211 protein-coding genes and 8 tRNA genes (2 of these 219 cut by a window edge) are annotated in these 223,673 nt (G+C 69.2%); 124 read left to right on the top strand and 95 right to left on the bottom strand.

The window, feature by feature from the left end; genetic code table 11:
* Together GON04_RS03055 and GON04_RS03050 are read left to right on the top strand one after the other, a co-directional pair.
* Positions 1-223: the 3' portion of a 3-hydroxybutyrate oligomer hydrolase family protein gene (locus GON04_RS03055; RefSeq protein WP_157396514.1), read on the top strand. 2,042 nt of this gene lie to the left of the window's left edge; the window shows 223 of its 2,265 coding nt (coding positions 2,043-2,265); its start codon lies off the left edge, out of view; the stop codon is at positions 221-223.
* Positions 224-257: 34 nt separating this feature from the next.
* A complete protein-coding gene (locus tag GON04_RS03050) occupies positions 258-1,166 on the top strand; it encodes an alpha/beta fold hydrolase (RefSeq protein WP_157396513.1) in 909 nt (302 codons plus the stop codon).
* Here GON04_RS03050 and hemH read toward each other — a convergent pair.
* Positions 1,147-2,250, bottom strand: a complete 1,104-nt coding sequence (gene hemH, locus GON04_RS03045; RefSeq protein WP_157396512.1) for a ferrochelatase — start codon at positions 2,248-2,250, stop codon at positions 1,147-1,149. The two genes, GON04_RS03050 and hemH, sit on opposite strands and share 20 nt — an antisense overlap.
* Before the next feature lie 17 nt (positions 2,251-2,267).
* On the opposite strand from hemH, the gene GON04_RS03040 reads away from it, so the two are divergent.
* Positions 2,268-2,960 (top strand): HAD family hydrolase, encoded by a 693-nt coding sequence (locus tag GON04_RS03040; protein WP_157396511.1) that lies wholly within the window; start codon positions 2,268-2,270, stop codon positions 2,958-2,960.
* Here the strand turns inward: GON04_RS03040 and hpnE are convergent.
* From hpnE to hpnC, 3 genes are read right to left on the bottom strand one after another with little or no spacing between them, the layout of a single operon-like run.
* On the bottom strand, positions 2,953-4,248 hold the full coding sequence (gene hpnE / locus GON04_RS03035; RefSeq protein WP_181653858.1) for a hydroxysqualene dehydroxylase HpnE: 1,296 nt from the start codon (positions 4,246-4,248) through the stop codon (positions 2,953-2,955). The two genes, GON04_RS03040 and hpnE, sit on opposite strands and share 8 nt — an antisense overlap.
* A complete protein-coding gene (hpnD, locus tag GON04_RS03030) occupies positions 4,245-5,084 on the bottom strand; it encodes a presqualene diphosphate synthase HpnD (protein ID WP_157396510.1) in 840 nt (279 codons plus the stop codon). Before hpnD ends, hpnE begins: the two co-directional genes overlap by 4 nt.
* A gap of 10 nt (positions 5,085-5,094) precedes the next feature.
* The gene (gene hpnC / locus GON04_RS03025; protein WP_338050880.1) at positions 5,095-5,940 is read right to left on the bottom strand and encodes a squalene synthase HpnC; all 846 of its coding nucleotides are present in this window, start codon (positions 5,938-5,940) and stop codon (positions 5,095-5,097) included.
* Between the two features lie 76 nt (positions 5,941-6,016).
* On the opposite strand from hpnC, the gene GON04_RS03020 reads away from it, so the two are divergent.
* From GON04_RS03020 to GON04_RS02975, 10 genes are all read left to right on the top strand, one after another.
* The gene (locus GON04_RS03020; protein ID WP_157396509.1) at positions 6,017-7,177 is read left to right on the top strand and encodes an efflux RND transporter periplasmic adaptor subunit; all 1,161 of its coding nucleotides are present in this window, start codon (positions 6,017-6,019) and stop codon (positions 7,175-7,177) included.
* An 8-nt stretch (positions 7,178-7,185) separates the two neighbouring features.
* Positions 7,186-10,356: an efflux RND transporter permease subunit gene (locus GON04_RS03015; RefSeq protein ID WP_157396508.1), complete on the top strand. Its 3,171-nt coding sequence runs from the start codon at positions 7,186-7,188 to the stop codon at positions 10,354-10,356.
* Positions 10,357-10,423: 67 nt separating this feature from the next.
* A tRNA-Leu gene (locus GON04_RS03010) sits at positions 10,424-10,510 on the top strand.
* Between the two features lie 25 nt (positions 10,511-10,535).
* Positions 10,536-11,846, top strand: a complete 1,311-nt coding sequence (tig, locus tag GON04_RS03005; RefSeq protein ID WP_157396507.1) for a trigger factor — start codon at positions 10,536-10,538, stop codon at positions 11,844-11,846.
* A gap of 129 nt (positions 11,847-11,975) precedes the next feature.
* A complete protein-coding gene (gene clpP / locus GON04_RS03000; RefSeq protein WP_157396506.1) occupies positions 11,976-12,584 on the top strand; it encodes an ATP-dependent Clp endopeptidase proteolytic subunit ClpP in 609 nt (202 codons plus the stop codon).
* A 131-nt stretch (positions 12,585-12,715) separates the two neighbouring features.
* Positions 12,716-13,981: an ATP-dependent Clp protease ATP-binding subunit ClpX gene (gene clpX / locus GON04_RS02995; RefSeq protein WP_157396505.1), complete on the top strand. Its 1,266-nt coding sequence runs from the start codon at positions 12,716-12,718 to the stop codon at positions 13,979-13,981.
* Between the two features lie 114 nt (positions 13,982-14,095).
* Positions 14,096-16,534, top strand: a complete 2,439-nt coding sequence (gene lon / locus GON04_RS02990; protein ID WP_157396504.1) for an endopeptidase La — start codon at positions 14,096-14,098, stop codon at positions 16,532-16,534.
* A 56-nt stretch (positions 16,535-16,590) separates the two neighbouring features.
* Positions 16,591-16,666, top strand: a tRNA-Gly gene (locus GON04_RS02985).
* 57 nt (positions 16,667-16,723) lie between these two features.
* Positions 16,724-16,797: transfer RNA gene (locus GON04_RS02980), tRNA-Cys, on the top strand.
* A gap of 56 nt (positions 16,798-16,853) precedes the next feature.
* Positions 16,854-16,943 (top strand) — tRNA-Leu (locus tag GON04_RS02975).
* A gap of 83 nt (positions 16,944-17,026) precedes the next feature.
* On the opposite strand, the gene GON04_RS02970 is transcribed toward GON04_RS02975, so the two are convergent.
* Together GON04_RS02970 and GON04_RS02965 are read right to left on the bottom strand one after the other, a co-directional pair.
* Complete coding sequence (locus GON04_RS02970; protein WP_157396503.1) at positions 17,027-18,256, bottom strand: DUF3443 family protein; 1,230 nt, start codon at positions 18,254-18,256, stop codon at positions 17,027-17,029.
* A gap of 59 nt (positions 18,257-18,315) precedes the next feature.
* Positions 18,316-18,756, bottom strand: coding sequence for a DUF2844 domain-containing protein (locus tag GON04_RS02965; protein WP_157396502.1), 441 nt, complete (start codon positions 18,754-18,756; stop codon positions 18,316-18,318).
* Positions 18,757-19,137: 381 nt separating this feature from the next.
* Here GON04_RS02965 and GON04_RS02960 point away from each other — a divergent pair, with 381 nt between their 5' ends.
* Both GON04_RS02960 and GON04_RS02955 read left to right on the top strand, forming a co-directional pair.
* Positions 19,138-19,770 carry a DUF6806 family protein gene (locus tag GON04_RS02960; RefSeq protein WP_157396501.1) on the top strand — a complete coding sequence of 211 codons (633 nt, stop codon included), beginning with the start codon at positions 19,138-19,140 and terminating at the stop codon, positions 19,768-19,770.
* A 41-nt stretch (positions 19,771-19,811) separates the two neighbouring features.
* Complete coding sequence (locus GON04_RS02955) at positions 19,812-21,155, top strand: MFS transporter (protein ID WP_157396500.1); 1,344 nt, start codon at positions 19,812-19,814, stop codon at positions 21,153-21,155.
* 9 nt (positions 21,156-21,164) lie between these two features.
* Here GON04_RS02955 and GON04_RS02950 read toward each other — a convergent pair whose 3' ends face one another.
* Together GON04_RS02950 and GON04_RS02945 are read right to left on the bottom strand one after the other, a co-directional pair.
* Positions 21,165-22,718, bottom strand: a complete 1,554-nt coding sequence (locus tag GON04_RS02950; RefSeq protein WP_157396499.1) for a fumarate hydratase — start codon at positions 22,716-22,718, stop codon at positions 21,165-21,167.
* Positions 22,719-22,823: 105 nt separating this feature from the next.
* Positions 22,824-23,795, bottom strand: coding sequence for a DUF2279 domain-containing protein (locus tag GON04_RS02945; protein ID WP_198349194.1), 972 nt, complete (start codon positions 23,793-23,795; stop codon positions 22,824-22,826).
* Positions 23,796-23,916: 121 nt separating this feature from the next.
* Between GON04_RS02945 and fumC the strand changes: the two genes are divergently transcribed.
* Positions 23,917-25,296: a class II fumarate hydratase gene (gene fumC / locus GON04_RS02940; RefSeq protein WP_157396497.1), complete on the top strand. Its 1,380-nt coding sequence runs from the start codon at positions 23,917-23,919 to the stop codon at positions 25,294-25,296.
* Between the two features lie 60 nt (positions 25,297-25,356).
* Here fumC and GON04_RS02935 read toward each other — a convergent pair whose 3' ends face one another.
* From GON04_RS02935 to rpoD, 4 genes are all read right to left on the bottom strand, one after another.
* Positions 25,357-26,865, bottom strand: a complete 1,509-nt coding sequence (locus GON04_RS02935) for a tripartite tricarboxylate transporter permease (protein WP_338050879.1) — start codon at positions 26,863-26,865, stop codon at positions 25,357-25,359.
* Positions 26,866-26,886: 21 nt separating this feature from the next.
* Positions 26,887-27,408, bottom strand: a complete 522-nt coding sequence (locus GON04_RS02930) for a tripartite tricarboxylate transporter TctB family protein (protein ID WP_157396496.1) — start codon at positions 27,406-27,408, stop codon at positions 26,887-26,889.
* 43 nt (positions 27,409-27,451) lie between these two features.
* Positions 27,452-28,453: a tripartite tricarboxylate transporter substrate binding protein gene (locus GON04_RS02925; protein WP_157396495.1), complete on the bottom strand. Its 1,002-nt coding sequence runs from the start codon at positions 28,451-28,453 to the stop codon at positions 27,452-27,454.
* 187 nt (positions 28,454-28,640) lie between these two features.
* Positions 28,641-30,908 carry an RNA polymerase sigma factor RpoD gene (rpoD, locus tag GON04_RS02920; protein ID WP_338050878.1) on the bottom strand — a complete coding sequence of 756 codons (2,268 nt, stop codon included), beginning with the start codon at positions 30,906-30,908 and terminating at the stop codon, positions 28,641-28,643.
* Between rpoD and GON04_RS26690 the strand changes: the two genes are divergently transcribed.
* Positions 30,883-31,122: a hypothetical protein gene (locus tag GON04_RS26690; RefSeq protein ID WP_232533110.1), complete on the top strand. Its 240-nt coding sequence runs from the start codon at positions 30,883-30,885 to the stop codon at positions 31,120-31,122. The genes rpoD and GON04_RS26690 overlap by 26 nt on opposite strands.
* A gap of 175 nt (positions 31,123-31,297) precedes the next feature.
* Here GON04_RS26690 and dnaG read toward each other — a convergent pair whose 3' ends face one another.
* Positions 31,298-33,109, bottom strand: a complete 1,812-nt coding sequence (gene dnaG, locus GON04_RS02915) for a DNA primase (RefSeq protein WP_157396493.1) — start codon at positions 33,107-33,109, stop codon at positions 31,298-31,300.
* Between the two features lie 84 nt (positions 33,110-33,193).
* Here dnaG and GON04_RS02910 point away from each other — a divergent pair, with 84 nt between their 5' ends.
* Both GON04_RS02910 and GON04_RS02905 read left to right on the top strand, forming a co-directional pair.
* Entirely contained in the window at positions 33,194-34,840 is a 1,647-nt protein-coding gene (locus GON04_RS02910) for an acyl-CoA synthetase (protein ID WP_157396492.1), read from the top strand.
* 69 nt (positions 34,841-34,909) lie between these two features.
* On the top strand, positions 34,910-35,791 hold the full coding sequence (locus GON04_RS02905; RefSeq protein WP_157396491.1) for a YihY/virulence factor BrkB family protein: 882 nt from the start codon (positions 34,910-34,912) through the stop codon (positions 35,789-35,791).
* Here GON04_RS02905 and GON04_RS02900 read toward each other — a convergent pair.
* From GON04_RS02900 to GON04_RS02870, 7 genes are all read right to left on the bottom strand, one after another.
* Positions 35,778-36,530 (bottom strand): amino acid ABC transporter ATP-binding protein, encoded by a 753-nt coding sequence (locus GON04_RS02900; RefSeq protein WP_157396490.1) that lies wholly within the window; start codon positions 36,528-36,530, stop codon positions 35,778-35,780. The two genes, GON04_RS02905 and GON04_RS02900, sit on opposite strands and share 14 nt — an antisense overlap.
* Entirely contained in the window at positions 36,527-37,615 is a 1,089-nt protein-coding gene (locus tag GON04_RS02895) for an amino acid ABC transporter permease (RefSeq protein ID WP_157398315.1), read from the bottom strand. Before GON04_RS02895 ends, GON04_RS02900 begins: the two co-directional genes overlap by 4 nt.
* Positions 37,616-37,627: 12 nt before the next feature.
* Positions 37,628-38,575: an ABC transporter permease subunit gene (locus GON04_RS02890; RefSeq protein ID WP_157396489.1), complete on the bottom strand. Its 948-nt coding sequence runs from the start codon at positions 38,573-38,575 to the stop codon at positions 37,628-37,630.
* Positions 38,575-39,600, bottom strand: coding sequence for an amino acid ABC transporter substrate-binding protein (locus tag GON04_RS02885; protein WP_157396488.1), 1,026 nt, complete (start codon positions 39,598-39,600; stop codon positions 38,575-38,577). Before GON04_RS02885 ends, GON04_RS02890 begins: the two co-directional genes overlap by 1 nt.
* A 52-nt stretch (positions 39,601-39,652) precedes the next feature.
* A complete protein-coding gene (locus GON04_RS02880) occupies positions 39,653-41,458 on the bottom strand; it encodes a gamma-glutamyltransferase family protein (protein ID WP_338050877.1) in 1,806 nt (601 codons plus the stop codon).
* A 7-nt stretch (positions 41,459-41,465) separates the two neighbouring features.
* Positions 41,466-42,224, bottom strand: coding sequence for a 3-hydroxyacyl-CoA dehydrogenase (locus tag GON04_RS02875; protein ID WP_157396487.1), 759 nt, complete (start codon positions 42,222-42,224; stop codon positions 41,466-41,468).
* A gap of 129 nt (positions 42,225-42,353) precedes the next feature.
* On the bottom strand, positions 42,354-43,409 hold the full coding sequence (locus tag GON04_RS02870; RefSeq protein ID WP_157396486.1) for an extracellular solute-binding protein: 1,056 nt from the start codon (positions 43,407-43,409) through the stop codon (positions 42,354-42,356).
* Positions 43,410-43,455: 46 nt separating this feature from the next.
* On the opposite strand from GON04_RS02870, the gene GON04_RS02865 reads away from it, so the two are divergent.
* Positions 43,456-44,394: a patatin-like phospholipase family protein gene (locus GON04_RS02865; protein ID WP_157398313.1), complete on the top strand. Its 939-nt coding sequence runs from the start codon at positions 43,456-43,458 to the stop codon at positions 44,392-44,394.
* Between the two features lie 240 nt (positions 44,395-44,634).
* Here the strand turns inward: GON04_RS02865 and GON04_RS02860 are convergent, their stop codons facing one another.
* Entirely contained in the window at positions 44,635-45,180 is a 546-nt protein-coding gene (locus tag GON04_RS02860; RefSeq protein ID WP_157396485.1) for a phasin family protein, read from the bottom strand.
* A 178-nt stretch (positions 45,181-45,358) separates the two neighbouring features.
* On the opposite strand from GON04_RS02860, the gene GON04_RS02855 reads away from it, so the two are divergent.
* The 7 genes from GON04_RS02855 to GON04_RS02825 all read left to right on the top strand — a co-directional run bounded on the left by GON04_RS02855 (position 45,359) and on the right by GON04_RS02825 (position 52,678).
* Entirely contained in the window at positions 45,359-46,285 is a 927-nt protein-coding gene (locus GON04_RS02855; RefSeq protein ID WP_181653855.1) for a histone deacetylase family protein, read from the top strand.
* Positions 46,282-46,728, top strand: a complete 447-nt coding sequence (locus GON04_RS02850) for an acyl-CoA thioesterase (protein WP_157396483.1) — start codon at positions 46,282-46,284, stop codon at positions 46,726-46,728. Before GON04_RS02855 ends, GON04_RS02850 begins: the two co-directional genes overlap by 4 nt.
* The gene (locus GON04_RS02845; protein WP_157396482.1) at positions 46,725-47,450 is read left to right on the top strand and encodes a nitroreductase; all 726 of its coding nucleotides are present in this window, start codon (positions 46,725-46,727) and stop codon (positions 47,448-47,450) included. Before GON04_RS02850 ends, GON04_RS02845 begins: the two co-directional genes overlap by 4 nt.
* 359 nt (positions 47,451-47,809) lie before the next feature.
* Positions 47,810-49,168: a sodium:proton antiporter gene (locus GON04_RS02840; RefSeq protein WP_157398312.1), complete on the top strand. Its 1,359-nt coding sequence runs from the start codon at positions 47,810-47,812 to the stop codon at positions 49,166-49,168.
* 8 nt (positions 49,169-49,176) lie between these two features.
* Entirely contained in the window at positions 49,177-50,157 is a 981-nt protein-coding gene (locus tag GON04_RS02835; RefSeq protein ID WP_157396481.1) for a 2-hydroxyacid dehydrogenase, read from the top strand.
* Between the two features lie 2 nt (positions 50,158-50,159).
* Positions 50,160-51,515, top strand: coding sequence for a DNA recombination protein RmuC (locus GON04_RS02830; protein ID WP_157396480.1), 1,356 nt, complete (start codon positions 50,160-50,162; stop codon positions 51,513-51,515).
* 8 nt (positions 51,516-51,523) lie between these two features.
* Positions 51,524-52,678 carry an MFS transporter gene (locus GON04_RS02825; RefSeq protein ID WP_157396479.1) on the top strand — a complete coding sequence of 385 codons (1,155 nt, stop codon included), beginning with the start codon at positions 51,524-51,526 and terminating at the stop codon, positions 52,676-52,678.
* Here GON04_RS02825 and GON04_RS02820 read toward each other — a convergent pair.
* On the bottom strand, positions 52,666-53,529 hold the full coding sequence (locus GON04_RS02820; RefSeq protein WP_157396478.1) for an LOG family protein: 864 nt from the start codon (positions 53,527-53,529) through the stop codon (positions 52,666-52,668). The two genes, GON04_RS02825 and GON04_RS02820, sit on opposite strands and share 13 nt — an antisense overlap.
* A gap of 75 nt (positions 53,530-53,604) precedes the next feature.
* On the opposite strand from GON04_RS02820, the gene GON04_RS02815 reads away from it, so the two are divergent.
* The gene (locus GON04_RS02815; protein ID WP_157396477.1) at positions 53,605-54,270 is read left to right on the top strand and encodes a hypothetical protein; all 666 of its coding nucleotides are present in this window, start codon (positions 53,605-53,607) and stop codon (positions 54,268-54,270) included.
* On the opposite strand, the gene GON04_RS02810 is transcribed toward GON04_RS02815, so the two are convergent.
* The 3 genes from GON04_RS02810 to efp are packed head-to-tail and all read right to left on the bottom strand — an operon-like array spanning position 54,264 to position 56,567.
* Positions 54,264-55,151, bottom strand: coding sequence for an AEC family transporter (locus GON04_RS02810; RefSeq protein WP_198349192.1), 888 nt, complete (start codon positions 55,149-55,151; stop codon positions 54,264-54,266). The genes GON04_RS02815 and GON04_RS02810 overlap by 7 nt on opposite strands.
* Complete coding sequence (locus GON04_RS02805; RefSeq protein ID WP_157396476.1) at positions 55,151-55,966, bottom strand: heme-dependent oxidative N-demethylase subunit alpha family protein; 816 nt, start codon at positions 55,964-55,966, stop codon at positions 55,151-55,153. The genes GON04_RS02810 and GON04_RS02805 overlap by 1 nt, the downstream gene beginning before the upstream one ends.
* A 46-nt stretch (positions 55,967-56,012) precedes the next feature.
* Positions 56,013-56,567, bottom strand: coding sequence for an elongation factor P (gene efp / locus GON04_RS02800; RefSeq protein ID WP_157396475.1), 555 nt, complete (start codon positions 56,565-56,567; stop codon positions 56,013-56,015).
* Positions 56,568-56,742: 175 nt separating this feature from the next.
* Between efp and GON04_RS02795 the strand changes: the two genes are divergently transcribed.
* The gene (locus GON04_RS02795; protein WP_157396474.1) at positions 56,743-58,362 is read left to right on the top strand and encodes a phosphoethanolamine transferase; all 1,620 of its coding nucleotides are present in this window, start codon (positions 56,743-56,745) and stop codon (positions 58,360-58,362) included.
* A gap of 9 nt (positions 58,363-58,371) precedes the next feature.
* Here GON04_RS02795 and earP read toward each other — a convergent pair whose 3' ends face one another.
* Positions 58,372-59,430, bottom strand: a complete 1,059-nt coding sequence (gene earP / locus GON04_RS02790; protein ID WP_157396473.1) for an elongation factor P maturation arginine rhamnosyltransferase EarP — start codon at positions 59,428-59,430, stop codon at positions 58,372-58,374.
* A gap of 23 nt (positions 59,431-59,453) precedes the next feature.
* On the opposite strand from earP, the gene uvrC reads away from it, so the two are divergent.
* The 4 genes from uvrC to GON04_RS02770 are packed head-to-tail and all read left to right on the top strand — an operon-like array spanning position 59,454 to position 63,537.
* Complete coding sequence (uvrC, locus tag GON04_RS02785; RefSeq protein WP_157396472.1) at positions 59,454-61,526, top strand: excinuclease ABC subunit UvrC; 2,073 nt, start codon at positions 59,454-59,456, stop codon at positions 61,524-61,526.
* A 4-nt stretch (positions 61,527-61,530) separates the two neighbouring features.
* The gene (locus GON04_RS02780) at positions 61,531-61,998 is read left to right on the top strand and encodes a hypothetical protein (protein ID WP_198349191.1); all 468 of its coding nucleotides are present in this window, start codon (positions 61,531-61,533) and stop codon (positions 61,996-61,998) included.
* Positions 61,999-62,033: 35 nt separating this feature from the next.
* Positions 62,034-62,600: a CDP-diacylglycerol--glycerol-3-phosphate 3-phosphatidyltransferase gene (pgsA, locus tag GON04_RS02775; RefSeq protein ID WP_157396470.1), complete on the top strand. Its 567-nt coding sequence runs from the start codon at positions 62,034-62,036 to the stop codon at positions 62,598-62,600.
* Positions 62,601-62,607: 7 nt separating this feature from the next.
* Positions 62,608-63,537 (top strand): DMT family transporter, encoded by a 930-nt coding sequence (locus tag GON04_RS02770; protein ID WP_232532936.1) that lies wholly within the window; start codon positions 62,608-62,610, stop codon positions 63,535-63,537.
* On the opposite strand, the gene GON04_RS02765 is transcribed toward GON04_RS02770, so the two are convergent.
* Complete coding sequence (locus GON04_RS02765; protein WP_157396469.1) at positions 63,467-64,438, bottom strand: LysR substrate-binding domain-containing protein; 972 nt, start codon at positions 64,436-64,438, stop codon at positions 63,467-63,469. The genes GON04_RS02770 and GON04_RS02765 overlap by 71 nt on opposite strands.
* 39 nt (positions 64,439-64,477) lie before the next feature.
* Between GON04_RS02765 and GON04_RS02760 the strand changes: the two genes are divergently transcribed.
* The 6 genes from GON04_RS02760 (at position 64,478) to GON04_RS02735 (ending at position 69,308) form a co-directional block, all read left to right on the top strand.
* Positions 64,478-65,395: an alpha/beta fold hydrolase gene (locus tag GON04_RS02760; RefSeq protein ID WP_157398309.1), complete on the top strand. Its 918-nt coding sequence runs from the start codon at positions 64,478-64,480 to the stop codon at positions 65,393-65,395.
* The gene (locus GON04_RS02755; RefSeq protein WP_157396468.1) at positions 65,392-66,477 is read left to right on the top strand and encodes a tartrate dehydrogenase; all 1,086 of its coding nucleotides are present in this window, start codon (positions 65,392-65,394) and stop codon (positions 66,475-66,477) included. The genes GON04_RS02760 and GON04_RS02755 overlap by 4 nt, the downstream gene beginning before the upstream one ends.
* Positions 66,478-66,792: 315 nt before the next feature.
* A complete protein-coding gene (locus GON04_RS02750) occupies positions 66,793-67,065 on the top strand; it encodes an HU family DNA-binding protein (RefSeq protein ID WP_013901776.1) in 273 nt (90 codons plus the stop codon).
* Positions 67,066-67,081: 16 nt separating this feature from the next.
* Positions 67,082-67,157 (top strand) — tRNA-Val (locus GON04_RS02745).
* A 97-nt stretch (positions 67,158-67,254) separates the two neighbouring features.
* Complete coding sequence (locus GON04_RS02740) at positions 67,255-69,189, top strand: SurA N-terminal domain-containing protein (protein ID WP_157396467.1); 1,935 nt, start codon at positions 67,255-67,257, stop codon at positions 69,187-69,189.
* 43 nt (positions 69,190-69,232) lie between these two features.
* Positions 69,233-69,308 (top strand) — tRNA-His (locus GON04_RS02735).
* Between the two features lie 57 nt (positions 69,309-69,365).
* Here GON04_RS02735 and GON04_RS02730 read toward each other — a convergent pair.
* The gene (locus GON04_RS02730; protein ID WP_157396466.1) at positions 69,366-70,343 is read right to left on the bottom strand and encodes an NADPH:quinone oxidoreductase family protein; all 978 of its coding nucleotides are present in this window, start codon (positions 70,341-70,343) and stop codon (positions 69,366-69,368) included.
* 105 nt (positions 70,344-70,448) lie between these two features.
* On the opposite strand from GON04_RS02730, the gene surE reads away from it, so the two are divergent.
* The 5 genes from surE (at position 70,449) to GON04_RS02705 (ending at position 74,867) form a co-directional block, all read left to right on the top strand.
* A complete protein-coding gene (gene surE / locus GON04_RS02725) occupies positions 70,449-71,213 on the top strand; it encodes a 5'/3'-nucleotidase SurE (protein WP_157396465.1) in 765 nt (254 codons plus the stop codon).
* Entirely contained in the window at positions 71,210-71,974 is a 765-nt protein-coding gene (locus GON04_RS02720) for a protein-L-isoaspartate(D-aspartate) O-methyltransferase (RefSeq protein WP_157396464.1), read from the top strand. The genes surE and GON04_RS02720 overlap by 4 nt, the downstream gene beginning before the upstream one ends.
* The gene (locus GON04_RS02715; protein WP_157396463.1) at positions 71,971-72,933 is read left to right on the top strand and encodes a peptidoglycan DD-metalloendopeptidase family protein; all 963 of its coding nucleotides are present in this window, start codon (positions 71,971-71,973) and stop codon (positions 72,931-72,933) included. The genes GON04_RS02720 and GON04_RS02715 overlap by 4 nt, the downstream gene beginning before the upstream one ends.
* 2 nt (positions 72,934-72,935) lie before the next feature.
* Entirely contained in the window at positions 72,936-73,946 is a 1,011-nt protein-coding gene (gene rpoS, locus GON04_RS02710) for an RNA polymerase sigma factor RpoS (RefSeq protein WP_157396462.1), read from the top strand.
* Positions 73,947-74,081: 135 nt separating this feature from the next.
* Positions 74,082-74,867, top strand: coding sequence for a 3'-5' exonuclease (locus GON04_RS02705; protein WP_157396461.1), 786 nt, complete (start codon positions 74,082-74,084; stop codon positions 74,865-74,867).
* Between the two features lie 4 nt (positions 74,868-74,871).
* Here GON04_RS02705 and GON04_RS02700 read toward each other — a convergent pair whose 3' ends face one another.
* Positions 74,872-75,285 (bottom strand): VOC family protein, encoded by a 414-nt coding sequence (locus tag GON04_RS02700; protein ID WP_157396460.1) that lies wholly within the window; start codon positions 75,283-75,285, stop codon positions 74,872-74,874.
* Positions 75,286-75,333: 48 nt separating this feature from the next.
* On the opposite strand from GON04_RS02700, the gene rlmD reads away from it, so the two are divergent.
* The gene (gene rlmD / locus GON04_RS02695) at positions 75,334-76,731 is read left to right on the top strand and encodes a 23S rRNA (uracil(1939)-C(5))-methyltransferase RlmD (RefSeq protein ID WP_157396459.1); all 1,398 of its coding nucleotides are present in this window, start codon (positions 75,334-75,336) and stop codon (positions 76,729-76,731) included.
* A gap of 51 nt (positions 76,732-76,782) precedes the next feature.
* Here the strand turns inward: rlmD and GON04_RS02690 are convergent, their stop codons facing one another.
* Positions 76,783-77,475, bottom strand: a complete 693-nt coding sequence (locus GON04_RS02690; RefSeq protein ID WP_157396458.1) for a Bax inhibitor-1 family protein — start codon at positions 77,473-77,475, stop codon at positions 76,783-76,785.
* Between the two features lie 101 nt (positions 77,476-77,576).
* Here GON04_RS02690 and GON04_RS02685 point away from each other — a divergent pair, with 101 nt between their 5' ends.
* Positions 77,577-77,984: a GlcG/HbpS family heme-binding protein gene (locus GON04_RS02685; protein ID WP_157396457.1), complete on the top strand. Its 408-nt coding sequence runs from the start codon at positions 77,577-77,579 to the stop codon at positions 77,982-77,984.
* 3 nt (positions 77,985-77,987) lie between these two features.
* Here GON04_RS02685 and hemP read toward each other — a convergent pair whose 3' ends face one another.
* The 12 genes from hemP to ppsR all read right to left on the bottom strand — a co-directional run bounded on the left by hemP (position 77,988) and on the right by ppsR (position 88,641).
* A complete protein-coding gene (gene hemP / locus GON04_RS02680) occupies positions 77,988-78,191 on the bottom strand; it encodes a hemin uptake protein HemP (RefSeq protein WP_157396456.1) in 204 nt (67 codons plus the stop codon).
* Positions 78,188-78,601, bottom strand: coding sequence for a biopolymer transporter ExbD (locus tag GON04_RS02675; protein ID WP_181653854.1), 414 nt, complete (start codon positions 78,599-78,601; stop codon positions 78,188-78,190). Before GON04_RS02675 ends, hemP begins: the two co-directional genes overlap by 4 nt.
* Before the next feature lies 1 nt (position 78,602).
* Positions 78,603-79,316 carry a MotA/TolQ/ExbB proton channel family protein gene (locus tag GON04_RS02670; protein WP_157396455.1) on the bottom strand — a complete coding sequence of 238 codons (714 nt, stop codon included), beginning with the start codon at positions 79,314-79,316 and terminating at the stop codon, positions 78,603-78,605.
* An 8-nt stretch (positions 79,317-79,324) separates the two neighbouring features.
* Positions 79,325-80,020 (bottom strand): energy transducer TonB, encoded by a 696-nt coding sequence (locus GON04_RS02665; protein WP_181654027.1) that lies wholly within the window; start codon positions 80,018-80,020, stop codon positions 79,325-79,327.
* Between the two features lie 87 nt (positions 80,021-80,107).
* Positions 80,108-80,344, bottom strand: coding sequence for a (2Fe-2S)-binding protein (locus tag GON04_RS02660; RefSeq protein WP_157396454.1), 237 nt, complete (start codon positions 80,342-80,344; stop codon positions 80,108-80,110).
* A gap of 54 nt (positions 80,345-80,398) precedes the next feature.
* Entirely contained in the window at positions 80,399-81,511 is a 1,113-nt protein-coding gene (locus tag GON04_RS02655; protein WP_181653853.1) for an alpha-hydroxy-acid oxidizing protein, read from the bottom strand.
* A complete protein-coding gene (locus GON04_RS02650) occupies positions 81,508-82,185 on the bottom strand; it encodes a Fe2+-dependent dioxygenase (RefSeq protein WP_157396453.1) in 678 nt (225 codons plus the stop codon). The genes GON04_RS02655 and GON04_RS02650 overlap by 4 nt, the downstream gene beginning before the upstream one ends.
* An 11-nt stretch (positions 82,186-82,196) precedes the next feature.
* Positions 82,197-84,521: a TonB-dependent receptor gene (locus GON04_RS02645; protein ID WP_338050874.1), complete on the bottom strand. Its 2,325-nt coding sequence runs from the start codon at positions 84,519-84,521 to the stop codon at positions 82,197-82,199.
* Positions 84,522-84,859: 338 nt separating this feature from the next.
* Complete coding sequence (gene bfr, locus GON04_RS02640; protein ID WP_181653852.1) at positions 84,860-85,336, bottom strand: bacterioferritin; 477 nt, start codon at positions 85,334-85,336, stop codon at positions 84,860-84,862.
* A 106-nt stretch (positions 85,337-85,442) separates the two neighbouring features.
* Positions 85,443-86,999 (bottom strand): alkyl hydroperoxide reductase subunit F, encoded by a 1,557-nt coding sequence (ahpF, locus tag GON04_RS02635; protein ID WP_157396451.1) that lies wholly within the window; start codon positions 86,997-86,999, stop codon positions 85,443-85,445.
* Between the two features lie 109 nt (positions 87,000-87,108).
* The gene (gene ahpC, locus GON04_RS02630) at positions 87,109-87,681 is read right to left on the bottom strand and encodes an alkyl hydroperoxide reductase subunit C (RefSeq protein WP_157396450.1); all 573 of its coding nucleotides are present in this window, start codon (positions 87,679-87,681) and stop codon (positions 87,109-87,111) included.
* A gap of 138 nt (positions 87,682-87,819) precedes the next feature.
* A complete protein-coding gene (gene ppsR, locus GON04_RS02625) occupies positions 87,820-88,641 on the bottom strand; it encodes a posphoenolpyruvate synthetase regulatory kinase/phosphorylase PpsR (protein WP_157398303.1) in 822 nt (273 codons plus the stop codon).
* 183 nt (positions 88,642-88,824) lie between these two features.
* Between ppsR and ppsA the strand changes: the two genes are divergently transcribed.
* Positions 88,825-91,218 carry a phosphoenolpyruvate synthase gene (ppsA, locus tag GON04_RS02620; RefSeq protein ID WP_157396449.1) on the top strand — a complete coding sequence of 798 codons (2,394 nt, stop codon included), beginning with the start codon at positions 88,825-88,827 and terminating at the stop codon, positions 91,216-91,218.
* Between the two features lie 65 nt (positions 91,219-91,283).
* Positions 91,284-93,374, top strand: a complete 2,091-nt coding sequence (locus GON04_RS02615) for a VC_2705 family sodium/solute symporter (RefSeq protein WP_157396448.1) — start codon at positions 91,284-91,286, stop codon at positions 93,372-93,374.
* On the opposite strand, the gene GON04_RS02610 is transcribed toward GON04_RS02615, so the two are convergent.
* A complete protein-coding gene (locus GON04_RS02610; protein WP_157396447.1) occupies positions 93,361-93,597 on the bottom strand; it encodes a hypothetical protein in 237 nt (78 codons plus the stop codon). The two genes, GON04_RS02615 and GON04_RS02610, sit on opposite strands and share 14 nt — an antisense overlap.
* A 137-nt stretch (positions 93,598-93,734) precedes the next feature.
* Between GON04_RS02610 and GON04_RS02605 the strand changes: the two genes are divergently transcribed.
* The 6 genes from GON04_RS02605 (at position 93,735) to dnaB (ending at position 97,198) form a co-directional block, all read left to right on the top strand.
* Positions 93,735-93,992 carry a DUF4212 domain-containing protein gene (locus GON04_RS02605; RefSeq protein WP_157396446.1) on the top strand — a complete coding sequence of 86 codons (258 nt, stop codon included), beginning with the start codon at positions 93,735-93,737 and terminating at the stop codon, positions 93,990-93,992.
* Between the two features lie 149 nt (positions 93,993-94,141).
* Positions 94,142-94,510, top strand: coding sequence for a 30S ribosomal protein S6 (gene rpsF / locus GON04_RS02600; RefSeq protein ID WP_157396445.1), 369 nt, complete (start codon positions 94,142-94,144; stop codon positions 94,508-94,510).
* 28 nt (positions 94,511-94,538) lie between these two features.
* Complete coding sequence (gene priB, locus GON04_RS02595) at positions 94,539-94,826, top strand: primosomal replication protein N (protein ID WP_157396444.1); 288 nt, start codon at positions 94,539-94,541, stop codon at positions 94,824-94,826.
* A gap of 12 nt (positions 94,827-94,838) precedes the next feature.
* Entirely contained in the window at positions 94,839-95,120 is a 282-nt protein-coding gene (gene rpsR / locus GON04_RS02590) for a 30S ribosomal protein S18 (protein WP_048438842.1), read from the top strand.
* Between the two features lie 12 nt (positions 95,121-95,132).
* Positions 95,133-95,585, top strand: a complete 453-nt coding sequence (rplI, locus tag GON04_RS02585; RefSeq protein ID WP_157396443.1) for a 50S ribosomal protein L9 — start codon at positions 95,133-95,135, stop codon at positions 95,583-95,585.
* 203 nt (positions 95,586-95,788) lie between these two features.
* Positions 95,789-97,198, top strand: a complete 1,410-nt coding sequence (gene dnaB / locus GON04_RS02580; RefSeq protein ID WP_181653851.1) for a replicative DNA helicase — start codon at positions 95,789-95,791, stop codon at positions 97,196-97,198.
* Positions 97,199-97,205: 7 nt separating this feature from the next.
* Here dnaB and GON04_RS02575 read toward each other — a convergent pair whose 3' ends face one another.
* The 4 genes from GON04_RS02575 to GON04_RS02560 all read right to left on the bottom strand — a co-directional run bounded on the left by GON04_RS02575 (position 97,206) and on the right by GON04_RS02560 (position 101,382).
* A complete protein-coding gene (locus tag GON04_RS02575) occupies positions 97,206-98,405 on the bottom strand; it encodes a DUF3443 domain-containing protein (protein ID WP_157396441.1) in 1,200 nt (399 codons plus the stop codon).
* Between the two features lie 139 nt (positions 98,406-98,544).
* Positions 98,545-100,236 (bottom strand): PhoH family protein, encoded by a 1,692-nt coding sequence (locus GON04_RS02570; protein ID WP_157396440.1) that lies wholly within the window; start codon positions 100,234-100,236, stop codon positions 98,545-98,547.
* A 186-nt stretch (positions 100,237-100,422) separates the two neighbouring features.
* Positions 100,423-100,899 (bottom strand): peroxiredoxin, encoded by a 477-nt coding sequence (locus GON04_RS02565; RefSeq protein WP_157396439.1) that lies wholly within the window; start codon positions 100,897-100,899, stop codon positions 100,423-100,425.
* A gap of 105 nt (positions 100,900-101,004) precedes the next feature.
* Positions 101,005-101,382 (bottom strand): Mth938-like domain-containing protein, encoded by a 378-nt coding sequence (locus tag GON04_RS02560; protein ID WP_157396438.1) that lies wholly within the window; start codon positions 101,380-101,382, stop codon positions 101,005-101,007.
* A 104-nt stretch (positions 101,383-101,486) separates the two neighbouring features.
* Here GON04_RS02560 and GON04_RS02555 point away from each other — a divergent pair, with 104 nt between their 5' ends.
* From GON04_RS02555 to GON04_RS02525, 7 genes are all read left to right on the top strand, one after another.
* Positions 101,487-102,713: a pyridoxal phosphate-dependent aminotransferase gene (locus GON04_RS02555; RefSeq protein ID WP_157396437.1), complete on the top strand. Its 1,227-nt coding sequence runs from the start codon at positions 101,487-101,489 to the stop codon at positions 102,711-102,713.
* 82 nt (positions 102,714-102,795) lie between these two features.
* Complete coding sequence (locus GON04_RS02550) at positions 102,796-104,106, top strand: homoserine dehydrogenase (protein ID WP_157396436.1); 1,311 nt, start codon at positions 102,796-102,798, stop codon at positions 104,104-104,106.
* Positions 104,107-104,109: 3 nt separating this feature from the next.
* Positions 104,110-105,525 carry a threonine synthase gene (thrC, locus tag GON04_RS02545; RefSeq protein WP_157396435.1) on the top strand — a complete coding sequence of 472 codons (1,416 nt, stop codon included), beginning with the start codon at positions 104,110-104,112 and terminating at the stop codon, positions 105,523-105,525.
* Between the two features lie 13 nt (positions 105,526-105,538).
* Complete coding sequence (mobB, locus tag GON04_RS02540) at positions 105,539-106,069, top strand: molybdopterin-guanine dinucleotide biosynthesis protein B (RefSeq protein WP_157396434.1); 531 nt, start codon at positions 105,539-105,541, stop codon at positions 106,067-106,069.
* On the top strand, positions 106,066-107,292 hold the full coding sequence (locus GON04_RS02535) for a molybdopterin molybdotransferase MoeA (protein ID WP_370530035.1): 1,227 nt from the start codon (positions 106,066-106,068) through the stop codon (positions 107,290-107,292). Before mobB ends, GON04_RS02535 begins: the two co-directional genes overlap by 4 nt.
* Positions 107,289-107,540 (top strand): MoaD/ThiS family protein, encoded by a 252-nt coding sequence (locus tag GON04_RS02530; protein ID WP_157396432.1) that lies wholly within the window; start codon positions 107,289-107,291, stop codon positions 107,538-107,540. Before GON04_RS02535 ends, GON04_RS02530 begins: the two co-directional genes overlap by 4 nt.
* Before the next feature lie 2 nt (positions 107,541-107,542).
* Positions 107,543-108,028 (top strand): molybdenum cofactor biosynthesis protein MoaE, encoded by a 486-nt coding sequence (locus tag GON04_RS02525; protein WP_157396431.1) that lies wholly within the window; start codon positions 107,543-107,545, stop codon positions 108,026-108,028.
* Here the strand turns inward: GON04_RS02525 and GON04_RS26685 are convergent, their stop codons facing one another.
* Together GON04_RS26685 and GON04_RS02515 are read right to left on the bottom strand one after the other, a co-directional pair.
* Complete coding sequence (locus GON04_RS26685) at positions 108,029-108,535, bottom strand: MarR family winged helix-turn-helix transcriptional regulator (RefSeq protein ID WP_338050872.1); 507 nt, start codon at positions 108,533-108,535, stop codon at positions 108,029-108,031.
* Between the two features lie 133 nt (positions 108,536-108,668).
* Entirely contained in the window at positions 108,669-109,247 is a 579-nt protein-coding gene (locus tag GON04_RS02515) for a hypothetical protein (RefSeq protein WP_157396429.1), read from the bottom strand.
* Positions 109,248-109,352: 105 nt separating this feature from the next.
* Between GON04_RS02515 and clpB the strand changes: the two genes are divergently transcribed.
* The 3 genes from clpB to GON04_RS02500 all read left to right on the top strand — a co-directional run bounded on the left by clpB (position 109,353) and on the right by GON04_RS02500 (position 113,385).
* Positions 109,353-111,980: an ATP-dependent chaperone ClpB gene (gene clpB / locus GON04_RS02510; RefSeq protein WP_157396428.1), complete on the top strand. Its 2,628-nt coding sequence runs from the start codon at positions 109,353-109,355 to the stop codon at positions 111,978-111,980.
* A gap of 88 nt (positions 111,981-112,068) precedes the next feature.
* Positions 112,069-113,049, top strand: a complete 981-nt coding sequence (gene acuI, locus GON04_RS02505; RefSeq protein ID WP_157396427.1) for an acrylyl-CoA reductase (NADPH) — start codon at positions 112,069-112,071, stop codon at positions 113,047-113,049.
* Between the two features lie 87 nt (positions 113,050-113,136).
* Positions 113,137-113,385, top strand: a complete 249-nt coding sequence (locus GON04_RS02500; RefSeq protein WP_157396426.1) for a hypothetical protein — start codon at positions 113,137-113,139, stop codon at positions 113,383-113,385.
* Between the two features lie 13 nt (positions 113,386-113,398).
* Here GON04_RS02500 and GON04_RS27005 read toward each other — a convergent pair whose 3' ends face one another.
* The 3 genes from GON04_RS27005 to GON04_RS02485 all read right to left on the bottom strand — a co-directional run bounded on the left by GON04_RS27005 (position 113,399) and on the right by GON04_RS02485 (position 115,210).
* Positions 113,399-113,824, bottom strand: a complete 426-nt coding sequence (locus GON04_RS27005) for a J domain-containing protein (RefSeq protein ID WP_181653850.1) — start codon at positions 113,822-113,824, stop codon at positions 113,399-113,401.
* Between the two features lie 100 nt (positions 113,825-113,924).
* Positions 113,925-114,383 (bottom strand): NUDIX hydrolase, encoded by a 459-nt coding sequence (locus GON04_RS02490; protein WP_157396424.1) that lies wholly within the window; start codon positions 114,381-114,383, stop codon positions 113,925-113,927.
* Positions 114,380-115,210: an AraC family transcriptional regulator gene (locus tag GON04_RS02485; protein ID WP_157396423.1), complete on the bottom strand. Its 831-nt coding sequence runs from the start codon at positions 115,208-115,210 to the stop codon at positions 114,380-114,382. Before GON04_RS02485 ends, GON04_RS02490 begins: the two co-directional genes overlap by 4 nt.
* A gap of 82 nt (positions 115,211-115,292) precedes the next feature.
* Between GON04_RS02485 and GON04_RS02480 the strand changes: the two genes are divergently transcribed.
* From GON04_RS02480 to GON04_RS26535, 3 genes are read left to right on the top strand one after another with little or no spacing between them, the layout of a single operon-like run.
* Complete coding sequence (locus tag GON04_RS02480) at positions 115,293-116,528, top strand: MFS transporter (protein ID WP_157396422.1); 1,236 nt, start codon at positions 115,293-115,295, stop codon at positions 116,526-116,528.
* A gap of 50 nt (positions 116,529-116,578) precedes the next feature.
* Positions 116,579-118,261, top strand: a complete 1,683-nt coding sequence (locus GON04_RS02475; protein ID WP_157396421.1) for an ExeA family protein — start codon at positions 116,579-116,581, stop codon at positions 118,259-118,261.
* Between the two features lie 3 nt (positions 118,262-118,264).
* Positions 118,265-119,023, top strand: coding sequence for a general secretion pathway protein GspB (locus tag GON04_RS26535; RefSeq protein ID WP_181653849.1), 759 nt, complete (start codon positions 118,265-118,267; stop codon positions 119,021-119,023).
* Here the strand turns inward: GON04_RS26535 and GON04_RS02465 are convergent.
* Positions 119,017-119,718: a DUF1444 domain-containing protein gene (locus GON04_RS02465; protein ID WP_157396419.1), complete on the bottom strand. Its 702-nt coding sequence runs from the start codon at positions 119,716-119,718 to the stop codon at positions 119,017-119,019. The genes GON04_RS26535 and GON04_RS02465 overlap by 7 nt on opposite strands.
* 196 nt (positions 119,719-119,914) lie before the next feature.
* Between GON04_RS02465 and GON04_RS02460 the strand changes: the two genes are divergently transcribed.
* Entirely contained in the window at positions 119,915-120,421 is a 507-nt protein-coding gene (locus tag GON04_RS02460; protein ID WP_157396418.1) for a bactofilin family protein, read from the top strand.
* 21 nt (positions 120,422-120,442) lie between these two features.
* On the opposite strand, the gene GON04_RS02455 is transcribed toward GON04_RS02460, so the two are convergent.
* The 8 genes from GON04_RS02455 to GON04_RS02420 all read right to left on the bottom strand — a co-directional run bounded on the left by GON04_RS02455 (position 120,443) and on the right by GON04_RS02420 (position 128,091).
* Positions 120,443-121,321, bottom strand: coding sequence for a sugar phosphate isomerase/epimerase family protein (locus GON04_RS02455; protein ID WP_157396417.1), 879 nt, complete (start codon positions 121,319-121,321; stop codon positions 120,443-120,445).
* On the bottom strand, positions 121,314-122,216 hold the full coding sequence (locus GON04_RS02450) for an NAD(P)-dependent oxidoreductase (RefSeq protein ID WP_157396416.1): 903 nt from the start codon (positions 122,214-122,216) through the stop codon (positions 121,314-121,316). Before GON04_RS02450 ends, GON04_RS02455 begins: the two co-directional genes overlap by 8 nt.
* A 2-nt stretch (positions 122,217-122,218) precedes the next feature.
* The gene (locus GON04_RS02445) at positions 122,219-122,917 is read right to left on the bottom strand and encodes an SDR family oxidoreductase (protein WP_181653848.1); all 699 of its coding nucleotides are present in this window, start codon (positions 122,915-122,917) and stop codon (positions 122,219-122,221) included.
* Positions 122,907-123,866: a Bug family tripartite tricarboxylate transporter substrate binding protein gene (locus tag GON04_RS02440; RefSeq protein ID WP_157396415.1), complete on the bottom strand. Its 960-nt coding sequence runs from the start codon at positions 123,864-123,866 to the stop codon at positions 122,907-122,909. Before GON04_RS02440 ends, GON04_RS02445 begins: the two co-directional genes overlap by 11 nt.
* 94 nt (positions 123,867-123,960) lie before the next feature.
* Positions 123,961-125,151, bottom strand: a complete 1,191-nt coding sequence (locus tag GON04_RS02435) for a dihydrodipicolinate synthase family protein (RefSeq protein ID WP_157396414.1) — start codon at positions 125,149-125,151, stop codon at positions 123,961-123,963.
* Positions 125,152-125,158: 7 nt separating this feature from the next.
* Complete coding sequence (locus GON04_RS02430; RefSeq protein ID WP_157396413.1) at positions 125,159-126,322, bottom strand: Gfo/Idh/MocA family protein; 1,164 nt, start codon at positions 126,320-126,322, stop codon at positions 125,159-125,161.
* Positions 126,323-126,362: 40 nt separating this feature from the next.
* The gene (locus tag GON04_RS02425; RefSeq protein ID WP_157396412.1) at positions 126,363-127,322 is read right to left on the bottom strand and encodes a tripartite tricarboxylate transporter substrate binding protein; all 960 of its coding nucleotides are present in this window, start codon (positions 127,320-127,322) and stop codon (positions 126,363-126,365) included.
* 106 nt (positions 127,323-127,428) lie between these two features.
* On the bottom strand, positions 127,429-128,091 hold the full coding sequence (locus GON04_RS02420; protein WP_157396411.1) for a TetR/AcrR family transcriptional regulator: 663 nt from the start codon (positions 128,089-128,091) through the stop codon (positions 127,429-127,431).
* Positions 128,092-128,129: 38 nt separating this feature from the next.
* Between GON04_RS02420 and GON04_RS02415 the strand changes: the two genes are divergently transcribed.
* On the top strand, positions 128,130-129,833 hold the full coding sequence (locus tag GON04_RS02415) for a thiamine pyrophosphate-binding protein (protein WP_157396410.1): 1,704 nt from the start codon (positions 128,130-128,132) through the stop codon (positions 129,831-129,833).
* A 76-nt stretch (positions 129,834-129,909) separates the two neighbouring features.
* Here the strand turns inward: GON04_RS02415 and GON04_RS02410 are convergent, their stop codons facing one another.
* Both GON04_RS02410 and yedA read right to left on the bottom strand, forming a co-directional pair.
* Positions 129,910-130,356, bottom strand: coding sequence for an SWIB/MDM2 domain-containing protein (locus tag GON04_RS02410; protein ID WP_157398301.1), 447 nt, complete (start codon positions 130,354-130,356; stop codon positions 129,910-129,912).
* Positions 130,357-130,493: 137 nt separating this feature from the next.
* Positions 130,494-131,396 (bottom strand): drug/metabolite exporter YedA, encoded by a 903-nt coding sequence (yedA, locus tag GON04_RS02405; RefSeq protein WP_157396409.1) that lies wholly within the window; start codon positions 131,394-131,396, stop codon positions 130,494-130,496.
* Positions 131,397-131,485: 89 nt separating this feature from the next.
* Here yedA and GON04_RS02400 point away from each other — a divergent pair, with 89 nt between their 5' ends.
* Positions 131,486-131,980: an Lrp/AsnC family transcriptional regulator gene (locus tag GON04_RS02400; protein WP_157396408.1), complete on the top strand. Its 495-nt coding sequence runs from the start codon at positions 131,486-131,488 to the stop codon at positions 131,978-131,980.
* A gap of 12 nt (positions 131,981-131,992) precedes the next feature.
* Here the strand turns inward: GON04_RS02400 and GON04_RS02395 are convergent, their stop codons facing one another.
* Positions 131,993-132,889 carry a DMT family transporter gene (locus GON04_RS02395; RefSeq protein WP_157396407.1) on the bottom strand — a complete coding sequence of 299 codons (897 nt, stop codon included), beginning with the start codon at positions 132,887-132,889 and terminating at the stop codon, positions 131,993-131,995.
* A gap of 322 nt (positions 132,890-133,211) precedes the next feature.
* Here GON04_RS02395 and aceA point away from each other — a divergent pair, with 322 nt between their 5' ends.
* The 12 genes from aceA to GON04_RS02335 all read left to right on the top strand — a co-directional run bounded on the left by aceA (position 133,212) and on the right by GON04_RS02335 (position 145,758).
* Complete coding sequence (gene aceA, locus GON04_RS02390; RefSeq protein WP_157396406.1) at positions 133,212-134,537, top strand: isocitrate lyase; 1,326 nt, start codon at positions 133,212-133,214, stop codon at positions 134,535-134,537.
* Between the two features lie 293 nt (positions 134,538-134,830).
* Entirely contained in the window at positions 134,831-136,738 is a 1,908-nt protein-coding gene (gene thrS, locus GON04_RS02385) for a threonine--tRNA ligase (protein WP_157396405.1), read from the top strand.
* 89 nt (positions 136,739-136,827) lie between these two features.
* The gene (gene infC / locus GON04_RS02380; RefSeq protein WP_181654026.1) at positions 136,828-137,430 is read left to right on the top strand and encodes a translation initiation factor IF-3; all 603 of its coding nucleotides are present in this window, start codon (positions 136,828-136,830) and stop codon (positions 137,428-137,430) included.
* A 193-nt stretch (positions 137,431-137,623) separates the two neighbouring features.
* A complete protein-coding gene (rpmI, locus tag GON04_RS02375) occupies positions 137,624-137,827 on the top strand; it encodes a 50S ribosomal protein L35 (protein WP_157396404.1) in 204 nt (67 codons plus the stop codon).
* A gap of 18 nt (positions 137,828-137,845) precedes the next feature.
* Complete coding sequence (rplT, locus tag GON04_RS02370; RefSeq protein ID WP_157396403.1) at positions 137,846-138,205, top strand: 50S ribosomal protein L20; 360 nt, start codon at positions 137,846-137,848, stop codon at positions 138,203-138,205.
* A 91-nt stretch (positions 138,206-138,296) separates the two neighbouring features.
* The gene (gene pheS / locus GON04_RS02365; protein WP_157396402.1) at positions 138,297-139,352 is read left to right on the top strand and encodes a phenylalanine--tRNA ligase subunit alpha; all 1,056 of its coding nucleotides are present in this window, start codon (positions 138,297-138,299) and stop codon (positions 139,350-139,352) included.
* An 18-nt stretch (positions 139,353-139,370) separates the two neighbouring features.
* Entirely contained in the window at positions 139,371-141,788 is a 2,418-nt protein-coding gene (gene pheT, locus GON04_RS02360) for a phenylalanine--tRNA ligase subunit beta (RefSeq protein ID WP_157396401.1), read from the top strand.
* Positions 141,789-141,829: 41 nt separating this feature from the next.
* Positions 141,830-142,168, top strand: a complete 339-nt coding sequence (locus tag GON04_RS02355; protein ID WP_157398299.1) for an integration host factor subunit alpha — start codon at positions 141,830-141,832, stop codon at positions 142,166-142,168.
* A gap of 91 nt (positions 142,169-142,259) precedes the next feature.
* The gene (locus GON04_RS02350; protein WP_181653846.1) at positions 142,260-142,709 is read left to right on the top strand and encodes a MerR family transcriptional regulator; all 450 of its coding nucleotides are present in this window, start codon (positions 142,260-142,262) and stop codon (positions 142,707-142,709) included.
* 23 nt (positions 142,710-142,732) lie between these two features.
* Positions 142,733-142,809: transfer RNA gene (locus tag GON04_RS02345), tRNA-Pro, on the top strand.
* An 87-nt stretch (positions 142,810-142,896) separates the two neighbouring features.
* On the top strand, positions 142,897-143,787 hold the full coding sequence (locus GON04_RS02340; protein WP_157396399.1) for an adenylate/guanylate cyclase domain-containing protein: 891 nt from the start codon (positions 142,897-142,899) through the stop codon (positions 143,785-143,787).
* A gap of 18 nt (positions 143,788-143,805) precedes the next feature.
* A complete protein-coding gene (locus tag GON04_RS02335; protein ID WP_181653845.1) occupies positions 143,806-145,758 on the top strand; it encodes a protein kinase domain-containing protein in 1,953 nt (650 codons plus the stop codon).
* Here the strand turns inward: GON04_RS02335 and GON04_RS02330 are convergent.
* The 8 genes from GON04_RS02330 to GON04_RS02295 form a co-directional block, all read right to left on the bottom strand.
* A complete protein-coding gene (locus tag GON04_RS02330) occupies positions 145,751-146,299 on the bottom strand; it encodes an NUDIX hydrolase (RefSeq protein ID WP_157396398.1) in 549 nt (182 codons plus the stop codon). The genes GON04_RS02335 and GON04_RS02330 overlap by 8 nt on opposite strands.
* A gap of 62 nt (positions 146,300-146,361) precedes the next feature.
* Positions 146,362-147,414, bottom strand: coding sequence for a TRAP transporter substrate-binding protein (locus tag GON04_RS02325; RefSeq protein WP_157396397.1), 1,053 nt, complete (start codon positions 147,412-147,414; stop codon positions 146,362-146,364).
* A gap of 98 nt (positions 147,415-147,512) precedes the next feature.
* Positions 147,513-148,790, bottom strand: a complete 1,278-nt coding sequence (locus GON04_RS02320) for a TRAP transporter large permease (RefSeq protein ID WP_232532998.1) — start codon at positions 148,788-148,790, stop codon at positions 147,513-147,515.
* Positions 148,791-148,881: 91 nt separating this feature from the next.
* On the bottom strand, positions 148,882-149,364 hold the full coding sequence (locus GON04_RS02315; RefSeq protein ID WP_181653843.1) for a TRAP transporter small permease subunit: 483 nt from the start codon (positions 149,362-149,364) through the stop codon (positions 148,882-148,884).
* Between the two features lie 95 nt (positions 149,365-149,459).
* Positions 149,460-150,155 (bottom strand): fumarylacetoacetate hydrolase family protein, encoded by a 696-nt coding sequence (locus GON04_RS02310; RefSeq protein WP_157396395.1) that lies wholly within the window; start codon positions 150,153-150,155, stop codon positions 149,460-149,462.
* Entirely contained in the window at positions 150,152-151,207 is a 1,056-nt protein-coding gene (gene gtdA, locus GON04_RS02305) for a gentisate 1,2-dioxygenase (protein WP_157396394.1), read from the bottom strand. Before gtdA ends, GON04_RS02310 begins: the two co-directional genes overlap by 4 nt.
* Positions 151,208-151,226: 19 nt before the next feature.
* Positions 151,227-152,582 carry an FAD-dependent oxidoreductase gene (locus GON04_RS02300; RefSeq protein ID WP_157396393.1) on the bottom strand — a complete coding sequence of 452 codons (1,356 nt, stop codon included), beginning with the start codon at positions 152,580-152,582 and terminating at the stop codon, positions 151,227-151,229.
* Positions 152,579-153,772: a 3-hydroxybenzoate 6-monooxygenase gene (locus GON04_RS02295; RefSeq protein WP_157396392.1), complete on the bottom strand. Its 1,194-nt coding sequence runs from the start codon at positions 153,770-153,772 to the stop codon at positions 152,579-152,581. The genes GON04_RS02300 and GON04_RS02295 overlap by 4 nt, the downstream gene beginning before the upstream one ends.
* Positions 153,773-153,860: 88 nt before the next feature.
* On the opposite strand from GON04_RS02295, the gene GON04_RS02290 reads away from it, so the two are divergent.
* Positions 153,861-154,304: a MarR family winged helix-turn-helix transcriptional regulator gene (locus GON04_RS02290; RefSeq protein WP_157396391.1), complete on the top strand. Its 444-nt coding sequence runs from the start codon at positions 153,861-153,863 to the stop codon at positions 154,302-154,304.
* Between the two features lie 100 nt (positions 154,305-154,404).
* Positions 154,405-155,106, top strand: coding sequence for a YiaD family glycine zipper/OmpA-like lipoprotein (locus tag GON04_RS02285; protein ID WP_157396390.1), 702 nt, complete (start codon positions 154,405-154,407; stop codon positions 155,104-155,106).
* Between the two features lie 3 nt (positions 155,107-155,109).
* Here GON04_RS02285 and GON04_RS02280 read toward each other — a convergent pair whose 3' ends face one another.
* The 3 genes from GON04_RS02280 to GON04_RS02270 are packed head-to-tail and all read right to left on the bottom strand — an operon-like array spanning position 155,110 to position 158,302.
* The gene (locus GON04_RS02280; protein ID WP_157396389.1) at positions 155,110-155,433 is read right to left on the bottom strand and encodes a 2Fe-2S iron-sulfur cluster-binding protein; all 324 of its coding nucleotides are present in this window, start codon (positions 155,431-155,433) and stop codon (positions 155,110-155,112) included.
* 5 nt (positions 155,434-155,438) lie between these two features.
* Positions 155,439-156,917: a glutamine synthetase family protein gene (locus GON04_RS02275; protein WP_157396388.1), complete on the bottom strand. Its 1,479-nt coding sequence runs from the start codon at positions 156,915-156,917 to the stop codon at positions 155,439-155,441.
* A complete protein-coding gene (locus tag GON04_RS02270) occupies positions 156,914-158,302 on the bottom strand; it encodes a Rieske 2Fe-2S domain-containing protein (protein WP_157396387.1) in 1,389 nt (462 codons plus the stop codon). The genes GON04_RS02275 and GON04_RS02270 overlap by 4 nt, the downstream gene beginning before the upstream one ends.
* A gap of 54 nt (positions 158,303-158,356) precedes the next feature.
* On the opposite strand from GON04_RS02270, the gene GON04_RS02265 reads away from it, so the two are divergent.
* From GON04_RS02265 to pgeF, 3 genes are read left to right on the top strand one after another with little or no spacing between them, the layout of a single operon-like run.
* Positions 158,357-159,079: a GntR family transcriptional regulator gene (locus tag GON04_RS02265; protein ID WP_157396386.1), complete on the top strand. Its 723-nt coding sequence runs from the start codon at positions 158,357-158,359 to the stop codon at positions 159,077-159,079.
* A 30-nt stretch (positions 159,080-159,109) separates the two neighbouring features.
* Complete coding sequence (maiA, locus tag GON04_RS02260) at positions 159,110-159,751, top strand: maleylacetoacetate isomerase (RefSeq protein ID WP_157396385.1); 642 nt, start codon at positions 159,110-159,112, stop codon at positions 159,749-159,751.
* A gap of 41 nt (positions 159,752-159,792) precedes the next feature.
* Positions 159,793-160,539 carry a peptidoglycan editing factor PgeF gene (pgeF, locus tag GON04_RS02255; protein ID WP_157398295.1) on the top strand — a complete coding sequence of 249 codons (747 nt, stop codon included), beginning with the start codon at positions 159,793-159,795 and terminating at the stop codon, positions 160,537-160,539.
* On the opposite strand, the gene GON04_RS02250 is transcribed toward pgeF, so the two are convergent.
* Entirely contained in the window at positions 160,471-160,719 is a 249-nt protein-coding gene (locus GON04_RS02250; protein ID WP_157398296.1) for a hypothetical protein, read from the bottom strand. The two genes, pgeF and GON04_RS02250, sit on opposite strands and share 69 nt — an antisense overlap.
* 130 nt (positions 160,720-160,849) lie before the next feature.
* Between GON04_RS02250 and GON04_RS02245 the strand changes: the two genes are divergently transcribed.
* From GON04_RS02245 to phbB, 3 genes are all read left to right on the top strand, one after another.
* The gene (locus GON04_RS02245; RefSeq protein ID WP_157396384.1) at positions 160,850-162,544 is read left to right on the top strand and encodes a PHA/PHB synthase family protein; all 1,695 of its coding nucleotides are present in this window, start codon (positions 160,850-160,852) and stop codon (positions 162,542-162,544) included.
* An 85-nt stretch (positions 162,545-162,629) separates the two neighbouring features.
* Positions 162,630-163,811, top strand: coding sequence for an acetyl-CoA C-acetyltransferase (locus tag GON04_RS02240; RefSeq protein WP_157396383.1), 1,182 nt, complete (start codon positions 162,630-162,632; stop codon positions 163,809-163,811).
* A gap of 76 nt (positions 163,812-163,887) precedes the next feature.
* The gene (gene phbB, locus GON04_RS02235; protein WP_157396382.1) at positions 163,888-164,625 is read left to right on the top strand and encodes an acetoacetyl-CoA reductase; all 738 of its coding nucleotides are present in this window, start codon (positions 163,888-163,890) and stop codon (positions 164,623-164,625) included.
* Between the two features lie 87 nt (positions 164,626-164,712).
* Here phbB and GON04_RS02230 read toward each other — a convergent pair whose 3' ends face one another.
* Both GON04_RS02230 and GON04_RS02225 read right to left on the bottom strand, forming a co-directional pair.
* Entirely contained in the window at positions 164,713-165,117 is a 405-nt protein-coding gene (locus GON04_RS02230; RefSeq protein WP_157396381.1) for an RNA-binding protein, read from the bottom strand.
* 237 nt (positions 165,118-165,354) lie between these two features.
* Positions 165,355-166,332: a Bug family tripartite tricarboxylate transporter substrate binding protein gene (locus GON04_RS02225; protein WP_157396380.1), complete on the bottom strand. Its 978-nt coding sequence runs from the start codon at positions 166,330-166,332 to the stop codon at positions 165,355-165,357.
* A 187-nt stretch (positions 166,333-166,519) separates the two neighbouring features.
* Here GON04_RS02225 and GON04_RS02220 point away from each other — a divergent pair, with 187 nt between their 5' ends.
* Genes GON04_RS02220 through GON04_RS02205 form a run of 4 tightly spaced genes read left to right on the top strand, consistent with a single transcriptional unit; the run spans position 166,520 to position 172,894 of the window.
* The gene (locus GON04_RS02220) at positions 166,520-167,206 is read left to right on the top strand and encodes a GntR family transcriptional regulator (RefSeq protein ID WP_181653841.1); all 687 of its coding nucleotides are present in this window, start codon (positions 166,520-166,522) and stop codon (positions 167,204-167,206) included.
* Positions 167,203-170,955, top strand: a complete 3,753-nt coding sequence (locus GON04_RS27150; protein ID WP_157396378.1) for a hydantoinase B/oxoprolinase family protein — start codon at positions 167,203-167,205, stop codon at positions 170,953-170,955. Before GON04_RS02220 ends, GON04_RS27150 begins: the two co-directional genes overlap by 4 nt.
* Entirely contained in the window at positions 170,952-172,292 is a 1,341-nt protein-coding gene (locus GON04_RS02210; protein ID WP_157396377.1) for a UbiD family decarboxylase, read from the top strand. The genes GON04_RS27150 and GON04_RS02210 overlap by 4 nt, the downstream gene beginning before the upstream one ends.
* Entirely contained in the window at positions 172,289-172,894 is a 606-nt protein-coding gene (locus GON04_RS02205; protein WP_157396376.1) for a UbiX family flavin prenyltransferase, read from the top strand. The genes GON04_RS02210 and GON04_RS02205 overlap by 4 nt, the downstream gene beginning before the upstream one ends.
* A gap of 39 nt (positions 172,895-172,933) precedes the next feature.
* Here GON04_RS02205 and GON04_RS02200 read toward each other — a convergent pair whose 3' ends face one another.
* Genes GON04_RS02200 through GON04_RS02185 form a run of 4 tightly spaced genes read right to left on the bottom strand, consistent with a single transcriptional unit; the run spans position 172,934 to position 176,288 of the window.
* A complete protein-coding gene (locus GON04_RS02200) occupies positions 172,934-173,623 on the bottom strand; it encodes a cysteine hydrolase family protein (RefSeq protein WP_157396375.1) in 690 nt (229 codons plus the stop codon).
* 13 nt (positions 173,624-173,636) lie between these two features.
* Positions 173,637-174,473, bottom strand: coding sequence for an ABC transporter permease (locus GON04_RS02195; protein WP_157396374.1), 837 nt, complete (start codon positions 174,471-174,473; stop codon positions 173,637-173,639).
* Position 174,474: 1 nt separating this feature from the next.
* Positions 174,475-175,284 (bottom strand): ABC transporter ATP-binding protein, encoded by an 810-nt coding sequence (locus tag GON04_RS02190; RefSeq protein WP_157396373.1) that lies wholly within the window; start codon positions 175,282-175,284, stop codon positions 174,475-174,477.
* Positions 175,284-176,288, bottom strand: coding sequence for an ABC transporter substrate-binding protein (locus GON04_RS02185; protein WP_157396372.1), 1,005 nt, complete (start codon positions 176,286-176,288; stop codon positions 175,284-175,286). Before GON04_RS02185 ends, GON04_RS02190 begins: the two co-directional genes overlap by 1 nt.
* A gap of 489 nt (positions 176,289-176,777) precedes the next feature.
* Here GON04_RS02185 and dusA point away from each other — a divergent pair, with 489 nt between their 5' ends.
* From dusA to GON04_RS02155, 6 genes are all read left to right on the top strand, one after another.
* On the top strand, positions 176,778-177,791 hold the full coding sequence (gene dusA / locus GON04_RS02180) for a tRNA dihydrouridine(20/20a) synthase DusA (protein ID WP_157396371.1): 1,014 nt from the start codon (positions 176,778-176,780) through the stop codon (positions 177,789-177,791).
* Positions 177,792-177,869: 78 nt separating this feature from the next.
* Positions 177,870-180,227: a bifunctional salicylyl-CoA 5-hydroxylase/oxidoreductase gene (locus GON04_RS02175; protein ID WP_157396370.1), complete on the top strand. Its 2,358-nt coding sequence runs from the start codon at positions 177,870-177,872 to the stop codon at positions 180,225-180,227.
* Positions 180,228-180,245: 18 nt separating this feature from the next.
* On the top strand, positions 180,246-181,109 hold the full coding sequence (locus tag GON04_RS02170) for an enoyl-CoA hydratase family protein (protein ID WP_157396369.1): 864 nt from the start codon (positions 180,246-180,248) through the stop codon (positions 181,107-181,109).
* A complete protein-coding gene (locus GON04_RS02165) occupies positions 181,110-182,273 on the top strand; it encodes an acyl-CoA dehydrogenase family protein (RefSeq protein WP_157396368.1) in 1,164 nt (387 codons plus the stop codon).
* Positions 182,274-182,302: 29 nt separating this feature from the next.
* On the top strand, positions 182,303-182,704 hold the full coding sequence (locus GON04_RS02160; protein WP_157396367.1) for a RidA family protein: 402 nt from the start codon (positions 182,303-182,305) through the stop codon (positions 182,702-182,704).
* An 11-nt stretch (positions 182,705-182,715) separates the two neighbouring features.
* The gene (locus GON04_RS02155; protein ID WP_157396366.1) at positions 182,716-183,894 is read left to right on the top strand and encodes an acyl-CoA dehydrogenase; all 1,179 of its coding nucleotides are present in this window, start codon (positions 182,716-182,718) and stop codon (positions 183,892-183,894) included.
* Between the two features lie 33 nt (positions 183,895-183,927).
* On the opposite strand, the gene GON04_RS02150 is transcribed toward GON04_RS02155, so the two are convergent.
* Positions 183,928-184,971, bottom strand: a complete 1,044-nt coding sequence (locus GON04_RS02150; RefSeq protein WP_157396365.1) for an amidohydrolase family protein — start codon at positions 184,969-184,971, stop codon at positions 183,928-183,930.
* A 151-nt stretch (positions 184,972-185,122) separates the two neighbouring features.
* Between GON04_RS02150 and GON04_RS02145 the strand changes: the two genes are divergently transcribed.
* A complete protein-coding gene (locus GON04_RS02145; protein WP_157396364.1) occupies positions 185,123-186,091 on the top strand; it encodes a tripartite tricarboxylate transporter substrate binding protein in 969 nt (322 codons plus the stop codon).
* A 25-nt stretch (positions 186,092-186,116) separates the two neighbouring features.
* Here the strand turns inward: GON04_RS02145 and GON04_RS02140 are convergent, their stop codons facing one another.
* The 6 genes from GON04_RS02140 to GON04_RS02115 all read right to left on the bottom strand — a co-directional run bounded on the left by GON04_RS02140 (position 186,117) and on the right by GON04_RS02115 (position 192,283).
* Positions 186,117-186,539 carry a universal stress protein gene (locus tag GON04_RS02140; RefSeq protein ID WP_157396363.1) on the bottom strand — a complete coding sequence of 141 codons (423 nt, stop codon included), beginning with the start codon at positions 186,537-186,539 and terminating at the stop codon, positions 186,117-186,119.
* Positions 186,540-186,678: 139 nt separating this feature from the next.
* Positions 186,679-187,602, bottom strand: coding sequence for a hydroxymethylglutaryl-CoA lyase (locus tag GON04_RS02135; protein ID WP_157396362.1), 924 nt, complete (start codon positions 187,600-187,602; stop codon positions 186,679-186,681).
* Positions 187,599-188,558 carry a Bug family tripartite tricarboxylate transporter substrate binding protein gene (locus tag GON04_RS02130; RefSeq protein WP_157396361.1) on the bottom strand — a complete coding sequence of 320 codons (960 nt, stop codon included), beginning with the start codon at positions 188,556-188,558 and terminating at the stop codon, positions 187,599-187,601. Before GON04_RS02130 ends, GON04_RS02135 begins: the two co-directional genes overlap by 4 nt.
* Positions 188,559-188,594: 36 nt before the next feature.
* Positions 188,595-189,800 carry a CaiB/BaiF CoA transferase family protein gene (locus tag GON04_RS02125; protein ID WP_157396360.1) on the bottom strand — a complete coding sequence of 402 codons (1,206 nt, stop codon included), beginning with the start codon at positions 189,798-189,800 and terminating at the stop codon, positions 188,595-188,597.
* 121 nt (positions 189,801-189,921) lie between these two features.
* Positions 189,922-190,824 carry a LysR family transcriptional regulator gene (locus GON04_RS02120; RefSeq protein ID WP_232532935.1) on the bottom strand — a complete coding sequence of 301 codons (903 nt, stop codon included), beginning with the start codon at positions 190,822-190,824 and terminating at the stop codon, positions 189,922-189,924.
* A 13-nt stretch (positions 190,825-190,837) separates the two neighbouring features.
* Positions 190,838-192,283 carry a short-chain fatty acyl-CoA regulator family protein gene (locus GON04_RS02115; protein ID WP_157396358.1) on the bottom strand — a complete coding sequence of 482 codons (1,446 nt, stop codon included), beginning with the start codon at positions 192,281-192,283 and terminating at the stop codon, positions 190,838-190,840.
* A 116-nt stretch (positions 192,284-192,399) separates the two neighbouring features.
* Between GON04_RS02115 and scpA the strand changes: the two genes are divergently transcribed.
* From scpA to GON04_RS02080, 6 genes are all read left to right on the top strand, one after another.
* Positions 192,400-194,538, top strand: a complete 2,139-nt coding sequence (gene scpA / locus GON04_RS02110; RefSeq protein ID WP_181653840.1) for a methylmalonyl-CoA mutase — start codon at positions 192,400-192,402, stop codon at positions 194,536-194,538.
* Positions 194,539-194,683: 145 nt separating this feature from the next.
* Complete coding sequence (gene meaB, locus GON04_RS02100; protein ID WP_157396355.1) at positions 194,684-195,700, top strand: methylmalonyl Co-A mutase-associated GTPase MeaB; 1,017 nt, start codon at positions 194,684-194,686, stop codon at positions 195,698-195,700.
* Between the two features lie 22 nt (positions 195,701-195,722).
* The gene (locus GON04_RS02095) at positions 195,723-197,255 is read left to right on the top strand and encodes an acyl-CoA carboxylase subunit beta (protein ID WP_157396354.1); all 1,533 of its coding nucleotides are present in this window, start codon (positions 195,723-195,725) and stop codon (positions 197,253-197,255) included.
* Positions 197,256-197,269: 14 nt separating this feature from the next.
* Positions 197,270-199,318 (top strand): acetyl-CoA carboxylase biotin carboxylase subunit, encoded by a 2,049-nt coding sequence (locus GON04_RS02090; protein ID WP_157396353.1) that lies wholly within the window; start codon positions 197,270-197,272, stop codon positions 199,316-199,318.
* A 4-nt stretch (positions 199,319-199,322) separates the two neighbouring features.
* Positions 199,323-200,372: an alkaline phosphatase D family protein gene (locus GON04_RS02085; protein ID WP_157396352.1), complete on the top strand. Its 1,050-nt coding sequence runs from the start codon at positions 199,323-199,325 to the stop codon at positions 200,370-200,372.
* Positions 200,369-200,857 carry a VOC family protein gene (locus tag GON04_RS02080; protein ID WP_157396351.1) on the top strand — a complete coding sequence of 163 codons (489 nt, stop codon included), beginning with the start codon at positions 200,369-200,371 and terminating at the stop codon, positions 200,855-200,857. The genes GON04_RS02085 and GON04_RS02080 overlap by 4 nt, the downstream gene beginning before the upstream one ends.
* Here the strand turns inward: GON04_RS02080 and GON04_RS02075 are convergent.
* Complete coding sequence (locus GON04_RS02075; protein ID WP_157396350.1) at positions 200,839-201,798, bottom strand: Bug family tripartite tricarboxylate transporter substrate binding protein; 960 nt, start codon at positions 201,796-201,798, stop codon at positions 200,839-200,841. The genes GON04_RS02080 and GON04_RS02075 overlap by 19 nt on opposite strands.
* A gap of 65 nt (positions 201,799-201,863) precedes the next feature.
* Here GON04_RS02075 and cuyA point away from each other — a divergent pair, with 65 nt between their 5' ends.
* The 5 genes from cuyA (at position 201,864) to GON04_RS02050 (ending at position 208,343) form a co-directional block, all read left to right on the top strand.
* The gene (gene cuyA / locus GON04_RS02070; protein WP_157396349.1) at positions 201,864-202,901 is read left to right on the top strand and encodes a D-cysteate sulfo-lyase; all 1,038 of its coding nucleotides are present in this window, start codon (positions 201,864-201,866) and stop codon (positions 202,899-202,901) included.
* 185 nt (positions 202,902-203,086) lie between these two features.
* Positions 203,087-204,913, top strand: a complete 1,827-nt coding sequence (locus GON04_RS02065) for an FAD-dependent oxidoreductase (RefSeq protein WP_157396348.1) — start codon at positions 203,087-203,089, stop codon at positions 204,911-204,913.
* The gene (locus GON04_RS02060; protein ID WP_157396347.1) at positions 204,910-206,811 is read left to right on the top strand and encodes a 2-oxoacid:acceptor oxidoreductase subunit alpha; all 1,902 of its coding nucleotides are present in this window, start codon (positions 204,910-204,912) and stop codon (positions 206,809-206,811) included. The genes GON04_RS02065 and GON04_RS02060 overlap by 4 nt, the downstream gene beginning before the upstream one ends.
* Positions 206,808-207,863: a 2-oxoacid:ferredoxin oxidoreductase subunit beta gene (locus GON04_RS02055; protein ID WP_157396346.1), complete on the top strand. Its 1,056-nt coding sequence runs from the start codon at positions 206,808-206,810 to the stop codon at positions 207,861-207,863. The genes GON04_RS02060 and GON04_RS02055 overlap by 4 nt, the downstream gene beginning before the upstream one ends.
* Before the next feature lie 39 nt (positions 207,864-207,902).
* Positions 207,903-208,343, top strand: coding sequence for a CBS domain-containing protein (locus GON04_RS02050; RefSeq protein ID WP_157396345.1), 441 nt, complete (start codon positions 207,903-207,905; stop codon positions 208,341-208,343).
* A gap of 37 nt (positions 208,344-208,380) precedes the next feature.
* Here GON04_RS02050 and rsxB read toward each other — a convergent pair whose 3' ends face one another.
* From rsxB to GON04_RS02035, 3 genes are all read right to left on the bottom strand, one after another.
* On the bottom strand, positions 208,381-209,034 hold the full coding sequence (gene rsxB / locus GON04_RS02045) for an electron transport complex subunit RsxB (protein WP_181653839.1): 654 nt from the start codon (positions 209,032-209,034) through the stop codon (positions 208,381-208,383).
* Positions 209,031-210,371: a polyhydroxyalkanoate depolymerase gene (locus GON04_RS02040; protein ID WP_157396344.1), complete on the bottom strand. Its 1,341-nt coding sequence runs from the start codon at positions 210,369-210,371 to the stop codon at positions 209,031-209,033. Before GON04_RS02040 ends, rsxB begins: the two co-directional genes overlap by 4 nt.
* Positions 210,372-210,603: 232 nt before the next feature.
* Positions 210,604-211,800, bottom strand: a complete 1,197-nt coding sequence (locus tag GON04_RS02035) for an amino acid aminotransferase (protein WP_157396343.1) — start codon at positions 211,798-211,800, stop codon at positions 210,604-210,606.
* Positions 211,801-211,919: 119 nt separating this feature from the next.
* Between GON04_RS02035 and uvrB the strand changes: the two genes are divergently transcribed.
* The 11 genes from uvrB to GON04_RS01980 all read left to right on the top strand — a co-directional run bounded on the left by uvrB (position 211,920) and on the right by GON04_RS01980 (position 221,819).
* Positions 211,920-214,022: an excinuclease ABC subunit UvrB gene (gene uvrB, locus GON04_RS02030; protein WP_157396342.1), complete on the top strand. Its 2,103-nt coding sequence runs from the start codon at positions 211,920-211,922 to the stop codon at positions 214,020-214,022.
* Positions 214,023-214,277: 255 nt separating this feature from the next.
* A complete protein-coding gene (gene iscR / locus GON04_RS02025) occupies positions 214,278-214,817 on the top strand; it encodes a Fe-S cluster assembly transcriptional regulator IscR (RefSeq protein WP_157396341.1) in 540 nt (179 codons plus the stop codon).
* 36 nt (positions 214,818-214,853) lie between these two features.
* The gene (locus tag GON04_RS02020) at positions 214,854-216,080 is read left to right on the top strand and encodes an IscS subfamily cysteine desulfurase (protein ID WP_157396340.1); all 1,227 of its coding nucleotides are present in this window, start codon (positions 214,854-214,856) and stop codon (positions 216,078-216,080) included.
* A 15-nt stretch (positions 216,081-216,095) separates the two neighbouring features.
* Positions 216,096-216,482 (top strand): Fe-S cluster assembly scaffold IscU, encoded by a 387-nt coding sequence (gene iscU, locus GON04_RS02015; RefSeq protein WP_157396339.1) that lies wholly within the window; start codon positions 216,096-216,098, stop codon positions 216,480-216,482.
* Positions 216,483-216,487: 5 nt separating this feature from the next.
* On the top strand, positions 216,488-216,811 hold the full coding sequence (iscA, locus tag GON04_RS02010; RefSeq protein ID WP_157396338.1) for an iron-sulfur cluster assembly protein IscA: 324 nt from the start codon (positions 216,488-216,490) through the stop codon (positions 216,809-216,811).
* Between the two features lie 21 nt (positions 216,812-216,832).
* On the top strand, positions 216,833-217,351 hold the full coding sequence (gene hscB / locus GON04_RS02005; RefSeq protein WP_181653837.1) for a Fe-S protein assembly co-chaperone HscB: 519 nt from the start codon (positions 216,833-216,835) through the stop codon (positions 217,349-217,351).
* Positions 217,352-217,390: 39 nt separating this feature from the next.
* The gene (gene hscA, locus GON04_RS02000) at positions 217,391-219,250 is read left to right on the top strand and encodes a Fe-S protein assembly chaperone HscA (RefSeq protein ID WP_157396337.1); all 1,860 of its coding nucleotides are present in this window, start codon (positions 217,391-217,393) and stop codon (positions 219,248-219,250) included.
* Between the two features lie 2 nt (positions 219,251-219,252).
* Complete coding sequence (gene fdx, locus GON04_RS01995) at positions 219,253-219,591, top strand: ISC system 2Fe-2S type ferredoxin (protein WP_157396336.1); 339 nt, start codon at positions 219,253-219,255, stop codon at positions 219,589-219,591.
* Between the two features lie 110 nt (positions 219,592-219,701).
* Positions 219,702-220,430, top strand: coding sequence for a DNA polymerase III subunit epsilon (dnaQ, locus tag GON04_RS01990; RefSeq protein WP_157396335.1), 729 nt, complete (start codon positions 219,702-219,704; stop codon positions 220,428-220,430).
* 41 nt (positions 220,431-220,471) lie between these two features.
* Positions 220,472-220,546: transfer RNA gene (locus tag GON04_RS01985), tRNA-Val, on the top strand.
* A 154-nt stretch (positions 220,547-220,700) separates the two neighbouring features.
* Entirely contained in the window at positions 220,701-221,819 is a 1,119-nt protein-coding gene (locus GON04_RS01980; RefSeq protein WP_157396334.1) for an NAD(P)/FAD-dependent oxidoreductase, read from the top strand.
* Here GON04_RS01980 and GON04_RS01975 read toward each other — a convergent pair.
* The gene (locus GON04_RS01975; protein ID WP_157396333.1) at positions 221,816-222,862 is read right to left on the bottom strand and encodes a quinone-dependent dihydroorotate dehydrogenase; all 1,047 of its coding nucleotides are present in this window, start codon (positions 222,860-222,862) and stop codon (positions 221,816-221,818) included. The two genes, GON04_RS01980 and GON04_RS01975, sit on opposite strands and share 4 nt — an antisense overlap.
* A 41-nt stretch (positions 222,863-222,903) precedes the next feature.
* Between GON04_RS01975 and rpiA the strand changes: the two genes are divergently transcribed.
* Positions 222,904-223,575 carry a ribose-5-phosphate isomerase RpiA gene (gene rpiA, locus GON04_RS01970; protein WP_181653836.1) on the top strand — a complete coding sequence of 224 codons (672 nt, stop codon included), beginning with the start codon at positions 222,904-222,906 and terminating at the stop codon, positions 223,573-223,575.
* Here the strand turns inward: rpiA and GON04_RS01965 are convergent.
* Positions 223,572-223,673 carry the final stretch of a glutaredoxin family protein gene (locus GON04_RS01965; protein ID WP_157396332.1) on the bottom strand. The gene runs 540 nt beyond the window's last position, so 102 of the gene's 642 nt are visible here — the last part of the coding sequence; the start codon falls outside the window, past its right edge — the gene reads right to left on this strand; its stop codon occupies positions 223,572-223,574. The two genes, rpiA and GON04_RS01965, sit on opposite strands and share 4 nt — an antisense overlap.

The raw sequence follows: 223,673 nt of genomic DNA, 5'->3' as shown, positions 1-223,673 counted from the left end.
CCCGCTGCACGTGTACTTCAACCAGGCGATGGACATGATGTACGCGCACCTGACCACCGGCGCGGCGCTGCCGCCCAGCCAGGTGGTGCGCACCACGCCGCGTGGCGGCACGCCCGGCGCGGCCCCGGCGCTGACGGCGACCAACATTCCGCCGATCAGCCTGACGCCCGCGGCGGGCGACCGCATCGGCCTGACCGGCACCACGCTGGCCGTCCCGCAGTAAGGGGCCGGTGCCGCGGCCCGGAGACAGGAGCACCATGCACTTCACATCCAACTACGTGACCTGTGCCGGCCGCGAGATCCACTACACCGAATGGGGCAGCCAGCACCAGGGAACGGTGATCGCCTGGCACGGGCTGGCCCGCACCGGCCGCGACATGGATGAACTGGCTCAGCATCTGGCCGGCCGCTGGCGCGTGGTCTGTCCCGACACGCTGGGCCGCGGCCTGTCGCAGTGGAGCGCCGACCCCGGCGCCGAATACACGCTGGCGTTCTACGCGCAGCTCGCGGCCGAGCTGATGGACCGCCTGGGCATCGAGCAGGCGCACTGGGTCGGCACGTCGATGGGCGGCGCCATCGGCACCGTCTGCGCGGCCGGCCTGGCGCAGCCGCAGCTGAAAGGCCGCATCCGCAGCCTGGTGCTGAACGACAACGCCCCGCGGCTGGCAGCCCCGGCGCTGGAGCGGATCAAGGCCTACGCCGGCAGTCCGCCGGCCTTCGCCACGGTCTCGGAACTGGAGGCGTTCTACCGGCAGGTCTACCGGCCCTTCGGCTGGCTGAGCGATGCGCAGTGGCGGCGGCTGACCGAGACCTCCACCCGGCGGCTACCCGACGGCCGCGTGACGCCGCACTACGACCCCGCCATGGTGCGCCAGTTCATCGACCACCCGAACGACTACGAGCTGTGGGAGCACTGGGACGCGATCGACATCCCGGTGCTGTGCCTGCGCGGGGCCGACTCCGACCTGGTGCTGCCCGACGCGGTGGAGGAGATGCAGCGCCGCGGTCCCGGTTCACGGGGACTGTTCCGCGTGGTCGAGATTCCCGGCTGCGGCCATGCGCCGGCGCTGAACGTGCCGGACCAGCTGGACCTGGTGGCGGGCTTCATCGACGGCCACGAGCAGGCGGCTGCCGGCCGCCGGCCCGTCAGCGCGCTGCACCCGTAGCCAGGGCGCGGTCGCGCGCGGCGGCCAGGGCTTGCGGGTCGGCCGGCAGCTGCGTCGGCCAGCCGGCCAGGTGACGCGCCGTGATTTCGCCGAGCGCACGGATCCAGGCCGCGTCGGCATTCAGGCAGGGAATGAAGTGGAAGGCCTTGCCCCCGGCCGCCAGGAAGGCATCGCGGCCTTCCTGCGCGATCTCCTCCAGGGTCTCGAGGCAATCGCTGGTGAAGCCCGGGCAGGCGACGTCGACGCGGGCAACGCCGCGGCGTGCCAGCGCCACCAGGGTGGGCTGGGTGTAGGGCTCCAGCCACTTGGCCTTGCCGAAGCGCGACTGGAAAGACAGCGTCCAGCTGCCGGGCGCCAGGCCGAGGCGTGCCGCCAGCAGGCGGCCGGTCGCCTGGCATTCGCAGTGGTAGGGATCGCCCAGCTTCAGGGTGCGTTCGGGCACGCCGTGGAAGCTCAGGACCAGGTGGTCGGGCCGTCCGTGCTGGCGCCAATGGGTCTCGATGCGGCGGGCGAGGGCCTCGATGTAGCCGCGGTCGTCGTGGTAACGGTTGACGAACCGCAGTTCGGGCACGTGGCGGATGCGCCGGCTCCAGCTGGCCACCTCGTCGACCACGCTGGCCGTGGTGGTGCCCGAGTACTGCGGGTACGCGCTCAAAACCAGGATGCGGGTGGCGCCGGCAGCCTTGAGGGCGTCGAGTTGCGACGCGATCGACGGCGTGCCGTAGCGCATGGCGTACCGCACCAGGACCCGGTGCCCGGCCTCGCCCAGCCAGCCTTGCAGCAGCTTGGCCTGCCGCTCGGTCCAGACCTTCAGCGGGGAGCCTTCGGGGGTCCAGATGGTCGCGTACTTGGCGGCCGATTTCGCCGAGCGCAGCGGCAGGATGACGCCGTGCAGCAGCGGCAGCCAGACGGCACGCGGAATCTCGACGACGCGCGGGTCGCCGAGGAACTCGCGCAGGTAGCGCCGCACGGCGTCGGGGGTGGGTTCGTCGGGCGTTCCCAGGTTGCACAGGAGCACGCCGGTGGCGGGTGCCTGGCCGTGGGTGAAGGGCGGTTCCGTCTGGTAAGGCAGGGCCGGGGGCATCCGGTATTCTCGCCTGCATGCTGGAATCTTCGAGGGTCCGGGCCATCAGCCTGGACCTGGACGACACCCTGTGGCCGATCTGGCCCACGATCGAGCGCGCCGAGAAGGTGCTGCACGAGTGGCTGGTGGAGCACGCCCCGATGGCGGCGGCGCTGTTCTCCAATCCGGCGGCGCTACGCGAGATCCGCAACCATGTCGCCGAGCAGCGGCCCGACCTGAAGCACGACCTGAGCTCGGTGCGGCGCGAGTCGATCCGGCTGGCGCTGTACCGCGCGGGCGAGGACCCGCTGCTGGCCGAGACCGCCTTCGATGTCTTCTTCGCGGCCCGCCAGCAGGTGGAGCTGTTCGAGGACGTGGAGCCGGCACTGCGCTTCCTGTCGCAGCGCTTTCCCCTGGTGAGCCTGTCCAACGGCAACGCCGACCTGGCGCGCGTCGGGATCGCAACCTACTTCAAGGCCGCCGTGTCGGCGCGCGACTTCGGCGTGGGCAAGCCGGATCCGCGCATCTTCCATGCCGCCGCCGGCGCCGTGGACGTGCCACCCGAGGCCGTGCTCCATGTCGGCGACGATGCGACGCTGGACGTCATCGGCGGGCTGAACGCCGGCATGCAGACCGTCTGGGTCAATCGCAGCGACAACCTGTGGCCGCACGAACAGCAACCGCACCTGACGGTGGCCAGCCTGGCGGAAATCTGCGAGCTGTTCAGCTGACCGGTCGGCCGAGCAGGTCGACAGCCTGCAGGGCCGAGCGCACGGCGCCTTCCAGGGTGGCGGGGTAGGGGCCCTCGACATAGTCGCCGCAGGCGAACAGGCCGGGGGCGACCCGGACGCCCGGCCGGCGCAGGCCCGGCGTGCAGGCGAAGGTGGCGCGCTTTTCCACCACGGTGCGGATCGGGTCGACGCGCCATCCCAGCGCGCGCGCCTGCGCGACCACCTGGCCCTCCAGCGTGGCGGCGTCGCCCGTGCTCGCACTCACCACCCAGGCCAGCAGGCCGGGCGGCCCGCCCAGGTGGCCGCGGTCGAACGCGAACTGCGCCGGCGCCTGCGGACCGGGACGCAAGGCGAGCAGCGGCAAGGGCAGCCGCGGCCCGCCCATGGTGTAGACGGTCGCGATCGCCTCGTGCGCCAGGCCGCCGGCTGCTGCCAGCCAGTCGCGGGCCTCGACGCCGGCGCCGGCCACAAGGCGTTCGGCCTCCCAGGGTGGTGCCGCCAGCAGGACGGCGTCGAAGGCCTGGCCGTCCACCTGCCAGCCGTCGCCCTCCGGGTGAAGCGTCTGGACGCGTGCCCCGAACCGCACCTGGGCGCCGCGCGCCTGCAGCCAGCCGACGGCCGCCTGGGGGAACAGGGCGCCCAGGTCGGCGGCGGGCAGCAGCAGGTTGGACGCTCCCCAGCCCCCCTGGGCGGGTGCGAACAGCGCATCGCGCAGCACGCGCAGGAACACCCGGCCGCTGGCGCGCCCGGACGGCGTGTTGAGCGCCGACACGCACAGGGGATCGATCAGGTCGCGCAGCACGGCGGGACGCAGCTTCCGGCACAGCGCCGCGACGGTCAGGGACTCGTCGCAGGTGAAGCCCTGCATCTGCCAGCCCACCGCATGCCGCAACAGCGACGCCTTGTCGGCCAGGCTCCAGCCGCGCGCGCGGGCGATGCCCCAGGCCGCATCGAGCGGGACCGGCCAGTCGGGCAGGGCCACCCCGTCGCCGTCCGGGAAGCGCAGCGTGAGGGGCAGCCGCCGCAGGACGCGTGCAGGATCGACGCCGACCTCGCGCATCAGCGCCAGCGTCTGGACATAGGCGCCGATCAGGATGTGCTGGCCGTTGTCCAGCGCCACGGCCTCGCCGTCCGGCAGCACCAGGTCGAGCCGGCGGGCGCGGCCGCCCGGCTGGCGGGTGGTCTCGAACACCGTGACGGCATGGCCGGCGCGGGACGCCGCGACGGCGGCGGCCAGGCCCGCCCAGCCGGCGCCGATGACGGCGACGCGCGAGGCGCCCTGCGTCACAGCCGGCCCAGCGCCTGGACCTTCCAGGCCAGCCAGAACTTGCGCAACGGCGTCAGGCTCACGCGCTGGTGCAGCACCTGGAAACCGTCGCCCTCGATCTCGCGCAGCAGGGTGCGGTAGATGCTGGCCATCATCAGGCCGGGCTTCTGGCTGCGCCGGTCCTCGGTCGGCAGCAGCGCCAGCGCCTCGTCGTAGAGGCGATGGGCGCGCGCGGCCTGGAACCGCATCAGCTCGACGAAGCGGTCGGAGTACTGGCGCTTGGTGATCTCGTGCGCCTTGACGTCGAACTGCTGCAGTTCGCTGACCGGCAGGTAGATGCGGCCGCGCAGCGCATCCTCGCCGACGTCGCGGATGATGTTCGTCAGCTGGAAGGCCAGCCCGAGCTTGTGGGCGTACTGCGTCGTCTCGGGCCGGGACTGGCCGAAGATGCGCGCGGCGACCTCGCCGACCACGCCGGCCACCAGGTGGCAGTAGCGCTCCAGCGCCTGGAAGTCCAGGTAGCGGGTCTGCACCAGGTCCATCTGGCAGCCCTCGATGACGGCCTGCAGCTGGCGCTCCTCGATGCCGAATGCCGCGGCGGCGGGCATCAGCGCCCGCATCGCCGGATGCTGCGGCTGGCCGGCGAAGGAACGCGCCACCTCGGTCTGCCACCAGGCGAGCTTGGTCTGCGCCACGCCGGGGTCGGTCACTTCGTCGACGACGTCGTCGACCTCGCGGCAGAAGGCGTAGAACGCGGTGATGGCTTCGCGGCGGGGCCGCGGCAGGAAGAGGAAGGCGTAGTAGAAGCTGCTGCCCGACGCTGCCGCCTTCTCCTGGACGTATTGCTCCGGGGTCATGCGGCGATTGTCACATCCGCACCGCGCGCCACAGAACGGGCAGGGCGTCGGCGGCACCGAGCTTGGGCCGGGCGTGGAAGGTGTCGAAGCCGAGCGCCTCGATGCGGGCCAGGATGCGGAGCCCGCCCTGCACGACCAGGCGCAGCTCCCAGCCGGCCCGCCCGGGGATGCGGTGCACCAGCGGCGCGCCCTCGAGCATGACCTCGCGCGCCCACGCGCACAGGGCGCGCACCAGCGCCACGCGCGCCTCGCGCGGCGCGTCGTGCGGCCGGTCCGGGTCGATGCCGTGCGCCGCGCAATCGGCGGCCGGGAGGTAGCGGCGGCCGCGGGCCAGGTCCTGGCCGATGTCCTGCCAGAAGTTGATCAACTGCAAGGCGGTGCAGACCCGGTCGCTGCGCGCGAGCGAGCTGGCGTCGCCGACGCCGTACAGGTGCAGCAGCAGGCGCCCCACGGGGTCGGCCGAGCGGCGGCAATAGTCCACCAGCTCGGCGCGGTCGGCATAGCCGGCGCCGTCGCGGGTCTTGGCCACGTCCTGCTCGAAGGCGCTGAGCAGGTCCTGCAGGGGGCCCAGCGGCAGGCGGTGGTCGGCGATGGCGCGCGCCAGCGGCCGGAACACCGGCGACCAGGCCTCGGACGGCTGGCCGGCGGCAGCGGCCAGCAAGGCGGCGCGGTAGGCCGCCAGGTCGCCCAGCCGTTGCGCGGCCGGCGCCTCGCCCTCGTCGGCGATGTCATCCGCCGTGCGGGCGAACCAGTAGATGGCCGCGATCGGCGGCCGCAGCCGGGGCGGGCACAGCCAGGAGGCGACGGGAAAATTCTCGTAGTGGTCGACGCGCAGCGCCCGGTCCGGATGGGTCACAGCCCGCGATTCTCGCTTGACGCCGCCGGACCCAGCGCGTAGATTACTAACCAGTCAGTCATTAGCGAGATTCCCCATGACCACCCCGACCCCGGCCCGCCTCGCGGGCCTGCTGCTTCCCTGGCTGGTTGCCGCCGTGCTGGCGGGGTGTTCCCGGCCCGAGCCGGCCCCCGAGCCGGTGCGCTCGGTGAAGGTCCTGACCGTCGGCAGCGGCACCTTCCAGTCCAGCCACGAATACGCGGGCGAGGTCCGGCCCCGGATCGAGTCGCGCCTGGGGTTCCGGGTGGCCGGCAAGATCGTCCGGCGGCAGGCCGAGGTGGGACAGCGCGTCAAGCCGGGCCAGCTGCTGGCCCAGCTCGATCCCCAGGACTACCGCCTGGCAGCCGACGCCTCGCGGGCCCAGGTGGCGGCGGCGCTCACCAACCGCGACCTGGCCGCGGCCGACTACAAGCGCTACGCCGTCCTGCGTGACCAGAACTTCATCAGCGGCGCCGAACTGGAACGCCGGGACACCACCCTCAAGGCCGCCCAGGCTCAGCTGGAGCAGGCGCAGGCGCAGCTTGCCGCCCAGTCCAACCAGGCCCGCTACACCGACCTGGTGGCCGACGTGGCGGGCGTGGTCACGGCGATCGAGGCGGAGCCGGGCCAGGTGGTGGCCGCCGGCTCGGCCGTGGTCCGCATCGCGCAGGACGGTCCGCGCGACGTGGTGTTCTCGGTGCCGGAAGACAAGGTCGCGGCCATCCGCCCCGGTTCCGCGGTGGCGGTGCGGGCCTGGGCCAGCGGCGGCGACTTCAAGGGCAGGGTGCGCGAGGTGGCGGCCAGCGCCGACCCGGTGACCCGCACCTACGCCGTCAAGGTGGGCCTGGACGGGGCCGAGCAGCCGCCGCTGGGCGCCACGGCGACCGTGGTGCCCGAAGGGCTGGGCCTGGCGGGGTCGGCGGTGATCAAGCTGCCGACCAGCGCCTTGCGCCAGGAGGGAGCCGCCACCGCCGTCTGGGTGCTGGACCAGCCGACCATGACGGTGCGCTCGCAGCCGGTGCAGGTGACCACCGCCGACGGCAACGAGGCCGTCATCGCCGGCGGGCTGCAGCCCGGGATGATGGTCGTCTCGGCCGGCGTGCACGTGCTGTCGCCCGGACAGAAGGTGCGCATCTATGAGGACAAGGCGTCGGCCGCCGTCCTCGGCGCCGCAGCGCAGGTGCCGCCCGCCGCCGTGCAGCCGGTCGTCAACAAGTGAGCGGATCCATGAGCGACCAGGACCCCAAGCCCGGCTTCAATCTTTCGCGCTGGGCGCTCGAGCACGCGGCCCTCACGCGCTACCTGATGGTGGTGCTGATGCTGCTGGGCCTGGCGGCCTACTTCCAGCTCGGGCAGGACGAGGACCCGCCGTTCACGTTCCGGGCCATGGTGGTGCGCACCAACTGGCCCGGCGCCACCGCGCAGCAGGTCGCCGAGCAGGTGACCGACAAGCTGGAGCGGACGCTGCAGGAGGTGCCGTATGCCGACAAGATCCGCAGCTATTCCAAGCCCGGCGAGTCGCAGATCATCTTCCAGATCAAGGACTCGTCCCGGCCGGGCGACGTGGCCAACGTCTGGTACACGGTGCGCAAGAAGATCGGCGACATGCGCGGCACCTTGCCGCCCGGCATCCAGGGGCCGTTCTTCAACGACGAATTCGGCGATGTCTACGGGGTCATCTACGCCCTGGAGGCCGACGGCGGCTTCAGTTACGCCGAGTTGAAGGTCTTCGCCGACGACGTCCGCCAGCAGCTGCTGCGGGTGCGGGACGTCGCGAAGGTCGAGCTGTTCGGTGTGCAGGACGAGAAGCTGTACGTCGAGATCTCGCAGAAGCGGCTGGCCCAGCTCGGGCTGGACATGAACCAGGTGCTCGCGCAGCTGGGGCAGCAGAACGCCGTGGAATCGGCCGGCGCGGTGCAGACCCCGCTGGACGTCGTCCAGGTCCGCGTCGGCGGGCAGTTCCAGGCTGTCGACCAGCTGGCCGCGATGCCGATCCGCGGTGCGTCGGGCAGCCAGCTGCGCCTGGGTGACATCGCCGAGATCCGGCGCGGCTACGTCGATCCGCCGCTGGTCAAGGTGCGCCACGGCGGCAAGGAAGTGGTGGCACTGGGCGTCTCGATGGCCAAGGGTGGCGACATCATCGCCCTGGGCCAGTCGCTCAAGACCGCCTTCGACCGCATCGAGGACGGCCTGCCGGCCGGCGTGCGGCTGGTGCAGTTGCAGGACCAGCCGCGGGCGGTGTCCTCGTCGGTCAACGAATTCGTGCACACGCTGATCGAGGCCGTGGTCATCGTGCTGGCCGTGAGCTTCATCGCGCTCGGGTTCCACAAGCGTCCCGATGCGGCCGGCCTGCCGCTGTGGAAGCGCTACGTGGTGGACGTGCGGCCCGGGCTGGTGGTGGGCATCACCATCCCGCTGGTGCTGGCCGTCACCTTCCTGGCGATGGGCTACTGGGGCATCGGCCTGCACAAGATCTCGCTCGGGTCGCTGATCATCGCGCTCGGCCTGCTGGTGGACGACGCCATCATCGCGGTCGAGATGATGGTGCGCAAGATGGAGGAGGGCTACGACAAGGTGCGGGCCGCCACCTTCGCCTACGAGGTGACGGCGATGCCGATGCTGACCGGCACCCTGATCACCGCGGCCGGCTTCCTGCCCATCGGGATGGCGAAGTCGACGGTGGGCGAGTACACCTACGCCATCTTCGCGGTGACGGTCATCGCGCTCGTCATCAGCTGGGTGTGCTCGGTCTACTTCGTGCCCTACTTGGGCACCCTGTTCCTGAAGGCCCGGCCCGTGACCGGCGAGCACGAGGAGCATTTCGACACCCCGTTCTACCGGCGCTTCCGCCGGACCGTGAACTGGTGCGTGGAGCACCGCTGGCTGACCATCAGCGCCACCATCCTGGTGTTCGCGCTGGGCCTCGCGGGCATGGGCAAGGTGCAGCAGCAGTTCTTCCCGGACTCGAGCCGGCCGGAGATCCTGGTCGACATCTGGTTCCCGGAAGGCACCTCGTTCGCGGCCAACGAGGCCGTGTCGCGCCGGGTCGAGCAGCGCCTCCTCCTGGAGCCGGGCGTGACGGCCGTCAGCACCTGGGTGGGCTCGGGCGTGCCCCGCTTCTACCTGCCCCTGGACCAGGTGTTCCCGCAGACCAACGTGTCGCAGTTCATCATCCAGCCGCGCGACCTGCGGGTGCGCGAGGCGCTGCGGGTGCAGCTGCCGGCGTTGCTGGCAAGCGAGTTCCCCGAGGTGCGGGGCCGCGTCAAGCTGCTGCCGAACGGCCCGCCCGTGGCGTACCCGGTGCAGTTCCGCGTGGTGGGGCCGGACCCCGCCGTGCTGCGGGCGCGGGCCGACGAGGTCAAGGCCGCAATGCGCAAGAGCCCCAACACCCGTGGCGTCAACGACAACTGGAACGAGTCGGTCAAGGTGCTGCGGCTGGAAGTCGACCAGACCAAGGCCCGGGCCCTGGGCGTCACCAGCCAGTCGATCGCCCAGGCGTCGCGCACCATCCTGGCCGGCACGCCGGTCGGCCAGTACCGCGAGGGCGACAAGCTGATCGACATCGTGCTGCGCCAGCCGCTGGACGAACGCAACGCGATCACCGACCTGGGCAACGCCTACCTGCCCACCGCCTCGGGCAAGTCGATCCCGCTGACCCAGATCGCCAAGCCGGTGTTCACCTGGGAGCCGGGCGTGATGTGGCGCGAGAACCGCGACTACGCGATCACGGTGCAGGGCGACATCGTCGAGGGCCTGCAGGGCGCCACCGTCACGAACGAGCTGCTGCCGGGCCTGAAGAAGCTGGAGGCCGGCTGGCCCCTGGGCTACCGGATCGAGGTCGCCGGTGCCGTCGAGGAGAGCTCCAAGGGAACCTCCTCCATTTCGGCGGGCGTGCCCATCATGCTGTTCATCACGTTCACGCTGCTCATGCTGCAGCTGCACAGCTTCAGCCGGGCCCTGCTGGTCTTCATCACCGGCCCGCTGGGGATCGCCGGCGTGGCCGGGGCGCTGCTGCTCCTGAACCGTCCGTTCGGCTTCGTGGCCCTGTTGGGCGTGATCGCCCTGATGGGGATGATCCAGCGCAATTCGGTCATCCTGATCGACCAGATCGAGCAGGACCGTGCGCGCGGCGTGCCGGCCTGGGACGCGATCGTGGAGTCGGCGGTGCGGCGCCTGCGGCCCATCGTGCTGACCGCGGCTGCCGCCGTGCTGGCGATGATCCCGCTCTCGCGCTCGGTGTTCTGGGGCCCGATGGCGGTCGCGATCATGGGCGGGCTGGTCGTCGCCACGGTGCTGACACTGCTGGCCTTGCCGGCCATGTACGCGGCCTGGTTCCGGGTGCGGCGCGACGAAGTGCCGGCTGCCGTTCTTCCGGTGGCGCGGACCCTGCCCGCGTAAGCATTAAAATCCCGGGTTGACCGGATTCGGACGGGCGGCTGCGTGCCGCCCGCCCTGCTTTTGGACCGCGCGGGTGGCGAAATTGGTAGACGCACCAGGTTTAGGTCCTGACGCCTTCACGGGCGTGTCGGTTCGAGTCCGACCCCGCGCACCACCCGACCCACGAAGAGAGAACCACCATGGCCGTGACCGTTGAAACCCTCGACAAGCTCGAACGCAAAATCACCCTGACGCTGCCCGTCACCGCGATCCAGTCCGAGGTCGATTCCCGCCTCAAGCGCCTCGCGCGCACCGTGAAGATGGACGGCTTCCGGCCGGGCAAGGTGCCGATGAACGTCGTGGCCCAGCGGTACGGCTATTCGGTGCACTTCGAGGTGATGAACGCCAAGGTCGGCGAGGCATTCGCCCAGGCCGCCAACGAGGCCAAGCTGCGCGTGGCCGGCCAGCCCAAGATCACCGAGAAGGAGCAGTCGCCCGAGGGGCAGCTGGAATTCGACGCGGTGTTCGAGGTCTATCCCGAAGTCAAGATCGCCGACCTGGCCGGCGCCGAGGTGGAGAAGCTGGCGGCCGAGGTGAGCGATGCCGCCATCGACAAGACGCTGGACATCCTGCGCAAGCAGCGCCGCACCTTCGCGCAGCGCGCGCAGGATGCCGCCGCCCAGGACGGCGACCGCGTGACGGTGGACTTCGAGGGCAAGATCGACGGCGAGCCGTTCCAGGGCGGCAAGGCCGAGGACTTCCAGTTCCTGGTCGGCGAAGGCCAGATGCTCAAGGAGTTCGAGGAGGCCGTGCGCGGCATGAAGGCCGGCGAGAGCAAGACCTTCCCGCTGGCCTTCCCGGCCGACTACCACGGCAAGGACGTGGCGGGCAAGACCGCCGACTTCCTGGTGACGGTCAAGAAGATCGAGGCGGCCAAGCTGCCCGAGGTGAACGAGGAACTGGCCAAGTCGCTCGGCATCGAGAACGGCACCGTCGAGGCCCTGCGCGCCGACATCAAGAAGAACCTCGAGCGCGAAGTCAAGTTCCGGCTGCTGTCCCGCAACAAGCAGGCCGTGATGGACGCCCTGGTGGCCAAGGCCGAGCTCGACCTGCCCAAGAGCAGCGTCCAGGCCGAAGTCGACCGCATGATCGAAGGCGCCCGCGCCGACCTCAAGCAGCGCGGCATCAAGGACGCCGACAAGGCCCCGATCCCCGATGACGTGTTCCGCCCGCAGGCCGAGCGCCGCGTGCGCCTGGGCCTGGTGGTTGCCGAGCTCGTCCGCGCCCACGACCTGCAGGCCAAGCCGGAGCAGATCCGCGCCCACGTGGAAGAGCTGTCCGCCAGCTACGAGAAGCCGGCCGATGTCGTGCGCTGGTACTACAGCGACAACCGCCGCCTGGCCGAGGTCGAGGCAGTGGTGATCGAGAACAACGTCACCGATTTCGTGCTGGCCAAGGCCCAGGTCAAGGACAAGCAGGTCTCGTTCGACGAGCTGATGGGCCAGCAGTGACGCTGCCCGGCCTGCCCGCCCGGGCAGGCGGCGCATGGGGCTCGTGTGCGGGACTTGCAGTCCTGCACCCGGGCCCCATGTCAATTTTGGCTACAGTACCAGCCGACACTCCGAAAGCCAGAATCCCCCATGAGCGCACTTGAGACCCAGGCCCTCGGCATGATCCCGATGGTCATCGAGCAGTCGGGCCGCGGCGAGCGGTCCTACGACATCTACAGCCGCCTGCTCCGGGAGCGGGTGGTGTTCCTGGTCGGTCCGGTCAACGACCAGACGGCCAACCTGGTAGTGGCGCAGCTGCTGTTCCTGGAGAGCGAGAACCCCGACAAGGACATCTCGTTCTACATCAACTCCCCGGGCGGCAGCGTCAGCGCCGGCATGGCGATCTACGACACCATGAACTTCGTCAAGCCGGACGTCTCCACGCTGTGCACCGGCATGGCCGCCAGCATGGGCGCCTTCCTGCTGGCCGCCGGCGCCAAGGGCAAGCGGTTCTCGCTGCCGCACTCGAAGATCATGATCCACCAGCCGCTGGGCGGCATGCAGGGCCAGGCGAGCGACATCGAGATCCACGCCAACGAGATTCTCAAGACCCGCGCCACGTTGAACAGGATCCTGGCGGAGAAGACCGGCCAGCCCCTGGAGCGCATCGAGCGCGACACCGAGCGTGACTATTTCCTCGCGGCCGACGAGGCCAAGGAGTACGGGCTTGTCGACCAGGTGATTGCCAAGCGCCCCTGACGATCCGCGTCCTCCACCGACCGGCCCGCCCCGGGGGCCGGTTGCAGCCAAGCAACGGCGTCCCTTCCGACAAAGGGCGCGGTTTCCTGTTTGGTTATCATTGAAAATCCAGTCGCGAGGACACCGCACCAATGGCCGACAAGAAAGGCTCATCCAGCGAGAAAACGCTCTATTGCTCGTTTTGCGGGAAGAGCCAGCACGAGGTCAAGAAGCTCATCGCGGGTCCGTCGGTGTTCATCTGCGACGAGTGCATCGACCTGTGCAACGAGATCATCCGCGACGAACTGCCCGCGGGTGACGAGCAGCGGGAGGCGCGAGGCGACCTGCCCACCCCCGCCGAGATCAAGTCCAACCTGGACAACTACGTCATCGGCCAGGAAGCCGCCAAGCGCTCGCTCTCGGTGGCGGTCTACAACCACTACAAGCGCCTGCGCCACAAGGACAAGGCCAAGAAGGACGACGTCGAGCTCACCAAGAGCAACATCCTCCTGATCGGCCCCACCGGTTCCGGCAAGACCTTGCTGGCCCAGACGCTGGCGCGCATGCTCGACGTCCCGTTCGTGATGGCCGACGCCACCACGCTCACCGAGGCGGGCTACGTCGGCGAGGACGTCGAGAACATCATCCAGAAGCTGCTCCAGAGCTGCAACTACGAGGTGGAGCGGGCCCAGCGCGGCATCGTCTACATCGACGAGATCGACAAGATCTCGCGCAAGAGCGACAACCCCAGCATCACGCGCGACGTGTCGGGCGAGGGCGTGCAGCAGGCCCTGCTGAAGCTGATCGAGGGCACCATGGCCAGCGTGCCGCCGCAGGGCGGCCGCAAGCACCCGAACCAGGACTTCCTGCAGATCGACACGACCAACATCCTGTTCATCTGCGGCGGCGCGTTCGCCGGCCTCGAGAAGGTCATCGAGCAGCGCACCGAGGGCTCGGGCATCGGCTTCGGCGCAGCGGTCAAGAGCAAGAAGGAACGCAGCCTCACCGACGTCTTCCGCGACGTCGAGCCGGAGGACCTGATCAAGTTCGGCCTCATTCCCGAACTGGTCGGCCGCATGCCCGTGGTCGCCACCCTGGCCGAACTGTCCGAGGAGGCCCTGGTCCAGATCCTGACGGAGCCGAAGAACGCGCTGGTCAAGCAGTACGCCAAGCTGCTCTCCATGGAAGGCGTCGACCTGGAGATCCGGCCCAACGCCCTGCGTGCGATCGCCAGGAAGGCCTTGGCGCGCAAGACCGGCGCCCGCGGCCTGCGGTCCATCCTGGAGCAGTCGCTGATCGACACCATGTTCGAGCTGCCCAATACCTCGAACGTCGACAAGGTCGTGGTGGACGAGTCCACCATCGAGGAGAGCAAGCCGCCCCTGCTCGTCTACCGCGAAGCGGCCAAGAAAGCCTGACCAAGGACCTGAAGGCCACGCGGTTTCGGGTGCTCATGGCGCCCCCGGCAGGCACCGGCGGGTTGAAAATGCGCTTTTCCAGTCCATCTGCGGCTGGTCACACAAAGGAGTCCCATGTCCGGACACGTCCCGCTTCCCGCCACCCCGATTGACCTCCCGCTGCTGCCGCTGCGGGACGTGGTGGTGTTCCCCCACATGGTCATCCCGCTGTTCGTGGGCCGCCCCAAGAGCATCAAGGCCCTGGAAGCGGCCATGGAGGCCGAGCGCCGCATCATGCTGGTGGCCCAGAAGGCGGCCGCCAAGGACGAGCCCTCGGTCAGCGACATGTTCGAGGTCGGCTGCGTCTCCACCATCCTGCAGATGCTCAAGCTGCCCGACGGCACCGTGAAGGTGCTGGTCGAGGGCCAGCAGCGTGCCCGCGTCAACCGCATCGAGGAAGGCGAGCAGCACTTCGTCGCCAACGTCAGCCCCGTCGACGCCTCCGAGCAGGAGAGCAAGTCGAGCGAGATCGAGGCGCTGCGCCGCGCGGTGATGCAGCAGTTCGACCAGTACGTCAAGCTGAACAAGAAAATCCCGCCCGAGATCCTCACCTCGATCTCCAGCATCGATGACCCCGGCCGCCTGGCCGACACCATCGCCGCCCACCTGCCGCTCAAGCTCGACAACAAGCAGGTCGTCCTGGATCTGGCCGACATCAAGGGCCGGCTGGAAAACCTGTTCGAGCAGATCGAGCGCGAGGTCGACATCCTGAACGTCGACAAGAAGATCCGCTCGCGCGTGAAGCGCCAGATGGAGAAGAACCAGCGCGACTTCTACCTGAACGAGCAGGTCAAGGCCATCCAGAAGGAACTCGGTGAGGGCGAGGAGGGCGCCGACATCGAGGAGATCGAGAAGAAGATCAAGGCCGCCAAGATGCCCAAGGACGCCTTGAAGAAGGCCGAGGGCGAGCTCAAGAAGCTCAAGCTGATGTCGCCGATGTCGGCCGAGGCGACCGTGGTGCGCAACTACATCGACGTGCTGGTGGGCCTGCCCTGGGCCAAGAAGACCAAGATCAAGCACGACCTGGGGCACGCCGAGACGGTGCTGAACGAGGACCACTACGGCCTCGACAAGGTCAAGGACCGCATCCTCGAATACCTCGCGGTGCAGCAGCGCGTCGACAAGGTCAAGGCGCCGATCCTGTGCCTCGTGGGCCCCCCTGGCGTCGGCAAGACGTCGCTGGGCCAGTCGATCGCCAAGGCCACCGGTCGCAAGTACGTCCGCATGGCCCTGGGCGGCATGCGCGACGAAGCGGAAATCCGCGGCCACCGCCGCACCTACATCGGCGCGCTGCCGGGCAAGGTGCTGTCGAACCTGAACAAGGCCGGCACGCGCAACCCGCTGTTCCTGCTGGACGAGATCGACAAGCTGGGCACCGACTTCCGCGGCGATCCCTCGAGCGCGCTGCTCGAGGTGCTGGATCCGGAGCAGAACCACAAGTTCGGCGACCACTACGTCGAGGTCGACTTCGACCTGTCCGACGTCATGTTCGTGGCGACGTCGAACTCGATGAACATCCCCCCGGCACTGCTGGACCGGATGGAGGTGATCCGCCTCTCCGGCTACACCGAGGACGAGAAGACCAACATCGCGTTGAAGTACCTGCTGCCCAAGCAGATGGAGAACAACGGCGTCAAGGACACCGAGCTGCTGGTCACCGAGGACGCGGTGCGCGACATCATCCGCTACTACACGCGCGAGGCCGGCGTGCGCTCGCTCGAGCGCGACCTGGGCAAGATCTGCCGCAAGGTGGTCAAGGGCCTGCTGCTGAAGAAGTACAAGCCGCGGGTCACGGTCGATGCCGACAACCTCAATGATTTCCTCGGCGTGCGCAAGTACACCTACGGGCGGGCCGAGCAGCAGAACCAGGTGGGCCAGGTGGTCGGCCTGGCGTGGACCGAGGTGGGCGGCGACCTGCTCACCATCGAGGCCGCGCTCATGCCGGGCAAGGGCAACATCACGCGCACCGGCTCGCTCGGCGACGTGATGAAGGAATCGGTCGAGGCGGCCCGCACGGTGGTACGCAGCCGTTCGCGCGGCCTGGGCATCAAGGACGAAGTGTTCGAGAAGAAGGACATGCACATCCACGTGCCGGATGGCGCGACCCCCAAGGACGGTCCGAGCGCGGGTGCGGCCATGACCACCGCCATCGTGTCGGCGCTCACCGGCATTCCGGTGCGGGCCGACGTCGCGATGACAGGCGAGATCACCCTGCGCGGCGAGGTCACCGCCATCGGTGGCCTGAAGGAGAAGCTGCTGGCGGCCCTGCGCGGCGGCATCAAGACGGTGCTCATTCCCGAGGAGAACGCGAAGGACCTGCAGGACATTCCCGAGAACGTGAAGAGCGGGCTCGAGATCGTGCCGGTGAAGTGGATCGACAAGGTGCTTGAGGTCGCCCTGGAGCGCCAGCCCACGCCGCTGTCCGACGACGAGACGCAGGCCGCGGCCCCCGCGATCGATCCGGCACGCGTCGGCCCCGAGCCCGCGGCGAGGCCGTTGTCGGTGAAGCACTGAGATTTCTCGTCGAGCGTTCGAGGAGGCGTTTTTTTGTTATAGAATTGCGGTCTCACGCGGGAGTAGCTCAGTTGGTAGAGCGCAACCTTGCCAAGGTTGAGGTCGAGAGTTCGAGACTCTTCTCCCGCTCCAGGTACCGCGTCAAAGGGAAGCACCGGCTTCCCTTTTTCTTGTGGCACCCGGATCAGTGGCGCGGTAGCAAAGCGGTTATGCACCGGATTGCAAATCCGTCCAGCCCGGTTCGACTCCGGGCCGCGCCTCCAGACTTCACAGCCCCGCCCGCGCGGGGCTGTTTTTTTTTGGCTTACATTGGGCCGCGGCCTCGATGGTGAAATTGGTAGACACAGCGGACTTAAAATCCGCCGCCCTTGAACAAGGCGTACCGGTTCGATTCCGGTTCGAGGCACCACCCGCCGCCAACATGACGGCATCCGCCGCTCCAGCGCCCAGCCATCCGCGCACGGCCTCCGAGAGCACCATCTCCCGGTTCGTTCAGAACGCCCAGTAGGGTCCTCGTCCCGCCGGCGTGGTCGCATCCTGGATCGCCAGGTGCACCGCGCGCCCGAAGAAGAAGGGCAGGCCCCAGTTGAACAGCAACGACAGCGGCGCGCCGTCGGAGCCCCCCAGGTGGGCGGCTGCGGCCTCCGGGATCAGCCAGAACGGTGAATCGACCAGGAAGTCGATCGCGGCGCTGGCCCCGAGCGCCGACGTGATCGTCGCACTGCGCGGCGCCGGGAGGATCGGGCAATACAGGCCCCCACACGTCGCCAGTTGCGCGTCGGGGAAGTAGATGCCGTTCGATCCCGTGTCCAGGAATGCTGCATAGGCCACCCCCTTGTACTGCGTGGTGAAGAAACCCTGCGGGTCCAGGCCGATCACCGTGGCAGTGCCGATCTGGTTGTTGGCCTGCGTGCCCACGCCGAACACCACGGCGCCCACGGTGGGGCCGGTTCCGCCGATCGGGACCTGGGGCAGGACCACCATGAGGCCGTTGTTGTTCACCGGGAGCGAGGGGACCGGGTTGGCGACCTGCGCCTCCAGCGTCATCCGCGTGGACGTGCATCCGCCCGTGCCGCAGGCGAAGTAGACCGAGGGCGATGCGCTGGTCGCGCACGCCGCACCGCAATCGAGCTTCTGCGGGCCGACCCCCAGGATGCCGTTGGCGTCCAGCAGGCCCGCAAGGTTCCGGCCGTTGCGGGTGCATGCGGCGGGGACCGTCGCGTACGGCGCGCTGCGGTCGCCGATCACCTGGATGGTCATCCCTGCGGCGCGCTCGCCTGCCATCGCGAGATCCGCCTTGCGCAGGCTGCCCCAGGCGTAGCCGCTGGCGAACGGCATGCACTCCGCTGCGGGCAAGGGCGCGGCTCCTGCCGTCGCTGCCACCGTCACGGCTGGCAATGCCAGTTCCGGCCGCAGCGCCGATGCAATGACCCGCAGGCCATGGGAAGCCGTGTCGAGGACGATGTGATCCAGCGTCTGGCAGACCTCGGTGCCCGGCACGCACAGCGTCACGGACACGAAGGGCGTGTTGAAGGCGCTTCCCTGCGGACCGCGGTCCAGGACCACTTGCAGCACGTTCGGCGCCGGCGCGGGGATGGCAACCGTCGGCAGCGTCGGAAAGGTCGAGGCCGTCGCGGCGCTCGTGCCGCCGTCGACCGTCGGCGTCCCGCCGTCGCCGCCGCCTCCGCCGCCGCAGGCCGTCAGCGCCGCGACCAGGAGCACGGCTAGCCAACAGCGGAAGGCCCAGCCGACAGTCGGTCGGCGCAATGCGTGCAGCGCCTTCATGGCAGCACGCGCAGGTCGAAGCCAGCCGGCAACTGTCCAGGCAGCCACGCCTGGCCCTGGAACGCGCCCAGCCTGCCGTCGGAGACGAGGACGACGTCGTCCTGTCGAACCACCATGCGGTTGCGTGGGCCGGGCGCCTCCTGCCGGGCTGCAACGGCCGCGAAATGCGTGCCGAGCACCTCGCGCAGGTCGGGAAGGAACGGGCCGGCCCAGCTGGCGGCGAAGATCACCCCGTCGGCCGCGCGGAACACGCGCAGCCGCGTGCCGGTCTCGAGCCGCAATTGAGTTTCCACGTAGTCGGCACCGGCGGGCGTCTTCTTCTGGAGCGTGGCTTCCTGCACCGAGGGCAGGTCCAGGCGAACGTCACCGAGTCCCCCGGCCGCCGCGGCGTGCGCGGCCGCTGCCACACACGCCGCGAACACATGCTTCTTGGACATCACATCTCCCTGCGTCGAGCCATCACGCGCGGTAGCTCGGGCATCGTTTATGCGCGCTGACAACCGACACGATGTGTGTCTCTTGGTCGCGAAGCAGACACGCCCGTCGCGTCCTGTAACGATCTCTTCGGTGGCTGCCTCTGCCGTTTCGGCGGCAGGTGCCTGTGCTGCTCGCAGTGCTGCTTCAGCAGCCCGGCGGGCCGGCGCATCCTGCGTGAGACAATGCCTACGGAGAGCCAGGTGTGGCTTGCCGGGAGTTGAACGGCAGGATCGCCGCACCTGCCCGGCAGTAGTCGGGCGCGGTCACGCGGTGGTGACGGCGGCAAAGCTAAGGATGAGGGCCGCGGCAGGGCGCGCGGTCCAGCGTATAGGCGGATACCCATGGCGAATTACGACAGCGCGCCCTTCGAAATCCACGTCCATGGCGACGTGCCCCTGCGTGCCGACGTGAGCTACGCGCAGCTGCAGGAGGCGCTCAAGCCCCTGTGGACCTATGCCGGCGCGAAGTCGCTGGCCGACGGCGCCGAAAGCTCCTACGAAGAAGAGCCGGGCATCAAGTTCGACGCCCACGAGCACCTGCTCACCATGTGCTGGACCATCAACGGCGACGAGGATTTCCGCCAGTCGCTCGACGAGATGTGCATGAGCCTGAACGAGCTGGCGGAGCAGGGCGCGGCCATCGAGGTCACCTTCTACGACGCCGACTTCGACGAGGAGGAGGAGCCGCCCGAGGCGGAGTCGCGCGACGACTTCATCATGCTGTTCGTCGGCCCCACCCCTGCCGCCATCATGCAGGTCCAGCGCGACCTGCTGGTGGAGGACGTCGTGAACCTGATGGAGCGCCACTTCGACGGCTCCGAACTCGGCGGCGTGGTGGCCGAGATCGACAAGCTGTTCTCGCAGCGCTTTGATGCGCTGGTCAGCTCGCTCGAGATCGGCAAGCCGCCGCGGGGCAGCAGCGGCGGCAGCGGGGGCAGCCACGGCGGCGGCCGCCGGCCGCGGCACCTGCACTAGGTCTCGCCGACCGTCGCGGTGGGTGCCACAATCCGCCGCACATGACCCTCTTCCCCCAGGATGCATTGAACCCCGGCGTGCGCAAGCGCGAGGTGTTCGGCTGGGCGATGTACGACTTCGCCAACTCGGGCTACACCACCGTCGTCATCACTGCGGTGTTCGCGGCCTACTTCGTCGGTGGCATCGCAGGCAACGCGCCCTGGGCCACCTTCGCGTGGACGGTCGCCCTGAGCATCTCCTACGGCATCGTGATGGTCACGATGCCCAGCCTGGGCGCCCTGGCGGACCTGCGGGCGTCCAAGAAGCGCCTGCTGGCGCTGGTCACCCTGGGGTGTGTCGCCTGCACCGCGGCCCTGTCCCTGGCTGCGCCCGGTGGGGTGGCACTGGCGATGCTGCTGATCATCCTGTCGAACACGTTCTACAGCTACGGCGAGTCGCTCACGGCCGCCTTCCTGCCGGAGCTCGCCCGACCGGAGGCGATGGGCAAGGTGAGTGGCTGGGGCTGGGGCTTCGGCTACTTCGGGGGCATGCTGGCGCTCGGCCTGAGCCTGGCCTACGTGCTCTGGGCGCAGAAGCACGGCATCACGGCCGAGCAGTTCGTGCCCGTGACGATGCTGCTCACCGCTGTGCTGTACGGGGGCGCCTCGCTCTTCACCTTCCGCCTGCTGCGCGAGCGCGCGCAGCCCGATCCCGTGGCGCGGGTCCAGGGAGGCCTGGCAGCGTCCTTGCAGCAGCTCGGCCGCACCTTCCGGCAGGCCCGCCGGTACCGTGATTTCATGTGGCTGATGGCCTGTGCCGTCCTGTACCAGGGCGGGGTGGCCGTCGCGGTGGCACTGGCGGCCATCTACGCCGAACAGGTCATCGGGTTCCAGCAGCAGGAGACCATGGTGCTGGTGTTGGTGCTGAACTTCGCCGCTGCCGCCGGCGCCTTCGTCTGGGGCTACCTGCAGGATCGCATCGGCCACAAGCTGGCGCTGGGCAGTACGCTGGTGGGTTGGGTGGCGACCTGCATCATCGCAGCCTGGTCCACGAGCAAGGGCGAGTTCTGGTGGGCGGCCGGGATCGCCGGCCTGTGCATGGGCTCCAGCCAGTCGGCCGGGCGGGCGATGGCGGGCATGTTCGCGCCGCGCCGCCAGGCGGCGGAGTTCTTCGGCCTGTGGACGTTCGCCATTCGGCTGGCCAGCATCATCGGCCCGCTGTCGTACGGGGCCATCACCTGGGCCACCGGGGGCAACCAGCGCGCCGCGATCCTGTCGACGGCGCTGCTGTTCCTGGGTGGGCTGGTGGTGCTGCTCAAGGTCGACGTGGCGCGCGGCCGCCTCGCCGCATCCGACGCCGATGCGCAGGACGACGCCCGCGGCACGGCGCCGCTGGCGACCGCCTGAGCCGGTGCCTCAGGCCGCGGCGACCGGGATCTTCTTGAATTCGCCGGTGGCGATGCGCTTGCTCCACTCGGCCGGGCCGGTGATGTGGGCGCTGGTGCCGCCGGCATCGACGGCCACCGTCACCGGCATGTCGACCACGTCGAACTCGTAGATGGCTTCCATGCCGAGGTCGGCGAACCCGACCACCTTGGCCGTCTTGATCGCCTTGGACACGAGATAGGCGGCACCGCCCACGGCCATCAGGTAGGCCGACTTGTGCTGCTTGATCGCCTCGATGGCCGTCGGGCCGCGCTCGGCCTTGCCGATCATGGCGATGAGGCCGGTCCTGGCCAGCATCATGTCGGTGAACTTGTCCATGCGGGTCGCGGTGGTGGGACCGGCCGGGCCCACCGCCTCGTCCTTCACCGGGTCGACCGGGCCGACGTAGTAGATGACCCGGTTGGTGAAGTCCACCGGCAGCTTCTCGCCCTTGGCCAGCATGTCCTGGATGCGCTTGTGCGCGGCATCGCGGCCGGTGAGCATCTTGCCGTTCAGCAGCAGCGTGTCGCCGGGCTTCCAGCTGGCAACTTCCTCGCGCGTCAGGGTGTCGAGGTTCACCCGCTTGCTCTTCTCGGTGTCGGGCGCCCATTCGACCTTCGGCCAGAGGTCCAGGCTGGGAGCGGGGAGGTACACCGGCCCGGAGCCGTCCATGACGAAGTGGGCGTGGCGGGTGGCCGCGCAGTTCGGGATCATCGCCACCGGCTTGCTCGCGGCGTGCGTGGGGTACATGCGGATCTTGACGTCCAGCACGGTCGTGAGCCCGCCCAGGCCCTGCGCGCCGATGCCCAGGGCATTGACCTTCTCGAACAGCTCGAGCCGCATTTCCTCGACCTGCGACAGCTTCTCGCCCTTGGCCGCCTTGGCCTGCAGCTCGTACATGTCGATGTCGTCCATCAGGCTTTCCTTGGCCAGCAGGACGGCCTTCTCGGCGGTGCCGCCGATGCCGATGCCCAGCATGCCTGGGGGGCACCAGCCGGCGCCCATGGTCGGCACCGTCTTGAGGACCCAGTCGACGATGGAGTCGCTCGGGTTGAGCATGACCATCTTGCTCTTGTTCTCGCTGCCGCCGCCCTTGGCCGCCACGGTGATGTCGACCTTGTCGCCGGGCACCAGCTCCGTGAAGACGACCGCAGGCGTGTTGTCCTGGGTGTTCTTGCGCGCGAACTGGGGGTCCGCGACCACGCTGGCGCGCAGCGTGTTGTCCGGGTGGTTGTAGCCGCGGCGCACGCCCTCGTTGATGGCGTCCTCCAGGCTGCCCGTGAACCCCGCGAAGCGCACGTCCATGCCGACCTTCAGGAACACGTTGACGATGCCGGTGTCCTGGCAGATCGGCCGGTGGCCGGTGGCGCTCATCTTGCTGTTGGTCAGGATCTGCGCGATGGCATCCTTGGCCGCCGGGCTCTGCTCGCGCTCGTAGGCACGGGCCAGGTGGGCGATGTAGTCGGCGGGGTGGTAGTAGCTGATGTACTGCAGCGCGGCCGCGATGGATTCGATCAGGTCGGCCTGCTGGATGGTGGTGGTCATGGGCAGCGCAATGAAGGAAGCAAGGGGCAATTATCCCACCTGCTGTTGAGCGGCCCTCTGCGCGGAAACGGCCTGCCGGAGGGCGCGCCGCCAGCACAGGCCGCCTCAGTCGAGGCGCTTGTTGGCGTACACGGCGGTCGGGAACTGCAGCAGGTCGAACATGCGATCGGTGGCACGCTGGACCGGTGTCGAGTGCATCTGTCCGCCGTAGGCGGAGTCGGCGAGCAGGCGTGACAGGTTCAGCCCCACGCCCAAGTAGATGTCTCGCCGGCGCTCCCCGCCCGGCTCGAATCCGCGTGCCTGGTAGCCCACGCTGAACTCGAGATAGCGCAGGACCGGGATGCGGCGCAGGGCGTCGAACCCGTCGGCCTTGGCCACCATCAGGTAGCGCTGGCCCGAGTAATCCCCGAAAGGCTCGAAGCCCGAGCCGGGCGAGGGCCGGTAGGCGAAGCGGAAGTCGAACTTGTCGTCCAGGTCCTGCCGTGACTCCATCAGCACGCCGAACGCCGCCCCGGCCACGTTCATGAGCGCGTCCTGCGGGCTGAACCGGTACTTGCGCGAATAGCCGTCCACCACTTCCACCGCCGTGAAGATGCCCACCGTCGTCAGGCCTGCAAGTCGCACCGAAGCCTGGTGGCTGTTTCCTGCGGTCTGGAACAGCGGCGTGAGCAGGCGGACGTTGGCGTAGTTGATGTACGCGTGGCCGAGCTTGTCGGCTCCGCCGTAGTCCGTGTCCTGGCTGAACCAGCCTTCGTTGGTGGTCTTGAACCGGCCGTCGAACCCGTCCTGCCACCATCGGGCAAGGCCGTACGCGCCGACGACGGCAGTGCCGCCAGCCACGATGGCGGTGTTGCGCAGGGCGAGCTGCCTGGCGGGGTCCCTGGCGCGCCGGTCCGCCAGCTCGGCGATGCCCGGCCGGGCTGGATTGCCCGGGGTGGTGACGGGCAACGTCCAGTCCGGTTCTGGCTCGTCGATGGCCGGGACAGCGACGGCCTGCGCCGTGGCGAGCGGGAGCGTCCACGCGGCGCGCGATGCGGCCCGAGAGCGACGGCTGGGCCGGACGGACAGGGCAGCCATGTGCCACTCTAGACCCGGGCCGTTGCGCTCGCCACCGCTTCGGCGCCGGTCACCCCGGCAGCAACAAGGGCAGGGGAGTCTGGTACGGTGGCTGCCCCTTTTGTCACACGTGCCGCCCACCATGTCTACCCGCATCGAGAAAGACACCTTCGGCCCGATCGAGGTGCCGGCCGAGCGCCTCTGGGGCGCGCAGACGCAGCGCTCGCTGCTGAATTTCGACATCTCGGGCGAGCGCCAGCCGCGCGAGATCATCCGGGCGCTGGTCCAGGTCAAACGCTCGTCCGCTGTGGCCAACCACCTGCTCGGCCTCATGGACGACCGCAAGGCATCGGCCATCATCGCCGCCGCTGACGAAGTCCTCGCCGGCGACCATTGGGACGAGTTCCCGCTCGTGGTCTGGCAGACCGGGTCGGGCACGCAGACCAACATGAACGTCAACGAGGTGCTCGCCAACCGTGCAAGCGAGTTGCTCGGAGGCCAGCGCGGCGAAGAGCGGCAGATCCACCCGAATGACGACGTCAACCGGAGCCAGTCGTCCAACGACGTGTTCCCGACGGCCATGCACGTGGCTGCCGTCGACGCCTTGCGCAACCGGCTCATGCCGTCGCTGATGGCACTCAAGGCCACGCTGGCGGCCAAGAGCGCGGCTTTCCAGGACATCGTGAAGATCGGTCGCACGCACCTGCAGGATGCGACGCCGCTGACGCTCGGCCAGGAGTTTTCGGGTTACGTCGCGCAGCTCGAGCAGGCCGACCGGCACCTGCATGCCGCGCTGCCGCACCTGTGCGAACTGGCGCTGGGCGGCACGGCGGTCGGCACCGGGTTGAACGCGCCGCCGGGGTATGCGGAGAAGGTCGCGCAGGAACTCGCGCGCCTCACCGGCCTGCCGTTCGTGACCGCGCCCAACAAGTTCGAGGTCATGGCCGCGGCCGATGCGCTCGTGCATGCGCACGGCGCGCTCAAGACCCTGGCGGCCAGCCTGTTCAAGATCGCGAACGACATCCGCTGGCTGGCCAGCGGGCCGCGCAGCGGCATCGGCGAGATCAGCATTCCGGAGAACGAGCCGGGCTCGTCCATCATGCCGGGCAAGGTGAATCCGACCCAGTGCGAAGCCGTGACCATGCTGTGCTGCCAGGTGTTCGGCAACGACGTGGCCATCAATATCGGCGGGGCCTCGGGCAACTTCGAGCTGAACGTGTTCCGGCCCATGATCGCCCACAACTTCCTGCAGAGCGCGCGCCTCCTGGCCGACGGGATGCGCAGCTTCAACGACCACTGCGCGGTGGGCATCGAGCCCAACCGCGACCGCATCGCCGACCTGGTGGGCCGATCCCTGATGCTGGTGACAGCCCTGAACACCCACATCGGCTACGACAAGGCCGCCCAGATCGCCAAGAAGGCGCACAAGGAAGGCACGACGCTGCGCGCGGCCGCCCTCGCGACCGGTCACGTCACGGCCGAAGAGTTCGACAAGTGGGTGCGGCCGCAGGACATGGTCTGACCATCGCCGCAGTTCGAGACCAGTCGTGCGCGTGACGCCCGGCGGCGGGCGGGTGGACGGCTAGGACGGATGGGTGGCCCGTGCCAGGCCCGCGGTGCGCGGTTTGCGCACCCACACGGCCAGCGGCCACAGCACCGCGGCGAAACTCATGATGGCGAGCACGGCCGCCACCGGGCGGCTGAAGAACGGCAGCAGGCTGCCATCGGACTTGATCAGCGACGTCACGAAGTTCTGTTCGACCATCGTGCCCATGACGGCGCCCAGCACCAGGGCCGCCACGGGGTAGCCGTTCCTGTCCATGAAGTAGCCCACGAGCCCGAAGGTGGCGACGGTGAACACCAGCGCGAGGTTGTTGCCGGTGGCAAAGGAGCCGACGGCGCACAGCAGCACGATCAGCGGCATGATGAGCGAGCGGGGCACGTACAGCACGTAACGGGCCGAGCGGATCATCATGATGCCCAGCGGGATCATGATGATGTTGGACAGCATAAAGACGATGTACAGGGCGTACATGCTCGACGCCTTTTCCGTGAACAGCGTCGGCCCGGGGTTCAGGCCCTTCATGTAGAGAACGCCGATGGCGATGGCCGTGATGGTGTCCCCTGGGATGCCGAACAGCAGGGACGGCACCCATCCGGAGGCCAGGCTGGCGTTGTTGCTGGCGCCGGCTTCGATCAGCCCTTCGGGGTGGCCGGTGCCGAACTTCTCCGGCGTCTTGGAGAAGCGCTTGGACATGGCATAGCTGATCCAGGCCGCCATGTCGGCGCCGGCACCGGGCAGCACGCCGATGATGATGCCGACAATGTTGCCGCGGATCTGCTGCTTGGGATGTGACTTGGTCAGCGCCCATTGGCCCGCGAGGATGCTGCCGAACTTGCGCGGAGGCAGCACGGGCACGTCCTGCGCCTTGTAGGCCCGCATCACCTCGGAGACGGCGAACACCCCCACCAGCACCGGGATGATCTCGATGCCGCCCAGGAGCTCGGCCACGCCGAAAGTGAAGCGCGGCGTGCCGGCCGGGTTCTCGTTCCCCACGCAGGTGATGAGCAGGCCCAGGAACATGGCCGCAATCGCCTTGATGGGCGACGAGCGTGCCACCATCGTGGCGCACATCAGCCCGAGCAGCGCGAGCCAGAAATACTCGAAGGTGGAGAACTGGAAGGCCATCTCGGCCAGGGCCGGCGCCATCGCGATCAGCGAGATCGTGCCGATGATGCCGCCGATGGCCGAGAACCACAGGCAGATGCCCAGGGCCAGCTCGGGCTGCCCCTTCATGGTCATCGCGAAGGCCTCGTCGGTGTACGCGGCCGAAGCCGGCGTGCCGGGAATGCGCAGCAGGCAGCCCGGGATGTCGCCCGAGAAGATGGCCATCGCCGAGGCGGCGATGATGGCCGAGACGGCCGCGATCGGCGACATGTAGAACGTCACCGGAACCAGCAGGGCCGTTGCCATCGTGGCCGAGAGGCCGGGCAGGGCGCCCACGATCAGGCCGTAGATGGAGGCGCATAGGATGGTCAGCAGCACGTCGGTCTGCATGACCATGGAAAAGCCCTGGAGCAGTTGGTTCACATCACTCTCCAGTGTCGATTCTCAAGCCCACGGGAATTTCAGCAGCCCGGGGGGAAGTGGCACGCGCAACAGCTTGTAGAAGACCAGGTGCACGAGCGCCGGCGCGCAGATGGCCAGCGCCACGGCGTGTTTCCACTTCGCGCCCTGGCTGCGCGCCAGCGCGAAGATCATCAGCAGCGCGGTGATCCAGAACCCCAACCGCTCTGAAGCGAAGTAATAGAAGAAGAGCGCCGCCGGTGGAACCAGCACCTTCCAGCCGCCACCCAGGAAGGTTTCGATGCGCCCCCGCGGCGGTTCGATCGCGTCGCCGTCGGCCACGTCGCCCGTTGCCGACGTGACGATCTTTTCCTCTTCCTCGAAGGTGCGTCCGACGCCCAGGATGATCAGCACGCCGCACAGCACCAGTGCAGTGCCGATGACCATCGGAAACACGTTGGGGCCGACCTGTTGGCCGGGCACCGGCGGCAGCTTGGAGCCGCCCCAGGCCGCGGCGATACCCAGGCCGACGAGGATCCCCCCGGTGACCCGGTCGGAGACCTTCATGCGCTGCCGGGATGCGACGTGCCCGCGCGGAGCTGCCGCACCTTCAGGTCACCAGGCCGGCGGATTTCATGGCGGCGCCCATGGCGGCATCGGAGGTGGCCATGAAGCTGGTGAAACCGGCCGGGTCGGCCCACTTGACGCCGAAGCCGCGGTTGGCCATGAAGTCGCGGAACTCCTTGGAGTCGTTGGCCTTCTTCAGCGACGCGACCAGCTTGGCCGAGATGTCGGCCGGCAGGCCCTTGGGGCCCGCGATACCGCGCCAGGCGCCGACGGAGTAGTCCACGCCCATCGCCTCCTTGAGCGTCGGCACGCTCGCGAAGGCGGGGTTGCGCTCGTTGGCCATGATGGCCAGCGACTTGGCCTTGCCGGCCTCGACCAGCGCACGCGACTCGGGCAGCGAGCAGGTGACGAGATCGAGCCCGTTGGCTGCCAGGTCCTGCATCGCCGGACCGGCGCCGTTGGACGGTACCCAGGCCACGTGGTTCGGCTTGAGGCCCATGGCCTGCAGCCAGCCGACGAGGGCCAGGTGCCAGATGCCGCCCTGGCCCGTGCCCGAAGCCTTGAATTTGCCCACCGGCGAGGCCTTGATCGCATCGGCCAGCGCCTTGACGTTCTGGTACGGCGCCGCTGCGTTGACGGTAATCCCCGGCGGGTCTTCGTTCATCAGGGCCAGCGGCGTGTAGCTGGTCGGGCTCAGGTCGGTGAGCTTTTGCCAGTGCATCATCGCGATCTCGACGGTCAGCATGCCCAGCGTGTAGCCGTCGGCGGGCGCCGTGGCGATCGCGGAGTGGCCGACGACGCCCGAGCCCCCGGTGCGGTTCACCACGTTGAAGGGCTGGCCCAGGTCCTTTTCCAGCAGGCTGGCGATGATGCGCACCGTGGCATCGGTTCCGCCGCCCGCGCCCCAGGGGCAGATCACGGTGACCGGCCGGTTGGGCCACGCGCCCTGGGCGCGCGCAAGTCCGGGAACCACGGCGGCGGCGCCCAGGGCGCTTGCCGCAGTCAGGATGTGTCGACGGTTGGGCCGCAGCTTGGATTCGAGCATGGAAGTCTCCTCTACTGTCGGTGACGCGTTCAGGAACGCGGCCATTGTAGGAAGTCCGGCCGACGGCAAGAGGATGGTTAACCCTCTCCTGGAAAGCTCTCGGGTTCTGCCAGCAGCATGAAAAAAGGCGCCCCGCGGGGCGCCTTCCTGAAAGCCCGGAATCCCCGCCGCAGCGGGGATGACGAGGTCAGAGCGTGTCGATGAACGAGCGCAGCTTGTCCGACCGCGACGGGTGCTTGAGCTTGCGCAGGGCCTTGGCCTCGATCTGGCGGATGCGCTCGCGGGTCACGTCGAACTGCTTGCCGACTTCCTCGAGCGTGTGGTCGGTGCTCATCTCGATGCCGAAGCGCATGCGCAGCACCTTGGCCTCGCGCGGGGTGAGCGAGTCGAGGATGTCCTTGACCACGTCGCGCAGGCCGGCCTGCATGGCCGCCTCGATCGGCGCGGTGTTGTTGGTGTCCTCGATGAAATCGCCCAGGTGGCTGTCGTCGTCGTCCCCGATCGGCGTTTCCATGGAGATCGGTTCCTTGGCGATCTTCATGATCTTGCGGATCTTGTCCTCGGGGATCTCCATCTTGGCGGCCAGGATGCTGGCGTCCGGCTCGAAGCCGAACTCCTGCAGGTGCTGCCGCGAGATGCGATTCATCTTGTTGATGGTCTCGATCATGTGCACCGGGATGCGGATCGTGCGGGCCTGGTCGGCGATGGACCGGGTGATGGCCTGGCGGATCCACCACGTCGCATAGGTCGAGAACTTGTAGCCGCGGCGGTATTCGAACTTGTCGACCGCCTTCATCAGGCCGATGTTGCCTTCCTGGATCAGGTCGAGGAACTGCAGGCCGCGGTTGGTGTACTTCTTGGCGATGGAGATCACCAGGCGCAGGTTGGCCTCGATCATCTCCTTCTTGGCGTCGCGCGACGAGGCCTCGCCCTCGTTCATGCGCTTGTTGATCTCCTTGAGTTCGGGCAGCGGCACCACCACGCGCGACTGCAGGTCGGTCAGCTTCTGCTGCAGTTCCTGGATCGGCGGGATGTTGCGGGCGATCACGATGCTCCAGGGCTTGCCGGCGGCGGCCTGCTTCTCCACCCACTTCAGGTTCAGCAGGTTGGGCGGGAACTCCTTGATGAAGATTTCCTGGGGCATGCCGCACTTGTCGACGATGATGCGGCGCAGTTCGCGCTCCTTCTTGCGCACATCGTCGACCTGGCCGCGCACCATGTCGCACAGCTTCTCGATGGTCTTGGCCGTGAAGCGGATGGTCATCAGCTCCTCGGACAGGGACTTCTGGGCCTTGTGGTACGACGGCGTGCCGTAGCCTTCCTTGTCGTAGACCTTGTGCACCTTCTCGAACAGGCCGGCGATGCGCTCGAAACGCTCGAGGGCCTGCGACTTCAGTTCCTCGAGCTTCTTGGTGAGCGCCTTGGAGCCGCCGTTGCCGTCGTCGTCGTCATCGGCGTCGAACTCGTCGAAGTCTTCCTCGGCCACGTAGTCGTCGGCCTCGTTCGGGTTGGAGAACCCGTCGACGATGGTGGAGATGACGACCTTGCCCTCGCGGATCTCGGCGGCCAGCCGCAGGATCTCGGCGATGGTGGCCGGCGAGGCGGAGATGGCTTCCATCATCGACTGCAGGCCGCCCTCGATGCGCTTGGCGATCTCGATCTCGCCCTCGCGCGTGAGCAGTTCCACCGTGCCCATCTCGCGCATGTACATGCGCACCGGGTCGGTGGTGCGGCCGAACTCGCTGTCGACGGTGGACAGGGCGGCCTCGGCTTCCTCTTCCGCTTCCTCTTCGGTGGCGGCGGTGGGGCCGGTGTTGGTGAGCAGCAGCGTCTCGGCGTCGGGCGTCTGCTCGTACACCGCCACGCCCATGTCGTTGAGCATCGAGACCACGACTTCCAGGGTCTCGGCGTCGACCAGCTTCTCGGGCAGGTGGTCGGTGATCTCGGCGTGGGTGAGGTAGCCGCGGGTCTTGCCCAGCTTGATCAGCGTCTTCAGGCGCTGGCGCCGCTTGGTCATCTCCTCTTCGGTGAGGACCGTCTCGTCCAGGCCGAATTCCTTCATCAAGGCCCGTTCCTTGGCCTTGCTGATCTTCATGCGCAGAGGCTTGACCTTCTCGGTCGTCACCGCGGTTTCCGCGGCCGGTTCCTCGGCGAATTCCGCCTCGATGTCCGTCAGGTCGTCGTCGTCTTCCGGCTTCTCGGTGCCGGCCTTGGGCTTGCGCCCGCGCTTGGCGCCGGTGGTCTTGGCCGGGGCGCTGGTTTCGGCGGCGGCGGCCTTGGGCGGGCGGCCGGGCTTCTTCTTGGCGGGCTCTTCGGTGGCGACGGCCTTCAGGGTCTTCTTCGACTCGTCCTTGGCGGTGGCCTTGTCGGCCTTGGCAACGGGGGAGGGCTTGGTACTGCTGGGCACGGGCTTGGCTTTCGTGGCTGACTTGCTGCTGTTCGTGGCGGCAGGCACGCTGGAGGTCGGGACGACCTTCAGCGGCGCCTTGGCGGGCGGCGAGGCGGGTTTGACTGGTTTTTTCGCGCTGGGTTTCGCTGGTTTGGCGAGCTTCGCGGACTTCGATGCAGGCATGGACAACCTCGATGCAAGAACGTCAGAAACTGGATGCGCCAACCAACAACCCGGCGCGGGCGAGAGGCCAGGCCGCCCGCGGAGCGGGCAGCGTTGACCTTCATGGGCAAGATGGGTGGGCGAACATTTGGGGTGCAGTCCTTGCGGTAATGTGGCTCGGTCGTGCGCTGTTGCGCTGCACTGTTGGCCGGCCCGGAGGTGCTGCTGTCGCTCTTGCCGCTGACAACCCTACATTATACCGTCGGGTCTCGAATTCAAGGGCGTGCAATGGTTCAAAGTGTCGCCTCCAGCCCACGCCGTCGGGCATGCAGGGCGCGGTAGCGCTCGAGGTCGTTGGCCTCGATGGCAGCGGTTTCCTCTGCCTTGAGGCGCTCGACGAGCATGCGGTCCAGCAGGTCACGGAGTTCGGCGGCGGCGTCGGAAGCGGCTGTTGTCGAGGCCACCCCGTCCGTCATCAGCCGGTCCGCCAGCTCGGCCACGGGATGGCCTTGCACCGCCTCGTGAAGCTGGCCCCACGGTAGCGGGCCGTGCTCGTGCACCTGGCTGTCGAGCCAGGCGAACAAGGGACCGTGGGGGGCGGACAGCCCGCACAGCAGGGCATGGTCCTCGTTGGTCAGCTGGTCCCAGGCCTGGGCCTGGCCCAGCAGCAGCCGGGCCGCATGGTCGGCCCGGCTCACCGGGGCCTGGCGGCCCGCCACGCGGCGCGGCGGCTGCGGGCTCTCCGGGCGGCGCGGTCGGGCGGTCCCGGCCGGGCGCCGCCGCTCGGGCGCACGGCCCGACCACAGGCCGTCCAGGTCGGCCACGTCCAGCTGGACGGCTTCGGCGATCTCGCCGAGCAGTTGTCGCTTCAGTGCGCCATCGGGCAGGAGCTGCCACAGCGGCTTGGCATTAGCGGCCAGGTGCGCGCGCCCCTCGGCCGTGCCGACATCACAGCCTTCGCGCGCCGCCTCGATCAGGAAGCGCGACAGCGGCGTGGCCTCGCCGACGCACCTGGCAAACGCCTCGGCCCCGAACTCGCGGATGTAGCTGTCCGGGTCGTGCTCGGCCGGCAGGAACAGGAACTTGATGCTGCGGACGTCGGTGGCATAGGGCAGGGCGCCGTCCAGGGCCTTGCGGGCTGCCCGACGGCCGGCGTTATCGCCGTCGAAGCTGAACACCACGCTGTCGGTGAAGCGGAACAGCTTGTGCACGTGCTCCGGCGTGCAGGCCGTCCCCAGGGTGGCCACGGCATTCGGGAATCCGAGCTGGGCCAGCGCGACCACGTCCATGTAGCCCTCGGTCACCAGCACGTAGCCGGCCTCGCGCAGATGGTTGCGCGCCTCGAACAGGCCGTACAGCTCGCGTCCCTTGCTGAACACCGGCGTCTCGGGGGAGTTCAGGTACTTGGGCTTCTCGTCGCCCAGCACCCGGCCGCCGAACCCGATGCACTCGCCCTTGACGTTGCGAATCGGGAACATCACGCGATCGCGGAAGCGGTCGTAGCGCTTGGCCTGGCCCTGGCCGCTACCGTCGTCCTCGCCGACGATGACCAGCCCGCTTTCGGCCAGCAGCGGGTCGTCGTAGTTCGGAAAGACGCTCGCCAGGCTGCGCCAGCCCTCGGGCGCATAGCCGAGGCCGAAGGCCTTGGCCACCTCGCCGGACACCCCGCGCCGCTTGAAGTAGTCGACGGCGCGCGGCGAGCTGCGCAGGTGCTTGCGATAGGCCGCGCCAGCCTTCTCCAGCACGTCGGACAGGGTGGCCTGCTTCTCGCGCTCCCGGGCGGCCCGCTCGCGCTCCTCCGGGGAACGGTCTTCCTCGGGCACCTGCATGCCGTACTGGCCGGCGAGGTCCTTGACCGCCTCGACGAAGTTCATGCCGGCGTGTTCCATCAGGAACGAGATCGCATTGCCGTTCTTGCCGCAGCCGAAGCAGTGGTAGAACTGCTTGGTCGGGCTGACGGTGAAGGAGGGACTCTTCTCCGAATGGAAGGGACACAGGCCGGAGAAGTTGGCGCCCGTCTTCTTCAGCGGCACCGTGCGGCCGACGATCTCCACCACGTCGGCACGCGCCAGCAACTCCTGGATGAACGACTGGGGAATGGCCATCTGCTCGGTATTCTTACCTAGAGCGCCAATGTCGCGAGCGGCCTTACCCTAGCCGGCCCCCTGGCGCACGAAGGAGACACACGCATGGCCAGCATTTTCGAGCAGGACCTTCCGCGCAACCCTGCCAACTTCGCTCCCATCACGCCGCTCGCGTTCCTGGAGCGCACCGCCGAGATCTACCCCGACCGCCTCGCCGTCGTGCACGGCCCGCTGCGGCGCACCTGGGGCGAAGTGGAGTCGCGCTGCCGCCGCCTGGCCAGCGCGCTGGAGCGCCGCGGCATCGGCAAGGGCGACACCGTGGCGGTGATGCTGCCGAACACGCCGCCCATGGTGGAGGCGCATTTCGGCATCCCGATGGCAGGCGCGGTGCTCAATGCACTGAACACGCGACTCGATGCCGACAGCATCGCCTTCATGCTGGACCACGGCGAGGCCAAGGCCGTCATCGTCGACCCCGAGTTCTCGGCCGTGATGCAGCAGGCCCTCGCCCGCCGGCAGGGGAAGGAGCCGCTGCTGGTCATCGACGTCGAGGACGAGCTGTACACGGGCGCGACGCAGCAGCAGGGCGAGGTCACGTACGAAGCCTTCCTGGCCGAAGGCGACCCCCGCCACCCCTGGCAACTGCCTGCCGACGAGTGGGATGCCATCGCGCTGAACTACACCAGCGGCACCACCGGAAATCCCAAGGGCGTGGTCTACCACCACCGCGGCGCGGCCACCAACGCCGTGTCGAACATCCTCGAATGGGACATGCCCAAGCATGCGGTCTACCTGTGGACCCTGCCCATGTTCCACTGCAACGGCTGGTGCTTCCCCTGGACCGTGGCGGCGCGCGCCGGCGTCAACGTGTGCCTGCGGCGGGTGGAAGCCCGGGCGATCATCGAGGCCATCAAGGAACACGGCGTCACGCACTACTGCGGCGCGCCGATCGTGCACGGCATGCTGGTCAACGCGCCCGACGAGCTCAGGCAGGGGCTGCCGCGCGGGGTCAAGGCCATGGTGGCCGGGGCGGCCCCGCCGGCATCGATGATCGAGGGCATGGAGCGGCTGGGGTTCGACCTGACCCACGTGTACGGGCTGACCGAGGTCTACGGGCCGGCGACGGTCTGTCCCAAGCACGAGGCCTGGGACCGGCTCGACATCGGCGAGCGGGCCCGCCTGAATGCCCGGCAGGGCGTGCGCTACCACCTGCAGCAGGGCGCTCGCGTGATGGACCCCGAAACGATGCAGCCGGTCCCGTGGGACGGCGAGACCATGGGCGAGATCATGTTCCGCGGCAACATCACCATGAAGGGCTACCTGAAGAACGCCAAGGCCACGCAGGAAGCCTTCGCCGGCGGCTGGTTCCACACCGGCGACCTGGCCGTGCAGTTCCCCGACGGCTACATCAAGATCAAGGACCGCAGCAAGGACATCATCATTTCCGGCGGCGAGAACATCTCGTCGATCGAAGTCGAGGACGTCCTGTATCGCCACCCGGATGTGCTGGCCGCCGCCGTGGTGGCGCGGCCCGACCCGAAGTGGGGCGAGACACCCTGCGCCTTCGTCGAGCTGAAACCAGGCGCGCAGACCACGCCACAGGACATCGTGGCGCATTGCCGCAAGCACCTGGCGGGATTCAAGGTCCCCAGGGCGGTGGTGTTCGGCGAACTGCCGAAGACCTCGACGGGCAAGATCCAGAAGTTCGAATTGCGCAAGCAGGCCGGCTCGGCCCAGGCCATTGACGTTTGAAGTCGCGCCGGCGCATCCGCCGGTAACAGCGGGCCCCATGCTGCGGTCGGGCGCCGGATACTGCCCGGCATGCGCATCCTCAGCCCGGCCGCTGCCCACGTGATCGCCCATCCCGGCGCGTTCGTGCGCCGGGTGCTGGCCGGATTCGCCGGCAACCAGGGCCTGCTGCTGGCGGGTGCGGTGGCCTACTACGCGCTACTGTCGGTCGTGCCGCTGCTCATCCTGCTGGTGATCGCCCTGTCGCACGTCATCGACCAGGCCGAACTGCTCGACACCCTGAGCCGCTACCTGGAGTGGCTGCTGCCGGGCCAGTCGCAGGCGGTCATCCAGGAACTGGGCTCCTTCGTCGCCCACCGCCAGGTCGTGGGCTGGGTCTTGCTGGGCACCATGCTGTTCTTCAGCTCGCTGGCTTTCACGGTGCTGGAGAAGGCCATGTCGGTCATCTTCCTGCACCGCTTCGTGGTCCGGCGCCGCCATTTCCTGGTCTCCGCCCTCATGCCGTACTGCTACGTGCTCTGCCTGGGCGTGGGGCTGCTCGTGATGACGCTGGTCGCCGGCCGGCTGGAGACCCTGAGCGACGAGAGCATCCGGCTGGGGTCGCGCGAGTGGTCGCTCGGCGGCCTGTCCGGGGCATTGCTCTACCTGCTCGGGCTGGGGGGCGAGATCGTCCTGCTCACCTCGCTTTACATCGTGATGCCGGTGGGCCGGCTCACCTGGCGCCACGCGCTGCCCGGCGGAGTGACCGCGGCGCTGCTGTGGGAGGTGGCACGCCACGTCCTGGTCTGGTATTTCGGCACGCTCTCCCAGGTGAGCGTCGTCTATGGGTCGTTGACGACCGCCATCGTGGTGCTGCTCAGCCTCGAGATCGGTGCCACCTTGCTGCTGCTGGGGGCGCAGGTGATCTCCGAGTTCGAGCGGATCGACCGCCAGGAGGCGGCTAGCGATCGATGACGCGCGAGAGGAAGTCGGCCGCGCGCGCGGAGGCGGGCCGGTCGAAGAACTCGGCCGGGGGGGCGTCCTCCAGGATCTGGCCCTCGTCCATGAACAGCACCCGGTCGGCCATCGCCCGTGCGAAGGCCATCTCGTGCGTGACGCACAGCAGGGTCATGCCCTGGGCCGCCAGTTCGCCGATGACGTCCAGCACCTCCTTGACCATCTCGGGGTCGAGGGCGGAAGTGGGTTCGTCGAACAGCATCACGCGCGGCTGCAGGCACAACGCACGCGCGATCGCCACCCGTTGCTGTTGGCCGCCCGAGAGCTGCAGCGGGTACTTGACGGCCTGTTCCGCGATGCGCACGCGTTCGAGCTGCGCCATCGCCCGCTCGGCGGCCTCCACCTTCGACAGCCCGCCGACCCAGGTCGGCGCCAGCGTCAGGTTTTCCAGCACCGTCAGGTGCGGGAACAGGTTGAACTGCTGGAACACCATGCCGACCTGGCGCCGGACGGCCGCCAGGGCCTTGGCGCCGTCGCCGAGCCGGATGCCCGACACGGTGAGTTCGCCTTCCTGGAACGGCTCCAGGCCGTTGATGCAGCGGATCAGCGTCGACTTGCCGGAGCCCGAGGGACCGCAGACGACGACGCGCTCGCCCGGCTGGACGGACAGGTCGATGTCCCGCAGGACATGCAGGCCGCTGTCGAACCACTTGTTGACCCGCTGGAAGCGGATCATCGGCTGCGCACTGGCATTCATCGCGCGCGGCTCCTGGCGAGCCGGACCTCGAGGCGCCGGCTCGCACTCGACATGGCGAAGCAGAACGCGAAGTAGACCGCCGCGATGAACAGGTAGGCCTCGATCTTGAAGGGCCGCCAGACGGGATCCGAGCCGAGGGCGAGGGCGAGCGATCCCGTGAGCTCGTAGAGGGAGACGATGGTCACCAGCGAAGTGTCCTTGAACAGCGACAGGCAGTTGTTCACGAGCGCCGGCACGACCGCCCCCAGCGCCTGGGGCAGGACGATCTTGCGCTGCGCCTGCCACCAGCCCAGGCCCAGGCTGGCCGCGGCCTCGGACTGGGTGCGGGGGATGGACTGCAGCCCGCCGCGGACCACTTCGGCCATGTAGGCGGCCGCGAACAGCGCCAGACCCGCGACCACCCGCACCAGCACGTCGGGCGAACGGCCGGGCGACAGCAGCAGGGGCAGCATGAAGGAGGCCATGAACAGCACGGAGATGAGCGGCACCCCGCGCACGAGCTCGATGAAGCCGGCGCACAGGGTCCGTACCGCCGGCAGCGTGCTGCGCCGGCCCAGGGCCAGCAGGACGGCGATCGGAAAGGCCAGGAGCAGTGCGGCGGCGGTGAGGAACACCGTGAGCGGCAGACCGCCCCAGAGGTCGGTGGGGACGCGCGGCAGGCCCGCGCCACCACCCATCAGCACGATGAACACCGCGAGGCCGGCCGGCCATGCCAGGAGCAGCCAGGGGCGGCGGGTGGTGCCGGACATGGTCGCCACCACGCCGGCCAGCAGCACCAGGGTGGCCGTGACCGGTCGCCAGGTCGCGTCGGCTGGATAGCGACCGAGCAGCACCAGCCGGCCTTTCTCCGCGACCACGCCCCAGCACGCCCCGATGCCGCGCGCAGCCTGGCAGCTGTCCGCATCGGCGGACCACACGGCGTGCAGCACGGCCCACTCGACCAGCCGGGCACCCCCCCAGGCGAGCAACGACAGCAGCAACACCGACAGGGCGGACTGGAGCGGGGTGGCGAACAACCCGCGCTGCCATCGCTGCCAGGCACCGCCCGCGACGGCGGGCGCGGCACGTGCCGGGACGGGGGACAGCGTAGCCACCGGCTAGCGCTCCCGCAGGGCCGCCCGGCGGTTCACCGCGCCCATCATCCAGGCGGTGGCCAGCGACAGCACGAGGTACACGGCCATGATGATCGCGATGCACTCCACCGCGCGACCGGACTGGTTCAGGGACGTGTTCGCGACGGAGACCAGGTCGGGGTAGCCCACGGCCACGGCGAGCGAGGAGTTCTTGGTGAGATTCAGGTACTGGTTGGTCAGGGGCGGAACAATCAGGCGCAGTGCCTGGGGCAGGACCACCAGCCGCAGCTTCTGCGCCGGCAGCAGCCCGAGGGCCTCGGCGGCTTCGACCTGGCCTTCCGGCACGGCCAGGATGCCGGCGCGCACGACTTCGGCCACGTACGCGGAGGTGTACACGGTCAGGCCCAGCACCACGGCCAGGTATTCGGGCGACAGCGCTGATGCGAATTCGTCGCCGAATTCCAGCCCGTTCTTGCTCAGGCGCGCGACCGTGCCCAGGGTCCACGCTTCGTCGACGGAAGGCAGGTACTCCGTCAGCAGCAGGTACCACGTGAGCAATTGCAGCAGCAGGGGCACGTTGCGGGCCACCTCCACCCAGGCCCGACACAGGCCCCTGAGCGGCGCATTGGGGGCCAACCGGCCGACGCCGAGCGCGACGCCGATCAGGGTGCAGGCGACGATGGCCGGGATGGCCGCGCGCAGGGTGTTGACGATGCCGGCCAGGAAGGCCTGCCAGTAGGGACTGGAGGGCTGGTAGGGCAGCCAGCCCTCGCCGATGTCGAACCCGGCCGGATCGCCCAGGAAGCCGAAGCCGCTGCGGATCCCCCGCTCGCGCATGTGGGCCAGGGTGACATGCGCCAGCACGGCAACGGCCGCGACCACCACCACGACCAGCAACGCCTGGTAGACCCAGGCGCGCCAGCGGCCGGGCTGCGCGGCGCGCCGGGGCGCCGGCCGGGCCGCGACCGGCATCAGCGCACGGGCGGGGCGTACATCAGGCCGCCCTTGTTCCACAGGTTGTTGCTGCCGCGCGGCAGGGCAAGTGCGCTCTTGGGACCCACGTTGCGTTCGAAGATCTCGCCGTAATTGCCGGTCGCCTTGACGGCGCGGGCCAGCCAGTCCTTGTCGAGGCCGAGCAGCTTGCCGGTGTCCTCCGTCGTGCCGAGCAGGCGCCCGACCGCCGGGTCCTTGCTGTCACGCGCCAGGGCATCGACCGTGCCCTGGGTGATGCCGTATTCCTCGGCCTCGATCAGGCCGTAGAGGACCCACTTGGCGATGGCGAAGAACTCGTCGTCGCCGCGGCGCACCGCCGGCCCCAGCGGTTCCTTGGAGATGAGCTCGGGCAGGATCACGTGGTCGGCCGGGCTCTTGGCTTCCTTGTTGCGCACCGACGCGAGGCCGGACGCATCGGTCGTGTACGCCTGGCAGCGGCCGGAAAAGTAGGCGGCGTTGGCGGCGTCGAACTTCTCGAACACCACCGGCTTCAGGTTGAGGTTGTTGGCGCGCGAGAAGTCGCTCAGGTTCTTCTCCGTGGTGGTGCCGGACTGGACGCACACCGTCGCGTTCTTGAGCTGCTTGGCGCTCTTGACTTTGCCTTTGGCCGGCACCATGAAGCCCTGGCCGTCGTAGTAGGCGATGCCGACGAAATTGAGCCCGAGCGAGGCGTCGCGCGTCAGGGTCCAGGTGGTGTTGCGCGACAGGATGTCCACTTCGCCCGACTGCAGGGCGGCGAAGCGCTGCTGCGAGACCAGCGGCACGAATTTCACCTTGGCGCCGTCCCCGAGCACGCTGGCAGCGATGGCGCGGCAGATGTCGACGTCGAGTCCGGACCACTGGCCGTTGCTGTCGGCCTGCGAAAAGCCGGCGACACCGCTGCTGACGCCGCAGACGAGCTGTCCCCTCTGCTTGATGCCGTCGAGCGTCCTGCCTGCCCAGGCGCCCTGCGAGGCCAGCACGCAGGCCAGGGCCGCCATCCATTTGTACGGGTTTCTTGTCATTGGGGTCCTCCGGAACAGTCGTCGAATTTAGCCGGTTTGTGCGGACGCCGGGTTACTCGCCGGCGACGACGCCCTCGCGGCGAGGATCGGCAGCGCCGGTGATGCGTCCGTCCGGCGTGCGGGCCAGGAGCTGCAACCCGCTGGTGAGCGCCGAGGCCTGGATTCGGTGGCCGCGTGCGCCGACGCCAGCCAGCGCGGTGTCGGGGATCCGGCCGGGTTCCACCAGGAGCGGCGCGTCGCTCCCGGCCACCCCGAAATTGGGCCCGTCCACCGCTTGCTGCAGGCCCAGGTGCCAGTGCCACAGGCCCCAGAGCGTCCGGGCGACGTAGTGGATGATCATGGTTCCACCGGGGCTGCCCGCGACGAGCACGGGCTGGCCGGTGGCCCGGTCGAAGACCAGGGTAGGGGCCATGGACGAGCGCGGCCGCTTGCCGGGCTCGACGCGGTTGGCGACCGGGCGGCCCTGGGCATCGCGGGGCAGGAAGCTGAAGTCGGTGAGCTGGTTGTTGAGCAGGAAGCCGCCCGCCAGCCCGTGGCCCCGGTTGACCATGACATGGGAGCCCCAGGCCGCCTCGATGCTGGTGGTCAGCGCGAGTGCGTGCCCGGCCCCATCGATCACGGACACGTGCGACGTGCCTTCCTCGACCTGGTCCGCCATCGGCGCGTGGGCCACCGGCCTGTTGTCGGTCCGTCCCGGCGCGACCGTCGGCTGCCGGATCTCGCCGATCAGGTGGGCACGCTCCGCCAGGTAGCGGGGCGCCAGCAGCGAGCCCCAGCCGCCGGCGGGCGGCGGGACGAAGGCCGGGTCGGCCACGTACTGTGCCCGGTCCGCGAAGGCCAGGCGCGAGGCTTCGGTGTAGAGGTGCAGCCAGCGACCCGATGGGCCGTCGCCAGCCGGCTCGCGGTCGGCGCCGGCGGCTTGCAGGAGGCCCAGGATCTGGCCGATGGCAACCTGGCCCGAACTGGGCGGCGGCATGCCGCACACCCGGTAGACCAGGTGGTCGAAGCACAACGGCGGGCGCTCGACCGGCCGGTACGCCGCGAGGTCGCGTGCGGCAAGGCGGCCCGGGTTCCTGGCGTGCCCCCGCACCGCCCCGACGATGGCCTGCGCCACCTCGCCTTGCGCGAGGGCATCTGCACCCCCCTCGGCGATGGCGCGCAGGACCGCTGCGAGTTCGGGGTTGCGCAAGCGGTGGCCGGCCGGCCAGGGCCGGCCCGCATCATCGTAGAAGTAGCGGGCGGCGACCGGGTCCCGCACCAGATCGGCGTCCTCCGCCAGCAGCGCGTGCAGGCGGGGACTGACCGCGAATCCCTCGTCGGCCAGGCGGATCGCCGGCTCGAACAAGGTGCGCCAGGGCAGGCGTCCGTGGCGGCGGTGGACTTGCTGCAGCATCGCCACCGCGCCGGGGACGCCGACTGCGCGGCCGCCGACCATCGCCTCGCGCAAGGCCATCGGCTGTCCGTCGGCACGCAGGAACAAGTCATCCGTCGCCGCGGCCGGCGCCGTCTCGCGACCATCGAACGCTTCGGTCGTCCGGCCGTCGTGGTACAGCAGGAAGGCACCACCGCCGATCCCGCTGGACTGTGGTTCGACCAGCGCCAGCACCATTTGCACGGCGACGGCAGCATCGATCGCGGACCCGCCGGCCCGCAGGATCCGGACGCCGGCCTCGGTGGCCAGTGGATTGGCGGCGGCGACGGCGAAACGGGCGCCGGTCCAGGTCGACTTGGGCGTCCAGCCGGAGGCCGCCTCGGGCTGCGCCTGGACGGGTTCAGGGGGCGCTGCGCAGCCGGCCAGCAGTGCGGCCAGCAGCGCCGCGCCCCAACGCGCGGCCAGGCGGCGCGTGCCCGGAGTCACCAGACCATCAGCGCGGAGCCAGGCGGATCGCACCGTCGAGGCGGATCACCTCGCCGTTGAGCATGTCGTTCTCGAAGATGTGCTTGGCCAGGCGGGCGTAGTCCTGCGGCGTGCCCAGGCGCGAGGGGAAGGGCACGCTGGCGGCGAGCGAGTCCTGCACTTCCTTGGGCATGCCGAACAGCATGGGCGTGCCGAAGATGCCGGGGGCGATGGTCATGTTGCGGATGCCGCTGCGAGCCAGGTCGCGGGCGATCGGCAGGGTCATGCCGACGACGCCGCCCTTGGACGCGCTGTACGCGGCCTGCCCGATCTGGCCGTCATAGGCCGCCACGGACGCGGTGGAAATCAGGCAACCGCGCTCGCCCGTCGGCTCCGGGTCGTTCTTGCCCATCGCCTCGGCGGCCAACCGGATCATGTTGAAGCTGCCCACCAGGTTGACCGTGACGGTCTTGGCGAACAGGGCGAAGTTGTGCGCGCCGTTCTTGCCCACGGTCTTTTCGGCCGGCGCGATGCCGGCGCAGTTGACCAGGCCCATTAGCTTGCCCAGGGACACGGCCTTGGCGACGACCGCCTGGCCATCGGCCTCCTGGCTCACGTCGCACTTGACGAAGGCGCCGCCGATCTCGCGCGCGACGGCCTCGCCCTTGTCGGCCTGCATGTCGGCGATGACGACCTTGCCGCCCTCGGCCGCGAGCATGCGCGCCGTTCCCTCACCCAGGCCCGACGCGCCACCGGTGACGATGAAGACCTTGCCCTTGATGTCCATGGAAACTCCTGCTGGTGTTGACGTTCACGTCAATTATGAAGGACGGCAAAAGGGCCGCTGGTGCGGCCCTCCTGCCTGCCCACGCGGGCAGGGATGCTGTCGACCGGCCACTGCGCCGTCCGGCCTGCGTCACTTGAAGCCGACGCGATCGAGCATCTGCTGGATCTTGACCTGGTTGGCGCCGACGGCGGCCAGGGGAATGGTCTCGGTCTTGAAGTCGCCGCCGCCGCTCATGGCGGTCAGCGCCGCATTGTTCGTCTTGACGCCCTTGGCCACCGGCCACTCGTTGTTGCCGTTGGCGAAGTAGTTCTGCGCGGAGGGGCTGGCGAGGTATTCCAGGAACTTCACGGCGGCAGCGGGGTTCTTGGCGTTCTTGGCCATGGCGCCGCCGGCAATGTTGACGTGCGTGCCCCAGCTCTGCTGGTTGGGGAACACCACGCTCACCTTCTCCATCGCTGCCCGGTCCTCGGGGTTGCTGGAGCGCATGAGCCGGGCGATGTAATAGGTGTTGCTGACCGCGATCTGGCACTCGCCGGCCGCCACGGCCTTGATCTGGTCGGAGTCGCCGCCCTTGGGGTCGCGCGCCAGGTTGGCCTGCACGCCCTTGAGCCATTCCTGCGCCTTGGCTTCACCGAGGTGTTCGGTCACGGCGCCGAACAGGGACAGGTTGTAGGGATGCGAGCCCGAGCGAATGCAGATGCGGCCCTTGTTCTTGGGATCGCCCAGTTCCTCGTAGGTGTCGACGTCCTCGCGCTTGACCTTGATCTTGTCGTAGACGATGACGCGCGCGCGGGTGGAGAAGCCGAACCACGGCGTGCCTTCGGCGGTGGCGGTGCCGCGGTACTGGGCCGGGATGGCGTCCTCCAGCACCTTGGACTTGACCGGCTTGAACAGGCCCTCCGCCTCGCCCTTGTAGAGGCGCGCGGCGTCGACCAGCAGAATCACGTCGGCCGGAGAGGCGGCGCCCTCGGCTTTCAGCCGAGCCAGAATGCCGGCGTCGTCGGCATCGACACGGTTGATCTTGATCCCGGTGGCCTTCGTGAAGTCGGCGTACAGGGCCTCGTCGGTCGAGTAGTGGCGGGCCGAGTACAGGTTGAGGACCTGCTCTTGCGCGGCGGCCGGCAAGGCAGTGGCGACGAGGCCGGCCGCGAGGGCGACGGCCGTGGCGAAGTGCTGGTTTTTCATGGGATCGTGGAGTAGGGGGTCGGAAGAAGTGCGAATCGGTGGCCGGATGGTATCTCAAACGCGAATCATTCTTAATACAAAAATCGACAGCTGGCGGTCCGGCTGCCTGCTGGCCTGCCTGCTGCTCGCCGCGTGCGCCACGCCGGAGCGGCCGGTCGTCCCCGTCCCGATTCCTGTCGCGCCACCGGCAGTGAGCGTCCCCGTGCCGCCGCGGCTGGGCTTGGCGCTCGGGGGTGGCGCGGCCCGCGGCTTTGCCCACGTTGGCGTCATCCAGGTGCTGGAAGAGGCAGGCTTGCGCCCGGACCTGGTCGTGGGCACCTCAGCAGGCAGCCTGGTGGCCGTGCTGTACGCCTCCGGGCGAACCGGTGCTCAGCTGCAGCAGGTGGCCGAGGGGATGGACGAGGCAGCCTTCACCGACTGGACGTTGCCCCTGTTCAACCGCGGCGTGCTCAAGGGCGAAGCCTTGGCGCGCTATGTGAACGCGCAGGTCGGCAACCGGTTGCTCGAGCAGATGGCGATGCCGGTGGGCGTGGTCTCGACGCGGCTCGACACCGGCGAAGGCGTGCTGTTCCAGCGGGGGGACACGGGGACGGCGGTGCGCGCCTCCAGTGCCGTGCCGGCGGTGTTCCTGCCCGTGCGGATCAACGGCGCCGAATATGTCGATGGGGGCCTGGTCGCGCCGGTGCCGGTGCGGTATGCGCGCCGCATGGGCGCCGACGTCGTGCTGGCCATCGACATCTCGGCCGCGACCGAGGGCAATCCCTCGGCCGATCCCCTGCAGATGCTGATGCAGACCTTCGCGATCATGGGCAAGAGCATCAACCGCTGGGAACTACAGGAGGCCGACGTGGTCGTGCGTCCACCCCTCGCGAGCATGAGCGGGGCTGATTTCGCGTCGCGGCGCCGGGCGATCGATGCCGGAAGGACCGCGATGCTGCGATTGCTGCCCCAGCTCAAGGCGGCAATGGCCGCGAAGACGAAGTGACCTGGCCGGTCCGGCCTGTCCCGGCAGCGGGGCGCCGCTGCGCTTTCGGACCGGCCAGAAAAAAACCCCGGCCTTGCGACCGGGGTTGAAGGATCCCTGAACCGTGAAGGTGTCGAAAGGACCCGAGGAGACAACCTGAAGAACTCCCGTCCATCACGAGAGTCCCGGATAGAGGCTCCGAGACGTCGGGAGTTCCCGCTCCAATGAGCTGCGGGCGGGACCCGGCGTTTCAAGAGTCGATCAGCGCTTGGCCTTGGCGGTCGTCTTGGTGGCGCTGACAGCCGTGTTGGCGACAGCGTTGAAGTTGGCTTCGGCCACTTCGGTGGCTTGCTTGACGGCCTTCTGCACCGATTCCAGGGCGTTGTTGCCAGCTGCAACGGCGCTCTTGAACACGGCCACGGCGGTCTCGGAACCGGCGGGGGCGTTCTTGGCGGCGTTGTCGACCACGGCCATGAACTTCTTCTGGGCGTCGGTGGCCTGGGCTTCGAAAGTCTTGCCGAACTCGGCGCCGGTGCCGGCGGCGATGTCGTACAGGTGACGGCTGTAGGCGGCGGTCTTCTCGGCCAGGGGCTGGAACAGGCTGGCTTGCAGGGCCAGCAGTTCCTGCGCGTCCTTGACGGCCAGGATCGACTGGGTGGTGCCGGCGGCCTCGACCAGCGCGGCCTTGGAAGCCGTCAGGTTCAGCTCGACCAGCTTCTCGACGCCTTCGAAGGCCTTGGTGGTCAGGCCGAAGAGGGTTTCGACGGAAGCTTTTTGCGAGGCGAGGACTTGTTCAGCGGTCAGCATGAGAGATTCTCCGTAGTGGTATGGTCGGTTGGCTTCGCTGCCCTGTTTTGTTGCAGTGCAGCATGGGTCAAATTGTAGGGGGCCGGACGGGGATTGCAAGGCTTTTTTGTTGCGCCGCAACAATTTAGGGCCTCCCACCTAAAGTCGGGGTTCCCGGACCGCCGGGACAATGGCCCCGATGCAGGTCTACTACGCGACCCAGTTCGTGCTCCCGCTACCGCCGGGCCACCGGTTCCCGATGGGCAAGTACCAGTTGCTGCGCGACCGTTTGGCGGCTGAGGTACCGGACGTCCAGCTCATGCAGGCTTTGCCTGCCAGCGACGGTGAGCTGGCCCTGGCGCACACACTGGCCTACATCCAGGGCATCGCTGACGGAACCGTGGATCCCGTCATCCTGCGCGAGATCGGCTTCCCCTGGAGCCCGGCCATGGCGGAGCGAGCCCGGCGGTCGGTGGGCGCCACCATAGCGGCCTGCCGGGTCGCCTTCGCCGAGGGGCTCGCAGCCAACATCGCCGGTGGCACCCACCATGCGATGGCCGACCGGGGCGGCGGTTTCTGCGTCTTCAACGATGCCGCGGTCGCCACGCGGCTCATGCAGGCCGAACACGGCCGGCGAGGACGGTCGTTGCGGGTTGCGATCGTCGACCTCGACGTCCACCAGGGCAACGGCACCGCCCGCATCTTCCGGGACGACCCGACGGTGTTCACCCTGTCGATGCACGGGCAGAAGAACTTCCCGTTCCGCAAGGAGTCGGGCGACCTGGATGTCGATCTGCCCGACGGCTGCGGTGACGACGAATACCTGGAGGCGCTGGACACGGCCCTGGGGGACCTCGAGCGCCGCTTCGATCCCGGCCTGGTGATTTACCTGGCCGGGGCGGATCCGCATGAGGGCGACCGGCTGGGGCGTCTGAAGCTCACCTGGGACGGCCTGGAGGCGCGTGATCGGCGCGTGTTCGACTGGGCGGCGCAGCGCGGCCTGCCGCTGGCCTTCGCCATGGCCGGCGGGTACGGTCACCGGATGGAGGACACAGTCCAGGCGCAGGTGAACACCTTCCGCGTGGCTGCCGGCTACTGGCGCCACTGGCAGAATCGTCGCCGATGAGCGCCCCCGTCACCGACAAGCCCGGGCCGGAACCCCGTGCGGCCTACCGTGCCTTCCGCCCCATCACCACCCGCTGGATGGACAACGACGCCTACGGGCATGTCAACAACGTCGTCTACTACAGCTGGTTCGACACCGCCGTCAACGCGTACCTGATCGAGCAGGGCGTCCTCGACATCCATGGGGGCGCGACCATCGGCCTGGTGATCGAGACGCAGTGCAACTACTTCGCGCCGCTGGCCTTTCCCCAGGCCGTCGAGGCGGGCATCCGGGTCGCGAAGCTTGGGACGTCGAGCGTGCGCTACGAGGTCGGCCTGTTCGGCGCCGGCGAGCCGGTCACGGCCGCGAAGGGCCACTTCGTCCATGTCTACGTCGACCGTGGGTCCCGCAGGCCGGTGCCCCTGCCGGCCCCGCTGCGGGCGGTCCTGGAGGAGCTGCAATGAACACGCCGCAGGTCAGCACCACGGTGGCCGACCCGGCGAGCGTCGCCGCGGCCATCGGGAGCCGGTTTTCGGTCCGGGCCTTCCTGCCCACGCCGGTACCGCGCGCCACCATCGAGAAGCTGCTGGCGATTGCCAGCCGGGCGCCGTCGGGCACGAACACGCAACCCTGGAAGGTTTACGTGCTGCAGGGCCCCAGCCGGGACAGCCTGGTCGAGAAGGTCTGCGCCGCCCACGATGCGCTCGCCGCCAATCCGTCGCTGGCCGACACGTACCGCGAGGAATACGACTACTACCCGCAGAAGTGGGTCTCGCCGTACATCGATCGCCGGCGCGAGAACGGCTGGAGCCTCTACGGCCTGCTGGGCATCGTCAAGGGCGAGAAGGCCAGGATGCACGAGCAGCACCAGCGCAACTTCCGTTTCTTCGATGCGCCGGTCGGCCTGATGTTCACGGTCGATCGCATCATGGGCCGAGGATCGCTGGTCGACTACGGCATGTTCCTTCAGTCGCTCATGGTCGCGGCCCGGGCCGAGGGGCTGCACACCTGCCCGCAGGCGGCCTGGAACGGCTTCGCGCGCCTGATCCTGCCCCACATCGGTGCCGGCCCGGACGAGATGATGGTCTGCGGCATGTCGCTGGGGTACGCCGACGTGTCGGCCCGCGTGAACAGCTTCCACACCCCGCGCGAGCCGGTGGCCTCGTTCACGCGCTGGGTCGAATGAGTCCAGGGCAAAAAGAGGGCGCGGTACCGGTGCCTCGGCGCCGCGCCCTGCGCTCAAGGAGCCGCTCTGCCGCCGGCCCCTGCGGCGCTGTCCAGACGCCGCGGAATCCTTGCTTCCGCCCGGACCCCATCGGGCGATGGGATCGAGTGGTGCTTGCCTCAACTTTAGGACGGGTCGCAGCATCGCCACGGTAGGCGCGGCCTGCCACAGACCGTAGGCTCCGGCCTACAGCTGAGGCAGGCGGGGCGCGTTCGACGCCTTCGGTATGCTCGGCGGGCCCGCGCCGGCGCGCGGATGCAGGAGACATCCCCTTGAGACATGCGCGCACGGTGGCGATCGCAACTGCGTGGCTGCCGCAGATGGCGCTGGCCGCCGACCTGGACGGGCACCGGTTCTCCGCCTTCTGGGCGATTCCCTTCGTCGGCATCCTGCTGTCGATCGCGCTGATGCCGTTGCTCGTCCCGCGCTTCTGGCACCACCACTACGGCAAGGTGGCCGCCGCCTGGGCTCTGGCCTTCCTGGTGCCGCTGGCGGCGTCGTCCGGGCCCGCTGCCGCCGGCGCGGCTCTCGTGCACGCGCTGTTGGCGGAGTACATCCCCTTCGTGATCCTGCTCACGGCCCTGTTCACGGTGGCCGGCGGCATCCACGTGCGCGGCAACCTGCATGGCAGCCCGGGGCTGAACACCACGATTTTGGCGATCGGCGCCGTGCTGGCCAGCTTCATGGGCACCACCGGCGCTTCCATGCTGCTGATCCGGCCGTTGATCCGGGCCAACGACGACCGGCAGCACAAGGCCCACGTGGTGGTGTTCTTCATCTTCATCGTGTCCAACGCCGGCGGCTCGTTGACGCCGCTGGGCGATCCGCCGCTGTTCCTGGGCTTCCTGAAGGGCATCGACTTCTTCTGGACGGTGGGACAGATCTTCCCCGAGACCCTGTTCCTCGTCGGCTGCCTGCTGGGCGCCTTCTACCTGCTGGACAGCTGGTACTACCACCGGCGCGAGGAGCGGCAGTCGTTCGACCCGACCCCGGACACGCTCGCGATCGGGTTCGACGGCGCGCGCAACTTCTGGCTGCTGGCGGTGATCGTTTTCCTCGTGTTGCTGTCAGGGACCTGGCGGTCCGACGTCGCGATCGAGATCGCCGGAACGCCGGTCGGCCTGCCGGGCCTGGTGCGCGACGTCGGCCTGCTGCTGGTGACGCTGGTCTCGCTCCAGATCACGCCCCGGGCGGTGCACCTGGCCAACCAGTTCTCCTGGGCCCCGATGCAGGAAGTGGCCAAGCTGTTCGCCGGCATCTTCCTGACCATCATCCCGGTGATCGCGATGCTGCGCGCCGGCCTCGACGGGCCGTTCGGCCCCGTCATCGCCGCCGTCACGCGCCCCGACGGAAGCCCCGATCCGGCGATGTATTTCTGGGCCTCGGGCGTGCTCAGCTCCTTCCTGGACAACGCGCCGACGTACCTGGTCTTCTTCAACACCGCGGGCGGCGATCCCGGCGCGCTCATGACGATCCTGGCGCCCACCCTGGCCGCCATCTCCGCCGGCTCCGTCTTCATGGGAGCCAACACCTACATCGGCAACGCTCCCAACCTGATGGTCAAGGCCATCGCCGAGGATCGCGGTGTCACAATGCCGGGCTTCTTCGGGTACATGGCGTGGTCGGCGGCGTTCCTGCTGCCGCTGTTCGCGATCATGACCTTCATCTGGTTCCGCTGAGCACACCCATGACCAAGCCTTCCATCCTCGTGGCGCGCGCCGTCTTCCCGGAAGTCATCGCCCGCCTCGGACAGCATTTCGAAGTCGAGCACAACCAGGCCGACGCCTCCTGGACGCGTGACGAGCTCGTCGCCCGCCTGCAAGGCAAGGTCGGCGTCTTCACGACCGGTGGCGAGCGCATCGACGCGGCGGTCCTGGCCGCCTGCCCGCAGCTGCGCATCTGCGCCAACATGGCCGTGGGCTACAACAACTTCGACCTGCCGGCGATGACCGCCGCCAAGGTGCTGGGCACGAACACGCCCGACGTGCTGACCGAGACCACGGCGGACTTCGGCTTCGCGCTGCTGATGGCGACTGCCCGGCGCGTCACCGAAAGCGAGCATTACCTGCGGGCGGGCAAGTGGACCAAGTGGGCCTATGACATGTTCGCCGGCTCCGACGTGCATGGCAGCACCCTCGGCATCCTGGGCATGGGCCGCATCGGGCAGGGCATCGCCCGCCGCGGCGCGCACGGCTTCGGCATGCGGGTGATCTACCACAACCGCTCGCGCCTGACGTCCGACCTCGAGGCCTCCTGCAAGGCCAGCTACGTGTCCAAGGAGGAACTGCTGCGCACGGCCGACCACCTGGTGCTGGTGCTGCCGTACTCGGCGTCGTCCCACCATGCGATCGGCGCGGCCGAACTCGCCCTGATGAAGCCCACGGCCACCCTCGTCAACGTCGCCCGCGGTGGCATCGTCGACGACGCTGCCCTGGCCCAGGCACTGCGCGAGCGCCGCATCGCGGCCGCGGGGCTGGATGTGTTCGAGGGCGAGCCCAAGGTGCATCCCGACCTGCTGGCCGTCCCGAACGTGGTGCTCACGCCGCACATCGCCAGTGCGTCCGTGCCCACCCGGCGCGCCATGGCCGACCTGGCGGCCGACAACCTGATCGCCTTCCTGGTGAACGGAAAACCGCTTACGCCGCTGAATCCCGAGGTGCTGGGCTGAGCATGGAGCCGTGGTTGCTGGCCGGGCTGGGCATTGCCAGCCTGGCGGTCCTGATCACGCTGGCGCTGGTCATTGTCCTGCTGGTGCGCAAGCCGGTCCAGCCGGAGACCGGCCGAGCCGAGCTGCTGGCTGCCAGCGAGCGGGTGGAGCGCGAACTGAGGCGCGAGATCGCGGAGTCCTCGCGCGGTGCCCGGCAGGAAATGACGCACACGCTGGCCACGTTCCAGGACGCGGTGGTCAAGCAGGCGGCCGAGGCCACGAGGACGCAGAACACGCAGATCGATGCCTTCGCGCAACAGCTCGCGTTGCTGCAAAAGACGCTGGCGGACACGCTCACCCACCAGCTGCAGGACCTGTCGGAGCAGAACGCCCGGCGCATCGCGGAAGTGCGCGCCACGCTGGAAGCGCAGCTGTCCATCCTGCAGCAGTCCAACACCGCCAAGCTCGACGAGATGCGCAAGACGGTCGACGAGAAGCTGCAGACCACCCTGGAGACACGGCTGGGCGAGAGCTTCCGCCAGGTCGCCGAGCGCCTGGAGCAGGTGCACAAGGGCCTGGGCGAGATGCAGTCGCTGGCCCAGGGCGTGGGCGACCTGCAGCGCGTGCTGACCAACGTCAAGACGCGGGGCATGTTCGGCGAGGTGCAACTCGAGGCGCTGCTCGAGCAGGTGCTCACGCCGGAGCAGTACGGCCGCCAGGTCGAGACCAAGCCGCACAGCAACCAGCGGGTCGATTTCGCCGTCCGGTTCCCGGGCCGCAGCGCCGACGGCACGCCGGTGTGGCTGCCCGTCGACGCCAAGTTCCCGCGCGACGACTACGAGCGGCTGCTCGACGCCCACGACCGTGCCGATGCCGCCGGCGTGGAGAGCGCAGGTCGTGCGCTCGAGGTGCGCATCCGCCAGGAAGCCCGGTCGATCTGCGAGTCGTACCTGGCCCCGCCGCACACCACCGACTTCGCCATCCTGTTCCTGCCCATCGAGAGCCTGTACGCCGAGGTGCTGCGCCGGCCCGGCCTGATGGACCACCTGCAGCGCGACTACCGGGTCACGCTGGCCGGCCCGACGACCTTCCTGGCCATGCTCAACAGCCTGCACATGGGGTTCCGCACGCTGGCCCTGGAGCGGCAGGCATCCGAGGTCTGGAAGGTGCTGGGCGCCGTCAAGACCGAGTTCGACCGCTATGGCGGGTGGGTCGAGAAGATCCGCGACCAGATGCGCAAGGCGTCGGAGACGCTCGACACCGCCCAGACGCGCACCAACCAGATGCGCCGCGCATTGAAGGTCGTGGAAGCGCTGCCCGACGAACAGGCCCAGGCCCTGCTGCCGACGCTCGCGGATGGGGACCACTCCAGCAGATGACCGGGGGCATGAACAAGGAACTCGCACGCCTGATCACCGGGCAGGTGTTCCTGCATGCCAGCATGGCGGGGCTGCGGATGGCCGCGCCCCTGATGGCGCTGCGGGCCGGCTACAGCGAGGCGGCCGTCGGCATCCTGCTGGCGCTGTTCGCGCTGACGCAGGTCTTCCTGGCCCTGCCGGCCGGTCGCTACGCCGACCTGCACGGGCTGCGGCGGCCGTTCGGATGGTCGGTCTGCGCCGCGGCATTCGGTGGGGCGCTGGCGGTGGCCTTTCCCGTCTTTCCCGTGCTGTGCGTGGCCGCGTTGCTGACCGGCGGAGCCACCGGTGCCGCGAGCATCGCGCTCCAGCGGCATGCGGGCCGTGCGGCCGAGGGGGGCACCCAGCTGCGGCAGGTGTTTTCCTGGCTGGCCATCGGCCCGGCCTTCTCCAATTTCCTCGGCCCCTTCGCCGCCGGGCTGGTGATCGACCACGGCGGCTTCCGGCTCGCCTTCCTCCTGGTGGCCGTGCTGCCCCTGATCGGCTGGGCGTGGGTGCGCGGGGCACGCGAGCTGCCACCTGTCCAGGCGCCGCACGGGACGCGGCCCGGCCCGGCCTGGGACCTGCTGCGCGAGCCCATGTTCCGCCGCCTGCTGCTGGTCAACTGGCTGCTGTCCTCGTGCTGGGACGTGCACACATTCGTGGTGCCGGTGCTGGGGCATGAACGCGGCCTGTCGGCCTCCGTCATCGGCACCATCCTGGGCGCGTTCGCCGTGGCTGCCGCCATCGTGCGCGTGCTGTTGCCCGTCATCGCCGCCCGGGTGGCGGAGTGGGCCGTGATCACCGCGGCCATGGCGGCGACGGCCGTGCTGTTCACCCTCTATCCGTTCACGCAAGGCGCGCTGGCGATGGGGCTGTGCTCCATCCTGCTGGGCATTGCGTTGGGCATGGTCCAGCCCATGGTCATGAGCACGCTGCACCAGATCACACCCGAACACCGCCATGGGCAGGCCGTGGGCCTACGCCTGATGGCGATCAACGCCTCGAGCGTGAGCATGCCCCTGCTGTTCGGGGCGGCCGGGGCGGTGATCGGCATCGCCGGCGTGTTCTGGGTCGTGGCTGCCGCGGTCGGCAGCGGCACCCGGATGGCGTACGGCTTGCGCGCCGCCTCGCCTCACAGCCCGTAGAAGCGGCGGATGTAGTCCCAGGCCGCCTGGGGCTCGTCGGCGTACTGGAACAGGGCCAGGTCGGCCGGGGAGACCACGCCTTCGTCGATCAGCATGTCGAAGTCGATCAGGCGTTTCCAGTAGTCGGAGCCGAACAGCACGATGGGCACCTGCCGGGCCTTGCGGGTCTGCACCAGGGTGATGACCTCGAACAGTTCGTCGAGCGTGCCGAAGCCGCCCGGGAAGGCCACCAGCGCCTTGGCACGCATCATGAAATGCATCTTGCGCAGCGCGAAGTAGTGGAACTTGAACGACAGCTCCGGCGTGACGTAGGGGTTGGCGGCCTCCTCCATGGGCAGGGCGATCGACAGGCCGACGCTGACGCCGTCGCCCTCGAAGGCGCCGCGGTTGGCCGCCTGCATGATGCCGGGGCCGCCGCCGGTGCAGATGAACAGCATGTCGCGCGGATCCTTGCCCGCGCTGTACTGCGCCACCATGCGGCCGAAGGCGCGCGCCTTCTCGTAGTAGTGCGAATTGCGCGCGAGGGCGCGGGCACGCCGGATCGCCGTCTCGTCGCCGCCGGCTTCCGCCGCCGTGACGAGGGCCGTGGCCTCTTCCTCGCTGCGGAAGCGGGCACTGCCGAAGACCACGATCGTGTTCTCGATGCCGCGCGCGTGCTGTTCGAGGTCGGGCTTGAGCAGCTCGAGCTGGATCCGGATGCCGCGCGTCTCGCGGCGCAGCAGGAATTCGGGGTCGGCGAAGGCCAAGCGGCTCGCGTCGGGGTCCAGCGGCAGCCCGGCGTCGGAATGGGCCTTCAGGGTGGCCCAGGCATCGGCGAGGCGGTTGTCGTGGATGTTGCGGGTGGAAGACATGATTGGCATTCTGACGGGAAAGCCCTGTGCGCTGGCGTTATCCTTGCCGCCACAAAAAATCAGGGAGACGACACGATGGACAAGGACCCGCTGTTCCATGTCGTGCTGGAGGGACGCAAGGTGGGGCCGTACGACCGGCGCACCATTGTCGGCATGCGCATCAAGGGTGCCCTCGACAGCGACCACGTGCTGGTCGATACCGACGGCAACCAGCTGACCGTCGCGAGCCTCATCGGCCGCCGGCCGCGCTCCAACGACTTCCAGCCGAACCGCACCGGCGGCTTTTCCATCGTCCAGGCCACCTTTCCGGCCAGCCTGCGCAGCGTCAGCGGCCGCGGCCACGGCATTCCAGCGTTCCATGGCGAGGTCGAGGCGCGCGTGCAGAACGACGCCTTGCGCATCGCGGGACGGTTCCGCAAGGGGCTGGGCTGGAAAGACGACCGGGTCAAGCTGCCCCTGAAGGACATCGTGCACGCGCGCGTGCGCGGCTCGGAAGTCGAGCTCGGCTTGCGCGGGCCGGACGACCAGCCGCTGCACATCGTGCGGCTGGAACTGTTCACGCCCGACGCTGCTTCGGAGCTGGTGGGATGGCTGCCATCGGCCACGCCCTGGCCGGCGGGCCTGGCCTCCGATGGGCCGGTGGCGGTGGCCGGCCAGCATGTGCTCTGGGTCTCGGTGGCCAGCACGAGCTTCGTGGTCTTCGTGGTGCTGGCCGTGCTGCTGGCGCGTCGCCTCTACTGACGCTGCAGCGCGAGGACCAGCGCGAGCGGCACGAACACCACTGCCAACGCGTTCCCCAGCAGGATCATGGCGGCCACGCGCTGCGGTTCCTGGCGATAGCGTTCGGCCAGCAGGAACTGCATCACCGCCGGGGGCAGGGCCGCGAACAGCATCAGCTGGGCGCGCGCGTCCGGTGCCAGGTCGAGCCACCAGGCCAGCGGCAGGGCCAGTCCCAGCCCGATCAGGGGCCGGGCGAATGCCCCCAGCAGGCCGGGTGACACGTCCGACCGGCGCAGCGCCGTCAGGCGGACGCCGAGCGCCAGCAGCATCAACGGCAGCATCGGCTCACCCAACATCCGCATCCCCGTCATCAGGATCTCGGGGGGCCTCACACCCGAGAAGGCACTGGCGAAGCCGAGCGCCGAGGACACCATGAGGGGGCTGAGCAGCAGCTCGCGCGTGGTGGCGTGGGCGCTGGTGATGCGTGCGCCGAGGGAAAAGTGGAACAGGCTGCTGACGGAGAACAGCGCCACGGCGGCACCGAATTGGGAGGGGCCGAAGGCCAGCATGGCCAGCGGCAGGCCCATGTTGCCGGAGTTGTTGAACATCACCACCGGCACCAGCGTCCTCGGCTGGGCGCCGGCGGTGCGCGCGAGCGCCCAGGCCGCAAGCCCCGACAGGAGCACAACGAGCGCGCCGGCGACGATCAGTCCCTGGTGCTCGGCCAGGTGGAAATCCTTGTTCGCCAGGCCGGTGTAGACCAGCATCGGCGCCATCACGTCGAGCACGATGCGGTTGAACGTGCCGAGGTCGGGCCGGACGCGGCGCCCGTACGCATAGCCGACCGCGACGATGAAGAACACCGGCACGATGACTCCGGCGATGCGCAGCAGCAGGTCCATCAGGCCATCCGGGACGACAGCCAGCGCAGCAGCGGCTCGCGGGCCGCCGCAAGGCCCTTGTACGCGAGCACGGCGGGCGTCATGGACGCGAGGGCGTCGTGCAGGCGCCGACTGTCGTCGGGCGTGGCGATGGCATCCTGCAAGCGGGCGAGCATCACGCGGATGGTGAACACCGCCTGGCGCGTGCCGCCCCCGACCGGCAGGAAGGTCTGGCGTTCGGCGCGCAGCCAGGTGGCCTGCGCGAACGCCTCGGGGTCCATGCCGGCCGGCCAGGGCTCGCGCCCGTGGCGCCGGGGATGCTGGTCATGGCGGGGGGAGGGCGTCAGCGTCCAGACGTGGCGTTCCCAGCGCTCGCCCGAGGTCGCCAGCTCGACCAGCTGGGGTCCCGCCGCCAGCAGCAGCGTGTTGTCGGCCACGTGGCCGTGCAGGGCAGCGAAGTCGAGCCCGAGCTTGTCCTCGGGCGCCCAGTGCGACGGCACGCAGACGCTCAGCCAGGGCAGGCTGCCGGTCGCGCCGTCGAGGACGGCGAAGTCTTCCTCGAATGCGAGCTCCGGCCGGTCGTCGGCCGGCCACGCCAGGCCTTGGTCCCGTGCCTGGGCAGCCAGGGCAGCCATGGCTGGACCGGGGTCGAAACCCGGAACCGCATGCCGGGCGGCGCCGGCCACCACGACCCGCCTCTTTTCCGCGAACAACCGGCTGGCCGGGTCCAGGGCCGTCAGTTGCGGCGCGCCGGTCGGCAGTCGCCGCAGCCCGGGCTGCATCCGGAACGGCGCAACGATCAGGGCGGGGTCGAAATCCAGGGACGGCTCCGGCATGAAAAAGGCTCCTTGCGGAGCCTTGGGTGGTGCGCGTCGCGGCCGCTCAGACGCGGCGGCGGTATTCGCCGGTGCGGGTGTCGATCTCGACCTTGTCGCCCTGGGCCACGAAGATCGGCACGCCGATCTCGAAGCCGGTGGCGATCTTGGCGGGCTTGAGCACTTTGCCGGACGTGTCGCCCTTGACGGCGGGCTCGGTCCAGGTGATCTCGCGCTCGACGCTGGTGGGCATCTCGACCGAGATGGCCTTGCCTTCGTAGAACACCACTTCCAGCGCCATGCCGTCCTCGAGGTAGTTCAGCGCGTCGCCCATGTTCTCGGCCTCCACCTCGTACTGGTTGTATTCGGTGTCCATGCAGACGTACATCGGGTCGGCGAAGTAGGAGTAGGTGCACTCCTTCTTGTCCAGGACGATCTGGTCCATCTTGTCGTCGGCCTTGAAGACGACCTCAGTGCCCTGGTTGGACAGCAGGCTCTTGAGCTTCATGCGGACGGTGGCCGAGTTGCGGCCGCCGCGCGAGTATTCAGTCTTGAGCACGACCCAGGGCGCGTTGCTGTGCATGATCACATTGCCGGCGCGGATTTCTTGAGCGATTTTCATGGTGCTGGTGGCGACGATGTCGCGAAGATTAGGCCGCGGCGCCCGTCAGAGGCGGCAGGAGGCGGCGAAAGGCGCTGGACCCCGCCGGAGGCGAAATCGCGCAAAGCCCCGCATTTTACCCCGTTCCGGTTCGGGAACCCAACCGTGTGGGCAGTGAGGTGATACTCGGGAGCCCATGCCGATCCGCCGTCCGAGCCTCCACGTCGAAACGCTGCTGCTCGCCTGCGCGCTCTACCTGCTGCTGGCCTGCAACCTGCCGTTCTGGCGGGCGGCCCTGGCCGGGCGGGACTGGGCCTTGGCCGGCACCTGGGCGCTGGCGGCCGCGATGTTCGCCTCGTTCACCGGCGCTTACGTGGCATTCACGGGCCTGCTGGCGACCCGCTGGACCGTGCGCCTGCTGCTCGTCGCCCTGGTGCTCGTGGCTGCGGCGCTGTCCTTCTACATGGACCGCTATGCCATCTTCTTCGACCGCACCATGCTGCGCAACGTGCTGGCGACCAATCCCGGCGAGGCGCGTGAACTGCTGGGCCTGGACTTCCTCGTCCACATGGTGCTGTTCGGTGTCGTGCCGGCGGCGCTGCTGTGCTGGCCGAGGCTCCTGCGCCGGTCGCGCGGCCGGGCAGTCCTCGTGCGCGCCGCCTGGGTGCTGGGCGGCTTTGTCGTGATGGTGGTGGCGCTGCTGCCGGTGTTCGCCGACTTCGCTTCGCTCATGCGCAACCAGCGCGAGGTGCGGTTCCTGCTGAATCCCGGCAATGCGGTCGCGGCGGTCATTGCCGAGGCCTGGGGCGGCCGGGGCCGGCCGGCCCAACTGCTAGCGGTCGGGCCGGACGCGCACCTCGCCGCCGGCTGGCAGCAGCGGCGCAAGACCCTGTTCGTGCTGGTGGTCGGGGAGACGGCCCGCGCCCAGAACTTCGGCCTCGGTGGCTACTCGCGCCAGACCACCCCCGAGCTGGCCCGGCGGGACGTGGTGAATTTCACGCAGGCGACGGCCTGCGGCACGTCGACCGAGGTGTCGCTGCCCTGCATGTTCTCGTCCATCGGCCGCCGCAACTACGACGAGGACAGGATCCTGTCGCACGAGTCGCTGCTGCACGTGCTGCAGCGCGCCGGCATCGAGGTGCTCTGGCGCGACAACCAATCGGGCTGCAAGGGGGTCTGTGCCGGGCTGAAGGTCCAGGAGATGGCGCGGACGCTGGCCCCGGAGCTCTGCCCCGGCGGGACCTGTTTCGACGAGGCGCTGCTCGACGGGCTGGGGCAGGTCGCCATGGATGCCAAGGGCAACCTTTTCGTGGTGCTGCACCAGCTCGGCAGCCACGGTCCTGCCTACTTCAGGCGCTACCCGCCGGCCTTCCGGCGGTTCGTCCCGGCCTGCGAGCAGGAGGAACTGCGGCGCTGCACCCAGGCCGAGATCGTGAATGCCTACGACAACACCCTGCTGTACACCGACCATGTGCTGGGGCGCCTGGTCGATCTGTTGCAGGCGCAGGACGCGAGCCTTGACACCGCCATGCTGTACGTCTCGGACCACGGCGAGTCGCTCGGCGAGTCCGGCCTCTACCTGCACGGCGTGCCTTTTCCGATCGCGCCCGACGTGCAGAAGCACGTGCCCATGGTGGCCTGGGTCTCGCCGGGCTTCGTGCGCAGCACCGGGCTCGACCTCGCCTGCCTGCGCGGCCGGGCCGGCCGGCCGGTGAGCCACGACAACCTGTTCCATTCAGTGCTCGGCGCGCTGGACGTGCAGACGCAGGCCTACGAGCGCGATCTGGACGTGTTCGCGCCTTGCCGCTCCCGCTGAGCAACGGGCTCAACCGCGTACGGCTTGGAGCAGGCTGGAGGTGAGGTCGGGCAGCGCCAACGCGCAACCCCGCGCGCGCCGGGCCGGTTCCTGCCAGGCGTCGATGGCCAGGCCGTGCCACGGCTGGCCGGGCTGGTTCCAGGCCGCGTGCAGCCGGCGCAGCGCCTCAGGTGCCTGCGACCACGCCAGGAAGGCCTCGAGCTTGTCCAGGTGCACGCCGTCATCCTGCGGGTAGATGTTCCAGGCGAACGGCTTGCCGGCCCACAGCGCACGCACCAGCGAATCCTCGCCGCGCACGAAATTGAAGTCGCAAGCCCAGAGCAACTCGTCGAATCCGGGTTGTGTCAGCAGCGGCAACCAATGGACCGTGAGGGCCCCGGTGCCTTGCCCGGCGCCCAGCAGGCCGCCGTCGAGCAGGTCCCGGACGGCCGCTGCCGCCCGGCCGGCAGTGACCAGCAGGCGCGTCGGGTGCGGGCCGCGGGCCAGGTCTTGCAACAGGCCGGGCAATCCCGGCGGCTCGTAGCAGAACAGGCTCACCAGGCGGTCGCCGGCGGCCTCGATGCCATGGCTGCGCAGCCAGGCGTCGCGGTCGAAGCCGGCCTGCCGCGCCCGCAGGTCGGGCTCGCGCAGCAGGCCGCCGGTGTCGGCCGCGAAGCCCGGGTAGAAGAAGCGCTTGGTCAGGCCGGCGGCCGGCCCCGCCAGCACGGGCGAGGGCAGGCCGTGGCAGCGCTCGACCCAGTCCTCGGCCGACAGGTATTCGAGGTTCAGCCAGGCCGGCTGGCGGCCCGTGCGGCGCGCGCATTCCGCGATCGCGGCTTGGAAGGCCTCGTCGAGCTCGCAGCCGAAGGCCTCGACCACCACGTCCGCCGGCGCGGCATCGATGGGGCCGTCCCAGCGGTGGACTTCCACGCCTGGCCGGCCTCCGGGTGCCATCCAGTCCAGAGCGCCGGGGTCGTCGACCCACAGCCTCACGGCTTCGCCCCGGCCACCGAGATCGGCGGCCAGCCGCCAGCACACGCCGATGTCACCGTGGTTGTCGATGACCCGGCAGAAGATGTCCCACTGCATGGAGCCGGGATAATAAGCAGCCCATGACTTCCGAACGCGGCGTGCATTCCGACCAGCTGTTGTCCGAGGTGGCCGCGCTGCCGCAGCTGCCCGGCGTCTACCGCTACTTCGATGCCGACGGCGGCGTGCTCTACGTGGGCAAGGCCCGCAACCTCAAGAAGCGCGTCTCCAGCTATTTCCAGAAGAACCACGGTGGCACGCGCATCGGCCACATGATCTCGCGCATCGCCCGCATGGAGACGACGGTCGTCCGCTCCGAGGCCGAGGCGCTGCTGCTCGAGAACAATCTCATCAAGGCGCTCAATCCGCGCTTCAACATCCTCTTTCGGGACGACAAGAGCTACCCGTACCTGAAGATCCACGGCGCGCCGGACAAGGCCGGGTTCGACGAGGCCGGAACCGGCGCGCAGACGGCGGCGGTGTTCCCGCGGGTCGCGTATTACCGCGGAGCGGTCGACCGCAAGCACCGCTACTTCGGCCCCTACCCCAGCGCCTGGGCGGTCAAGGAATCGATCCAGCTGCTGCAGAAGGTGTTCCGGCTGCGCACCTGCGAGGACACGGTGTTCGCCAACCGCACCCGGCCCTGCCTGCTGTACCAGATCAAGCGCTGCTCCGGGCCTTGCGTGCAGCTCGTCACCCCCGAGGCCTACCGCGAGGACGTGCGCAACGCCGAGGCCTTCCTGCGCGGCGACACCCAGGCCGTGCTGGCGCAACTCGAGCAGCGGATGCTCGCCCACGCGGAAAAGCTGCAGTTCGAGCAGGCGGCGGAACTGCGCAACCAGATGGCCGCGCTGTCGAAGGTGCTGCACCAGCAGTCGGTGGACACCGGCTCCGACAAGGACGTTGACATCCTGGCCGTGAAGGTGCAGGGCGGCAAGGCCTGCGTCAACCTGGCCATGGTGCGCGGCGGACGCCACCTGGGCGATCGGCCGTATTTCCCGTCCCACGTGGAGGACGCCACCGTGGTGCAGGACTTCGACGACGCGCAGGACGAGGTGCAGGCGCAGCCGGTCGAGGTGCAGGTTCTGGAGGCGTTCATCGCGCAGCACTACATCGGCGTGCCGGTGCCGCCGGCCCTCATCACCAGCGTGCCGGTCGCGCGCGAACTGGTGGAAGCTCTCACGGTCCAGTCCGGCATCCGCGTCTCGGCCGTACACAACCCCCGCGAACAGCGCCGGCTGTGGCTGGAGATGGCCGAAAAGAACGCCGCCATCCAGCTGGCCCGCCTGCTGGCCGAGGAAGGGTCGCAGCAGGCACGCACGCGAGCGCTGGCGGACGCCCTGGACCTGGAGCCCGACGATCTGGATGGCTTCTGCGTCGAATGCTTCGACATCTCGCACACCGCGGGCGAGGCCACGCAGGCTTCGTGCGTCGTGTTCCACCACCACAAGATGCAGAACGCGGAGTACCGCCGCTTCAATATCGACGGCATCACGCCAGGTGACGATTACGCAGCCATGCGCCAGGTGCTCACCCGCCGCTACGCGCGGCTGGCCGAGACCGGGCGCGATTCGCCCGATGCCTCGCCCCCGGCCGAAGGGCTCGAGCAGCCCGTGGCGCCGGAGGTCGAAGCCGCACCTGACCAGGGCGGCGCGGACCAGACAGGGGAAGCGAAGCCGAAGAAGACGTATCGCGGCGGCGCCACCCGCCTGCCGGATCTGGTGCTGGTGGACGGCGGCCGGGGGCAGGTGAGCATGGCGCGCGAGGTGTTCGCCGAGCTCGGCCTCGACCTGTCGGTCATCGTCGGGGTGGAGAAGGGCGAAGGCCGCCGGGTGGGACTGGAGGAGCTCGTGTTCGCCGACGGCCGCGAGAAGGTCTACCTGGGCAAGGATTCGGCGGCGCTGATGCTGGTGGCGCAGATCCGCGACGAGGCGCACCGCTTCGCCATCACCGGCATGCGCGCGCGCCGCGCCAAGGTGCGCGTGGGCGGCAGCAAGCTCGAGGACATCCCGGGCATCGGCGCCAAGAAGCGCGCGCGGCTGCTGCAGCGCTTCGGCGGCATCCGCGGCGTGGCATCGGCGGGTGTGGACGACATCGCGGCGGTCGAAGGGATCGGCCGCGACCTGGCAGAGGAGATCTACCGTGCGCTTCACTAGATGGTTGGCCGGCGCGTGGGCCGGCCTGTTGGCGGCTTGCAGCGGACCCTTGACGCTGCCGTCCGTCGGCGGCTTTCCCGGTAGCGCCGGCGGCACGCAGTCGGCCGCCGGCGCGGTCCTGCCGTCCGATCCGTCGGCGGCGAGAGACTGGGACGAGTACAGGTTGCGCGCTGCGCGCCGCATCCAGGTCGCCAGCGCCGGTGAAACGTTCGCGGGCGCGCTGCCCGATCCGCTGCAGTCCATTCCCGTCCTGCAGGTGCAGTTGAACCGGGACGGTTCGGTGCGGGAAATCCTGGTGCTGCGCGTGCCTGGCCAGTCGCCGCAGACGGTGGAGATGGCGTCCAGGGCGATCCGCCGGGCTGCACCGTTCGGATCGGTCGCGCACCTGCCGCGGCCCTGGCAGTTCAACGAGACCTTCCTCTACAACCGGGAGCTGAAATTCCAGTTGCGCACGCTGGTCGAGGCGCCGTAGATCGCGCCGCGGAGCGCCATGCCAGAATCGCGCCCATGTTTTTCACAGTTCCGACGATCCTGACCTGGACTCGCATCGTCGCGATTCCGCTGATCGTCGGGGTGTTCTACCTGGGGTTGCCGCACCCGATCCAGAATCTGATTGCGACGGTGATGTTCGTCACCTTCGCGTTGACCGACTGGCTGGACGGCTTCCTGGCCCGGCGTTTGAACCAGACCTCGGCGTTCGGCGCCTTCCTCGACCCGGTGGCCGACAAGTTCCTGGTCTGCGCATCCCTGCTGGTCCTGGTGCACCTGAAGCGCGCCGATGTGTTCGTGGCGCTGATCATCATCGGCCGCGAGATCGCCATCTCCGCGCTGCGCGAGTGGATGGCGCAGATCGGGGCATCCCGCAGCGTGGCGGTCCACATGCTGGGCAAGGTGAAGACGACCGTGCAGATGGTCGCCATCCCGTTCCTGCTGTTCGACGGCAACCTGTTCGGGATCATCGACACCGGGCTGTGGGGCCACTGGTTGATCTGGCTGGCCGCCATCCTGACGGTCTGGTCGATGGCGTACTACCTGCGCAAGGCCCTGCCCGAGATCCGCAAGCGGGTGAAGTAGCCAATCGATGCCGTCACCTTCCCGCCAGGACGCGCTGGTGCGGGCGATGCCCGCCGTCTTCGTGGTGATCTGGGCCACGGGCTTCATCGTGGCCCGGTACGGCATGCCGCATTCGCCGCCGCTGAAGTTCCTGTCGATGCGCTATGCGCTGTCCTCGGCCTGCTTCCTCGCCTGGGCCGTGCTCGCCCGCGCGGCCTGGCCGCGCGATCGTGTGCAGGGGCTGCACCTGGCGATCACCGGCATCCTGATGCACGCCGGCTACCTGGGAGGCGTCTGGGCTGCCGTCAAGGACGGCATGGGCGCCGGCCTGGCGGCATTGCTGGTGGGACTGCAGCCGGTGCTCACGGCCTTCTGGATTGCGGCCCAGGGCGGGCGGGTGAGCCGGCGGCAGTGGTCGGGCCTGGCCCTGGGTCTCGCCGGCCTGCTGCTGGTGGTGTGGCAGAAACTCGGGTTCGGCGAGGTGCATCCCGCCAATTTGGCCTGCGCGCTGGTGGCGCTGCTCTCGATCACCGCCGGAACGCTCTACCAGAAGCGCTACGTGGCGCCGTGCGACGTGCGCACCGCCAACCTGGTGCAATTGCTCGCCGCGCTGGCACTCACCTTGCCGCTGGCGCTACTGCTCGAGAGCGAACCGATGGCCTGGCAGGCGGCCAGCGGCGGCTTCAACGTGGAGCTCGCCGGCGCGATGGCGTGGTCGGTGCTCGGGCTCACGCTGGGCGGCAGTTCCCTGCTGTACCTCCTGATCCAGCGCGGCGCCGCAACCACCGTCACCAGCCTGATGTACCTGGTGCCGCCGACCACCGCCCTGATGGCGTGGGCGCTGTTCGGCGAGGCCATCACCCCGGTCATCGTCGCGGGTGTCGCGCTCACGGCCGTCGGCGTGAGCCTGGTCGTGCGGTCACCGGCGCCGCCTTCGGCGTCCACGGCTCGGTCCTGAACTGGTCGGCCAGGAAATCGACGAGCAGCCGGATGCGCCGGGGCGTCGTCGGTGTGTGCGGCGCGAGCCAGTGGATGTCGGCATCCACCATCGCATGGCCCGGCAGCACCCGCACGAGCTCGCCGGTGGCCAGCAGGCCGGCGATGTCCCAGAGGCTGCGCAGCATGATGCCGTGGCCCGCCAGGCACCAGTCGCGGACCAGCTCGCCGGAGTTGCTGGACAGCCGGCCTGCGACGCGAACGCGCACCTCGCCGCGGTCGCGCTCGCGCTGCAACCGCCAGACGTCGAAGCGCTCGCTTTCCCGCACGACCAGGCATTCGTGCGAGGCCAGCTCCTCCACCGTCAGGGGTGTTCCGCGGCGCTGCAGGTACTCGGGGGCGGCCACCAGCACCCGCTGGTTGCGTGCCAGCCGGCGCCCCGTCCATTCGCTGGCACGCTGGCCGCGCACCGACCACAGCCAGACGGCGCCGTCGTAGCCTTCCACCGCAAGGTCGGGAAGCCGTTCGGTCAACTGCAACTGCACCTCGATGCGGGGGTGGCGGGAGGCGAACTGCGCGAGGGCAGGGCCGAGCCAGGACCGGCCGAAGCCGAAGGTGCTGGCCAGACGGATACGACCGACGGGGTCCTTCTGGCGCTCCTGCAGGTCGGTCTCGAGGTCGGCGAAGCCGGACAGCAGCCGTCCGGCCCGATCGCACAACTGCTCGCCTTCTGCCGTCGGGACGACCTTGCGCGTCGTGCGCTGGAACAGCTGCAGGCCGATCCGGGCCTCCAGCGCAGCCAGCCGCTTGGTGACCACCGAGGGAACGACGTCCGCCGCGGACGCTGCTCCCGACAAGCTGCCGTGCTGGCGGATGGCCAGCAGCAATTCCAGGTCGGAGCGGTCGAGGCGGGCCTTCATCATTGCCATTGCGGAAAGAATCGATTGCCCGATTATTGCTTGATGCTGCAGGGGGCCGGATGCCAGAATCGACGGGTGCTGCAAGGATTCGAACCACGCCAGGTCAACCGCGACGGGATCGCGCTGCACGTGCGCGTCGGAGGCGCCGGCACACCCTTGCTGCTGCTGCACGGCCATCCCCAGTCGATGGCGATGTGGCACCGCGTCGCGCCTGAGCTGGCGCAGCGGCATCGCGTCGTCCTGATGGACCTGCGGGGTTATGGCGATTCGGGCCGCCCGCCGGCCGGGGAAGGCAGCGCCGCCTACAGCAAGCGCGAGATGGCACGCGACGGTCTGCACGTGATGCGAGCGCTCGGGTACGAGCGCTTCCAGGTGCTGGCGCACGACCGCGGCGCGCGCGTGGCGCACCGGCTGGCGGCCGACGCGCCGGAGGCCGTCGAACGGCTGCTGCTGCTGGACATCGCGCCGACGCTGGCCATGTACGAGAACACCTCGCAGGCGTTCGCGCTGGCGTACTGGCACTGGTTCTTCCTCGTCCAGCCGTCCCCGTTGCCCGAGGCGCTGATCGACACCGACCCGGTGCGCTACCTGCGCAGCGTCATGGGCGCGCGGCACGCCGGCCTGGCCGCCTTCGCGCCGGAGGCGCTGGCGGAGTACGAGCGTTGCATCGCACGGCCCGGCACCGCGCAGTCGATCTGCGCTGACTACCGGGCCTCGGCCGGCATCGACCTGGCGCATGATCGCGCCGACGTGGCCGCTGGCCGCCGGTTGTCCCAGCCGCTGCGCGTGCTGTGGGGCGAGCACGGTGCCGTGGGGCGGAATTTCGACGTGCTCGCGCTCTGGCGCGAGCGGGCCGCGACGGTGGAGGGGAAGTCCCTGCCGTGCGGACACTACATTGCGGAAGAGGCGCCGCAGGCCCTGTTGGGCGAAGCGCTGCAGTTTTTCAGGAGCACACCATGAGCAAGAAGAGGATCGCAGTCATCGCCGGCGACGGCATCGGCAAGGAAACCATGCCCGAGGGCGTGCGGGTCATGGAGGCGGCGGCCTCGAAGTTCGGCATCGACCTGCAGTTCGACCATTTCGACTTCTCGTGCTGGGACTATTGCGAGAAGCACGGCAAGTACATGCCGGACGACTGGAAGGAGCAGATCGGCGGCCACGACGCCATCTTCTTCGGTGCCGTCGGCTGGCCCGAGAAGATCGCCGACCACACGTCCCTGTGGCAGTCGCTGCTGCTGTTCCGCCGCGAGTTCGACCAGTACATCAACCTGCGGCCGGCCCGCCTGATGCCCGGCATCATCGCGCCCGTGGTGCGCCGCGACGGCACGGCCCGCCAGCCCGGCGAGATCGACATGTACATCGTGCGTGAGAACACCGAGGGCGAGTACTCCAGCATCGGCGGCCGCATGTATGCCGGCACCGAGCGCGAACTCGTCATGCAGGAGAGCGTGTTCTCCCGCGTGGGTGTCGACCGCGTGCTGAAGTTCGCCTTCGAGCTTGCCCAGTCGCGGCCCAAGAAGCACCTGACCAGCGCCACCAAGTCCAACGGCATCGCGATCACCATGCCGTACTGGGACGAGCGCGTGGCGGAGATGGCCAAGGCCTACCCGGGGGTGAAACTGGACAAGTTCCACATCGACATCCTCACCGCCCACTTCGTGCAGCGGCCCGACTTCTTCGACGTGGTGGTGGCCAGCAACCTGTTCGGCGACATCCTCAGCGACCTGGGCCCGGCCTGCACCGGCACCATCGGCATCGCGCCGAGCGCCAACCTGAACCCGGACCGCAAGTTCCCCTCGTTGTTCGAGCCGGTCCACGGGTCGGCACCCGACATCGCGGGGCGCGGTATCGCCAACCCGATCGGGCAGATCTGGTGCGGCGCGATGATGCTGGAATTCCTCGGGTACAAGGAGGCGCACGACGCCGTGCTGCGCACCATCGAGAAGGTGCTCGACCCCAAGTCCGGTGCGCCCAAGACCCCCGACATCGGCGGCAAGGCCAGCACCGGCGACCTGGGCCGGGCGATCGCCAGCGCCCTCTGAAAGGCCGCTGAATCCGCGCGGCTGCGTGCCGCGTGACAAAGTGGCGCGGGACCCCTCGGCCCGCGCCTACCACCCCCGTACCACCGGCATGGCGCCGCCGGGAATGCGCGGCCGCCGTGTTGTAAACCTGCCAACGTGATTGACAGGGGGTAGGGGCCATGGCTCTAATTCAGCGACCAGTGGCTCACGGCCGCGGCACGAACGTCTCCCCATCCTGGCACCTCCAGCACCGCAGATGCGGCGCGCCAGGGTCGGGAGACAAAAATTTTTCGAAGACACGACCTGTCCAACACTTTCTCTCAACGAGGGGCTCTTGTGAACAAAACCGAACTGATCGAGCACATCGCCAAACACGCCGACATCTCGAAAGCCGCGGCCACGCGCGCGCTGGAGTCGATGATCGGCGCCGTCAAGACGACGCTGAAGAAGGGCGGCTCGGTGTCGCTGGTGGGTTTCGGCACGTTCGCCGTCGGCAAGCGTGCGGCTCGCAGCGGTCGCAATCCCCGTACCGGCGCGCAGATTAAAATCAAGGCCGCCAAGGTGCCCAAGTTCCGTCCCGGCAAGGCGCTCAAGGATGCGCTGAACTGAAGATGGCGCGTCGGTGGGGTGCTTAGCTCAGCTGGCAGAGCGGCGCCCTTACAAGGCGTAGGTCGGCGGTTCGATCCCGTCAGCACCCACCAACCAGCGAAGGCGAACGGATGTTCGCCTTTTGTTTTTTCCGGCGCACCCGCGATCCGTCATCCGGCGGACCCAAGTTTTTGATTCGAGAGCCGCGCAATGTTCGATTTCGTCCGCAAGCACACCCGGGTGATGCAGATCCTGCTGTTTCTGCTGATCTTCCCTTCCTTCGTGCTGTTCGGCCTGGAAGGCTACAACCGCTACCAGGAGAAGGGGCCCACGGTCGCGAAGGTCGATGGCCAGACCATCACGCAGTCGCAGTGGGATGCCGAGCACAAGTCCGAGGTGGACAAGATGCGCCAGCAGATTCCCAACCTGGACCCCAAGCTGCTCGATTCCCCGGCGGCGCGTTACGCGACACTCGAACGCATGGTGCGTGACCGCGTGCTCGCCGCCGCCGCCGCCAAGTCCCGGCTGCAGGCCAGCGACCAGCGCCTGGCCCGCGAACTGCAGTCCAACGAAGTCATCGCGTCGCTGCGGGGCAAGGACGGCCGCCTGGACATGGAGCGCTACAGGCAGCTGCTGGGCGCCCAGGGCCTGTCGCCGCAGCAGTTCGAGGAGCAGGTGCGGGCCGACCTGGGGTCGCGCCAGGTGCTGGCCGGCGTCGTCGGCTCCGGTTTCGGCGCGCCGGCACAGGCCAACGTGTCGCTGGCCGCGTTCTTCGACAAGCGCGAGGTGCAGGTGGCCCGCTTCGACCCGGCCGACTACGCGGCCAAGGTGAACCCGTCGCCGGCCGACATCGAGGCCTACTACAAGGCCAATCCGCAGCAGTTCCAGGCGCCGGAGCAGGCCTCCATCGAATACGTGGTCCTGGACCTCGACACGGTGAAGAAGGGCATCACGCTGAACGAGCAGGATCTCAAGACGTACTACGAGCAGAACGCGGCCCGCCTGGCCAGCCAGGAAGAGCGCCGCGCGAGCCACATCCTCGTCGCCGTTCCCAAGGGCGCGTCGCAGGCCGACAAGGACAAGGCACGGGCCCGCGCCCAGGAACTGGCCGACGCGGCGCGCAAGGCGCCGCAGACGTTCGGTGACCTGGCCAAGAAGAACTCGCAGGACCCCGCTTCCGCCGCCAACGGGGGCGATCTCGAATGGTCGGCGCGCGGCGGCTTCGCGAGCAAGGCACTCGAGGACGCGGTGTTCTCGCTGAAGAAGGGCGACGTCGCGGCCAGCCCGGTCGAGACGGAGTTCGGCTGGCACGTGGTGATGCTCACCGACGTGCGTGCGCCGCAGCAGAAGTCGTTCGAGCAGATGCGCCCCGAACTGGAGACCGAGGTGCGCAGGCAACAGGCGCAGAAGAAGTTCGCCGAGACGGCCGACACGTTCAGCAATGCGGTCTACGAGGCCTCCGATGGTTTCAAGTCGGTCGCCGAGCGGTTCAAGACGGACGTGAAGACCGCCACCAACGTCCGCCGCACGCCGGCCGCGCCGTCCAAGGACCTGCTGGCCAACCCGAAGCTGCTGGCCGCCGTGTTTTCGCCCGAGAGCATCGAGAGGAAGCGCAACACGGAGGCGGTCGAGACGGCGTCCAACCAGCTGGTGTCCGCCCGCATCGTGCAGTACAGCCCGGCGCGCACGCTGCCGCTGGCCGACGTGCAGGACGAGGTGCGAAAGCGCGTCGTGGCGGCCAAGGCCGCCGAACTGGCCCGCAAGGAAGGCGCCGACAAGCTGGCCGCCTGGAAGGCCAACCCGGCCGCCGCGACCCTGCCGCAAGCAGTGGTGGTGTCCCGGGAGGATCCGGCCAAGCAGCCCGCCGCCGTCGTCGAGGCGGCCCTTCGTGCCGACACGTCGGCCCTGCCGGTGCTGGCCGGGGTGGACCTGGCCGAGCAGGGCTATGCGATCGTCAAGGTAGCCAAGCAGGTGCAGCGGCCGGCCCCCGAGCCGGCGCAGGCCAAGGAAGAAGCGGCCCAGTACGGCCGCTGGTGGAGCAATGCCGAGGCGCTGGCCTACTACGACCTGCTCAAGGAACGCTTCAAGGCCCAGATCGTGATTCCCAAGCCGGCCCGCGATGCGACCGAGACCGCAACACGCTGAGCCGAAGGCCCTCCAGCCCCGGCTATAATCACGGGCTTCGACGGTGGCTGTAGCTCAGTTGGTAGAGTCCCAGATTGTGATTCTGGTTGTCGTGGGTTCGAGTCCCATCAGCCACCCCAGACTCTCGTGAAAAAGCCGGTCCCCTGGACCGGCTTTTTTCTTGGGCGCCAGCGCGCTCAGTCGTTCACCATCACCAGCTTGCCCTTGACCGCCCGCGATCCCATGTGGGCGTAGGCCTGCTTGAGCTGCGCCATCGGCATGGTGCGGTCGATCACCGGTTTCACCTTGCCCTGTGCGTACCAGCCGGCCAGTTCGGCCATCATGGCCGCGTTGGCCTTGGGCTCGCGGCGGGCGAAGTCGCCCCAGAACACGCCGACGATGGAGGCCCCCTTGAGCAGCGCCAGGTTGAGCGGCAGGGACGGGATGGGCCCGGCGGCGAAGCCCACCACCAGGTAGCGCCCGCGCCAGGCGATCGAGCGGAAGGCCGGCTCGGCGAAGTCGCCGCCCACCGGGTCGTAGATGACGTCGGGGCCCTTGCCGTCGGTGGCTGCCTTGATCGCGTCGCGCAGGTTGCCCTGGCCGTAGTTGATGGTGGCGTCGGCGCCCAGCGAGGCGCACAGCGCGCACTTGTCGTCGGTGGAGGCGGCGGCGATCACCCGGGCCCCCATGGCCTTGGCGATCTGGATGGCCGCAGTACCGACGCCGCCGGCCGCGCCGAGCACCAGCACGGTTTCGCCGGCCTTGAGCTGTGCGCGGTCGACGAGGGCGTGGTGCGAGGTGGCGTAGATCATGATGAAGGCCGCCGCGTCGACGAACGGGAAACCGTCCGGCAGCGGCATGCACAGGGGCGCCGGCGCGAGGGTGTGGGTCGCGAAGCCGCCGGTGCCCGACAGGCAGGCCACGCCCTGGCCGACCTTCAGCTGCGTGACACCTTCGCCCACGGCCTCGACCACGCCGGCGTACTCGGATCCGGGCACGAAGGGCAGGGGCGGCTTGTGCTGGTACTTGTTCTGGACGATCAGCAGGTCGGGGAAGTTCAGGCTGGCTGCCTTGATGGCCACCCGCACCTCGCCCGGTTTCGGCTCGGGCGTGGGCAGTTCCTTCCATTGCAGCGCGTCGACGCCGACGGGGTTCTCGCACAACCAGGCATGCATGGCGTTCTCCTTCGCGAAAGCGCGCCATCTTAGGTGCGGCGCCGCAACGGTCGATGTCCCAGCGGCGACCCCACCCCTACAATCGAACGCAGGCCGCCTGCTTCCATGAAGATCCTCCTCTCCAACGACGACGGTTACCAGGCGCCGGGCCTCGTGGCCCTGCACGCCGCGCTGCGGGACCTCGCGGACGTCGAGGTCATCGCCCCCGAGCACAACAACAGTGCCAAGTCCAACGCGCTGACCCTCCATTCGCCCCTGTCCGTGCATGGCGCGGCCAACGGGTTCCGGTATGTCAACGGCACGCCGGCCGATTGCGTCCACATCGCGCTCACCGGTCTGCTCGAGCAGCCGCCCGACCTGGTCGTGAGCGGCATCAACAACGGCGCCAACATGGGCGACGACACCATCTATTCCGGGACCGTGGGCGCGGCCATGGAGGGCTACCTGTTCGGCATCCCGGCCATCGCGTTCTCGCTCGTCGACAAGGGCTGGGCGAACCTGGACGCCGCCGCCGCCAAGGCGCGCGAACTGGTCCAGGGCATCCTGGCCGGCGGCCTCGACCCGAACCGGCCGTTCCTGCTGAACGTCAATGTGCCCAACCGGGCCCTGGCCGACATCGGCCCGTTCGAGGTCTGCCGCCTGGGTCGGCGCCATGCGGCCGAGAAAGTGATCGCGCAGGCGAGCCCCCATGGCGACACCCTGTACTGGATCGGTGGCGCCGGGCTGCCCAAGGACGGTGCGGACGGCACCGACTTCCATGCCACGGCCCAGGGCAGGGTCTCCGTCACGCCCTTGCACGTCGACCTGACCGAGCACGCGAAGCTGCCCGACTGGACAGAACGCGTCCGTCGCTTCGCGCCCACCCGATGACGCGCCGCCCCGGTTTTCCGGCCCGGCTGGACCTCACCCCGGCCGTCGCGCCGGCGGCGGGCCGCGCCAGGCCAGTGCCGGCCACTCGGCCGGTCGTGGCGCCGCAGGGCGTCGGGCTCGACTCGGGTGCCGTGCGCGCGCGCATGGTGACTCGGCTGGCCGCCGGCGGTCTGGCCGACAGCCGCGTGCTGGCCGCCATGGGAGCGGTCGATCGGCACCGCTTCGTCGACAGTGCGCTGGCCAACCAGGCCTACGAGGACACCAGCCTGCCCATCGGCCTGGGCCAGACCATCTCCAAGCCGAGCGTGGTCGCGCGCATGGCCGAGCTGCTGCTGGCCGGCACGCCGTCGGGCCGGCTGGGCCGCGTGCTGGAGGTCGGGACGGGCTGTGGTTTCCAGGCCGCCGTGCTGGCGCACCTTGCGAAGGAGGTCTACAGCATCGAGCGGCTGCGTGGCTTGCACGACAAGGCCCGCGAGAACCTGCGGCCCCTGCGGCTCGCCAACGTGCACCTGCTGTTCGGCGATGGCATGCAGGGCTTCGCCAAGGGGGCCCCGTATGCGGGCATCATCGCGGCGGCTGGCGGCGACGCTGTCCCCGATGCCTGGATCGAGCAGCTCGCCGTGGGCGGCCGCATCGTCGCCCCCACGCTGATGCCCGACGGACGCCAGGCACTGGTCGTGCTGGAGAAGGGCGCGCGCGAGCTGCGCCGCACCATTCTTGAGACCGTTCTGTTTGTCCCCCTAAAATCCGGCATCGCATGACAGAACGATCGACCACACTCGGGACCTTCAGGTCTGGTACGGGCGCACTGCTGGTCTTGACCGCACTGGTGCTGGCCGGCTGCGCGTCCAAGACGCGGGCACCGGCCCCGGTGGAGGACCGCAGTGGAGGTGCCCGCCCCCCTGCGGCCACGGCCCCTGCCGTGCTCGCGGATCCCACGCGCCCCCTGCCACTGCCCGGCACGGAAAACGCCGGCAAGCCCGGGTACTACACGGTTCGCCAGGGCGATACCCTGATCCGCATCGCGCTCGAGCATGGCCAGAACTGGCGCGATGTCGTGCGCTGGAACGGTCTCGACAACCCGAACGTGATCGAAGTCGGGCAGGTGCTGCGCGTGCAGCCGCCGGAGGTGGCCGTGGCCCGTCCGGTGCAGGCCGCCAGCGTGGCGGCCACGCCGGTGCCCCCGGCCAGCTCGGCGTCGCAGCCGGTCGCCGCCGCCTCGCAGCCGGCGTCCTCGGCCAGCGCCACGCGCACCACCTCGACCACCGCGACCGGAACAGCCACCACCGCGGCCCCCGTGGTGGCGGCGGCAGCGCCCCAACCCGCCCCGCAGCCCCAGACGCCCGACGACAACGTGTCCTGGGGCTGGCCGGCGCCGGGCAATACCGCGGTGCTGGCGTCCTTCGACGAGGTGAAGAACAAGGGCCTGGACATCGCAGGCAAGCTCGGCGACCCGGTCCTGGCTGCCGCCGACGGCCGGGTGGTCTATGCCGGCGCCGGCCTGCGTGGTTACGGCAACCTGATCATCCTGAAGCACAACAACACTTATCTCACCGCCTACGCGCACAACCAGACGCTGCTGGTCAAGGAAGACCAGACGGTGCGCCGGGGCCAGAAGATCGCCGAAATGGGGTCCAGCGACACCGATCGGGTCAAGCTCCACTTCGAGATCCGGCGCCAAGGCAAGCCCGTGGATCCCGTCGCTTTCCTGCCGAGGTAACGATGGCCCGCAAGCGCAACGGACAAGGCAGTTCGCCTGATCCGGGCGCGGTGGGGCAGGGTGTGCCGTTGCCGGCCGACGAGCCGACCGGCAACGGCTCGGAATCGACCGAAATACCCATCCGCGAGATCGTGGCCGACCTGGCCGGCGAGTCCAGCGACACCCTCACCCTCTACCTGCGGGACGTTCGCCGCACCGAGCTGTTCACCCCGCAGGAGGAGTTCGAGACCGCCACCCGGGCGCGCGGTGGCGACTTCGCAGCCCGGCAGTCCATGATCGAGCACAACCTCAGGCTGGTCGTGAGCATCGCCAAGGGGTACCTGGGCCGCGGGGTTCCACTGTCCGACCTCATCGAGGAGGGCAACCTCGGCCTGATGCACGCCATTGAGAAGTTCGAGCCCGAACGGGGCTTCCGCTTCTCGACCTATGCCACCTGGTGGATCCGCCAGTCCGTCGAGCGCGCCGTGATGAACCAGGGTCGCACCATCCGACTGCCGGTGCACGTGGTGCGCGAGTTGCAGCAGGTGTTGCGGGCCCGCCGGACGCTCGAGAACGACTCGGCCTTCCAGGCTTCCCGCGCCACCGCCGGCGGCGACGGCGTGCGGGTCGAGGACGTGGCTGCCTTGCTGGGCCGCAACGTGCAGGAAGTCGCCGACCTGCTGGCCCTGGCGGAAACGCCGCGCTCGCTCGACGCCACGGTCGACCGCACCGAGGACGAGCACACCCTGGGCGACTCCATCGCCGACGAACTGGCGGTCGATCCGACCGGCGTCACGCAGAACCACGAGGTCGAGCGGCTGCTCGCCAACTGGATCGACACCCTGTCGGGGCGCGAGAAGGAAGTGCTCGAAGGGCGCTTCGGCCTGCACGACCGCGAACCCGAGACGCTGGAGGTGCTGAGCGAGCGCCTGGGCCTCACGCGCGAACGCGTGCGCCAGATCCAGAACGAGGCCCTGCTCAAGCTCAAGCGCCACATGGTGCGCAACGGCATCACCCGCGAAGCGCTGTTCTAGCGTCTCGCCGCTTCTTGCGCTCACTACGTCTGGCGGGTCGCGGCCGAACCCTCCCCCTCCGGGGGAGGGCAGGGTGGGGGTTCCTGAAGCGGCCGCAGGCCAACTCATGATGGGGCACTGCTACAGTGCCCCATCATGAGTTGGCCCGTTCTCGTCTTCGACATCGAATCCATCCCCGACGTGGCCGGCCTGCGCCTGCTGCGGGACGCGCCGGCCGACGCCAGCGATGCGCAGGTCTACGCGGCCTGGGCGCAGGAGCGCAAGGACAAGGGCCAGAGCGATTTCATGCCGCTGCACCTGCAGCGCATCCTCGTGATCAGCTGCGTCTTCCGCAACGGCGAGGGCCTGCGGGTGCACTCGTTCGTCGACCGCGACGGGGCCAGCGAGGGCAAGGTGGTGCAGAACTTCTTCCACACCGTCGAGAAGCACGTGCCCCAGCTGGTGAGCTGGAACGGCGGCGGCTTCGACCTGCCGGTGCTGCACTACCGCGGCCTGCGGCATGGGGTGGTGGCCGACAAGTACTGGGACCTCGGCGACGACGACCGGGAGTTCAAGTGGAACAACTACATCAGCCGTTACCACATGCGCCACCTGGACCTGATGGATCTGCTGGCCATGTACCAGCCGCGCGCCAGTGCGCCGCTCGATGCCATGGCCAAGCTGTGCGGCTTTCCCGGCAAGCTGGGCATGGACGGCTCGCAGGTCTACCAGGCCTACCTGGACGGCAAGCTGGAGGACATCCGCCGCTACTGCGAAACCGACGTGATGAACACCTACCTGCTGTACTGCCGCTTCCAGAAGATGCGCTCGGGCCTCACCGAAGCGGAGTACGAGCAGGAAATCGCACTCGTGAAGGGCACGCTCGGCGGGCTGGCCGAGGCCGAGCCGCACTGGCGCGAGTACCTGGCCGCCTGGGCTTGATGCCTCAGGCCGGCTGCAGCATCTCGTCATAGCCGCGGCCGCGGAATTCGAGCAGGTCGATGCCGTGGCCGAACGGATCGGCCAGGTTCGCCATCCGGCCCCAGCGCCGCTCCTGCAGTGGCCTCTCGAGCGTGGCGCCCAGCCCGACCAGGCGCTGCACGGACAGCTCGATGTCGTCGACCACGAAGTCCAGGTGCACCGGGGTCCAGTGCCGCTCGTAGCTGCGCCGCTGCGGGCGGGCATCGCCCAGCGGTGCACTGCCGGATGCTTCCACCAGCAGGTCGATCGGGCTGGCGGCGCCCAGCAGTTCGACCCAGTCGCTGCGCAGGCGGCGGCCGACCCGAAGGCCCAGGCCGTCCGTGTAGAACGCGATGCCGCGCTCCAGGTCGTCGACGTCGATGCAGATGCGCAGTTCCATGGCCACCTCCGGCGGGGGGCGCCCAGTATGGCCTGAGACAATCGGGGCATGACGGACAAGAAGGACGAGGGGGCCGCGCTGCCGGAAGGCTGGCTGGCGGTGGACGCCCTGGACATCGAGGCGCAAGGGGTCGCGCGGCGGCCCGACGGCAAGGTCGTGTTCATCGATGGGGCGCTGCCGACCGAACTGGTCAGCGCGACCGTGACACGACGCAAGAACAACTGGGAGCAGGCCCAGCTGACGGCGATCCACCGCGAGTCGTCGCAGCGCGTGCGCCCGCGCTGCCCGCATTTCGGCCTGCACGAGGGGGCGTGCGGCGGCTGCAAGATGCAGCACCTGCATCCGGGCGCGCAAGTCGCGGTCAAGCAGCGCGTGCTGGAGGACAACCTCTGGCACCTGGGCAAGGTACGTCCCGAGACGGTGTTGCGGCCGATCGAGGGACCGGCGTGGAACTACCGCTGGCGCGCCCGCTTCTCCGTGCGCCACGTGCGCAAGAAGGGCACCGTGCTGGTCGGCTTCCACGAGCGCAAGAGCCGCTACGTGGCCGACATCCGCGAGTGCCACGTGGTGCCGAAGGCGGTGAGCGACCTGCTGCTGCCCTTGCGTGCCCTGGTCGGTTCGATGGACGCCATCGAGACCTGTCCGCAGATCGAGCTGGCCTGCGGCGACGATGTCATCGCGCTGGTGCTGCGCCACCTGGAGCCGCTCAGCGCCGGCGACCTGGCCAAGCTGCGGGCGTTCGCGCGCGAGCATGCCGGCGTGCAATGGTGGCTGCAGCCCAAGGGGCCCGACACCGTCCACCTGCTGGACGAGGGCGGTCCGGAGCTGGCCTACGCACTGCCCGAGTTCGGCATCCGGATGCCGTTCCGCCCCACCGACTTCACCCAGGTCAATCCGCACGTCAACCAGGTGCTGGTCGGGCGGGCGCTGCGGCTGCTGGACGTGCAGCGGCAGGACCGGGTGATCGACTGGTTCTGCGGGCTGGGCAATTTCACGCTGCCCCTTGCGACCCGGGCGCGCGAAGTGCTCGGCATCGAGGGCAGCGAGACGCTGGTGGCGCGCTCGCGCGAGAACCTGGCCGGCAATGCCCGCCGGTGCGCCCTGGCGCCCACGAGCTTCGTGGCCCGCAACCTGTTCGAGATGACGCCGCAACTGCTGACGAGTGACGGCGTGGCCGACAAGTGGCTGGTCGATCCCCCGCGGGAAGGTGCTTTCTCGCTCGCCAAGGCGCTTGCCGACCTGTACCAGCAGCCGGAACTGGCGGCAGGCTGGACGCCGCCACACCGCATCGTCTACGTCAGCTGCAATCCGGCCACGCTGGCGCGCGATGCCGGCCTGCTGGTGCACCAGGGCGGCTACCGCTGCACGGCCGCCGGGGTGGTGAACATGTTCCCGCACACCGCCCACGTCGAGAGCATCGCGGTGTTCGAAAAAAGCGGGAGCTGAAATGGACGAGGGCCCCGCGGGGCCCTCGTTGACGGGGAACGAACCGGTCGGTCAGTCCCGCTCGCCGCCCGCGATGCCCAGCAGGGCCAGCAGGCTCTGGAACACGTTGAACGCATCCAGGTACAGCGCCAGGGTGGCGGAGATGTAGTTGGTTTCGCCGCCGTCGACGATGCGCTTGAGGTCGTACAGCATGAGTCCGCTGAAGATCGCGATGGCCAGCACGCAGATGACCAGCATGCCGGTGCCGGAGCCGACGAACGCATTGATGATGGAGCCGACCATCAGTGCCATCGCACCGACGAACAGGAACTTGCCGAAGCCCGACAGGTCGCGCTTGATCACGGTGGACAGGCTGGCCATCACGAAGAACACGCCGGCGGTGCCGCCGAATGCCGTCATGATGAGGCTGGGGCCGTTGCGGAAGCCCAGCACCGTGGCGATCAGGCGCGAGATCATCAGGCCCATGAAGAAGGTGAACGCCAGCAGCACGCCGATGCCGGCGGTGGAGTTCTTGGTCTTTTCGATGGCGAACATGAAGGCGAAGGCACCGCCCAGGAACACCACCAGGCCCATGCCAGGGGTCAGCCTCGCGGTGATGCCGGTGGACACGCCGACCCAGGCACCCAGCACCGTGGGCAACAGGCTCAGGGCGAGCAGCCAGTAGGTGTTGCGCAGGACGCGGTTGCGCTCCTGCACGGAGGGCAGGGCATAGCCGTAGCCGGCCGGAGAGACTTGCTCGTTCATACCAAAGCTCCTTTTCGGTGAACGTCGAGTTAGACGAAAAGATTCTAGTGAGGTTCCCGTTGGGCCCGAGCATATCCCCTGGCGGTATGCTCGCCCGCACCATGAAGACCAAATCCATGCTGGAACTCGCGGACGTCAAGGCCATCGCCGCCGCCGCGGAAGCCGAGGCACTGAAGAACCACTGGGCCGTGAGCATCGCCATCGTCGACGACGGCGGCCACCTGCTCTGGTTGCAGCGCCTCGATGGTGCCGCGCCCGTCTCGGCCCACATCGCGCCTGCAAAGGCGAACACGGCGGCGCTCGGCCGGCGCGAGAGCCGCCTTTACGAGGAGATGATCAACGGCGGCCGGGTGTCGTTCCTGAGTGCGCCCGACATCCGCGGCCTACTGGAAGGCGGCGTGCCCATCCTCAAGGACGGCCTGTGCATCGGCGCAGTCGGTGTCAGCGGGGTCAAGTCCAGCGAGGATGCCCAGGTCGCCCGCGCCGGCATTGCCGCGCTGGGGCTCTGACCCTCACTTGGTCAGGATGAGCTTGCCGAGGCGGGTGGCCTGCAGGCGATAGATCTCGCCGTTGTGGCGGATCTCCACCGAACGTCCACCCCGCAGCAGGGTGGTGCTGTCCAGGGGCGTCGGCGGCCCGGACGGCAGTGTCTCGGCGCTGCGCTCCTCCTCGCGGCCAGCCGACGCACCGGCCTGCGAACCGGCCGGCGGCGTCATGGCGTACGCGGCTCCGTGATGAAGCCGATCTTGCGCAGCCCGGCCTGTTGCGCCGCCGCCATGGCCTGCGCCACCTTCTCGTAGCGCACCGCCTTGTCGCCGCGGATGTGCAGTTCGGGTTGCGGGGTGCGCGCCGCTTCCACCTTCAGCAGGCCGGCCAGGTCGGCCTCGGCCACCTGGCGTTCGTTCCAGAAATAGTTGCCCTGCGAGTCGACCGACAGCCGCACCGTTTCCGGCTTGGTGTCCTGCGGCTGGGCACTGGCGCGCGGCAGGTCGATGTTGACCGCGTGCTTCATCACCGGGACGGTGATGATGAAGATGATGAGCAGGACCAGCATGACGTCCACCAGGGGCGTCATGTTGATCTCGTTCATCACCTCGTCGGTGTCGTCCTGGGTGCCGAAGGCCACGTCAGACCCCCTTCTTCATCGCCACCACGTTGCCGGCGCCGCCGGCGGACACCCGCGCACCGGTGAGGAAGTAGGCGTGCAGGTCATGGGCGAAGCGGTTGAGCTTCATGATGACGGTCTTGTTGCCGCGCACCAGTGCGTTGTAGCCCAGCACGGCCGGGATGGCGACAGCCAGGCCGAGCGCCGTCATGATCAGCGCCTCGCCGATCGGGCCGGCCACCTTGTCGATGGTGGCCTGGCCCGCCACGCTGATCTCCATCAGCGCGTGGTAGATGCCCCAGACGGTGCCGAACAGGCCCACGAACGGCGCAGTGGACCCGACCGACGCCAGCACCGCCAGGCCGGACTGCAGGCGGGCGGTGGATTCGTCGATCGAGTTGCGCAGGCTGCGCGTGAGCCACTCGCTGACGTCCAGCGAATCGTGCAACTGCGGCTGCGCGTGGTGGTGCGCCGTCGCTTCGCGTCCTTCGGTCGCCAGCGCCCGGAACGGGTTGGCCGGGTCGGTGCCGAGCTTGCTCACGCCCTCGGCGAAATCGGCGCTGTGCCAGAAGCCTTCGGTCTGGCGCGCCTGGCGGGCGTGCCGGCCGAGATCGAGCGCTTTGACGATGATGACGATCCAGGACGAGAGCGACATCACGAGCAGCAGGATCGCGACGCCGCGGGTAACGAGGTCCCCCTGGTTCCAGAGGTTCAGCAGGCCAAATTGGGATGTCATTCTGTTATTCACTCCAGCACGAAATTGATCGGGACCCGGAACCACATCGCCTCCGGAACGCCACCGCGCTTGCCGGGAACATAGCGCCACTTGAGGACCGTGGCGACGGCGGCCTGGTCGAGGCGGTCGTAGCCGCTCGAATCGGCCACTTCGGCGCGCTGTGCGAGGCCGTCGGTGCCGATCAGGACGCGCACCACCACCTTGCCCTGCTCGCCGAGGCGCTTGCTGATCGGCGGGTAGGCGGGCTTGGGGTTCTGCAGGTAGTCGGCGTCGGTCGAAGGCAGTTCGACCCGGGGTGCCGGCGGCGCCGGAGCGGGAGCCGGCGGCGCAGGCGCGACCGGGGCCGCGATGGGCGGCGCGGGCGGCTGGGGCGTGGCGACGCCCAGGGGGGCATTGGGAGCCGGAGCGGGATCGGGCCGCGCGACCGGCTGCGGGGCGGGTGGCAGCGGGCGCGGTGCCGGCGCCTTCTTCGGCGGCGGCTCGGCCTTGACGGGGGGCGGCGGGGCCGGCGGCGGTGGCGCCACCTTGGGCTCCTCGGGCGTCAGCTCGGTCAGGATCGCCGCCGGAACGATGATCTCGATCGTTCGCCGCAGCAGGCCGGATTGCAGCGCCCACAGGGCCGCCACATGGAACAGCACCACGCCGCCGGCGATGACGAGGTTGCGATGGCGGGTGAAGGGAGGGGCGGCGACGGACACGGGAATGCGGAAACCGAGGATGCGAATCGGGTGGAGGTGCTGGGCGCTAGCGGCGGAACACCCACCGCAGCGCCAGCAGCACCAGGGCGACGCTCAGCCCAAGGAAGGGGAGCCAGCCCATGCGACGCTCTCGGCCGAGGCGGCGCCGCGCAGGGCGGCAACCGGAGCACTGTGGCAGCACTGGTCGACGATGTCGCGGGCGCAGCCTTCGCACTGCCCGCATTGCGTGGCGACGCCCAGCTCGAACTGGATGTCGTCGAAGCTCATGCCGGCACGCGCGTGGCGGACGATCTCGCGGTCGGAAACTCGGCGGCAGACACAGACGATCATGGCGGACAGTGGTGGATCAGGCAGCGACGAGCAGAGTATAAATGAGAATCTCTCTCATTCGCAAGCCGTTTGGCGGGCGAGGGCATTCGGATCCAGCAGGTCGTCCGGCATGTCCCGCAGGCTGGTAACGCCCGACAAGGCCATGGCCGCCTCCAGCTCGTCCCGCAGCACCCGCAGCACGTGCGAGACGCCCAGTGCGCCGGCGCTGGCCAGCCCCCAGCCGACCGGTCGGCCGATGAGCACGGCCGAGGCACCCAGCGCCAGCGCCTTCAGCACATCGGTGCCCCGACGGATGCCCCCGTCGACGATCAGCGGCAGGGTGCCGCCGGTTGCCTTGGCAATCTGGGGCAGTGCCTGGGCCGTGGCCGGCGTGCCGTCGAGCGTGCGGCCGCCATGGTTGGACACGACGAGGCCCGCGACGCCGAGCGCCTGGGCACGGCGGGCGTCGGCCGGGTGCAGCACGCCCTTGATCCACAGCGGCAGCCGGGTCTGGGCGGCGACCCATTCCACGTCGGCCCAGGTCGGGGCACGCGCCAGCAGGCCTGCCAGCGTGCCGTCGCCCGCAGCGGTCGATGCGAGGTTGGCCGCCACCACCCCGGACGGCAGCCGGAAGCCCGCCCGGCGCTCGGCATCCCGCACGCCGTTGACTGGCGCATCGACGGTCAGCACCAGCGCTTCGTAGCCCGCCGCCTCGGCCCGCCGGATGAGATCCAGCGACCGCGCGCGGTCGGCCTGCAGATAAAGCTGGAACCAGAGCGGGCCCCGGTCCTGGTCGTTGCGCACGGCGGCGGCCACCGTCTCCAGCGGCACGTTCGACAACGTGCTCAACACGAAGCCGGCCTGCTGTGCCGAGGCGGCGATCGCGCTTGCTACCTCGCCGTCCCCGTGCAACAGGCGCTGGTGCGCGAGCGGTGCGACGAGGAGTGGGTGGGCGAGGCGGCTTCCGGCCAGCGTCACTTCCGTGCTGAGCCCCGCCAGCGGGGCCAGGACCCGCGGCCAGAGCTGGAGCGCGTTCCAGCCCGCGCGGTTCGCCCGCCGTGTCAGGCCATCGCCTGCCACGCTGTCGAGGTAAGCCCAGGTGTTCGGGTCCAGGCCGGTGCGCGCACGCGCCTCGTGGTCCGACAGGGCAACGACGCCGGGGGGCAGCGCGACCGGCGTCGTTCTCACGTGTCCGCCCACATGCGCAGGAGGTTGTGGTACGTGCCCATCAGCGACACGGTCTCGGCGCTCTCGCCATGCAATTGGCGCAGCGCCGTGAGGGCATCGTCGAGCTCGAGCAGCAGGCGCCGCCGCTCCTCGCCGCGCACCATGCTCTCGACCCAGAAGAAGCTGGCGAGCCGGCTGCCACGGGTGACGGGCCGTACCTCGTGCACGCTGGTGCCGGGGTAGAGGACGGCGTGGCCCGCGGGCAGTTTCACGGATTGCGACGCTGTCCCGTCGTGGATCACGAGTTCGCCGCCGTCGTAGCTCTCCGGCGCGCACAGGAACACCGTGCAGGACAGGTCGGTGCGGACACGCTGGCCGCCCTCGGCGAAGCGGACGGCACCGTCGACGTGCGGGCCGTAGTGGTTCGCCTCGTCGGCGTAGCGGTTGAACGCCGGCGGAAAGACGCGCTTGGGCAGGGCGGCCGCCAGGAAGCGGGGCGACCGTTCGAGGGCGCGCAGGACCAATGCCTGCAGTTCGCGTGCCGCCGGGGCGTCGCCGGGGACCTGTTCGTTGCGTTTGGCTTGCGCCGCCTGGTCGCCGGCCGTGGCGCGCCCGTCCACCCAGGGCGCGCCTTCCAGCAGCTCACGCGCGCGCTCCACGTCCGGTTCGGAGAGCAGCGGGAACGTGAGCACCATGGCGTGGCCTTTCAGAACCGGGTGATGAGGCCGACCTGCACCAGCCGCCCGGCACCGGGAACGTAGTGGCCGCGGTAGAGGGAATCGGCATACAGCTTGTCGCCGGCATTGATGATGTTGCCCTTGATCGTGACCTGTTCGCTGAAGCGGTATTCCGCCATCAGGTCGACCGTGGCGAAGCCGGGGGCTTCCCAGGCCGGCGCGGTGACGTCTGCCGGCGCCTGGGCACTGCGGAAATTGATGCCCGCGCCCACGCGGACGGCGCCGGTCAGCTGGTAGGTGCTCCAGATCGTGCCGCTGTGGCGCGGGCTCAGGCCGGGCCGGTCGCCGACCCGGTTGCCCACCGTGCCCTGGGCGCAGGCGGCCGGCGCCGCGGGGCAGGGCGCCGCCTCGTCGACCTTGGCGATCGGCATCCACATATAGGAGCCGTAGACCTCCCAGCGGGGCGTGAGGCGCCCGGTGAGGTCGATCTCGAAGCCGGCGGAGTGGCGCTTGCCCGACAGCAGCAGCCGGTCGGCGGCGGTGTCAATGTCCGTGTTGCGCTCGTTCATCTTGGTCGAGTGGAAGATGGCCAGCCGCGTCGTGAACCGGTGGTCGGCCGTGTCCAGCTTGGCCCCGACCTCGATGTTCTGGCTCTTCTCCGGCGGCGTGTTGGCGCTCTGCGCGTTGTACGAATAGGTGTCGCCCGAGGTGTTGAACGACGTGCCGTACGACGCGTGGAACGAGTGCAGGTCGTTGGGCTGGTACAGCACCCCGACGCGCTGGCTCCATTCGGAGATCTTCTGCTGGAAGCTGGTGGTGGTCACCGGGCCGGAAGCGTTGGCGGGAATGGCGAACTGGTTGTAGCGCCCGTCCATGTTGTCGTAGCGCAGGCCGCCCAGCAGCTTCCAGTGCGGCGCCACCTGCATCAGGTCCTGCGCGTAGAGGCCGTAGGCCTTGGCGACGAAATTGCTGCTGTCGCGCAGCACGCGGTTGGCCTCGGGGATCGTGGCCCCGTCATTGGGGGTGCCGGCCAGGGTGTTGGGTTTGACCAGGTCGACCCCTCCCTGTGCCGCCGTGCGGCTGGCCAGCAGGGTCTTCTCCTCGCGCGCGAAATCGACGCCGGTCTGCACTTCGTGTTTGTATCCCAGAGCATTGAACCTGGTGCTCAGGTCACTCTGGCCGTGCAGGGTGTCGACGTCCTGGATCTTCAGGTTGGTGCCGCGCGTGAACACGGTGCCCGGGCCGAAGGTGGCCAGGTCCGCGGCCGCGCCGCCCGGTTGCAGGCCCGCCGCCGCGAAGCGGATGGCGCTGGCACGCAGGTCACGCTGGAAGATGCCCTTGCGCACCTGGGTGCGCAGTTCGCTGCCGTCGTCGAATCGGTGGATGTGGTTGATCCCCAGCATCTTGGCGAGGCCGGCGTTGTAGTCGCTCGCCATGCCGAAGTAGTCGGTCGGCTTGAGGCCACCGATGATGGTGTTGCTGGCGGTGGTGTCGGACGCACGCGGCTTGATCCAGGGCAGGCCGTAGTTGATGCCGTTGTTGTTGTTCAGGTAGTAGGCGTTGACGAGGAACTCGTTGCGCAGCCCGATGCCCCACCGGAATGCGCCGGCCACGCCTTCCTTGTCCACGCTGCTGCCGGCGCCGTTGTTGTCGGCCTTGGTGCGCATGACGTTCAGGCGCACGGCGGCATCCTGGCCCACCTGGCGGTTGAAGTCGCCGGTGATGCGGCCGTACGCGTGGTTGCCGATCGTGGTGGCGACCTCGTTCTCGTCGATCAGGCGGGGCACCTTGCTGACCTGGTTGACGGCGCCCCCAGTGGACCCGCGCCCGAACAGCATGGAGGCGGAGCCGCGCAGCAGTTCGACGCGGTCGTTATTGAACGTGTCGCGGTCGTAGAACGCCGGGTCGCGCATGCCGTCCAGGAAGATGTCGCCGGTCCCGGCGAGCGAGAAGCCACGCAGCCGGATGTCTTCCTCGCCGCCTTCGGCCGCCTGGAAGCTGATGCCGCCCGTGTTGCGCAGCACGTCCTTCACGGTGTCGAGATTGCGATCGTCGATGAGCTTCTCGGTCACGACGGTGATCGACTGCGGGATGTCGCGCAGTTCCTGGTTGCCCTTGCCGATGGTGCTGCGGGTGGCACGCACGGAATCCTTGCCTTCAGGCGCCTCGGCCTTGTCCTTCACCTCCACCTGCTGCAGGGTCCGTCCGCCTTCGCTGCCGGGATTGGTCTGCGCGAGCGATCCGAACGAGGCCGCCAGCATCATGGCGCCGAGCGGCAGCAGGGCAGGGCTGGATGGGGTGCGGTTGCTGGCCGCAGGCTGGGCGGACAGGACGGCGGGTGCATTCGAAGCCAAGGAAACCTCCAAGGCCGCAGGTAGGTGCGGCGAATCAGTGAGGCTGGCTGGCGGAATGGCTGGCTCGCCGGATGGGATTTACAAAGTGTACACGCAAATGCGAATCCCTCTCATTTAGAGTCGAGAGGCCTGCATGAGCCGGGCGGCGCTTTCCCTCCGGGGCACGGGTCTCGTCGTCTGTTCCGATCGCTCCGAGAGAAGGGTGCCGACGCGCCCGCCGTCGTCGTTGCTCCCGGCGCGGAGTGACTGGCGAGTTGCGGCCAGCTTGGCGGTGCGCCAAAAAGAAAAACCGGCCAGCGCGTGCTGCGCGGCCGGTTCTGATCGGGACGGAGCCGGGCTTAGCCGGGCTCACCCATCTGGGACTGCAGGTAGTTCTGCAGACCGACCTTGCCGAGCAGGTCGATCTGGGTCTCGAGGAAGTCGATGTGCTCCTCGGTGTCGGTGAGGATGTCCTCCAGGATCTCGCGCGAGACGTAGTCCTGCGCGCTCTCGCAGGCCGCAATGCCCGCCTTCACCGTGGCCTGCGCGCTTCGCTCGCTCTGCAGGTCGGCGTTCAGGATTTCCGGCACGTCCTCGCCAACCAGCAGCTTGCCCAGGTCCTGCAGGTTGGGCAGGCCGTCCAGCATCAGGATGCGGGCGATCAGCCGGTCGGCGTGCTTCATCTCGCCGATCGACTCCTCGTATTCCTTCTTCGCCAGCTTGTCGAGTCCCCAGTGCTTCAGGATCCTGTAGTGCAGGAAGTACTGGTTGGTCGCCGTGAGCTCGTTCTTCAGCTGGGCTTGCAACTGCTGGATGACTTGGGGGTTGCCTTGCACTGTTGTTCTCCGGGGTGTGCGTGAGTCGCACATTCTGACGCCAAGTCCCGCGACCCGGCGGATCCCCACACGCAGGCCTGCGGCCTGCGTGTGAGAAGCATTCGCGTCACGCCGGAGCGGTGGTGCGGATCAGGTGATCGAAGGCCCCCAGTGCCGCCTTGGCGCCGTCGCCGGCGGCGATGATGATCTGCTTGAACGGCACCGTGGTCGCGTCGCCGGCGGCGAACACGCCCGGCATCGAGGTCTGGCCCTTCGCGTCGACCACGATCTCGCCGTGCCGCGACAGCTCCAGGGTCCCCTTGAGCCATTCGGTGTTGGGAACCAGCCCGATCTGCACGAACACACCCTCCAGGTCGACGCGCCGCTGCTCGCCGCCCGCACGATCCTTGTAGGTGAGGCCGTTGACCTTCTGGTCGCCGGTGATCGCCGTGGTCTGCGCGTTCAGGATCACGCTCACGTTCGGCAGGCTGCGCAGCTTGCGCTGCAGCACCTCGTCGGCCCGCAAGTGGGTGTCGTATTCCACCAGCGTGACATGCGCCACGATGCCCGCCAGGTCGATGGCCGCCTCCACGCCGGAATTGCCGCCCCCGATCACCGCCACCCGCTTGCCCTTGTACAGGGGGCCGTCGCAGTGCGGGCAATAGGCCACGCCCTTGTTCCTGAACTCCTTCTCGCCCGGGACGTTGATGTTGCGCCAGCGCGCGCCGGTCGTGATGATCACGCTCCTGGCCTTGAGCGAGGCGCCGCTCTCCAGCGCCACCTCGATCAGCCCGGCATCGGCCTGCAGCGCCTTGGCGCGCTGCAGGTTCATGATGTCCACGTCGTAATGGCGCACGTGCTCCTCCAGGGCCAGCGCGAACTTCGGCCCTTCGGTCTCCTTGACCGACACGAAGTTCTCGATGCCCAGGGTGTCGAGCACCTGGCCGCCGAACCGTTCCGAGGCCACGCCGGTGCGGATGCCCTTGCGCGCCGCGTACACGGCCGCCGCGGCGCCAGCCGGCCCGCCACCGACGATCAGCACGTCGAACGGGTCCTTGGCCGCGATCTTCTTCGCGTCGCGCTCGGCGCCGCCCTTGTCGATCTTGGCCACGATCTCCTCCAGGCTCAGGCGGCCGGAGTCGAAGAAGGTGCCGTTCAGGAACACCGTCGGCACGCCCATGATCTGGCGCTCCTTGATCTCGTCCTGGAACAGGCCGCCCTCGATCATCGTGGTCCTGATGCGCGGGTTCTGCACCGCCATCAGGTTGAGGGCCTGCACCACGTCCGGGCAGTTGTGGCAGGTGAGGGACACGTACACCTCGAACTCGAAGTCGCCGTCCAGCCCGCGGATCTGCTCGAGCAGCGCCTGCTCCACCTTGGGCGGATAGCCGCCGACCTGGAGCAGCGCCAGCACCAGCGAGGTGAACTCATGGCCCATCGGCAGGCCGGCAAAGCGCGGGCCGCCGGTCTCGCCTGGGCGGTTGATCGCGAACGACGGACTGCGCATGTTGCCGCCACGCACTTCGGTGACGGTGATCAGGCGCGAGCTGTCCGCGACGTCCTTCAGCAGGGCGCGCATGTCGGCGGAGGCGGGCGTGTCGTCCAGCGTGGCGGTGATCTCGACGGGCTGGGAGATCCGGTCCAGGTAGCTGGCGAGCTGGGCTTTGAGGCTGGCTTCGAGCATGGGGTGTCAGTCCTTTGGATGGCGGAAAAGAAAAGGGCCGCGGCGGCGTGCACCGGGGCCCTTGGCGGCGGAAGCGGGCGGCCGCGAGGCCGCCGTCACGCGCGCAGGGTCAGATCTTGCCGACCAGGTCCAGCGACGGCTTCAGGGTCTGGGCGCCTTCTTCCCACTTGGCGGGGCACACCTCGCCCGGGTGGGCGGCGATGTACTGGGCGGCCTTCACGCGGCGCAGGGTCTCCTTGGCGTCGCGGCCGATGCCGTTGTCGTGCACCTCGATGGTCTTGATCTTGCCTTCCGGGTCGATCACGAACGTGCCGCGCAGCGCCAGGCCGGTGTCCTCGCCTTCGGTGATCAGCACCTGGAAGAAGCGGGCCAGCTGGTGGCTGGGGTCGCCGATCAGCGGGTACTGCACCTTGCGGATGGTGTCCGACGTGTCGTGCCAGGCCTTGTGGGTGAAGTGGGTGTCGGTGGACACGCCGTAGACTTCCACGCCCAGCTTCTTGAACTCGGCGTAGTTGTCGGCCAGGTCGCCCAGCTCGGTGGGGCACACGAAGGTGAAGTCGGCGGGGTAGAACACGACGACGGACCACTTGCCCTTGAAGGTCTGCTCGCTCACCGGCACGAACTTGCCGTTGTGGTACGCGGTGGCCTGGAACGGGACGACTTGGCTGTTGATCAGGGACATGCTTGAACTTTCCTCTAGTGGGTAGTGGTGGGGAACAGACGATAGGTTAGGGCCGGCCAGCCGATAAAGCCAATTGATTGAGCCAACCCATTGCATTGCTTGGCTCTATTGACCGCGGCCGCGCAAGCGGCCGGGACGTCAATACTCCAGCCGCTCGGGCCGGATCTCCTGCAGGATGGTGGTGGCGATCTCCTCGATCGACTTGGTGGTCGTCGAGAGCCAGCGGATGCCGGCGCGCCGCATCATGGCCTCCGCCTCAGCGACTTCCATGCGGCAGTTCGCCAGGGCAGCGTAGCGCGAATTCGGCCGGCGCTCGTTGCGGATCTCGGCCAGGCGCTCGGGCTGGATGGTCAGCCCGAAGATCTTCTTGCGGTGCGCCGCCAGCGCGGCCGGCAGCTGCTGGCGCTCGAAGTCATCGGGGATCAGCGGGTAGTTGGCCGCCTTCAGGCCGTGCTGCATGGCCAGGTACAGCGACGTCGGCGTCTTGCCGCTGCGGCTGACCCCGACCAGGATGACGTCGGCCTGCTCGAGGTCTCGGTTGCTCTGGCCGTCGTCGTGGGCCAGGCTGAAGTTGATGGCCTCGATGCGGTCGTGGTATTCCTTGCTCTTGCTCACGTCGGAGAAGCGGCCCACCCGGTGGTTGGACTTCATGCCCAGCTCGATTTCCAGCGGCCGCACGAAGGTGCCGAACATGTCGAGCAGCATGCCCCGGCAGCCGTCCTCGATGACCTGCAGGATCTCCACGTTCACCAGCGTGGTGAACACGATGGGGCGGCGGCCCTCGAGCTCGGCCACGTGGTTGACCTGGCGCACCACCTGGTGCGCCTTGTCGACGGTGTCGATGAAGGGCAGCCGCACGTGCCTGGGCTTGAACTCGAACTGCGCCAGGATGGCGTTGCCGAACGTCTCGGCCGTGATGCCGGTGCCATCCGAGATGAAGAAGACGGTGCGCGAGTGCATGGCCATGGTCCGATCGTAGCAACCGGCGCCGGCCCGGCGGCTCCCCGCCCTGCCTACAATGCACCCCATCATGTGTCCGTCCCGTCGTGCCCCCGGCCCATTCGAAGAACAACGAAGCCGCACGCCTGGACGCGACCCGCTGCGCTGGAGCGCGGACCCGGTTTCAACTTCTGGAGCTTCCCCATGTCTGCCCTGTTCAGCGCGACCGCCCTGGTCGTACCGTTTGAGAACCTGAGGATGACCGACGTCGAGGCGGTTGGCGGCAAGAACGCCAGCCTCGGCGAGATGATTTCGCAACTGCCACAGGGCGTTCGCGTGCCCACCGGCTTCGCCACCACGGCGCACGCGTTCCGCCAGTTCCTGGCCCACGACGGGCTGGCCGACCGCATCCAGAAGCGCCTGCAGGCGCTGGACACCGAGGATGTCCGGGCGCTGGCCGCGGCCGGCGCCGAGATCCGGGGCTGGCTGGAGGCCCAGCCGTTCCCGGCCGACCTGGAGCGCGAGATTCGCTCCGCGTTCGAGACGCTGCAGGCCGGCAGTCCCCAGGCCAGCTTCGCCGTGCGCTCGTCGGCCACCGCCGAGGACCTGCCCGACGCCTCGTTCGCCGGCCAGCAGGAGACCTTCCTGAACGTGGTGGGCATCGAGGACGTACTGCACAAGATGAAGGAGGTGTTCGCCTCCCTCTACAACGACCGGGCCATCAGCTACCGGGTGCACAAGGGCTTCGCCCACGCCGACGTGGCGCTTTCGGCCGGGGTGCAGCGCATGGTGCGCAGCGACCTCGGTGCGGCCGGCGTGATGTTCACCATCGACACCGAGTCGGGCTTCAGCGACGTCGTGTTCATCACCTCCAGCTACGGCCTGGGCGAGACGGTGGTGCAGGGCGCCGTCAACCCGGACGAGTTCTACGTCCACAAGCCGATGCTGCGGGCCGGCAAGAAGGCCGTCATCCGCCGCAACCTGGGCTCCAAGCTGATCCAGATGGTGTTCAGCGGCGCCGACGAGAAGAAGGCCACCGGCAAGCTCGTCAAGACCGTCGACGTTCCGCTCGAGCAGCGCAACCGCTATTCGCTGACCGACGCCGACGTCGAGCAGCTGGCGAGCTATGCGCTGGTCATCGAGGAACACTACGGCCGACCGATGGACATCGAGTGGGGCAAGGACGGCAGCGACGGCCAGCTCTACATCCTGCAGGCCCGTCCCGAGACGGTGAAGAGCCAGCAGCAGGGCAAGGCCGAGATGCGCTACAAGCTCAAGGGCAAGGGCAGCGTGCTGGCCGAGGGCCGGGCCATCGGCCAGAAGATCGGCACCGGGCCGGTGCGCCTGGTCCACAGCATCGCCGAGATGGAGCGGGTGCAGGCTGGCGACATCCTGGTCACCGACATGACCGACCCGAACTGGGAGCCGGTGATGAAGCGCGCGGCGGCTATCGTCACCAACCGCGGCGGGCGCACCTGCCACGCCGCCATCATCGCCCGCGAGCTGGGCATCCCGGCAGTGGTCGGCTGCGGCGACGCGACCGCGCTGCTCAAGGACGGCACCCTGGTCACCGTCAGCTGCGCCGAGGGCGACACCGGCTTCATCTACGACGGCCTGCTGGAGACCGAGGTCAGCGAGGTGCAGCGCGGCGTCATGCCCGACATCGCGGTCAAGATGACGATGAACGTGGGCAACCCGCAGCTGGCGTTCGACTTCGCCCAGCTCCCCAACCATGGCGTCGGGCTGGCGCGGCTCGAGTTCATCATCAACAACAACATCGGGGTTCACCCGAAGGCCATCCTCGACTACCCCAACGTCGACGCCGACCTGAAGAAGGCGGTGGAATCGGTGGCGCGCGGCCACGCCTCGCCGCGCGCCTTCTACGTCGACAAGGTCGCCGAAGGCGTGGCAACCATCGCGGCCGCGTTCTGGCCCAAGCCGGTCATCGTGCGGCTGTCCGACTTCAAGAGCAACGAGTACCGCAAGCTCATCGGAGGCTCGCGCTACGAGCCGGAAGAAGAGAACCCGATGCTCGGGTTCCGCGGCGCCGCCCGCTACGTGAGCGAGGCCTTCCGCGAGGCCTTTGCCATGGAATGCGAGGCGATGCTGCGCGTGCGTCGCGACATGGGCCTGACCAACGTGGAGATCATGGTCCCATTCGTGCGGACTCTGGCCCAGGCCAAACGTGTCACGGAGCTGCTGGCGGTGCAGGGGCTGCGCCGGGGCGAGGACGGCCTGCGCGTGATCATGATGTGCGAGGTGCCCAGCAACGCCATCCTGGCCGACGAGTTCCTCGAGTACTTCGACGGCTTCTCGATCGGCTCGAACGACCTGACGCAGCTCACGCTCGGCCTCGACCGCGACTCGGGCCTGGAATTGCTGGCCGCCGACTTCGACGAGCGCGATCCGGCCGTCAAGGCGATGCTCTCGCGCGCCATCAAGGCCTGCCGGGCACAGGGCAAGTACGTCGGCATCTGCGGCCAGGGCCCCAGCGACCATCCGGACTTCGCCCAGTGGCTGGCGGACGAGGGCATCACCTCGATCTCGCTCAACCCGGACAGCGTCATCGCCACCTGGCAGCAGCTGGCCAAGCGCTGAGGCCCGCGAGCAATCCCTAGCCGCCGCCTCCCGGCCCGGTGCGATCATCGGGCGGGAGGACACACATGGCCGATACCGACCGCCAGGGCGCGCGCTACGAGCGCCGGCTCGGGCGCATCCTGGCGACTTACGTCGCCGGGCTGTGCGCCATGCTGCTGCTGCTGGCATGGGCCGAACAGGAAGGCATCTCGCGCCAGTGGCTCGGGCCCTTCCTGCTGTTCGCCACCGTCATGGCCTATGCCGCCATCGGCATCTGGGGCCGCACCACGGACCCGGAGGAGTACTACGTCGCGGGGCGGCGCATCCCGCCGTTCTACAACGGCATGGCCGCCGCCGCCGACTGGATGAGCGCGGCGTCCTTCATCAGCCTGGCCGGGGGGCTGTACCTGCAGGGCTACACCGGCACGGCGGAGCAGCCGGGCGGGCTGGCCTACGTGCTCGGGTGGTCCGGCGGCTTCTGCCTGGTGGGGCTGCTGGTCGCGCCCTACCTGCGCAGCCTGCGCCTGTACACCTTGCCCGACTTCTTCCAGGTGCGCTATGGCGGCGCCTGGCCGCGCCGGCTGGCGGCGGTCGGCGCCATCGCCTGCTCGTTCACCTACGTCATCGCCCAGATCTACGGCATCGGCCTGATCGCCTCGCGGCTCACCGGCGTGCAGTTCGAGATCGGCATCCTGCTCGGGCTCGGCGGCGTGCTGCTGTGCTCCTTCCTGGGCGGCATGCGGGCGGTCACCTGGACCCAGGTGGCGCAATACGTCGTGCTGTTGCTGGCCTTCCTGATTCCGGTCTCCTGGCTCGCCTACAAGCAGCTGGGCAACCCGCTCGCGCCGCTGGTCTACGGCAAGCAGCTCGACAAGATCGAGCAGCTGGAACGCCGGCTGGTCGACGACCCGAAGGAAAAGGAAGTGCAGGCCGAATACCTGCGCCGCGCCGAGCGCTACCGGCTGTGGCTCACCGACATCGAAGGCTCGCTGGAGCGTGAGCGGGCGGCGGCGCAGGAACGCATCCGCCGGCTCAAGGCCGAGGGCGCGGACTCGGCCCGCATCGTCGCAGCACACCGGGAGTTCGCGGCGCTGCCGCGCGATGCGCAGTCGGCCCGCGACCAGTGGGGCAGGGCCCTGCAGGAAAGCCTGGATCGCTCGCGGCCGCTCACCGGGATGCCACCGCACTCGCGTCCCTTCGCCGGCGACCCCGATGGGACGCCGCAGGAGCAGGAGGCGTTCAACCTGTCGCGCCGCAACTTCCTGGCCCTGATCTTCTGCCTGATGCTGGGCACGGCGGGTTTGCCCCACCTGCTGACCCGCTTCTACACGACGCCGGGCGTGGCGCAGGCGCGCAAGTCGGTGGCCTGGGCGCTGTTCTTCATCACGCTGCTCTACCTGAGCGTGCCGGCGCTCGCCGTGCTGGTGAAGTTCGAAGTGATGCAGCACCTCGTCGGCAGCAGCTTCGACGCCCTGCCGCCATGGATCGTCCAGTGGGCCCGGGTCGACCAGTCGCTGGTGGCCGTGACCGACATCAACGGCGACGGCAAGGTGCAGTTCGGCGAGATCCGCCTCGGGGCGGACGTCATCATGCTGGCCACACCCGAGATCGGCGGCATGCCCTACATCGTCTCGGCGCTGGTGGCGGCGGGCGGACTGGCCGCGGCCCTCTCCACCGCCGACGGCCTGCTGCTCACGATCAGCAATGCCATGGTGCGCGACCTGTACAGCCAGGACGTCGCCACCCGCATGAACCCGGAGCAGCGGGTGATCCTGTCGAAGTTCGCGCTGTTGCTCACGGCATTGCTGGCGGCGGTGGTGGCCTCACTCAAGCCCGCGGACATCCTGCCACTCGTGTCGGCGTCGTTCTCGCTTGCCGCGTCCACCTTCGTCCCGGGCCTGGTGCTGGGCATTTTCTGGAAGGGCGCCACGCGGGCCGGGGCGGTGGCCGGCATGGCGGCCGGCCTGGGCCTGACGACGTACTACATCGCCGCCAATGCGCCCTGGCTGCGGGCCTGGATCGGGCTGGCCGGGCCGCCGCAGCTGTGGTTCGGCATCGTGCCGGTGTGCTCCGGCGTGTTCGGGGTGGCGGCCGGTGTGACGGTGAACGTCGCCGTGAGCCTGGCCACCCGCCGGGGCGCGCTGCGGCCGGCCGTCCGGCAGGCTAGAGGGGGCTGAAGTCGGACCGGCTGGCGCTCTCGATCATGCCCAGGTCGTCCAGGTCGGTGAGCAGGCGCTCGGCATCCCCGATCGACTGCGCCAGGCGGCACAGCTCACCCACGTCGCGCTTGCCGTCCACCAGGATCAGCAAGGACCGGAGGCGCACGCCCAGCGCGGCGTCGCGGGTGGCCAGGGCCTCCGTGCCGCTGGCCGACTTGCGGTAGATCGTGTGCTTGTCCATCCTCGCCCTGTGGCCCATCGATACGGTGGGAGCATAGCGTCGCCGCCGCATCCCCCGCAAATGTCCGAGCGCCGCGGTCCCGTCTGTCAGCCGTCGGTAAGCCCGTCCGCCAAGCATGGCCGCTGAAGGAGCAGCACATGGATGCGCAGGAGCGGGAACGGATCTACTGGCGCAAGAGCCTTGCCGTCACCGGCGCGCTGCTGGCCGTCTGGTTCTGCGCCACCTTCGGCGTCGGCTACTTCGCCCGCGACCTGCAGATGCACTTCGCCGGCTGGCCGCTCGGGTTCTGGGTGGGTGCGCAGGGCGGGTTGGGGGTGTTCGTCGCCATCAACTGGTTCCATGCACGCTACATGGAGAAGCTGGACGCCACGTACGGCATGCACGACGAGGCCTGAGTGCCCCCCTGGGGCAGCTTGTCGGGCTGTCGTATAATCTTTGGCTTTGCCTTGCCGCACCCCTGAGTTGACGCTGGGGGCGGCTGTCCCGCCGGGGCGAAACGGTCCGAGAGGGCCGCCAGTTGCCGGCACATCCTCAAGGAGAGTCCATGCGTCATTATGAAATCGTGCTGCTGATCCACCCGGACCAGAGCGAGCAGGTTCCGGCCATGCTGGAGCGTTACAAGGGCATGATCACCGCCGGCGGTGGCAAGGTCCACCGTGTCGAGGACTGGGGTCGCCGCCAGCTGGCCTACCAGATCAACAAGCTCGGCAAGGCGCACTACCTGTGCATTAACATCGAGGCTGACCAGAACGTGATGGGCGAGCTCGAGCACGCCTTCCGCTTCAACGATGCCGTGCTGCGCCACCTCACCGTGGTTCGCAAGAAGGCCGACACCGGTCCGTCGTCCATGATGAAGACGGTCGAGCGCGAGGAAGCTCGCAAGGCCCAGCAGGCGGAGTACCAGGCGTCGTAAGACGGCAGCCGTTGCGGGCCGCCTGGCGATGAATCACGTCGCGCTCAGCGCGGTGATCGCCGAAGCCAGCACGCTGCGCTATACCCCGGCCGGGCTTCCGGCCCTGGACCTGAGGCTCGAGCATGAGTCCGATGTCCGTGAAGCGGGTCAGGCGCGGCAGGTGAAGGCGGCGGTCCGTGCGGTCGTGATCGGCAGCCTGGCGGAGACCATCGTCCGCCAGCCGGTCGGCAGCCACTGGGCCTTCACCGGCTTCCTGGCCACACCGCGCAACGGCAAGCACCCCGTGCTCCACATCCAATCGTTCGAATCAGCGTAAAGAGGCATCCACATGGCCACGTTCAAGAAATTCAACAAGGACAAGCGTCCGAAGCGCAACACGCAGTCGCTGCTGTTCAAGCGCAAGCGTTTCTGCCGCTTCACCGTCGCCGGCGTCGAGGAAATCGACTACAAGGACGTCGACACCCTGCGCGACTTCATCGCCGAGAACGGCAAGATCATCCCGGCGCGCCTGACCGGCACCCGCGCGATCTACCAGCGCCAGCTCAACACCGCCATCAAGCGCGCGCGCTTCCTGGCCCTGGTTCCGTACAGCGACCAGCACCGCATCTAAGGAGCGACCCCCATGCAAGTCATTCTTCTGGACAAGGTCGTGAACCTCGGCGGCCTCGGCGAGATCGTCAAGGTCAAGGACGGCTACGCCCGCAACTTCCTGATCCCCACCGGCCGCGCCCGCCGCGCCACCGAGGCGAACAAGGCCGAGTTCGAGGCCAAGCGCGTCGAACTCGAGAAGGCCGCCGCGGCCAAGCTGTCCGATTCCCAGGCCCAGGGCGAGAAGCTGGGCGGCACCACGATCAAGCTGACGCAGAAGGCCGGTGTCGATGGCCGCCTGTTCGGCTCGGTCACCAACGCGGACGTCGCCGAGGAACTCGGCCGCCAGGGCTACAAGGTCGCCAAGTCGCAGGTGCGCATGCCCAACGGTCCGATCAAGACCGTCGGCGACTCCACCGTCAGCGTGGCGCTCCACACCGACGTGGTGGTCGACATCAACGTCACGGTGTACGGCGAGACCGCCTGAGCCTTTGAGCCGCCGCGAGGCTGCGCGAGCAGCGTCGTCGTCGCCAGACAAGCCGCCCTACGGGGCGGTTTTGTTTTTTCCGGTCCGGAAATCCACAGCTTCCGGCCATCTGTCCACACCCTGTCCACCTGATCTGCCCAACGTTGTCCCTGGACAGTTCCCAGGTGGCCGTTAGCATCATTGCCGAGGAGATCCCCCCGCCCATGTCCGCCGTCCTGACCCCCGTCGAAGACGACTTCCCGCGTGACCGGCAGATCGCGCAGCTGCGCGTGCCGCCCCATTCGGTCGAAGCCGAATCCAGCGTGCTGGGCGGCCTGCTGCTCGACAACGGCGCCTGGGACCGGGTCGGCGACCTGCTGACCGATGGCGACTTCTACCGCTACGAGCACAAGCTGGTGTATGCAGCCATCGGAGCGCTGATCAACGCCAGCAAGCCTGCAGACGTCATCACGGTGTTCGAACACCTGCAGAGCCTGGGCAAGTCCGACGAGGTGGGTGGGCTGGCCTACCTGAACAGCCTGGCGCAGTACGTGCCGAGCGCCAGCAACATCCGGCGCTATGCCGAGATCGTCCGCGAGCGGTCCATCCTGCGCAAGCTGGTGTCGGCCGCGGACGAGATCGCCACCAAGGCGTTCAACCCGCTGGGCAAGGCGGTCGACCAGATCCTGGACGAGGCCGAGCAGAAGATCTTCAACATCGGCGAGGAAGGCTCGCGGATGAAGCAGGGCTTCCAGGGCATGGACAGCCTCGTCGTCGAGCTGCTCGACCGGGTCCAGGAGATGGCGGACAACCCGAACGACATCACCGGGGTGCCCACCGGCTTCCACGACCTCGACCGCATGACCTCGGGGCTGCAGGCTGGCGACATGATCGTGCTGGCCGCGCGCCCGTCGATGGGCAAGACGGCGTTCGCCATCAACATCGCCGAGCACGTCGCGCTCAACGAGGGCCTGCCGGTCGCGGTGTTCTCCATGGAAATGGGCGCCTCGCAGCTGGCGGTGCGTATCGTGGGCTCGATCGGCCGTATCGACCAGGGACACCTGCGCACCGGCAAGCTGAGCGACGAGGAGTGGCCCAGGCTGACCGAGGCGATCGAACGGCTGCGCAACGTGTCGCTGCACATCGACGAGACGCCCGGCCTCACCGTCAGCGAACTGCGCGCCAACGCCCGGCGCCTGGCGCGCCAGTGCGGCGGCAAGCTGGGCCTCATCGTGGTCGACTACCTGCAGCTGATGAGCGTCTCGACGGGCATGAACGACGAGAACCGGGCCACGGCCGTGGGCGAGATCTCGCGCGGCCTGAAGATGCTGGCCAAGGAGCTGGGCTGTCCCGTCATCGCGTTGTCGCAGCTGTCGCGCGGGGTGGAGTCGCGCACCGACAAGCGCCCGATGATGAGCGACCTGCGCGAGTCCGGTGCCATCGAGCAGGACGCCGACGTCATCATGTTCATCTACCGCGACGACTACTACAACAAGGACTCCAAGGAGCCCGGCGTCGCCGAGATCATCATCAGCAAGCAGCGCAACGGCCCCACCGGCACGTGCAAGCTGGCCTTCATGAAGCAGCTCACGCGGTTCGAGTCGCTGGCGATGGGTAGCGGCGACGACTTCTGACGTCGGTTCAATACGCCCAGTAGGGGCCGGGGCCGGCCGGGGTCGCCGCTCCGGCGCGCGCCACGAACACGGTCCGTCCCAGGAAGAACGGCAGGCCCCAGTCGAACGTCCGCGCCAGCCCGGGGTCGCCGCCGATGTTCGCGACGCCCGCGTTGGGCGCCAGGAGGTCGATGCTGTCCAGCGTGAAGGTCACCGTCCCGGACACGCCGGTGGCCGACATGTTGGTGGCCGACAGGGCCAGTGTCGCGCCCGGACAGTAGAAATCGCCGCATTGCGGCAGCGAAGGATCGCTGAAGAACAGCCCGTTCGAGCCGCTGTCCAGGAAGCTGGCCGGGTAGGTGACGCCCTTGTAGGTGGTGGTGAAGAAACCCTGCGAGTCGGTGGCGTAGACGGTGGCATTGCCCAGCTGGTTGTTGGCCTGCGTGCCGACGCCCAGCAGCATCACGCCGGTCGCGCCCGCTGCGCCGCCGGCCGGGACGGCCGGTAGCGAGAGCACCACGCCGTTGTTGTCGGTCGGCATCGCCGCCACCGGGTTGCGCACCTGGCTGGCGACGGCCACGCGGATCGACGTGCAACCGCTCTCGTCGCAGGCGAAGTACACCGCCGGCGCGGTGCTCACCTCGCACGCGGTGCCGCAGTCGCGATCGAACAGGCCGACGCCCAGGATGCCGCGCGACCCGCGCCCGGCGCCGATGCTGCGGCCGGTCGCCGAGCAGTCCGCAGGAACTGCCGTGAAGGGCGCGACGGGATCGTCCACCACGTGGATCGAGATCCCGGACGCGGTGGAGCCGCCCAGGCGGACGTCGGCCTGGCGGACCGATCCCCAGGCGAACCCGCTCGCGAAGTGCGCGCATTCGCCGACGGCCCGGCCGGCCGTGGTCACCCCTGGCAACGCCGGGCCCGAGGCGAGCGCCGAGGCCGCGATGCGCAACCCGCTCGAACCCGTGTCGACCAGCACGTGGTCGATGTCGATGCAGGACGAGGTGCCGGGCTGGCACACGGTGACCGTGACGAACGGCGCGTTGAGCGCGGAGCCGTCCGTGCCGCGGTCGACGGTGACTTGCACCACGTTGGCACCGGCGGCGCCGGCACCGGGAATCACCTGGCCGGAGGCCGATGCCGATGGCGACGTGGTGCTCCCGCCCGAGCCACCGCCGCAGCCGCACAACGCCAGCACAAGGCATGCGGCCGCATACCAAGCTTTCATTCGTTCCTTCCCTGCTCGGCGCTGTGCGTGCGCGCCTCGGGAACGAGGGTAGCGAGGCGTCGCGGCTGCAGGCGCAACCGTTCGCAACGAATGGCCGAGCCTGCGGCCCGACCGTTACAGGCCGCGCTGCGGCCCGCGGCTAGAGCACTTCGCTGGCGAAGTCGGCGAGCCGCGAGCGTTCGCCGCGCGCGAGGGTGATGTGCCCGCTGTGCGGCCAGCCCTTGAACTTGTCGACCGCGAAGGTCAGGCCCGAGGAGCCCTCGGTGAGGTAGGGCGTGTCGATCTGCGCGAGGTTGCCCATGCAGATGATCTTGGTGCCCGGGCCGGCCCGCGTGATCAGCGTCTTCATCTGCTTGGGCGTGAGGTTCTGCGCCTCGTCGATGATGACGTACTTGTTCAGGAAGGTTCGCCCGCGCATGAAGTTCATGCTCTTGATCTTGATCTTGCTGCGGATCAGCTCGTTGGTGGCGGCGCGGCCCCACTCACCGGCGCCGCTGTCGGTCTTGCCGAGCACTTCGAGGTTGTCGTCGAGCGCGCCCATCCAGGGGCCCATCTTCTCCTCCTCGGTGCCGGGCAGGAAGCCGATGTCCTCGCCCACGCTGACCGTGGCCCGGGTCATGATGATTTCCGTGTAGCGGCGGTCGTCCAGCACCTGCGTCAGGCCGGCAGCCAGGGCCATCAGCGTCTTGCCCGTTCCGGCCGTTCCGGTGAGGGTGACGAAGTCCACCTCCGGGTCCATCAGCAGGTTCATCGCGAAGTTCTGCTCGCGATTGCGGGTGGTGACGCCCCACACGGCGTTCTTCAGGTGGCCGTAGTCCTTCAGGGTGCGCAGCACCGCGGTCTTGCCGCGGATCTCGGTCACCCGCGCGTACAGGCTCGGCTCGCCGGGAGCCTCGAAGTACACGAACTGATTGATCATCAGGCTGGGGACGATGGGCCCGGTGACGCGGTAGTACGTCAACTGCCCGCTCTGCCAGCTCTCGACCGTCTTGCCGTGCTTGGCCCAGAAGTCGGCGGGCAGCGCCAGCGCGCCGGAGTACATCAGCTCCAGGTCGTCCAGCGTCTTGTCGTTGCGGTAGTCGTCGGTCGCCAGGCCGAGCGCGCGCGCCTTGACGCGCATGTTGATGTCCTTGGACACCAGCACGACGTCGCGCGGGGCGTGTTGCTCGCGCAGCGCCTGCACCACGCCCAGGATCTGGTTGTCGGCCTTGCCCTGGGGCAGGCTGGGCGGCAGGTGGTTGGCCAGCGACTGGGTCTGGAAGAGCAGGCAGCCACCGGCTTCGGGGTGACCGGTGGTGTTGAGCTTGAGGCCGGCGCCGATGTCGGCACCCTGTGCGCCGGCCAGCGCATCCAGCGACCGGCTGGCCTGGCGGGCATTGCGGGCGACTTCGGTGGTGCCCTTCTTGTGCCCGTCGAGCTCCTCGAGCACGATCATCGGCAGGTAGATGTCGTGTTCCTCGAACCGGAACAGGCTCATCGGGTCGTGCATGAGCACGTTCGTGTCCAGCACGAAGAGCTTGGTAGGCCCGTTGGCGCGGGTCTTCTTGATGCGCGGCGCCGGCTCGGCAACCGGCGGGCTCTTGCGGGCGGCCGAGCGCTGCACCGGACGCTCGACAACGGCGGGTGCCTCGTCCAGGAAGGCCGCGGGATGCGCGGCCTCGCCACCGACGCGGGGGTCGAAATCCTCGAGCTGCGGCCGCTCAGCCAGCGGGTTGTCCGCTCCGGGAGCCTCCGATTTTCGTGCCGCCTTGTGCGAGGACCGGGCCGGGGCGTCGTAGGCCTCGACCGGGAGCAGGGCGGCGCGCTTCGTGGGGGCGGGGGGCAACGGCATAGGGCAGGGGGGTCCCGAAAGCAGGGGTCAGAAAACGAAAAAGCCGCCTGGCGAAGCCGGCGGCTTGTTCTGCGGATGCAGTGATGACGCTGGGCGTCAGGATCAACGGCATGAATTCACTATACACGACGGCACCGAGGCCACCATGACGGACCACCCGCCGTTGCTACCAAACGTCACCCTCTGTCAGGCAGCCTTTTTCAGCAGCTTCACGGCCTTGAGGACCTCGTCGACGTGGCCCGGCACTTTCAGGCCGCGCCACTCCTGCTTGAGCACGCCGTCGGCGCCGACCAGGAAGGTGCTGCGCTCGATGCCCTTGACCTTCTTGCCATACATGATCTTGTTCTTGACCACCCCGAACATGTGGCAGAGCTTCTCTTCCGTGTCGGCGATCAGCTCGAAGGGCAGCTCGAGCTTGGCCTTGAAGTCATCGTGCGACTTCATGTTGTCGCGCGAGACCCCGAACACCGTGGCGCCCGCCTTCACGAAGTCCTTGTACTTGTCGCGGAACTGCATCGCTTCGGTGGTGCAGCCCGGGGTGTTGTCCTTCGGATAGAAGTACAACACCAGGATCTGGCCGACGTGGGAGGTATTGCTGACCTTGAGGCCGCCCGTGGCGTTCGCTTCGAATTCGGGAAGGGGCTTGTTGACAACGATCGCCATGGGATTTTTTGCTCGTGTGACAGGGGTTGCTCGTTGCTGCGCCCGGACGCGCGCGACCGGGCTGCAACAGCCGATTTTACCTGAAACGACCCTGACGCGCCCTCCTCAGCCGTCAGCCTCCAGTAGGAGGGCCGCGGCGACGTGCCGGCCCTCCTGCGCCAGGATGTTGTAGGTGCGGCAGGCCGCAGCCGTGTCCATGGTCTCGAGGCCGATCCCGCGCGCCACCAGCGGTGCCAGCCAGGCCGGCCGCGGAAAGCGGATGCGCGAACCGCTGCCGAAGATGACCACTTCCGGCTGCAGCTCGGCCAGGCGGGCGAAGTGATCGGGGCCGAGGTCGTCGAAGGCTGCCGCGCCCCAATCGATCCGCTCGCCGCGCGAGCCGACGACCACGCTGTGGGTGATGCGGTCGGTGTTGATGCCGACCCAGCCGGGGCCATAGCCGGTGATGGCCTGCACGTCGAACTGGTCGGGCTGCAGCTTCATGCGGAACGGGGTGAGGAGTGGAGGGCCGAGCCGGGCGGTGGCCCAGCGGAACTATGGTCAAATTATAGGTTTTCACCCTTGACGACGCCGCTGCAGGAGAGGCTTTGAAAAACGTCCAGAAATCCGCCAAGCTCGCCAACGTCCTCTATGACATCCGCGGGCCCATCATGGACGCAGCCCGGCAGATGGAAGAGGAAGGGCACAAGATCATCAAGCTGAACATCGGCAACCTCGCCGTGTTCGGGTTCGATGCCCCCGAGGAAATCCAGCAGGACATGATCCGCAACCTGGGCAATTCCGCCGGGTACTCGGACAGCAAGGGCATCTTCGCCGCCCGCAAGGCGGTGATGCACTACACCCAGCAGCAGGGCATCCACGGCGTCACGCTGGACGACATCTACCTCGGCAACGGGGCCAGCGAACTCATCGCGATGGCCACCAATGCGCTGCTGGACGACGGCGACGAACTGCTGCTGCCCTCGCCCGACTACCCCTTGTGGACCGCCGCCACCAGTCTTTCCGGGGGCACGCCGGTGCACTACCGGTGCGACGAGGCGAACGGCTGGATGCCCGACCTGGAGGACATCCGCCGCCGCATCACGCCGCGCACCAAGGGCATCGTCGTCATCAACCCCAACAACCCGACCGGGGCGCTCTATTCCGACGAACTGCTGCGCGCCATCGTCGCGGTGGCGCGCGAGCACGGCCTGGTGATCCTGGCCGACGAGGTCTACGACAAGGTGCTCTACGACGACGTGAAGCACACGGCCATCGGCAGCCTGTCCGAGGACGTCCTCACGCTCACCTTCAACTCGCTGTCCAAGAGCTACCGCTCGTGCGGCTACCGCGCCGGCTGGCTGGTGGTGTCGGGCGACAAGCGCGCCGCCAGCGACTACATCGAGGGCCTGACCATGCTCTCGAACATGCGCCTGTGCGCCAACGTGCCCGGCCAGTACGCCATCCAGACCGCCCTGGGCGGCTACCAGAGCATCAACGACCTGGTGTGCGCCGGAGGCCGGCTGCGCCGCCAGCGCGACCTGGCCTACGAACTGATCACCGCCATCCCGGGGGTCACCTGCGTCAAGCCCAGGGCCGCCCTGTACATGTTCGCGCGGCTCGACCCCAAGATCTATCCCATCGCCGACGACCGCCAGTTCTTCCTCGAACTGCTGCAGGAAACCCGCGTGATGCTGGTGCAGGGCTCGGGCTTCAACTATCCCGACAACCAGCATTTCCGCATCGTGTTCCTGCCGCACGAGGACGACCTGCGGGAGGCCGTCGGCCGCATCGCACGATTCCTAGACAACTACCGCAAGCGTCATAGTTCATGAGCCTCCACGCTCCTATATTCGTGTCCCCGCTCCCGTCCAAGGGGGCTTCTGCCAGCCGCAAGGCGGCTCGTCGGGAGGCGTGATGAAACCCATCCAGGTCGGCCTGCTGGGCATCGGCACCGTCGGCAGCGGCGTGTTCAACGTCCTGCAGCGCAATCGCGAGGAAATCCAGCGCCGCGCCGGCCGCGCCATCGAGATCGCCATGGTGGCCGACCTCGACGTCGACCGCGCCCGTTCCGTGGCCGGCGACGCCGTGCGCGTCGTGAAGGACGCGCGCGAGGTCATCGCCGATCCCGAGATCGACATCGTGGTCGAGCTGATCGGCGGCTACGGCATCGCCCGCCAGCTGGTGATGGAGGCCATCGCGGCCGGCAAGCACGTGGTCACCGCCAACAAGGCGCTGCTGGCCGTGCACGGCACCGAGATCTTCGCCGCCGCCCACCAGCGCGGCGTGATGGTGGCGTTCGAGGCGGCGGTCGCCGGTGGCATCCCCATCATCAAGGCGCTGCGCGAGGGGCTGACCGCCAACCGCATCCAGTGGATCGCCGGCATCATCAACGGCACCACCAACTTCATCCTGTCGGAGATGCGGGACAAGGGTCTCGACTTCGACGCCGTGCTGAAGGAGGCGCAGCGCCTGGGCTACGCCGAGGCCGACCCCACCTTCGACATCGAGGGTGTCGACGCCGCGCACAAGGCGACCATCATGAGCGCCATCGCGTTCGGCATCCCGGTGCAGTTCGACAAGGCCTATGTCGAAGGCATCACGCAACTGGGCGCGCAGGACATCCGCTATGCCGAGCAGCTGGGCTACCGCATCAAGCTGCTGGGCATCACCAAGCGCGTGCCCGCCGGCATCGAGCTGCGCGTGCATCCCAGCCTGGTGCCGGCCAGGCGCCTCATCGCCAACGTCGAGGGCGCGATGAATGCGGTGGTGGTGCAGGCCGACGCCGTGGGCACGACCCTGTACTACGGCAAGGGCGCGGGCAGTGAGCCCACGGCCAGCGCCGTCATCGCCGACCTGGTGGACATCACGCGCCTGCACACGGCCGATGCGGCGCACCGCGTCCCGCACCTGGCGTTCCAGCCCGACCAGATGAGCGACCAGCCGGTGCTGCCCATGGCGGAGGTGGTCACCAGCTACTACCTGCGCCTGCGGGTGGCCGACGAGGCCGGCGTGCTGGCGAAGGTCACCGGCCTGCTGGCCTCGGCCGGCATCTCCATCGACGCCATCCTGCAGCGCGAGGCGGGCGAGGGCGAGCGGCACACCGACCTCATCATCCTGACCCACGACACGCGCGAGGGCACGATGAACGAAGCCATCGCGCAGATGCAGGCCCTGCCCACCGTCATCGCGCCCATCGTGCGCATCCGCAAGGAAGAACTCGCCTAGTCCATGCTGTACCTGTCGACGCGCGGTCACCTCGATCGCAAGCGCTTCTGCGAGATCCTGCTGGAGGGCCTGGCGCCCGACGGCGGGCTGTACCTGCCCGAGCGCTACCCGCAGGTGGATGCCGCCACGCTCGCGCGCTGGCGCGGCCTGGCCTACCACGAGCTGGCGTTCGAGATCCTGTCGCTCTACATCGACGACATCCCGGCCGCCGACCTGCGCGCCCTGTGCGCGAAGACGTATACCGGGCAGGTGTTCGGCAGCGCGGCGATCGTTCCCCTCAAGAAGCTCGAGGACGGCCTGTTCCTCGAGGCCCTGTCCAACGGTCCGACGCTGGCCTTCAAGGACATGGCCATGCAGCTGCTGGGCAACCTGTTCGAGTACGAGCTGGGCCGGCGCGGCGAGTCGCTCAACATCCTGGGCGCCACCTCGGGCGACACCGGCAGCGCCGCCGAGCACGCCATGCGCGGCAAGCGCGGCATCCGGGTGTTCATGACGTCGCCGCACGGGCGCATGAGCCCGTTCCAGCAGGCCCAGATGTTCAGCCTGCAGGACGCGAACATCCACAACCTCGCGATCCAGGGCGTCTTCGACGATTGCCAGGACATCGTCAAGGCCGTCAGCAACGACCTCGATTTCAAGCGCAAGTACCGCATCGGCACGGTCAACTCGATCAACTGGGCGCGCCTGGTGGCGCAGGTGGTGTACTACTTCGCCGGCTACTTCCAGGCGACGACCGAGAACGGGCAGAGAGTCAGCTTCGCTGTCCCCTCGGGCAATTTCGGCAACATCTGCGCCGGCCACGTCGCGCGCATGATGGGCCTGCCGATCGAGACGCTGGTGCTCGCCACCAACGAGAACGACGTGCTCGACGAGTTCTTCCGCACCGGCGTGTACCGGGTGCGGTCCGGCGCCGACACGCACGAGACCTCCAGTCCGTCGATGGACATCAGCAAGGCCAGCAACTTCGAACGCTTCGTGTTCGACCTGCTGGGGCGCGACGCAGCCCGCACGCGGCAGCTGTTCCAGGACGAGCTCGGCCGGTCGGGCCGCTTCGACCTCTCGGCCGATCCTGCTTTCGCCCAGGCCGCCACCCGGTTCGGGTTCCGCAGCGGCAAGAGCACCCACGCCGACCGGCTGGCGACCATCCGAGAGACCTGGCAGCGGCTGCACGTCATGGTCGACACCCACACGGCCGACGGCCTGAAGGTGGCCCGTCACCTGGCGCAGCCCGGCGTGCCGATGGTGGTGCTCGAGACGGCGTTGCCGGTGAAGTTCGCCGCCACCATCGTGGAGGCCCTGGGGCGCCAGCCCGACCGCCCGGCCCGCTTCGAGGGCATCGAGACGCTGCCCAAGCGTGTCACCGTCCTGCCGGCCGACGTGGCCCAGGTCAAGTCCTACATCACGGCGCACTGCGCCTGAGGATCCCATCCGCATGAAGGTCGTCGGATTCGCCGGCTACTCCGGCTCGGGCAAGACGACGCTGATCGAGCGCGTCATCCCCGCCCTGAAGGCGCGCGGCCAGCGCGTCTCGGTGGTCAAGCACGCCCACCACAGCTTCGACATCGACCACCCGGGCAAGGACACGTTCCGCCACCGGGAGGCGGGCGCGTTCGAGGTCGTCGTCGCCTCCAGCAAGCGGCTGGCCCTGATCCGCGAGTTCGAGCAACCGGCGCAACTCTCGGTGCACCACCTCATCGCCGAGCTGTACGACGGCGTGGACTGGGTGCTGGTCGAGGGCTTCAAGCAGAGCAACCTGCTCAAGATCGAGGTCTGGCGGGCCCAGGAAGGAGCGCAGGTGCGCTACCCCGACGATGACTTCATCGTCGCCATCGCCACCGACCAGGCGTCCCTCCCGCAGGAGACCATGCGACCCGTGCTGGACGTCAACGATGCCGATGCGGTGGCCGGATGGCTGACCGACAATGCGGATCGGTTCGTCTACCACCCGGAGTTCTACACGTGAACTCGCGCCCGCCGCTGCGATCGCTCGACGATGCCCTGGCCGACCTGCTGGGCCGGGTGCAGCCGCTTGCGGGCACGGAAGCCGTCGCCACCTTCGACGCCGACGGGCGTGTCCTGGCCGAGGACCTCGTGGCTGCGCTGCAGGTGCCGCCGCAGGACAACAGCTCGATGGACGGCTATGCGGTGCGGCGCGCCGAGATCGCCGACGAAGGCGTGTCGCTGCCGGTCAGCCAGCGCATCCCCGCGGGGCAGGCTGCCCAGCCCCTGCAGCCGGGGACGGTAGCGCGCATCTTCACCGGCGCCCCCGTGCCCGCCGGCGCCGACGCCATCGTCATGCAGGAAGACACCGAGGCGGCTGGTGGAGACACGGTGCGCATCCTGCGTGTCCCGGAAGCCGGCCAGTGGATCCGCCGCAGCGGCGAAGACGTCCTGCGCGGCTCGGTGGTGCTGCAGCGCGGCCACCGGCTCGATCCTGCGGCCTGCGGCCTTGCGGCCGGGATCGGCCGTGACCGCCTGCAGGTCGCGCGGCGGCCGCGGGTTGCGCTGTTCTCCACCGGCGACGAACTGGTGATGCCGGGCAGCGTCCCGCCGGAGCAGATGCGGCCCGGCGCCATCTACAACTCGAACCGCTTCTTCCTGCGCCAGCTGCTGGCGCGCTGCGGCTGCGAAGTGACCGACCTGGGCATCGTGCCCGACCGCCGCGACGCCACCATCGCCGCCCTGCGCGACGCGGCCGGCGGCCACGACCTGATCCTCACCAGCGGAGGCGTGTCGGTCGGCGAGGAGGACCACGTCAAGCCTGCGGTGCAGGAGCTGGGGTCGCTCGACCTCTGGCAGATCGCGATGAAGCCTGGCAAGCCGTTCTCGCACGGCCGGGTGGCCGACGCGCACTTCATCGGCCTGCCCGGCAATCCGGTCTCCAGCTTCGTCACCTTCCTGCTGCTGGTGCGACCGTTCCTGCTGCGCCTGCAGGGGGCGACCGTGCTGCAGCCGCAGCCGATGCAGGTCCCCGTGCACTTCGACTGGCAGCGTCCCGACAAGCGGCGCGAGTTCCTGCGCGTGCGACGCAATGCGGCCGGCGGGCTGGAACTGTTCCCGAACCAAAGCTCCGGCGTGCTCACGTCCACCGTCTGGGCCGACGGGCTGGCCGACGTGCCGGCCGGCCGGACCCTCGCGCACGGCGACCCGGTGCGGTTCCTGTCCCTCGCGGAGCTGCTGGCATGAAGGTGCGCCTGCGCTATTTCGCGTCGGTGCGCGAGTCCGTCGGCCGTGGCGCCGAGGAGCGCGACACAGCCGCCAGCACCCTCAGCGGCCTGCGCCGCGAACTGGTCGCCCTGGGCGCGCCCTACGCCGAGGCACTGGCCACCGGCCGGGCGGTCCGCATGGCGCTCGACCAGGTCATGGCCGACGAGGGCACCGCCCTGCGCGAGGGCTGCGAGGTCGCGTTCTTTCCGCCGGTGACCGGAGGCTGATCATGGCCCTGCCGCGCGTGAGCATTCAGTCCGCCGATTTCGACGCCGGGCAGGAGATGGCCCGCTTGCGCGAGGCCGATCACCGGGTCGGCGCGGTGTGCAGCTTCGTGGGCACCGTGCGCGCTGCCGGCAAGCCGGGCGAGTCCGAGGTGCTGGACATGGAGCTCGAGCACTATCCCGGCATGACCGAGAAGGCCATCGAGGCCATGGTCGACGAGGCGCACCGACGCTTCGACATCTTCGCGGCCCGGGTGGTGCACCGTGTCGGCCTGTTGCGGCCGGGCGAGCAGATCGTCCTGGTGGCCGTGACCTCGGCCCATCGCGGGCAGAGTTTCCAGGCCTGCGAGTTCCTGATGGACTACCTCAAGACCCAGGCCCCGTTCTGGAAGAAGGAGCGCACGGCCCAGGGCGAGCGTTGGGTCGATGCCCGCGTCAGCGACGATGCGGCGCTGGCCCGCTGGGGCATTGCGGCCGGCAACGCCGGCTGATCACGCGGCGAGGTCGTCCGGGCGCACGAACGCTGCCCGGGCCTGGTCTTCCAGCTCACCGGTCAGCAACTGCAGCAGCCCGAGCAACTGCTCCTGCTGGGCGCGGTCGAGCGGCGCCATCAGGCGTCGATAGGCCCGTTCGGCCGGGCGCTGCGCCTCGGCCAGCAAGGCCGCGCCGGCGTCGGTGAGCACCACCGAGACATTGCGCTTGCCCTCGGCGGCCTGGCGGTCGACCAGCCCCCGGGCCTCGAGCCCGCGCAGCACCCGCAGCACGGTGACCTTGTCGAAGCCGAGCGCGCGCGCCAGGCTCGACTGCCCCATGCCGGGCCTGGCCTGCAGGACCGTCAGCACCCCGAACTGGGCCGGCGTCAGCTGGACGGGGCGGCATTCCTCCTCGAACACCGCCGCCGAGATCTGGTGTGCGCGGCGCAGCAGGAACCCCGGACGCGCATAGAGGCGCGAGAGGCTCGTCGGCGGGTTCCTGGTCGTGCTGTTGGGTGCGGCCACGGCGTGGGGGGACAGGATGTGGGGGACGGGATGTCGGTGAATGGCGTGGATTGTGCCCTGCCGAGCCCCGTTCCCTGCCGGTTGACCCGCCACGATGACAGGAACCGCTGCGTGCCGCGCAACGACGGGCGGCTCAGTTGAGGTAGCGGGGCCGGGCATCGGCCGCGTCGGCCGTCTCGCCCTCAAGGGGGGGAACCACTGTGCCGGCAAACCCCTCGCGCCACTGTGCATTCGCAAGGGCCTGGTCGAGCAGGTACATCAGTCCCTGGGTCAGCTTGGGATCGAGTTCGACCTGGAAGCCGCGCGGCTTGGCGCCGCCGCTCACTGCGGCCCTCTCGTTGAAACCCAGGCGCAGGCGCCCGTTGGGTAGGGGCGAGGCGTCGACGTCCGTGACCAGCAGAGGTTCGGCGCCGAGCGGCAGGTTGGGCTTGTCTTCGTAGGGCGTCTGGAAGTCGGCCCGCTGCAGCAGTTCTTCCTTGCGGAACTCGGCCAGCATGCGGCGCAGTTCCTCGTCGGCGCGCTCCAGCTCGGTGCCGGCGGCCTCCATCTTCAGGACCTGGTCGGTCTGCAGCTTCGTGAGCAAGGGCCACAGGCCCAGCATCAGCCGGCGGGTGAGCCACAGGCGCATCTCGTCACCACCGGTGCTGTTCACGCGCAGCAGCACACGGTCCTGTTCGGCCTGGTAGGTCACGGACAGCTGGTGGATCTGCATCGGTGCCATTCTAGTCAGCCCATCCACGGCCGAGAGGAGGGAGTTTGACCCTTGAAAAGCTGGGGCCAAGGCGCAAGCTGTGAGGCCATCGGAGATCCACGCCCCATGCGACTCGACAAACTCACCACCAAGTTCCAGGAGGCCCTGGGCGAGGCCCAGAGCCTGGCACTGGCCAACGATCACCAGTACATCGAGCCCGAGCACCTGCTCGTGGCCATGCTGCGCCAGGAGGATGGCCCGCGTGCGCTGCTGCAGCGTGCCGGCGTCAACGTCGCCGGCCTGCAGGCCGCCGCCGAAGGCGCCATGCACAAGCGGCCCCAGGTCTCGGGCCAGGAGCAGGTGCAGGTCGGCCGTGAGCTGGTCGCGCTGCTGCAGGCGGCCGAGAAGGAAGCCCACAAGCGTGGCGACGAGTACATCGCCAGCGAACTGGTGTTGCTGGCGCTGGCCGAGAGCAAGCAGGACATCGGCCGCATCGCACGCGAGAACGGCCTGTCGCGCAAGGCGCTCGAAGCCGCCGTGGACGCCGTCCGCGGGGGCCGGAAGGTCGACAGTGCCGAGTCCGAGGGCAACCGCGACGCGCTCAAGAAGTACTGCCTCGACCTCACCGAGCGCGCCCGCCTGGGCAAGCTCGATCCCGTCATCGGCCGCGACGAGGAAATCCGCCGCGCCATCCAGGTGCTGCAGCGGCGCACCAAGAACAACCCGGTGCTGATCGGCGAGCCCGGCGTCGGCAAGACCGCCATCGTCGAGGGCCTGGCGCAACGCATCGTCGCGGGCGAGGTGCCCGAGTCCCTGAAGAACAAGCGGGTGCTGTCGCTCGACATGGCGGCCCTTCTCGCGGGCGCGAAGTTCCGCGGCGAGTTCGAGGAGCGCCTGAAGAACGTGCTGAACGAGCTGGCCAAGGACGAGGGCCAGACCATCGTGTTCATCGACGAACTGCACACCATGGTGGGTGCCGGCAAGGCCGAGGGCGCCATGGACGCGGGCAACATGCTCAAGCCGGCGCTGGCGCGCGGCGAACTGCATTGCGTCGGCGCCACCACGCTGGACGAGTACCGCAAGTACATCGAGAAGGACGCCGCACTGGAGCGCCGGTTCCAGAAGATCCTGGTCGGCGAGCCGACGGTGGAGGCCACCATCGCCATCCTGCGCGGCCTGCAGGAGAAGTACGAAGCCCACCACGGGGTCGACATCACCGACCCGGCCATCGTCGCGGCCGCAGAGCTGTCGCACCGCTACATCACCGACCGGTTCCTGCCGGACAAGGCCATCGACCTGATCGACGAGGCCGCCTCCAAGATCAAGATCGAGATCGACTCCAAGCCGGAGGCCATCGACCGCCTCGACCGCCGCCTGATCCAGCTGCAGATCGAGCGCGAGGCGATGAAGAAGGAGACCGACGAGTCATCCCAGAAGCGCCTTGGCCTGATCGAGGACGAGATCGGCAAGCTCCGCAAGGAGATCGCCGACCTGGAGGACATCTGGAAGGCGGAGAAAGCCGCCGCGCAGGGCAGCGCCCAGATCCGCGAGGAGATGGACCGGGTCAAGTTCCAGATCGAGGAGTTCAAGCGCAAGGCCGACTTCAACAAGGTCGCCGAACTGCAGTACGGCAAGCTCCCCGAACTGGAGCGCAAGCTGAAGGAAGCGCAGGATGCCGAGGCCGGTAAGGCCAAGGCGGGCAAGGCGCAGCTGCTGCGCACCCAGGTCGGCGCCGAGGAGATCGCCGAGGTCGTGGCGCGTGCCACCGGCATCCCCGTGTCCAAGCTGATGCAGGGCGAGCGCGAGAAGCTGCTGCAGATGGAAGGCAAGCTGCACCAGCGCGTGATCGGCCAGGACGAGGCGATCAGCGCCGTGGCCAACGCCATCCGTCGCTCGCGGTCCGGCCTGGCCGACCCGAACCGGCCCACCGGCTCGTTCCTGTTCCTCGGGCCCACCGGGGTGGGCAAGACCGAGCTGTGCAAGGCGCTGGCGACCTTCCTGTTCGACAGCGAGGAACACCTCGTCCGCATCGACATGAGCGAGTTCATGGAGAAGCACTCGGTGGCCCGCCTGATCGGCGCGCCACCCGGCTACGTGGGCTACGAGGAGGGCGGCTACCTGACGGAGGCGGTGCGGCGCAAGCCGTACAGCGTGATCCTGCTCGACGAGATCGAGAAGGCGCACCACGACGTCTTCAACGTGCTGCTGCAGGTGCTTGACGACGGCCGCCTCACCGACGGCCAGGGCCGCACGGTGGACTTCAAGAACACCGTGATCGTGATGACCAGCAACATCGGCTCGCACATGATCCAGGCGATGGTGGGCAAGCCGTACGAGGACGTGAAGGAGGCGGTCTGGGACGAGTTGAAGAACCACTTCCGGCCCGAGTTCCTGAACCGCATCGACGAGACGGTGGTGTTCCACGGCCTCGACGCCAAGCACATCGCCGACATCGGCCGCATCCAGCTGCAGGTGCTGGAGCAGCGGCTGGCGAAGATGGACCTGACGTTGCAGGTGTCGACGGCGGCCCTGGAGGAACTGGCCAAGGTGGGGTTCGATCCGCTGTTCGGGGCCCGGCCGCTCAAGCGCGCCATCCAGCAGCGCATCGAGAACCCGCTGTCGCGGCTGATCCTGGAGGGCCGGTTCCCGCCCAAGAGCGTGATCCCGGTCGAGGTGGATCCGGTGCGCGAGCCTGGCGTGTTCCATTTCGGCCCGGTGACAGCCGAAGGCGAGCCCGAGCCAGCCACCGCCTGACGCGGGTGGGTGCTTCCGGCGCCGGCTTCGGCAGGCGCCGGCCAGGTTGGCTATCCTGGCGCGGACCCTCGCAGCAGGAGCCGCCCGCATGTTCCCAGCCCTCGTTCTCGACAAGTCGCCCGACTTCCAGGCCGCCGTCCGCGAGGTCGGCGACGAGTTCCTGCCGGATGGCGACGTCACGGTCGCGGTGGCGTACTCGACCTTGAACTACAAGGACGGGCTGGCGATCACCAACCGTTCGCCGGTCGTGCGCAACTGGCCGATGGTGGCGGGCATCGACGGTGCCGGCACCGTGCTCGCCAGCGACTCGGCACTGTGGAAGCCCGGCGACGAGGTGATCCTCAACGGCTTCGGCGTCGGCGAGACCCACAAGGGCTGCCTGGCGGCCAAGGCCCGGCTCAAGGGGGAGTGGCTGGTGCGTCGGCCGGCCGCTTTCAGCGCCCGCCAGGCCATGGCCATCGGCACCGCCGGCTACACCGCCATGCTGTGTGTCCTGGCACTGGAACGGCACGGGCTCGTCCCCGGCAGCGGTGACGTCCTCGTCACCGGCGCGACCGGTGGCGTGGGCTCCGTCGCCATCGCCTTGCTGGCGAAACTGGGCCACCGGGTCGTCGCGGCCACGGGCAAGGCGTCCGAAACCACCTACCTGCAGGGGTTGGGTGCCGCCACCGTGATCGACCGCGCGGAATTTGCCGCACCCGGCAAACCGCTGCAGAAGGAGCGCTGGGCCGGCGTGGTCGACGCGGTGGGCAGCCACACGCTCGCCAATGCCCTGGCCCAGACGCGCTACGGCGGCGCGGTGGCTGCCTGCGGCCTGGCCCAGGGCATGGACCTGACCGCCAGCGTGGCCCCGTTCATCCTGCGCGGCGTGGCGCTCCTGGGCGTCGACTCCGTGATGGCGCCGCTGGCACTGCGCGAGCAGGCCTGGGGCCGGCTGGCCCGGGACCTGGATCCGGTGCAGCTGGAGGCGATCACGACCGAGATCGGACTGGCCGACGCGGTCGAGCAGGCCGGGCGCCTCATGGCCGGCCAGGTGCGCGGCCGGCTGGTCGTGCGAACGGGCGCCTGACAGGGCGGTTGCGCCCTGTTGCACGCTGGCGGGCGCCACTGTCCTCGCGGTAGTCGGCCCCCGCGTTGAGGTTGAAAGGCGCCATCCATGCTGGTCCTACGCACCCCCATCCCGACCGCGGAAGCGCAGGCCTTCGAGGACGCCATCCTCGCGAGCGGCCGCGATCCGTCGGCCTTCCGGGCCCAGATGTTCGAGGCTGCCAACAACGACGGGGCGGCCATGCGGCGGGTCCACGTCATCACCCGGCATGCGGCCGCGCAGTACGACGCCAGCGACGGTGCGGGCTGGACCGAGAGCTTCGCGCGCCACCTGGCGCGCGGCTTTTTCGGAACCTGAGCCGCCGGGGCGGCTAGCGGCCTGCCACCTGTGGCGCGGCGGCCTTGGCCGCGATGGCCGAGGCCGCCCAGCTGGTCTTGTAGACCACGGCTCCCACCGAGAAGACCGCGAAGGCGCTGGTGGCGGCGACCAGGCCCCAGGGCCAGGAGGCCGCGAAGCGGGAGGGACGGGCGGCATGGGCCGCTGCGTCGGCCTGCTGGCGGGCCTGGCGGGCGCGCAACCACAGGTCGTAGCTCGCCCGCCGCTGCGGATGCGACAGCACGGCATAGGCCTCGTTGATGCGTGCCATGCGCGCCTGGGCGCCGGCGTCGCCGCCGCTGCGGTCGGGGTGGTGGTGCTGCGCCGCCCGCCGGTATGCCTGCCGCAGCGCGCTGGCCGAGGCGTCGGCGCGGACGTCGAGCGTCTCGTAGTGGCTGGGGTCGGGTGGCAGGTCCGGCATGGGCTCAGGCGGTGCTACGGAAAGTGTAGCTGCGGGCTGCATGCGGGCCCAAGCGAAACGGCACGGCCGCTGCACGGAGGATGCGTCCTTACAACAGGCGTCACCCGGCCAGCGCCAGCTGCAGGCGTTCGAGGAAGGGCCGCTGGCCCGCCAGCAGCCGGGAAGCCGCCTCGGCCGGCCCGAACCAGCCGACACGGTCGATCTCGGGAAACGATTGCCGCCGGCCCGAACGCGGGGGCCATTCCATCTCGAACTGGTTGCAGCGCAGTTGCGCCGGGTCGAAGCTGCCTTCGACGGCCCAGGCCTGCACCCGCTTGCCGCCGGCCTGCCGGACCTCGCCCAGCGCGATGAAGGGCCCGGCCGGGGCGTGGCCGGTCTCCTCGGCGAACTCGCGGCAGGCGGCGGCGAGCGGTTCCTCTCCCGGCTGCACTTCGCCCTTGGGCAGGGTCCACGCGCCCTGGTCCTTGCGGGCCCAGTACGGCCCGCCGGGATGCGCGAGCAGGACCTCGAGCGCCGCCGGCGTGCGGCGGAACAGGAGCAGGCCGGCGCTGAGCGTCATGCGGCAGGCCGGCGCGGCTGGAACTGCCGTGGCGGTTGCCCCATCGCCGTCTTGAACATGGCGCTGAAGGCGCTCTCGCTGGCGTACCCGGTCGCCGCGGCGACCTGGTTGACGGGTACGCCGCGCGCGAGCATCGGCAGCGCGTGCGCGAGCACCGCCTGCTGGCGCCACTGCTGGTAGCCGGTGCCGAGTTCGGCCTGGAACAGGCGTGCCAAGGTTCGTTCACTGGCGCCCACGTCCGCGGCCCATTCGGCCAGGCTGGCCCGCTGGCCCGGCGCGCGCAGCACCGCCTCGCACAGGGCGCGCAGCCGCTTGTCGCCGTCCGGCGGCGGCAGCGGCACGCCCAGCGACTGCGCGTCGGCGTGGTGCAACTCGTCCAGGACCATGGCGGCCAGCAGGCGCTCGCGTTCACGCGTTGGCGGGCTGGCGTCGAGCGCCCCGATCAACTCGCGCAGCAGCGGCGAGACCAGGATCACCCGGCAGCCGTCCCAGCCGTCCGGCGTGACCGAGGCATGCAGGTACAGGGTCCGGAACTCTGCGCGCTCGAGCACGTGCACCGAGTGCCGCGCCCGCGGCTCAATCCACACCGCGCGCGACGGCGGGACGATGAAGGTGACTTCGTCGGACAGGTCCACGCCCTGCTGGGCCGAGACCTGCAGCACGCCGCTGGAGCAGTACGCCAGCTGCGCCCAGCCGTGCCGGTGCGGCTCGAAGTGGCTGTCGGCCGGCAGGCTGCGCGCGCGCAACCGCACCGGCCGGGCCCGGGTGGGCTCGAAGTCGTCCGTGTCGCCGACCGGAATGGCACGCGGGGCAGGTCGCCTGGGCATGTCCGCGATTCTGGCCGATATCCGACGAAAGCTGGCGATTCGTCGCATTCCGGAACTTGGCACCGCTGGCTAGGATCGGTCCATGTCCAGCCTCGCCGCCTATGCCGTCCCGCCGTCCGTCCCCCTGCGCCAGGATGCGCAGGTGATCGGCCTGGTGGGACTGGCGCACCTCATCAGCCACTTCAGCCAGCTGCTGCTGGCGCCGCTGTTCCCGTGGCTGAAGGACGCGCTGCACGCCAGCTACACGCAGCTGGGATTCCTGATGACGATCTTCTTCGTCGTCTCGTGCGCCGTGCAGGCCGCCTCGGGCTTCCTGGTCGACCGCCACGGGCCGCGCCCGGTGCTGTTCGCCGGCTTGGCGCTGGTGGGCCTGGCGGCCTTCGGGTTCTCGCTGAGCACGGGCTACTGGACGATGGCGGCGTGCTCGCTGGTCGCGGGCATCGGCAATGGCGTGTTCCACCCCGTCGACTACACGCTGCTCAATCGCAAGGTCAGCGCGTCCCGGCTCGGCCATGCCTACAGCGTCCACGGCATCACCGGCAGCCTGGGCTGGGCGCTCGCGCCGGCGCTGCTGGTGCCGATCGCCCTCGCGTTCTCTTGGCGCGCCGCCTTGGCGGCTGCCGGCGCACTCGCCTGGGCGGTGCTGCTCGTGCTGTGGCTGAACCGCGAGCAACTGGCCCTACCCAAGGCGCGGCCTTCGAACGCCGCTGCGGCGTCCGGCGCGGCCACGTTCGATTTCCTGCGCGTGCCCGCCGTCTGGATGTGCTTCGCGTTCTTCTTCGTCTACGCCATGGTGCTGAGCGTGGTGCAGGCCTTCGCGCCGGAGGCGGCGCGCCACCTGCACGACGTGCCGATGGCCCTGGTCGCCATGTGCCTGACCGTGTACATGGTCTGCAGCGCCGGCGGCATGGCCCTGGGCGGCTTCCTCGCCGCCGACCCATCGCGCTGCGAAAAGGTGGTGGCCGTGGGATTCGGGGTGGCTGCCGCGGTGGCCCTGACGGTCGCCCTCGCGCCGGTGCCGGCGCTGCTGGTGCCCGCCTTGTTCGGCGTGATGGGATTCGCGAGCGGCATCGCCGGGCCCTCGCGGGACCTGCTGGTCAAGCGCTCCACGCCGGCCAACGCCAGCGGCCGGGTGTACGGCATCGTCTATTCGGGGCTGGACATCGGCCAGGCGGTGGCGCCGCTGCTGTTCGGGCAACTGATGGACCGCGGCCACTACGGCGCCGTGTGGCTGGGCCTGGTGGCCGTCCAATTGCTGCTGATCACCAGCGCCTTCAACGTGCGCAGGGCACGCCGCGCGCAGCCGTTCGCGGCCTGACACCGCCCCGGCCCGCCCGCAGGGGCAAGGGTCAGCGGTATCCTCGGCCCATGTACGCGCCGTACTTCGGGTTGTCCCAGGAGCCCTTCTCCATCGCGCCGGACCCACGCTATCTCTACATGAGCGAGCGTCACCGGGAGGCGCTGGCGCACCTGCTGTACGGGGTGGGCGGGGGCGGCGGGTTCGTCCTGCTGACGGGCGAGATCGGCACCGGCAAGACCACGGTGTGCCGCTGCTTCCTGGAGCAGATCCCGCCCGCGACCGACGTCGCGTACATCTTCAATCCCAAGCTCACCGCCCTGGAACTGCTGCAGTCGGTGTGCGAGGAGTTCCACATCGCCGTTCCACGCCAGGAAGGCGCCACCGCCAAGGATTGGCTCGACCCGCTCAACGCCTACCTGCTGCAGGCGCATGCCGCCGGCCGCAACAGCGTGCTGGTCATCGACGAGGCGCAGAACCTGTCGGCCGACGTGCTGGAGCAGCTGCGGCTGCTGACCAACCTCGAGACCAACGAGCGCAAGCTGCTGCAGATCATCCTGATCGGCCAGCCCGAGCTGCGCGGCCTGCTGGCCCGGCCCGAACTGGAGCAGCTCGCGCAGCGCGTCATCGCCCGCTACCACCTCGACGCGCTGACGCGCGAAGAGACCGTCCGCTACGTCCGCCACCGGCTGGAGGTCGCGGGCCTGTCGCGCGCCCTGCCATTCGAGCGCCGCGCGCTGGCCCTGGTGCACCGGCTCACAGGGGGCGTGCCACGGCGCATCAACCTGCTGTGCGACCGCGCGCTGCTCGGCGCCTATGCGCGCAGCGAGGCGGCCGTCACCCCCGCCATCGTGCGGCAGGCGGCGCGCGAGGTCTTCGGTGCGCCCGAGCATGCGCGTCCCGGCGCCTGGCCGCGTCCCGCCTTCGTCCTGGGCCTGGGGATTGCCGCCGGGGCCGCGCTGGTGGTCCTAGCGCGGTTGCTGGGCGAGGGGCCGGCGCCGGCCGCCGGGGTCGCCACGCCCCGGCCGGCCCGGCCCGCCTCGGCCGCCGTCGCTGCCGTTCCGGCCGCTCCCGCTGCCAGCGCCGCCACATCCGCCGCCAGCGCCCCGGCCAGCGTCGCCGCCGCCCCCGCTGCCGGCGCGGGCGTCATCCCGACCGCCGCGGCGCCGGCGGCCCCGGCCTCGGCGGCACCCCCCACCTTGCTGCGCGACGAACGCGCGGCATGGCGCGAGCTGGCCAAGGCCTGGAACGCCGAGGCCGGCGATGGCGACCCGTGCAAGCTGCTGCCGCGGCAGGGCCTGCACTGCTACACGCGCAGCACGCCCTTGCCGCTGATCCGCCAGCTGGACCGGCCCGGCATCGTCACGCTCGACCGCGAGAGCGGCACGCCGTCCTATGCCTTGCTCACGGCCCTGACGGACAAGACGGCGACCCTGTCGGCCGGCGGGACGGCGCAGACCGTCACGCTGGCGGCCCTGGCCTCGCGCTGGAACGGCGAGTGGGCGACCCTGTGGAAGGCGCCGGTCGGTTACGACCCCCGCGAGGCCGACACCACCCTGCCTGCCGCTCAGCGCTGGGCCGCCGCGCAACTGCCGGTCGACACCGCCGGCGGCAAGGCCGCGGCGCCGCTGCGCCAGCGCATCCGCAGCTTTCAGCTGGAGCAGGGGCTCCCCGTCGACGGCACGCTGGGGCCGCTGACCTTCATGCAACTCAATCGCCAAGCCCGCGTCGATGAGCCGCGGCTGGCGCCCTGACCGATGTCCTACATCCTCGACGCCCTGCGCAAGGCAGACGCCCAGCGCGATCGAAGCCGGTTGCCGGGCCTGAACGATCGCCCGCTCGGCGTCGGCGAGGACGAAGAGGCCGCCGGCAAGTCGCCGCAGCTGTGGGGAGTGCTCGGCGTGGGCCTGGTGTCCATCGGACTGGCCGCATGGCAGCTGGCGCGCCCGCCGGCGCCGCCAGCCCCGCCGCTCGCCCAGGCCAACACGACCACTCCGCCGGTGCCGGCAACCGTGGTGCCGCCCCCTGCAGCCGTCGTGCCAACGCCTGCGGCGCCGTCTGCGGCGCTACCCGCAACGCCCGCGCCTGCCGCTCCGGCCGCCCGCATCGAACCGCCGCCTCCGCCGCCCGCCGTGGCGACGCCTGCGCCGGTCCCCGCCGCCGCCGGGAAGGCATCGGCGCCAAGGATCCGTGCCTCGGCGGCTGTCGCCGCATCCGCCCCGCGTCCAGCCGCCCCGGCGGCCGCAGCTGCTTCGGCGCCGACAGCGGGGGCCGCCCCGGTCGCCGCTGCATCCGCGCCGGCCCCGGAGCCTTCTGCCGTGGCACCCGCCGGCGCCCCCAAGCTGGCCATCACGGGGGGCGTGTACTCGCCGAACGCGGCGCAGCGGATGCTGATCGTGAACGGGCAGGTCTTCAACGAAGGCGCGGAGCCGGTCCCGGGCGTGCTGCTGGAGCAGATCCGGCCCAACCAGGCCGTGCTGAGCTGGCGTGGCCAGCGCTACCTGGTCGGCTACTGAGCCGTCCGCTCGGCGGACAACGGGGGCTGGAACACGCTCCAGTGCCCGTCCTTGAACAGGTAGAGGGCCGACGACACGCGGGTGCGCGAGGCCGCATACAGCGCCGGCGCGCTGAAGCGCAGCGCGGTGATCGCGTGCGGATCGTCCGCGGGGGCGTACAGCAGCCCGCCGCGCTGGGGCACGGCCACCACCAGCCCGCTGCGGTGGCGGGCTTCCAGGTCGGACCAGAAGTCGCGGTCGAGGAAATAGCTGCTGTTCAGGTCGTCGGCCCGGCCGCTCACCTGCATCAGCCCGCCGGTCCAGGGCCGCACCTGGGGCTCGCCATAGGTGCGCCGCAAGTTGCCCACGGCCACCCGCACGGCCTGCTCCGGATCCAGGCGCAGTCGGTCGAGATCGTCGGGCGAGGCGCTCTGCAACTGCGTGCGGCTGTCAAAGACCAGCCGGATATGCATGTCCCCGACGTAGCGGTACCAGCTGGTTTCCAGCTCGACCTCGCTGCCGTCCGGCAGCCGCGCCTGCAGCGTCCCGTAGGGCTGCAGCGTCTCCTCCTCCTGGTTGGCGCCGGCCGACTCGCGCAGTACCGCGATGAGGTTGGCCTCCCGGGTGTCGAACACGGGCTCTGGCGACGGCACCTGCGCACGCGCGACGGCGCCGACACCCACTAGGCACAGGGCCCACCACAGTCGCTTGGTCATCGTCCGATCCTCGTCCTGGCACGATCCTGCCGCGCGGCCTGAACCGCCGCAATCGCTGTTACATCGCCTGTGGCGGAGCCGCTGCGGCACCGTGCCATGTAAACAGTTACCGAACTTGCTCAGCCATTGATGCGTGTAAGCAGGCTCGTCCATAGCATTCGAGGCTCTTCAACACACCACTGACGAGGTATTCGCGATGGCACTGCAATCCCCCTTCTTCAACAACGGCAAGCGCGAGGACGTGCGTCCGAATACCCCGAACGGCGCCGCGCTGGCCGCTGCGGCCGCCGCTCCCACCGCGCCGGCTGCCAACAGCCCGAGCACGGTCACGGAAGGCGAAGCCAAGCTGACCGTCGGCCCCAACATCAAGCTCAAGGGTGTCGAGATCACCGATTGCGACACGCTGGTGGTCGAGGGCTCGGTCGAGGCGACCATGGACTCCCGCATGATCCAGATCTCCGAGCGCGGTGCCTTCAAGGGCTCGGCCGAGATCGACATCGCCGAGATCCGCGGCACCTTCGAAGGCAACCTGACGGTGCGCCAGAAGCTGGTGATCTACGCGACCGGCAAGGTCACGGGCCGCATCCGCTACGGCAAGGTCGTGATCGAGGAGGGCGGCCAGCTCTCCGGCGAGATCGAGTTCGCCGCCACCCCCGCCGCGCCGGCCGCCCGCCCGGCCACGCCCAAGCTGCAGGTCGCCTGATCCGGCTGCCCGCGGCGCCGTTCAGACGGCGCCGCGATGGCGCGCGATGCAGGTGTTCAGGACCTCGGACGCATCGCGCTGCCACCAGTCGAGTGTGGAGAAGATCTCCACTTCGCTGTACCCCGCGAACCCCTGGGCCTCGACCCAGCTGCGGATGAGCGGGATGTCAATCACCCCGTCGCCCATCATTCCCCTGTCGTTGAGCAGGTCGCGCGTCGGCGTCAGCCAGTCGCAGACGTGGAACGCCAGCAGCCGTCTACGGCCGGCGCGGCGGATCTGCGCCTCCAGCTTGGGGTCCCACCAGACGTGGTAGACGTCGACGGCGACGCCCAGCGCGCCCGAGCGCGACGGATCGAGTTCGTCGCAGACGTCCAGCGCCTGTTCCATCGTGTTGATGCAGGCCCGGTCGCCCGCGTACATCGGGTGCAGGGGCTCGATGGCCAGCGGCATCCCGGCCGAGCGCGCGTAGTCCAGCAGGGCGCCGATCCCGTCGCGCACCTGGCTGCGCGCCAGCGCCAGGTCCTTGTGCGCCGCCCGGCCCGCCAGTGCCCCGGGCAGCCCGCCCACCACCAGCACCAGGCAGGCGGCGCCCAGCTCGCGTGCCTCATCCACGGCGCGCCGGTTGTCGTCGTGGGCCGCCTGCAGGCCGGCGGCGTCGGTCGCCGGGAACATGCCGCCCCGGCAATAGCCCGACAGTTCCAGGCCCAGGGCCTTCACCTGCTTCGACACCGCCGCCAGCCCGGCGGCAGCGACCTGGTCGCGCCAGGGCGAAATGGCGCGGATGCCGCGCGCCGCGCACGCGTCCAGGATCTGCGGCAGCGGCAGGTCCTGTCCGCGGCTCTTGCGGACGGTGGCGGTGTTGATGGAGAGCCAGCGGTGGTCGGTGGAGAAATCACGCATCGGGATCGTTCGCAGAAGACCGCCGCCGCCCGCGCAGGCGGCGGACGACGGCGGCGTTGTCGAGGTCACCGTCCCCGTCGGCGACGGCTTCGCGCAGCAGCTGCGCATGGACGGCGGTGAGGGGAAGGTCCAGGCCGTGCCCGTGGGCCCCGGCCAGCATGAGGTCCAGGTCCTTCAGGTGCTGGCGGATGCGCGAGCGGGGCGCGAAATCGTTGGCCACCATCTGCGGGCCCTTGACGGCCGCCGCGTCCGAGCGCGCCGGGGTGGCCAGCACCAGCTGCAGGAAGCGATCGGGCGGGATGCCCAGCGCCTCGGCGAAGGCCAGGCCCTCGGCAAAGGCGGCGCGGTTCAGGCCCAGCACGAGGTTGGTGGCCAGCTTGGCCCGCGCGCCCATGCCGGGCGGGCCCACGTGCACCGAGCGGGCGGCGACGGCCTGGAGCAGCGGCCCGCAGGCCTGCACGGCGGCATCGCTGCCACCCACCAGAGCAGTGGCTTTGCCGGCGCCGATCTGCTGGCTGGAGCCGGACAGCGGCGCTTCCACCAGGTCGATGTGCTGGGCTGCGAGGCGACGCCCCAGGGCGGCGAGCTGGTCGGGATCGCCGGTGGAGCAGTCGATGACGGTGCGCACCTGGTGGCCTGGGCCGAGCAGGCCGCCGGCGCCTTCCAGCACCTGCAGCACGCCGGCGGTGTCGAACACCGCGAGCAGCACCGTCTGGGCCAGACGGCCGACGTCCCCGGTGCTGGAGGCGGCCTCGCCGCCGGCGGCGGCGAACGCGGCGACGGCCTCCGGGCGCACGTCGTGGCCGATCGTGCGCCATCCCTGGGCGCGCAGGCGGGCGGCGAGTGCCTGGCCGACCAGGCCGAGCCCGACGATGCCGACGGTGCGTTCATTCATGGTCAACGGTCCAGCGATGCGCCGCCGCACACCTGGATGTCCTGGCCGGTGATGGCGGCTGCGGCCGGCGAGAGCAGGAAGGCGACGAGCGACGCCACCTCCGAGGGTTCGATGAGGCGGCCCAGGGGCGTGGGCCGCGGCGCGACCGAGCCGCGCGCCGGATCGGCGAGCATGGCGGTGCGGGTGGCCGCCGGCGACACCACGTTCACGGTGACGCCGCGGGGCGCGAGCTCGGCAGCCCAACTGCGGGCGAGCGAGACGAGGGCGGCCTTGGTCGCGGCGTACTGGCTGCGGCCGGCCATGCCGCGGGCGACCCGGCTGCCCACCAGGACCACCCGGCCGCGGCCGGCCGCGGCCATCGGCGGCACCAGCCGGTCGGCCAGCCGGCTGGCGGCATCGACATGCAGCTTCCACATCAGGGTGCCGTCGTCCGGCTGCAGTTCGCCCAGCGGCCCCACGCGCAGCACGCCGGCCGCATGGACGAGCGCGGCGGCGCCGCGGGCCGCGATTGCCGCGCCCTCCAGGGCCGCGGCGTCGGTGAGGTCGATTGCATGGTGGCGGAACCCCGCCGCATCGAGCGCAGCCGGCGCGCGATCGAGACCGATCACGCGCCAGCCCTGTTCCAGCAGGGCCTGCGCTACCGCCAGCCCGATGCCCGAGCTGCTGCCGGTGACGGCCGCGAGGGGCGCCTCATTCGACACGGATATTGCCGTCCGTGATGATCTTCTGCGCCCGCGCCATGTCGGCGGCCTGGAAGCGCGCGAACTCGTCGGCCGAGCCGGGCGAGAAGACCAGGCCCTGCGGCGTGAACTTGTCGCGGATCTCGCCGGCCAGCGCCTTGTTCACCTCGGCGTTCAGGCGCTGCACGATCTCCGCCGGCGCCTTGGCCGGCGCCCACAGGCCGTACCAGCTGTAGAAGTCGTACCCCGGCAGGGTCTCGGCGACCGTCGGGACGTCGGGCAGGTTGGGCGTGCGCTTGTCCGAGGTGACGGCGATGACGCGCAGCATGCCGCTGCGGTGGTATTGCAGCGAACCGAGGATGGGGTCGATGAAGCCGGCGATCTGGCCGCCGATCAGGTCCTGGAAGGCCGGTGCCGTGCCCTTGTAGGGGATCACCGTGTAGTCGACCCCCGCCGAACGCTTGAGCAGTTCGGTGGCCAGGTGGCCTGCCGATCCGATCGAGCCGACGGCGAAGGTCAGCTTGCCGGGATTGGCCTTGCCGTAGGCCTGCAGCGACTTCAGGTCGGTGATGGGCAGGTCCTTGTTGACGGCGACCGACAGCGGCGCCTTGGCGACCAGCGCGATCGGAGCGAAGTCGCGCGTCACGCTGTACGGCACGGACTTCATCGTCATCGGGGCGCTGACGAAGGTGGAGGCGTTGAACAGCAGCGTGTAGCCGTCGGCTTGCGCCTTGGCCACCTGGTCGGCGCCGATGGTGCCGTTGCCACCGGGCTTGTTCTCGACCACGAACGGCTGGCCCAGCTGCTCCGACAGCTTCTGTGCCAGGCTGCGGCCGAGGGTGTCGAGGGTGCCCCCCGGCGGGAACGGGATGATCACCTTCACCGGCCGTGCCGGCCAGGCCTGGGCCGATGCCCCCAGGGCCGCGAGCGAAAGGCCGATGGCCGCCGTCCAACGCAGTAGTCTCGACATGCTTGTCTCCTCTGATAGAGCCGGTTGTCCGCCGGCGGGATCACTCGATCTGGATGTTGGCGTCGCGCACCACGCGCGAGGAGGTCGCGATCCGTCAGTCCTCGATGCCGTGCAGCGCCAGCAGCGTCTGCATGCGGCGCACGGCCAGGTCCGGCTTCTCCAGCAGGTCGGCAGCATCGGCCAGGCGGAACAGCTCGGCCAGGTGCGGCAGGCTGCGGGTGCTCTGCTGGCCGCCGACCATGGTGAAGTGGTCCTGGTGGCCGTTGAGCCAGGCCATGAACACGACGCCGGTCTTGTAGAAGCGCGTGGGCGCCGCAAAGATGTGCCGCGACAGCGGAACGGTGGGGCCGAGGATGGTGTGGAAGCGCTCCAGGTTGCCCTGCGCCAGTTCGCCCAGCGCCGCACTGGCCGCCGGTGCGATGGCGTCGAAGATGCCCAGCAGGGCGTCGCTCTTGCCGTGGGTCGGTTCGCTGCCGAAGCCGTCGCCGGCGATCAGCTCGGCGTAGTTGAAGTCGTCGCCGGTGTACATGCGCACGCCGGCCGGCAGGCGTCGGCGCATCGCGATTTCCTTGTCCTTGTCGAGCAGGGAAATCTTGATGCCGTCGACCTTGGACGCGTTGGCGGCGATGACGCCGAGCGCGGTGTCCATCGCCCGGTCGGTGTCGGCGCTGCCCCAGTAGCCGGCCAGCGCCGGATCGAACATCTCGCCCAGCCAGTGCAGGACGACCGGCTGCCGGGCCTGGCGCAGGATGTGGTCGTAGACCCGTTCGTAATCGGCCGGGCCGCGGGCCACGCGGGCGAGGGCGCGGCTGGCCATGACGATGAGCCGCCCGCCGAGCTTCTCGATGGCAGCCATCTGCTCGTCGTAGCCGCGGATCACGTCGTCGACCGAGCGCACCTCGTCCAGGGCCAGGTGGTCGGTGCCGCAGCCGGAGGCGACCAGGGCGCCCGGAACGTCGCGCGCCGCATCGAGCGAACGCCGGATCAGTTCGAGCGAAGTGGGCCAGTCCAGCCCCATGCCGCGCTGGGCGGTGTCCATGGCTTCCGCGACACCGAGGCCGAGCGCCCACAGGCGCCGGCGGTAGCCGATGGTCGCGTCCCAGTCGACGGCGGCCTGCAGCCAGGGGTCGATGGCAGCGCGGGGATCGGCCACCACGTGCGCGGCCGAGTAGGCGATGCGGTCGAACCGCACGCCCTGGGCGGGGAGAACCGGCGCGTTGCCGCGCAGCGTGTAGCGCGCGAGGTTGCCGCCGGCGGCGGCGGGCAGGGTGAGGGACAGCGCCATGGTGGCCTCAGACCTTCAGTGCGGGCACGTCGACCCAGCGGCGCTCCTTCCAGGACTGCAGCGCGGCCTCGACCAGCTGCACGCCCTTGGCGCCTTCGGGCAGGGTCCACTTGTACGGCTCGTTCTCGACCACGTGCCGGATGAAGTGCTCCCACTGGATCTTGAAGCCGTTGTCGTAGACCTGCGAGTCCGGCACTTCCTGCCACTGCTCGAAGAAGTTCATGGTCTGCTTGACGTCCGGGTTCCACACCGGCCGCGGCGTGGTGACGCGGCTCTGGGCCCGGCATTCCTGCAGGCCGGCCACCGCGGACCCGTGGGTGCCGTCGACGTGGAAGGTCACCAGGTCGTCGCGGCGCACGCGGGTGGCCCACGACATGTTCATCTGGGCGACCACCGGCTCGCCGCCATGGCCCACCAGTTCCGCCATGGCATAGGCCGCGTCGTCGGCGGTGGCCTGGTACGGTTTGCCGGCTTCGTCCCAGCGCTGCGGGATGTGGGTGGCGCCCAGGCAGGAGATCGACTTCACCTCGCCGAACAGGTTGTCCAGCACGTAGCGCCAGTGACACATCATGTCCAGGATCATTCCGCCGCCGTCTTCCTCACGGTAGTTCCAGCTCGGACGCTGGATCGGCTGCAGGTCGCCTTCGAACACCCAGTAGCCGAATTCGAGCCGCACGCTCAGCATGCGGCCGAAGAAGCCGGCGCGGCGCAGCATGTCGAGCTTGCGCAGCCCGGGCAGGAACAGCTTGTCCTGCACGGCGCCGTGCTTGAGGCCCGACTTCTCAGCCAGCCGGGCGATCTCGACCGCCTCGTTCAGGTTGGTCGCGATCGGCTTTTCGCAGTACACGTGCTTGCCGGCGCGGATGGCCTTGGCCAGCAGCGTCGGGCGCATCTGCGTGGTGCCGGCATCGAAGAAGATGGTGTCGTCGGGATTGGCGAGCGCCTTGTCCAGGTCGGTGGTCCAGCGTTCGATCTTCTGCGACTTCGCCAGCGCCTCCATCTTCTCGGCATTGCGGCCGACGAGGATGGGGTCGGGCATGACCCTGTCGCCGTTGGACAGCTGCACGCCGCCCTGGTTGCGGATGGCGACGATGGACCGGATCAGGTGCTGGTTCATGCCCATGCGTCCGGTGACGCCGTGCATGATGATTCCGAGACGTTGGGTGGGCATATCAGTTCCTCGTTGGTGCCCGCCGAAGCGGGCGTTGGCGTTACTTCTGCACTTCCAGGCCGGCGGCCTTGACCAGCGCGGCGTTGCTCTTGATCTCGTCGCGGATGTACGCGTCGAACTGTTCGGGCTTGAGGGTCCAGGCGTCGGCGCCCAGCGCCGTGAAGCGCTCCTTCACCTCGGGCGTGGCCAGCGCCTTCACCACTTCCTCCTGCAGGCGGTTGACGATGTCGCGCGGCGTGCGCGCCGGCACCATCATCCCGATCCAGAAGTTGAATTCCGAGCCCGGCACGCCGGCTTCGGCCGTGGTGGGCACGTTGGGCAGGGCGGCGGCGCGCTTGGGCGAGCCGACCGCCAGCGGCACCAGCTGGCCGCTGCGGATCTGGCCGATGACCGGGGCAATGGGCGAGAAGTAGTAGTCGACCCGGCCCGCCGCCACCTCGGTCACCGCCTCGGCGGAGCCCTTGAACGGGATGTTCTGGGCGTCGATCTTCGCGGCCAGCTTGAACTTCTCGGCGTTGAGGTGGGTGGCGCTGCCCTGGCCCGCCGAGGCGAAGTTCATGCTGCCGGGCTTGGCGCGCGCCGCCGCGAGCAGCTCGCCCAGGGCCTTGAAGTTCTTGGCCGGCGAGACCACCAGCACGTTCGGGGTGCTCGAGATCGGCGTGACGCCGGCGAAGTCTTTCTCGGTGTCGAACGGCAGCTTGGCGAACGTGTGCGGGCTGACCGTGTGCGACGACGAGTGGACCATGACCGTGTAGCCGTCCGGGGCCGCCTGGGCCACCGCCGCCTGGCCGATGGTGCCGCTGGCCCCGCCGCGGTTGTCGATGACGAGCTGCTGGCCCATGCTCTGCGACATCTTGTCGGCGATGGCGCGCGCAATGATGTCGGTGGTGCTGCCGGCCGCGAACGGCACGATCACCCGGATGGGCTTGTTGGGGTAGCCGCTCTGGGCGGCGGCGCCCAGGGGGGCCAGCGCGGCGAGGCTGGCAAGGATGAAGGCCAAGTGTCGACGGCTCGGTGCCACGGTGTCTCCTGCGGTTAATTCACTGTTTGGTGAATTATAGGGAGACGGGCGGCCGTGGCAAGCGCTGCGGCTCGGGCCTTGCGCTTCAGTTCCTCAGGACATACCCGAGGATCACGTCGCACATGTGCGTGAGCCGTTCCTGCCGGGCCTTGGCGGAGAGCAGGTCGCGGCCGAAGATGGCCGACAGCGTGTGGTTGTTCGACAGGTAGAAGTACGACAGGCCCGCGATGGAGATGTAGAGCTGCATCGGGTCGACGCCGCCGCGGAACGTGCCGTCGCGCCGGCCCCGCTCCAGGATGCCGGCCAGCATCTCGATCAACGGAGAGTTCAGCTCGCGTGCCTTGCGCGACTCCTGCAGGTGGCGCGCCTTGTGCAGGTTGGCGCTGTTCAGCAGGGTGAGGAACTCGGGGTGCTCGAGGTAGTAGGCCCAGGTGAATTCGACCAGCCGCCGCAGGGCGTCGGCGGGCGCCAGCTCCAGGAGGTTCAGCTGCTGCTCGGCCTCGCGGATGTCGCGGTACGACTGCTCGAGGACGGCCTGGAACAGGGTCTCCTTGTCCTCGAAGTAGTAGTAGATCAGGCGCTTGTTCAGCGCCGCGCGCTCGGCGATGCGGTCCATGCGCGCGCCGCCCAGGCCGTACTCGGCGAATTCGTCCCGGGCCGCCGCTAAGATGGTGTTCTGGGAGCGGTCGGCATCGCGCAGGCGCTCCTCCGGGGCAGGCGTGGCCTCACGCGTCGTGCTTCGGGTCATGGCAAATAATTCACCTTCTGGTTAATCCAGTCAAGCCGATGGCATCTGAACGCACCCCCGTCCTCGCTGGCCACCTGATTGTCGAGTGCCTCGTCGCGCAAGGCGTGACGCATGCATTCGGCGTTCCCGGCGAAAGCTTCCTGGCCGTCCTCGACGGCTTCCACCACCACCAGGACGCCATCCGGTTCGTCATCAACCGGCAGGAGGGCGGGGCGGCATTCATGGCCGAGGCAGCGGGCAAGCTCACCGGCCGGCCTGGCGTCTGCTTGGTGACCCGGGGGCCCGGCGCGACCAACGCCTCGATCGGCGTCCACACCGCATTCCAGGACTCCACGCCGATGGTGCTGTTCGTCGGCGACGTCGCCTCCGACCAGCGCGACCGCGAGGCGTTCCAGGAAGTCGAATACACCAGCTTCTTCGGTCCCAGCACCAAGGGCATGGCCAAGCGGGTCGAGCGCATCGACGAGGCGGATCGCATTCCCGAGTACATCGCGCGCGCCTTCGCGACGGCGATGAACGGCCGGCCTGGCCCCGTCGTCCTCGTGCTGCCGGAGGACATGCTGGCCAAGACCACCAGTGCGTCGCCGCTGGCCCGCGTGGAGCCCGCCGAGGCGTGGAGCGATCCCGGTTCCCTGCGCCGCCTGCGCGAGATGCTGCTGGCGGCGCAGCGGCCGATCGTCATCGCCGGCGGCGGCGGCTGGACGCCCCAGGCGGCGCAGGCCCTGCAGCGCTTCGCCGAGAACTGGAGGCTGCCGGTGGGCAACGCGTTCCGGTTCCAGGACACCTTCGACAACCACCATCCGCTGTATGCCGGCGACGTCGGCATCGGGATCAACCCGAAGCTGGCGGCGCGCATCCGCGAGAGCGACCTGGTGCTGGCCATCGGGCCGCGCCTGGGCGAGATGACGACCGGCGGCTACACGCTGCTGAAGGCGCCGCGGCCCACGCAGAAGTTGGTGCACATCCATGCGAGCGCCGAGGAACTGCACCGCGTCTACCAGGCCGACCTGGCGATCAATGCCACCATGAACGCGGCCGCCCGGTCGCTGGAGGTGCTGACCGCGCCGCCGGAAGTGCCCTGGCAGGCCTGGAGCGAGGGCGTGCATGCCGACTACGAGGCCAACCTGGTGCCGCAGGCGCTACCGGGCGGAATCGACATGCCGGCCATCGTGGCCGTGCTGCAGAAGCGCCTGCCGGCGGACGCGGTCCTCACCAACGGCGCCGGCAACTTCGCCAGCTGGGTGCACCGCTTCTTCCGCCACAACGGACTGGCCAAGGGCCACAAGACGCAGCTGGCGCCCACCGTGGGCGCGATGGGCTACGGGGTGCCGGCCGGCATCGCCGCGAACCTGCTGACCGGGCGGACCGCGTTCACGATCGCGGGCGACGGCGACTTCCTCATGAATGGCCAGGAACTGGCCACCGCGGCGCAATTCGGGGGCAAGAGCATCATCGTGCTGTTGAACAACGGCATGTTCGGCACCATCCGCATGCACCAGGAGCGCGACTACCCGCAGCACGTGCATGGCACGCAGCTGGCCAACCCCGACTTCGTGGGCCTGGCCCGTGCCTACGGCTACGCGGGAGTGCGCATCACGAAGACAGCCGAGTTCGAGCCGGAGTTCGTGGCCGCCCTGGAGCGGCCCCAGGGCACCCTGATCGAGGTGATGCTGGATCCGGAGGTGATCACGACGCGTGGCACGCTCAGCGCCATCCGGGACGCCGCCCTGCGGCGCGGCTGACGCGGCGGCCGCGGGCGCGGCGTACAAGAAAAAAGGGCCGCTTGCGCGGCCCTTTTTCATTGCTGGCGGTAGCCAGTTACTTCACATGCTTGCCGATCAGGCCGGCCATCTCGAACATCGAGACTTGCGACTTGCCGAAGATGTCCTTGAGCTTCGCGTCGGCATTGACCATGCGCTTGTTCACGGAGTCCTGCAGCTTGTTCTTCTTGATGTAAGCCCACAGCTTGCTGACCACTTCGGTGCGGGGCAGCGGGGCGGAGCCGACGACGGCGGCCAGTTGCGGGCTCGGGGTCAGCGCCTTCATGAACGCCGCATTGGGGGTGCGCTTCTTGGCGGGGGCCTTCTTCACGGCGGCCTTCTTCGCCGGAGCGGCCTTCTTAGCCGGAGCAGCCTTCTTGGCAGCGGCCTTCTTCGCCGGTGCTGCCGCCTTCTTCGCCGGGGCCTTCTTGACCGCAGCCTTCTTCGCGGGGGCAGCCTTCTTGGCGGGCGCCTTTTTTGCCGCAGCTTTCTTTGCAGTTGCCATGACTTGATTTCCTTCTAGAAGTTGAGTGTTCACCAATGGAAAAATCTCGAGACCCACTGGCAGAGCGGATGCTAAGGGAGAAAAAGCGGGCTTCCAAGGGGAAAAAGGCGTTTTTCACTGGAGGCTGTCGTTTTTTTTCAAGCCGACTTGGCCTCCACCTTCCCTCGCAGGATCAGCATCACGCCACCCAGGATCACGGCGCAGGCGGCCCACTCGGCGCCGCTGACGTTCTCGCCGGCGAATCCCACACCCAGCAGGAGCGCGATGACTGGGTTCACGAACGCATAGCTGGTCGCCAGGGCGGGCGGCGCGTGGCCCAGAAGGTATAGGTAGGCGCTGAACGCCACGAGCGATCCGGCCCCCACGAGGTACAGCCAGGCGAGCGCGGCGTGCGTCTGCGGCGGCCATTGCGGCTGCTCACCCAGCACGAGAGAAACCAGCATCAACGCCGCGCCGCCGCACAACATTTCGCTCGCAAAGCCGGCCGCGCCGGGGGCCAGCGGAAGGCGCGTTGCCGAGAGGACGGAGCCAAGCGACCAGGCCAGTGTGGCGGCCGCCATGCACCCGATGGCCGCCGGGGAGCCGCCGAAGCTGGCACCGCGCAGCAGCAGCAGGACGCCCGCCAGGCCGACCGCCATGCCGGCCAATTCGAGTCGCCGCGGCCTCTGGCCGACCAGCAGCCCCCACAGGCACACCAGGACCGGCACGACGGCAATGAAGGCGGCGACCAGGCCCGACCCCACGGACTGCTCCGCCGTGGCCGTCAGGCCCATGCCCAGCCCGAGCATCAACGTGCCGACGATGGCCGCATTGCGCCACTGCGCCGCAGTCGGCCACGCACCGCCCCGGCCGGCGGACCAGGCGAGCAGCAGGCCGCCCGCCGCCAGGAAGCGGGTGCCCATCTGGAAGAAGGGCGGGAAGCTCTCGAGGGCCAGCCGGATGGCCAGGTAGGTCGAACCCCAGACGAGGTAGCAGGCGAGCAGGGCGGGGACGAGCAGGTGGCCGGGCCGCGGGCCGGCGCCGATGGTGGCGGTTCGCATGTTGCGATGCTAGATCGCCGGATCGCCACATTCCATGGACAATCCAAGGCCACAAATCGAAGGTGCCTTGAAAAGAAAGGTTGGAAGCCATGGCGACAGAAGAATCCAGTTTCGACGCCTACGACAGCCGCATCCTGGCCGAGTTGCAGCAGGACGCGCGCATCTCGATGGCCGAACTCGGCCGCCGCGTCCACCTGTCGCAGCCCGCAGTCACCGAGCGCGTTCGCAAGCTGGAGCTGCAGGGGGTCATCAAGGGCTACCGCGCGGTGGTCGACCACGGCCGCCTCGGCTACGGGATCCGGGCGGTCGTGCGGGTGGGGCGGGTGGAGTACGCCCGGGTGGTGAAGCTGATCGAGCAGACGCCGGAGGTCATCAACGCCTTCAATGTCACGGGCGAGGACAGCTGGATCCTGGAGATCGCGGTCATCGACGTCGAGCACCTCGACGCCGTGGTCACGAAGTTCTGCCTCCTGACCGAGACCTCGACCAGCATAGTGCTGAACATGCCGCGCGAGAACGCGGCGGTGCTGCCGGCCCGGCGCGAGAACATCAAGCCGGCGATCCGGAAAGTGACGGGACGCTGAGGTTGGCTGTGGTCAGGGCGCGGCGGCGGAGCGCTTGCGCAGGGTGGCCAGCAGCACACCGGCCAGGGCCAGGCCGAATGCGACTGCCTGGCGCGGACCGAACGGTTCGCCCAGGGCGACGACGCCCACCAGCGCCGCCGTCACCGGCAGCATCACCGTGAACACCCCACCCAGGGCCGCCGGCACGTGCCGCAGGCCGGTCATCCACAACCAGACGCTCCAGACGCTGGCCGCCAGCGAATAGAACAGCAGGAGCAGCCAGGTTCCCGGGCGGATGGCGCCGAAATCGAATCCCCAGGCCTGGTAAAGCCCCAGCGGCGTCATCAGCGCCAGCCCCCACAGGTTCACCAGGGACGTGATGCGCCTCGGGCCCAGCGCGCCCGTCAGCTTCTTGCCGATGACCGCATAGGAGGCCTCGCAGAGCACTGCGCCGACGACCAGCAGGTTGCCGAGGACGGCATCGGACGAGTCGCCTGTGTCCTCCTTGCCCAGCGCCAGCAGGCCGATGCCGGCCACGGCGCACGCCACCGCGCCCCAGACGCGCTCCGGGATCCGCTCGCCAAGGAAGGTCCAGCTCAGGATGGCGACCACGGCGGGGATGGACGCCATGATCACGCCCGCCGACACGGCACTGGTCATGCTGACGCCGTACAGCATGCAGATGGTGAAGAGGAAGTTACCGAGCAGGGATTCGAGGAAGACGAGCCGGCGGGTCGACCGGCTGAGGGCTGCTTCGTCGGCCGGCTTGCGGACCCAGTGCACCATCGCCAGGCCGCCGATGGCGAAGCGCAGCCAGGCCAGGAGGAAGACCGGCAGCGCCGCGACGAGCGGCTTGGACAGGGCGACGTAACTGCCGACGAGCGCCATGCTGAGGGCCAGGCAGGCGCAGGCGACGGGACGAGGGGACATCGGGCGAGCCGCAAAAGCGCGCATCTTGCCCCAGCGGCTGGCAGTTCCCGGTCGACCGCGAGCGCTCCTGCCGGTTTCACGGGCGTGCGATCGTCTTTCATATCGCGAAAAGAGCGAATGCTGCGTCGCGTCATTTTTTCTCGATATGAGAGACCGCTCGCCGCATTGCGAAATCTAGAGATTAAGTGGTTGAAAGATAAGGGAAAAATATTTAGTCTTCTATAAGATACAAGATCTCCGCGAAGTCTTCTAGAAGACTTAAAGTCATCGCAACGACGCCCCGCTGCGTCGGCCGGTTCAATCAACCAACGGAGTGAATGCGATGACCCACTGGACCCACCTCAGCCGCGAACAGCAGATCGCCGAACTGGAACGTGACTGGGCGGAGAACCCGCGCTGGAAGGGCATCAAGCGCGGCTACAGCGCCGCCGACGTCGTGCGCCTGCGCGGCTCGCTGGCCATCGAGCACACGCTGGCTCACCGCGGCGCCGACAAGCTCTGGACGCTGCTGAACACGGAGCCCTTCGTGAACACCCTGGGTGCCTTGACGGGCAACCAGGCCATGCAGCAGGTCAAGGCCGGCCTGAAGGGCATCTACCTGTCGGGATGGCAGGTTGCCGGCGATGCCAACAGCACCGGCGAGATGTACCCCGACCAGTCGCTGTACGCGGTGGACTCGGTGCCCAAGGTGGTCAAGAAGATCAACAACACCTTCCAGCGCGCCGACCAGATCCAGTGGAGCGAAGGCAAGGGGCCCGGCGACGAGGGCTATGTCGACTACTTCGCGCCCATCGTCGCCGACGCCGAGGCAGGTTTCGGTGGCGTGCTGAATGCCTTCGAGCTGATGAAGGCCATGATCGAGGCGGGCGCCGCCGGCGTGCACTTCGAGGACCAGCTCGCCTCGGTGAAGAAGTGCGGCCACATGGGCGGCAAGGTGCTGGTGCCCACCCGCGAAGCGGTGGCCAAGCTGGTGGCGGCCCGCTTGGCCGCCGACGTGATGGGCGTGCCCACCATCCTGCTGGCCCGCACCGATGCCGAGGCCGCCGACCTGGTGACCAGCGACGTCGATCCGATCGACCTGCCGTTCTGCACCGGCGAGCGCACCGTCGAGGGCTTCTACCGCACCCGCAAGGGCTTCGACCAGGCCGTCAGCCGCGGCCTGGCCTATGCCGAGTACGTGGACCTGATCTGGTGCGAGACGGGCACGCCGGACCTGAAGTTCGCCAAGGACTTCGCGGACGCGATCCACGCGAAGTTCCCGGGCAAGCTGCTGGCCTACAACTGCTCGCCCTCGTTCAACTGGAAGAAGAACCTCGACGACGCCACGATCGCCAGGTTCCAGAAGGAGTTGGGCGCCATGGGCTACAAGTTCCAGTTCATCACCCTGGCGGGCTTCCACAGCCTGAACTACTCGATGTTCGAGCTGGCCCACGGCTACGCCCGCAACAACATGAGCGCCTTCGTCGAGCTGCAGCAGAAGGAGTTCGCGGCGGCCGACAAGGGCTTCACGGCCGTCAAGCACCAGCGCGAGGTGGGCACGGGCTACTTCGATGCCGTCACCACGACCATCGAGGCCAATGCGTCCACGGCGGCGCTCAAGGGGTCGACCGAGGACGAGCAGTTCTTCGAGGAACGCAAGGCCGCCTGACCGCGGGACTTGCCGACGACCGGGCCCCTCGCGGCCCGGTTTTTTGTGTCCGGGCGCCCCGACGGCGGCCGAGGGCAAGGGGGGCGGATTCGCCGCGGCGGGGTTAGAATCGAGCCGATTCGAGATCCACAAGGGCGAGAAAGGCAGCATCGGTTATGACACCGCGAACTACTCCGGAAGGAACCACGGCCCTGTAGTGGCCGGGTAGTCGCGCGACCCAGGACTGACCAGTTCTCCGGCAAGAGCGCGGCTACAGGCCGCGCTTTTCGTTTGTCCCGCTGGAAATTGCCACCATGATCCACATCACGCTTCCCGACGGCTCGCGCCGTGACTATCCAGGCCCCGTGACGGTGGCCGACATCGCCGCGTCCATCGGGGCGGGGCTCGCCAAGGCGGCGCTGGCCGGCAAGGTGGACGGGAAGGTCGTCGACACGTCGCACACGGTCGACCGCGACGCGTCGGTGGCCATCGTCACGGCCAAGGATGCGGACGGCCTGGAGGTGATCCGCCATTCGACGGCGCACCTGCTCGCCTACGCCGTCAAGGAGCTGTTCCCCGAAGCGCAGGTGACGATCGGGCCGGTGATCGAGAACGGCTTCTACTACGACTTCTCGTACAAGCGCCCGTTCACGCCCGAGGACCTGGCGGCCATCGAGAAGCGCATGGGGGAGCTCGCCGCGAAGGACGAGCCCGTCAGCCGCCGCGTGCTGCCGCGCGACGAGGCCGTCGAGTATTTCAAGGGCATCGGCGAGCAGTACAAGGCCGAGATCATCGCCAGCATCCCGGCGAACGAAGACGTGTCGCTGTACCGCGAGGGTGGCTTCGAGGACCTGTGCCGCGGGCCCCACGTGCCCAGCACCGGCAAACTTCGGCATTTCAAGCTGATGAAGGTGGCCGGCGCCTACTGGCGCGGCGACCATCGCAACGAGATGCTGCAGCGGGTCTACGGCACCGCCTGGGCGACCAAGGACGAACTCCAGCAGTACCTGACGATGCTGGAAGAGGCCGAGAAGCGCGACCACCGCAAGCTCGGGCGGGAGCTGGACCTGTACCACATCGACGACGTGGCGCCCGGCGTGGTGTTCTGGCATCCCAAGGGCTGGTCGGTCTGGCAGGCGGTCGAACAGTACATGCGGCAGGTCTACAAGGACACCGGGTACCAGGAGGTCAAGGGGCCCCAGATCCTGGACCGCAGCCTGTGGGAGAAGACCGGTCACTGGCAGAACTACCGCGAGAACATGTTCACGACGGAGAGCGAGAAGCGTGACTACGCGCTCAAGCCGATGAACTGCCCGGGGCACGTCCTGATCTTCAAGTCGCAGCTGCGCAGCTACCGCGACCTGCCGCTGCGGTACGGCGAGTTCGGCCAGTGCCATCGCAACGAGCCGTCCGGCGCCCTGCACGGCATCATGCGCGTGCGCGGGTTTACCCAGGACGACGGCCATGCCTTCGTGACCGAGGACCAGATCCTCGAGGAATGCGTGGCGTACACGACCAAGCTGCAGCAGGTCTACCAGGACTTCGGCTTCACCGACATCCTCTACAAGGTGGCCACGCGCCCGGACAACCGGGTGGGCTCGGATGCCTTGTGGGACAAGGCTGAACACGCCTGCATGGAGGCGCTGCGGCGCTCCGGCGTCGACTTCGTGGTGTCGCCCGGCGACGGCGCCTTCTACGGCCCGAAGATCGAATACACGCTGAAGGACGCGCTGGGCCGGCAGTGGCAGTGCGGCACCATGCAGGTCGACTTCAACACGGCCGAGCGGCTGGGTGCGGAATACGTCACGGAGACCAGCGGGCGTGCCCACCCCGTGATGCTGCATCGCGCCATCGTCGGCAGCCTGGAGCGTTTCATCGGTATGCTGGTCGAACACCATGCCGGCGCGCTCCCGTCGTGGCTGGCGCCGGTGCAGGTGGCCGTGCTGAACATCACGGACGGACAGGCCGATTACGCCCGTGACGTTGCCAAAGCTCTGCAAAATCAAGGGCTTAGGGTCGAGCTCGATCTGCGCAACGAGAAAATTACGTATAAAATACGCGAGCATTCGCTGCAGAAGCTGCCTTACATCCTGGTCGTAGGCGACAAGGAGAAGGCGGCAGGTGCCGTTGCAGTGCGCGCCCGGGGGAACAAGGACCTCGGCGCGATGCCCCTAGAGGCGTTCTCCCAGAGGATGGCCCAGGACATCGCCAGCAAAAGCTGATCTTCACTGAAGGAAAGGCTGCAGCCCGCGCGCACTGAAGCGGTTTTGCTACGTTTTTCGTAGCTATTCAGATTTGAAGGAACGAGACCATCGCTACTGACTTTCGCGACCGCCGCCACCGCGAGGAACGCAAGCACCGCCTGAACCGGGAAATCATGGCCCCGGAAGTCCGGTTGTCCGGACCCGACAACGAGCCCTTGGGCATCGTGAGCCTCCAGGAGGCGCTGCGCATGGCAGGCGAGCTGGATGTGGATCTGGTCGAGATTGCCGCGACCGCCAACCCGCCCGTGTGCCGGTTGATGGACTACGGCAAGTTCAAGTACCAGGAACAGAAGAAGGCCGCCGAAGCGAAGTCGAAGCAGACGGTCATCGAGATCAAGGAAATCAAGTTCCGCCCTGGCACCGACGACGGTGACTACAACATCAAGATGCGCAACATCAAGCGCTTTCTTGCCGAGGGTGACAAGTGCAAGATCACGCTCCGTTTCCGCGGCCGCGAGATCACGCACCAGGAGATCGGGATGGCGCTGCTGCAGCGCATCCGCGACGAGCTGGGCGACACCATCCTGGTGGAGCAGTTCCCCAAGCTCGAGGGTCGGCAGATGATCATGATGATCGCGCCGAGCCGCAAGAAGACGGGTGCCGCGCAGGCGAAGCCCGCCGCCGAAGCCGCGGGAGCGGCGACAGCGTAAGAGGAGTTCCAGGTCCGTACAGGTTGGTCGCCGGTGCGGACCGGCGATGGAAGGGCTTCGGCCTTTCCGCGGTGCGCTGCGGCGTACCGCAACAAGTGGCGAGCTCAAGACTCGCCGCACAAGTGGCTCGGGGCCATCAAGACGCGAAGGATTCGCGGCGCCTCACGAGCACAAGCAGAAAAGGAGCATGCACATGCCCAAGATGAAGACCAAGAGCGGAGCCAAGAAGCGCTTCCGCGTCCGTCCCGGCGGCACCGTCAAGCGCGGCCAGGCCTTCAAGCGTCACATCCTGACCAAGAAGTCCACCAAGAACAAGCGCCACCTGCGCGGTGCCGTGGCGGTCCACGAGACCAACATGGGCCACATGGCGCAAATGCTGCCGTTCGCCGGCATCTGACGAAGAAGGAGAACACACATGCCTCGCGTCAAACGTGGTGTAACGGCTCGCGCCCGCCACAAGAAGGTTCTCGCCCTCGCCAAGGGCTTCCGCGGCCGCCGCGGCAACGTCTTCCGCATCGCCAAGGAAGCGGTGATGAAGGCGGGCCAGTACGCCTACCGCGACCGCCGCGCCAAGAAGCGCGTCTTCCGCCAGCTCTGGATCGCCCGTATCAACGCGGCGGCCCGTGAGTGCGGCCTGACGTACAGCCAGTTCGCCAACGGCATCCGCAAGGCCGGCATCGAGATCGACCGCAAGGTCCTCGCCGACATCGCCGTGCACGACAAGGCCGCTTTTGCCGGCATCGTGGAGCAGGTCAAGGCCAAGCTGGCTGCTTGAGTTCAAGGTGGGCGCCTGTGGTGCCCGCCCATCAGAGGTAACCTCAAGGACAGGGGCTAGGGCAACGCACTAGCCCCTGTTTTTTTCGTCTATGACCGATCTGGATTCCATCGTCGATGCCGCGCGTCGCGCCTTTTCCGGCGCCCCCACGCCGGCGGACCTCGAGAACGCGAAGGCGCAGTTCACCGGCAAGGCCGGCCGCATCACCGAGCTGATGAAGGGCCTGGGCGCGCTGCCCGTCGAGGAGAAGAAGACCCGTGGCGCGGCGATCAACGTCGCCAAGCAGGCGATCGAGGCTGCCCTCACCGAGCGGCGGCAGCAACTGGCCGATGCCGAACTCGCGCTGCAACTGCAGGCCGAGGCGCTCGACGTCTCGCTGCCGGGCCGCGTGCGCGAGCCGGGCGGGCTGCATCCCGTCAGCCTGACGCTCGAGCGCATCGAGCTGATCTTCGCCAGCATGGGCTTCGATGTCGCCGACGGCCCCGAGGTCGAGAGCGACTGGCACAGCTTCACGTCGCTGAACAACCCGCCCAACCACCCGGCGCGCTCGATGCAGGACACGTTCTACGTCGACATCCAGGGCGAGGACGGCATTCCCTACAACCTGCGGCCGCACACGAGCCCGATGCAGGTGCGGTACGCCCACCAGCACATCAAGAAGTTCGCCCAAGCGGTGAAGGCCGGGCAGCCGATGCCCGAGATCCGCGTCATTGCACCAGGGCGCACGTACCGCGTGGACAGCGATGCCACCCACTCGCCGATGTTCCACCAGTGCGAAGGCCTGTGGCTGGGCGAGAACGTGAGCTTCAAGGACCTCAAGGTCGTCTTCACCGACTTCTGCCGCACGTTCTTCGAGAGCGACGACCTGAAGCTGCGCTTCCGGCCCAGCTTCTTCCCGTTTACCGAACCCAGCGCCGAGATCGACATCCAGTTCCAGTCGGGTCCGCTCGCGGGCCGCTGGCTCGAGGTGGCCGGCTCCGGCCAGGTGCATCCGGCCGTGGTGCGCAACATGGGCCTGGACCCCGAGCGCTACATCGGGTTCGCCTTCGGCATGGGCCCGGACCGCCTGACCATGCTGCGCTACGGCGTCAACGACCTGCGCCTGTTCTTCGACGGCGACATCCGCTTCCTGCGCCAGTTCCGCTAAACGCACGCCCCGACAACCATGCAATTTCCCGAGTCCTGGCTGCGCGAGTTCTGCAACCCGCCGCTGTCCACCCAACAGATCGCTGACGTGCTCACCATGGGCGGCCTGGAGGTGGAAGACCTCCGCCCCGTGGCGCCACCCTTCAGCAAGATCGTGGTGGGCGAGATCAAGGAAGCCGTCCAGCATCCGAACGCCGATCGCCTGCGCGTGTGCCAGGTCGACGTGGGGCAGGGTGACCTCCTGAACATCGTCTGCGGCGCGCCGAACGCGCGCCCCGGCATCCGCGTGCCGTGTGCGCTGGTCGGTGCCGAGCTGCCGCCGGGAGACGACGGCAAGCCGTTCCTGATCCGGCTGGGCAAGCTGCGCGGCGTGGAGAGCCAGGGCATGCTGTGCTCGGCGCGTGAGCTGAAGCTGAGCGACGACCACGGCGGCCTGCTGGAGCTGCCGGCCGATTCGCCGCTGGGGCGCGACGTGCGCGAGGTCCTGCAGCTCGACGACCATGTGTTCACCCTCAAGCTCACGCCCAACCTGGCGCACGCACTCAGCGTGTACGGCGTCGCGCGCGAACTCTCGGCGCTGACGGGCGCGCCCCTGCAGGTGCCGGCGTATCCGGCCGTGCCCCCCGTCCACGACGAGAAGCTGAAGGTGACCGTCACCGCCCCGGACCTGTGCGGCCGGTTCTCCGGCCGGGTCGTGCGCAACGTGAACACCAAGGCCGCCACGCCGCAATGGATGGTCGACCGCCTGGCCCGTTGCGGCCAGCGCAGCGTCACCGCGCTGGTCGACATCTCGAACTACGTGATGTTCGAGTTCGGCCGGCCCTCGCACATCTTCGACCGGGACAAGATCCGCGGCGGACTGGACGTGCGCTGGGGTCGACCCGGCGAACAGCTCAAGCTGCTGAACGGTACCACGATCACGGTCGACGAGAAGGTCGGCGTCATTGCCGACGGCGACCAGGTGGAGTCGCTTGCCGGCATCATGGGAGGGGACGCGACGGCAGTGTCCGACGACACCCGCCACGTCTACGTCGAGGCCGCCTTCTGGTGGCCGCAGGCGGTGCAGGGCCGTTCGCGTCGCTACAACTTCTCCACCGACGCGGGGCACCGCTTCGAGCGCGGGGTCGATCCCAGCCTGACGGTGGAGCACATCGACCGAATCACCCGGTTGATCCTCGACATCTGCGGTGGCGAGGCCGGTCCCATGGACGACCAGGTTCTTCGCATGCCGGAGCAGAAGCCGGTTTCGCTGCGCGTGGCACGGGCCTCCAGGATCATCGGGATGCCCATCGACGCGGCGCAGTGCCTGGAGGCGTTCCGCCGGCTGGGCCTGCCCGCGCAGGCCGCGGGCGACGTGATCACCGTCACGCCGCCGGCCTACCGCTTCGACCTGGCCATCGAGGAGGATCTGGTCGAGGAGGTGGCGCGCATCATCGGCTACGAGAACCTGCCGACGACCGCGCCGCTCGCGCCCATCACGGCCATGCTGCCGCCCGAATCGCGCCGCTCGCGGTTCGCCGTGCGCCGCCTGCTCGCCGGGCTCGGCTACCAGGAGACCATCAACTTCAGCTTCGTCGAGGAACGCTGGGAGAAGGATCTGGCCGGCAACGCCGATCCCATCCGCCTGCTCAACCCCATCGCCAGCCAGATGGGTGTGATGCGCTCCTCGCTGGTCGGCTCGCTGCTGCACGTGCTCAAGTTCAACCTGGATCGCAAGGCCGAGCGCGTGCGGGTCTTCGAACTGGGGCGCGTGTTCATGCGCGACGCGTCGGTCCAGACCACCGACGCCACCGTCCGTGGTGTCCGGCAGCCGATGCGGGTCGCCGGGCTCGCTTACGGCGAGCCCGATGGCCTGCAGTGGGCTCGCAAGACGTCGGGCGCCGATTTCTTCGATGCCAAGGGCGATGTGGAGGCGCTGCTCGCGCCTCGCACGGCCACGTTCGAGGCGGCCGAGCACCCGGCGCTGCATCCCGGCCGCTGCGCCCGCATCCTGCTGGATGGCCGCGAGGTGGGGGTGGTGGGTGAGCTGCACCCGCGCTGGCGCCAGGGCTGGGAGTTCCCGCACGCCCCGGTGCTCTTCGAACTGGATCTCGACGCGGTGGTCGAGCGGCAGGTGCCGGCGTTCGTGCCGGTGCCGCGGTTCCAGCCGGCCGAACGTGACCTGGCCCTGATCGTGGCTGACGCGGTCACGCACTCGCAACTGGTGGACGCCATTCGCGACGCTGACACCGCGGGCTTGCTGCGCGACGTGTTGCTGTTCGACGTCTACAAGCCGAAGCAGCCGGTCGCGGGCATGGGCCAGGACGAGAAAAGCATGGCTGTGCGCTTGACGCTCGCCAGCCCCGACGCGACACTGACCGACGACCAGATCGAGGCGGCCGTGACAGCCGTCGTCGACAACGTCGTCCGGCAGGTCGGCGGCCGGCTCAGGAGCTAGGAGGGGCGGTGCTCACAACCACGAACAAGGACGGGGCGGCGATGGAGTTCACGGTGGAAAGCCTGGAGACGCCGGCGCTGACCAAGGCGCAACTGGCGGAACTGCTGTTCGAGCAGATCGGGTTGAACAAGCGCGAGTCGAAGGACATGATCGACGCCTTCTTCGACCTCATCGCCGGCAGCCTGGTCGAAGGCCAGGACGTGAAGATCTCGGGCTTCGGCAATTTCCAGATCCGCACCAAGGCACCCCGGCCGGGTCGCAACCCCCGCACCGGCGAAGCCATTCCCATCCAGGCGCGCCGCGTGGTCACCTTCCACGCCAGCCACAAGCTCAAGGAACAGATCCAGGGCAACGGCGGCGCGGATTCATCTGCAGCCTGACGAGCAGCGTGCGGCCCCGGGCGCGCCCGCTTTGCGCCTGCGACTGTCTTAGAGTAACCTAGCAGCTTCCTCTCCTACGACATTGATTTCAGTGGAGAAACCTCTCCCATCCATCCCGGCCAAGCGCTACTTCACCATCGGTGAGGTCAGTGACCTGTGCGGCGTCAAGCCGCACGTGCTGCGGTATTGGGAGCAGGAGTTCACGCAGCTGCGCCCGATGAAGCGGCGCGGCAACCGGCGCTACTACCAGCACCACGAGGTGCTGATGATCCGGCGCATCCGGGACCTGCTGTACGACCAGGGCTTCACCATCAGCGGCGCGCGCAACAAGCTGCAGGAACTGGTGCAGCTCGAGCGCGACAAGCGCCGCGCCGGCGAAGTCATGCTCGAGGGCGTGGAGGTCATCGAGGTCGAGGATTCGACGATGGACGACTTCGAGGACAGCACGCCGTCCCCCGAGGCCAGCGAGATGTCCGAGCAGCTGCTGCTCGTGCGCCGCGAGTTGTTCGAGATTCGCGAACTGCTGTCGGCCAGTCACTGATCTGCAGGCTATAATTGTGGGCTCGGCGTGTAGCGCAGCCTGGTAGCGCACTTGCATGGGGTGCAAGGGGTCGCGAGTTCGAATCCCGCCACGCCGACCAACAATCCAGCCATGGGCCAAGCCGGCGCAACTCACGTTGCGCCGGCTTCTTTGTTCCAGCTCAGCCAGGCGCATACAATCGCGCCGAATGGCCACCGTGGTATTTGCTGACCTGGTCGGAAGCACCGGCATCTTCGAACGGCTCGGTGACGAGACGGCCGGCCGCTTCGTGACGCAGCTGACCACGGCCCTGTCGCGCAGCTTCGAGCAGCACAACGGCCGGGTCGTCAAGCTTCTGGGCGACGGCCTCTTCGTCACGTTCCCCCGCGAATCCGATGCCATCGCGGCCTGCATCGGCATCCTCCAGCGCCTGAAGGACACGCCGGTCTACCCGGACGGCACCGGCAATCCGGTGCAGATGCAGATGGGCGTGGAGTCGGGCGAGGTGGTCGAGATCCAGGGCGACTGCTACGGCGATGCTGTCAACTGCGCTGCCCGACTGGCCGACCTGGCCGGCGCCGACCAGATCCTGGCCACGCATCGCGTGCGCGATGCGCTCGCGCCCGGGCAGCAGGTGCAACTGCGCAGCATCGGCCCCATGTACCTGCGCGGCAAGTCCGAGGCCACCGAGGTGTTCCGCGTGCAATGGCTGCCCGAGCGGGACGTCGACGCCACGATGATGGGCAGTTCGATGTTCAGGCCCACCGCCGAGGCCCAGCTCGAACTCACCGCGCCCGGCCGCACCCTGCAGTTGGGCCCGCGCGGCGCGCCCGTCACCGTGGGGCGGGCCACCACCGCTGCGCTGTCGGTCAACGACGCCCGGGTGTCCCGGCTGCATGCCACGGTCGAATGGCGCGGCGGCCACTTCATCCTGAACGACCAGTCCAGCTTCGGCACCTGGGTCTACGTGGGCGGGCAGGGCGCGCCCATCGTGCTGCGCCGCTCCGAGTGCTACCTGGTCGGCCGGGGCACCATCATCCTCGGCTGCGACCGCGACGCCGAGAGCGCCCCGCAGATCGAGTTCAGCGTCACCTCCTGATCGACGGGCCGCCTCCGAGTGCAGTACAAGAAGCTGGGTCGCTACGAGTTGCTCCGTGTCCTCGGCAAGGGGGCGATGGGCGTTGTGTACGAAGGCCGCGATCCGAATCTCGATCGCCGCGTCGCCATCAAGACCATCATGGTCGACGACCTCGGGCCCGACGCCGCCGCCGAGTACGAAGCCCGGTTCCGCATCGAGGCCCGTTCCGCCGCGCGGTTGCAGCACCCGAACATCGTCACCGTCTACGACAGCGACCGGCACGGCGACACCGCGTTCCTGGTCATGGAGTTCATCCAGGGCGAAGACCTCAAGCACCACCTGGACCGCGGGCTGAAGCCCACGCCCGAGCAGGCCCTCCAGCTCACCTGCGACCTGCTGGCGGCACTCGACTTCGCGCACCGGCAGGGCGTCGTCCACCGGGACATCAAGCCGGCCAACCTGCTGATCGAGGCAGACGGCCGGGTCAAGCTCACCGACTTCGGCGTGGCCCGCATCTCGGGGGAGGCCACGCGCACCCAGGGCAGCATGATCGGCACGCTGAAGTACATGGCGCCCGAGCAGGTGCAGGGGCTGAAGGTCGACACCCGCGCCGACCTGTTCTCGGCCGGCGTCGTGGCCTACCAGCTGCTCACGGGCGTGCGGCCGTTCGAGGGTGACAACGACTTCACCATCATCCACCAGATCATCGGACAGGCCCCGGCCTTGCCCTCGTCGATCCAGCCAGCGCTGCCACCCGGCGCCGACGAGGTCCTGCTGCGGGGACTGGCCAAGAACCGTGACGAGCGCTACCAGACGGCCGGGGAGTTTTCCGCCGCGCTCCAGGCCGCTTTCGGCATCGCCGTGGTGGGGCTGGCCACACAGCCCGGCCGCACGTTGCCGGGCTTGCACACCACGACGGCTCCGATCGCGCCGTTGCCCAGCCTGCCGGGCGGCATCAACCAGGAACTCGAACTCGAGTACTGGCGGTCGGTGCGCGACACGGTCGACACCAAGGAGCTCGAAGGTTTCCTGGCCCGCTTCCCGCAAGGCATCTATGCCGACCTGGCGCGCCGACGCCTGCTGCGGCTGGGCGCCGAGCCCGATCCCGACCTGACCATGCTGCAAGGCACGACGCGGCCACCGGGCGGCACCTTGACCGGCTCGCCGACGGCACCAGTGGCGTCGGCCGCCCAGGACGACGAACTCACCCGCGATCCGACGGTTCCCTTCACGCGCGGCACCGTGCCGCCCGCCGTGGCAGTGCCCGCGCCGACGCCGACAGCACCGACTGCCGCGCCTTCGCCGGTGCCGGCGACGCCGGCCCTCGGTGCGGCCACGCCGGCCCCTGCCGCGCGGCGGGCGCCGGAGCCGACCGTGCCGCTGGTGGCGCGCAGGAAGGTCCCGATGGCTGCAATTGCCGGCGTCGGCCTGGCCACCGTGGTGGTCGCCGCGGGGTGGTTCGCCCTGCGGCCAGGCGCCGCCACGCCGGTGGCCGGTGCCCCTTCGCAGGACAGCATCGTTGCTGCCGCACCGGCATCGGCACAGCCGGCGCCCGGGGCGTCCGTTGCGGTGGCCGCCGCGAGTGCCGGCACTTCCAGGCCGGCACTGACCGCGTCCGCTGCACTGGCGGCCGCCTCGGCCGCCAGGCCGGCCGCGTCGGCCAGCGCACGCAAGGCCTCCGCTTCCTCCCAACCGGCTGGCCAGAAGCCCACGGTGCCGGCGGCCGCCGGCGCTCCGGCATCGGCCGCATCGGCTGCCAGAACCGAGCCCGTCGTCGCGCAGCGCGAGGAGAAGCCGACGGCCACGGCAGCCGCCGCCCGCCTGGCGTCGCCGATGGAAACCTGCAAGGACCGCACCTTCCTGGCCAAGCCACTGTGCCTGCACACGGAGTGCGGCAAGCCGGAGTACGGCGCCTATCCGTTCTGCGTCCGGCTACGCGAGGAGCAGCGGCAACACCAGGTCGAGGCCGAGAGGGCCCAGCAGACTAGGTGACCGAGAGGTTGTGCACCGCGAACGTGCCGCGGCGCCGATCCTCGAAGTAGCGCAGCAAGGTCTCGCGCACGGTCTTGAACGCGATCTCGTCCCACGGGATCTCGTCTTCGCCGAACAGGCGGGCTTCCAGCGTCTCGTGCCCCGGTTCGAACCGGTCGCTCAGCAGGCGCGCCAGGTAGAACAGGTGCACCTGCCCGACCAGGGGCACGCTCACGACGGTGAGCAGGCCGCCCATCTCGACCTGGGCCCCGGCTTCCTCGTCGGTTTCGCGCTCGGCTCCCTCGATCGTGGTCTCGCCGAGCTCCATGAAGCCCGCAGGCAAGGTCCACTTGCCCCAGCGCGGTTCGATGTTGCGCTTGCACAGCAGCACCTTGTCGCCCAGGTAGGGCACGGTGCCCACCACGTTCAGGGGGTTCTCGTAGTGGATGGTCCCGCAGGCCGGGCACACCGCGCGCTCGCGCGTGTCGCCGTCGTCGGGGACCCGGTAGACCACGTCCTTCCCGCAGTTGCGGCAGTGCTTGATCGGCGTGCGAAAGGGCATGGACCGAGTGTAAACAGCAAGGGCTCCCACCCGGGGAGCCCTCGGCCAGATGGAAGGGCCCCTCAGGCCTTGGTGCCCTTGGTGTGCTTGTCGATCAGCGAGCGGGCCGTCTCCAGCAGCTTGCGGCCGTCGAAGCCGCGCTTGTTCATGTCCTCGACCCACTCGACCTCGATCTGGCGCGAGCGGCGGCGGAACTCCTGCGCTTCCGTGGCGCTGACGTTGAAGATGTTGTTGCCGCGGTCGGCAGCGGCCTTGCGGCCGGCCACGTCGCCGTTCTGCTGCACCTTGCCCAGCCAGGCGGAGGTGGCCAGGCCCGAATTGGCGTCGATCACCTTCTTCAGGTCCGGCGGCAGCGCGTTGTACTTGTTCTTGTTCATCGCCATGACGAACGTCGTGGTGTAGAGCGAGCCGCCCGCCGGATCGAATTCGGCGTGGAACTTGGTGAGCTCGTGCACCTTCACCGACGGCACCACCTCCCAAGGGATGACGCAGCCCTGGATGGTGCCCTTGGACAGCGCGTCGGGGATCTGCGGCAGCGGCATGCCCACCGGGGTGGCGCCCAGCGCGCCCATCAGCTTGGTGACCTGGCGGGTGGGGGCGCGCATCTTCAGGCCGCGCATGTCGCCGACGTTCTTCACCGCCTTCTCGGCGGTGTGGATGACGCCCGGGCCATGGACGTGCAGGGCGATGACCTGCGTGTCCTTGAATTCGTCCGGGGCCATGGTCTGCACGTACTCCCAGTACGCCTTGGACGTGGCTTCGGCGTTGGACATCATGAACGGCAGTTCGAACACCTCCACGCGCGGGAAGCGGCCGGCGGTGTTGCCGGGCAGGGTCCAGATGATGTCGACCACCCCGTCGCGCGCCTGGTCGTACAGCTGCACCGGCGTGCCGCCCAGCTGCATGGCGGGGTAGGCCTCGAACTTGATGCGGCTGCCCGAATCCTTCTCGACCTTGTCCATCCAGGCCTTGTGCATGTTCAACCAGACGTTGGACTGCGGGGCCATGAAGGTGTGGAACTTGAGCGTGACGCCCTGTTGCGCCAGGCCGCTCAGGGCGGGCGCGGCCAGGGCCGCTGCAGCGGAGGTCTTCAGGAGGGTGCGGCGCTGGATCATGGGGGGCTCCAAAACGTGGGTCGTGGGACCTTAACGCGGCCGTGGCGCGCCGGCCTACGGGGCTTTCCCGCAACCGCGCCGGTTCGACGCCGCCGGCCTCAACCCACGTACTTCACCAGCCAGAGCGAGATCGCGGGGAAGAACAGCAGCAGCAGGGTGCGCAGCGTGTCGCTCACCAGGAAGGGCATCACGCCGCGGTAACTCTCGGCGATGGGCACGTCCTTGGCCATCCCGTTGACGACGTAGACATTGAGCCCGACCGGTGGCGCAAGCAGGCCGAACTCCACCACCATCAGGACCATGATGCCGAACCAGATCGCCACCGATTCCTTGGGCATCCCGAAGTCGAGCGTCATCACCATCGGGAAGAAGATCGGGATGGTGAGCAGGATCATGCTGAGCTCGTCCATCACGGCGCCCAGCACGACGTAGAACAGCAGGATGGCCGCCACCACCATCAGCGGCGACAGGCCCCAGCTGCCCACCACCGAGGCCAACTGGTTCGGCACCTGCGTCAGCGCCAGTGCCGAGTTCATCAGGTCGGCACCGATGAAGATCAGGAAGATCATGGCCGAGCTCTCGGCCGTGGCGTAGAAGCACTGCTTGAACTTGTCCCAGGTGATCTCGCGCTTGATCAGCGCGGCCACGAAGGTGGAAGCTGCGCCGACACCGGCGCCCTCGGTGGGCGTGAACAGCCCGCCGTAGATGCCGCCGAACACCAGCAGGAAGATCAGCACGATCGGGATGACCCCCTTGATCGCGTCGCGCGTGAGGCGGGGCGCCTCGTCGGTCTCGGGCGCCTGCCCCGGGACCAGGCGCACGTAGATGGCGATGGCCACCATGTAGCCGAACATGGCGATGATGCCGGGGATCATGGCGGCGGCGAACAGCTTGGCGATGTTCTGCTCGGTCAGGATGGCGTAGATCACCAGCGGCACCGACGGCGGGATCAGGATGCCCAGCGTGCCCGCCGCGGCCAGGGTGCCGGTGGCCAGCCGGCCGGAGTAGCCGTGGCGCTTCATCTCCGGCAGGGCCACCGAGGTGATGGTGGCGGCCGTCGCGACCGACGACCCGCAGATCGCGCCGAACGCGGCGCACGCCAGCACCGACGCCATCGCCAGCCCACCCTTGAAGCGACCCATGATGGCGGCCGCGAACGAGAACAGCGCCTTGCTGATCCCGCCCTGGGTGGCGAAGTGCCCCATCAGGATGAACAGCGGGATGACCGACAGGTCATAGCTCGCGAAGCGTGCAAACGCCTGGGTGTTCAGGAAGTTGGAGAACGGGCCCCAGCCGGTCTGCGTCAGGTAGCCGGCGGTGCCGGCGACGAACATGGCGATGGAGATCGGCACCCGCACCGCCATCAGCACCAGCATGACGGCGAAGATGCCCAGCGTCAGTTCGACCGCGTTCACAGGGACAGCTCCGGACGGAAGGCGCAATGGGCCTGGGGAGAGGCAGCGCGAATCATCCGTGTGCCTCCGGTGCCCCATCCAGCCCGAAGGCGGCCTGCCACAGCGCGATCACGGAGGTCAGGATGAACGGCGGCACCATCGTCGTGTGCACCACCCACTCCGGGAAACCGATGATCTGCGACTCCGAGTGGCCGGCCCACGCGCTCAGCGCGCCATGGGTCGTGCGCCAGGCGAGCAGGGCGAACACGAGCGCCAGGAGCAGGCAGCCGAAGCGGTCCAGGAGCGCATTGGTCCGCTCGCTCGCCTTGGCGGTGAAGAAGTCCACGATGATATTGCCGTGCCGGACCTGGCACCACGGCATGAACAGCGCGATGGCCGCCCCCGTGGCCACCCCCGTGAGTTCGAAGTCGCCCACCAGCGTGGTGCCGATGGTGTTGCGGCCGATCAGACTCACGCACGTCATGAGGGTGATCAGCGTCAGGAGGACGCCGGCAAGGACGGCACACACCCGGGCAAGGAGGTCGAGCAACTTCACGGCAGCCCTTTCTGGAAGAGTGTCCGATTGTAAGAAAGCGGCCACGCAGGGCCGCTTTCTTCATGCCCGCAATACGGGCCAGTCGCCGAAAAACGTCAGGCGATGCGCACGCGCAACTCGCCGATGCCGCCGACGCCACCGACCAGGGTGTCGCCCGCAACCACGGCTGCCACGCCTTCGGGCGTGCCGGTGAAGATCAGGTCGCCGGGGGCCAGTTCCCAGGCGGCGGACAGGTGCTCGATGATCTCCCCCAGGTTCCAGATCAGCTTGGTGACCGTGCTGCGCTGCCGGTCCTTGCCGTTCACCTGGATCCAGATCTCGGCGTTCTCGATGTCGCCCGCCTGCGCGGCCGGCGTCACCGGCCCGGTGGGGGCCGACTCCTCGAACGACTTGCCGATCTCCCAGGGACGGCCCTGCTTCTTCATCTCGCCCTGCAGGTCGCGGCGGGTCATGTCCAGGCCGACCGCGTAGCCCCAGATGTGCTTGCGCGCATCGGCGGCCTTGATGTTCTTGCCGCCCGTGCCGATGCACGCCACCAGCTCGATCTCGTGGTGCAGGTCCTTGGTGAGGCTGGGATAGCGGATGGTGGCGGTCTCGCCGGCCGCAACCGGCACCACGGCGTCGGCCGGCTTGAAGAAGAAGAACGGCGGCTCGCGGCCGGTGAAGCCCATCTCCTTGGCGTGCTCGACGTAGTTGCGGCCGACGCAGTAGACCCGGCGCACGGGGAACCGCTCGCCGCGGCCGACGACCGGCAGGGAGACCTGGGCCGGCGGGGTGATGACGAAACTCATGGCAACCTTTCTTCCTTGTGGAGGGCCAGTGCCTGGTGCACTGGCCGATCGGAGTAGCTGAACAGCACGCAGCCGGCCTCCGAATTGAGCCGGGCAGTGTGCCACGACGGCACGACGAAATGATCGCGCGGCGAGAGCTCGAAGCGCCAGTGCTGGTCGCCGGCCTCGATCTCCGCCACGCCGCTGCCCTCGACCACGCTGTAGACGGCGCCATCGGTCTGGCGCCAGCCCTTGCCCTGGAAGCCGGCCGGGAGCTTCTGCATGAAGGTCGCCATGGTCGGCATCGGCCAGCCGCCGGTGAGCGGGTTGACGTAGCGCAGCTTGACGCCGTCCCAGGGATCGATGGGGGCATCGCGTTCCAGGCGAGCCAGCGCCTCGAGCGTGCGGTCGTACGGGTAGCTGAAGATCGGCGAGGTCGCGCCGAAGGGTGCCTCGTGCCGCACCGGCGCCATGTTGTGGCCGAAGCGTGCGTAGCTGCCGCCTTCCGGCTTGCTCACCGCCTGCGAGGCGCTGCTGCCGTTCTCGGCGAAGCCCGCATCGAAGAAGCGGACCATGGGGATGTCGAGCCCGTCCAGCCAGACGACGGGGCCCTGCGCCTCGTGGCCGTGGTCGTGCCATGTCCAGCTGGGGGTGATGATGAAGTCGCCGGGGCGCATGGTGGTGCGCTCGCCGTCGACCGCCGTATAGGCCCCGCTGCCTTCGACGATGAAGCGCAATGCGCTCTGCGTGTGGCGGTGGCTGGGCGCCACCTCGCCGGGCAGGATCAGCTGCAGCCCGGCATAGAGTGACTGCGTCACCGCCGACTGGCCGCGCAGGCCGGGGTTCTCGAGGATCAGCACCCGGCGCACGGCCTCCGCCGCGGTGATGGCTTCGCCGGCGCGCAGCAGGAACGGCCGCACCCGGGCGTACTCCCAGTGCGCCGGCACGCAGGGCGTGGCCGGCTTGGGCGGTACCAGGGCATGCAGCACGTCCCACAGCGGCGTGAGGTGGTGCGGATCCATGTCGCGGTACAGCTGTTGCCGGGCGAGCAGGGTGCTGTCGGGAGCGTTCATCGCGGCCTCCTGGTGGTTGTCAGTCTTCGCGTCCCAGCCACGCGCCCTGCGCCTCGAGCCGGGCCTGCAGCGCACCGGTGTCCACGCCGGCGGCGCGGCCATCCTCCTCCAGCGCGAGGTGGGCGGCTGCGCCCGCGGCCTCGCCCATGACGAAGCAGGCGCCCGTCACCCGGGCGGCCGACTGCGCCTCGTGCGTCATCGAGGCGCAACGGCCGGCGACCCAGAGGTTGTCGACGCCCAGAGGCACGATCATGCGATAGGGCAGGTGGTTGAAGCCGCGGCTCTCGGGGATCTTCGGCCAGCGGAACTCGACGTCGCCCTTCAGGTGTAGCTCCAGCGGCCAGCCGTTGACGCCGATGGTGTCGGGAAAGCTGGCGCAGTCGAGGACGTCGGACTCGGTCAGCTGGTAGTGGCCGCGCACCCTGCGGGTTTCGCGGATGCCGACCTGCGGCGCGATGTCGACGATGTAGGCGCGTTCGAAGCCCGGCACTTCACGCAGGAAACCGGCCACGCTGGCGATCTGCCGGCGTCCCAGCACCTCGGCCTGGCTCAGTTCGTCGGCGTCGGTGCCGTCCATGGCATTGCCGTCGACGTTGGCGAGCTGCGTGAGGTTGACCCGCCATTCGATGCCGCTCTTCTGCGGGCGCACGATCGGCGTCTTGCGCGGAAAGTGGTACCGCCCCTCGGCCTGCGCCTGCAGCATCAGCCGGGGGATCACTTCCCAGGCGTTGCCGGCGCGCTCCGGGTCGATGTCGTTCAGCCGGAACATCGTCGAGGGGTAGAGGAAGTTGCCGGCGCCGTCGCCGGCGTCCCAGGGCGCGCCGGCCCAGGCGGCGAGGTCCCCGTCGCCGGAGCCGTCGACGAATGCGCGGCCCACGATGGCCCGGCGGCCGGACTTGGTCTCGACCAGCAGGGCGCCGATGCGGCCCGGCGCGTCCATGAGCACGCCGGCGCCGAGTGCGTGGAACAGCAGGTGCACGCCGGCCGAGGCCATCAGCTCGTCGGCCGCGATCTTGTATGCCGCCGTGTCGTAGGCCTGGGCCACCGTCTTGCCGAACAGGGCGTGCGGCGTGTTCAGGCCGCCGAGGCGGTCGATGCGCTCGAGCAGCTCGCTGGCCACGCCGTGCACCACGCGCCGGATGTCGCCGTGCACGTTGGCGTGCAGTCCGCAGAAGTTGGTGACACCGGCGGCGGTGCCCATGCCGCCAAGAAAGCCGTAGCGCTCCACCAGGAGGGTCGAGCGGCCGGCCCGGGCTGCGGACACGGCGGCGGCAATGCCGGCCGGGCCACCGCCGAGCACGACGACGTCGTACTCGCCGTAGATGGGGGTCTGGCGGCTGGGTTCGGTGAGGGTGAGGGTGCGGGTGGTGGTCATGCAAACAGTCGGTCGGGGTCTATGCCCTGGTACATCCATTTCAGGCCGGCGAAGCCGGCCGATTCCTGGCCGCCCTGGAACATGCGGTTGCGCAGTTCGCGGGCGACGCCGCTCGCATGGTAGATGTCGCCGTAGAAGCGTGCCGTCAGCTGGACCCGGCCGGTGCGCAGGTAGCGCGCCTGCTGGTACAGCTGGAACGCATGGGCGGCATCGCCCCCGGCATGTCGCAAGGCCGCCCCGAGCACCACGGCGTCCTCGATGGCCTGGCCGGCGCCTTGGGCCAGGTACTGCAGCATGGGATGGGCGGCGTCGCCCAGCAGCGTGACGCGACCCTTCGTCCAGTTGGCGACCGGCTCGCGGTCGCACAGCACCCACATCTTCCAGGTCTCGATCTTGCCCAGCAGTTCGCGCACCTGCGGCACCGCCTGGGCAAACCGCTCCTGCAGCTCGGCGGTGTCGCCGAAGGTGTTCCAGCCCTCGTCGTACTTGTTACTGTGGAAGACGGCCACCAGGTTGAACAGCTCGCCGCGGCGCAGCGGGTAGTGCACCAGGTGCGTCTTCTCGCCGCCCCACAGCACCACGTCGTCGTGCCACAGGTGCGCCGGCACCTCCGCGCGCGGCAGCACCGCCCGGTAGGCGATGTGACCCGACACGCGCGGCTTGCCGTCGCCGACGACCGCCTCGCGCACCCGGCTCCAGAGCCCGTCGGCGCCGACCAGCGCGGACCCTTCGACGACGTCGCCGCCGGCCAGCCGCACCCGCACACCGGCGGCGTCCTGCTCGAACCCCTCGACCTTGGCGGCGGTGCGCAGGGTGACGCCGGGCAGCGCCTTGCACGCGTCCAGGAACACCTGGTGCAGGTCGGCCCGGTAGATCACGCCGTAGGGGAAGCCGTAGGCGGCGATGGCGGCCTCGGCCAGCGGCACCCGCACCACGGCCTCGCCGGTGCGCACGTCGTTCATGCCCATGCCGGGAGGAAAGTAGGCGACGTCACGCACCGCGTTCGTGAGGCCCAGGTACTCGAACATCCGGAAGATGTTGGGACCGAGCTGGATGCCGGCGCCGATCTCGCCGAATGCGGATGACTGCTCGAGCACGGTGACCGGCGTGCCCTGGCGCGCCAGCACGTAGGCGGCAGCCAGGCCGCCGATGCCGCCGCCGGCCACGATCAGGTTGGAGGGAGAGGGCATGGTCAGGCGAGGTGTTGCGCGCGGAATTGATAAGCATACATACGAACCGGAGGGCGCGCAACGTGCACCTGCTGGCTACACTCGACGCATGCCCAAGAGCTTCGACTTCCAGCAGGCCCCCGGCCACCTGATCCGGCGGGCGCACCAGGTGGCCGTGGCCGTGTTCGCGGAAGAGATGGACGGGCACGACGTCACGCCGGTCCAGTTCGCGATCCTGAATGCCCTGATGGACGAGCCGGGCGAGGACCAGGTCACGCTGGCCTCACGGGTGGCCTTCGACGCGGCGACCTTCGGATCGGTGGTCGGCCGGCTGGAGGCCAAGGGCTGGGTCCGGCGCGAGCCGGACAGGCTCGACCGCCGGCGCAAGCTGCTGTGGGTGACGCCGGCGGGCGAACAGGCCGCCGCGTCCATGAAGCGGGCGGTGTCGCGCGCGCAGCGGCGCATCCTCGGCCCGCTCGAGGCACGCGAGCAGGAGCAGCTGATGCGCCTGCTCGCCAAGCTGGTGCAGGGGCACGAGGGCGGCGGCGGCTGACACGGGCTGGCGGCGGCGTCTTGCGGCGGCTGTTGGCCGGCCCGGGCGCGCCGGGCTGCGCCCAGCCGGTCCAATCGGGACATTGATCCGGAGTTCAGCCATGACGACACGTTCCCTCCTTGCACCCACGGCGCTCGCGCTGGCCGCCCTGGCCGGCTGTGCCGACATGTCCGCCCCCCAAATGGGCCCCACGACACGCAACACGGCCATCGGCGCCGGCGTCGGCGGCCTTGCCGGGGCGGCGATCGGCCACGATGCCAAGGGCGCTGCCATCGGGGCCGGCCTGGGTGCCCTGGGTGGCTATGTCTGGTCGCAGCACATGGAGCAGAAGAAGCAGGCGATGCAGCGCGCCACCGTCGGCACCGGGGTTGCGGTCACCCAGACGGCGGACAACCAGCTCAAGCTGGAGATCCCGAGCGACATCTCGTTCGACACCGGGCGGGCCGACATCAAGTCCAACCTGCGGCCGGTGCTGGACCAGTTCGCCAGCGGCCTGTCGGGCCAGCCGAACACCGAGTTGCGCATCATCGGGCACACCGACAGCACCGGGCCGGACTCGGTGAACGACCCGTTGTCCCAGCACCGCGCCGATGCCGCGCGCGACTACCTGGCTGCACGTGGCGTCGACCCGCGCCGGGTGGCCACGGCCGGCCGGGGCGAACACGAGCCCATTGCCGACAACAACACCGAGGCTGGGCGGTCCAGGAACCGCCGCGTCGAGATCTTCCTGGGGGAGCGGGCCAACGTGGCCAGCGGCGCGCCGGCCGCCAGCCCCGGCATCCCGGCCGTGCAGGTGCGCTGAGCCTCAGGTCTGGGTCGGCGGCAGGTCGACGGCCAACCCGTCGAGGGCGGGCACGAGGGCGATCTGGCACGACAGGCGGCTGTTGGCCTGGCGCGCAGAGGCAGTGAATTCCAGCATGCCGAGCTCATCGCTGCCCGGCGGCGGCAACTGCGACGCGAAGGGCTCGCGCACGTAGACGTGGCAGGTCGCGCAGGTGAGCAGCCCGCCGCACTCGGCCTCGATGCCGTGCACGTTGGCGTCGACGGCCGCCTGCATCAGGCTCTGGCCGGGTTTGCCGGCAAGCGTCACCGGTTCGGTGGCGCCGGCAGGGAAGAGGTGGATCCGCATCGGTGTCAGAAGCGCGAGAAGTACTCGCGGCGCATGAAGTCGGTCTTGTCCTCGGCCTGGTCGTGCCTTGCCAGCTCCGACCGCTTGACCTGGGTAAAGTAGTCGCAGAAGGCGCCACCGAAGCCCTCGATGAGCGCCGGATCGTCGCGCAAGGCGTCCAGCGCTTCGCCCAGGGTGGTGGGCAGCTTCGCGTTCGCCTCGCCATACGGCGCGTCGGTGGCCGGCGGCGCGGAGAGTCCGCGCAAGATGCCGTCCAGCCCGGCGTGGATCTGCGAGGCGAAGTAGAGGTAGGGGTTGGCGGCCGGTTCGCCGATCCGGTTCTCGATGCGCGTGGCGGCGTCGCCGCAGCCGCCGATGACGCGCAGCATGGCGCCCCGGTTGTCGCGGCCCCACAGCACCGATTGCGGCGCCAACGCGTTGGGCCGGAAGCGTCCGAAGCCGTTGACGGTTGGCGTGCAGAACACCGCCATCCCCCGTGCGTGGGCCAGCAGGCCGGCCAGGTACTGCTCACCCACCGCCGACAGGGTGTGGCTTGCGTCGGCGTCCGTGCTGCCGTCCGCCGGAAGCTCGCGCAGGAAGGCGTTCACGCCGGTGGCCTTGTCGACCAGCGACTGGTGCAGGTGCCAACCGCTGGACATGATGTTGGGAAACGGCGGCCGGCACATGAAGGTGGCGTGGTAGCCGGCCCGCCGCAGGCTTTGCCGCACCGCGCTGCGGAACAGCACCATGTTGTCGGCCGCCGTCAGGGCGTCGGTGACGTCGAACACCGCCTCCACCTGGCTCGGGCCGAGCTCGATTTCCAGCGATGCGAGTGGCAGGCCCAGCGCCTGGGCGGTCGTCTGCACGATCCGCAGCGGCTCCTCGGCCTGGTCGTACCAGCCCTCGGCCAGCAGGTTGTAGCCGGGGTGGACCAGCTGCACGGCAGGCGGCAGGCCGGGCCAGGCGGCCAGCTCGGAATCGAGCTGCGGCGCCTCGTCCGTGATGCGGTAGATGTGGAACTCGACCTCGAGCCCGCAGCGCATCGCGTAGCCCGCGGCATCCAGCTTCGCGAGGGCGTCCTGCAGCACGTGGCGCGTGTCGAGGGGAACCGGCCGGCCGTCCTGGAACCACGGCTGCGCGCGCAGCCAGCCGGTCGCCGGCGTCCACGGCAATTGCCGGAAGCTGTCGGGATCGGGCAGCAGCAACAGGTTGTTGGCCTGGCCGAAGCCGGGCAGCGATGCGGTGCCCCCGGGCTCGAACACCTTGAAGGCGGTGCGATCGGATGTGTCCTTGAGCATCAGCGTGCTGACCATGCCGACGCCCTCGTCGAGCGCGCGCCGGGTCCCGGCGGCCACCAGCGTCTTGCCGCGCGTGACGCCATGCAGGTCGCACCAGGCCACCCGCACCAGCTCCAGGCCGGAGGCGGCAACCTGCCGCGCGACCCGGTCGACGGCCGCGGCGCGCGCGGCATCGTGCAGGCCGCAGCGTTGCGCGAAGCTCGTCATGCGGGCTGGACGGCTGTCGGCGCCTGGGCGATCCAGGGTGCGCCATCGCGCTTGGCCTGCACGCGCTCGCGCCACCAGGTGGGCCACTCGCCGGCCGGTGCGATGCCGTCGACCGTGTCGGGGCCCTGCATCTGCGCGGCCAGGGTGGCGTCGGCCACGCCGGGCGCCGCGCCGCCTGCCTGGACGCTCTCGATCGCCTTGAGCAGCATCCGCCGGTTGGCCATGATCACCTTGTCGCTGGTGCCCAGGTGCTCGCGGGTGCGGTCCTGGATCGCGCCCATGCTTTCCACCGCCCACTGGTCGTGCACGTTGATGTCGTCCTCGCCCATGCCGAGATAGGTGGTCGAGCGCTGCTCGTCGGCATTGAAGCCCCAGTTGTTGTGGCGGCCGGACTTGGGCACGTAGTCGGGCAGGGAGATGAACTGCAGCCGCTGGTTGCGCATCGCCTCCTGGTCGACCGGGCCCGCGAAACTCGTGAACACCGAATACCAGTAGGTGCGCGTGTCGTCCACCGGCACGTGCAGCTGCGTGATGGTGAGCGTCTCCGACAGCGGGATGACGAAGGTGTGCGGGAAGATGGCATGCGTGACCCGCACGTGCGTGAGCTCGTCGGTCATCGGCCGCAAGGCCGTGAGCTGCAGGCCCCAGGGACGCGGCTCGAAGCTGATCTCCGGCTGGTGGAACTCCCGCATGATGCGCGTCATCGGCCAGCGCTCGCCGCCTGCGGCCTGGCCGGCGCTGGCACTGCGGAATTGCCGGCCGGCGGCGTTGTCGCCCACGGCGTCGAGGGAGGCGTCGTTCAGGAACCGGTGCAGGAACGAGGGGTGCGCCGGGTCGATGCCGACCTCGAAGGCCTGCAGCCAGTTGCACTGCCACAGCCCCTTGAACGCGAAGCTGTGGGTGGCGGGGGCCTGGAAGCAGTCGAAGGCGGGGAAGGGCGGCGGCGTGCTGCCCGGTTCGCCGAACCAGCCGAACAGGATGCCGCTGCGCTCCAGCACGGGATAGCTGCGTTGCCGCACCCGCTCGCACAGCTTGCTGCCGGCCGGCTCGGCCGGCGTCTCGAGGCACCGGCCGTCGGCAGCGAATTTCCAGCCGTGGAAGGGGCAGCGCAGGCCGTCGCCCTCGTGCCGGCCGAACGACAGGTCGGCGCCGCGGTGCGGGCAGTCGCGGTCGATCAGGCCCCATTGGCCCTGGGCGTCACGGAACAGCACGAGGTCCTGGCCCAGCACGCGGACGGCCTTGACGGGCCGCTGGCCCATGCGTGGGTCCAGCCGCGGATCGAACTCGTCGACCAGGGCCACGGGTTGCCAGTACTGGCGCAGCACTGCGCCACAGGCGGTGCCCGGCCCGATGCGGGTGAGCAGTTCGTTCTGGTCGGCCTTCATCCGCGCTCCTTGAAACGGTATACCGAAATTGCGATTCAGTGTACAGTCGGTGCCATGAACCTGCAAGAGTCGGTGCTGATGCAGCTTCGGGACCTGATCCTGCGCGGCGAGTTCGCGCCCGGCCAGCACCTGGCCGAGCAGCAACTGGCCGAACGGCTCGGTGCGTCACGCACACCCGTGCGCGCGGCACTGGTGACGCTCGAGCAGGAAGGGCTGATCGACGTCAGCGAGACCGGCAAGTACCTGGTGCGCCAGTTCACGCCGCGCGAGATCGCCGATGCCATTGCGGTGCGCGGCCACCTCGAGGGCATGGCGGCGCGGCTGGTGGCCGAGCACGGCGTGCCACGCCAGTTGCAGCACGGGCTGGAAGCCTGCCTGGCCGAGGGCGATCGGCTGCTGGCGCCGCCGACGCTGGACATCGCCGCCTATGCCGGCTACGCAGCCATGAACGACCGGTTCCACGCCCTGGTCCTGGACGCCAGCGGCAACCGGGCCCTGCAGCGCGCCGTCGCCCTCAACAATGCGCTGCCGTTCGCGCCGGCCTCGGCCATGCTGCCGATGATGTCCACCGCCGAGCAGGACCGCGACTGGATGCGCTACGCGCATCGCCAGCACCACATGCTGGTCGATGCCATGTGCCGCGGGGAGGGTGCACGGGCCCAGGCGCTGGCCATCGAGCACACCGAGGTCGCGCAGGTGAACATGCGGCTGGCCCTGGAGCGGCGCGCCGAAACCGAACAGCTGATGCCCGCGATCCGGCTCGTGGTCGGCGGTTGATCCGCCGTGGCTGCGGTTTATGCTCGCCGCATGAAGCTGCACAACTACTTCCGGTCCTCTGCCTCGTTCCGCGTGCGCATCGCGCTGGAACTCAAGGGACTGTCGTACGAGTACCTCCCGGTGCACCTGGTGCGCGGCGACCACAAGCAGCCGGCCTACGCCGCCGTCTCCCCGACCGGCCTGGTGCCGACCCTGGAGACCGACGGCGGCGAGCGGCTGGGGCAGTCGATGGCCATCATCGAATACCTCGACGAGACGCATCCGCAGCCACCCTTGCTGCCGGCCGATGCACTCGGCCGGGCCCGGGTCCGGGCCCTGGCGCAGCTGGTCTCGTGCGAGATCCATCCGCTCAACAACCTGCGCGTGCTCAAGTACCTGGTGCGTGAGATGAAGGTGGCCGAGGAAGCCAAGAACACCTGGTACCGGCACTGGGTGCGCGACGGGCTCCTGGCCTACGAGCGCGAGCTGGCGCAGCTGCCGCGCGGCACCTACAGCCATGGCGAGGCGCCCACGCTGGCCGATTGCTGCCTGGTGCCCCAGATCTTCAACGGGCAGCGCTTCGGCGTCGACTTCTCGGGACTCGATCGCACCATGGCCGCCTTCGAGGCCTGCATGCGGCTGCCCGCGTTCCAGAAGGCGCAGCCGTCCGCCTGCCCGGACAACGAAGCTTGACCACGGCATTGCCCTGCGACTGGCTGGTGCCCGATTGGCCGATGCCGGCCGGCGTGCACGCGGCGTGCTCGGTGCGCGAGGGCGGGGTGTCAGTCGACTCCTATGCGAGCCTGAACCTGGGCGATCACGTGGGCGACGACGCGCAGGCCGTCGCCGAGAACCGCCAGCGCTATGCGCGCGCCCTTGGTGCGCGTCCGGTGTTCCTGAAGCAGGTGCACGGGAGTGACGTTGCTCGCCTCGCTGCGCACAGCGTCGACGGCACCGTCGCCGACGCCTGCTGGACCACCGAGCGCCAGATGGCGTGCACGATCATGGTGGCCGACTGCCTGCCGGTCCTGCTGGCGGACACGCAGGGACGCTGCGTCGCGGCGGCGCACGCAGGCTGGCGTGGCCTGGCCGGCACCCAGGGGCAGGGCGTGCTGGAGGCGCTGTGGCGCGCGTACTGGCCACAGGTCGCGTCCTCGCCGGAGGATGCCGCCGCCCGCACCCTCGTGTGGCTCGGCCCCTGCATCGGCCCGAGCGCGTTCGAAGTGGGCGACGAGGTGAAGACGGCGTTCGAGTCGACAGCGAGCGATGCCGCGCGCCGGTTCACTGCTTCCTCGCCGGGCAAGTGGCTGGCCAACCTGCAGGGCCTGGCGCGAGACCGTTTGCGCGCGCTGGGCCTGCGTGCCGTCCACGGCAATGACGGCACGCCGGCCTGGTGCACCGTCAGCAATCCCTCACGGTTCTTTTCGCACCGGCGCGACCGCGTCAGCGGACGCTTCGCTGCCGCCGTCTGGCTGGGCTGAGCCAGGCGCGACCTGCTCGCGCCTTTCGGCTTCCTCGCGTAAGCGGATTGCCCGCTTGCGCGCCGGGGTGCCCATGATGTACATCAGGAGAGCAACGGGCCCGAGTCCGTACAGGAGAAACGTGAAGATGGCGCCCAGCACCGTGCCGGTGGTGTTCGTGGCTTCGGCCACGGACATCATCAGCACGACGTAGAGCCAGCCGATGGCGATCAGGTACACGGGGTGGTGCGGCGAAAAATGTTGCAGTGCAACATGGATGATGTGATACTCAGGGTTCACCCCAATAAGACAGAACATCAGGAGACAAGCGATGCATTCTGACCCAGGCTGGGCCGCCGCCACGCAGCAGTTCCAGCAAGCCCTAGGCGACGGCTGGAGCAAGGCGATGCAGGCCATCAGCAAGGCCGGTACCGCGAGTGCCAACGGCCATTCCATTCCCCACCTCTCTTTCTCGCCCGACAAGCTGGCTGCCCTGCAGCAGGCCTACCTGAAGGAGGCGGCCGAGCTGTGGAACCACGGGCTCGCCGGTGTCGCCAGTGGCGACAAGCGCTTCGCGTCGCCCGACTGGGGCAGCAATCCCGTTGCCGCGTTCTCGGCGGCGACGTACCTGCTCAACGGCCGCACGCTGCTGGGCCTGGTCGAGGCGACCGACACCGACCCCAAGACCAAGGCCAGGCTGCGCTTCGCGGTCGAGCAGTGGATGGCGGCATCCGCTCCTAGCAACTTCCTGGCACTGAACGCGGAAGCGCAGAGGAAGGCCATCGAGACGCGCGGCGAAAGCATCGCCAAGGGCATCCAGAACCTGCTGAACGACCTGCAGCAGGGCTACGTCTCGATGACCGACGAGAGCCAGTTCGAGGTCGGCCGCAACGTCGCCACGACCGAGGGCGCCGTCGTGTTCGAGAACGAGCTCATGCAGCTCATCGAGTACAAGCCGAGCACTGCCAAGGTGTACGAACGGCCGTACCTGGTCGTGCCGCCCTGCATCAACAAGTTCTACATCCTCGACCTGCAGCCGGAGAATTCGCTGGTGAAGTACCTGGTCGACCAGGGCCACCGCACCTTCGTCGTGAGCTGGCGCAACCCCGACCAGACGCTGCAGGACAAGGGCTGGGACGACTACGTGGGCGAGGGCCCCGTCGAGGCCATTCGCGTCGTGCGCGAGATCGCCGGCAGCAAGCAGATCAATGCGCTGGGGTTCTGCGTCGGTGGCACGCTGCTGGGCACGGCGCTGGCGGTGCTGGCCGCGCGCGGCGAGAAGCCGGTGGCCTCCGCCACCTTCCTCACCACGCTCCTCGACTTCACCGAGACCGGCGTCCTCGACCTGTTCATCGACGAGCATTTCGTCCAGTACCGCGAGCTCCAGATGGGCCAGCGCGGCCTGCTCAAGGGCCAGGAACTCGCGTCCACCTTCAGCTTCCTGCGCCCCAACGACCTGGTGTGGAACTACGTGGTGGGCAACTACCTCAAGGGCGAGACGCCGCCGGCCTTCGACCTGCTGTACTGGAACAGCGACTCGACCAACCTGCCGGGGCCGATGTACGCCTGGTACCTGCGCAACACCTACCTCGAGAACAACCTCACCAAGCCCGGCAAGGTGACGGTCTGCGGCGAGAAGATCGACCTGGGCAAGCTCGACATGCCGGTCTACGTCTACGGCTCGCGCGAGGACCACATCGTGCCCATCGGTTCGGCCTACGCCAGCGTCAACCACCTGCCCGGCAAGAAGCGCTTCGTCATGGGCGCGTCCGGCCACATCGCCGGCGTGATCAACCCCCCGGCCAAGAAGAAGCGCTCGTACTGGACCAACGACAAGCTGCCCGACGTGCATGCCGACTGGCTGGCGGGAGCGACCGAGCACCCGGGCAGCTGGTGGTCCGACTGGTCCGGCTGGCTCAAGCCGCTGGCGGGCAAGCAGGTCCCCGCGCCCAAGCGCTACGGCAAGGGCACCGCCTACCAGCCCATCGAGCCGGCGCCCGGCCGTTACGTCAAGGCCAAGGCCTGATCCACCCTCCGGCGGTCCGGGCATGCCCCGTGCTGCACAGCCGATTTCCCTTCGCTCACAGCTTCAGCCCATCAAAGGAGTTCCCATGGAAGACATCGTCATCGTCTCCGCGACGCGTACCGCGGTCGGCAAGTTCGGCGGCAGCCTCGCCAAGGTTCCCGCGCCCGAGCTGGGTGCGATCGTCATCCGCGAGGCACTGGCCCGCGCCAAGGTCGATCCGGCTCAGGTCAGCGAAGTCATCATGGGCCAGGTCCTGGCGGCGGGCTCGGGCCAGAACCCGGCCCGCCAGGCGCTGATCAAGGCCGGCCTGCCCAAGGAAGTGCCCGGGCTCACCATCAACGCCGTCTGCGGCTCCGGCCTGAAGGCCGTGATGCTGGCGGCGCAGGCGATTGCCTGGGGCGACGCCGAGATCATCGTGGCCGGCGGCCAGGAGAACATGAGTGCCGCGCCGCACGTGCTGCTGAATTCGCGCGACGGCCAGCGCATGGGCGACTGGAAGATGATCGATTCGATGATCGTCGACGGCCTGTGGGACGTCTACAACCAGTACCACATGGGCATCACGGCCGAGAACGTGGCCAAGCAGTACGGCATCGACCGCGGCTCGCAGGACGCGCTGGCGCTGGCCAGCCAGCAGAAGGCGGCCGCGGCCCAGGAAGCCGGCAAGTTCAAGGACGAGATCGTGCCGGTCTCCATCCCGCAGAAGAAGGGCGACCCGCTGGTGTTCTCGGCCGACGAGTTCATCAACAAGAAGACCAACGCCGAAGCGCTGGCCGGCCTGCGGCCGGCATTCGACAAGGCCGGTAGCGTCACCGCCGGCAACGCGTCCGGCATCAACGACGGCGCCGCCGCGGTGGTGGTGATGAGCGCGAAGAAGGCGGCCTCGCTCGGCCTCAAGCCGCTGGCTCGCATCGCCGCCTTCGGTACGTCGGGCCTCGATCCGGCCACGATGGGCATGGGCCCGGTTCCTGCTTCGCGCAAGGCGTTGCAGCGCGCCGGCTGGAACGTGCAGGACGTGCAGCTGTTCGAGCTGAACGAAGCGTTCGCGGCCCAGGCCTGTGCCGTCAACAAGGAACTCGGCATCGACCCGGCCAAGGTGAACGTCAATGGTGGCGCGATTGCCATCGGGCACCCCATCGGTGCGTCGGGCTGCCGCATCCTCGTGACGTTGCTGCACGAAATGCAGCGCCGCGAAGCCAAGAAGGGCCTCGCCGCGCTGTGCATCGGCGGCGGCATGGGGGTTTCCCTCGCGGTCGAAGCGGCCTGAGTGGATAGAGTGAATTTCGACCCGGGCCACCCGGTCGGGCCGAAGTCGGTTTGACGCAACTTGCAAGGAGAACACGATGGGACAAAAGGTGGCTTACGTCACGGGCGGCATGGGTGGCATCGGCACCGCCATCTGCCAGCGCATGCACAAGGAAGGCTTCACGGTCATCGCGGGTTGCGGCCCGACGCGCGACTACGCGAAGTGGCTCGATGAACAGAAGGCCAAGGGCTACACGTTCTACGCGTCGGTCGGCAACGTCGGCGACTGGAGCTCCACCGTCGAAGCGTTCACCAAGGCGAAGGCCGACCACGGGCCCATCGACGTGCTGGTCAACAATGCGGGCATCACGCGCGACCGCATGTTCCTGAAGATGACCCGGGAAGACTGGGACGCAGTGATCGAGACCAACCTCAACTCCATGTTCAACGTCACCAAGCAGGTGGTCGGCGACATGGTCGAGCGGGGCTGGGGCCGCATCGTCAACATCTCGTCCGTCAACGGCGAGAAGGGGCAGGCCGGGCAGACCAACTACTCGGCCGCCAAGGCGGGCATGCACGGGTTCACGATGGCCCTGGCGCAGGAGCTGGCGGGCAAGGGCGTCACGGTCAACACCGTGAGCCCGGGCTACATCGGCACCGACATGGTCAAGGCGATCCGCCAGGATGTCCTCGACAAGATCGTCTCCACCATCCCGGTCAAGCGGCTGGGCCAGCCCGAGGAGATCGCCTCCATCATCGCCTGGCTGGCGTCCGAGGACGGGGGCTACTCGACCGGCGCCGACTTCTCGGTCAACGGCGGCCTGCACATGGGCTGAAACGGCGCGGAGGCCTCGGCTTCCGCACCCCGGCCGAATGCTTCGAAGCCCGCTCGCGCGGGCTTCGTGCCTTGTGGGCTGCGCCGATCAGGCCAGGTCTTCGATCACCAGCATCCGGTACTTCTGCGCATGCGCCACCTGGTGGCGCTGCAGCACTTCCATGACCCGGTCGCTGTCGTCATGGTCGGGCGCCTTCACCAGCAGGCCGTAATGGCCGCTCGAGGCGTAGTCGGCGTAGCGTCGCACCGTGTCGGCCTCGGTGCCGGCTGAGGGCAGGGTCGCGCCGGAGCTGCCGACGGTGCGCACGATGTCGCGCAACATCGCTTCCGGCGTGATCAGGCTGATGTCGTCGGCGTCCAACCCTGCGGACTGCAGCGCGCTTCCGGCGGCCTCGGCCGCGTCGGCAGTGGCGAACATGGCGACGATGTGGCCGGTCGGGTAGAACTGGCCACGCAGGTTGAGCATGTCTTGGCTGAGTTCGAAGTGCTTCATGGGTGCTCCGTGGGACAGCTATTGCAGCGCGGCTTGTCGCCCGCCGCTGTCGGCAGTCGAGGGCGACCCCTGTAGGAGCGGTCGCGCGCCGCCGCCGTGCCCCGCCACATGCTGGCGCCGGGCGGAATCGACTCCATGGTGTCGGCCGCGCAGACCCGCGACGCGCTGCACCTGCTGCTGCGGCCCAACGCCACCGTCAGCCGTCGCCCGCGAGGCGTCGCGACGGCGAGTGGAGGCTTATTGCGGCTTGAAGCCGGCCGCCTTCACCAGGGGGATGTTGGCCAGCCGGCTGGCCTCGGTGCGGCGAGCCATCTCCTCCGGCGTGCCGGTCAGCGGCACGATGCCGGCCTCGCTGGTGCGCTCGAGGAAGGCCCGGGACGCCACCACCTTGTTGATGGCGGCGTTGTAGCGGGCGATCAGGTCGGCGGGCATGCCGGCCGGCGCGACCACGCCGATGAAGATGACGTCGTCCAGGCCCTGGATGCCCAACTCGCCGTAGGTCGGGATGTCCGGGAAGCCGGCCAGGCGCTTCGGCCCGTCGACGGCCACCAGCTTGAGCTTGCCCGCCTTGACGTGCGGCAGCGCCGAGGAGATGCCGGAGATGCCGGCGGCGATCTGCCCGCCCAGCAGGTCCTGCACCAGCGGTGCGTCGCCGCGGTAGGCCACCGGCTTGAGGTCGGCCCCGAGCGACTGGCCCATGACGGTGACCGAGAACTCGGGCGCGCTGGCAGGTGCCGGCACGCCGATGTTGCCGCGTGCCGGATTGGCCTTGGCCCATTGCACGAACGCCTTGACGCTGTCGACCGACGGGCCGACCACGGCCGGGTTGACGATGAAGAAGTTCGGATTGGTGGCCACCAGGCCCACGGCCGCGAAGTCCCTGGCCTCGTAGCCGGGGTTGACCGTGGTCAGCGGGATCATGGCCGTGGTGTGGTTGTTGGTCAGGAACAGCGTGTTGCCGTCCGGCCGCGCCGCCTTGAGCGCCTGTGCGGCGATCTGTCCGCCGGCGCCCGGCCGGTTCTCCACCAGCACGGTGCGGCCCAGCTCGGCCTGCAGGCCCTGTGCCAGCACCCGGCCGACCACGTCCGTCATGCCGCCCGGGGCGAAGCCCACCAGCAGGTGGATGGGGGCATCCTGGGCCGGCGCGGCGCCGGCGGCCAGGGCGAGGAGGGCGGCGGCGCCGAAGCGGGCCAGCGAGCGGCGATGCGGGTTCATGGAGCCTCCGGAAGTGCTGCGCAAATGCAATTGTTTTTTCAGTGTATGCGGCCCTGCCGGACGGCGCAATGGCGGCTTCCTCGACTGGCGCCGCTGCTCCGGCTGGACAGAAAAAAACATTTGTATTTGTCGTTCCGCGGCATTTTTCGGGTTGGTGCGGGCGGCCCCCGCTGCTACATTGACCGGCATGAAACAGCCCGATCCCCCGCTGGCGCCGCTGCGCCGCGGCGAGCCTCTGTCCGAGAAGGTGTACCGGGCGGTGCACCAGAAGATCGCCAGCGGCGCGCTCGACCCGGCGCAAAAGCTCACCGAGACCCAGCTGGCGACGCTGCTGGGCGTGTCGCGCACGCCGGTGCGCGAGGCGCTGGCGCGGCTGCGGCGCGAAGGCCTGGTCGATTCCGGCGCGCGCCGCGTCGTATCGACCCTCACGCGGGCCGACATCGAGGAGATCATGGAGGTGCGGCTGCTGATGGAGCCCTACATCGCCGCCCGCGCGGCCGACCGGGCCACCCCGGCCGGGGTGCAGCAGCTCGAAGCCGCGCTGGCCGACGAGGAGCGGGCGCTGCCGCTGAAGTCGCCGCAGAAGTTCTCGATCGCCAACCATGCGTTCCGCCAGGGGCTGATGCGGCTGGCGGGCAACGGGCGGCTGGCCGAAGCCGCCAGCCGCTATGACGCGTCTATCCAGGCGCTGCGCCGTGCTACGTTGGCCCGACCGGAGCACCGCGCGACCGTGGTCAAGCACCACCGGGCGCTGGTGGAAGCCATCCGCGCCGGCGCCCACGAGCAGGCCGAGGCACAGATGCGCCAGCTGATGCGCGAGGCCAGCGACTGCATGCTGGGCCTGGCGCCGGCCCGCCGGCGGAGCCGCGCATGAGCCCCGCCCTGCGTGCCCGCGTCGGCATCGACATCGGCGGCACCTTCACCGACTTCGCGCTCGAGGTCGAGCGCGGCGGCGTCGGCCAGCGCTTCTTCGCCAAGGTCCTCACGACCCCGGACGCTCCGGAACGTGCCGTCCTGGAAGGACTCGACCGGCTGCTGGCCGATGCCGCGATCCGTCCGGCCGAGCTGGAATCGGTCCTGCACGGCACGACCCTGGCGACCAACGCGGTGATCGAGCGCCGCGGTGCCCGGCTGGCCTTCGTCACCACCGAGGGCTTCCGCGACACGCTCGAGATGGGCAGCGAGAGCCGCTATGACCACTACGACCTGAACGTCGACAAGCCGGCGCCGCTGGTTCCGCGTCATCTGCGCTTCACGCTCCCGGAGCGGATGGCCGCCTCGGGCCGCGTGCTGCGGCCGCTGACCGACGAGGCCCTGCAGGCCCTGCTGCCGGCCCTCGACGCGGCCGACGTGAGCGCTGTGGCCGTCGGCTTCCTGCACAGCCATGCCAACCCGGCGCACGAGCGAAGCGCGGCCGAGTTCCTGCGCCGTCACCGGCCCCACCTGTTCGTCTCCACGTCGGCCGAGGTGGCGCCCGAGATCCGGGAGTACGAGCGGTTCGCTACCGCCTGCGTGAATGCCTACGTGCAGCCGCTGATGGCCGGCTACCTCGGCCGCCTCGAGGCGGCCCTGGCGCAGCGCGGCGTCCGCGCCCCGCTGGCGCTGATGCTGTCGAACGGCGGCCTGTGCGACGTCGCCACGGCACGTGCTTTCCCCGTGCGGCTGCTCGAGTCCGGTCCGGCGGGCGGTGCCATCCTGGCCGCGAGCGTCGCCACCGAACTGGGCATCGACAAGGCCCTGCTGGTGGACATCGGCGGCACCACGGCCAAGCTCTGCTTCATCGATGGTGGGGCGCCGCAGACGGCCCGCACCATGGAGGTGGCGCGGCTGGCCCGGTTCAAGGCCGGCAGCGGCATCCCGCTGCGCTTCCCGGTGGTCGAACTGGCGGAGATCGGGGCCGGGGGCGGCTCCATCGCCCACGTCGATGCGCTCGGCCGGCTGCGGGTCGGGCCCGAGAGCGCCGGCTCCGAGCCGGGACCGGCGTGCTACGGCCGGGGCGGCCGGCTGCCGACGGTCACCGATGCCCACCTGGTGCTGGGGCGCCTGGACGCCCGATCGTTCGCCGGCGGCCGCATGCCGCTCGACGTCGACGCGGCCAACGAGGCGCTGCGGCCGCTGGCCGAGGCGCTCGGCCTGTCCGTGGCCGACACCGCCTGGAGCATCTGCGAGCTGGTGGACGAGAGCATGGCCACCGCCGTGCACGAGCATGCCGTCGAGGTCGGCAAGGGCGTGGAAGGGCGCACGCTGGTCGCCATCGGCGGCATGGCGCCGCTGCACGCGGCCCGGCTGGCCCGCAAGCTCGGGCTGGAGCAGGTGGTGGTGCCCGACGGTGCCGGCGTCGGCTCCGCGCTCGGGTTCCTGCGCGCGGCGATCGCCTTCGAGAGCACGCGCAGCGTCCGCATGCCGCTGCCGCAGTTCGATGCCGCCGCCGCCAACGCGTTGCTGGCGCCCATGGCCGTTGCGATGCACGAGGTGGTGCGGCGCGCCGCCTCCGGCGAGGACCTGCGGGAGGCGCGCACCGCCTGGATGCGCTACCAGGGCCAGGGACACGAGATCCGCGTGCCCGTGCCGGGCCGCGAGCTGGAGGCGGAGGACGGTGCCGGACTGCGCGAAGCCTTCGAGGCCGCCTACCGGTCGCTGTACGGCCGGGTGATCGATGGCGCGACCGTCGAGGTGCTCGGCTGGTCGGTGCGGGTGGAAGCCGCGGCGCCGCGCCGGATTCCCGCGATGACCGACGCCGGCCGCGAACAGGCGGGTGGGACTGCCTGTCGCTTCTTCGACCAGGGCCGCCGCCAGTGGACCGACGGCCGTGCCACCTCGGCCCGCGCCGTCGCCCGCGCGGGCCGGCTTGCCGGTCCGGCCCTGCTGCGCGAGGAAGAGACGACCGTCGTCGTGCCGGCCGGGTTCGAGGTCGCGGGGGCACCGGGCGGCCACCTGCAGCTGCTGCTCGCCGGCAGCACGGACGCCCCGGCTGACGCCATGCCCGACGACATCCGCGTGCAGGTGCTCTGGGGCCGGCTGATCTCGGTGGTCGAGGAGCAGGCGCGCACGCTGATGCGCACCGCCTTCTCGCCCACGGTGCGCGAAGCCGGCGACCTGTCGGCCGGCCTGTTCGACCTGCAGGGCCGCCTGATCGCCCAGGCCGTGACCGGCACCCCGGGCCATGTGAACTCGATGGCCGCCTGCGCCGTGCACTTCCTGGCCAAGTACCCGGCCGCGGCGATGCGCGAGGGCGACCACTTCATCACCAACGATCCCTGGCTCACCTCGGGCCACCTGCACGACGTCACCGTGCTGTCGCCTGTGTTCCAGGCCGGCGAGGTGATCGGCTTCTTCGCCTGCACCTGCCACCAGGTCGATGTCGGCGGACTGGGGCAGGGCCCCGATGGCCGGTCCGTCCACGAGGAGGGCCTCTACATCCCTATCCTGCCGCTGGCGCGCGCCGGGCAGGTGAACGGCGACCTGCTCAGCATCGTGCGGGCCAACGTGCGCCAGCCCGATCTGGTGGTGGGGGACATCCTGTCGTACATCACGGCCAACGAAGTCAGCGGGCGCCGGCTGGCCGCCATGCTCGACGAGTTCGGCGAGCGCGGGCTGGCGTCGATCGCCCAGGCCGTGATGGCACGGTCGGCCGCCGGCATGCGCCGGGCGATCGATGCGCTGCCGCCCGGCACGTACCGCTCCAGCCTCCAGCTGGACGGCTACGACGCGCCGGTGCACATCCAGTGCTCGGTGACCATCGGCGACGGCCGCATCCGGGTGGGATTCGACGGCAGCTCGCCGGCCAGCAGCCACGGCATCAACCTGGTGCTGAACTACACCCGTGCCTATGCCGCCTTCGGGGTCCGCGCGGCGGTGGCGCCCGACGTGCCGAACAACGCCGGGTCACTGGCGCTGGTCGAGGTCGACGCGCCGGCAGGGTCCATCCTGAATGCCCAGCACCCGGCGCCGGTGTGCGCGCGCCACATCATCGGCCAGTTCCTGCCCGAGGTCGTGCTGGCCGCGCTGGCCGGCGCGATGCCGGGCCGGATCCCGGCCGAGGGCGCGGCCTGCAACTGGGGCCTGCAGCTGCGCGGCGGCCCGGCCGTCGCCCGCGCGGCCGGCAGCGAAGGCTGCAAGGTCCCGCCGTTCGAGATCCTGTTCTTCAACGCCGGTGGCTCGGGTGCCCGGCCGGCGAGCGACGGCCTGTCCGCCACCGCCTTCCCGAGCGGCATCCGCGCCATCCCGGTCGAGGTGTGCGAAAGCGCGGCCCCGATCGTCATCTGGCGCAAGGAACTGCTGCCCGGCTCCGGCGGGGCAGGGCGGTTCCGGGGCGGTCTCGGCCAGCGGGTCGAGGTGGCCACGCTGGACGGCTCGCCGTTCCAGGTGTTCGGCATCTTCGACCGCGTGCGCAACCCGGCGCGGGGACGCGACGGCGGCGACGACGGCGCGCCGGGCTGGGTCGGGCTGGCCAGCGGACAGGCGCTGCGGTCCATGGGACTGCAGACCGTCCCCGCGGGCGAGGTGCTGCGCATCGACGTTCCCGGCGGCGCGGGCCTGGGCCCGGCGGCGCAGCGCGACCCGCGCGCGGTGGCCGAGGACGAGCGCCTGGGCTACCTGGCCGCGGCCACAATGCGGCCATGAGACAGTACCTGGACCAGCTGCGCGCCCGCGGCGACCTGCTGGAAGTCGAGCGCGAGGTCGACCCGCGCTTCGAGGCGGCCGCGGTCGCCCGCCGGTTGCAGCAGGCATCGCCCAAGGCGGTGCTGTTCCGCCACGTGAAGGGCCATCGCATGCCGGTGGTGCTGAACGTCTTCAGCCAGCATGCGAGGCTGCGCGAAATGATCCGCTGCGGGGCCGGCCAGACCTTCTGCGAGCGGCTGCAGGAGCACATCGCCGCCTCCGAGCGCCTCGACGACTGGTTCGTGCGGGTGCCCGATGGCGCCGGCGAGGAACTGGAGTCGGGGCGCCTGTCCGACCTGCCCATCCTGACCTACCACGGGCGCGATGGTGCGCCGTACATCACCTCGGGCATCTTCCTCGCCAGGGACCCCGACAGCGGCGTGCCCAACCTGTCATTCCACCGGTCCATGCTGGTATCGGACGACGAGCTGCGCATCCGCCTGGGCAGCTCGCACGACCTGGCGAAGTACCAGCTGGCCGCCGAAGCGCGCGGCCAGCCGCTGGAAGCCGCCATCCTGATCGGGACCGCGCCGGAAGTGTTCATGGCCGCCTGCGTCTCGCTGCCGCCGGAGGGCAACGAGATGGCGCTGGCCGCCTCCATGCGCGGCGAGCCGTTGCCGGTGCGGCGCTGCCGCACCATCGACCTGGACGTGCCGGCCGACGCCGAGATCGTGATCGAGGGCCGCATCCTGCCCGGTGTCCGGCGGCCGGAAGGCCCGTTCGGCGAGTTCATGGGCTACTACGTCGAGGTCGGCGAGAACCACGTGTTCGAGGTCACCCACGTCAGCTGGCGTCGCGGCGCCGTGTTCCACGGGCTCATCTGCGGCTCCGACGAGGACCTGCGGCCGCTGGAGGCGGCCACCGCCGCACGCATCTACCGCGTCCTGAAGAGCCAGGTGCGCGGGGTGCTGGACGTCTCTTGCCGGCCGACGGTGATGAACACCATCGTCAAGATCCGCAAGCAGTACGAGGGCCACGCGCAGCACGTGCTGTTGGCCGCGATGGGCTCGCACCTCGACTACAACAAGCTGGTGGTGGTGGTCGACGAGGACGTCGACATCGACAACCTCGACGAGGTGGTGTGGGCCTTCCTGACGAGGGGCCGGGCCGACACCCGCACGATGGTCGTGCCCGACGTGCCCGGCTTCTACCGAGACCCCCACAAGGACCACTGGGGCCGGCTCGGCCTGGACGCCACCCGGCCCTGGGGCCGGGAGGCCGAGTTCCAGCGCAAGACCATCCCCGGCGTCGAGGCGGTGCGGCTGGCCGATTACCTGCCGGGCGGGCTGGGCACATGAGCGCGCGCATGGTGGTCGGCATCACCGGCGCCACCGGCGCGGTGTACGGGGTGCGCCTCCTGGCACGCCTGCGCGAGCTCGGCGTCGAGACGCACCTGGTCGTGTCGCGCTCGGGCTGGCTGACCCTGCAGCAGGAGATGGGACTGGCCCGGTCCACGGTGCAGGCCCTGGCCGACGTCCATTACGACATCAACGACGTCGGCGCGGCCATCGCCAGCGGCTCCTTCCGGCACGGCGGCATGGTCGTCGCGCCGTGTTCCATGCGCACCCTGGCGGCCGTGGCGCATGGCTTCAACGACAACCTGATCACGCGGGCGGCGGATGTCACGCTCAAGGAGCGGCGCACCCTGGTGCTGATGGCGCGCGAGACACCCCTGACCCTGGCCCACCTGCGCAACATGACCAATGCCACCGAGATGGGCGCCCGCATCATGCCGCCCGTGCCGGCCTTCTATGCGCTGCCGAGCTCCATCGACGAGATGGTCGACCACACGGTCTGGCGCGTGCTCGACCAGTTCGGGATCACGGCCGAAGGCTCGTATGACCGCTGGTCGGGGACGGGCAAGGCAGCCGGCACCGGGCGCGCCCCCGCCGACGACTGAGACCCCACTGGCCGGAAGTGGCAGAACTTGCCGCGCCGCTCAGGCGGTGGCAGCGACCGGCGCGGCCTGCAGGCGCCGGATGATGTCCTGCGTACCCAGCACGTCGCCGAAGAACAGCATCCAGTTCTGCAGGCTGGTCTCGTGCTCGTGCGGCGTCACCGCGGACAGCGCGTCGTGCACCATGACGGTGGCGTAGTCCATCATCATGGCGTCGCGCGCGGTCGATTCGCAGCACACGTTGGTCACCGTGCCGCCCACCAGCACGTGCGTCACGCCGCGTTCGCGCAGCACCGCGTCCAGCGGCGACGAGTTCGGGGCCAGGGCGCTGTAGCAGCGCTTGGTCACGCGGGCATCGGCCGGGGCCACGTGCAGCCCGGGTGCGAGCTGGTAGCCGGCATGGCTGCTGGCCAGCTCGCGCAGGCGGCGGGCACTGCGCTCGGGGGTCAGCATGTACGCATGGTGGTGCGACCAGAACTCGTCGGCGCCGTCGGCGCTGGTCTGCACCCAGACCACGTGGCCGCCTGAGGCGCGCAGGGCGTCCGCGAGGCGGTTGACGGCCGGGAAGGTGGCCCGTGACGCCGCGCATTCGCCCAGGTACCCGGGCTGGGTGTAGTAGTTCTGCATGTCGACGACGACGAAGGCCGTGCGTGCCGCGTCGAAGCGCTCGTAGGGATGCAGGCAGCCCTGGCGGGCGAGCACCCGGTCCACCACCCACTGCGGAAAGTCCATGGACACCCTTCCTTCAGGCGTAGCGGCGGGACAGGGCCGCCTCGATCCGCGCGATGCCCAGGTACATCAGGCCCGACAGCACGCCCAGCACCACGATCGCGGTCATCACGATGTTCAGCTTGAACACCTGGCTGCCGTTGAGGATCAGGAAGCCCAGGCCGGCGTTGGCCGACTGGAACTCGCCCACGATCACGCCCACCAGCGCCAGCCCGATGTTCATCTTGAGGGCCGCGATCAGCGTCGGCACGCTGCCCGGCAGCACGACCAGGCGCAGCACCTGCGCACGGCTCGCGCCGAACGTGCGGGCCAGCTTGATCTTGTTCGGGTCGATGCCCTGGAAGCCCTCGTAGATCACCATGATGGTGACGAACACGGCGATCGCGACGGCCATGCCGTAGACCGAGTAGTCCGAGCCCAGCCAGATGTAGAAGATGGGCACGAACGCGATCTTGGGCATGGCGTTGGCCACCACCAGGAACGGGTCCAGCACCTTGTTCGCGAAGCCGGACCACCACAGGCCTGCCGCGACCGCCACGCCGATGGCCATGCTCAGCGTGAAGCCGATGAGCGTCGCCTTCAGGGTGGCCCAGGTGTGGCCCAGGAGGTCGCCGTTGCGCAGCAGGTCCTGGAAGGCCGGCCACAGAGCGCTGGGATAGCTGGTGAGCAGCGGGTTGACCAGGTGCGTGCGGGCCAGGACTTCCCACAGCGCCAGGAACAGCGCCAGCAGCAGCGCCTGCGTGCCGAGGATCCAGTAGCGGCGGCGCTGCTCGCGCGTGCGCCAGGCCCGGTATTCCGGGCTCGGGGCGGGGGCGGCGTCGGGGGTGGACGCCAGGGTCAAGGTGGTTGCCATTTCAGCCCTCCACGTGCACGTCCAGCTCATCCCAGAGCGTGCGGAAATAGTCGTTGAATTCGGGGCGTGCGCGGGCCTGCATCGGCGTCGGCCGCTTGCCGCCGCCGAACGTCATGCTGAATTCGCTCTTGATGCGTCCGGGCCGGCGCGACAGCACCACCACGCGGTCGGTCATGGCGATCGCCTCGCCGATGTCGTGGGTGACCAGGAGCACTGATTTGCCCTCGCTGCGCAGCACGTCCACCACTTCGTCCGCGATGGCCAGCCGGGTCTGCGAGTCGAGCGCCGAGAACGGCTCGTCGAGCAGCACGACGTCGGGCTCGGTGACCAGCGTGCGCGCCAGGGCGACACGCTGGCGCATGCCGCCGGACAGCTGGCGCGGGTAATGGTGCAGGAAGGCCCCCATGCCGCACTTGTGCAGCAGGTGGATGGCCCGCTCGCGGGCCTGCTTCAGGTCACGCTGCTGGATCTGTGCACCGAGCAGCGCGTTGTCCAGGATCGTGCGCCATTCGAACAGGTAGTCCTGCTGCAGCATGTAGCCCACGCGCGGGGAGGGTCCCTGCACCGGGACTCCGTCGACACGGACCTCGCCCGAGGACGGTGGCAGGATGCCCGCGACCAGCGACAGCAGCGTGCTCTTGCCGCAACCGGACTGGCCGATCAGGCTCACGAATTCGCCGGCGCCCACCTCCAGGCTGATGCGATCGAGGGCCTGCGTCTCGCCGGCTGCGGTGAAGTAGCGCAGCGACACGTCGCGCAGGGCCACGCGCGGCGCGAGCGGAAGCGCCGATTCCTGTAGCACGGCGGACATCAGCGGACCGCCTTGCTGGCGAAGTCGTTGACCACCACGGCCTCGTAGCGCACGCGCTTGGCGGCGTCGAGCACGCCACTGGCGACCAGCATGTCCTGCAGGCTCTCGATGGCGCGGCGTTCCACGACCGGGTCGACCTTCCACAGCCCGATGCCGCGGTAGCGTTCCACGGCGGCGACCAGTTCGGCCTCGCTCATGCCGGGGAAGAAGGAAGCGATCTGCCCGGCCAGCTGCGCCGGCGCCGCCGTGGCGACATGCTTCTGCGCGCGCACGATGGCCTGGGTCCAGGCCTGCGCCACGCCGGGGTTCTGCTTCAGGAAGGCGTCCGTGGCTGTGAAGACGGTGTAGTCGACCGGGCCCACTTCGCGGCCGACGGAAGCGACCACGAAGCCCTGGCCGTTCTTTTCCATCATGGTCGCTTCCGGCTCGAGGAAGATGCCGAAGTCGGCCTGGCCGGCCATCCAGGCGCCGGTGCGCGCGGCCGGACCGATGTTGTTGACGATCTTGACGTCGGCCTTGGGGTCGATGCCGTGCTTGCGCATGGCCGTCTGCAGGAACACGTCGGGATTGGAGCCCGGGCGGAACGCCATCACGCTCTTGCCCTTGACCTGCTTCCAGTCGAAGGCGCCGGCCGGCTTCGTGCGAGCGACCAGCAGGAAGCCGTCGGTGGCCGTCAGGCCGGCGAAGATCTTCGGCTTCACGGGCGACTCGCTGTTGGCGACGTAGATGGAGGCCTCCGGGCCGATCAGGACGATGTCCGCGCTGCCCGACAGCAGTGCCGCCATGCCCTTGTCCGTGCCCTGCGACGTCTTCATGGAAACGTCCAGGCCGGCGTCCTTGAAGTAGCCCTGGCTGAGGGCGACGTAGGCGGGCAGGTACAGCACGGAGCGCACCACCTCCTCGTAGCGCACCTTGGTGGGACTACCCTGGGCGGCGGCACCGCCGGCCAGCCCCAGCACGAGCGCGGCGGTCATTGCCCAGCCACGAACCTTCTTCGAGATCATCGGGACGACTCCTTGCGAATGAAAAGACGACAGGAATACTGTATGCAAAGTCGATGCCAGGTGGACCGTCCTGTTCGCGCTTCGACTTTGCCAATAGAGCATTCAACCCGGCGCGCACACCTTCTTCTACGCGTCGATCGCGGGATACTATATACAGTGGAGGCCATTGCACCCCCGGGGTTGCCCTAGCATCCGGGCAGCGTCGGCGTCCAACCGGGTGGTCGCCGCCGGCCCCGGACACGGTGCCCGGTGGCACCTATGCGGTCAGCGGCGACACCGTCGACACCGCGGCCCGGCTGCTCGCGGCCGCCGCGCCGGGCGACGGCCCAGGTCATCGCAGGCGTCGCGCGATCGGACATGGCCGCCCCGGCTCGATGTGCCGGCGACCGTCTCACCGTCCGTGGCCGCCGCCTCATGGACGTGACGTGCGCACGAGCGGTAGCGACGACTGAGACAATGGCGACCTGCCGGGCTGAGCCGGCTTCTGCCATGACCGTCGCTTTGCCCCAGCCTTCTCCCGATTCGCTCCGCCGCGCCCGCCGCCTGTCCGTCGCGCCGATGATGGACTGGACCGACCGGCATTGCCGCCATTTCCACCGCCTGCTCAGCCGCGAGACGCTGCTGTACACGGAGATGGTGACCACCGGCGCGCTGCTGCACGGCGATGTGCCGCGGCACCTGGACTTCGCGGACGAGGAGCACCCGGTTGCCCTGCAGCTCGGGGGCAGCGAGCCCGACGACCTGGCGCACTGCGCCCGGCTGGGCGAGCGCTGGGGCTACGACGAGATCAACCTCAACTGCGGGTGCCCGAGCGAGCGGGTGCAGCGCGGCGCCTTCGGGGCCTGCCTCATGGCCGAGCCGCAGCTGGTGGCGGATTGCGTCAAGGCGATGGTCGACGCGGTCGCCGTGCCCGTGACGGTGAAGCACCGCATCGGCATCGACCGCGAGGAGCGCTACGGGTTCGTGCGCGACTTCGTCGGCACCGTCAGCGAGGCCGGCTGCCGGGTCTTCATCGTCCACGCGCGCAACGCCTGGCTGAAAGGCCTGTCGCCCAAGGAGAACCGCGACATCCCGCCGCTGCGCTACGAGACCGTGCGCCAGCTCAAGCGGGACTTCCCGCACCTCGACTTCGTCATCAACGGCGGCATCACCACCAGCGGCCAGGTCGAGAACGAGCTGCGCGTGCTCGATGGCGTGATGGCCGGGCGCGAGGCCTACCACAACCCCTGGTGGATGGCCTCCTGGGACCAGACCTTCTTCGGTGCCCCGGAACGCGAACTCAGCCGGGAGGCGGTCGAGGCGGCGATGGCCGACTACATGGCCGGGCAGGCCCGCGCCCACGGCACGCCCTGGAACACGATTGCGCGCCACATGCTGGGGCTGTACAACGGCCTGCCGGGCGCGCGGCGCTGGCGCCAGGTCTGGAGCGACCACCGCCTGAAGGGCCGTGACCCGCGCGAGGTGATGGCACTGGCGCACCAACCGCTGGCCCAGGCCGCCTGATCAGCCGCGGAGGCGGGGAGGCTGGCCCTGCGCGCCCAGATACTTTAAACTTCAAATATCCAGGCTTGGAGTATTTGCATGAAGATCGTCTGCATCGGCGGCGGCCCGGCCGGCCTGTACTTCGCGCTGCTGATGAAGAAGCAGGACCCGCGGCACGAGATCGTGGTGGTCGAGCGCAACAAGCCCTACGACACCTTCGGCTGGGGCGTCGTGTTCTCCGACCAGACGCTGGGCAACCTGCAGGTGGCCGACGCACAGACCGCCGGCGAGATCCTGGACGCCTTCAACCACTGGGACGACATCGAGGTCAACATCCGCGGCCAGCAGTTCCGCTCGGGCGGGCACGGCTTCTGCGGCATCGGCCGCAAGCGGCTGCTGAACATCCTGCAGCGGCGCTGCGAGCAGCTGGGCGTGCAGCTGGTGTTCGAGACCGACGTCACCGACGACCGGGCCTATGCCGACGCCGACCTGGTGATCGCCAGTGACGGCCTGAACAGCCGCATCCGCACGCGCTACGCCGCCGCCTTCCAGCCCGACATCGACCTGCGGCAGTGCCGCTTCGTCTGGCTGGGCACGCACAAGCTGTTCGACGCCTTCACCTTCGCGTTCGAAGAGACCGAGCACGGCTGGTTCCAGGCCCACGCCTACCAGTTCGACGCCACCACCTCCACCTTCATCGTCGAGACGCCGGAGGACGTCTGGCGCCGGGCCGGCCTGGACACCATGGAGAAGGAGGAGGCCATCGCGTTCTGCGAGCGCCTGTTCGCCCGCACGCTGGACGGCCACAAGCTGATGTCCAATGCCGCCCACCTGCGCGGCTCGGCGCAGTGGATCCGGTTCCCGCGCGTGGTCTGCCGCACCTGGGTGCACCACAACGGCCACGCCCCGGTGGTGCTGATGGGCGATGCCGCGCACACGGCGCATTTCTCGATCGGTTCGGGCACCAAGCTGGCGCTGGAGGATGCGATCGAGCTGGCCCGCTGCATCGGCCGCCAGGCCGGCGACCTGAACCGGGCGCTGGCCGACTACGAGGCGGTGCGCAGCGTCGAGGTGCTGAAGATCCAGAACGCCGCCCGCAACTCCACCGAGTGGTTCGAGAACGTGGCGCGCTACGTCAACCTGCCGCCGCCGCAGTTCGCCTACTCGCTGCTCACCCGCAGCCAGCGCATCAGCCACGAGAACCTGCGGCTGCGCGACAAGGGGTATGTCGAGCAGTACGAGGACTGGATCGCGCAGGCCGCCGGCGTGCGCCGCGGTCCGGCTCAGCAGCCGGTCCCGCCCATGCTCACGCCGTTCACGCTGCGCGGCACCACGCTGAAGAACCGGGTCGTGGTCTCGCCGATGGCGCAGTATTCCTGCACCGACGGGCTGCCGGCCGACTACCACCTGGTGCACCTGGGCGCCCGGGCCATGGGCGGCGCCGGGCTGGTGTTCGTCGAGATGACCTGCCCGACCCCCGATGCACGCATCACGCCGGGATGCCCGGGCCTGTGGAACGACGAGCAGGCGGCCGGCTGGACGCGCATCGTCGACTACGTGCACCGCCACACCGGCGCGAAGATCGCCATGCAGCTCGGCCATGCCGGTCCCAAGGGATCGACCTGCGTGCCCTGGGAAGGCGAGGACCAGCCGCTGGCCGCCGGCAACTGGCCGTTGCTGTCGGCGTCGCCCCAGCAATACCTGGACGGCGTGAGCGACTGGTCGCGCCCCATGACCCGCGACGACATGGATCGCGTGCGCGACGACTTCGTGCGCAGCACCAGGCTGGCCGCGCAGGCCGGCTTCGACTGGCTGGAGCTGCACTGCGCGCACGGCTACCTGCTGTCGAGCTTCCTGTCGCCCCTGACCAACCACCGCACCGACATCTACGGCGGCTCCCTGGCCAACCGGCTGCGCTATCCGCTGGAGGTGTTCCGGGTGATGCGCGCCGCCTGGCCGCAGGAGCGGCCGATGTCGGTCCGCATCTCGGCCCACGACTGGGTCGAGGGCGGTATCACGCCCGACGACGCGGTGGCCATCGCCCAGGCGTTCCGGGCAGCCGGCTGCGACCTGATCGACTGCTCGTCGGGCCAGGTGAGCAAGAAGCAGAAGCCCGTGTACGGCCGGATGTACCAGACCCCGTTCGCCGACCGCATCCGCAACGAGGCCGGCATCGCCACCATGGCCGTGGGCGCCATCACCGAGGCCGACCAGGTCGACAGCATCATCGCCGCGGGGCGCGCCGACCTGTGCGCCATCGCGCGGCCGCACCTGGCCAACCCCGCCTGGACGCTGCTGGAGGCTGCCAAGCTGGGCTACCGCGACGTGCCCTGGCCGGTGCAATATCTCGCGGGCAAGAACCAGCTCGAACGCAACCTCGAGCGCGAGCGCACGATGGCGGCCCAGGCCGCCGGGCTGTCGCCGCTGGAGCAGGCCAACCAGGCGCAAGGCGTCTGACCGACCACAGGAGACACCATGAGCATCGAGAGCACGCCGCGGCTCGACCCGGCACTGGCGGCAGGCAACCTGCAGCAGCTGGCCGGCTACGAGGCGCGTCATTTCCGCTGGACCGTCCAGGGCAAGGTGGCTACGGTCGTCCTCGACCGCCCCGAGCGCAAGAACCCGCTCACCTTCGAGTCGTACGCCGAACTGCGCGACCTGTTCGGCCGCCTGCGCCAGGCCACCGACGTCAAGGCGGTGGTGGTCACCGGCTCGGGCGGCAACTTCTGCTCGGGCGGCGACGTGCACGAGATCATCGGCCCGCTGGTGCGGCTGCAGGCGCCGGAGCTGCTGCTGTTCACCCGCATGACCGGTGACCTGGTCAAGGCGATGCGGGCCTGCCCGCAGCCGATCGTGGCGGCGGTCGACGGCGTGTGCGCCGGCGCCGGCGCCATCGTCGCCATGGCCTCCGACCTGCGCCTGGGCACGGCGCGCAGCAAGACCGCCTTCCTCTTCAACCGGGTGGGGCTGGCCGGCTGCGACATGGGCGCCTGCGCCATCCTGCCGCGCATCGTCGGCCAGGGCCGCGCGAGCGAGTTGCTCTACACCGGCCGGTCGCTCGGCGGCGAGGAGGGCGAGCGCTGGGGCTTCTTCAACCGCCTGTGCGGTCCGGACGAGCTGCTGGCCGAGGCGCAGAAGCTGGCCGCGGAGCTGGCGGACGGCCCGACGTTTGCCAACGGCATCACCAAGACCATGCTGCACCACGAGTGGGCCATGACGCTGGAGCAGGCCATCGAGGCGGAGGCCCAGGCCCAGGCCCTCTGCATGCTCACCGAGGACTTCACGCGTGCCTACGAAGCGTTCGTGGCCAGGCGCAAGCCGGTGTTCGAGGGGAACTGAATGGCCGATACCGCCTACCTCGACTGGCCCTTCCTCGAGCCGCGCCACCGCGAGCTGGCCCTGGCCCTGGAGGCCTGGGCGGCGCAGCACGTGCCGCAGGCCCACGGCCAGGACGTCGACGCGCAGTGCCGCGCGCTGGTGCAGGCGCTGGGTGCCGGCGGCTGGCTGCGCCACGCCGTCGGTGGCGAGCATGGCGCCGCGGCGGCCATCGACACCCGCGCCATCTGCCTGGTGCGGGAAACGCTGGCCCGCCACAGCGGGCTGGCCGACTTCGCGTTCGCGATGCAGGGACTGGGCTCCGGCGCCATCAGCCTGCAGGGCACGCCGCAGCAGAAGGAGCGCTACCTCGGCCGTGTGGCGGCCGGCCAGGCGATTGCCGCTTTCGCCCTGTCCGAGCCCGAGGCCGGCTCGGACGTGGCCGCGCTGCAGTGTGCGGCACGCATCGAAGGCGACCATGCGGTGCTGGACGGGGAGAAGACCTGGATCTCCAACGGCGGCATCGCCGACTTCTACGTGGTGTTCGCGCGCAGCGGCGAGGCGCCGGGCGCCCGCGGCATTTCGGCGTTCATCGTCGACGCCGACACGCCCGGATTCGAGGTCGCCGAACGCATCGACGTCCTCGCGCCGCATCCGCTGGCCCGCCTGCGCTTCAGCGGCTGCCGCGTGCCGCTGTCGCAGCGCATCGGCGAGCCGGGCGAGGGCTTCAAGGTGGCGATGCGGACGCTGGACGTGTTCCGCACCTCGGTCGCGGCGGCCGCGCTCGGGTTCGCGCGCCGTGCGCTGGACGAGGCGCTGCGCCGGGCCACCAGCCGCCGGATGTTCGGCCAGGTGCTGGCCGACTTCCAGCTCACCCAGGCCAAGCTGGCCCAGATGGCCACCACCATCGACAGCGCCGCGCTGCTGGTGTACCGGGCCGCCTGGCAGCGCGACCAGGGCCGCCCCGTCACGCGCGAGGCCGCGATGGCCAAGCTCACCGCCACCGAGGGCGCCCAGCAGGTGATCGATGCCGCCGTGCAGGTGTTCGGCGGGCTGGGCGTCGTCAGCGGCCAGCCGGTGGAGATGCTGTACCGAGACATCCGCGCGCTGCGCATCTACGAAGGCGCGAGCGAGGTGCAGCAGCTCATCATCGCGCGCGAACTGCTCAAGGACGCCAGGTCGGCCTGAGCGCCCCACGAACCACAGGAGGCTTCCCCATGTCCAACCACCAGGTGGTGCTGCCCCAGGGCTGGCCCCGGCCCAAGGGCTACGCCAACGCGGTGATCGCGCGCGGCCGGCTGCTGTCCATCGCCGGCATGATCGGCTGGGACGCCCAGGGCGTGTTCCACAGCGACGATTTCGGCGACCAGGCCTGGCAGGCGCTGCGCAATGTCGCCGACGTGCTGCGGGAGGCCGGTGCCAGGCCTGAAAATATCGTCCGGATGACGTGGTACGTCACCGACAAGCGCGAGTACCTGGCGGCCGGCAAGAAGGTCGGCGCCGCGTTCCGCGAGCTGATCGGCCATTACGACATCGCCATGACGGCGGTGGAGGTGAGGGCCCTCATCGAGGACCGAGCCAAGGTCGAGATCGAAGTGACGGCCGTGTTGCCGGATTAGGAGAATCGTTCATGGCTGCCAAAGCCGCTTTCAACTGGGCCGACCCCCTGCTGCTGGACCAGCAGCTCACCGACGACGAGCGAGCCGTGCGCGATGCCGCGCAGGCCTACAGCCAGGATCGCCTGGCTCCGCGCGTGATCGAAGCGTTCCGCACCGAGACCACCGACCCGAAGATCTTCCGCGAGATGGGCGAGCTGGGCCTGCTCGGCTCGACCATCCCCGAGCAGTACGGCGGCGCCGGCCTCAACTACGTCTGCTACGGCCTCATCGCCCGTGAGGTCGAGCGCGTCGACTCGGGCTACCGCTCGATGATGAGCGTGCAGTCGTCGCTGGTCATGGTGCCGATCTTCGAGTTCGGCAACGAGGCGACGAAGCAGAAGTACCTGCCCAAGCTGGCCACCGGCGAATGGATCGGCTGCTTCGGCCTCACCGAGCCGAACCACGGCTCGGACCCCGGCAGCATGATCACGCGCGCCCGCAAGGTCGACGGCGGCTACAAGCTCACCGGCAGCAAGATGTGGATCTCCAACTCGCCGTTTGCCGACGTGTTCGTCATCTGGGCCAAGGACGACGAGGGCGCCATCCGCGGCTTCGTGCTGGAGAAGGGCTGGAAGGGCCTGTCGGCACCCAAGATCCTGGGCAAGGTTGGCCTGCGTGCCTCGACCACCGGGGAGGTGGTGATGGACGAGGTGTTCTGCCCCGAGGAGAACGCCTTCCCCGAGGTGCGCGGCCTGAAGGGCCCATTCACCTGCCTGAACTCGGCCCGCTACGGCATCGCCTGGGGCGCTCTCGGCGCCGCTGAGGACTGCTGGCACCGCGCCCGCCAGTACGTGCTGGACCGCAAGCAGTTCGGCAAGCCGCTGGCGGCCAACCAGCTGATCCAGAAGAAGCTGGCCGACATCCAGACCGAGATCACGCTCGGCCTGCAGGGCTGCCTGCGCCTGGGCCGCATGAAGGACGAGGGCACCGCCTCGGTGGAAATCACGTCCATCCTGAAGCGCAACTCCTGCGGCAAGGCGCTGGACATCGCGCGGCTGGCGCGCGACATGATGGGCGGCAACGGCATCAGCGACGAGTTCGGGGTGGCCCGCCACCTGGTCAACCTCGAGGTGGTGAACACCTACGAGGGCACGCACGACATCCACGCGCTCATCCTGGGGCGCGCCCAGACCGGCATCTCGGCGTTCTGACCGGCGGCCGGCGCCGGCCGCCGGCATGGGCGCTCAGGGCGCCCGTTGCTGCGCGGCGGGCTCCGCGCCGGCCACGGCCGCGTCGGGCGCGGCCAGGCGGAACAGCCGCACCGCATTGCGGAAGGCCACCTTTTCCGCCGTCGCGGGCGTGAGCTGGGCCAGCACGCCTTCGCGGATGGCGGTCACGGTGTCGTCGTAGATGCCCCAGCTGTGCACGTCGTCGATGCCGACCATGAAGCGGTCGGGATGGTCTTCGACCAGCTGCCGCCACTCGGGCTTCATGCCGGCCGACTGGAACAGGCTCTTGCCCCAGAAGATGAGGCGCGCCGGATCCTGGCGGCTTTCCGCCGTGGCCAGCGGTGCCCCGCGGAAGCTGAGGTCGCAGTACAGGTTCGGGTGTTTCTCAAGCATGACCCGGACGTCTTTGGCGGCGCTGTCCTTGCCGCAGTGCGAGAGCAGGACGATGCCGTCCGGCTGGTCCTGCAGCAGCTGTGACAGCTGCTGGACCGACTCGCGGTGGAACTGCATGTGCATCGGCACCGGGCGGCCCTGCTTCTTCGCGACCGTGAGCAGCTGCCGGTAGTACGGTCCGTCGGTGGCGATCCGCCGCCGAAACGTCGGAAGCACGCTGGACGACTCCGCATTCGGCACCATCTCCGCCACCACCCGGGGTTGCACCGCCAGCTGCTCCTCGATGCTGCGCAGCAATTCTTCCCGCTCCGGGCTGGGTTGGTCGGTGTAGAGCCGGACCCCGACCTTGCGTTCGGCGTGGTAGGTCTCGTAAAGGCCGGTGGCCGGGATGTAGCGGTCCTTCAGCAACTGCTGGGCCCCGGCGTCCCGTTCCATGGGGGTCGCCACATCGGGGATGCCGAAGGCACCGGCGCTGATGGTCCACTGGATGTTGTGCTTCTCCATGCGGGCCTTCAGGTCGGCCGGGGTCATGAAGGTCATCAGGTGGAAATGGACGTCCGCCAGCGGCAGGGTGGCGGCCGCGGGGGGGCGGGCGTCCTGGGCAAAGACGGAGCCAGCCAGGAACGCCGTGGCGACAGCCAGACGCAAGGAGACGGTCAGTCGCATGCTGGGTTGAGCCTTGTTGAGGTGGGCCGCATGATGGCATGCGAAAGGCCGACAACGCGCTGCGCTGGCCGGCCCGGGACCTCTCGCTTTCCCGGGGCTTGCGCCCAGGCGCCTTGGGCAGAATGCCTCGCAAACAAGCAGGAGACAGTGCATGACAGCAGCATGGATCGCCCGGCTGGGCGCCGGCCTCGTCCTCGGCCTGGCCAGCCTGGCCGCCTCGGCACAGGCCACCTGGCCCACCAAGCCGATCCGCATCGTGGTGACCTTCACGCCCGGCGGCGCGCCCGACACGCTGGCGCGCATCCTGGCCGACAAGTGGAGCTCGCTCGGCCAGACCATCACCGTCGACAACAAGCCCGGGGCGGGCGGCAACATCGGCGCCGACTTCGTGGCCAAGAGCCCGGCAGACGGCGCCACACTGGTGGTGGGAACGGTGGGCACGCATGCGATCAACGCGGCGCTGTACCCCAACATGCCCTACCACCCGCAGAAGGACTTCACGCCCATCGCCTTCCTGGCGTCGACGCCCAACCTGCTGGTGGTCAACAACAGCGTTCCCGCCAGGACGGTGCCCGAGCTGATCGCCCTGGCCAAGCAGCAGCCGCTGAGCTTCGGCTCCAGTGGCAGCGGCACCTCGATCCACCTGTCGGGCGAGTTGTTCAACACGCTGGCCGGCGTGAAGATGCAGCACATCCCCTACAAGGGCCGCGCCGCCGCCATTCCCGACCTGCTGGGCGGGCGCATCACGATGATCTTCGACAACATGCCCTCGGCGTTGCCGCTGGTGAAGTCGGGTGAGCTGCGCGCCATCGCCGTCACCAGCGCGCAGCGCTCGCCGGCCGCACCGCAGATCCCGACGCTGGCCGAGTCGGGCCTGCCCGGCTTCGAGGCGACGTCCTGGTTCGCGCTGTTCGCACCGGCCAACCTGCCGCGCGAGGTGCAGCTGAAGATCAACGCCGAGACGGCGCGGGTGCTCGCGATGCCCGACGTGAAGGAGAAGCTCGCGACCCTGGGTCTCGAGCCGGCGCCCGGCACGCCCGAGCAGCTGGCCGGCATGGTGCAGACCGAGATGGTGAAGTGGGCGAAGGTGGTGAAGGAGTCGGGCGCCAAGCCCGACTGAGCGACCCCGACGGCCGGCGGCCGCCTCAACGGATCAGCAGCACCGGCACCTTGCAGCGGGCAAGCACGCCATTGGTGGTCGACCCCATCACCATGTTGCCGAGGGCCGAGTGCCCGTGGGCGCCCATGACGATCAGGTCCTGGGCATGTTCCTGCGCATACAAGGCGATGAGCTTGGCGGCCGGGCCGTGGGCACGGGCCACCTTCATCCGCCAGCCCTGTTCGGCCGCGTAAGCCTGCACCGGCCGCAGCACCTCGTCGGCCTGTTCGGCGTAGTAGTCGGCCAGCACGGCCGGATCGAGGAAGCGGGCGGCGTGCGGGGACAGCGAATGCACGACCGTGAAAGCCGTGTAGTCGTGCTCCGTGCCCAGCAGGTCATGGTGGGTGCCGATGTAGGCCAGCATGCGCTTGGTGTATTCGCTGCCGTCCACGGGAAGAAGGATCTGCATGGCGTACCCCTTCGCCGCGCGGCGGTGCGCAGCCTGTCGTCACGATACGCCTGGCGCGCCAAGCGGTCCAGGTGAGCACCCCATGCAACCGCACGCCGCCGACCGGTCGCGATCGGCCTGTGCAGCTCGGGCTTGAGGCTCAGGTCCTGAACGTGCGCGGGATGCCCGCCGCCGCCACGCCGCTGCGCATCGGCTCCTGCGGCAGGGCCTGGCGCAACAGCGAGCGGGCCTCGAGCAGCCGGGGCAGGTCGACGCCGGTGGGGCGGCCCATGCTCTCCAGCATGAACACCAGGTCCTCGGTCACGATGTTGCCCGAGGCGCCGGGTGCGAAGGGGCAGCCGCCCAGGCCGGCGAGGCAGGCATCGAACTCGCGGATGCCCTCATCCAGCCCGGCCAGCGCATTGGCCAGGCCCAGGCCCATGGTGTCGTGCAGGTGCAGCTTGGTCAGCGTGGCGCCGATCGCATCCTGCACCTCGCGGACCGTCTCGCGGACCAGGGCCGGATGCGCATAGCCCACCGTGTCGGCCAGCGCCACGCGGTCGGCGCCCGTGGCCGCCAGTGCGGCGGCGACCTGCGCCACCCGGCGCCGCGGCACGTCCCCCTCCATCGAGCAGCCGAAGGCCGTCGCGGCGGCCACGTCGATGCGCATCGGGCGCGACTGCGCGCGAACCCAGTCGACGATGCTGCGCACCATCTCGACCTGGGCGTCGGTGCCCTTGTTCACGTTGGCGTGGCTGTGGGTATCGCTCACCGAGACCGGGATCGCGACCACGTGCGCGCCGGCCTCGTGCGCCGCGATGGCGCCCTTGAGGTTGCAGGCCAGCGCACAGACGGTCAGGCCGTCGATGGCGAGCGCGCCGCGCACCACCTCGCCGGTGTCCGCCATCTGCGGAATCATCCGCGGCGAGACGAAGCTGCCCACTTCGATCTCGCGCAGCCCGGCATCGGCGAGCTGGCGGATCCAGCGCAGCTTCACGTCGGTGGCCATGCGGCCCTGGGCCATCTGCAGGCCGTCGCGCGGGCCGACCTCGCAGACCAGCACGGAGTCGGGGTGTGCGCTCATTCGACCTTGATCCCGGCGGTGGTGATGATCTCGCGCGACTTCTGGATGTCGGCGCGGATCAGGGCGGCGAACTCCTCGGGCGTGCCGCCGCCGGCGTCGAAGCCCTGTGCCTGGAATGCGGCCTTGACGTCGGACCGCTGCAGGATCTTGTTGATGTCGGCGTTCAGGCGGGCGACCACCGGTGCCGGGATGCCGGCGGGGCCCATCACGCCGTAGAAGCTGATGGCGTTGAAGTCCTTGTAGCCGAACTCGGCCACGGCCGGCACCTCGGGCAGGCTGGCGTTGCGCTTGGCGGAAGTCACCGCCAGCGCGCGCACCTTGCCCGAATGGATCAGCGAGGCGGCCGACGAGATCGAGGAGCCGGCGAAGTTCAGGTGACCGCCCATCAGGTCGGCCAGGGCCGGCGTCGACCCCTTGTAGGGCACGTGCTGCATCTTGCAGCCAGCGGCCAGCTGCAGCATCTCCAGGGCGATGTGCACGCCGCCGCCGGTGCCGGAGGTGCCGTAGGTCAGGCGGCCGGGCTGTTCCTTGGCCGCCTTGATCAGGTCGGGCAGCGTCTTGTAGGGCGAGTTCTCCGGGACCAGGATCACCAGCGGCGTGACGGCCGCCAGCGCGATCGGCGTGAGGTCCTTGATCGGGTCGTAGGCGACCTTCAGCAGGAGGGGGATCAGCGAGACGTTGTCCGACTGCGCGATCACCAGCTCATAGCCGTCGGGCTTGGCCCGCGCCGCTTCGGCCAGGCCCAGCGCGGTGCCGGCGCCGGGCCGGTTGTCCGGCACGACCGACCAGCCGTTCATTTCCGCCAGCTTGGTGCTGAGCTGGCGCCCGGTGAAGTCGGTGCCGCCGCCCGGCGTCGAGGGGATGATCATGCGGATCGGCTTGGCGGGCCAGGCCTGGGCCCAGGCGGGGATGCTGGCCAGGCTGGCGGCCAGCAGGGTGAAGTCGCGGCGGTTCATGGTGTCTCCTTGCGCTCTCGTCTTGTCAGGGTTTCTTCACGCACCGACCACGCCCTGGCTCACCAGGGCGTCGATGCGCGTCTCGTCCAGGCCCATGCCGCGCAGGATCTCGCGCGTCTGCGCGCCCACGGGCTGCGGGTCCAGGCGCTTGCCGACCTTGCGGCCGTCGAATTCGATGGGCAGCGCGGCGGCGGCCACGCGCGTGCCGTCGGGCATGGTGGTCGGCAGCAGGGCGCCGCCCTCGTTCAGGTGCCGGTCTTCTAGCAGGTCGTGCGGCTGGCGGATCGGCCCGTACGAGAGCCCGGCGGCCTCCAGCGCCGCACAGAGCTCGGCCGTCTTCCATTCCTTGAGCACCTCGGCCACGGCCGGCACCAGCCAGGGCCGGGCCGCCTCGCGCTGGATGGCGGTGCGCAGGCGCGCGTCCTCGCCGAAAGTTGGCGGCAGGAAGTCGCGGCAGAAGGTCTGCCAGTTCGCGTCGCTGACCACCGCCACGAAGACGCGGCCGTCCTGGGTGTCGAAGATGTCGTAGACGCCCCAGGGTGGCGTGCGCTTGTCGCCCATGGGGATGGGCGGGGTGCCGGTCAGCTGGTATTGCGCGATGAACTGCGCGACCAGCAGCAGGTTGTTCTCGAACAGGCCCGCGCGCACGTGCCGGCCGCGGCCGGTGCGCTGGCGGTCGTGCAGGGCGGCCAGCGCGCCCACCACGCCGAACGTGCCGCCCAGGATGTCGTTGATCGACGGCGCCACGCGCTGCGGCGCTCCCGTGCCGCCATTGATGTAGGCCATGCCGCCCATCATCTGGACGACTTCGTCCAGCGCCGTGCGCTGCTTGTAGGGGCCGGACAGGAACCCCTTGAGCGAGATGTAGATCAGGCCGGGGTTGGATGCGCTCAGCGTCGGGTAGTCCAGGCCGTATTGCACCAGGCTGTCGTCGCGGAAGTTCTCCAGCAGCATGTCGCAGCCCTGCGCCAGCTCGCGCACCAGCGCCTGGCCCTCGGCCGACTTGAGGTCGACCGCCAGGCTCTGCTTGTTGCGGCTGAACACCGGGAAGTAGCCGATGCCCGATCCCTTGAGCCGGCGCGTGCGGTCGCCGTCCAGCGGTTCGACCTTGATGACCTCGGCACCGAGGTCGGCGAGCACCAGCCCGCCGGCCGGGCCCATGATCATGTGGGACAGCTCCAGGACCTTGATGCCGCGCAGGGGCAGGGAGTCGTCGGAAAGGTAGGTGGGGGTCTCGGTCATGTGGGGCGGTCGTGGGGTCGCGCGAATCATCAGCGCTCGCCGCCGGCGCGCCAAGCAATGGTTCGGAACCGGTGCCTTCTCGTCCCGAGAACCCGGGGAAAACCCGGATGCAGGCTGCGGATCAGCCTGCGGCTGCCGCGCTGGCGCGAAGGTGGGTCACGAACGCCTGGGCGGCGACCGGCAACGCGTCGAAGTCGCGCACGGCCACGAAGCTGCGCGGCTGCGACCAGGCGTCCGTCAGCGGCACGAAGCGCACGTCCAGCGCCCGCTCCTTGGCCGCTTTCAGGTAAAGGGGCACCACCCCCACGCCCATGCCGCGGGCGACCAGCGTGCAGACGGTCTCGAACGAGCTCACCCGGGCGCGCACCGTGCGCGAGGTCCGGGCCTCGCGCGCGGCGTCGTCGAAGACCTGCGCGATCCCGCTGTCCCGGCTCAGCTCCACCAGGTCGTCGTCGAGCAGGTCGGCGTACGGGATGGCGGGCTCCCGCGCCAGCGCGTGCCCGGCCGGCAGCACGGCCGCCAGCGCATAGCGGCGGTACGGGAACACCTGCAGGCCCTCGTGGCTGGCGAATTCGGACGCCACGCCCACGTCGGCCAGTCCCTCGCGCACGCCACGGTAGATCGCCGGGGTGACACGCTCCTCCACGTCCACCTCGATCTGCGACCGGTCGGCGCGAAACCGCATGATGTCGGCCGGCAACTCCCCCGCCAGCGAGGTCACGCTGGCCAGCAGCCTGATGACGCCGCGCACGCCTTCGACATAGCCGGCCATTTCGCGCTGCATGCGCTCCATGGACTGCAGCAGGTGGCGGGCGTGGTGGGCCAGCGCCTGGCCGGCGGGGGTGGCCTGCGCGCCCTTCGCGCCACGCTCGAGCAGGGGCACCCGCAGCTGCGCCTCCAGGTCGGAGATGCGCTTGCTGACCGCCGACGGCACGATGCTCTCGCGCGCCGCCGCCCGGGCGATGCTGCCTTCCTCCAGCGTGGCCAGGAACAGGCGGATGGAAATCGGATCGAGGTCGCGCATGGCCGGCTGTCCTTCACATGCTCGAGGCATAGGGCGCGAAGCCGCGCTGGTTCTCGTCGATCTGCAGCGTGCGTCCCAGCGGCGGGAACGCGCGCTGGGCACAGTCCGTGCGGTCGCAGACCTTGCAGCCGGCGCCGATCGGCGTGGCCGCGTCGGGATCGACCAGGTTGAGGCCCTTGGCATACACGAGGCGGTCCGCGTAGCGCGCGTCGCAGCCCAGGGCCACCGCGAAGATGCGCTTGGGCGCGCCGTAGCCGCCACGCCGGTGTTCCACCGTGCGCGCGATCCACAGGTAGGTGCGCCCGTCCGGCATGCTCGAGAGCTGGGTGAGGATCTGGCCCGGATGCGAAAACGCCTCGTAGACGTTCCAGAGCGGGCAGGTGCCGCCGTGGCGCGAAAAATGGAAGTCGCCGGTGGACTGCCGCTTCGACACGTTGCCGGCGCGGTCCACCCGCACGAAGAAGAACGGGATGCCGCGTCCCGGCGTGTGGCGCATCGTCGACAGGCGGTGGCCGATGGTCTCGAAGCTGACGCCGAAGCGGTCGCTCAGCAGTTCGATGTCGTACCGCAGCGCCTCGGCCGCATCCTGGAAGAGCCGGTTCGGCAGCACGAGCGCGCCGGCGAAGTGGTTGGCGAAGCCCAGCCGCGCGAGGCTTCGCGCCTGCGAGGTCGTGAACGCATCGGCAGTGGTGAACGAGTCGATCAGCGGACCGGTTTCGAGGAAGGCCAGTTGCACGCCCAGCTGGAACGCCTGCTGCCCCGGGTCCAGGTCGGTCGCCAGGAAAATCGTCCGCGCGCCGGCGTCGTAGCTGCGCAGTGCCTGGTCCGACGTGCGGCTGGCCACGGTTTCGCGCACCTCGACGCCGTGCTGTTCGACCAGCCTCGTCCGCAGGCACCCCAGCAATTCGGAAGCGCCGATCGCCGCGCGCGAGTCGCCGGTCACGGCCTCGTACAACTGCTCCGCCCGCTCGTCCAGCACGGCCATGTGGTGGTGGCGGGCATAGAAGAACTCGCGCACTTCCTCGTAGGGCTGCAGGGGCGATGCGCGATCGGACGCCATGCGGTCGCCGTCCGCATCCGCCGCGATCGACGACAGCCGCTCCTCCGAAGCGCGCGACCGCTTGTGCAGGTGCAACAGCACCTTCGTCACCGAGGGAAGTTGCGAGGCCACCACCTTGGCCTCCGCCAGCGGGACCAGGTTGGCGTCCGGGTGGTCGGAAAACACCGTGCGCAGTTCGCTCAGCCGGCGCGCGCTCTCGTCGTCCGAAAACAGCTGCAGGTCGATGCCATGGGTGGCCTGCAGCCGCAGCAGCACCGGCACCGTCAGGGGACGCTGGTCGTTCTCGATCTGGTTGAGGTAGCTGGGCGAGATCTTCAGCGAGGCCGCCAGGGCGGCCTGCGTCAGTCCCTGCTGCTCGCGCAACGTCTTGAGGCGGACGCCCATGAAGGTCTTGGTCATCTTCGCAATCTTCGCAAATTCACAGGGCTGAATTGCACCTAAGGGACAGTTTAGCCGTTGTCCGATCGCCCGGTTTTTGCGAAGATTGCGATGTTATGACCGACCCGAAGCGAGACATGAGCGATACCCCGGACCTGGACCTCTGGAAGAAAGCGGCGGCCAAGTCCGCCCCGGGCGGCAGCGTCGACGCCCTGAACTGGGTGACGCCCGACGGCATCACCGTCAAGCCGCTGTACACGGCGGCCGACCTGCAGGGCCTGCCGAACACCGACACCCTGCCCGGGTTCGCGCCCTACATCCGCGGGCCCCAGGCCACGATGTACGCCGTGCGGCCGTGGACCATCCGCCAGTACGCGGGTTTTTCCACCGCCGAGGAATCCAACGCCTTCTATCGCAAGGCGCTGGCCGCGGGCGGGCAGGGCGTGTCGGTCGCTTTCGATCTGGCCACCCACCGCGGCTACGACAGCGACCATCCGCGCGTGACCGGCGACGTCGGCAAGGCCGGCGTGGCGATCGACTCGGTGGAGGACATGAAGATCCTGTTCGACGGCATCCCGCTCGACCAGGTGAGCGTGTCCATGACCATGAACGGTGCCGTGCTGCCGGTGCTGGCCGGCTACGTGGTGGCGGCGGAAGAGCAGGGCGTGCGGCAGGACCAGCTGTCGGGGACCATCCAGAACGACATCCTCAAGGAGTTCATGGTCCGCAACACCTACATCTACCCGCCCGAGCCGAGCATGCGGATCATCGGCGACATCATCGAGTACACCGCGCAGAAGATGCCGAAGTTCAACTCGATCTCGATCTCCGGCTACCACATGCAGGAGGCGGGCGCGAACCAGGCGCTGGAACTGGCGTTCACGCTGGCCGACGGCAAGGAGTACGTGAAGACCGCCACCGCCAAGGGGCTGGGCGTGGACGACTTCGCCGGCCGCCTGTCGTTCTTCTGGGCGATCGGGATGAACTTCTATCTCGAGATCGCGAAGATGCGCGCCGCCCGCCTGCTGTGGTGCCGCATCATGAAGGGCTTCGGCGCGAAGAACCCAAAGAGCCTGATGCTGCGCACGCACTGCCAGACCTCGGGCTGGTCGCTCACCGAGCAGGACCCCTACAACAACGTGGTGCGCACCACCATCGAGGCGATGGCCGCGGTGTTCGGCGGCACCCAGTCGCTGCACACCAACAGCTTCGACGAGGCCATCGCGCTGCCCAGCGAGACGTCCTCGCGCATCGCCCGCAACACCCAGCTGATCCTGCAGGAAGAGACGCACATCCCCAGCGTCATCGACCCCTGGGCCGGCAGCTACATGATGGAGAAGCTCACCCAGGACATGGCCGACGCGGCCTGGGCCATCATCGAGGAAGTCGAGGCCATGGGCGGCATGACGCGGGCCGTCGACTCGGGCTGGGCCAAGCTGAAGATCGAGGCGGCTGCCGCCGAGAAGCAGGCCCGCATCGACTCCGGCAAGGACGTGATCGTCGGCGTCAACAAGTACCGGCTGGCCAAGGAGGATCCGATCGAGATCCTCGAGGTCGACAACCACATGGTGCGCGAGCAGCAGGTCGCCCGGCTGAACGGCATCCGCGCCACGCGCGACCAGGCCCAGGTGCAGGCGGCGCTGGAGGCCCTGACAACGGCGGCCAGGAACGGCGACGGCAACCTGCTCGACCTGAGCATCCGGGCGATGCGCCTGCGTGCCACGGTCGGCGAGGTGTCCGATGCGCTGGAGAAGGTGTTCGGGCGCCACCGCGCCGATACGCAGAAGGTGACCGGTGTGTACGCGGCTGCCTACGACTCGGCCGAGGGCTGGGACAGACTGAAGGGCGAGATCGACACGTTCGCCCGCGAGCAGGGCCGCCGCCCGCGCGTGATGGTCGCCAAGCTGGGGCAGGACGGCCACGACCGCGGCGCCAAGGTGGTGGCCACCGCCTACGCCGACCTGGGCTTCGACGTCGACATGGGGCCGCTGTTCCAGACGCCGCAGGAGTGCGCGCGCCAGGCGATCGAGAACGACGTGCATGCCGTCGGCGTCTCCACCCTGGCGGCCGGCCACAAGACGCTGGTGCCGGCCATCATCCAGGAGCTGAGGGAGCAGGGCGCCGACGACATCATCGTGTTCGTCGGCGGCGTGATCCCGCAGCAGGACTACGCCTACCTGTACGAGGCCGGCGTCAAGGGCATCTACGGACCCGGCACGCCCATCCCCGCCAGCGCCAAGGACGTGCTGGAGCAGATCCGCAAGGTGACACGGTGAGCCGCGCCCATGGCGCGTTGAACCGCGTCATCCCCGCGAAGGCGGGGATCCACGCCATCCCCGATTTCGCGGGGATCCACGTCGTCCCCGTTGTCACGGGCATCCACGCAATCCCCGCATCGGCCGGGATCCAGCTCCCGTGACCATGGCGCATCCGCTTGCCGGGGCGGTGGTGGATGGTGAGGGCGCGCAGCAGCGCCGGGCCATCGCCAAGGCCATCACCCTGCTCGAGTCGACCCGCCCCGACCACCGTGTCCAGGCCGACGTCCTGCTCACCGAGCTGCTGCCGCACACGGGGACGTCGTTCCGCCTCGGCATCTCCGGCGTGCCCGGCGTCGGCAAGAGCACCTTCATCGAGGCGCTCGGGCTGCACCTGATCGCGCAGGGCCACAAGGTCGCGGTGCTCACCATCGACCCGTCCAGCAGCGTCTCGGGCGGCTCCATCCTGGGCGACAAGACCCGCATGGAGCACCTGTCGGTGCACCCGATGGCCTACATCCGCCCCAGCCCCTCCAGCGGCACGCTGGGCGGCGTGGCCGAGAAGACGCGCGAGGCCATGCTGGTGTGCGAGGCGGCCGGCTACGACGTGGTGATCGTCGAGACGGTCGGCGTCGGCCAGAGCGAGACGGCCGTGGCCGGCATGACCGACATGTTCGTCCTCATGCAACTGCCCAATGCCGGGGACGACCTGCAGGCGATCAAGAAGGGCGTGATGGAGCTGGCCGACCTGGTGGTCATCAACAAGGCCGACCTCGACGCCGATGCCGCCACCCGCGCCCAGGCCCAGATCACCAGCGCGCTGCGGCTGTTCTCCCAGCACGGCCGCGAGCGCGGCGCCTGGCATCCGCAGGTGCTGCAGCTCAGCGCCCTGCGCAACACCGGCATCGAGGCCTTCTGGGCCGCCGTGGTCCGGTTCCGCCAGGTGCGCACCGACGAAGGCCGTCTGCAGGAGCGCCGGCGCCACCAGGCGATGGCCTGGATGTGGGAGCGCATCGAGGGCGGCCTGCGGTCCGCCTTCCGGCAGGACGCGCAGGTGCGCGAGTTGCTGCCGACCATTTCCGCCGACGTCGACGAGGGGCGCCTGCCGGCGTCCACCGCGGCGCGGCGCCTGCTGGCTGCCTTCGGCATTCCGGGAACGGACGCCGGGGCCGGTCCGGCCTGACCACGAACAAGGAGAAAAGTTCATGCAAGACATCCTCGACCAGCTCGAACGCAAGCGCGCCGCCGCTCGCCTGGGGGGCGGACAGAAGCGCATCGACGCGCAACACCGGAAGGGCAAGCTCACCGCCCGCGAACGGATCGAGCTGCTGCTCGACGAAGGCACGTTCGAGGAGTGGGACATGTTCGTCGAACACCGCAGCCACGACTTCGGCATGGAAGGCAACAAGGTGCCGGGCGACGGCGTGGTCACCGGCTACGGGATGATCAACGGCCGGCTGGTGTTCGTCTTCAGCCAGGACTTCACCGTCTTCGGCGGCGCGCTGTCGGAGGCGCATGCCGAGAAGATCTGCAAGGTGATGGACCAGGCCATGAAGGTCGGTGCGCCAGTGATCGGCCTGAACGATTCCGGCGGCGCCCGCATCCAGGAGGGCGTGGCGTCGCTGGGCGGCTATGCCGACGTGTTCCAGCGCAACGTGATGGCCTCGGGCGTGGTGCCCCAGATCAGCATGGTGATGGGCCCGTGCGCGGGCGGCGCCGTGTACTCGCCGGCCATGACCGACTTCATCTTCATGGTCAAGGACAGCTCCTACATGTTCGTGACCGGGCCCGACGTGGTGAAGACCGTCACGCACGAGGAGGTGACGGCCGAGGAACTGGGCGGCGCCACCACGCACACCACCCGCAGCGGCGTGGCCGACCTGGCGTTCGAGAACGACGTCGAGGCGCTCATCCTGCTGCGCCGGCTGTACAACTACCTGCCGCTGAACAACCGCGAGAAGCCGCCGATCCGCCCGAGCAACGACCCGGTGGACCGCATGGACTACTCGCTCGACACGCTGGTGCCGGACAACCCGAACAAGCCGTACGACATGAAGGAGCTGATCGTCAAGACGGTCGACGACGGCGACTTCTTCGAGCTGCAGCCCGACTACGCCAAGAACATCGTGATCGGTTTCGCCCGCATGGAGGGGCAGACGGTGGGCATCGTGGCCAACCAGCCGCTGGTGCTGGCCGGCTGCCTGGACATCAAGAGCTCGATCAAGGCGGCGCGCTTCGTGCGCTTCTGCGACGCCTTCAACATCCCCGTCATCACCTTCGTGGACGTGCCCGGCTTCATGCCCGGCACCAGCCAGGAGTACGGCGGCATCATCAAGCACGGCGCCAAGCTGCTGTACGCCTACGCCGAGTGCACCGTGCCCAAGGTGACGGTGATCACGCGCAAGGCCTATGGCGGCGCCTACGACGTGATGAGCTCCAAGCACCTGCGCGGCGACGTCAACTTCGCCTGGCCGAACGCCGAGATCGCGGTGATGGGCGCCAAGGGCGCGGTGGAGATCATCTTCCGCGAGGACAAGAACGAGCCGGCCAAGCTGGCCGCCCGCGAGGCCGAGTACAAGGCCCGCTTCGCCAACCCCTTCGTCGCCGGCGCCCGCGGCTTCATCGACGACGTGATCCTGCCGCACGAGACCCGCAAGCGCATCTGCCGCTCGCTGGTGATGCTGCGCGACAAGAAGCTCGAAAACCCGTGGCGCAAGCACGGGAACATTCCCCTCTGAAGAGGTTGCAGACCATGTTCGACAAGATCCTGATCGCCAACCGTGGCGAGATCGCCTGCCGCGTCATCAAGACGGCCCGCAAGATGGGCATCAAGACCGTGGCCGTCTATTCCGACGCCGACCGCGAGGCGCGCCACGTGAAGCTGGCCGACGAGGCGGTGCACATCGGCCCGGCCCCCAGCCGCGAGAGCTACCTGCGGATGGACCGCATCATCGAGGCCTGCAAACAGACCGGCGCGCAGGCGGTGCACCCGGGCTACGGCTTCCTGTCCGAGAACGAGGAGTTCGCACGCAAGGTCGAGGAGGAGGGCATCACCTTCATCGGGCCCAAGCACCACTCCATCGCGGCGATGGGCGACAAGATCGCCTCCAAGAAGCTGGCCGGCGCGGCCAAGGTGAACACCATCCCCGGCTGGAACGATGCCATCGAGTCGGCCGAGCAGGCCGTGCAGATCGCGCGCGACGTCGGCTACCCGGTGATGATCAAGGCGTCTGCCGGCGGCGGCGGCAAGGGCCTGCGCGTGGCCTTCAATGACAAGGAGGCGCTCGAGGGCTTCACCTCCTGCCGCAACGAGGCGCGCAACAGCTTTGGCGACGACCGCGTGTTCATCGAGAAGTTCGTCGAGGAGCCGCGCCACATCGAGATCCAGGTGCTGGGCGATGCGCACGGCAACGTGATCTACCTGAACGAGCGCGAGTGCTCCATCCAGCGCCGCCACCAGAAGGTGATCGAGGAGGCGCCGTCGCCCTTCATCAGCGAGGCCACGCGCCGGGCCATGGGCGAGCAGGCGGTGGCGCTGGCCAAGGCGGTGAAGTACCAGTCGGCCGGCACGGTCGAATTCGTGGTCGGCAAGGACCAGAGCTTCTACTTCCTGGAGATGAACACCCGGCTGCAGGTGGAGCACCCGGTGACCGAGTGCATCACCGGGCTGGACCTGGTGGAGCTGATGATCCGCGTGGCGGCCGGCGAGAAGCTGCCGCTCACGCAGGACGACGTCAAGCGCGACGGCTGGGCCATCGAGTGCCGCATCAACGCCGAGGACCCGTTCCGTGGCTTCCTGCCGTCCACCGGCCGGCTGGTGCGCTTCCAGCCCCCGCGCGAGAGCATGTGGGCCGCGGACACCGGCCACCTGCACGGCGTGCGGGTGGACACCGGCGTGACCGAGGGCGGCGAGATCCCCATGACCTACGACTCGATGATCGCCAAGCTCATCGTGCACGGCAAGGACCGCGCGGAAGCCATCGCCAAGATGCGCGAGGCGCTCAACGGCTTCGTGATCCGCGGCATCTCCAGCAACGTGCCGTTCCAGGCCGCGCTGCTGGCGCATCCCGATTTCGTCAGCGGCCAGTTCAACACCGGCTTCATCGCCGAGCACTACGGCAAGGGTTTCCGGGCCGAGGACGTGGCGCATGGCGATCCCGATTTCCTGGTGGCGCTGGCGGCCTTCGTGAACCGGCGCGCCCTGCAGCGCTCGGCCGGCATCAGCGGCCAGATGTCCGGGCACGAGTTCCGCGTCGGCGAGGACTACGTGGTGGTCAAGCTGGGCGAGGGCGGCGTGACCGAGGCGCACCCGGCCAAGGTCTCCGACTTCCAGGCCGTGTCCGGCTCCAGCGTGGTCGAGACCAACGGCAAGCGCTACGAGATCTGCACCAGCTGGCACCTGGGCGCCGCACGCATCCGCGGCACCGTGGGCGGCCAGCCGTTCACCGCGCTGGTGGAGCGAGGGCTGCCGAAGAACCCGCTGGCCATCGCCATCGACCACCACGGCACGCGCCTCACCGCCATGGTGTTGACGCCGAGGACGGCGCAGCTGCATGCGCTGATGCCGTACAAGGCGCCGCCGGACATGAGCCGCTTCGTGCTGTCGCCCATGCCTGGGCTGCTGGTCGACGTGGCCGTGCAGCCGGGCCAGAAGGTGCAGGCGGGCGAGCGCGTCGCCGTCATCGAGGCGATGAAGATGGAGAACGTCCTGTTCGCCACCGCCGACGGCGTGGTGGGCAAGGTGCTGGCGGCCAAGGGCGAATCGCTCGCCGTCGACCAGCCGATCATCGAGTTCGCCTGAGGCCGTGCTGCAACGACGCGAGCTCCTGGCGGCCGGCGCGTCGCTGGCGCTCGGCGCCTGCGCGCTGCCCGGGGCCGGTGGCGGCGAGCCGCTGCGGCGCATCGGCTTCGGCTCGTGCTGCGACCAGAAGCTGCCGCAGGGCATCTGGGACGCCGTGCTGGCATCGCGCCCGGACCTGTTCCTGTTCGGCGGCGACAACGTCTACTGCGAGGAGCCCTTCACCGCCGAGAGGTTGCGCGACGCCTATGCCCAGGCCGAGCGCTCCGAGCGGCTGGTGCGGCTGCGGTCGACGGTGCCGCACATGGCGATCTGGGACGACAACGACTACGGCCTGAACGACGGCGGCGCCGAATTCGCCGGCAGGCAGGCCTCCAAGGACGCCTTCCTGGACTACTGGCAGGTGCCCGCCGGCGACCCGCGGCGCTTGCGCGAGGGGCTCTACGACGCGCGCGTGTTCGGCCCCGCGGGGCGACGGGTCCAGGTCATCCTGCTGGACGACCGCTGGTTCCGCTCGCCGCTGCGCCGCACCGACCAGCGCAACGCGCCGGGCAAGGAGCGCTACCTGCCCGACCCCGATCCGGCCAAGACGATGCTGGGCCCGGCGCAGTGGCGCTGGCTGGAGCAGCAGCTGCGCGAGCCGGCCGAGATCCGGCTGGTGATGTCCGGCATCCAGCTCCTGGCAGAGGGCCACGGCTGGGAGCGCTGGGGCAACCTGCCGCTGGAGCGCGAGCGGCTGTTCCGCGTGCTGCGCGAGACCGGCGCCACCGGCGTGGTGCTGCTGTCGGGCGACCGGCACTTCGGCGCCTTCTACCGCGAGACCGAACGCCTGCCCTATCCCCTGACCGAATGCACGGCCAGCGGCTTCACCCACACCTTCCGGGGCGTGCGGGAGGCGGGGCCGAACCGCATCGGCGACCCCTTCACCGAGCTGCACTTCGGCGCCGTCGACATCGACTGGGCGGGGCGCGGCCTGCTGCTCAACCTCATCGACGGCCAGGCGCGCGTGGCGCGCAGCCTGGCCCTGTCCTTCGACGAACTGAAAGTTCCCGCATGAACCAACGTCCCTTCCGTGTCCTCGGCGTCCAGCAGATCGCCATCGGCGGCCCCGACAAGCAGCGCCTGCGCAAGCTCTGGGTCGACCTGTTCGGCCTGGAGGTGACCGGCACCTTCCGCAGCGAGCGCGAGAACGTCGACGAGGACATCTGCGCCACCGGCGCCGGCGCCTTCAAGGTCGAGGTCGACCTGATGCAGCCGCTGGACCCGGACAAGAAGCCCGCCGTGCACGCGACGCCGCTCAACCACATCGGGCTGTGGGTGGACGACCTGCCGGTGGCGGTCGAGTGGCTGCAGGCCCAGGGCCTGCGCTTCGCGCCGGGCGGCATCCGGCGAGGCGCCGCCGGCTTCGACATCTGCTTCGTGCACCCCAAGGGCAACGAGGAATTCCCGCTGGGGGGCGAGGGCGTGCTGATCGAGCTGGTGCAGGCGCCACCGGAGGTGGTGCGCGCCTTCACGGCGCTGGCTCAGTCGGCCGACATCTGAGCCTGGGTGGCGACCTTGCCCAGGCGCACGTATTCCGCCTGCGTGAGCGTCTCCAGTTCCTGTGCCGTCGAGCCCTGCGGCGTGAAGCCGGCCTTCTCCAGCTTCTCCTTGATCGCGGGCATGGCCAGCGCCTCGGCGAAGGCCTCGTTCAGGGCCTTGACGATGCGCGCATCGAGGCCGGCCGGGCCGTACACGCCGAACCAGGGATCGACCTCGTAGCCGGCCAGGCCGGCCTCGGCGATGGTCGGCACGTCCGGCAGCGAGGGCGAGCGGTGCTTGCCCGCCACCGCCAGCGCCTTGAGCTTGCCGGCCTGGATGTGGGGCAGCGAGGCCGGCAGGTTGTCGAACATCGCCGGCAGGTGGCCGCCGATCATGTCGGTGATGCCGGGCACGCTGCCCTTGTAGGGAACGTGCACGAGGTTGACCCCCGCCATCTGGGCGAACATGGTGCCGGCCAGGTGCATCGAGGTGCCGGCGCCGGCGGTGCCAAACTGCAGTCCGGGGTTCTTCTTCGCGTAGGCGATGAACTCCTTGACGTCCTTCACCGGCACGCCCGGGCCCACCTCCAGCACGATGGTCGAATAGCCCAGCATGCTGATGGCGGTGAAATCCTTGCGCGGATCGAACGGCATCTTCTTGTACAGGTGCGGGTTGAGCGCATTGGTGGAGATGGCGCCGAACCCGATGGTGTAGCCGTCGGCCGGCGCCTTGGCCACCGCGTCCATGCCGATGTTGCCGCCCGCGCCGGGACGGTTCTCGATGACGACCGGCTGGCCGAGCTTGCGTCCGACCTGTTCGCCGACCGTGCGCGCGACCAGGTCGGTCGTGCCGCCCGCGAGGTAGGGCACGACGAAGCGGATCGGCTTGGCCGGGAAGCCCTGCGCGAAGCTGAAGGAAGTGCCCAGGGTGAGCGCGAGGGCGCCGATCCAGCGGAGAGTCATGCCTGTGGTTCCGGTTGTCATGTGGAGCGTCGATTCTAGGAGGGCGGCCTGATTAAGATCGGGCGATGGACCTTTCACGCTTCCCCCGCCGGCGCTACACGCCGTTCGCCACCCCGATCGAATTCCTCCCCCACTTCAGCCGGGCCCTGGCCGCCACCTGCCCGGGCGGGCAGGGGCCGCGCATCTGGATCAAGCGCGACGACATGCTCGGCCTGTTCCCGGGCGGCAACAAGACCCGCAAGCTCGAGTTCCTGGTGGCTGATGCCCTGGCTCAGGGCGCCGACACGCTGGTCACCTGCGGGGCGCCGCAGTCCAACCATTGCCGCATCACGCTGGCGGCCGCGGTGAAGGAGGGGCTGAAGTGCCGCTTCGTCATCGAGGAACGCGTGCCGGACAGCTACGACCCGCAGGCCAGCGGCAACAACTTCATGTTCCGGCTGCTGGGCGTGGAGGCCATCACCGTCGTGCCCGGCGGCAGCAACATGGCCGCCGAGATGCAGAAGATCGCCGACGACCTGGCGGCGCAGGGCCGCAAGGCCTACATCATCCCGGGTGGTGGCTCCAACGCGCTCGGCGGGCTGGGCTATGTCGCCTGTGCGCAGGAGTTGCAGCAGCAACTGTTCGAGACGGGGCTGCGCATCGACCGGCTCATCGTCGGTTCCGGCAGTTCGGGCACGCACGGCGGCATGGTGGCCGGCTTCCTGGGCAACAACATCGGCATCCCGATCACCGGCATCGGCGTCAGCCGCGACCCGGCGGACCAGGAGCCGCTGGTGCACAAGGAGGCGCAGGCCGTCATGGACCTGCTCGGGACCGGCATCACCGTGCCGCGCGAGGCGGTGCAGAGCGTGGGCGGCTACTGGCAACCCAAGTATTCGATCCCCAATGCCGCCATGGTCGAGGCGGTGCAACTGCTCGCGCGCACCGAAGGCATCCCGCTGGACCCGGTCTACACCGGCAAGATCCTGGCGGGCCTGATCGGCCTGGCGCGCAAGGGCGTGCTCAAGCCGGACGAAAACGTGCTGTTCCTGCACACCGGCGGCCTGCCGTCGTTGCACGCGTACGAACGCGTGGTGCTGGGCGAGGCCCCGCCGGCGGACTGAGCGCTGGCGACCGGCCACGCGCAGGCACACCGCGTGGCGCACGGTCGAGTTGAGGGCCGCGGGGCTTGGGGTATTCCCCCGACCCGGCGTGCGAAGCCGAACGCATAGTGAGGGGGTGGGGCCACCGCGGCCACCACCCCCGGACGCGCTGCGGGCGCGCGGGACATCGCAGAGGAGACCCAGCCTTGCAGCGAACCGACACCGCGAATCCGGCCTATTTCCACAAGGTCGTCGATTGCCAGTACGCGTGCCCCGCCCACACCCCCGTTCCCGAATACATCCGGCTGATCGCACAGGGCCGCTACGGCGACGCCTACATGGTCAACTGGGTGTCCAACGTCTTCCCGGGCATCCTCGGCCGCACGTGCGACCGCCCGTGCGAGCCGGCCTGCCGGCGGGGCCGGGTCGAGGAGGTGAATGCGCAGCAGCCCGAGCCGGTGGCCATCTGCCGCCTCAAGCGCGCCGCCGCCGACATGAAGGAGGACGTGCGCCACCGCATGCCCACGGTCGCGCCTTCCAACGGCCGGCGCGTTGCCTGCGTGGGCGCGGGTCCGGCCTCGCTGACGGTGGCCCGCGACCTGGCGCCGCTGGGCTACGACGTCACCGTGTTCGACGGTGAAGCCAAGGCGGGCGGCTTCATGTGGACGCAGATCCCGCGCTTTCGCCTGCCCGAGTCCGTCATCGACGAGGAGGTCGGCTACATCCTCGGGCTGGGCGTGCGGTTCGAGGCGAACCGGCGCATCGAGTCGATGAAAGCCCTGCTGGCGCAGGACTACGACGCCGTGTTCGTCGGTTGCGGCGCTCCGCGCGGCCGCGACCTCGACCTGCCGGGTCGCCGCGAGGCGGCCGCGCACGTGCACATCGGCATCGACTGGCTCGCGTCCGTCTCCTTCGGGCATGTCACCTCCATCGGCCAGCGCGTCATCGTGCTCGGCGGCGGCAACACCGCGATGGATTGCTGCCGGTCGGCCCGCCGCCTGGGCGGCAGCGACGTCAAGGTCATCGTGCGCAGCGGCTTCGAGGAGATGAAGGCGTCCCCCTGGGAGAAGGAGGACGCGATGCACGAGGGCATCCCGATCCTCAACTTCCACGTGCCCAAGGCCTTCGTGCACGAGGGGGGGCGGCTCACCGGCATGACGTTCGAGATCGTGCAGGCGGTGTACGACGAGCGCGGCCGCCGCAGCCTGGTGCCCACCGGCGAGCCGGACCGGTTCTTCCCCTGCGACGACGTGCTGGTGGCCGTCGGCCAGGAGAACGCGTTCCCCTGGATCGAGCGCGACTGCGGCCTGGCCTTCGACGAGCACGGCCTGCCCAGGCTGGCCAAGGACACCCACCAGTCGACGTTGCCGCAGGTCTTCTTCGGCGGGGACGCCGCCTTCGGGCCCAAGAACATCATCACCGCCGTCGCCCACGGTCACGAGGCCGCGGTCTCGATCGACCGCTTCCTGCACGGACTGGACACGACCCAGCGGCCCGCCCCGATGGTCAACCTGATGTCGCAGAAGATGGGCATCCACGAGTGGAGCTACGACAACGACACGTCGGTGGACCTGCGCTACAAGGTGCCGTGGGCCAAGGCCGAGATCGCGCTGGCCAGCATCAAGGTCGAGGTCGAGCTGGGCTTCGATGCCGCCACCGCCTTCAAGGAAGCGCAGCGCTGCCTGAACTGCGATGTCCAGACGGTCTTCGCCGAAAACGCCTGCATCGAGTGCGATGCCTGCGTCGACATCTGCCCGATGGACTGCATCACCTTCACCGAGAACGGCAACGAGAAGGACATCCGGCCGCGGCTGAAGGCGCCGGCGCTCAACCTCGCGCAGGACCTCTACACCAGCGGTGAACTCAAGACGGGACGGATCATGGTCAAGGACGAGGACGTGTGCCTGCACTGCGGGTTGTGCGCGGAGCGCTGCCCGACCGGCGCCTGGGACATGCAGAAGTTCCTGCTTCGCACCACCCAGGCCGGCCCGCGTGCCCGCGATGCCGCCGCCGCGCATGGAGTCGCCGCATGAGCGCCGTCGAACCCTTCCGCGGCGCAAGCGACCTGGTGCCGGGCGTCCACGGCGAGCGTCCGGTGCCGCCGCGCATCGAGGCGGTGAACGACTTCGTCATCAAGTTCGCGAACGTCAACGGCTCGGGATCGGCATCGGCCAACGAACTGTTCGCCAAGGCCATCCTGCGGATGGGGGTGCCGGTCAGCCCGCGCAACATCTTCCCCAGCAACATCCAGGGCCTGCCCACCTGGTACGAGGTGCGGGTGAGCGAGGACGGCTGGCTGGGCCGGCGCGGCGGCATCGACATGATGGTCGCGATGAACCCGCAGACCTGGGATGCCGACGTCGCGGAGCTCGAACCCGGCGGCTACCTGTTCTACGACAGCACGCGGCCCATGCCGGCTTCCCGGTTCCGCCCCGACATCCACGTCATCGGCATGCCGCTGACCGAGATCTGCAACGCCGTCTACAGCGACCCGCGGCAGCGCCAGCTGTTCAAGAACATCGTCTATGTCGGCGCGCTCTCGGTGCTGCTCGAGATCGACGACCAGGTGATCGAGAAGCTGTTCGGCGAGCAGTACCGCGGCAAGGAAAAGCTGCTGGCGTCCAATGTCCAGGCGCTGCACCTGGGGCGCGACTTCGCCAAGGAGCACCTGCAGGGGCCGCTGGGCGTGCGGGTGCGGCGGGCCGACCGCGTGGGCGACGGCATCTTCATCGACGGCAACAGCGCCGCGGCGCTCGGCTGCGTCTATGGCGGTGCGACGGTGGCGGCCTGGTACCCGATCACGCCGTCGTCGTCGGTGGCCGAGGCCTTCCAGAAGTACTGCGCGAAGTTCCGCGTCGATCCCGCCACCGGGCAGAACTGCTACGCCATCGTGCAGGCCGAGGACGAGATCGCCTCCATCGGCATGGTGGTGGGGGCCGGGTGGAACGGCGCGCGGGCCTTCACGGCGACCTCCGGCCCCGGCATCTCGCTGATGACCGAGTTCATCGGCCTGGCGTACTTCGCCGAGATCCCGGTCACCATCATCAACGTGCAGCGCGGCGGGCCGTCCACGGGCATGCCGACGAGGACCCAGCAGGCCGACCTGCTGGCCTGTGCCTACGCCTCGCATGGCGACACCAAGCACGTGCTGCTGCTGCCGGAGGACCCGCACGAGTGCTTCGAGCATGCCGCCTGCGCGCTCGACCTGGCCGACCGGCTGCAGACACCGGTGTTCGTCATGACCGACCTGGACATCGGCATGAACCAGCGCCTGTGCAGGCCGTTCGCCTGGGAGGAGGGCCGTTCCTACGATCGTGGCAAGGTGATGACGGCGGAGGAACTCGAGGCCGGCCGGGATTTCGGCCGCTACAAGGACGTGGACGGCGACGGGATTCCCTGGCGCACCCTGCCGGGCACGCACCCGACGCGGGGCAGCTACTTCACCCGGGGCACGACGCGCGATCCCTATGCCCGCTATTCGGAGCGGGGCCCCGACTACATCTACAACGTCGAGCGCCTGCTCAAGAAGTTCCGCACTGCCGCTGACCTCGTGCCGCAGCCGGTCATCGCGATGGCCGCGCAGCCGACCCGCCTGGGGGTCATCTACTTCGGCTCGACCAGCCCGGCCATGGCCGAGGCGCTCGCGGTGCTGCAGGCCGAGGGCATCCACGTCGATGCGATGCGCCTGCGGGCGTTCCCGTTCCCGGACAGCGTGGCCGCGTTCATCGCCGCGCACGACCAGGTGTTCGTGGTCGAGCAGAACCGCGACGCGCAGATGCGCAGCCTGCTGGTGAACGAGCTGGAGGTCGACCCGGCGCGGCTGGTGAAGGTGCTGCACTACGACGGCACCCCGATCACGGCCCGCTTCATCACCCGCGCCATCACGCAGGTCGTCCGGCCGACCGCCGATCCGAAGGAAGCCCAGGCATGACCTACATCGCCAAGCCGCCTCTGCGCCATCCCACGCTCGAGAAGAATCGCGTCGGCTACACGCGCCGCGACTACGAGGGCAAGATCTCCACGCTGTGCGCGGGTTGCGGCCACGACTCGATCTCGGCCGCCATCATCCAGGCCTGCTGGGAACTGGACATCGAGCCGCACCGCGTCGCCAAGCTGTCGGGCATCGGCTGCAGCTCGAAGACGCCCGACTACTTCCTGGGCGCCTCACACGGCTTCAACACCGTGCATGGCCGCATGCCCAGCGTGCTCACCGGCGCCAACCTGGCCAACCGCGACCTGCTGTACCTGGGCGTGTCGGGCGACGGCGACTCGGCCTCCATCGGCCTGGGCCAGTTCGCGCATGCGATGCGGCGCGGCGTGCGCATGGCCTACATCGTCGAGAACAACGGCGTCTATGGCCTGACCAAGGGCCAGTTCTCGGCCACCGCCGACCAGGGATCCAAGAGCAAGAAGGGCGTGATCAACAGCGACAGTCCGGTCGACCTGGTGGGCATCGCGCTGCAGCTGGGCGCCACCTACGTGGCCCGCGGCTTCTCGGGCAACAAGCAGCAGCTGGTGCCGCTGGTCAAGGGCGCCATCCAGCACGGCGGCGCCGCGTTCATCGACGTGATCAGCCCCTGCGTCGCCTTCAACAACCATCCGGGCAGCACCAAGAGCTACGACTACGTGCGCGAGCACAACGAATCGGTCAGCCGCATCGACTTCATCGCGCCCGGCGAGGAGATCACGGCCGACTATGGGCCGGGCGAAGTGGTGGACGTGCGCCAGCACGACGGCACCTTCCTGCGGCTGCGGCGCCTGCATGCGGACTACGACGCCACGAACCGCGAGCAGGCCATGGCCCATGTGCAGCAGCACCAGTCCCGCGGCGAGGTCGTGACCGGGCTGCTCTATGTCGACCCGCTGGCGACCGACCTGCACATGGCGCTGAACACCAGTGCCCGGCCGCTGAACGCGCTGGGCCTGGCACAACTGTGTCCCGGCCGGCCGGCGCTGGACAAGCTGAACGCATCGTTGCGCTGACCGCGCGGCTGGGCCGCCCCGCGCGGCAAGGAGTGACCAATGAGCGAGCGCACCGTGTTCCAGTCGATGTCGCGCAAGCATGTCGTGCGCGTCGCCCCTGATGCCAGCGTGCACGAGGCCGCCTGCGTGATGACGCGGGCGATCTGCGGCAGCGTGCTCGTGATGGAGCCGCCGGACCGGATGCTGGGCATCCTGACCGAGCGCGACCTGATGACGCGCGTGGTGGCGCGCGCGCTGGATCCCGCGACCACGAAGGTGCGCGACGTGATGACGCCCAAGCCGATCTGCGTCGGACCGGAAACGCCGGTGTCCGAAGCGGTGGTCATCATGCTGGAGAAGGGCTTCCGCCATCTGCCCGTGCTGCGTGGCGACCGCATCCTCGGGGTCTTCTCGGCCCGGGATGCACTGCCGCGCGAGATCGGCATGGCGATGGGCCTGGCCGAATTCAACGAGCAGGTGAACGACGCCGGCGGCGGCTGAGCGCCAGGCGAGGACGACGCGGGACCGCGGCGGCGCTTCAGCCGTTCTGGCGCCGCGCCTTCGCGCGCGCCAGGGCCGCTTCGATGATGGCGCGCTTGCGGTCGGCCTCGGCGCCCGTCGCACCTTCGGTGTGGGCGGGCAGGTCGGCCAGCTTGGCGCGCGCCTTGCGCTCCAGCCGTTCGTCGTTCTCGCTTCGCTGGCGCTCGCCCCGCTCAAGATGCCATTCGTAGCGCGCCAGGGCCTCGGCCGCGGCGGTGTCGCTCCAGGCTGCCCAGCCGGTGCGGTCGCCGCTGGCGTTCTCGAGCGAGATGCAATCCACCGGGCAGACCGGGATGCAGAGTTCGCAGCCGGTGCAGGCCGGCTCGATGACGGTGTGCATGCGCTTGTTGGCGCCGACGATCGCATCGGTGGGGCAGGCGTCCAGGCACAGCGTGCAGCCGATGCACCAGGCCTCGTCGATCACCGCGACGGCACGGGGGCCTTCGGTGCCGTAGGCCGGATTGAGCGGAATCACGGGCCGGCCGGTCAGGGCGGCCAGGCGCCCGATGCCTTCCTGGCCGCCGGGCGGGCAGCGGTCGATGTCCGCTTCGCCCGCCGCGATGGCCTGTGCGTAGCCGCGGCAGTCGGGAAAGCCGCAGCGCGTGCACTGTGTCTGCGGCAGGGCGGCATGGAGCCGCTCGGCCGGTGTCACGCCGCCGGCTCAGCCGCCTTCCTGCGGGCCGCCGCGCGCGTGGGCGCCCGGCTCTCGGTGGCGACGGTGGGCCCCTGGTTGAAGCGCGCGATGTAGTCGCGCACCTGCGGGTACACGATCTCGCGCCAGCGGCGGCCGCTGAAGATGCCGTAGTGCCCGGCGCCCGAGACCTCGATGTGCTTCTGGCGCGTCTTGGGCACGCCCGGGCACAGGCCGTGGACGGCCTCGGTCTGGCCGGCGCCGGAGATGTCGTCCAGCTCGCCCTCGATGGACAGCAGGGCCGTGTCGCGGATGTCCTCGGGACGCACGCGCTCGAGGTCGCCATCGTTGCTGATGACGTCCCACGTGCCGTTGACCAGCGCGAATTCCTGGAACACCGTGCGAATGGTCTCGAGGTAGTAGTCGGCGTCCATGTCGAGCACGGCGTTGTACTCGTCGTAGAACTTGCGGTGCGCCTCGGCCCCGGCGTCGTCGCCGGCGATGAGGTGTTTGAAGTAGTCGTAGTGGCTCGAGAGGTGGCGGTCGGGGTTCATCGCCACGAACCCGGTGTGCTGCAGGAAGCCCGGGTAGACGCGCCGGCCCGCACCCGGGAAGTTGGTCGGGACACGGTAGATGACGTTGCTCTCGAACCAGGAGTAGCTCTTGTTCATCGCCAGGTTGTTCACCGCGGTGGGCGACTTGCGGGCGTCGATGGGGCCGCCCATCATCGTCATGGTCAGCGGGGTCACCTCGCCGCGCGACGCCATCAGCGACACGGCCGCGAGCACGGGCACCGTCGGCTGGCAGACGCTCACGACGTGGCAGTTGCCGTATTGCCCCTGCAGGTGCCGGATGAACTCCTGCACGTAGTTGACGTAGTCGTCGAGGTGGAACTCACCCTGCGACAGCGGCACCATGCGGGCGTTCTTCCAGTCGGTGATGAAGACCTTGTGGTCCTGCAGCATGCTGTGGACCGTGTCGCGCAGCAGCGTCGCGTAGTGGCCAGACAGCGGTGCGACGATCAGCACGGCCGGCTGCGCCTTGAGGTTCGTCAGCGTCGCCGGATCGTCGGTGAAGCGCTTGAAACGGCGCAGTTCGCAGAACGGCTTGTCGATCTCGACCGTCTCGTGGACGACAACGTCGATGTCGTCGATCTCCACGGTCTGGATGCCGAAGCTGGGTTTCTCATAGTCCTTCCACAGGCGGTACACCAGCTCGTAGCTGGCGGACACGCGCTGCGACAGGGGGTTCTGGCCGAAAGGCGTGAGCGGGTTGCTGTAAAGCTTCGCAGCGGCCTGGGCAAAATCGGCGAACGGCTCCATCAGGGAGCGGTGTGCCTCGTAAATCTGGTAGAGCATGCGCGGGCCTTTGTGTTGTGCGCTGCAATATAGCAGTCCACTTCAGTTTTGCTCATCCGTAAGACCACTGTAGCCGTGTGTTGCGCTGCAGCGTCGTCAGGACCAAAAGCTTCGCGCGCGGACGAGTCCTGGCGTGCCGGACAGGACTGTCACTTGATGTGAGACGGGGCACGTTGCAGCCCAAGAAAAAAGGCCGCAAGCAGCGGCCTTTCGGGTGGGGAGCGTGAAGGACTCAGAGCACCTTGGCGATCGACTGGCAGACGTAGTCGATGTTCTTGCTGTTCAGGGCGGCGACGCACATGCGGCCGGTGTCCGTGCCGTAGACGCCGAACTCCTCGCGCAGCCGGACCATCTGCTCCTTGGCCAGCCCGGAGTAGCTGAACATGCCGACCTGCTGGGTGATGAACGACATGTCCTGCTGGACGCCGGCGGTCTTGAGCTTCTCGACCAGGGCGGTGCGCATCTGCTTGATGCGCACCCGCATGCCGGCGAGCTCCTTCTCCCACAGCGTCCGCAGCTCGGGCGTGTTGAGCACCGTCGCCACCACCGTGCCGCCGTGGATCGGCGGGTTGCTGTAGTTGGTGCGGATGACGATCTTGAGCTGGCTCAGGACGCGCGCCGCTTCGTCCTTGGTGCCGCACAGCACCGACAGGCCGCCGACCCGCTCGCCGTACAGGCTGAAGCTCTTGGAGAACGAAGTGGAGACGAAGAAGTCCTGGCCGGACGCCACGAACTTGCCGATCACGGCGCCGTCCTCCTGGATGCCCTGGCCGAAGCCCTGGTAGGCCATGTCCAGGAAGGGCACCAGCTGGCGCGCCTTGGTGGCGGCGATGACCTGGTCCCATTGGGCCGGCGTGAGGTCGTAGCCCGTGGGGTTGTGGCAGCAGGCGTGCAGGACCACGACGGTGCCCTGCGGCGCCATGTTCAGCGCCGTCAGCATGCCGTCGAAGTCGATGCCGCGGCGGGCCGCGACGTAGTACGGATAGGCCTCGACCGTGAAGCCGGCCTGGCTGAACAGGGCGCGGTGGTTCTCCCAGCTCGGGTCGCTGATCAGGACCTTGGCATCCGGGCGCACCTTGCGCAGGAAGTCGGCGCCGATCTTCAGGCCGCCGGTGCCGCCCAGGGCCTGCACGGTGGCGACGCGGCCGCTCTTGACCGGTTCGCTGTCGGCCCCAAATACCAGGCTCTTGACGGCGCTGTCATAGGCGGCGATGCCGTCGATGGGCAGGTAGCCGCGCGCCTTGGGCGCTTCCATCATGAGCTTCTCGGCCTTCTGCACGCACTCGAGCAGGGGCAGCTTGCCGTTGTCGTCGTAATAGACGCCGACCCCCAGGTTGACCTTGTTGGGGTTGGTGTCGGCGGCGAACTGCTCGTTGAGACCCAGGATGGGATCGCGCGGGGCCATCTCGACGGCTTGGAACAAAGACATGCAGGAAATCCTTCGGAAGGTGGTCGGCGCAGGCAGCTGCGCGGCGGCCCGGTGTTGCTGTACGCTGTCCGGTTGCCCGCGATTTTAAACGTCCGCCCCCACCCGATCCGCCCGACCACATGCCAGAAGTCACTGAAGTCATGCAGGAACCGCAACAGGGGACGTTCCTCACGTTCCCCGGCTCGCCGTTCGAGCTGTTCCAGCCGTATCCGCCCGCCGGCGACCAGCCCCATGCGATCGACAAGCTAGTGGAGGGCGTGGAGGACGGGGAGGTGTTCCAGACGCTGCTGGGTGTCACCGGGTCGGGCAAGACCTTCACCATGGCCAACGTGATCGCCCGGCTGGGACGGCCGGCGATCGTGTTCGCGCCGAACAAGACGCTGGCGGCGCAGCTGTACTCGGAGTTCCGCGAGTTCTTCCCCAAGAACGCGGTGGAGTACTTCGTGAGCTACTACGACTACTACCAGCCCGAGGCTTACGTCCCCCAGCGCGACCTGTTCATCGAGAAGGACAGCTCGATCAACGAGCACATCGAGCAGATGCGGCTGTCGGCCACCAAGAGCGTGCTGGAGCGGCGCGACACCGTGATCGTCGCCACGGTGAGCGCCATCTACGGCATCGGCGCCCCGGAGGATTACACGCAGATGCGGTTCATCTGCCGGGTGGGCGACAAGATCGGCCAGCGCGACGTCATCAGCCAGCTGATCCGGATGCAGTACACGCGCAACGAGCAGGATTTCTCGCGCGGCACCTTCCGCGTGCGCGGCGACACCATCGACGTGTTCCCGGCCGAACACAGCGAACTGGCGGTGCGGCTGGAGCTGTTCGACGACGAGATCGAGACGCTGCAGCTGTTCGACCCGCTGACCGGCCGCATCCGCCAGAAGGTGCCGCGCTTCACCATCTATCCGTCCAGCCACTACGTGACGCCGCGCGAGAAGGTCGTGTCGGCGGTGGAGTCGATCAAGATCGAGCTGGAGCAGCGCCTGAAGGAGCTGGTCTCCGCCGGCAAGCTGGTCGAGGCGCAGCGGCTGGAGCAGCGGACCCGCTTCGACCTCGAGATGCTCAGCGAGGTGGGCCACTGCAAGGGCATCGAGAACTACACGCGGCACCTGTCGGGCGCTCCTCCGGGTGCGCCGCCCTCGACGCTGACGGACTACCTGCCCAAGGACTCGCTGATGTTCCTGGACGAGAGCCACCAGATGATCGGCCAGCTGAACGCCATGTATGCCGGCGACCGGCAGCGCAAGACCACGCTGGTGGAGTACGGTTTCCGGCTGCCCTCGGCGCTGGACAACCGGCCGCTGAAGTTCGAGGAGTTCGAGACGCGCATGCGCCAGGTCGTCTTCGTCTCGGCCACGCCGGCGAACTACGAGAACGAACACGCCGGGCAGGTCGTCGAGCAGCTGGTGCGCCCGACCGGGCTGATCGATCCCGAGGTCGAGGTCCGGCCGGCGACGCACCAGGTCGACGACGTGCTGCAGGAGATCCGCATCCGGTCGGAGAAGCACGAGCGCGTGCTGATCACCACGCTGACCAAGCGCATGGCCGAGCAGCTGACCGACTACCTGGCCGACAACGGGGTCAAGGTGCGCTACATGCACAGCGACATCGACACCGTCGAGCGCGTGGAGATCCTGCGTGACCTGCGCCTGGGCGCCTTCGACGTGCTGGTGGGCATCAACCTGCTGCGCGAGGGCCTGGACATCCCCGAGGTGTCGCTGGTGGCCATCCTGGATGCCGACAAGGAGGGCTTCCTGCGGGCCGAGCGGTCGCTCATCCAGACCATCGGGCGGGCGGCGCGCAACCTGCACGGCCGGGCGATCCTGTACGCCGACAGGATGACCGAGTCGATGAAGAAGGCGATCGGCGAGACCGAGCGGCGCAGGGCCCGGCAGATCGCCCACAACGAGTTGCATGGCATCACGCCGCGCAGCATCAAGAAGCAGGTTCGCGACCTGATCGACGGCGTCTACAGCGAGAAGGCCAGCAAGGAGCAGGAGAAGCAGGAGCTCCAGCGGGCCCTGGCCGAGGACATGTCCGAGAAGGACATCGCGCGCGAGATCAAGCGGCTGGAAAAGCAGATGCTGGAACACGCGCGCAACCTCGAGTTCGAGAAGGCGGCGCGGGTGCGCGACCAGCTGGCGCTGCTCAAGGAGCAGGCGTTCGGCGCGCCGGGCCGGGACAACATCGTGCCCATCGAATCCGGCCGTCGCGGCTGACCTCCACCCGTCGGACGGGTCGGGGCGGCCGGGAACCAACCCTGCGACTGTCCAGTCTGATTACCCGAGCGATTCAGCGGGTTTTCGGGTATACTTGATTGAATCGCTCGGGATCGAGCACAGAACGAACAGCTGGGCGCCGCAGAGCGCCACGAGGGCCGGCCCCACGCCGGAAAGCAAGGGTGGAGACGGGCCGTGGCAGCAAGGCTGCTGCGGCGCAACAAAGTCGGACAAGCAGCACAACAGGAGGTTGCGATGCGTCTCACAACCAAAGGCCGTTTTGCGGTCACCGCGATGATTGATCTGGCTCTGCGCCAGAACAATGGTCCCGTCACGCTGGCGGCTATCAGCCAGCGGCAGCAGATCTCGCTGTCGTACCTGGAGCAGCTGTTCGGCAAATTGCGCCGGCACGAGCTGGTGGAATCCACCCGCGGGCCGGGCGGCGGCTACACGCTGGGCCGCAAGGCCTCCGAGATCACGGTGGCCGACATCATCGTCTCGGTCGACGAGCCGATCGACGCCACCCAGTGCGCCGGCAAGGAGAACTGCAACGGCGAGGGCGGGCGCTGCATGACGCACGAGCTCTGGTCGCAGCTGAACCAGCGCATGGTCGAGTTCCTCGATTCGGTGTCGCTGCAGAAGCTGGTGGACGAGCAGATCGCCAAGGGCGTCCAGATCGAGGACAAGCCGGCCGTCAAGCGCGCCATCTCCAGCCAGCCGGTCGTCAAGCCGATCCGGGTGAACGCGCCGAACTCGGTCTTCGCCCTGGGCAGTGCCGCCCTGGCCAAGTCCTGACTCCGATCCACCTTTTTCCAGAGTTCCGTCCCTGCCATGGACATGACCCCGCACTTCCCGATCTACATGGATTACGGCGCCACGACGCCGGTGGACCCGCGCGTCGTCGACGCAATGATCCCCTGGCTGCGCGAGCACTTCGGCAATCCGGCCTCGCGCAGCCACGCATGGGGCTGGGAGGCCGAGGCCGCCGTCGAGAAGGCGCGTGAGCAGGTGGCGGCCCTGATCGGCGCCGACCCGCGCGAGATCGTCTGGACCTCGGGTGCAACGGAATCCAACAACCTGGCCCTGAAGGGCGCGGCGCACTTCTACAAGACGCGCGGCAAGCACCTCATCACGGTCAAGACCGAGCACAAGGCGGTGCTGGACACCACCCGCGAGCTGGAGCGGCAGGGGTTCGAGGTCACCTACCTCGACGTGCAGGAAGACGGCCTGGTCGACCTGGAGAAGCTCAAGGCCGCGCTGCGGCCCGACACCATCGTGGTCAGCGTCATGCTGGTCAACAACGAGATCGGTGTCATCCAGGACATCCCCACCATCGGCGCGCTGTGCCGCGAAAAGGGCGTCATCTTCCACGTCGATGCGGCGCAGGCCACCGGCAAGGTCGAGATCGACCTGAAGACGCTGCCGGTCGACCTCATGAGCCTGGCCTCGCACAAGACCTACGGGCCCAAGGGCATCGGCGCGCTGTACGTGCGCCGCAAGCCGCGCGTGCGGCTGGAAGCGCAGATGCACGGCGGTGGCCACGAGCGCGGCATGCGCTCGGGCACGCTGCCCACGCACCAGATCGTCGGCATGGGCGAGGCCTTCCGCCTCGCCAGGGAAGAGATGGCGCAGGACAACGCCAAGGCCCGCGCGCTGCAGCAACGGCTGCTCGAGGGCCTCAAGGACGTCGAGCAGGTGTTCATCAACGGCAGCATGGCCGCCGGGCGGCGCGTTGCGCAGAACCTGAACATCAGCTTCAACTTCGTCGAGGGCGAGTCGCTGATCATGGGCATCAAGGGCCTGGCGGTGTCGTCCGGTTCGGCGTGCACCTCGGCATCGCTCGAGCCGAGCTACGTGCTGCGCGCCCTCGGCCGCAGCGACGAGTTGGCGCACAGCAGCCTGCGCATGACGATCGGCCGCTTCACGACCGAGGAAGAAATCGACTACGCGGTGGACACCATTCGCAAGAACGTGGCCCGCTTGCGCGAGCTCAGCCCGCTCTGGGAGATGTACCAGGACGGCGTGGACATCAGCACCATCCAGTGGACGGCGCACTGACAGACAGAGGTACGTATGGCTTATTCAGACAAGGTCGTTGACCACTATGAGAACCCGCGCAACGTGGGTTCGTTCGACAAGGGTGACGAGAGCATCGGCACCGGCATGGTGGGCGCCCCGGCCTGCGGCGACGTCATGAAGCTGCAGATCAAGGTCAACCCGCAGACCGGCGTCATCGAGGACGCGCGCTTCAAGACCTATGGCTGTGGCTCGGCCATCGCGTCCAGTTCGCTGGTGACCGAATGGGTCAAGGGCAAGACGCTCGACCAGGCCGCGCAGCTGAAGAACAGCCAGATCGCCGAGGAACTGGCCCTGCCGCCGGTGAAGATCCACTGCTCCATCCTCGCCGAGGACGCCATCAAGGCTGCCGTCGAGGACTACAAGAAAAAGCACGCCCATTGACCGACATGGCAGTCACGTTGACGGAAGCGGCGGCCCGCCATGTCCAGCGCTATCTCACCAAGCGGGGCAAGGGGCTCGGCGTGCGGCTGGGGGTGAAGACCACCGGCTGCTCGGGCCTGGCCTACAAGCTCGAGTACGTGGACGAGGCGGCCCCGGAAGACCTGGTGTTCGAGAACCAGGGCATCAAGATCCTGATCGATCCCAAGAGCCTGGCCTACATCGACGGCACGCAACTCGACTTCGTGCGCGAGGGGCTGAACGAGGGGTTCCGGTTCAACAACCCGAACGAGCGCGATCGCTGCGGCTGCGGCGAGTCGTTCCGGGTCTGATCGCTTGCTTTCCAGGCCCGGGTGAACCTGCAGTCCAGTGATTTCGAGCTGTTCGGCCTGCCCGAACGGTTTGCGCAGGATCGAGCCGCCGTCGACGCGCGCTGGAAGGAACTGCAGCGCGAAGCACACCCCGACAAGTTCTCGGCCCAGGGCCCGGCGGCGCAGCGCATCGCCATGCAGTGGTCGGTGCGCATCAACGAGGCCTACCAGCGCCTGAAGGACCCGTTGCGCCGGGCCGCCTACCTGTGCGAACTGCGTGGTTCGCCCATCAATGCCGAACGGAACACGGCCATGCCGCCCCACTTCCTCATGGAGCAGATGGAGTGGCGCGAGGCGCTCGAGGAGGCCTCGGGCGAGGACGAGCTGGACGCGCTGGAGGCCACGCTGGGGGTGGCGCGGGCACGCATCGTGGGTGACATCGAGCGCCTGCTCGACCAGCAGCAGGATGCGGCGGCCGCGGCGCAGCAGGTGAGGGCGCTGATGTTCGTCGAGCGCTTTGCCCATGACGTCGAGGCGCGCTTCGACCAGCTGGGACAATAGCGGCATGACGAGCGTTTCCTTCCTTCCACCGGTGCACTGATGGCCCTCCTGCAGATTTCGGAGCCCGGCCAGGCGCCCGACCCCCACCAGCGCCGCATCGCGGTGGGTATCGATCTGGGCACCACCCACTCTCTCGTTGCCTCCGTGCGCAACGGCGTTGCCGAATGCCTGCCGGACGGGCAGGGCCAGGTGCTCCTGCCGTCCGTGGTGCGCTACCTAGAGGGCGGCGGCCGGCAGATCGGTTTCGACGCCCAGGCCGCCGAGGCCGACGATCCCGAGAACACGATCGCCTCGGTCAAGCGTTTCATGGGACGCGGCCTGGCCGACATCGCCAACCGCGCCAAGCTGCCGTACCGCTTCGCCGACCACCCGGGCATGGTGACGCTGCAGACGCGGGCGGGGGAGAAGTCGCCGGTCGAGATCAGCGCCGAAATCCTCGCCACCTTGCGCTATCGCGCCGAGGACACCTTCGACGACGAGCTGTACGGGGCGGTGATCACCGTGCCTGCCTATTTCGACGAAGGCCAGCGGCAGGCCACGAAGGACGCGGCGCAGCTGGCCGGCCTGAAGGTGCTGCGCCTGATCAACGAGCCCACCGCGGCGGCCATCGCCTACGGCCTCGACAACGCCAGCGAGGGCGTGTACGCGGTCTACGACCTCGGCGGCGGCACCTTCGACATCTCCATCCTGCGGCTCACGCGCGGCGTGTTCGAGGTGATTGCCACGGGCGGCGACTCGGCGCTTGGGGGCGACGACTACGACCGGGCCCTGGCCGACCACCTGCTGGCGACGGCCGGCCTGGAGGCGTCCACGCCGTCCGAGAAGGCCGCCGTGAAGAAGGCCGCCCGGGCCGCCAAGGAACGCCTGACGGACGACGACACCACCGTGGTGCCGGTGCAGGCGGGCGGCCGCGAGGTGCCCGTCACGGTGACGCGCAGCGAATTCGACCGCGTGACCGCGGCACTCACCCAGCGCACCCTGTCGGCCGTGCGCAAGGCGATGCGCGACGCGAAGCTGGCGCGCGACGCGATCCAGGGCGTCGTGCTGGTCGGCGGATCGACCCGGATGCCCCAGGTGCGGGTCGCGGTGGCGGAGTTCTTCGGCCGCGAGCCGCTGACCAACCTCAATCCGGACGAGGTGGTGGCGCTCGGCGCCGCCGTCCAGGCCAACCAGCTGGCCGGCAACAACGCCAGTGGCGACCTGCTGCTGCTGGACGTGATCCCGCTGTCGCTGGGCATCGAGACCATGGGCGGATTGGTCGAGCGCATCGTGCCGCGCAACGAGACCATTCCGACGGCCAAGGCGCAGGATTTCACGACCTACAAGGATGGCCAGACCGCCATGGCCCTGCATGTGGTGCAGGGCGAGCGCGACCTGGTGCAGGACTGCCGCAGCCTGGCCCGGTTCGAGCTGCGTGGCATCCCGCCGATGGCAGCGGGCGCGGCCCGCATCCGCGTCACCTTCACCGTCGACGCCGATGGCCTGCTGAGCGTCAACGCGCGCGAGCAGGGCAGTGGCGTGGAGGCGCGCATCGACGTCAAGCCGTCGTACGGGCTGTCCGACGATCAGATCGCGAGCATGCTGCAGGAGAGTTTTTCCACCGCGCAGCAGGACATCCAGGCCCGGGCGCTGGCCGAGGCCCGCCTGGAGGCCGACCGCATGCTGCTGGCCACGCACAGTGCGCTCGACGCCGACGGCCAGTTGCTGGATGCCGATGAGCGCCAGACCATCGACGGCCTGATGGCCGTCCTGCGCGAACGGGCGGCCGAGGCCCAGGACGCCGCCGCCATCGAGGCGGCCACGGAGGCGCTGGCCAAGGGCACCGAGGACTTCGCCGCCCGGCGCATGAACCAGAGCATCCGCCAGGCGCTGGCGGGCCGCAACGTGGAAACCCTCTGAGCATGACCGTCATCCGCATCCTGCCGCACCCCGAGTATTGTCCGCAAGGCGCACAGGTGGAGGCGCCGGCCGGTACCTCGATCTGCGAGGCGCTCCTGGACCACGGCATCAAGATAGAGCACGCCTGCGACATGAGCTGCGCGTGCACCACCTGCCACGTCATCGTGCGGGAAGGCTTCGCTTCCTTGAACGAGATGGAGGAGGGCGAGGAAGACCTTCTTGATCGCGCCTGGGGGCTGGAGCCCAACTCGCGGCTGTCCTGCCAGGCGATCCTGGCGCAGAAGGACCTGGTGGTCGAGATCCCCAAGTACTCGATCAACCACGCCAAGGAAATCCACTAGCGGCCAGGGCGGGCGACCAGGCGATCGCCCGCGTGACCAACGCCACTGTTCCGGCGGATCGGTCACCGTTCCGTCGCGCAATGGATGAGCGCGCCAGCATAATCGCGGCCATGCGCCAGATCGTCCTCGACACCGAAACCACGGGCCTGTCGGCCGAAGCCGGCGACCGCATCATCGAGATCGGCTGCGTCGAACTCATGGCGCGCAAGCTGACCGGCAACAACAAGCACTGGTACCTGAATCCGGAGCGGGACAGCCACGAGGATGCCCTGAAGGTCCACGGCATCAGCAATGAGTTCCTGCGCGACAAGCCGAAGTTCGGGGCCGTCGCCGACGAATTGCTGGAGTACCTGCAGGGCGCGGAGTTGATCATCCACAACGCCGCCTTCGACGTCAGCTTCCTGAACAAGGAGCTGGAGCTGCTGGGCCGGCCGCCGCTGCGCACGGTGGTGGACCGCGTGACCGATTCGCTGGCCATGGCCAAGGAGCTGTTCCCCGGCAAGCGCAACAGCCTCGACGCCCTGTGCGACCGCCTGGAGGTCGACAACTCGGGCCGCACGCTGCACGGCGCGTTGCTCGACGCGGAACTGCTGGCCGACGTCTACATCAACATGACGCGTGGCCAGGAGGCGCTGCTGATCGACGTCGCCCCGACGGAGGCGGCAGCCGGCATCCAGACCCGCGTCGACCTGCGCCAGTTCACGCTGCCCGTGCTGCTGGCCAGCGACCAGGAGTCGGCCGCGCACGAGGAGGTGCTGCTCCAGTTGGACAAGGCCAGCGGCGGCAAGACGTTGTGGCGCATCCAGACGCGGCAGGATGGGCCTGTTCCTGTGGCATAATCATGGGCTGTTCTGCAGCGAGCCCGCGGCTCGTTTGCAAAGGGTGATTAGCTCAGCGGTAGAGCACTGCCTTCACACGGCAGGGGTCGCAGGTTCAAACCCTGCATCACCCACCAGATTCCCAGCGAAACGGCACCCTCGGGTGCCGTTTTTTGCTTTCCGGGCCTTTGATTGCCAGGCTCCGCCCGATCGCGGCGGAGTGCTGCGTCTGTTCCACAATCCGCCCATGAGCCGTTCGTATCTCGCCGCCCCGTGGGCGGCTGTCCACTGATGGACCGCGTCGATGCCGTGGTGGTGGGGGCCGGTGTGGTTGGCCTGGCGGTGGCACGGGCACTGGCGCAGGCCGGCCGGGAGACCATCGTGGCCGAGGGCCAGTCCGGCATCGGCCAGGGCGTGAGTTCGCGCAACAGCGAGGTGATCCACGCCGGCCTGTACTACGCGCCGGGCTCGCTCAAGGCCAGGCTGTGCGTGCGCGGCAAGGAACTGCTGTATGCGCTGTGCGCCAGCCACGGCGTCGAGCACCGCCGCTGCGGCAAGCTGACCGTCGCCAACGACGAAGGCGAGGTCGCGGCCTTGCGCCGCCTGCAGGAGCGTGCGGCCGCCAACGGGGTGCCCGTCGAGTGGCTCGACGGCGACCAGGCCCGCGCACTCGAGCCGGCGCTGCGCTGCATCGCCGCACTGCACTCGCCCAGCACGGGCATCGTCGACAGCCATGGCTTCATGCTGGCGTTGCAGGGCGACCTGGAGCGCGCCGGCGGCATGGTGGCCTTCGAGTCGGCGGTTGACGGCGTGCGTCTGGCCCGGGGAGCCGGCGAACCGCACGTGGTGCGGCTGGCCGACGGCAGCGAGCTGGCTGCGGACATCGTCGTCAACGCCGCCTCGCTCCACGCCTGCGCACTGGCGCGGCGCTTCGATGGGCTGGACGAGCGGCACGTCCCGCGCGAATGGTTCGCCAAGGGCAACTACTACGCGCTGTCGGGCAAGGCGCCATTCAGCCGGCTGATCTATCCCGCACCGGCTGACGCCCACCTGGGCACGCACCTGACCATCGACCTGGGGGGGCAGGCCAAGTTCGGTCCCGACATCGAGTGGCTCGACGTGCAGCGGCCCGAGGACATCGACTACCAGGTCGATCCCGCGCGGGCCGACGGGTTCTATGCCGAGGTCCGGCGCTACTGGCCCGGCCTGCCCGATGGCAGCCTGCAACCGAGCTACAGCGGGGTGCGCCCCAAGATCCACGGGCCCCATGAGCCGGCGGCCGACTTCCGCATCGATGGCCCGGCCGTGCACGGCGTGCCGGGGCTGGTGAACCTGTTCGGCATCGAGTCGCCGGGGCTCACCAGCGCCATGGCCGTGGCCGAGGACGTGCTGGCCCGGCTCGCTGCCTAGCGACGGGCCTGGTCCTTCAGCGCCCGCGCGACTTGGCCGACCAGTGCCGGGCCCTTGTAGATCAGGCCGGTGTAGATCTGTACCACGTCGGCGCCGGCGCGCACCTTGGCCACCGCGTCCTCGGCACTGAGGATGCCGCCGACACCGATGATGGGGAAAGCGCGGCCCAGACGCGCGCGCAACTGCGCGATCACGCGGTTGCTCGCCGCCAGCACGGGGGCGCCGCTCAGGCCGCCGATTTCCTCGCCATGCCGCATCCCGACGACCGCGTCGCGGGCGATGGTGGTGTTGGTGGCGATCACACCGTCCATGCCGTGGCGCTGCAGGGTCGCCGCGATCACGTCGACCTGCGCCTCGTCGAGGTCCGGGGCGATCTTCACGAACACCGGCACGCGGCGGCCATGCTCGCGCGCCAGCGACTCGCGGCGCTGGCCGATGGCACCCAGCAGGCCGTCGAGCGCCTCGTCGGACTGCAACGCGCGCAGGTTCTTCGTGTTGGGGCTGGAGATGTTCACCGTCACGTAGTCGGCATGCGGGTACACGCCGGCCAGACCCGTCAGGTAGTCGTCGGTGGCGCGCTCGATGGGCGTGGCCGCGTTCTTGCCGATGTTCAGGCCCAGGATGCGTCCCTGGCGCCGGAACGACGAGCGCTGGACGTTGGCCACGAAGGCATCCAGGCCGTCGTTGTTGAAGCCCAGCCGGTTGATCAGCGCGTTCGCCTGCGGCAGGCGGAACATGCGCGGCTTGGGATTGCCCGGCTGCGCCTTGGGCGTGACCGTGCCTACCTCGACGAAGCCGAAGCCCATCGCGCCCAGGCCGTCGATGCAGCGGGCGTTCTTGTCCAGGCCGGCCGCCAGGCCCACCCGGTTGGGAAAGCGCAGCCCGGCCAGCTCGATCGGGTCGTCCACCAGGGCAGAGCACCAGGTCCAGGCCAGGGGCGTGCCCTGCAGCCGGGCCAGGGATTCCAGCGTGAGGTCGTGCGCGGTCTCGGGATCGAGGCCGAAGAGGAAGGGGCGGGCGAGGCCGTAGGGGAGGAGGGGCATGGATAATTCGTCGCGATGCAAACCAGCCGGGAGATTGTCGCGTGACACAGGATGAACTGAAGGCCCTGGTTGGCCAGGCGGCGCTCAAACACGTGGTGCCCGGCGAAATCGTCGGTGTCGGGACCGGCTCCACCGTCAACAAGTTCATCGACGCGCTGGCGGCGATGAAGGACCGCATTCCGGGCGCGGTGTCCAGCTCGGTGGCATCCACCGAACGCCTGCGGGCGCTGGGGATCCCGGTCTTCGACGCCAACGAGGTCGGCGAGCTGGCGGTCTACATCGATGGCGCAGACGAGATCGATCCGCGCGGCCACATGATCAAGGGCGGCGGCGCCGCCCTCACGCGCGAGAAGATCGTGGCCGCGCAGTCGCGCCGCTTCGTGTGCATCGCGGACGAGTCCAAGCTGGTGCAGGCGCTGGGCGCGTTCCCGGTCCCGGTGGAGGTGATCCCGATGGCCGCGGCGCGCATCACCCGGCTGTTCGCGGCCAAGGGCGGCCAGGCCCGCTTGCGGATCAAGGATGGAGCGCCGCTGGTCACCGACAACGGCCAGCACATCCTGGATGTCGCCGGCCTGCGCATCGCCGACCCGCTGGCGTTCGAGTCCGAGGTGAACCAATGGCCGGGCGTCGTGACCGTGGGCGTGTTCGCCCACCAGAAGGCGGCGGTGTGCCTGCTGGGCACGGCTGCCGGCGTGCGGCAGCTCGATTTCTAGAACTGGATGCCGGCCGGGTTGCTGCCTGCGGTGGCGGCGGGCGCTGCGGGCGTGGGCACCTGCTGCGCGCTGGGTGCCGTCGGCGGCGCCGCCGGGCG

It is taken from the genome of Ramlibacter pinisoli (assembly GCF_009758015.1).
In the GTDB taxonomy this organism is placed as follows: Bacteria; Pseudomonadota; Gammaproteobacteria; order Burkholderiales; family Burkholderiaceae_C; genus Ramlibacter; species Ramlibacter pinisoli.
The sequence above is the reverse complement of the archived record's forward strand: the minus strand, read 5'-3'. Positions and strand labels throughout refer to the sequence as shown.

Excerpts from the sequence above, each read along its gene's own strand:
- GON04_RS02020 (WP_157396340.1), top strand. The coding sequence starts at position 214,854 with ATGGACATGACCCCGCACTTCCCGATCTACATGGATTACGGCGCCACG.
- pgsA (WP_157396470.1), top strand. The coding sequence starts at position 62,034 with ATGTTTTTCACAGTTCCGACGATCCTGACCTGGACTCGCATCGTCGCG.
- GON04_RS02240 (WP_157396383.1), top strand. The coding sequence starts at position 162,630 with ATGGAAGACATCGTCATCGTCTCCGCGACGCGTACCGCGGTCGGCAAG.
- GON04_RS02770 (WP_232532936.1), top strand. The coding sequence starts at position 62,608 with ATGCCGTCACCTTCCCGCCAGGACGCGCTGGTGCGGGCGATGCCCGCC.
- GON04_RS03040 (WP_157396511.1), top strand. The coding sequence starts at position 2,268 with ATGCTGGAATCTTCGAGGGTCCGGGCCATCAGCCTGGACCTGGACGAC.
- ahpF (WP_157396451.1), bottom strand. The coding sequence starts at position 86,999 with ATGCTCGAAGCCAGCCTCAAAGCCCAGCTCGCCAGCTACCTGGACCGG.
- GON04_RS02480 (WP_157396422.1), top strand. The coding sequence starts at position 115,293 with ATGTCCAGCCTCGCCGCCTATGCCGTCCCGCCGTCCGTCCCCCTGCGC.
- GON04_RS02860 (WP_157396485.1), bottom strand. The coding sequence starts at position 45,180 with ATGCTGACCGCTGAACAAGTCCTCGCCTCGCAAAAAGCTTCCGTCGAA.
- GON04_RS02415 (WP_157396410.1), top strand. The coding sequence starts at position 128,130 with ATGGCATCTGAACGCACCCCCGTCCTCGCTGGCCACCTGATTGTCGAG.
- GON04_RS02225 (WP_157396380.1), bottom strand. The coding sequence starts at position 166,332 with ATGAACCCGCATCGCCGCTCGCTGGCCCGCTTCGGCGCCGCCGCCCTC.
- GON04_RS02615 (WP_157396448.1), top strand. The coding sequence starts at position 91,284 with ATGGCCGATACCGACCGCCAGGGCGCGCGCTACGAGCGCCGGCTCGGG.
- GON04_RS02175 (WP_157396370.1), top strand. The coding sequence starts at position 177,870 with ATGAAGATCGTCTGCATCGGCGGCGGCCCGGCCGGCCTGTACTTCGCG.
- GON04_RS02325 (WP_157396397.1), bottom strand. The coding sequence starts at position 147,414 with ATGATCCAGCGCCGCACCCTCCTGAAGACCTCCGCTGCAGCGGCCCTG.
- GON04_RS02910 (WP_157396492.1), top strand. The coding sequence starts at position 33,194 with ATGGCCAGCATTTTCGAGCAGGACCTTCCGCGCAACCCTGCCAACTTC.
- gtdA (WP_157396394.1), bottom strand. The coding sequence starts at position 151,207 with ATGAACGCTCCCGACAGCACCCTGCTCGCCCGGCAACAGCTGTACCGC.
- GON04_RS02610 (WP_157396447.1), bottom strand. The coding sequence starts at position 93,597 with ATGGACAAGCACACGATCTACCGCAAGTCGGCCAGCGGCACGGAGGCC.
- GON04_RS02855 (WP_181653855.1), top strand. The coding sequence starts at position 45,359 with ATGCAGGTCTACTACGCGACCCAGTTCGTGCTCCCGCTACCGCCGGGC.
- rplT (WP_157396403.1), top strand. The coding sequence starts at position 137,846 with ATGCCTCGCGTCAAACGTGGTGTAACGGCTCGCGCCCGCCACAAGAAG.
- GON04_RS26535 (WP_181653849.1), top strand. The coding sequence starts at position 118,265 with ATGTCCTACATCCTCGACGCCCTGCGCAAGGCAGACGCCCAGCGCGAT.
- dnaB (WP_181653851.1), top strand. The coding sequence starts at position 95,789 with ATGTCCGCCGTCCTGACCCCCGTCGAAGACGACTTCCCGCGTGACCGG.
- acuI (WP_157396427.1), top strand. The coding sequence starts at position 112,069 with ATGTTCCCAGCCCTCGTTCTCGACAAGTCGCCCGACTTCCAGGCCGCC.
- GON04_RS03020 (WP_157396509.1), top strand. The coding sequence starts at position 6,017 with ATGACCACCCCGACCCCGGCCCGCCTCGCGGGCCTGCTGCTTCCCTGG.
- GON04_RS02870 (WP_157396486.1), bottom strand. The coding sequence starts at position 43,409 with ATGAAAAACCAGCACTTCGCCACGGCCGTCGCCCTCGCGGCCGGCCTC.
- GON04_RS02730 (WP_157396466.1), bottom strand. The coding sequence starts at position 70,343 with ATGCATGCCTGGTTGTGCGAGAACCCCGTCGGCGTCGACGCGCTGCAA.
- GON04_RS02450 (WP_157396416.1), bottom strand. The coding sequence starts at position 122,216 with ATGAATGAACGCACCGTCGGCATCGTCGGGCTCGGCCTGGTCGGCCAG.
- GON04_RS02865 (WP_157398313.1), top strand. The coding sequence starts at position 43,456 with ATGGTATCTCAAACGCGAATCATTCTTAATACAAAAATCGACAGCTGG.
- GON04_RS02355 (WP_157398299.1), top strand. The coding sequence starts at position 141,830 with ATGGAGTTCACGGTGGAAAGCCTGGAGACGCCGGCGCTGACCAAGGCG.
- GON04_RS02905 (WP_157396491.1), top strand. The coding sequence starts at position 34,910 with ATGCGCATCCTCAGCCCGGCCGCTGCCCACGTGATCGCCCATCCCGGC.
- phbB (WP_157396382.1), top strand. The coding sequence starts at position 163,888 with ATGGGACAAAAGGTGGCTTACGTCACGGGCGGCATGGGTGGCATCGGC.
- GON04_RS02965 (WP_157396502.1), bottom strand. The coding sequence starts at position 18,756 with ATGTCCAAGAAGCATGTGTTCGCGGCGTGTGTGGCAGCGGCCGCGCAC.
- GON04_RS02435 (WP_157396414.1), bottom strand. The coding sequence starts at position 125,151 with ATGGCGCTGTCCCTCACCCTGCCCGCCGCCGCCGGCGGCAACCTCGCG.
- pheS (WP_157396402.1), top strand. The coding sequence starts at position 138,297 with ATGACCGATCTGGATTCCATCGTCGATGCCGCGCGTCGCGCCTTTTCC.
- thrS (WP_157396405.1), top strand. The coding sequence starts at position 134,831 with ATGATCCACATCACGCTTCCCGACGGCTCGCGCCGTGACTATCCAGGC.
- GON04_RS02740 (WP_157396467.1), top strand. The coding sequence starts at position 67,255 with ATGTTCGATTTCGTCCGCAAGCACACCCGGGTGATGCAGATCCTGCTG.
- GON04_RS02760 (WP_157398309.1), top strand. The coding sequence starts at position 64,478 with ATGCTGCAGGGGGCCGGATGCCAGAATCGACGGGTGCTGCAAGGATTC.
- GON04_RS02560 (WP_157396438.1), bottom strand. The coding sequence starts at position 101,382 with ATGAAGCTGCAGCCCGACCAGTTCGACGTGCAGGCCATCACCGGCTAT.
- GON04_RS02280 (WP_157396389.1), bottom strand. The coding sequence starts at position 155,433 with ATGCGGATCCACCTCTTCCCTGCCGGCGCCACCGAACCGGTGACGCTT.
- yedA (WP_157396409.1), bottom strand. The coding sequence starts at position 131,396 with ATGCGAACCGCCACCATCGGCGCCGGCCCGCGGCCCGGCCACCTGCTC.
- GON04_RS02285 (WP_157396390.1), top strand. The coding sequence starts at position 154,405 with ATGACGACACGTTCCCTCCTTGCACCCACGGCGCTCGCGCTGGCCGCC.
- GON04_RS02440 (WP_157396415.1), bottom strand. The coding sequence starts at position 123,866 with ATGTCGAGACTACTGCGTTGGACGGCGGCCATCGGCCTTTCGCTCGCG.
- GON04_RS02930 (WP_157396496.1), bottom strand. The coding sequence starts at position 27,408 with ATGAAGGTCTCCGACCGGGTCACCGGGGGGATCCTCGTCGGCCTGGGT.
- rpsR (WP_048438842.1), top strand. The coding sequence starts at position 94,839 with ATGGCCACGTTCAAGAAATTCAACAAGGACAAGCGTCCGAAGCGCAAC.
- GON04_RS02220 (WP_181653841.1), top strand. The coding sequence starts at position 166,520 with ATGAAACAGCCCGATCCCCCGCTGGCGCCGCTGCGCCGCGGCGAGCCT.
- clpB (WP_157396428.1), top strand. The coding sequence starts at position 109,353 with ATGCGACTCGACAAACTCACCACCAAGTTCCAGGAGGCCCTGGGCGAG.
- meaB (WP_157396355.1), top strand. The coding sequence starts at position 194,684 with ATGGCGCATCCGCTTGCCGGGGCGGTGGTGGATGGTGAGGGCGCGCAG.
- priB (WP_157396444.1), top strand. The coding sequence starts at position 94,539 with ATGAATCACGTCGCGCTCAGCGCGGTGATCGCCGAAGCCAGCACGCTG.
- GON04_RS02420 (WP_157396411.1), bottom strand. The coding sequence starts at position 128,091 with ATGACCCGAAGCACGACGCGTGAGGCCACGCCTGCCCCGGAGGAGCGC.
- GON04_RS02805 (WP_157396476.1), bottom strand. The coding sequence starts at position 55,966 with ATGCCGGAGCCGTCCCTGGATTTCGACCCCGCCCTGATCGTTGCGCCG.
- GON04_RS02765 (WP_157396469.1), bottom strand. The coding sequence starts at position 64,438 with ATGATGAAGGCCCGCCTCGACCGCTCCGACCTGGAATTGCTGCTGGCC.
- dusA (WP_157396371.1), top strand. The coding sequence starts at position 176,778 with ATGACCGTCGCTTTGCCCCAGCCTTCTCCCGATTCGCTCCGCCGCGCC.
- GON04_RS02460 (WP_157396418.1), top strand. The coding sequence starts at position 119,915 with ATGGCACTGCAATCCCCCTTCTTCAACAACGGCAAGCGCGAGGACGTG.
- GON04_RS02205 (WP_157396376.1), top strand. The coding sequence starts at position 172,289 with ATGAGCGCGCGCATGGTGGTCGGCATCACCGGCGCCACCGGCGCGGTG.
- surE (WP_157396465.1), top strand. The coding sequence starts at position 70,449 with ATGAAGATCCTCCTCTCCAACGACGACGGTTACCAGGCGCCGGGCCTC.
- iscU (WP_157396339.1), top strand. The coding sequence starts at position 216,096 with ATGGCTTATTCAGACAAGGTCGTTGACCACTATGAGAACCCGCGCAAC.
- GON04_RS02690 (WP_157396458.1), bottom strand. The coding sequence starts at position 77,475 with ATGAACGAGCAAGTCTCTCCGGCCGGCTACGGCTATGCCCTGCCCTCC.
- GON04_RS02330 (WP_157396398.1), bottom strand. The coding sequence starts at position 146,299 with ATGCCCTTTCGCACGCCGATCAAGCACTGCCGCAACTGCGGGAAGGAC.
- hemP (WP_157396456.1), bottom strand. The coding sequence starts at position 78,191 with ATGACGCCGCCGGCCGGTTCGCAGGCCGGTGCGTCGGCTGGCCGCGAG.
- uvrC (WP_157396472.1), top strand. The coding sequence starts at position 59,454 with ATGACTTCCGAACGCGGCGTGCATTCCGACCAGCTGTTGTCCGAGGTG.
- GON04_RS02705 (WP_157396461.1), top strand. The coding sequence starts at position 74,082 with ATGAGTTGGCCCGTTCTCGTCTTCGACATCGAATCCATCCCCGACGTG.
- GON04_RS02530 (WP_157396432.1), top strand. The coding sequence starts at position 107,289 with ATGAAGGTGCGCCTGCGCTATTTCGCGTCGGTGCGCGAGTCCGTCGGC.
- hpnD (WP_157396510.1), bottom strand. The coding sequence starts at position 5,084 with ATGACCCCGGAGCAATACGTCCAGGAGAAGGCGGCAGCGTCGGGCAGC.
- GON04_RS01980 (WP_157396334.1), top strand. The coding sequence starts at position 220,701 with ATGGACCGCGTCGATGCCGTGGTGGTGGGGGCCGGTGTGGTTGGCCTG.
- pheT (WP_157396401.1), top strand. The coding sequence starts at position 139,371 with ATGCAATTTCCCGAGTCCTGGCTGCGCGAGTTCTGCAACCCGCCGCTG.
- GON04_RS02925 (WP_157396495.1), bottom strand. The coding sequence starts at position 28,453 with ATGCTCGAATCCAAGCTGCGGCCCAACCGTCGACACATCCTGACTGCG.
- GON04_RS02300 (WP_157396393.1), bottom strand. The coding sequence starts at position 152,582 with ATGACCACCACCCGCACCCTCACCCTCACCGAACCCAGCCGCCAGACC.
- clpP (WP_157396506.1), top strand. The coding sequence starts at position 11,976 with ATGAGCGCACTTGAGACCCAGGCCCTCGGCATGATCCCGATGGTCATC.
- GON04_RS02950 (WP_157396499.1), bottom strand. The coding sequence starts at position 22,718 with ATGACCACCACCATCCAGCAGGCCGACCTGATCGAATCCATCGCGGCC.
- mobB (WP_157396434.1), top strand. The coding sequence starts at position 105,539 with ATGAAGGTCGTCGGATTCGCCGGCTACTCCGGCTCGGGCAAGACGACG.
- GON04_RS02050 (WP_157396345.1), top strand. The coding sequence starts at position 207,903 with ATGAGCGAGCGCACCGTGTTCCAGTCGATGTCGCGCAAGCATGTCGTG.
- GON04_RS02820 (WP_157396478.1), bottom strand. The coding sequence starts at position 53,529 with ATGTCTTCCACCCGCAACATCCACGACAACCGCCTCGCCGATGCCTGG.
- GON04_RS02960 (WP_157396501.1), top strand. The coding sequence starts at position 19,138 with ATGGCGAATTACGACAGCGCGCCCTTCGAAATCCACGTCCATGGCGAC.
- GON04_RS02795 (WP_157396474.1), top strand. The coding sequence starts at position 56,743 with ATGCCGATCCGCCGTCCGAGCCTCCACGTCGAAACGCTGCTGCTCGCC.
- GON04_RS02890 (WP_157396489.1), bottom strand. The coding sequence starts at position 38,575 with ATGCCGGTCGCGGCCCGGCCGGCGCCCCGGCGCGCCGCGCAGCCCGGC.
- GON04_RS02270 (WP_157396387.1), bottom strand. The coding sequence starts at position 158,302 with ATGAAGGCCGACCAGAACGAACTGCTCACCCGCATCGGGCCGGGCACC.
- hemH (WP_157396512.1), bottom strand. The coding sequence starts at position 2,250 with ATGCCCCCGGCCCTGCCTTACCAGACGGAACCGCCCTTCACCCACGGC.
- scpA (WP_181653840.1), top strand. The coding sequence starts at position 192,400 with ATGAGCGATACCCCGGACCTGGACCTCTGGAAGAAAGCGGCGGCCAAG.
- efp (WP_157396475.1), bottom strand. The coding sequence starts at position 56,567 with ATGAAAATCGCTCAAGAAATCCGCGCCGGCAATGTGATCATGCACAGC.
- GON04_RS02340 (WP_157396399.1), top strand. The coding sequence starts at position 142,897 with ATGGCCACCGTGGTATTTGCTGACCTGGTCGGAAGCACCGGCATCTTC.
- GON04_RS02095 (WP_157396354.1), top strand. The coding sequence starts at position 195,723 with ATGCAAGACATCCTCGACCAGCTCGAACGCAAGCGCGCCGCCGCTCGC.
- GON04_RS02320 (WP_232532998.1), bottom strand. The coding sequence starts at position 148,790 with ATGCTGGTGCTGATGGCGGTGCGGGTGCCGATCTCCATCGCCATGTTC.
- GON04_RS02090 (WP_157396353.1), top strand. The coding sequence starts at position 197,270 with ATGTTCGACAAGATCCTGATCGCCAACCGTGGCGAGATCGCCTGCCGC.
- ahpC (WP_157396450.1), bottom strand. The coding sequence starts at position 87,681 with ATGTCCCTGATCAACAGCCAAGTCGTCCCGTTCCAGGCCACCGCGTAC.
- GON04_RS02210 (WP_157396377.1), top strand. The coding sequence starts at position 170,952 with ATGAGACAGTACCTGGACCAGCTGCGCGCCCGCGGCGACCTGCTGGAA.
- rplI (WP_157396443.1), top strand. The coding sequence starts at position 95,133 with ATGCAAGTCATTCTTCTGGACAAGGTCGTGAACCTCGGCGGCCTCGGC.
- GON04_RS02885 (WP_157396488.1), bottom strand. The coding sequence starts at position 39,600 with ATGACAAGAAACCCGTACAAATGGATGGCGGCCCTGGCCTGCGTGCTG.
- GON04_RS02250 (WP_157398296.1), bottom strand. The coding sequence starts at position 160,719 with ATGATGTCCGTGGCCGAAGCCACGAACACCACCGGCACGGTGCTGGGC.
- iscR (WP_157396341.1), top strand. The coding sequence starts at position 214,278 with ATGCGTCTCACAACCAAAGGCCGTTTTGCGGTCACCGCGATGATTGAT.
- GON04_RS02810 (WP_198349192.1), bottom strand. The coding sequence starts at position 55,151 with ATGGACCTGCTGCTGCGCATCGCCGGAGTCATCGTGCCGGTGTTCTTC.
- GON04_RS02150 (WP_157396365.1), bottom strand. The coding sequence starts at position 184,971 with ATGCGACTGACCGTCTCCTTGCGTCTGGCTGTCGCCACGGCGTTCCTG.
- GON04_RS02830 (WP_157396480.1), top strand. The coding sequence starts at position 50,160 with ATGGAGCCGTGGTTGCTGGCCGGGCTGGGCATTGCCAGCCTGGCGGTC.
- GON04_RS02310 (WP_157396395.1), bottom strand. The coding sequence starts at position 150,155 with ATGAGTTTCGTCATCACCCCGCCGGCCCAGGTCTCCCTGCCGGTCGTC.
- earP (WP_157396473.1), bottom strand. The coding sequence starts at position 59,430 with ATGCAGTGGGACATCTTCTGCCGGGTCATCGACAACCACGGTGACATC.
- GON04_RS02430 (WP_157396413.1), bottom strand. The coding sequence starts at position 126,322 with ATGCCCACCCAACGTCTCGGAATCATCATGCACGGCGTCACCGGACGC.
- GON04_RS02660 (WP_157396454.1), bottom strand. The coding sequence starts at position 80,344 with ATGATCGTCTGTGTCTGCCGCCGAGTTTCCGACCGCGAGATCGTCCGC.
- GON04_RS02605 (WP_157396446.1), top strand. The coding sequence starts at position 93,735 with ATGGATGCGCAGGAGCGGGAACGGATCTACTGGCGCAAGAGCCTTGCC.
- GON04_RS02825 (WP_157396479.1), top strand. The coding sequence starts at position 51,524 with ATGAACAAGGAACTCGCACGCCTGATCACCGGGCAGGTGTTCCTGCAT.
- GON04_RS02140 (WP_157396363.1), bottom strand. The coding sequence starts at position 186,539 with ATGCAGATCCTTCTTCCCGTGGACGGCAGCGAATACACCAAGCGCATG.
- GON04_RS02185 (WP_157396372.1), bottom strand. The coding sequence starts at position 176,288 with ATGATCTCGAAGAAGGTTCGTGGCTGGGCAATGACCGCCGCGCTCGTG.
- aceA (WP_157396406.1), top strand. The coding sequence starts at position 133,212 with ATGACCCACTGGACCCACCTCAGCCGCGAACAGCAGATCGCCGAACTG.
- GON04_RS02160 (WP_157396367.1), top strand. The coding sequence starts at position 182,303 with ATGTCCAACCACCAGGTGGTGCTGCCCCAGGGCTGGCCCCGGCCCAAG.
- clpX (WP_157396505.1), top strand. The coding sequence starts at position 12,716 with ATGGCCGACAAGAAAGGCTCATCCAGCGAGAAAACGCTCTATTGCTCG.
- GON04_RS02875 (WP_157396487.1), bottom strand. The coding sequence starts at position 42,224 with ATGGACATCAAGGGCAAGGTCTTCATCGTCACCGGTGGCGCGTCGGGC.
- GON04_RS02060 (WP_157396347.1), top strand. The coding sequence starts at position 204,910 with ATGAGCGCCGTCGAACCCTTCCGCGGCGCAAGCGACCTGGTGCCGGGC.
- GON04_RS02570 (WP_157396440.1), bottom strand. The coding sequence starts at position 100,236 with ATGCCGTTGCCCCCCGCCCCCACGAAGCGCGCCGCCCTGCTCCCGGTC.
- GON04_RS02500 (WP_157396426.1), top strand. The coding sequence starts at position 113,137 with ATGCTGGTCCTACGCACCCCCATCCCGACCGCGGAAGCGCAGGCCTTC.
- GON04_RS02575 (WP_157396441.1), bottom strand. The coding sequence starts at position 98,405 with ATGAAAGCTTGGTATGCGGCCGCATGCCTTGTGCTGGCGTTGTGCGGC.
- rpmI (WP_157396404.1), top strand. The coding sequence starts at position 137,624 with ATGCCCAAGATGAAGACCAAGAGCGGAGCCAAGAAGCGCTTCCGCGTC.
- ppsA (WP_157396449.1), top strand. The coding sequence starts at position 88,825 with ATGTCTGCCCTGTTCAGCGCGACCGCCCTGGTCGTACCGTTTGAGAAC.
- GON04_RS02135 (WP_157396362.1), bottom strand. The coding sequence starts at position 187,602 with ATGAGCGCACACCCCGACTCCGTGCTGGTCTGCGAGGTCGGCCCGCGC.
- GON04_RS02245 (WP_157396384.1), top strand. The coding sequence starts at position 160,850 with ATGCATTCTGACCCAGGCTGGGCCGCCGCCACGCAGCAGTTCCAGCAA.
- dnaQ (WP_157396335.1), top strand. The coding sequence starts at position 219,702 with ATGCGCCAGATCGTCCTCGACACCGAAACCACGGGCCTGTCGGCCGAA.
- dnaG (WP_157396493.1), bottom strand. The coding sequence starts at position 33,109 with ATGGCCATTCCCCAGTCGTTCATCCAGGAGTTGCTGGCGCGTGCCGAC.
- GON04_RS02455 (WP_157396417.1), bottom strand. The coding sequence starts at position 121,321 with ATGCGTGATTTCTCCACCGACCACCGCTGGCTCTCCATCAACACCGCC.
- fumC (WP_157396497.1), top strand. The coding sequence starts at position 23,917 with ATGTCTACCCGCATCGAGAAAGACACCTTCGGCCCGATCGAGGTGCCG.
- hscA (WP_157396337.1), top strand. The coding sequence starts at position 217,391 with ATGGCCCTCCTGCAGATTTCGGAGCCCGGCCAGGCGCCCGACCCCCAC.
- GON04_RS27150 (WP_157396378.1), top strand. The coding sequence starts at position 167,203 with ATGAGCCCCGCCCTGCGTGCCCGCGTCGGCATCGACATCGGCGGCACC.
- lon (WP_157396504.1), top strand. The coding sequence starts at position 14,096 with ATGTCCGGACACGTCCCGCTTCCCGCCACCCCGATTGACCTCCCGCTG.
- pgeF (WP_157398295.1), top strand. The coding sequence starts at position 159,793 with ATGCCGGCCGGCGTGCACGCGGCGTGCTCGGTGCGCGAGGGCGGGGTG.
- GON04_RS02230 (WP_157396381.1), bottom strand. The coding sequence starts at position 165,117 with ATGAAGCACTTCGAACTCAGCCAAGACATGCTCAACCTGCGTGGCCAG.
- GON04_RS02155 (WP_157396366.1), top strand. The coding sequence starts at position 182,716 with ATGGCTGCCAAAGCCGCTTTCAACTGGGCCGACCCCCTGCTGCTGGAC.
- GON04_RS02515 (WP_157396429.1), bottom strand. The coding sequence starts at position 109,247 with ATGCAGATCCACCAGCTGTCCGTGACCTACCAGGCCGAACAGGACCGT.
- GON04_RS02290 (WP_157396391.1), top strand. The coding sequence starts at position 153,861 with ATGCCCAAGAGCTTCGACTTCCAGCAGGCCCCCGGCCACCTGATCCGG.
- GON04_RS02145 (WP_157396364.1), top strand. The coding sequence starts at position 185,123 with ATGACAGCAGCATGGATCGCCCGGCTGGGCGCCGGCCTCGTCCTCGGC.
- GON04_RS02125 (WP_157396360.1), bottom strand. The coding sequence starts at position 189,800 with ATGACCGAGACCCCCACCTACCTTTCCGACGACTCCCTGCCCCTGCGC.
- GON04_RS02400 (WP_157396408.1), top strand. The coding sequence starts at position 131,486 with ATGGCGACAGAAGAATCCAGTTTCGACGCCTACGACAGCCGCATCCTG.
- GON04_RS02395 (WP_157396407.1), bottom strand. The coding sequence starts at position 132,889 with ATGTCCCCTCGTCCCGTCGCCTGCGCCTGCCTGGCCCTCAGCATGGCG.
- rpoS (WP_157396462.1), top strand. The coding sequence starts at position 72,936 with ATGGCCCGCAAGCGCAACGGACAAGGCAGTTCGCCTGATCCGGGCGCG.
- GON04_RS02190 (WP_157396373.1), bottom strand. The coding sequence starts at position 175,284 with ATGTCCGCCGTGCTACAGGAATCGGCGCTTCCGCTCGCGCCGCGCGTG.
- GON04_RS03050 (WP_157396513.1), top strand. The coding sequence starts at position 258 with ATGCACTTCACATCCAACTACGTGACCTGTGCCGGCCGCGAGATCCAC.
- GON04_RS02815 (WP_157396477.1), top strand. The coding sequence starts at position 53,605 with ATGGACAAGGACCCGCTGTTCCATGTCGTGCTGGAGGGACGCAAGGTG.
- rpsF (WP_157396445.1), top strand. The coding sequence starts at position 94,142 with ATGCGTCATTATGAAATCGTGCTGCTGATCCACCCGGACCAGAGCGAG.
- GON04_RS01975 (WP_157396333.1), bottom strand. The coding sequence starts at position 222,862 with ATGCCCCTCCTCCCCTACGGCCTCGCCCGCCCCTTCCTCTTCGGCCTC.
- GON04_RS02055 (WP_157396346.1), top strand. The coding sequence starts at position 206,808 with ATGACCTACATCGCCAAGCCGCCTCTGCGCCATCCCACGCTCGAGAAG.
- GON04_RS02040 (WP_157396344.1), bottom strand. The coding sequence starts at position 210,371 with ATGCTCTACCAGATTTACGAGGCACACCGCTCCCTGATGGAGCCGTTC.
- GON04_RS02955 (WP_157396500.1), top strand. The coding sequence starts at position 19,812 with ATGACCCTCTTCCCCCAGGATGCATTGAACCCCGGCGTGCGCAAGCGC.
- GON04_RS02525 (WP_157396431.1), top strand. The coding sequence starts at position 107,543 with ATGGCCCTGCCGCGCGTGAGCATTCAGTCCGCCGATTTCGACGCCGGG.
- GON04_RS02170 (WP_157396369.1), top strand. The coding sequence starts at position 180,246 with ATGAGCATCGAGAGCACGCCGCGGCTCGACCCGGCACTGGCGGCAGGC.
- GON04_RS02490 (WP_157396424.1), bottom strand. The coding sequence starts at position 114,383 with ATGACGCTCAGCGCCGGCCTGCTCCTGTTCCGCCGCACGCCGGCGGCG.
- maiA (WP_157396385.1), top strand. The coding sequence starts at position 159,110 with ATGAAGCTGCACAACTACTTCCGGTCCTCTGCCTCGTTCCGCGTGCGC.
- GON04_RS02835 (WP_157396481.1), top strand. The coding sequence starts at position 49,177 with ATGACCAAGCCTTCCATCCTCGTGGCGCGCGCCGTCTTCCCGGAAGTC.
- tig (WP_157396507.1), top strand. The coding sequence starts at position 10,536 with ATGGCCGTGACCGTTGAAACCCTCGACAAGCTCGAACGCAAAATCACC.
- GON04_RS03015 (WP_157396508.1), top strand. The coding sequence starts at position 7,186 with ATGAGCGACCAGGACCCCAAGCCCGGCTTCAATCTTTCGCGCTGGGCG.
- fdx (WP_157396336.1), top strand. The coding sequence starts at position 219,253 with ATGACCGTCATCCGCATCCTGCCGCACCCCGAGTATTGTCCGCAAGGC.
- GON04_RS02685 (WP_157396457.1), top strand. The coding sequence starts at position 77,577 with ATGAAGACCAAATCCATGCTGGAACTCGCGGACGTCAAGGCCATCGCC.
- GON04_RS02035 (WP_157396343.1), bottom strand. The coding sequence starts at position 211,800 with ATGTCTTTGTTCCAAGCCGTCGAGATGGCCCCGCGCGATCCCATCCTG.
- GON04_RS02850 (WP_157396483.1), top strand. The coding sequence starts at position 46,282 with ATGAGCGCCCCCGTCACCGACAAGCCCGGGCCGGAACCCCGTGCGGCC.
- cuyA (WP_157396349.1), top strand. The coding sequence starts at position 201,864 with ATGGACCTTTCACGCTTCCCCCGCCGGCGCTACACGCCGTTCGCCACC.
- GON04_RS27005 (WP_181653850.1), bottom strand. The coding sequence starts at position 113,824 with ATGCCGGACCTGCCACCCGACCCCAGCCACTACGAGACGCTCGACGTC.
- uvrB (WP_157396342.1), top strand. The coding sequence starts at position 211,920 with ATGCCAGAAGTCACTGAAGTCATGCAGGAACCGCAACAGGGGACGTTC.
- GON04_RS02840 (WP_157398312.1), top strand. The coding sequence starts at position 47,810 with ATGGCGCTGGCCGCCGACCTGGACGGGCACCGGTTCTCCGCCTTCTGG.
- iscA (WP_157396338.1), top strand. The coding sequence starts at position 216,488 with ATGGCAGTCACGTTGACGGAAGCGGCGGCCCGCCATGTCCAGCGCTAT.
- GON04_RS02130 (WP_157396361.1), bottom strand. The coding sequence starts at position 188,558 with ATGAACCGCCGCGACTTCACCCTGCTGGCCGCCAGCCTGGCCAGCATC.
- GON04_RS02845 (WP_157396482.1), top strand. The coding sequence starts at position 46,725 with ATGAACACGCCGCAGGTCAGCACCACGGTGGCCGACCCGGCGAGCGTC.
- GON04_RS02720 (WP_157396464.1), top strand. The coding sequence starts at position 71,210 with ATGACGCGCCGCCCCGGTTTTCCGGCCCGGCTGGACCTCACCCCGGCC.
- ppsR (WP_157398303.1), bottom strand. The coding sequence starts at position 88,641 with ATGCACTCGCGCACCGTCTTCTTCATCTCGGATGGCACCGGCATCACG.
- GON04_RS02565 (WP_157396439.1), bottom strand. The coding sequence starts at position 100,899 with ATGGCGATCGTTGTCAACAAGCCCCTTCCCGAATTCGAAGCGAACGCC.
- GON04_RS02080 (WP_157396351.1), top strand. The coding sequence starts at position 200,369 with ATGAACCAACGTCCCTTCCGTGTCCTCGGCGTCCAGCAGATCGCCATC.
- GON04_RS02120 (WP_232532935.1), bottom strand. The coding sequence starts at position 190,824 with ATGCGCGACCTCGATCCGATTTCCATCCGCCTGTTCCTGGCCACGCTG.
- GON04_RS02200 (WP_157396375.1), bottom strand. The coding sequence starts at position 173,623 with ATGGACTTTCCGCAGTGGGTGGTGGACCGGGTGCTCGCCCGCCAGGGC.
- GON04_RS02670 (WP_157396455.1), bottom strand. The coding sequence starts at position 79,316 with ATGACATCCCAATTTGGCCTGCTGAACCTCTGGAACCAGGGGGACCTC.
- GON04_RS02755 (WP_157396468.1), top strand. The coding sequence starts at position 65,392 with ATGAGCAAGAAGAGGATCGCAGTCATCGCCGGCGACGGCATCGGCAAG.
- GON04_RS02900 (WP_157396490.1), bottom strand. The coding sequence starts at position 36,530 with ATGAATGCCAGTGCGCAGCCGATGATCCGCTTCCAGCGGGTCAACAAG.
- GON04_RS02700 (WP_157396460.1), bottom strand. The coding sequence starts at position 75,285 with ATGGAACTGCGCATCTGCATCGACGTCGACGACCTGGAGCGCGGCATC.
- GON04_RS02945 (WP_198349194.1), bottom strand. The coding sequence starts at position 23,795 with ATGGCTGCCCTGTCCGTCCGGCCCAGCCGTCGCTCTCGGGCCGCATCG.
- GON04_RS02550 (WP_157396436.1), top strand. The coding sequence starts at position 102,796 with ATGAAACCCATCCAGGTCGGCCTGCTGGGCATCGGCACCGTCGGCAGC.
- GON04_RS02410 (WP_157398301.1), bottom strand. The coding sequence starts at position 130,356 with ATGGCAACTGCAAAGAAAGCTGCGGCAAAAAAGGCGCCCGCCAAGAAG.
- GON04_RS02715 (WP_157396463.1), top strand. The coding sequence starts at position 71,971 with ATGACAGAACGATCGACCACACTCGGGACCTTCAGGTCTGGTACGGGC.
- rlmD (WP_157396459.1), top strand. The coding sequence starts at position 75,334 with ATGACGGACAAGAAGGACGAGGGGGCCGCGCTGCCGGAAGGCTGGCTG.
- GON04_RS02485 (WP_157396423.1), bottom strand. The coding sequence starts at position 115,210 with ATGCCCAGGCGACCTGCCCCGCGTGCCATTCCGGTCGGCGACACGGAC.
- GON04_RS02650 (WP_157396453.1), bottom strand. The coding sequence starts at position 82,185 with ATGGTGCTCACGTTCCCGCTGCTCTCCGAACCGGACGTGGAGCGCGCG.
- GON04_RS02475 (WP_157396421.1), top strand. The coding sequence starts at position 116,579 with ATGTACGCGCCGTACTTCGGGTTGTCCCAGGAGCCCTTCTCCATCGCG.
- GON04_RS02195 (WP_157396374.1), bottom strand. The coding sequence starts at position 174,473 with ATGGCAACCACCTTGACCCTGGCGTCCACCCCCGACGCCGCCCCCGCC.
- GON04_RS02075 (WP_157396350.1), bottom strand. The coding sequence starts at position 201,798 with ATGACTCTCCGCTGGATCGGCGCCCTCGCGCTCACCCTGGGCACTTCC.
- GON04_RS02265 (WP_157396386.1), top strand. The coding sequence starts at position 158,357 with ATGAACCTGCAAGAGTCGGTGCTGATGCAGCTTCGGGACCTGATCCTG.
- GON04_RS02165 (WP_157396368.1), top strand. The coding sequence starts at position 181,110 with ATGGCCGATACCGCCTACCTCGACTGGCCCTTCCTCGAGCCGCGCCAC.
- GON04_RS02275 (WP_157396388.1), bottom strand. The coding sequence starts at position 156,917 with ATGACGAGCTTCGCGCAACGCTGCGGCCTGCACGATGCCGCGCGCGCC.
- GON04_RS02465 (WP_157396419.1), bottom strand. The coding sequence starts at position 119,718 with ATGACCAAGCGACTGTGGTGGGCCCTGTGCCTAGTGGGTGTCGGCGCC.
- GON04_RS02295 (WP_157396392.1), bottom strand. The coding sequence starts at position 153,772 with ATGCCCTCTCCCTCCAACCTGATCGTGGCCGGCGGCGGCATCGGCGGC.
- thrC (WP_157396435.1), top strand. The coding sequence starts at position 104,110 with ATGCTGTACCTGTCGACGCGCGGTCACCTCGATCGCAAGCGCTTCTGC.
- GON04_RS02115 (WP_157396358.1), bottom strand. The coding sequence starts at position 192,283 with ATGACCAAGACCTTCATGGGCGTCCGCCTCAAGACGTTGCGCGAGCAG.